Annotated in this window: 208 protein-coding genes and 2 riboswitches (2 of these 210 cut by a window edge); of the genes, 103 read left to right on the plus strand and 105 right to left on the minus strand. The window is 60.7% G+C overall.

Going from position 1 to position 226,799, the window contains the following annotated elements:
- Positions 1 to 77 carry the 3' portion of an MBL fold metallo-hydrolase gene (locus DKK66_RS12435; RefSeq protein WP_045847430.1) on the plus strand. 802 nt of this gene lie to the left of the window's left edge, so only the last 77 of its 879 coding nucleotides appear in the window; the start codon falls outside the window, past its left edge; it ends in the stop codon at positions 75 to 77.
- The gene (locus DKK66_RS12440) at positions 71 to 766 is read left to right on the plus strand and encodes a DsbA family protein (protein WP_131358526.1); all 696 of its coding nucleotides are present in this window, start codon (positions 71 to 73) and stop codon (positions 764 to 766) included. Before DKK66_RS12435 ends, DKK66_RS12440 begins: the two co-directional genes overlap by 7 nt.
- A 42-nt stretch (positions 767 to 808) precedes the next feature.
- On the opposite strand, the gene DKK66_RS12445 is transcribed toward DKK66_RS12440, so the two are convergent.
- Positions 809 to 1,957: a PP2C family protein-serine/threonine phosphatase gene (locus tag DKK66_RS12445; protein WP_131358529.1), complete on the minus strand. Its 1,149-nt coding sequence runs from the start codon at positions 1,955 to 1,957 to the stop codon at positions 809 to 811.
- Positions 1,958 to 2,155: 198 nt separating this feature from the next.
- On the opposite strand from DKK66_RS12445, the gene DKK66_RS12450 reads away from it, so the two are divergent.
- Together DKK66_RS12450 and DKK66_RS12455 are read left to right on the plus strand one after the other, a co-directional pair.
- Positions 2,156 to 2,608: a YaiI/YqxD family protein gene (locus tag DKK66_RS12450; RefSeq protein WP_131358532.1), complete on the plus strand. Its 453-nt coding sequence runs from the start codon at positions 2,156 to 2,158 to the stop codon at positions 2,606 to 2,608.
- Between the two features lie 287 nt (positions 2,609 to 2,895).
- Positions 2,896 to 3,648 (plus strand): class I SAM-dependent methyltransferase, encoded by a 753-nt coding sequence (locus DKK66_RS12455; RefSeq protein ID WP_062790745.1) that lies wholly within the window; start codon positions 2,896 to 2,898, stop codon positions 3,646 to 3,648.
- 178 nt (positions 3,649 to 3,826) lie between these two features.
- Here the strand turns inward: DKK66_RS12455 and DKK66_RS12460 are convergent, their stop codons facing one another.
- From DKK66_RS12460 to tadA, 3 genes are read right to left on the minus strand one after another with little or no spacing between them, the layout of a single operon-like run.
- A complete protein-coding gene (locus DKK66_RS12460) occupies positions 3,827 to 4,240 on the minus strand; it encodes a DUF2721 domain-containing protein (protein ID WP_045847426.1) in 414 nt (137 codons plus the stop codon).
- A gap of 5 nt (positions 4,241 to 4,245) precedes the next feature.
- Positions 4,246 to 4,896 (minus strand): L,D-transpeptidase, encoded by a 651-nt coding sequence (locus DKK66_RS12465; RefSeq protein ID WP_242673491.1) that lies wholly within the window; start codon positions 4,894 to 4,896, stop codon positions 4,246 to 4,248.
- 1 nt (position 4,897) lies between these two features.
- Positions 4,898 to 5,644, minus strand: a complete 747-nt coding sequence (tadA, locus tag DKK66_RS12470) for a tRNA adenosine(34) deaminase TadA (protein WP_131358535.1) — start codon at positions 5,642 to 5,644, stop codon at positions 4,898 to 4,900.
- Between the two features lie 127 nt (positions 5,645 to 5,771).
- On the opposite strand from tadA, the gene DKK66_RS12475 reads away from it, so the two are divergent.
- The gene (locus DKK66_RS12475) at positions 5,772 to 6,707 is read left to right on the plus strand and encodes a hypothetical protein (RefSeq protein ID WP_131358538.1); all 936 of its coding nucleotides are present in this window, start codon (positions 5,772 to 5,774) and stop codon (positions 6,705 to 6,707) included.
- Between the two features lie 40 nt (positions 6,708 to 6,747).
- On the opposite strand, the gene DKK66_RS12480 is transcribed toward DKK66_RS12475, so the two are convergent.
- The 3 genes from DKK66_RS12480 to DKK66_RS12490 are packed head-to-tail and all read right to left on the minus strand — an operon-like array spanning position 6,748 to position 7,744.
- Complete coding sequence (locus tag DKK66_RS12480) at positions 6,748 to 7,026, minus strand: hypothetical protein (protein ID WP_045847423.1); 279 nt, start codon at positions 7,024 to 7,026, stop codon at positions 6,748 to 6,750.
- A 1-nt stretch (position 7,027) separates the two neighbouring features.
- Positions 7,028 to 7,414, minus strand: coding sequence for a phage holin family protein (locus DKK66_RS12485; RefSeq protein ID WP_045847422.1), 387 nt, complete (start codon positions 7,412 to 7,414; stop codon positions 7,028 to 7,030).
- Positions 7,415 to 7,429: 15 nt separating this feature from the next.
- Positions 7,430 to 7,744 (minus strand): YqjD family protein, encoded by a 315-nt coding sequence (locus DKK66_RS12490; protein ID WP_045847507.1) that lies wholly within the window; start codon positions 7,742 to 7,744, stop codon positions 7,430 to 7,432.
- A 436-nt stretch (positions 7,745 to 8,180) separates the two neighbouring features.
- Here DKK66_RS12490 and DKK66_RS12495 point away from each other — a divergent pair, with 436 nt between their 5' ends.
- Entirely contained in the window at positions 8,181 to 8,948 is a 768-nt protein-coding gene (locus DKK66_RS12495; RefSeq protein WP_131358541.1) for a glycosyltransferase family 2 protein, read from the plus strand.
- Between the two features lie 87 nt (positions 8,949 to 9,035).
- Here the strand turns inward: DKK66_RS12495 and DKK66_RS12500 are convergent, their stop codons facing one another.
- From DKK66_RS12500 to smpB, 4 genes are all read right to left on the minus strand, one after another.
- Positions 9,036 to 9,404, minus strand: coding sequence for a 50S ribosome-binding protein YggL (locus DKK66_RS12500; RefSeq protein ID WP_131358544.1), 369 nt, complete (start codon positions 9,402 to 9,404; stop codon positions 9,036 to 9,038).
- Positions 9,405 to 9,635: 231 nt separating this feature from the next.
- A complete protein-coding gene (gene guaA / locus DKK66_RS12505) occupies positions 9,636 to 11,213 on the minus strand; it encodes a glutamine-hydrolyzing GMP synthase (RefSeq protein ID WP_045847419.1) in 1,578 nt (525 codons plus the stop codon).
- Between the two features lie 65 nt (positions 11,214 to 11,278).
- On the minus strand, positions 11,279 to 11,635 hold the full coding sequence (locus DKK66_RS12510; protein WP_045847418.1) for a hypothetical protein: 357 nt from the start codon (positions 11,633 to 11,635) through the stop codon (positions 11,279 to 11,281).
- Entirely contained in the window at positions 11,632 to 12,087 is a 456-nt protein-coding gene (gene smpB / locus DKK66_RS12515) for an SsrA-binding protein SmpB (RefSeq protein WP_131358547.1), read from the minus strand. The genes DKK66_RS12510 and smpB overlap by 4 nt, the downstream gene beginning before the upstream one ends.
- A gap of 178 nt (positions 12,088 to 12,265) precedes the next feature.
- Here smpB and DKK66_RS12520 point away from each other — a divergent pair, with 178 nt between their 5' ends.
- Complete coding sequence (locus DKK66_RS12520; RefSeq protein WP_045847416.1) at positions 12,266 to 12,703, plus strand: type II toxin-antitoxin system RatA family toxin; 438 nt, start codon at positions 12,266 to 12,268, stop codon at positions 12,701 to 12,703.
- Positions 12,696 to 13,004, plus strand: coding sequence for an RnfH family protein (locus DKK66_RS12525; RefSeq protein WP_045847415.1), 309 nt, complete (start codon positions 12,696 to 12,698; stop codon positions 13,002 to 13,004). The genes DKK66_RS12520 and DKK66_RS12525 overlap by 8 nt, the downstream gene beginning before the upstream one ends.
- 36 nt (positions 13,005 to 13,040) lie before the next feature.
- Here DKK66_RS12525 and DKK66_RS12530 read toward each other — a convergent pair whose 3' ends face one another.
- From DKK66_RS12530 to DKK66_RS12550, 5 genes are all read right to left on the minus strand, one after another.
- Positions 13,041 to 14,834: a GGDEF domain-containing protein gene (locus DKK66_RS12530; protein WP_131358549.1), complete on the minus strand. Its 1,794-nt coding sequence runs from the start codon at positions 14,832 to 14,834 to the stop codon at positions 13,041 to 13,043.
- 76 nt (positions 14,835 to 14,910) lie between these two features.
- The gene (gene ftsB, locus DKK66_RS12535; RefSeq protein ID WP_045847413.1) at positions 14,911 to 15,201 is read right to left on the minus strand and encodes a cell division protein FtsB; all 291 of its coding nucleotides are present in this window, start codon (positions 15,199 to 15,201) and stop codon (positions 14,911 to 14,913) included.
- Between the two features lie 8 nt (positions 15,202 to 15,209).
- Entirely contained in the window at positions 15,210 to 16,493 is a 1,284-nt protein-coding gene (eno, locus tag DKK66_RS12540; RefSeq protein ID WP_045847412.1) for a phosphopyruvate hydratase, read from the minus strand.
- A gap of 105 nt (positions 16,494 to 16,598) precedes the next feature.
- A complete protein-coding gene (gene kdsA, locus DKK66_RS12545) occupies positions 16,599 to 17,450 on the minus strand; it encodes a 3-deoxy-8-phosphooctulonate synthase (protein ID WP_131358551.1) in 852 nt (283 codons plus the stop codon).
- 2 nt (positions 17,451 to 17,452) lie between these two features.
- Entirely contained in the window at positions 17,453 to 19,093 is a 1,641-nt protein-coding gene (locus DKK66_RS12550; RefSeq protein WP_131358553.1) for a CTP synthase, read from the minus strand.
- 268 nt (positions 19,094 to 19,361) lie between these two features.
- On the opposite strand from DKK66_RS12550, the gene rpmB reads away from it, so the two are divergent.
- From rpmB to DKK66_RS12565, 3 genes are all read left to right on the plus strand, one after another.
- Positions 19,362 to 19,595: a 50S ribosomal protein L28 gene (gene rpmB / locus DKK66_RS12555; RefSeq protein ID WP_011137003.1), complete on the plus strand. Its 234-nt coding sequence runs from the start codon at positions 19,362 to 19,364 to the stop codon at positions 19,593 to 19,595.
- Between the two features lie 34 nt (positions 19,596 to 19,629).
- Entirely contained in the window at positions 19,630 to 19,785 is a 156-nt protein-coding gene (gene rpmG, locus DKK66_RS12560; RefSeq protein WP_028453358.1) for a 50S ribosomal protein L33, read from the plus strand.
- 219 nt (positions 19,786 to 20,004) lie between these two features.
- Positions 20,005 to 20,718, plus strand: a complete 714-nt coding sequence (locus tag DKK66_RS12565; protein ID WP_131358556.1) for a type 1 glutamine amidotransferase — start codon at positions 20,005 to 20,007, stop codon at positions 20,716 to 20,718.
- Between the two features lie 21 nt (positions 20,719 to 20,739).
- Here DKK66_RS12565 and DKK66_RS12570 read toward each other — a convergent pair whose 3' ends face one another.
- Genes DKK66_RS12570 through DKK66_RS12610 form a run of 9 tightly spaced genes read right to left on the minus strand, consistent with a single transcriptional unit; the run spans position 20,740 to position 29,078 of the window.
- On the minus strand, positions 20,740 to 21,588 hold the full coding sequence (locus tag DKK66_RS12570; protein ID WP_131358559.1) for a uracil-DNA glycosylase family protein: 849 nt from the start codon (positions 21,586 to 21,588) through the stop codon (positions 20,740 to 20,742).
- A complete protein-coding gene (gene rimI / locus DKK66_RS12575; RefSeq protein WP_131358562.1) occupies positions 21,585 to 22,022 on the minus strand; it encodes a ribosomal protein S18-alanine N-acetyltransferase in 438 nt (145 codons plus the stop codon). Before rimI ends, DKK66_RS12570 begins: the two co-directional genes overlap by 4 nt.
- Positions 22,019 to 22,687: a tRNA (adenosine(37)-N6)-threonylcarbamoyltransferase complex dimerization subunit type 1 TsaB gene (gene tsaB / locus DKK66_RS12580; RefSeq protein ID WP_131358565.1), complete on the minus strand. Its 669-nt coding sequence runs from the start codon at positions 22,685 to 22,687 to the stop codon at positions 22,019 to 22,021. The genes rimI and tsaB overlap by 4 nt, the downstream gene beginning before the upstream one ends.
- Positions 22,688 to 22,719: 32 nt before the next feature.
- The gene (locus DKK66_RS12585; protein ID WP_045847405.1) at positions 22,720 to 23,943 is read right to left on the minus strand and encodes an EAL and HDOD domain-containing protein; all 1,224 of its coding nucleotides are present in this window, start codon (positions 23,941 to 23,943) and stop codon (positions 22,720 to 22,722) included.
- 24 nt (positions 23,944 to 23,967) lie between these two features.
- Complete coding sequence (locus DKK66_RS12590; RefSeq protein WP_131358568.1) at positions 23,968 to 25,872, minus strand: chemotaxis protein CheA; 1,905 nt, start codon at positions 25,870 to 25,872, stop codon at positions 23,968 to 23,970.
- Between the two features lie 43 nt (positions 25,873 to 25,915).
- The gene (gene cheZ, locus DKK66_RS12595) at positions 25,916 to 26,656 is read right to left on the minus strand and encodes a protein phosphatase CheZ (protein ID WP_131358571.1); all 741 of its coding nucleotides are present in this window, start codon (positions 26,654 to 26,656) and stop codon (positions 25,916 to 25,918) included.
- A gap of 54 nt (positions 26,657 to 26,710) precedes the next feature.
- Positions 26,711 to 27,100 (minus strand): chemotaxis response regulator CheY, encoded by a 390-nt coding sequence (cheY, locus tag DKK66_RS12600; protein ID WP_082696246.1) that lies wholly within the window; start codon positions 27,098 to 27,100, stop codon positions 26,711 to 26,713.
- 51 nt (positions 27,101 to 27,151) lie between these two features.
- A complete protein-coding gene (locus tag DKK66_RS12605; RefSeq protein WP_131358574.1) occupies positions 27,152 to 28,093 on the minus strand; it encodes a chemotaxis protein in 942 nt (313 codons plus the stop codon).
- A 34-nt stretch (positions 28,094 to 28,127) separates the two neighbouring features.
- Positions 28,128 to 29,078, minus strand: coding sequence for a chemotaxis protein (locus DKK66_RS12610; RefSeq protein WP_131358578.1), 951 nt, complete (start codon positions 29,076 to 29,078; stop codon positions 28,128 to 28,130).
- 202 nt (positions 29,079 to 29,280) lie between these two features.
- Between DKK66_RS12610 and DKK66_RS12615 the strand changes: the two genes are divergently transcribed.
- The 10 genes from DKK66_RS12615 (at position 29,281) to cheD (ending at position 40,746) form a co-directional block, all read left to right on the plus strand.
- On the plus strand, positions 29,281 to 30,441 hold the full coding sequence (locus tag DKK66_RS12615; RefSeq protein ID WP_131358582.1) for a PAS domain-containing sensor histidine kinase: 1,161 nt from the start codon (positions 29,281 to 29,283) through the stop codon (positions 30,439 to 30,441).
- Positions 30,442 to 30,462: 21 nt separating this feature from the next.
- A complete protein-coding gene (locus DKK66_RS12620) occupies positions 30,463 to 30,768 on the plus strand; it encodes an STAS domain-containing protein (RefSeq protein WP_045848486.1) in 306 nt (101 codons plus the stop codon).
- A 441-nt stretch (positions 30,769 to 31,209) separates the two neighbouring features.
- Positions 31,210 to 32,133, plus strand: coding sequence for a methyl-accepting chemotaxis protein (locus tag DKK66_RS12625; RefSeq protein WP_165494168.1), 924 nt, complete (start codon positions 31,210 to 31,212; stop codon positions 32,131 to 32,133).
- Between the two features lie 28 nt (positions 32,134 to 32,161).
- On the plus strand, positions 32,162 to 32,527 hold the full coding sequence (locus DKK66_RS12630) for a response regulator (RefSeq protein ID WP_062791228.1): 366 nt from the start codon (positions 32,162 to 32,164) through the stop codon (positions 32,525 to 32,527).
- A 78-nt stretch (positions 32,528 to 32,605) separates the two neighbouring features.
- Positions 32,606 to 34,882 carry a chemotaxis protein CheW gene (locus DKK66_RS12635; protein ID WP_131358588.1) on the plus strand — a complete coding sequence of 759 codons (2,277 nt, stop codon included), beginning with the start codon at positions 32,606 to 32,608 and terminating at the stop codon, positions 34,880 to 34,882.
- A gap of 16 nt (positions 34,883 to 34,898) precedes the next feature.
- Positions 34,899 to 35,393, plus strand: coding sequence for a chemotaxis protein CheW (locus tag DKK66_RS12640; protein WP_045848483.1), 495 nt, complete (start codon positions 34,899 to 34,901; stop codon positions 35,391 to 35,393).
- Between the two features lie 30 nt (positions 35,394 to 35,423).
- Positions 35,424 to 38,201: a methyl-accepting chemotaxis protein gene (locus tag DKK66_RS20740; protein WP_131358591.1), complete on the plus strand. Its 2,778-nt coding sequence runs from the start codon at positions 35,424 to 35,426 to the stop codon at positions 38,199 to 38,201.
- Between the two features lie 18 nt (positions 38,202 to 38,219).
- Positions 38,220 to 39,062: a CheR family methyltransferase gene (locus tag DKK66_RS12650; protein ID WP_045848482.1), complete on the plus strand. Its 843-nt coding sequence runs from the start codon at positions 38,220 to 38,222 to the stop codon at positions 39,060 to 39,062.
- A 2-nt stretch (positions 39,063 to 39,064) separates the two neighbouring features.
- Complete coding sequence (locus DKK66_RS12655; protein ID WP_131358594.1) at positions 39,065 to 40,144, plus strand: chemotaxis response regulator protein-glutamate methylesterase; 1,080 nt, start codon at positions 39,065 to 39,067, stop codon at positions 40,142 to 40,144.
- A complete protein-coding gene (gene cheD / locus DKK66_RS12660) occupies positions 40,141 to 40,746 on the plus strand; it encodes a chemoreceptor glutamine deamidase CheD (protein WP_131358596.1) in 606 nt (201 codons plus the stop codon). Before DKK66_RS12655 ends, cheD begins: the two co-directional genes overlap by 4 nt.
- 8 nt (positions 40,747 to 40,754) lie before the next feature.
- Here the strand turns inward: cheD and fdxA are convergent, their stop codons facing one another.
- Entirely contained in the window at positions 40,755 to 41,081 is a 327-nt protein-coding gene (gene fdxA / locus DKK66_RS12665) for a ferredoxin FdxA (RefSeq protein WP_131358599.1), read from the minus strand.
- A gap of 179 nt (positions 41,082 to 41,260) precedes the next feature.
- On the opposite strand from fdxA, the gene gluQRS reads away from it, so the two are divergent.
- The 12 genes from gluQRS to DKK66_RS12730 all read left to right on the plus strand — a co-directional run bounded on the left by gluQRS (position 41,261) and on the right by DKK66_RS12730 (position 59,128).
- Positions 41,261 to 42,154, plus strand: a complete 894-nt coding sequence (gene gluQRS / locus DKK66_RS12670; protein ID WP_131358601.1) for a tRNA glutamyl-Q(34) synthetase GluQRS — start codon at positions 41,261 to 41,263, stop codon at positions 42,152 to 42,154.
- Between the two features lie 339 nt (positions 42,155 to 42,493).
- On the plus strand, positions 42,494 to 43,822 hold the full coding sequence (locus DKK66_RS12675) for an amino acid permease (protein WP_045848479.1): 1,329 nt from the start codon (positions 42,494 to 42,496) through the stop codon (positions 43,820 to 43,822).
- Positions 43,823 to 43,910: 88 nt separating this feature from the next.
- Entirely contained in the window at positions 43,911 to 45,146 is a 1,236-nt protein-coding gene (locus tag DKK66_RS12680) for an arginine deiminase (protein ID WP_131358604.1), read from the plus strand.
- Between the two features lie 91 nt (positions 45,147 to 45,237).
- Entirely contained in the window at positions 45,238 to 46,248 is a 1,011-nt protein-coding gene (locus DKK66_RS12685; protein ID WP_131355763.1) for an ornithine carbamoyltransferase, read from the plus strand.
- A gap of 257 nt (positions 46,249 to 46,505) precedes the next feature.
- The gene (gene arcC / locus DKK66_RS12690; RefSeq protein ID WP_119313180.1) at positions 46,506 to 47,450 is read left to right on the plus strand and encodes a carbamate kinase; all 945 of its coding nucleotides are present in this window, start codon (positions 46,506 to 46,508) and stop codon (positions 47,448 to 47,450) included.
- A 240-nt stretch (positions 47,451 to 47,690) separates the two neighbouring features.
- Positions 47,691 to 47,783: riboswitch (glycine riboswitch) on the plus strand.
- Positions 47,784 to 47,793: 10 nt separating this feature from the next.
- A riboswitch (glycine riboswitch) is annotated at positions 47,794 to 47,900 on the plus strand.
- A 41-nt stretch (positions 47,901 to 47,941) separates the two neighbouring features.
- Positions 47,942 to 49,030 (plus strand): glycine cleavage system aminomethyltransferase GcvT, encoded by a 1,089-nt coding sequence (gcvT, locus tag DKK66_RS12695; protein WP_131358607.1) that lies wholly within the window; start codon positions 47,942 to 47,944, stop codon positions 49,028 to 49,030.
- A 91-nt stretch (positions 49,031 to 49,121) separates the two neighbouring features.
- Positions 49,122 to 49,508, plus strand: a complete 387-nt coding sequence (gene gcvH, locus DKK66_RS12700; protein WP_062789780.1) for a glycine cleavage system protein GcvH — start codon at positions 49,122 to 49,124, stop codon at positions 49,506 to 49,508.
- Positions 49,509 to 49,736: 228 nt separating this feature from the next.
- Complete coding sequence (gcvP, locus tag DKK66_RS12710) at positions 49,737 to 52,589, plus strand: aminomethyl-transferring glycine dehydrogenase (protein ID WP_131358610.1); 2,853 nt, start codon at positions 49,737 to 49,739, stop codon at positions 52,587 to 52,589.
- Positions 52,590 to 53,082: 493 nt separating this feature from the next.
- The gene (locus tag DKK66_RS12715; protein ID WP_242673492.1) at positions 53,083 to 55,113 is read left to right on the plus strand and encodes a bifunctional diguanylate cyclase/phosphodiesterase; all 2,031 of its coding nucleotides are present in this window, start codon (positions 53,083 to 53,085) and stop codon (positions 55,111 to 55,113) included.
- A 106-nt stretch (positions 55,114 to 55,219) separates the two neighbouring features.
- Positions 55,220 to 56,803 (plus strand): ABC transporter substrate-binding protein, encoded by a 1,584-nt coding sequence (locus tag DKK66_RS12720; RefSeq protein WP_131358613.1) that lies wholly within the window; start codon positions 55,220 to 55,222, stop codon positions 56,801 to 56,803.
- 204 nt (positions 56,804 to 57,007) lie between these two features.
- Positions 57,008 to 57,685: a TetR/AcrR family transcriptional regulator gene (locus DKK66_RS12725; protein WP_045846161.1), complete on the plus strand. Its 678-nt coding sequence runs from the start codon at positions 57,008 to 57,010 to the stop codon at positions 57,683 to 57,685.
- A 165-nt stretch (positions 57,686 to 57,850) separates the two neighbouring features.
- On the plus strand, positions 57,851 to 59,128 hold the full coding sequence (locus DKK66_RS12730; RefSeq protein WP_131358619.1) for an O-acetylhomoserine aminocarboxypropyltransferase/cysteine synthase family protein: 1,278 nt from the start codon (positions 57,851 to 57,853) through the stop codon (positions 59,126 to 59,128).
- A 59-nt stretch (positions 59,129 to 59,187) separates the two neighbouring features.
- Here DKK66_RS12730 and DKK66_RS12735 read toward each other — a convergent pair whose 3' ends face one another.
- From DKK66_RS12735 to DKK66_RS12745, 3 genes are all read right to left on the minus strand, one after another.
- Positions 59,188 to 59,646: a BLUF domain-containing protein gene (locus tag DKK66_RS12735; RefSeq protein WP_052693880.1), complete on the minus strand. Its 459-nt coding sequence runs from the start codon at positions 59,644 to 59,646 to the stop codon at positions 59,188 to 59,190.
- A 125-nt stretch (positions 59,647 to 59,771) separates the two neighbouring features.
- Positions 59,772 to 60,722, minus strand: a complete 951-nt coding sequence (locus DKK66_RS12740; RefSeq protein ID WP_045846163.1) for a hypothetical protein — start codon at positions 60,720 to 60,722, stop codon at positions 59,772 to 59,774.
- 3 nt (positions 60,723 to 60,725) lie between these two features.
- Positions 60,726 to 61,298: a LemA family protein gene (locus DKK66_RS12745; RefSeq protein WP_131358622.1), complete on the minus strand. Its 573-nt coding sequence runs from the start codon at positions 61,296 to 61,298 to the stop codon at positions 60,726 to 60,728.
- A 111-nt stretch (positions 61,299 to 61,409) separates the two neighbouring features.
- Here DKK66_RS12745 and DKK66_RS12750 point away from each other — a divergent pair, with 111 nt between their 5' ends.
- A complete protein-coding gene (locus DKK66_RS12750) occupies positions 61,410 to 62,264 on the plus strand; it encodes a Rossmann-like and DUF2520 domain-containing protein (protein WP_131358625.1) in 855 nt (284 codons plus the stop codon).
- Here the strand turns inward: DKK66_RS12750 and pncB are convergent.
- Genes pncB through DKK66_RS12765 form a run of 3 tightly spaced genes read right to left on the minus strand, consistent with a single transcriptional unit; the run spans position 62,250 to position 64,770 of the window.
- Positions 62,250 to 63,467, minus strand: coding sequence for a nicotinate phosphoribosyltransferase (pncB, locus tag DKK66_RS12755; RefSeq protein ID WP_045846278.1), 1,218 nt, complete (start codon positions 63,465 to 63,467; stop codon positions 62,250 to 62,252). The two genes, DKK66_RS12750 and pncB, sit on opposite strands and share 15 nt — an antisense overlap.
- Before the next feature lie 20 nt (positions 63,468 to 63,487).
- Positions 63,488 to 64,192: an SAM-dependent methyltransferase gene (locus DKK66_RS12760; RefSeq protein ID WP_131358631.1), complete on the minus strand. Its 705-nt coding sequence runs from the start codon at positions 64,190 to 64,192 to the stop codon at positions 63,488 to 63,490.
- Positions 64,192 to 64,770 carry a nucleoside triphosphate pyrophosphatase gene (locus DKK66_RS12765; RefSeq protein ID WP_131358634.1) on the minus strand — a complete coding sequence of 193 codons (579 nt, stop codon included), beginning with the start codon at positions 64,768 to 64,770 and terminating at the stop codon, positions 64,192 to 64,194. The genes DKK66_RS12760 and DKK66_RS12765 overlap by 1 nt, the downstream gene beginning before the upstream one ends.
- 59 nt (positions 64,771 to 64,829) lie before the next feature.
- Here DKK66_RS12765 and DKK66_RS12770 point away from each other — a divergent pair, with 59 nt between their 5' ends.
- The 11 genes from DKK66_RS12770 (at position 64,830) to DKK66_RS12820 (ending at position 74,559) form a co-directional block, all read left to right on the plus strand.
- On the plus strand, positions 64,830 to 65,330 hold the full coding sequence (locus tag DKK66_RS12770) for a DUF177 domain-containing protein (RefSeq protein ID WP_131358637.1): 501 nt from the start codon (positions 64,830 to 64,832) through the stop codon (positions 65,328 to 65,330).
- Positions 65,331 to 65,365: 35 nt separating this feature from the next.
- Complete coding sequence (rpmF, locus tag DKK66_RS12775) at positions 65,366 to 65,545, plus strand: 50S ribosomal protein L32 (protein WP_045846169.1); 180 nt, start codon at positions 65,366 to 65,368, stop codon at positions 65,543 to 65,545.
- Between the two features lie 68 nt (positions 65,546 to 65,613).
- Entirely contained in the window at positions 65,614 to 66,651 is a 1,038-nt protein-coding gene (gene plsX / locus DKK66_RS12780) for a phosphate acyltransferase PlsX (protein WP_062789793.1), read from the plus strand.
- A 7-nt stretch (positions 66,652 to 66,658) separates the two neighbouring features.
- A complete protein-coding gene (locus DKK66_RS12785) occupies positions 66,659 to 67,618 on the plus strand; it encodes a beta-ketoacyl-ACP synthase III (protein WP_045846171.1) in 960 nt (319 codons plus the stop codon).
- 153 nt (positions 67,619 to 67,771) lie between these two features.
- Positions 67,772 to 68,701, plus strand: coding sequence for an ACP S-malonyltransferase (fabD, locus tag DKK66_RS12790; protein WP_045846172.1), 930 nt, complete (start codon positions 67,772 to 67,774; stop codon positions 68,699 to 68,701).
- 69 nt (positions 68,702 to 68,770) lie between these two features.
- The gene (gene fabG / locus DKK66_RS12795) at positions 68,771 to 69,508 is read left to right on the plus strand and encodes a 3-oxoacyl-ACP reductase FabG (RefSeq protein WP_062789795.1); all 738 of its coding nucleotides are present in this window, start codon (positions 68,771 to 68,773) and stop codon (positions 69,506 to 69,508) included.
- A 108-nt stretch (positions 69,509 to 69,616) separates the two neighbouring features.
- Positions 69,617 to 69,856: an acyl carrier protein gene (gene acpP, locus DKK66_RS12800; RefSeq protein WP_019103041.1), complete on the plus strand. Its 240-nt coding sequence runs from the start codon at positions 69,617 to 69,619 to the stop codon at positions 69,854 to 69,856.
- 165 nt (positions 69,857 to 70,021) lie between these two features.
- Positions 70,022 to 71,263: a beta-ketoacyl-ACP synthase II gene (gene fabF / locus DKK66_RS12805; RefSeq protein ID WP_045846174.1), complete on the plus strand. Its 1,242-nt coding sequence runs from the start codon at positions 70,022 to 70,024 to the stop codon at positions 71,261 to 71,263.
- A gap of 128 nt (positions 71,264 to 71,391) precedes the next feature.
- Positions 71,392 to 72,684 carry an aminodeoxychorismate synthase component I gene (locus DKK66_RS12810; RefSeq protein WP_131358640.1) on the plus strand — a complete coding sequence of 431 codons (1,293 nt, stop codon included), beginning with the start codon at positions 71,392 to 71,394 and terminating at the stop codon, positions 72,682 to 72,684.
- Positions 72,684 to 73,499, plus strand: coding sequence for an aminodeoxychorismate lyase (gene pabC, locus DKK66_RS12815; protein ID WP_131358643.1), 816 nt, complete (start codon positions 72,684 to 72,686; stop codon positions 73,497 to 73,499). Before DKK66_RS12810 ends, pabC begins: the two co-directional genes overlap by 1 nt.
- Positions 73,500 to 73,680: 181 nt before the next feature.
- Positions 73,681 to 74,559 (plus strand): EAL domain-containing protein, encoded by an 879-nt coding sequence (locus DKK66_RS12820; RefSeq protein ID WP_062789799.1) that lies wholly within the window; start codon positions 73,681 to 73,683, stop codon positions 74,557 to 74,559.
- 30 nt (positions 74,560 to 74,589) lie between these two features.
- On the opposite strand, the gene DKK66_RS12825 is transcribed toward DKK66_RS12820, so the two are convergent.
- Entirely contained in the window at positions 74,590 to 74,883 is a 294-nt protein-coding gene (locus tag DKK66_RS12825) for a DUF4936 family protein (RefSeq protein WP_165494169.1), read from the minus strand.
- Positions 74,884 to 75,007: 124 nt separating this feature from the next.
- Here DKK66_RS12825 and DKK66_RS12830 point away from each other — a divergent pair, with 124 nt between their 5' ends.
- On the plus strand, positions 75,008 to 75,898 hold the full coding sequence (locus DKK66_RS12830; RefSeq protein WP_062789803.1) for a prephenate dehydrogenase/arogenate dehydrogenase family protein: 891 nt from the start codon (positions 75,008 to 75,010) through the stop codon (positions 75,896 to 75,898).
- Between the two features lies 1 nt (position 75,899).
- On the plus strand, positions 75,900 to 76,646 hold the full coding sequence (locus tag DKK66_RS12835; RefSeq protein WP_131358649.1) for an SDR family oxidoreductase: 747 nt from the start codon (positions 75,900 to 75,902) through the stop codon (positions 76,644 to 76,646).
- Here the strand turns inward: DKK66_RS12835 and DKK66_RS12840 are convergent.
- The 30 genes from DKK66_RS12840 to ptsP form a co-directional block, all read right to left on the minus strand.
- Positions 76,643 to 79,861 carry an ImcF-related family protein gene (locus tag DKK66_RS12840; protein ID WP_131358652.1) on the minus strand — a complete coding sequence of 1,073 codons (3,219 nt, stop codon included), beginning with the start codon at positions 79,859 to 79,861 and terminating at the stop codon, positions 76,643 to 76,645. The two genes, DKK66_RS12835 and DKK66_RS12840, sit on opposite strands and share 4 nt — an antisense overlap.
- Before the next feature lie 41 nt (positions 79,862 to 79,902).
- The gene (locus tag DKK66_RS12845; RefSeq protein ID WP_131358655.1) at positions 79,903 to 80,190 is read right to left on the minus strand and encodes a PAAR domain-containing protein; all 288 of its coding nucleotides are present in this window, start codon (positions 80,188 to 80,190) and stop codon (positions 79,903 to 79,905) included.
- Positions 80,187 to 81,338, minus strand: coding sequence for a hypothetical protein (locus tag DKK66_RS12850; protein ID WP_131358658.1), 1,152 nt, complete (start codon positions 81,336 to 81,338; stop codon positions 80,187 to 80,189). The genes DKK66_RS12845 and DKK66_RS12850 overlap by 4 nt, the downstream gene beginning before the upstream one ends.
- Positions 81,328 to 82,560 (minus strand): DUF6396 domain-containing protein, encoded by a 1,233-nt coding sequence (locus DKK66_RS12855; protein WP_131358661.1) that lies wholly within the window; start codon positions 82,558 to 82,560, stop codon positions 81,328 to 81,330. The genes DKK66_RS12850 and DKK66_RS12855 overlap by 11 nt, the downstream gene beginning before the upstream one ends.
- The gene (locus tag DKK66_RS12860; RefSeq protein ID WP_131358664.1) at positions 82,557 to 82,748 is read right to left on the minus strand and encodes a hypothetical protein; all 192 of its coding nucleotides are present in this window, start codon (positions 82,746 to 82,748) and stop codon (positions 82,557 to 82,559) included. Before DKK66_RS12860 ends, DKK66_RS12855 begins: the two co-directional genes overlap by 4 nt.
- 15 nt (positions 82,749 to 82,763) lie before the next feature.
- Positions 82,764 to 83,936, minus strand: a complete 1,173-nt coding sequence (locus tag DKK66_RS12865; protein ID WP_131358667.1) for a DUF6396 domain-containing protein — start codon at positions 83,934 to 83,936, stop codon at positions 82,764 to 82,766.
- Positions 83,933 to 85,294, minus strand: coding sequence for a DUF6396 domain-containing protein (locus DKK66_RS12870; RefSeq protein WP_131358670.1), 1,362 nt, complete (start codon positions 85,292 to 85,294; stop codon positions 83,933 to 83,935). The genes DKK66_RS12865 and DKK66_RS12870 overlap by 4 nt, the downstream gene beginning before the upstream one ends.
- A complete protein-coding gene (locus tag DKK66_RS12875) occupies positions 85,287 to 87,416 on the minus strand; it encodes a phosphatidylserine/phosphatidylglycerophosphate/cardiolipin synthase family protein (RefSeq protein ID WP_131358673.1) in 2,130 nt (709 codons plus the stop codon). Before DKK66_RS12875 ends, DKK66_RS12870 begins: the two co-directional genes overlap by 8 nt.
- Positions 87,413 to 88,855, minus strand: a complete 1,443-nt coding sequence (locus tag DKK66_RS12880) for a type VI secretion system Vgr family protein (protein WP_131358676.1) — start codon at positions 88,853 to 88,855, stop codon at positions 87,413 to 87,415. Before DKK66_RS12880 ends, DKK66_RS12875 begins: the two co-directional genes overlap by 4 nt.
- Positions 88,856 to 88,871: 16 nt before the next feature.
- Positions 88,872 to 90,053, minus strand: coding sequence for a type VI secretion system Vgr family protein (locus DKK66_RS12885; protein WP_131358678.1), 1,182 nt, complete (start codon positions 90,051 to 90,053; stop codon positions 88,872 to 88,874).
- 75 nt (positions 90,054 to 90,128) lie between these two features.
- Positions 90,129 to 90,614 carry an Hcp family type VI secretion system effector gene (locus tag DKK66_RS12890; RefSeq protein WP_131358680.1) on the minus strand — a complete coding sequence of 162 codons (486 nt, stop codon included), beginning with the start codon at positions 90,612 to 90,614 and terminating at the stop codon, positions 90,129 to 90,131.
- An 89-nt stretch (positions 90,615 to 90,703) separates the two neighbouring features.
- Complete coding sequence (locus DKK66_RS12895) at positions 90,704 to 92,284, minus strand: OmpA family protein (protein WP_131358682.1); 1,581 nt, start codon at positions 92,282 to 92,284, stop codon at positions 90,704 to 90,706.
- A 9-nt stretch (positions 92,285 to 92,293) separates the two neighbouring features.
- Positions 92,294 to 92,938, minus strand: a complete 645-nt coding sequence (locus DKK66_RS12900) for a DotU family type IV/VI secretion system protein (protein WP_131358684.1) — start codon at positions 92,936 to 92,938, stop codon at positions 92,294 to 92,296.
- Entirely contained in the window at positions 92,935 to 94,284 is a 1,350-nt protein-coding gene (gene tssK / locus DKK66_RS12905) for a type VI secretion system baseplate subunit TssK (RefSeq protein WP_255434127.1), read from the minus strand. Before tssK ends, DKK66_RS12900 begins: the two co-directional genes overlap by 4 nt.
- A 12-nt stretch (positions 94,285 to 94,296) precedes the next feature.
- On the minus strand, positions 94,297 to 94,800 hold the full coding sequence (gene tssE / locus DKK66_RS12910; protein WP_131358689.1) for a type VI secretion system baseplate subunit TssE: 504 nt from the start codon (positions 94,798 to 94,800) through the stop codon (positions 94,297 to 94,299).
- A complete protein-coding gene (gene tssJ, locus DKK66_RS12915) occupies positions 94,797 to 95,462 on the minus strand; it encodes a type VI secretion system lipoprotein TssJ (protein ID WP_131358692.1) in 666 nt (221 codons plus the stop codon). The genes tssE and tssJ overlap by 4 nt, the downstream gene beginning before the upstream one ends.
- Positions 95,455 to 96,453, minus strand: coding sequence for a type VI secretion system baseplate subunit TssG (gene tssG / locus DKK66_RS12920; protein ID WP_165494171.1), 999 nt, complete (start codon positions 96,451 to 96,453; stop codon positions 95,455 to 95,457). Before tssG ends, tssJ begins: the two co-directional genes overlap by 8 nt.
- Positions 96,432 to 98,195, minus strand: coding sequence for a type VI secretion system baseplate subunit TssF (gene tssF / locus DKK66_RS12925; RefSeq protein WP_131358698.1), 1,764 nt, complete (start codon positions 98,193 to 98,195; stop codon positions 96,432 to 96,434). Before tssF ends, tssG begins: the two co-directional genes overlap by 22 nt.
- A gap of 16 nt (positions 98,196 to 98,211) precedes the next feature.
- The gene (tssA, locus tag DKK66_RS12930; RefSeq protein WP_165494172.1) at positions 98,212 to 99,780 is read right to left on the minus strand and encodes a type VI secretion system protein TssA; all 1,569 of its coding nucleotides are present in this window, start codon (positions 99,778 to 99,780) and stop codon (positions 98,212 to 98,214) included.
- A 93-nt stretch (positions 99,781 to 99,873) separates the two neighbouring features.
- Positions 99,874 to 101,415, minus strand: a complete 1,542-nt coding sequence (gene tssC / locus DKK66_RS12935; protein WP_131358706.1) for a type VI secretion system contractile sheath large subunit — start codon at positions 101,413 to 101,415, stop codon at positions 99,874 to 99,876.
- Between the two features lie 26 nt (positions 101,416 to 101,441).
- Positions 101,442 to 101,948 (minus strand): type VI secretion system contractile sheath small subunit, encoded by a 507-nt coding sequence (gene tssB / locus DKK66_RS12940; protein ID WP_131358709.1) that lies wholly within the window; start codon positions 101,946 to 101,948, stop codon positions 101,442 to 101,444.
- A 497-nt stretch (positions 101,949 to 102,445) separates the two neighbouring features.
- Entirely contained in the window at positions 102,446 to 103,753 is a 1,308-nt protein-coding gene (locus tag DKK66_RS12945) for an FAD-binding oxidoreductase (RefSeq protein ID WP_131358712.1), read from the minus strand.
- 32 nt (positions 103,754 to 103,785) lie between these two features.
- Positions 103,786 to 104,376 carry a helix-turn-helix domain-containing protein gene (locus DKK66_RS12950; protein ID WP_207389776.1) on the minus strand — a complete coding sequence of 197 codons (591 nt, stop codon included), beginning with the start codon at positions 104,374 to 104,376 and terminating at the stop codon, positions 103,786 to 103,788.
- A 152-nt stretch (positions 104,377 to 104,528) separates the two neighbouring features.
- Positions 104,529 to 104,888, minus strand: coding sequence for a translation initiation factor Sui1 (locus DKK66_RS12955; protein ID WP_045846188.1), 360 nt, complete (start codon positions 104,886 to 104,888; stop codon positions 104,529 to 104,531).
- A gap of 207 nt (positions 104,889 to 105,095) precedes the next feature.
- Positions 105,096 to 105,254: a hypothetical protein gene (locus DKK66_RS20175; RefSeq protein WP_165494173.1), complete on the minus strand. Its 159-nt coding sequence runs from the start codon at positions 105,252 to 105,254 to the stop codon at positions 105,096 to 105,098.
- A gap of 290 nt (positions 105,255 to 105,544) precedes the next feature.
- A complete protein-coding gene (locus DKK66_RS12960; protein ID WP_131358718.1) occupies positions 105,545 to 107,902 on the minus strand; it encodes a glycoside hydrolase family 3 C-terminal domain-containing protein in 2,358 nt (785 codons plus the stop codon).
- Between the two features lies 1 nt (position 107,903).
- A complete protein-coding gene (locus DKK66_RS12965; RefSeq protein WP_131358721.1) occupies positions 107,904 to 109,277 on the minus strand; it encodes an MFS transporter in 1,374 nt (457 codons plus the stop codon).
- A 205-nt stretch (positions 109,278 to 109,482) separates the two neighbouring features.
- The gene (locus DKK66_RS12970) at positions 109,483 to 111,198 is read right to left on the minus strand and encodes a PTS fructose transporter subunit IIBC (RefSeq protein WP_131358724.1); all 1,716 of its coding nucleotides are present in this window, start codon (positions 111,196 to 111,198) and stop codon (positions 109,483 to 109,485) included.
- Positions 111,199 to 111,297: 99 nt separating this feature from the next.
- Positions 111,298 to 112,254, minus strand: a complete 957-nt coding sequence (pfkB, locus tag DKK66_RS12975) for a 1-phosphofructokinase (RefSeq protein ID WP_131358727.1) — start codon at positions 112,252 to 112,254, stop codon at positions 111,298 to 111,300.
- A complete protein-coding gene (gene ptsP, locus DKK66_RS12980) occupies positions 112,251 to 114,755 on the minus strand; it encodes a phosphoenolpyruvate--protein phosphotransferase (protein WP_131358730.1) in 2,505 nt (834 codons plus the stop codon). Before ptsP ends, pfkB begins: the two co-directional genes overlap by 4 nt.
- A gap of 240 nt (positions 114,756 to 114,995) precedes the next feature.
- On the opposite strand from ptsP, the gene DKK66_RS12985 reads away from it, so the two are divergent.
- A complete protein-coding gene (locus tag DKK66_RS12985; protein WP_131358733.1) occupies positions 114,996 to 116,018 on the plus strand; it encodes a LacI family DNA-binding transcriptional regulator in 1,023 nt (340 codons plus the stop codon).
- A gap of 57 nt (positions 116,019 to 116,075) precedes the next feature.
- Here DKK66_RS12985 and DKK66_RS12990 read toward each other — a convergent pair whose 3' ends face one another.
- The gene (locus DKK66_RS12990; RefSeq protein WP_131358736.1) at positions 116,076 to 117,005 is read right to left on the minus strand and encodes a LysR family transcriptional regulator; all 930 of its coding nucleotides are present in this window, start codon (positions 117,003 to 117,005) and stop codon (positions 116,076 to 116,078) included.
- A 90-nt stretch (positions 117,006 to 117,095) separates the two neighbouring features.
- Here DKK66_RS12990 and DKK66_RS12995 point away from each other — a divergent pair, with 90 nt between their 5' ends.
- Complete coding sequence (locus tag DKK66_RS12995; protein ID WP_131358739.1) at positions 117,096 to 118,613, plus strand: MFS transporter; 1,518 nt, start codon at positions 117,096 to 117,098, stop codon at positions 118,611 to 118,613.
- 52 nt (positions 118,614 to 118,665) lie between these two features.
- On the opposite strand, the gene DKK66_RS13000 is transcribed toward DKK66_RS12995, so the two are convergent.
- The 3 genes from DKK66_RS13000 to aroA all read right to left on the minus strand — a co-directional run bounded on the left by DKK66_RS13000 (position 118,666) and on the right by aroA (position 121,166).
- On the minus strand, positions 118,666 to 119,214 hold the full coding sequence (locus DKK66_RS13000) for a cytochrome b (protein WP_131358742.1): 549 nt from the start codon (positions 119,212 to 119,214) through the stop codon (positions 118,666 to 118,668).
- Between the two features lie 73 nt (positions 119,215 to 119,287).
- The gene (locus DKK66_RS13005; protein ID WP_062789439.1) at positions 119,288 to 119,734 is read right to left on the minus strand and encodes a nucleoside triphosphate pyrophosphohydrolase family protein; all 447 of its coding nucleotides are present in this window, start codon (positions 119,732 to 119,734) and stop codon (positions 119,288 to 119,290) included.
- A 145-nt stretch (positions 119,735 to 119,879) separates the two neighbouring features.
- Entirely contained in the window at positions 119,880 to 121,166 is a 1,287-nt protein-coding gene (aroA, locus tag DKK66_RS13010) for a 3-phosphoshikimate 1-carboxyvinyltransferase (protein WP_131358746.1), read from the minus strand.
- Positions 121,167 to 121,441: 275 nt separating this feature from the next.
- On the opposite strand from aroA, the gene cmk reads away from it, so the two are divergent.
- From cmk to cysM, 10 genes are all read left to right on the plus strand, one after another.
- The gene (gene cmk, locus DKK66_RS13015) at positions 121,442 to 122,110 is read left to right on the plus strand and encodes a (d)CMP kinase (RefSeq protein WP_062789501.1); all 669 of its coding nucleotides are present in this window, start codon (positions 121,442 to 121,444) and stop codon (positions 122,108 to 122,110) included.
- Positions 122,111 to 122,220: 110 nt separating this feature from the next.
- Positions 122,221 to 123,897: a 30S ribosomal protein S1 gene (gene rpsA, locus DKK66_RS13020; RefSeq protein ID WP_045846199.1), complete on the plus strand. Its 1,677-nt coding sequence runs from the start codon at positions 122,221 to 122,223 to the stop codon at positions 123,895 to 123,897.
- 7 nt (positions 123,898 to 123,904) lie between these two features.
- Positions 123,905 to 124,219, plus strand: coding sequence for an integration host factor subunit beta (locus DKK66_RS13025; RefSeq protein WP_045846200.1), 315 nt, complete (start codon positions 123,905 to 123,907; stop codon positions 124,217 to 124,219).
- Between the two features lie 141 nt (positions 124,220 to 124,360).
- The gene (locus DKK66_RS13030; RefSeq protein WP_062789441.1) at positions 124,361 to 124,654 is read left to right on the plus strand and encodes a lipopolysaccharide assembly LapA domain-containing protein; all 294 of its coding nucleotides are present in this window, start codon (positions 124,361 to 124,363) and stop codon (positions 124,652 to 124,654) included.
- A gap of 77 nt (positions 124,655 to 124,731) precedes the next feature.
- Positions 124,732 to 125,892 (plus strand): lipopolysaccharide assembly protein LapB, encoded by a 1,161-nt coding sequence (gene lapB, locus DKK66_RS13035; RefSeq protein WP_062789443.1) that lies wholly within the window; start codon positions 124,732 to 124,734, stop codon positions 125,890 to 125,892.
- Between the two features lie 20 nt (positions 125,893 to 125,912).
- Positions 125,913 to 126,659, plus strand: coding sequence for an orotidine-5'-phosphate decarboxylase (gene pyrF, locus DKK66_RS13040; RefSeq protein ID WP_131358749.1), 747 nt, complete (start codon positions 125,913 to 125,915; stop codon positions 126,657 to 126,659).
- Complete coding sequence (locus DKK66_RS20180; RefSeq protein ID WP_165494076.1) at positions 126,656 to 126,823, plus strand: hypothetical protein; 168 nt, start codon at positions 126,656 to 126,658, stop codon at positions 126,821 to 126,823. Before pyrF ends, DKK66_RS20180 begins: the two co-directional genes overlap by 4 nt.
- 5 nt (positions 126,824 to 126,828) lie before the next feature.
- On the plus strand, positions 126,829 to 127,791 hold the full coding sequence (rfaE1, locus tag DKK66_RS13045) for a D-glycero-beta-D-manno-heptose-7-phosphate kinase (protein ID WP_131358752.1): 963 nt from the start codon (positions 126,829 to 126,831) through the stop codon (positions 127,789 to 127,791).
- Between the two features lie 75 nt (positions 127,792 to 127,866).
- Positions 127,867 to 128,862, plus strand: a complete 996-nt coding sequence (rfaD, locus tag DKK66_RS13050; protein WP_045846205.1) for an ADP-glyceromanno-heptose 6-epimerase — start codon at positions 127,867 to 127,869, stop codon at positions 128,860 to 128,862.
- Between the two features lie 155 nt (positions 128,863 to 129,017).
- Positions 129,018 to 129,905 (plus strand): cysteine synthase CysM, encoded by an 888-nt coding sequence (gene cysM / locus DKK66_RS13055; RefSeq protein ID WP_131358755.1) that lies wholly within the window; start codon positions 129,018 to 129,020, stop codon positions 129,903 to 129,905.
- A gap of 63 nt (positions 129,906 to 129,968) precedes the next feature.
- Here the strand turns inward: cysM and DKK66_RS13060 are convergent, their stop codons facing one another.
- The 3 genes from DKK66_RS13060 to DKK66_RS13070 all read right to left on the minus strand — a co-directional run bounded on the left by DKK66_RS13060 (position 129,969) and on the right by DKK66_RS13070 (position 132,810).
- Entirely contained in the window at positions 129,969 to 131,147 is a 1,179-nt protein-coding gene (locus DKK66_RS13060) for a patatin-like phospholipase family protein (protein WP_131358758.1), read from the minus strand.
- Between the two features lie 124 nt (positions 131,148 to 131,271).
- Positions 131,272 to 132,054: a 3-hydroxybutyrate dehydrogenase gene (locus DKK66_RS13065; protein WP_045846207.1), complete on the minus strand. Its 783-nt coding sequence runs from the start codon at positions 132,052 to 132,054 to the stop codon at positions 131,272 to 131,274.
- Between the two features lie 15 nt (positions 132,055 to 132,069).
- The gene (locus tag DKK66_RS13070; RefSeq protein WP_131358760.1) at positions 132,070 to 132,810 is read right to left on the minus strand and encodes an acetoacetate decarboxylase; all 741 of its coding nucleotides are present in this window, start codon (positions 132,808 to 132,810) and stop codon (positions 132,070 to 132,072) included.
- Between the two features lie 281 nt (positions 132,811 to 133,091).
- Between DKK66_RS13070 and zapE the strand changes: the two genes are divergently transcribed.
- A complete protein-coding gene (gene zapE, locus DKK66_RS13075) occupies positions 133,092 to 134,255 on the plus strand; it encodes a cell division protein ZapE (RefSeq protein ID WP_131358763.1) in 1,164 nt (387 codons plus the stop codon).
- 48 nt (positions 134,256 to 134,303) lie between these two features.
- Here zapE and DKK66_RS13080 read toward each other — a convergent pair whose 3' ends face one another.
- From DKK66_RS13080 to earP, 3 genes are all read right to left on the minus strand, one after another.
- Positions 134,304 to 134,846: a DinB family protein gene (locus tag DKK66_RS13080; RefSeq protein WP_131358766.1), complete on the minus strand. Its 543-nt coding sequence runs from the start codon at positions 134,844 to 134,846 to the stop codon at positions 134,304 to 134,306.
- Between the two features lie 103 nt (positions 134,847 to 134,949).
- Positions 134,950 to 135,513 carry an elongation factor P gene (gene efp, locus DKK66_RS13085; protein WP_045846211.1) on the minus strand — a complete coding sequence of 188 codons (564 nt, stop codon included), beginning with the start codon at positions 135,511 to 135,513 and terminating at the stop codon, positions 134,950 to 134,952.
- A gap of 57 nt (positions 135,514 to 135,570) precedes the next feature.
- Complete coding sequence (earP, locus tag DKK66_RS13090; protein WP_131358769.1) at positions 135,571 to 136,728, minus strand: elongation factor P maturation arginine rhamnosyltransferase EarP; 1,158 nt, start codon at positions 136,726 to 136,728, stop codon at positions 135,571 to 135,573.
- 161 nt (positions 136,729 to 136,889) lie between these two features.
- On the opposite strand from earP, the gene DKK66_RS13095 reads away from it, so the two are divergent.
- Together DKK66_RS13095 and DKK66_RS13100 are read left to right on the plus strand one after the other, a co-directional pair.
- Complete coding sequence (locus DKK66_RS13095) at positions 136,890 to 140,231, plus strand: DUF748 domain-containing protein (RefSeq protein ID WP_131358772.1); 3,342 nt, start codon at positions 136,890 to 136,892, stop codon at positions 140,229 to 140,231.
- 231 nt (positions 140,232 to 140,462) lie between these two features.
- Positions 140,463 to 143,330 carry an adenosylcobalamin-dependent ribonucleoside-diphosphate reductase gene (locus DKK66_RS13100; protein WP_131358774.1) on the plus strand — a complete coding sequence of 956 codons (2,868 nt, stop codon included), beginning with the start codon at positions 140,463 to 140,465 and terminating at the stop codon, positions 143,328 to 143,330.
- Positions 143,331 to 143,387: 57 nt separating this feature from the next.
- Here DKK66_RS13100 and DKK66_RS13105 read toward each other — a convergent pair whose 3' ends face one another.
- The 9 genes from DKK66_RS13105 to DKK66_RS13145 all read right to left on the minus strand — a co-directional run bounded on the left by DKK66_RS13105 (position 143,388) and on the right by DKK66_RS13145 (position 152,207).
- Positions 143,388 to 144,281, minus strand: a complete 894-nt coding sequence (locus tag DKK66_RS13105; protein ID WP_131358777.1) for an SMP-30/gluconolactonase/LRE family protein — start codon at positions 144,279 to 144,281, stop codon at positions 143,388 to 143,390.
- A complete protein-coding gene (locus tag DKK66_RS13110; RefSeq protein ID WP_131358780.1) occupies positions 144,278 to 144,997 on the minus strand; it encodes a GntR family transcriptional regulator in 720 nt (239 codons plus the stop codon). The genes DKK66_RS13105 and DKK66_RS13110 overlap by 4 nt, the downstream gene beginning before the upstream one ends.
- Positions 144,997 to 145,863 carry a carbohydrate ABC transporter permease gene (locus DKK66_RS13115; RefSeq protein ID WP_131358783.1) on the minus strand — a complete coding sequence of 289 codons (867 nt, stop codon included), beginning with the start codon at positions 145,861 to 145,863 and terminating at the stop codon, positions 144,997 to 144,999. The genes DKK66_RS13110 and DKK66_RS13115 overlap by 1 nt, the downstream gene beginning before the upstream one ends.
- Positions 145,863 to 146,816, minus strand: coding sequence for a carbohydrate ABC transporter permease (locus tag DKK66_RS13120; protein ID WP_131358786.1), 954 nt, complete (start codon positions 146,814 to 146,816; stop codon positions 145,863 to 145,865). The genes DKK66_RS13115 and DKK66_RS13120 overlap by 1 nt, the downstream gene beginning before the upstream one ends.
- Positions 146,817 to 146,865: 49 nt before the next feature.
- Positions 146,866 to 148,101: an ABC transporter substrate-binding protein gene (locus DKK66_RS13125; RefSeq protein WP_131358789.1), complete on the minus strand. Its 1,236-nt coding sequence runs from the start codon at positions 148,099 to 148,101 to the stop codon at positions 146,866 to 146,868.
- Entirely contained in the window at positions 148,098 to 149,228 is a 1,131-nt protein-coding gene (locus DKK66_RS13130; RefSeq protein ID WP_131358792.1) for an ABC transporter ATP-binding protein, read from the minus strand. Before DKK66_RS13130 ends, DKK66_RS13125 begins: the two co-directional genes overlap by 4 nt.
- Positions 149,221 to 150,459 (minus strand): enolase C-terminal domain-like protein, encoded by a 1,239-nt coding sequence (locus DKK66_RS13135; RefSeq protein ID WP_131358795.1) that lies wholly within the window; start codon positions 150,457 to 150,459, stop codon positions 149,221 to 149,223. The genes DKK66_RS13130 and DKK66_RS13135 overlap by 8 nt, the downstream gene beginning before the upstream one ends.
- 3 nt (positions 150,460 to 150,462) lie before the next feature.
- On the minus strand, positions 150,463 to 151,224 hold the full coding sequence (locus DKK66_RS13140; RefSeq protein WP_207389777.1) for an SDR family NAD(P)-dependent oxidoreductase: 762 nt from the start codon (positions 151,222 to 151,224) through the stop codon (positions 150,463 to 150,465).
- Between the two features lie 356 nt (positions 151,225 to 151,580).
- Positions 151,581 to 152,207, minus strand: a complete 627-nt coding sequence (locus DKK66_RS13145) for a response regulator transcription factor (RefSeq protein WP_045846221.1) — start codon at positions 152,205 to 152,207, stop codon at positions 151,581 to 151,583.
- 193 nt (positions 152,208 to 152,400) lie between these two features.
- Between DKK66_RS13145 and DKK66_RS13150 the strand changes: the two genes are divergently transcribed.
- The 4 genes from DKK66_RS13150 (at position 152,401) to DKK66_RS13165 (ending at position 158,879) form a co-directional block, all read left to right on the plus strand.
- Positions 152,401 to 153,627 carry an EAL domain-containing protein gene (locus DKK66_RS13150; protein WP_131358798.1) on the plus strand — a complete coding sequence of 409 codons (1,227 nt, stop codon included), beginning with the start codon at positions 152,401 to 152,403 and terminating at the stop codon, positions 153,625 to 153,627.
- A gap of 193 nt (positions 153,628 to 153,820) precedes the next feature.
- Positions 153,821 to 155,251: an MFS transporter gene (locus DKK66_RS13155; RefSeq protein ID WP_242673493.1), complete on the plus strand. Its 1,431-nt coding sequence runs from the start codon at positions 153,821 to 153,823 to the stop codon at positions 155,249 to 155,251.
- 200 nt (positions 155,252 to 155,451) lie between these two features.
- Complete coding sequence (locus DKK66_RS13160; RefSeq protein WP_131358804.1) at positions 155,452 to 157,314, plus strand: DUF1302 domain-containing protein; 1,863 nt, start codon at positions 155,452 to 155,454, stop codon at positions 157,312 to 157,314.
- A gap of 89 nt (positions 157,315 to 157,403) precedes the next feature.
- Positions 157,404 to 158,879, plus strand: a complete 1,476-nt coding sequence (locus DKK66_RS13165) for a tetratricopeptide repeat protein (protein WP_131358807.1) — start codon at positions 157,404 to 157,406, stop codon at positions 158,877 to 158,879.
- Between the two features lie 6 nt (positions 158,880 to 158,885).
- On the opposite strand, the gene DKK66_RS13170 is transcribed toward DKK66_RS13165, so the two are convergent.
- The 10 genes from DKK66_RS13170 to cobA form a co-directional block, all read right to left on the minus strand.
- Positions 158,886 to 159,227 (minus strand): FKBP-type peptidyl-prolyl cis-trans isomerase, encoded by a 342-nt coding sequence (locus DKK66_RS13170; protein WP_045846224.1) that lies wholly within the window; start codon positions 159,225 to 159,227, stop codon positions 158,886 to 158,888.
- Positions 159,228 to 159,302: 75 nt separating this feature from the next.
- Positions 159,303 to 160,499 (minus strand): NnrS family protein, encoded by a 1,197-nt coding sequence (locus DKK66_RS13175; RefSeq protein ID WP_131358811.1) that lies wholly within the window; start codon positions 160,497 to 160,499, stop codon positions 159,303 to 159,305.
- Between the two features lie 190 nt (positions 160,500 to 160,689).
- Entirely contained in the window at positions 160,690 to 161,808 is a 1,119-nt protein-coding gene (locus DKK66_RS13180) for an HPP family protein (protein ID WP_131358814.1), read from the minus strand.
- An 84-nt stretch (positions 161,809 to 161,892) separates the two neighbouring features.
- Positions 161,893 to 162,330: a MarR family winged helix-turn-helix transcriptional regulator gene (locus tag DKK66_RS13185; RefSeq protein WP_131358816.1), complete on the minus strand. Its 438-nt coding sequence runs from the start codon at positions 162,328 to 162,330 to the stop codon at positions 161,893 to 161,895.
- Between the two features lie 42 nt (positions 162,331 to 162,372).
- On the minus strand, positions 162,373 to 162,786 hold the full coding sequence (locus DKK66_RS13190) for a DUF488 family protein (protein ID WP_131358818.1): 414 nt from the start codon (positions 162,784 to 162,786) through the stop codon (positions 162,373 to 162,375).
- A gap of 15 nt (positions 162,787 to 162,801) precedes the next feature.
- Positions 162,802 to 163,365: a Yip1 family protein gene (locus DKK66_RS13195; protein ID WP_131358821.1), complete on the minus strand. Its 564-nt coding sequence runs from the start codon at positions 163,363 to 163,365 to the stop codon at positions 162,802 to 162,804.
- A gap of 140 nt (positions 163,366 to 163,505) precedes the next feature.
- The gene (locus tag DKK66_RS13200; protein ID WP_131358824.1) at positions 163,506 to 164,804 is read right to left on the minus strand and encodes a hypothetical protein; all 1,299 of its coding nucleotides are present in this window, start codon (positions 164,802 to 164,804) and stop codon (positions 163,506 to 163,508) included.
- Entirely contained in the window at positions 164,801 to 165,013 is a 213-nt protein-coding gene (locus DKK66_RS13205) for a DUF2249 domain-containing protein (RefSeq protein ID WP_045846230.1), read from the minus strand. Before DKK66_RS13205 ends, DKK66_RS13200 begins: the two co-directional genes overlap by 4 nt.
- Positions 165,010 to 165,438 carry a hemerythrin domain-containing protein gene (locus tag DKK66_RS13210; RefSeq protein WP_131358827.1) on the minus strand — a complete coding sequence of 143 codons (429 nt, stop codon included), beginning with the start codon at positions 165,436 to 165,438 and terminating at the stop codon, positions 165,010 to 165,012. The genes DKK66_RS13205 and DKK66_RS13210 overlap by 4 nt, the downstream gene beginning before the upstream one ends.
- A 72-nt stretch (positions 165,439 to 165,510) precedes the next feature.
- Positions 165,511 to 166,347: a uroporphyrinogen-III C-methyltransferase gene (cobA, locus tag DKK66_RS13215; protein ID WP_131358830.1), complete on the minus strand. Its 837-nt coding sequence runs from the start codon at positions 166,345 to 166,347 to the stop codon at positions 165,511 to 165,513.
- 162 nt (positions 166,348 to 166,509) lie between these two features.
- Between cobA and DKK66_RS13220 the strand changes: the two genes are divergently transcribed.
- The 7 genes from DKK66_RS13220 to DKK66_RS13250 all read left to right on the plus strand — a co-directional run bounded on the left by DKK66_RS13220 (position 166,510) and on the right by DKK66_RS13250 (position 172,418).
- On the plus strand, positions 166,510 to 166,935 hold the full coding sequence (locus DKK66_RS13220) for a cytochrome c (protein WP_045846233.1): 426 nt from the start codon (positions 166,510 to 166,512) through the stop codon (positions 166,933 to 166,935).
- Between the two features lie 32 nt (positions 166,936 to 166,967).
- Positions 166,968 to 168,395: a cbb3-type cytochrome c oxidase subunit I gene (locus tag DKK66_RS13225; RefSeq protein ID WP_045846234.1), complete on the plus strand. Its 1,428-nt coding sequence runs from the start codon at positions 166,968 to 166,970 to the stop codon at positions 168,393 to 168,395.
- A 55-nt stretch (positions 168,396 to 168,450) separates the two neighbouring features.
- The gene (locus DKK66_RS13230; protein WP_131358833.1) at positions 168,451 to 169,044 is read left to right on the plus strand and encodes a cytochrome c oxidase subunit 3; all 594 of its coding nucleotides are present in this window, start codon (positions 168,451 to 168,453) and stop codon (positions 169,042 to 169,044) included.
- A gap of 51 nt (positions 169,045 to 169,095) precedes the next feature.
- A complete protein-coding gene (locus DKK66_RS13235) occupies positions 169,096 to 169,377 on the plus strand; it encodes a cytochrome C oxidase subunit IV family protein (RefSeq protein ID WP_242673494.1) in 282 nt (93 codons plus the stop codon).
- Between the two features lie 9 nt (positions 169,378 to 169,386).
- Complete coding sequence (locus tag DKK66_RS13240; RefSeq protein ID WP_131358836.1) at positions 169,387 to 170,190, plus strand: CbbQ/NirQ/NorQ/GpvN family protein; 804 nt, start codon at positions 169,387 to 169,389, stop codon at positions 170,188 to 170,190.
- A gap of 12 nt (positions 170,191 to 170,202) precedes the next feature.
- A complete protein-coding gene (locus DKK66_RS13245) occupies positions 170,203 to 172,035 on the plus strand; it encodes a nitric oxide reductase activation protein NorD (RefSeq protein WP_131358839.1) in 1,833 nt (610 codons plus the stop codon).
- Between the two features lie 167 nt (positions 172,036 to 172,202).
- Positions 172,203 to 172,418: a DUF3079 domain-containing protein gene (locus DKK66_RS13250; protein WP_131358843.1), complete on the plus strand. Its 216-nt coding sequence runs from the start codon at positions 172,203 to 172,205 to the stop codon at positions 172,416 to 172,418.
- A 261-nt stretch (positions 172,419 to 172,679) separates the two neighbouring features.
- On the opposite strand, the gene DKK66_RS13255 is transcribed toward DKK66_RS13250, so the two are convergent.
- The gene (locus DKK66_RS13255) at positions 172,680 to 173,807 is read right to left on the minus strand and encodes a hypothetical protein (protein WP_131358846.1); all 1,128 of its coding nucleotides are present in this window, start codon (positions 173,805 to 173,807) and stop codon (positions 172,680 to 172,682) included.
- A 71-nt stretch (positions 173,808 to 173,878) separates the two neighbouring features.
- Entirely contained in the window at positions 173,879 to 175,087 is a 1,209-nt protein-coding gene (locus tag DKK66_RS13260) for a hypothetical protein (protein ID WP_207389778.1), read from the minus strand.
- Positions 175,088 to 175,433: 346 nt separating this feature from the next.
- On the opposite strand from DKK66_RS13260, the gene DKK66_RS13265 reads away from it, so the two are divergent.
- From DKK66_RS13265 to DKK66_RS13305, 9 genes are all read left to right on the plus strand, one after another.
- Positions 175,434 to 177,161: a nitrite reductase gene (locus DKK66_RS13265; protein WP_045846239.1), complete on the plus strand. Its 1,728-nt coding sequence runs from the start codon at positions 175,434 to 175,436 to the stop codon at positions 177,159 to 177,161.
- Between the two features lie 79 nt (positions 177,162 to 177,240).
- Complete coding sequence (locus tag DKK66_RS13270) at positions 177,241 to 177,549, plus strand: c-type cytochrome (protein ID WP_045846240.1); 309 nt, start codon at positions 177,241 to 177,243, stop codon at positions 177,547 to 177,549.
- A complete protein-coding gene (locus DKK66_RS13275) occupies positions 177,531 to 177,869 on the plus strand; it encodes a cytochrome c (protein ID WP_131358849.1) in 339 nt (112 codons plus the stop codon). Before DKK66_RS13270 ends, DKK66_RS13275 begins: the two co-directional genes overlap by 19 nt.
- Positions 177,830 to 179,038, plus strand: coding sequence for a cytochrome D1 domain-containing protein (locus DKK66_RS13280; protein WP_131358852.1), 1,209 nt, complete (start codon positions 177,830 to 177,832; stop codon positions 179,036 to 179,038). The genes DKK66_RS13275 and DKK66_RS13280 overlap by 40 nt, the downstream gene beginning before the upstream one ends.
- Entirely contained in the window at positions 179,038 to 180,042 is a 1,005-nt protein-coding gene (locus DKK66_RS13285; RefSeq protein ID WP_131358855.1) for an Lrp/AsnC family transcriptional regulator, read from the plus strand. Before DKK66_RS13280 ends, DKK66_RS13285 begins: the two co-directional genes overlap by 1 nt.
- On the plus strand, positions 180,026 to 181,033 hold the full coding sequence (locus DKK66_RS13290; RefSeq protein ID WP_062791076.1) for an Lrp/AsnC family transcriptional regulator: 1,008 nt from the start codon (positions 180,026 to 180,028) through the stop codon (positions 181,031 to 181,033). The genes DKK66_RS13285 and DKK66_RS13290 overlap by 17 nt, the downstream gene beginning before the upstream one ends.
- Before the next feature lie 88 nt (positions 181,034 to 181,121).
- The gene (nirJ, locus tag DKK66_RS13295; protein WP_131358858.1) at positions 181,122 to 182,318 is read left to right on the plus strand and encodes a heme d1 biosynthesis radical SAM protein NirJ; all 1,197 of its coding nucleotides are present in this window, start codon (positions 181,122 to 181,124) and stop codon (positions 182,316 to 182,318) included.
- The gene (locus tag DKK66_RS13300) at positions 182,315 to 183,877 is read left to right on the plus strand and encodes a cytochrome D1 domain-containing protein (RefSeq protein ID WP_131358860.1); all 1,563 of its coding nucleotides are present in this window, start codon (positions 182,315 to 182,317) and stop codon (positions 183,875 to 183,877) included. Before nirJ ends, DKK66_RS13300 begins: the two co-directional genes overlap by 4 nt.
- A gap of 167 nt (positions 183,878 to 184,044) precedes the next feature.
- Positions 184,045 to 184,722 (plus strand): Crp/Fnr family transcriptional regulator, encoded by a 678-nt coding sequence (locus DKK66_RS13305; protein ID WP_131358863.1) that lies wholly within the window; start codon positions 184,045 to 184,047, stop codon positions 184,720 to 184,722.
- Positions 184,723 to 184,791: 69 nt separating this feature from the next.
- On the opposite strand, the gene DKK66_RS13310 is transcribed toward DKK66_RS13305, so the two are convergent.
- Entirely contained in the window at positions 184,792 to 186,948 is a 2,157-nt protein-coding gene (locus tag DKK66_RS13310) for a TonB-dependent siderophore receptor (RefSeq protein ID WP_131358866.1), read from the minus strand.
- Positions 186,949 to 187,365: 417 nt separating this feature from the next.
- On the opposite strand from DKK66_RS13310, the gene DKK66_RS13315 reads away from it, so the two are divergent.
- From DKK66_RS13315 to DKK66_RS13350, 8 genes are all read left to right on the plus strand, one after another.
- Positions 187,366 to 188,685 carry a lysine N(6)-hydroxylase/L-ornithine N(5)-oxygenase family protein gene (locus tag DKK66_RS13315; protein ID WP_131358869.1) on the plus strand — a complete coding sequence of 440 codons (1,320 nt, stop codon included), beginning with the start codon at positions 187,366 to 187,368 and terminating at the stop codon, positions 188,683 to 188,685.
- An 8-nt stretch (positions 188,686 to 188,693) separates the two neighbouring features.
- Positions 188,694 to 189,857: an MFS transporter gene (locus DKK66_RS13320; RefSeq protein WP_207389779.1), complete on the plus strand. Its 1,164-nt coding sequence runs from the start codon at positions 188,694 to 188,696 to the stop codon at positions 189,855 to 189,857.
- Positions 189,854 to 190,450, plus strand: a complete 597-nt coding sequence (locus DKK66_RS13325) for a GNAT family N-acetyltransferase (RefSeq protein WP_207389780.1) — start codon at positions 189,854 to 189,856, stop codon at positions 190,448 to 190,450. The genes DKK66_RS13320 and DKK66_RS13325 overlap by 4 nt, the downstream gene beginning before the upstream one ends.
- A gap of 61 nt (positions 190,451 to 190,511) precedes the next feature.
- Positions 190,512 to 192,323 carry an IucA/IucC family siderophore biosynthesis protein gene (locus DKK66_RS13330; protein ID WP_131358878.1) on the plus strand — a complete coding sequence of 604 codons (1,812 nt, stop codon included), beginning with the start codon at positions 190,512 to 190,514 and terminating at the stop codon, positions 192,321 to 192,323.
- Entirely contained in the window at positions 192,310 to 193,095 is a 786-nt protein-coding gene (locus tag DKK66_RS13335; protein ID WP_131358881.1) for a siderophore ferric iron reductase, read from the plus strand. Before DKK66_RS13330 ends, DKK66_RS13335 begins: the two co-directional genes overlap by 14 nt.
- Positions 193,079 to 193,846, plus strand: a complete 768-nt coding sequence (locus DKK66_RS13340; RefSeq protein ID WP_131358884.1) for an ABC transporter ATP-binding protein — start codon at positions 193,079 to 193,081, stop codon at positions 193,844 to 193,846. The genes DKK66_RS13335 and DKK66_RS13340 overlap by 17 nt, the downstream gene beginning before the upstream one ends.
- 1 nt (position 193,847) lies before the next feature.
- Entirely contained in the window at positions 193,848 to 195,848 is a 2,001-nt protein-coding gene (gene fhuB, locus DKK66_RS13345; RefSeq protein ID WP_131358887.1) for a Fe(3+)-hydroxamate ABC transporter permease FhuB, read from the plus strand.
- The gene (locus tag DKK66_RS13350) at positions 195,845 to 196,795 is read left to right on the plus strand and encodes an iron-siderophore ABC transporter substrate-binding protein (RefSeq protein ID WP_207389781.1); all 951 of its coding nucleotides are present in this window, start codon (positions 195,845 to 195,847) and stop codon (positions 196,793 to 196,795) included. The genes fhuB and DKK66_RS13350 overlap by 4 nt, the downstream gene beginning before the upstream one ends.
- On the opposite strand, the gene moaA is transcribed toward DKK66_RS13350, so the two are convergent.
- From moaA to DKK66_RS13370, 4 genes are all read right to left on the minus strand, one after another.
- Complete coding sequence (gene moaA, locus DKK66_RS13355) at positions 196,773 to 197,747, minus strand: GTP 3',8-cyclase MoaA (RefSeq protein WP_131358890.1); 975 nt, start codon at positions 197,745 to 197,747, stop codon at positions 196,773 to 196,775. The genes DKK66_RS13350 and moaA overlap by 23 nt on opposite strands.
- Positions 197,748 to 197,854: 107 nt before the next feature.
- The gene (locus tag DKK66_RS13360; protein ID WP_131358893.1) at positions 197,855 to 199,081 is read right to left on the minus strand and encodes a sensor domain-containing diguanylate cyclase; all 1,227 of its coding nucleotides are present in this window, start codon (positions 199,079 to 199,081) and stop codon (positions 197,855 to 197,857) included.
- Between the two features lie 98 nt (positions 199,082 to 199,179).
- Entirely contained in the window at positions 199,180 to 199,836 is a 657-nt protein-coding gene (locus tag DKK66_RS13365) for a response regulator transcription factor (RefSeq protein WP_045846256.1), read from the minus strand.
- A complete protein-coding gene (locus DKK66_RS13370) occupies positions 199,833 to 201,740 on the minus strand; it encodes a type IV pili methyl-accepting chemotaxis transducer N-terminal domain-containing protein (protein ID WP_131358896.1) in 1,908 nt (635 codons plus the stop codon). Before DKK66_RS13370 ends, DKK66_RS13365 begins: the two co-directional genes overlap by 4 nt.
- Before the next feature lie 314 nt (positions 201,741 to 202,054).
- On the opposite strand from DKK66_RS13370, the gene DKK66_RS13375 reads away from it, so the two are divergent.
- The 3 genes from DKK66_RS13375 (at position 202,055) to DKK66_RS13385 (ending at position 206,874) form a co-directional block, all read left to right on the plus strand.
- A complete protein-coding gene (locus DKK66_RS13375; protein WP_045846258.1) occupies positions 202,055 to 203,305 on the plus strand; it encodes a nitrate/nitrite transporter in 1,251 nt (416 codons plus the stop codon).
- Positions 203,306 to 203,358: 53 nt separating this feature from the next.
- Positions 203,359 to 204,738, plus strand: coding sequence for a NarK family nitrate/nitrite MFS transporter (locus DKK66_RS13380; protein ID WP_131358899.1), 1,380 nt, complete (start codon positions 203,359 to 203,361; stop codon positions 204,736 to 204,738).
- Positions 204,739 to 204,897: 159 nt separating this feature from the next.
- A complete protein-coding gene (locus DKK66_RS13385; RefSeq protein ID WP_131358902.1) occupies positions 204,898 to 206,874 on the plus strand; it encodes a methyl-accepting chemotaxis protein in 1,977 nt (658 codons plus the stop codon).
- Positions 206,875 to 206,968: 94 nt separating this feature from the next.
- On the opposite strand, the gene DKK66_RS13390 is transcribed toward DKK66_RS13385, so the two are convergent.
- Positions 206,969 to 207,502 (minus strand): fimbrial protein, encoded by a 534-nt coding sequence (locus tag DKK66_RS13390; RefSeq protein ID WP_131358905.1) that lies wholly within the window; start codon positions 207,500 to 207,502, stop codon positions 206,969 to 206,971.
- Positions 207,503 to 207,892: 390 nt separating this feature from the next.
- On the opposite strand from DKK66_RS13390, the gene DKK66_RS13395 reads away from it, so the two are divergent.
- From DKK66_RS13395 to DKK66_RS20695, 7 genes are all read left to right on the plus strand, one after another.
- On the plus strand, positions 207,893 to 211,582 hold the full coding sequence (locus DKK66_RS13395) for a nitrate reductase subunit alpha (RefSeq protein WP_131358908.1): 3,690 nt from the start codon (positions 207,893 to 207,895) through the stop codon (positions 211,580 to 211,582).
- Positions 211,579 to 213,129 carry a nitrate reductase subunit beta gene (gene narH / locus DKK66_RS13400; protein WP_131358911.1) on the plus strand — a complete coding sequence of 517 codons (1,551 nt, stop codon included), beginning with the start codon at positions 211,579 to 211,581 and terminating at the stop codon, positions 213,127 to 213,129. Before DKK66_RS13395 ends, narH begins: the two co-directional genes overlap by 4 nt.
- 3 nt (positions 213,130 to 213,132) lie before the next feature.
- On the plus strand, positions 213,133 to 213,780 hold the full coding sequence (gene narJ / locus DKK66_RS13405; protein WP_089084550.1) for a nitrate reductase molybdenum cofactor assembly chaperone: 648 nt from the start codon (positions 213,133 to 213,135) through the stop codon (positions 213,778 to 213,780).
- A gap of 57 nt (positions 213,781 to 213,837) precedes the next feature.
- Positions 213,838 to 214,524 carry a respiratory nitrate reductase subunit gamma gene (gene narI, locus DKK66_RS13410; protein WP_131358914.1) on the plus strand — a complete coding sequence of 229 codons (687 nt, stop codon included), beginning with the start codon at positions 213,838 to 213,840 and terminating at the stop codon, positions 214,522 to 214,524.
- A gap of 505 nt (positions 214,525 to 215,029) precedes the next feature.
- Positions 215,030 to 216,094 (plus strand): GGDEF domain-containing protein, encoded by a 1,065-nt coding sequence (locus tag DKK66_RS13415; RefSeq protein WP_165494174.1) that lies wholly within the window; start codon positions 215,030 to 215,032, stop codon positions 216,092 to 216,094.
- Positions 216,095 to 216,225: 131 nt separating this feature from the next.
- Positions 216,226 to 217,122 (plus strand): DNA-3-methyladenine glycosylase, encoded by an 897-nt coding sequence (locus DKK66_RS13420; protein ID WP_165494175.1) that lies wholly within the window; start codon positions 216,226 to 216,228, stop codon positions 217,120 to 217,122.
- Positions 217,119 to 217,820, plus strand: a complete 702-nt coding sequence (locus DKK66_RS20695; protein ID WP_305015003.1) for a methylated-DNA--[protein]-cysteine S-methyltransferase — start codon at positions 217,119 to 217,121, stop codon at positions 217,818 to 217,820. The genes DKK66_RS13420 and DKK66_RS20695 overlap by 4 nt, the downstream gene beginning before the upstream one ends.
- Positions 217,821 to 217,829: 9 nt before the next feature.
- On the opposite strand, the gene cls is transcribed toward DKK66_RS20695, so the two are convergent.
- Complete coding sequence (gene cls / locus DKK66_RS13430) at positions 217,830 to 219,290, minus strand: cardiolipin synthase (protein ID WP_207389782.1); 1,461 nt, start codon at positions 219,288 to 219,290, stop codon at positions 217,830 to 217,832.
- Positions 219,291 to 219,389: 99 nt separating this feature from the next.
- Between cls and DKK66_RS13435 the strand changes: the two genes are divergently transcribed.
- Together DKK66_RS13435 and DKK66_RS13440 are read left to right on the plus strand one after the other, a co-directional pair.
- Entirely contained in the window at positions 219,390 to 220,298 is a 909-nt protein-coding gene (locus DKK66_RS13435) for an ion channel (protein WP_131358922.1), read from the plus strand.
- 126 nt (positions 220,299 to 220,424) lie between these two features.
- Complete coding sequence (locus DKK66_RS13440; RefSeq protein WP_131358925.1) at positions 220,425 to 221,348, plus strand: DUF808 domain-containing protein; 924 nt, start codon at positions 220,425 to 220,427, stop codon at positions 221,346 to 221,348.
- A 1-nt stretch (position 221,349) separates the two neighbouring features.
- On the opposite strand, the gene DKK66_RS13445 is transcribed toward DKK66_RS13440, so the two are convergent.
- Positions 221,350 to 221,823 carry an Lrp/AsnC family transcriptional regulator gene (locus DKK66_RS13445; protein ID WP_045846266.1) on the minus strand — a complete coding sequence of 158 codons (474 nt, stop codon included), beginning with the start codon at positions 221,821 to 221,823 and terminating at the stop codon, positions 221,350 to 221,352.
- 138 nt (positions 221,824 to 221,961) lie between these two features.
- On the opposite strand from DKK66_RS13445, the gene phhA reads away from it, so the two are divergent.
- Positions 221,962 to 222,855, plus strand: a complete 894-nt coding sequence (gene phhA / locus DKK66_RS13450; RefSeq protein ID WP_045846267.1) for a phenylalanine 4-monooxygenase — start codon at positions 221,962 to 221,964, stop codon at positions 222,853 to 222,855.
- An 82-nt stretch (positions 222,856 to 222,937) separates the two neighbouring features.
- On the opposite strand, the gene DKK66_RS13455 is transcribed toward phhA, so the two are convergent.
- The 3 genes in view from DKK66_RS13455 to DKK66_RS13465 are tightly spaced (each overlapping or abutting the next) and all read right to left on the minus strand, a layout consistent with a single transcriptional unit that may run on beyond the window.
- Positions 222,938 to 224,839, minus strand: a complete 1,902-nt coding sequence (locus tag DKK66_RS13455) for a diguanylate cyclase (RefSeq protein WP_131358929.1) — start codon at positions 224,837 to 224,839, stop codon at positions 222,938 to 222,940.
- Positions 224,832 to 225,917: an HD domain-containing phosphohydrolase gene (locus tag DKK66_RS13460; RefSeq protein ID WP_131358932.1), complete on the minus strand. Its 1,086-nt coding sequence runs from the start codon at positions 225,915 to 225,917 to the stop codon at positions 224,832 to 224,834. Before DKK66_RS13460 ends, DKK66_RS13455 begins: the two co-directional genes overlap by 8 nt.
- Positions 225,917 to 226,799, minus strand: the 3' portion of a protein-coding gene (locus DKK66_RS13465; protein WP_131358935.1) for a PAS domain-containing hybrid sensor histidine kinase/response regulator. 1,892 nt of this gene lie beyond the right edge of the window; only the last 883 of its 2,775 coding nucleotides appear in the window; its start codon lies beyond the right edge, outside the window; the stop codon is at positions 225,917 to 225,919. The genes DKK66_RS13460 and DKK66_RS13465 overlap by 1 nt, the downstream gene beginning before the upstream one ends.

The following is a 226,799-nucleotide window of genomic DNA, read 5'->3' on the forward strand; positions in this document are numbered from 1 at the left end:
AGGCCTTCCCGCAAGCCGGGGAAGCCATGTCGCTGGAAATCGGTGCCAAGGTCAACAAAGGTGAAATGAAATGGTAACTGCCACCCTGCATTACATTTACGACCCGCTATGCGGTTGGTGCTATGCCGCTTCGCCACTATTGCAGGCGGCGGCCAGTCTGCCCGGCCTTGATATGCAGTTGCATGCGGGCGGTATGATGAGTGGTAGCCGCCGTCAGGCGGTCACCCCGGCGCTGCGCGACTACGTCATGCCCCACGACCAGCGCATCGCCAGTCTTACCGGCCTGCCGTTTGGCCAGGACTATTTCGATGGCCTGTTGCGGGATGAAATGGCAGTGTTTGATTCGACACCGCCGATTGCCGCCATCCTGTTGGCCACACAACTGGGCCTGCCGGCCTTGGCCATGTTGTCGGTGTTGCAGCGTGCCCATTACCAGCGCGGACTGCGCATTGCCGACCCGGCCGTGCTGGCCCGGCTTGCCGGTGAACAAGGGCTGGATGCCGCCGTATTTGCTGCCCGACTGGGTGAGGCAATGGATCTGGCAGAAGCCCATATCCAGACCAGCCGCAGCCTGATGCAGCAATATCGTGTACAGGGTTTCCCCAGCCTGTTGCTGGAGCGGGACGGACAATGGCAGCGCGTGGATGTGTCGCCTTGGCTGGGACAGCCTCAGGCCTTTGCTGTCGCCTTGCAGCAGGAATTATTGCCTGCGGCAGAAGCGGCTGGCCCGGCTTGTTCGGTCGATGGGTGTCAGCTGCCTAGCTGACTTCCAGACCGGGCGGGCAGTCAGCAAGGGTGGTGCGCCCGCTCAGGCGCAGCGTACCACCACCAGAGAAATGTCATCGTGGTTTTCATTCCCGGCCAGATGCCGGTTGACTGCCTGGGTGATGGCGCCCTGAATGTCCAGCGAACCCGCTTCGCGTATGGCTTGCAACACACCATCCAGCCCCAACGGTTCCTTGTCGGGATTGCTCGCTTCGGTGACGCCATCCGAGCACACCACTAGTGCCCCGCTCTCCTGCCAGCTGAAATAATCCAGCGTGGATTCGAAATCGCTGTCCGGCAAAATACCCAGCGGTGGCGAGCGCGAAATAAAGCTCTTCTTCACCTCGCCATCGCGGTCCACATACATTGCACAGGGAATGCCACCGTTCCACACCGCAATGCGGCGCAGCTGGTAGTCCACTTCAATCAAGGCGGCAGCAACAAAGCGTCCAATCGGCAAAATGGTGTGCAGCTTGCGATTGATGGTGCGGGCTATTTCCTGCACCGGCAGATTGCGGTCACACATGGCAAAGAAGGTATCCACCGCGGGTAAACCGCAAATGGCTGCGGCCAGCCCGTGGCCGGTGCTGTCTGCCAGCATGATGCGGTCCAGCCCCGGGCGGCTGCGGCGGATGCAGATGGTATCACCGCTGAAGTTCATCGCCGGGCGTTGCCACTGCTGGATATTGGGCGGAGTCTGCTCGGCGCGGCGGGTAAACCGGTCCAGCACCATCTGGGCAAACATCTGCTCTTGTTCGTTGATGCGGTAATACGCTTCCAGCCGCTCACTGTCATGCGCAATGCGCTGTTGCATTTCAGAGATGCGAATCAGCACATGCAGCTTGGCGGTGAGGATATCCAGGTCAATCGGCTTGGTGAGATAGTCATCCGCCCCCATGGTCAGGCCGCGCAGCAACTGGCTGCGATCGGACAAGGAAGTGAGGAAGATGATGGGAATCCAGTGCTCGCCCAGTAGCTGGCGGATGGCGCTGGTGGCGGCAAAGCCATCCATCACCGGCATGGTGACATCCATGAAAATCACGTCAGGCCGCTGCTGGATGCAGTAATCCACTGCCTCCTGGCCATTGCATACGGCCACGGCGGTATGGCCCAGCAGCCGGATGTAATCAATCAGGATCTGACGGGATGTCGGGCTGTCTTCCGCAACCAGAATGGTCAGCGCGCGGGTCATTCAACAAACCTTGTGGGGGAAAGGGCAGGGCACGGCGCTGCCTGTGACATAAGCGGTCGCATGTCCAGCTACTATAGAGCGCTCCGGCAGTTTATGCCATTAGCTTGGCAATGATTCCGCAAACTTTAACAAACAACGTGGGCAGATCGGCATGACTGTTGTAGGCTTGCCGCACTATTTTCAACTGGAGCGATGTTGATGACCATCTGGGTTGATGCGGATGCCTGCCCGGCTGTGGTGCGTGACATCATCTGCCGGGCGGCTCAGCGTACTGGCAGTAGTGCGGTATTCGTGGCCAATCGCATGACGGCCCTGCCTGCCAGCCCATATTTGCGCGCCATCGTGGTTGCCAAGGGCTTTGATGTGGCGGATGCCGAAATCGCCAGACAGTGTGAGGCGGGAGATCTGCTGGTGAGTGCGGATATTGCACTGGCCGCGCAGGTACTGGCCAAAGGCGCTGCTGCCATCAATTTCCGTGGCGAACCCTTCTCTGCGGACACCATCGAAGGGCAGCTCACCATGCGTGATTTCATGGATACCTTGCGAGCCAGCGGTATTCAGAGTGGTGGCCCCCCGCCTTTTGGCCAGGCCGATCGTCAGCAATTCGCTGCCAGACTGGACCGTTGGCTGGCTACCGGTCGTACAGCTTGAATGGTAGCCGTCAGCTGCATGCGCACCGTCGGGTATTGTCCTCGGTATGTCGCTCCACAAGTTTTGGATTGTGCTGACGATAAAGAACAGAGGCCCGCCAAACGGACTCCCTTAAATGGCCATTATTTTCATAAGCCACTTATTTTTAAATAATAATTTTAAATTGAAATAAATTCGTATCAGGCGTTGAGTGTGATGCTATTATCATATTCGCCTTGCCAGCAAGGGGTGTTGCGGAATGGTCCGACGCACCGTTTAGCCGAGAGAGTGTTCATTTGAGCCCAATCATGGATACACGTGCCATCGCCACTTTCGATTTGCACTCCGAGCAATATGCGCGCTATCGCCCGCAATACCCGGACATGCTGTTTCGCTGGTTGCAGGCCTCAGTGTCGAATCATCACCGTGCCTGGGATTGCGCAACCGGTACCGGGCAGGCTGCGGGCAAGCTGGCCTTGCTGTTCGACCGTGTCGATGCTTGTGACATCAACCATAGCCAGCTGGAAGCGGCCGAGCGCTCTGCCAATGTGTTCTATCTGGAGTGCCCGGTCGAACAATCCCCTTACGGTGATGCCGTTTTCGACCTGATTACCGTAGCGCAGTCTCTGCACTGGTTTGATTTCTCCCGCTTCTGGCCGCAGGTGGAACGCACACTCAAGCCCGGTGGGGTATTTGCTGCCTGGGGCTACGACTGGTTCCAGGTGTCACCCGAAGTGGATGACGCCATGCGTTTTTTCCGGGCGGTGATCGAGCCGTTCTGGTCCAGCTGCAGTCAGTTGCTGTGGGATGGCTACCGGCATGTCGGCATGCCGCTGCCTGCGCTGGATACGCCACGTTACCAGATCACCATGCAATGGAATCTGGAACAACTGCTTGGCTATCTCCATACCTGGTCTGCCACCAAGCTGTGCGTGCAGAGCCTGGGCAATCACGTGCTGAACGATGCGCGTCAGCGTCTGGCTCGGGGTTGGGGAGACGCTGCCACCGTGCGGCGTGTGGTCATGCCCTTGCATTTCATTGCCGGACGCAAGCCGCTCTGACCTGGAAAGTGCTGCTCGCTTCCATCAAGCAAACCGAGGTACTACCAGAAGAATGGGTCACTTCATGGAAAGGCCCGGTGTTGCCGGGTCCCGTGAAGTCCTGGCAAATCATTTTGTCAGCAGGTTGAAAAAAACCGGCACAGCCGGTTTTTTTACGTTCTGTGCCGACCGTGTGCCTTTACTGCTGGCGATGCGATTCCGCTTCCAGATCGGACAGCAGAATGTTCAAGGCATCCGAGGAACGCACCAGCTCCCACAGCGAGGTTGCCAGCGAGGCAATCATCAACAGCAGGCTGATGCCAAAGGATAGTTCGCCCAGCTGCTGCCAGCCGGTGTAAATCTGGAACATGGCCATGGTGCAGAGAAACAGGCTGCCTATGCCGAGAAACTGCATCCATTTGATCAGCTGGATACGGGTACGCAAATTGCCGATCTGCAACAGGATCTTGGGATTCTGTTCGGCTTTGTAATCGGTATACAGATTGCGGATGATGCTGGCCAGTCCGAGGAAACGGTTGGTATAGGCCAGCAACAGCAGCGAAATGGCAGGGAACAGCAGGGCCGGGGTGGTCAGGTTCAGTGCAGCATGCATGGTGTTCAGGAGTTCTCGTCTATCAAAACGTCGATGCCGTTGGGCGTTTGGTCAAACAGCTGGATGATGTCGGGATTTTTCATCCGGACACAACCCAGCGAGGTCGGTGTGCCAAAGGCAACATGTTCGCCCGCTCCATGCAGATAGATGGCGCGGTCGTAACTGTCTACATTACCACCCTGGTTCTTGCTCGGTTCATCACCGCATAACCACAGGATACGGGTCAGAATCCAGTCTTTTTCCGGATATTGCCGGTGCAGTTCCGCCGTGTATTTCCATGGGGTGACCCGCCGCCGGAAAATGATGGTGTTTTCCTCTGCGCCAGCACCCAGCTTGTCGCAGACATGGTGCCAGCCGCGCGGGGTCTGGTAGCTATTGCTCATTTCTCCTACGCCACGCCGGGCAGTGGAAACCAGATAATGTTGCTGCAGGCGACCCCATTCATCAAACAGGCTCAGACTTTGGCTGCGGATGCCAACCAGTATCCAGGGCTGGCCGTAATGGCGCATATTGGCACGGGTTGCTTGCAATGGCACAGCCTGCTGTTGCAGCACAAAGGCGGCATCAAGGCTGCCATCCGGTGGCAGGGCTTCCGCCTGTACCGGCAGCATGGCAGCGCTCGCCAGTAACAACACAGACAATAGATGGCGCATCATCTCATTCCCGCGCCTTGCGACGCGCAGCAAAAAAGCTGCTGAGCTGCTGGCTGCATTCTTCTTGCATCACGCCCCCCCAGATCGCGGTATGGTGGTTCAGTTGCGGCAGGGAAAACAGATTCAGCACACTGCCGGCTGCGCCGGTCTTGGGCTCGCTGGCACCATAAATCACCCGCGACAGGCGGGCTTGCAGAATGGCACCGCTGCACATGGCACAAGGTTCCAGTGTGACATACAGGTCGCAGCCGTCCAGTCGGTAATTACCCTCATGCAGCGCGGCCGCGCGCAAGGCTTGCATCTCGGCATGGGCGCTCGGGTCACAGCGGCCTGCCGGCTGGTTGAAGCCGCGGCCAATGATCTGGCCATTCTTCACCACGATGGCGCCGACCGGGACTTCCTGCTGTGCTGCAGCCAGGGTGGCCTGCGCCAGTGCCTGTTGCATGAAGTGCTGGCAGGTAGCCGGGTCGGGCGGCATGGCAACCGGCGGATGTGCGGCCAGCTGTCGGCTCAGCTCCTGTTTGTCCAGCTCGGTCAACCCCGACCAGTGTATGCCGCGGGCTGCGGCTTCCAGCGCGAACAGCAAGCGTTTGGTGACGGTATGTCCTGCTGCCTTGAGTTGCAGAAAGGTCGAGACACTGCCTTGCTGCAGCAATTGATGCCGCGAGCAAATACCCATCTGTTGCAGCCACAGCACTGCCGCCGGGGGCAGGGGCGGTGTTGCAAGCGGGGAGTCTGGCAAGGTGGACATGGCAGGTGGCGGTGGTCAACGGAAACATCACTATTTTAGCCTGATCGCGCCGCAACTTCGTGATGGCTGTTTAAAGAAACGGCCCAAAATGCCGATAAATGCTGGTCACCATCTTGATACCCAGCCCATGTCCCTGCCTTCTGTCAGTGAATCCGGTATTGCCAGCTTGTGGTCCCGCGTGAACCGCCAGCCATCTGCACCTGCTGCTGCCAGCCCGGTCATGAATACGACAGACGCCGCATCCGGCAGCACATCATCCGGCAGCACATCATCCGGCCCTGCAGTCTGGTCCGCTAGTGATCCGGCACGGCAGGCCGTCAACCAGTCGCTGCATCAGGCACTGGCGCAGTGGCAACAACAGCAATCCAGCCAACTCAAACAGGCACAGCAACGCAAGCAGAGCAATAGTCAGCCACTGGATGCCAACCGCATGGAAATGCTGAAGGAGAGAGTGAAAAACCTGCGGCAGATGCTCATGCTGGTAGGTAAGGACAAAGGTGGTTTGCGTGCGATTGCCCTGCAGTTGAAACAAATCACTGCCGAGTTGCGGCAGATGGTGGCCAATGCCAGCGGGCAAGGGCAGGCGTCCGTCATGGAAGTGAGCGTCAATGTCACCAGCGGCGGCAGTGTCGCCAGCGATCAGACCGACCATGCCGCGGATCAGGCCGATCGTGCTGTTGCCAGTACCGATGATGCTGCCACGGCGGCATCAGACAACAGTGCAGTGGCACCAGCGCAGGCGGCAATGGCGAGCACTGGCAGTGCAGGCAATCAGGGCTTGGGCGGCAATATGGAGTTGCAGGCCTTGCTCAACAGCATCAAGGCCATTGCCCAGTGGCTGAAGCAGCGTAGCCAGCAGAGCCAGGGGCAGGATGAAGGGCTGAAAAAGTGGCTGGATGGCAGTCAGCAGGATCTGGCAGCCATCGACCATATGCTGGCAGGTGGAAGCAATAACGCTCAGGGTGAGCTGAGTGTCAGCATCCAGCTTGCCACGGGTGGTGAAGCGGGAGAAAGCGAGACGTCAGATGCCGGCAGTGCTGGCAATGTAAATGTTCAGGCCTGAAACCATCTGCTGGAGCCCGTCTTGCACATCAGCCAGGCGGTCAGCGTGCTGGCCAGAACTTGCTGGCCAATTTCCATAACAACATCAGCCGGGTACCACGACGCAGCCAGCGGCGTAATGCTTCGGAAGGGAGCACCCCGGCCAGGGTGGACAGGATGCCGCCAAGACGTCCACCATCGGCAAAGGCCTTGAACCCTTCACCAGCCATGCCAAGCGGATGTTTGCGCAGCTGCTCCATTTCCAGGCTCAGCTTCACGCGCAGGACTTCTCCCTTCATTAGCAGCAACTGTTTCTTGATGGCGCGATCCTGCGGTTTCATGTCAAAGCTTTCCGCTCAGGCTGTCCCAGTCCTTGCGGACTTCGGTCAGGGTATCGGTAAAGGGGGAAGGGCTGCGTCGGGCGCGTTGGCGCAGCTGCCACAGCAGGGCCACGCCACCTCCTGTGCTGCACAGCATCAGGCCGCCCAGCAGCAAGGGACGCCAGCTGTCCGGAGTCAGCACCAGTACCAGCAGCAAGGCGGACAGCAGGCCCACCAGGAGCAGGATCAATGCCAGCCCGCCTAACAACAGGCTGAACAGCAAGGCGTCCTTTTGCTCATCCGCCTCAAGCACCAGCAGTTCAATACGGGTAAGCAGCAAGGAAAACACCCCGCCCAGCAGCGAACGCAAGCTGCCGGGGCGGGGCGGACGGGAAGAGTTGGCAGACATGCAGCAGCTGCGCGCTTAACGACGTGAAACCAGCATGCCCAGCAGGAAGCCTACGCCAGCGGCGATGCCAATGGATTTCCACGGGTTTTCGTGAACATAGTCGTCGGTTGCCTTGGCTGCCACCTTGGCCTTGCCGACCACCACTTTTTCGGCTTCCAGCAGGCGCGACTTGGCCAGACGGATATTTTCAGCCAGACGCTTGCGCAGTTCACGGCCTTTCTCGCCGCCTTCGTCACCCGCTGCACCCAGCAGGTCCTCGGTACTGGACAGTACCTGACGAACATCATCCAGCAGTTGTTCTTTTTCCTGATTCAGTGCGGCATCGGACATGGTGATTTCCTCGATGAAATTGAAACGGGTAAACAAAATCAGACTGCAATGCGGAACGGATGGTTCCCTGCACAGACTACGCCCTTTGACCGTATCAGTGGAGCGACAGTCCGTCAAATGCAGGCGGTTTGCCTGATACTGCGGTGCCACATCTCCTGAAGGTCACAGGTCATTCATTCGGGATGAGATTGTATATATCAGATCATTCAAGGATTGATGACAAGTTTTCTATGGATATCATTTGTTCTGCCTGCAGCTAATCGGGATAATACATCCCCAATTTCAGGCGGTTTTTCATTTGCATGCACATGGCAAGTGAAGCTGCCTGGTGATAACAAGCGTCAGCCTGTCCGTATGGCAAACCGAGCCCGTGTTGTTCGACCTGCGGAGAGGAGCTGGCACACTGGTTTGATGATTCCGATGGGACCAAGGCGGCATGACACCACTGTCCATTTATGTTCTGACTTTCAATAGCGAAAAATACTTGTCTGCCATCCTGCAGGCAGTTGCCCCTCTGGCCGACGATTTGCTGGTGGTGGATAGTGGCAGTTCCGATCAGACCGTGGCCATCGCCACACAGTGTGGTGCCCGGGTACTACATCGCCCGTTTGATGATTTTCGTCAGCAGCGTGATTTTGCCCAGCAACAATGCAGGCATGATCACGTGTTCTTTCTGGATAGTGACGAGATTCCCAGTCCCGAGCTGGTGGCTCACCTCCTGCAACTCAAGCAGAGCGGATTCCAGCACGATGCCTATGCAATCCAGCGTGACTGGATTGTAATGGGGCAGCAGGTGCACGCTTTATACCCGGTAGGTTGCCCGGATTTTCCGGTGCGCATTATCGAGAAAAACCGGGTGAGGCTTTCCGAGCAGGCTGTGCATGAGGATTTTGTCGGCTACCGCAGCCGTGGCCGGATTGAACTCCCCATCAAGCATCAAACTTTCCATTCCATGGACGAAATCAATCGCAAGCTGGAGCTGTATACCAATCTGGATGCCAGCGATCTGGCGCGCATGAGTAGCCGCAAGAACTTTGCCCTGCGTCAGTGGACCAGCCCAGTTGGAGCGTTTTTCAAATGGTATGTGAAGAGTGGTAACTGGAAGGATGGCCGGGTCGGGCTGATTCTGGGTGTGTATGCCGCCCGCTTTGCTCATCGCAAATACAAGAAGGCCTTGCAGATAAGACGTGAGACTGGCCTCTGAGTCCAACGCGTTGTGGGTGGATTCGAACATGACAAAGCCGGTCATTGACCGGCTTTGTCATGTCTGGGGTTCTGGGCTGGCAATGTTTCAGACTGCCTCGAACCAGCTGTCGTCATGCCAGGCATCCAGCAATTCGCTTACCTCCGCCCTTCCAACGGCGGGATAGGCACTGACCCATGCGTGCAGACTGTCCCGTTGAGCCAGCGTGACACTGCCACTGGTGTAGGTGGTAATAAAGCCGCTGCTTTCATCGCCACCGTAAGTCAGCCCCAGTGCCTCGACTTGTTCAATCAGGGCTGCAACATACTGTTCCCGTGCGGCTTCATCCATAGGTGCAGCAAATTGCACGGACAAGGTAAAACCGTACTCGGTGAATTCACCTGCGTGGTGTTTCTTGCGCTGGCGGCGGTTCCAATTGGCAAGGCGGCGACGGGATGGGATGACGAGATAGTTCATTATTGACCTTTAATGGTGGCCAGGCAGCCATCTGTGGCTTCGGCAAAATGCAAGGATTGCCAGATTATAAAGAAAAAGCCCGGTTTCCCGGGCTCTGGATAACATGCTGGCTGTCCACATTCTGTCCAGGCAGCCTGCTGGGCAAGGTAGCGCAGCATGACACACTTCAACGCTTGTTCTCTTGCTCAGCATTACCTGCCTGGTGTGTAGCCAGCTGATATTTATCGGTTTTTATTCCCACTCAATCGTTGCCGGCGGTTTGCCCGATACATCGTAAACCACGCGGTTGATGCCGCGCACTTCGTTGATGATGCGGTTGGAAGCGCGACCCAGCAGGGAGTACGGCAGCTCTGCCCAGTGGGCGGTCATGAAGTCGCTGGTGACCACGGCACGCAGGGCAACCACGTAGTCGTAGGTGCGGCCATCGCCCATCACGCCAACCGATTTCACCGGCAGGAACACGGCAAAGGCCTGGCTGGTGAGGTCGTACCAGTTTTTGCCGGTTTTCTCGTCCACGGTGTTGCGCAGCTCTTCAATGAAGATGGCGTCGGCCTGGCGCAGCAGGTCGGCGTATTCCATTTTGACTTCGCCAAGGATACGCACACCCAGGCCCGGGCCCGGGAAGGGGTGACGGTACACCATGTCGTGCGGCAGGCCCAGTGCCACGCCCAGTTGACGGACTTCGTCCTTGAACAGCTCGCGCAGCGGTTCCAGCAGCTTGAGGTTCATGTCTTCCGGCAGGCCGCCCACATTGTGGTGGCTCTTGATGGTGTGGGCCTTTTTGGTCTTGGCACCGGCGGACTCGATCACGTCCGGGTAGATGGTGCCCTGGGCCAGCCACTTGGCATTGGTCAGCTTGTTGGATTCAGCCTGGAATACTTCCACGAACTCGCCGCCGATGATTTTGCGTTTCTTTTCCGGATCGGTTTCGCCGGCCAGCTTGCTCATGAACTGTTCGGTGGCATCCACGTGGATGACCTTCACGCCCAGGTTCTGCGCAAACATTTCCATCACCATCTTGCCTTCGTTCAGGCGTAGCAGGCCGTGATCAACGAAGACGCAGGTCAGTTGCGGGCCGATGGCGCGGTGAATCAGCGCAGCCGCAACCGAGCTGTCCACACCACCGGACAGGCCGAGGATGACTTCTTCATCACCGACTTGTTCACGGATTTTCTTTACCGCTTCGTCGATGTAGTTGGGCATGGTCCAGCTGGGCTTGCAACCGGCCACGTGCAACACAAAGCGATGGATCATTTCGGTGCCGCGCTTGGTGTGGGTGACTTCCGGGTGGAATTGCACACCGTAGTAGCCGCGGTCTTCATCGGCCATGGCGGCGATGGGGCAGGACGGGGTTTCGGCAATGACATGGAAGCCGGCCGGCAGGGCGGTAACCTTGTCGCCGTGGCTCATCCACACGTCCAGGAAGCCGTTGCCGGCGTCGTCGATATGGTCTTGCAGGCCTTCCAGCAGTTTGGAGTGATGGCGGGCCTGGATCTGGGCGTAGCCGAATTCACGTTTGTCACCGGCTTCTACCTTGCCACCCAGGCTTTGCGCCATGAACTGCATGCCGTAGCAGATGCCCAGTACCGGGATGCCCAGTTCGAACAGGGCCGGGTCTGCCTGGTAGTCGGATTCGTACACTGAGTTGGGGCCGCCGGACAGGATGATGGCCTTGGGGCCGAATGCACGGATTTCTTCAATCGGCATGTCAAACGAATGAAGCTCACAGTAGACGTGAGCTTCGCGTACGCGGCGGGCAATCAACTGGGTAACTTGAGAGCCGAAGTCGAGAATGAGGATCTTGTCCATGCCTGTCCTTGGTAGGTTCCGTTGGCCCGTGGGCCTGTCGTTCAATGAGTAAATGGTTTGCCGTTTCAGCGCAGGTCATGCTGGTCCGGCAGGGAGCGCCAGCGTGCGCTGCGCTCCGGAATTCGGTCGCTACGCGACAGCAGCATCAGGAGACCGGCCAGTACCATGCCCAGCGACAACAGATGACTCAAGTGTAGTCCCATATTGTCACGCAGGTAGATGGCGGCTCCGGCATAGATCAGCAGCGGGCAGCTGACCAGGGTGGATTTGTTCAGGCCATCCAGCAATCCCAGCAACACGCCGGCAATGATCAGCAACAGTGCCAGCAGGGTGCTGGTACTGGGCAGCAGCGCGGTGCTTTTCAGAAACCAGACCGCACCCAGGCAAATCAGTGCAATCGGCAGCGCGGCACTTTTTTTCATGCGCCACCTCGCTGGTTTTTCATCAGGCGCTGCTTTTCACGCTGCCATTCGCGGTCTTTTTCCGAGTCACGCTTGTCGTGCAGCTTCTTGCCCTTGGCCAGGCCAACCAGGGCCTTGATATTGCCTTTGCTGTAGTGCAGGTCCAGCGCCATCATGGTGTAGCCGGCACGTTCCACCTTGCCGATGAAACGGTTGATTTCGGATTGCGACATCAAGAGTTTGCGCGGGCGTACCGGGTCTGGCTTGACGTGGGTGGATGCGGACTGCAGGGCGGTGATATGGCAGCCAATCAGCCAGAAAGCGCCATTTTTCCAGTCGATATAGCTTTCTTTCAGCTGGATGCGTCCGGCACGGATGGCCTTGACCTCCCACCCTTCCAGCACAAGCCCGGCCTCGAGTTCTTCCTCGATGAAATAGTCATGGAAGGCTTTGCGGTTCTGGATGATGCTCATGCGCCTGAGGTTTCCGTGGCATTGAATGGGAATCGGCTATTCTACCAGAAGCTGGCCGCAGGCCAAAATTCCTGAAAATCAGCGGCTTGTCTGCAGCATGAAGGCTGGGCCGGACAGGGCAGATGGCTTTTGGTAAACTGCTGGGCTTGAACCATTTTGCACAGTGTGCGCTTGTCCCATGCAGGTTGTTGAAAAAAAAGTTCTGGTTGCCCATACCCCGGCGCAAATGTTTGCGCTGGTGGACAAGGTAGAGAATTACCCGCGTTTTCTGCCCTGGTGTGCCAAGGCGGAGGAGCATTCACGTGAGGGTGATCAGCAGGTAGCCAGCCTGCATATCGATTACCTGAAAATCCGCCAGCATTTCACCACGCGCAATACCCTGCGTGACGGGGAGAGCATCCTGATGGAGCTGGTGGAAGGGCCTTTCCAGCATTTGCAGGGTTTGTGGCAGTTTACGCCCCTGGGGGATTTTGGCTGCAAGGTGGAGTTCAGCTTGCGTTACGAGTTTTCCAGCAAATTGCTGGAAAAAGTGATCGGCCCGGTGTTTGGCCATATTTCCGGTACGCTGGTGGATGCTTTCATCAAACATGCCGACAAGGTGTATGGCGATGACTGAGCGGTTTACGGTGGAGGTGGCCTGTGCCTTGCCGCAGCGGCAGTGCATCATGTCGCTGGAGGTGGCTGCGGGCTGTACTGCCATCGAGGCGGTGCAGCAGTCCGGCATACTGGCGCAGTTTTCCATGGTGGACAGCAACAATCTCAAGCTGGGCATCTTCAGCAAGGCCATCAAGCCGGACACGGTGTTGCGTGCCGGCGACCGGGTGGAAATCTATCGTCCCTTGCAGGCCGACCCGAAAGCAGTGCGTCGGCAGCGGGCTGAGGCGGGGAAGGGTATGAGCAAGGGCGGCGAAGAATGAAAAAACCGGGGATGTCCCCGGTTTTTTTGGCCTTGTTCAGATCATCCTGTCCGGTTCGGCGGAAATCACGCGGTTCTTGCCGCTGATCTTGGCTTGGTACATGGCCTGGTCGGCACGTTCGATGACTTCGATGTCCTGTTCACCCAGATGCCATTTGGCAATACCGGCACTGAAGGTGATGACCAGGCGGTCGTTATTGGCCATGAAGAAAGTGCGTGTCAGCTCGCGCTGCAGACGTTGTACCGTGTCGATGGCTTCATCCACCGGGGTGTCCGGCATCAGGACGACAAATTCTTCCCCGCCAAAACGTGCGACGATATCTGCAGGGCGCATATTGTGCTTCATCACGTCCACCAGGTATTTCAGCGCGTCGTCCCCGGTCAGGTGGCCGTAGCGGTCGTTCAGTTGCTTGAAGTTGTCGACGTCGATCAGCGCGACGCTCAGGTCGCTATTGGTGCGTTCGGCACGGCTGATTTCGCGCTGGAAATGTTCGGCCAGGCCGCGACGGTTGTAGGCGCCGGTCAGCTGGTCTTCCTTGACCTTGGCGCTGGCAGCTTCCAGCGCGCTTTCCAGTTCGGTGATGCGTTGTTCTGCAGCTTCAACCTGTTCGCGTGCCGCCAGCAGCTCGTCGCGGGAGCGGGTGAGATCCAGCTGCATCAGCGAGGTGTCTTCCATCAGCGCGGAGACTACTTTGCCGAGATCCTCGACATTGCTGGTATTTTTCAGCTTTTCGCTATGCTTGCTGATCTTGCTGTGGAAGTCGTCAGTCGAATCCGTCATTTGCGCCAGGCGCGAAATGAAACGGTCCAGCAAGGTGCGCAAGGAACTGGTGGCTTCATCCAGCGTGCTCTTCAACATGCCTTGCTTGCGGATGACTTCCTTCAGACTGGTTTCCAGCTGGTAAACCTGTTGCATGGACAGCGGCTGGTGCGACAGGACTTCCTGCAATGAATGCACTTGTCCAACCAGATAGTCATCCGAACGATTGATTTCAGCCACATTGTCCAGCAGCAGGCGCAGCAGATTGGTCAGCCCGGAAACCAGGCGGCCTTCTTGCTGGGTTTGCAGTTCCAGCTTCAGCATGAAGCTGCGCAGCTTGGGCATGTAGACATTCAGGCTGGCATCGTCGCTTACCTGATCGAGCTCGCGAATCAGGGCTTCCAGTGACTCACACATGTCCGGCATGCTGATCAGGCGCGGTTCCAGGCCGTGCTTGAGGGCAAACGCCAGGGTACGCTGCCAGAGAGGCCAGCTGCTGCTGTTGCTGGCTGGCTGGCTGGTGGATTCTGCCGGGGTATCTGTCAGTGCGCCACCTGCGTCCAGTACTTCAATGGGGTCGCGCTGACTGGCGGGCGCACTCCAGTTGCGTACCAGGGCGGATAGCTTGAGATTGAGTTCTTCCGGCTGGTTGCCGAAGTTGATCAGTACCCGTTCCAGTGCTGCTTGCTTGTGATGCTGGGGCAGGTCGGGCAGACGCAAGTCCCAGCTGCGGATCAGGTTCTGGATCAGGCTGCCCCAGGGCTGGGACAGGTTGGTCTGGCTTAGTGCCAGCTTGAGAAAATCGATGGCCAGCTGCGGCAACAGTTCCCAACGGGATTCGTCGGTGGCCTGTTTGATGCGCAGCAGCAGTGTCTTGGTTTGCGGTGATTCAGCCGGAATGGTTTCCAGCGCTCGCAATAGCTGGGTACCCAGCTTGTTGTCTCGCTCAATGGGAGTTTGCGTGAGCTCGTGATAGACGCGCTCGAAATTTTCCGGTGTTGGTAGCAGTTTGCGCAGACTCAGCTGTTTGAGCGTTTCCCGTGCAACCTCTATCGGATTTTGTGTTGTCATTGACCAAACCCTGGAAGTTTTGTAGCCAGCCATAGTTATTTTTAGTTCAGTAAGGTGACGGTTTGGACTGGCTTAGTCAATGTTTTGTCGCAGTCGCCGGATCCAGTAATTGGAAAAATACCTCACCATTACGAATCATACCAAGTTCGTTACGTGCTCTCTCTTCAATTGCATCGGTTCCTTGCTTCAGGTCACGAACTTCGGCATCCAGGGCTGCGTTACGGGCTATCAGCTTTTGGGTGACAGCCCGCTGTTCCTGCAGTTGCTTGTCCAGCTGCCAGACCCTGAGCCAGCTCCCCTTGCCAAACCACAAGGGCCATTGCAAGGCGATCAGCAGGGTTACCAGTGTCAGGGTCAGCCAGCGCATGTTCAAGCTTACTTCAGATGGTAGAAAGCAGCACGACCCGGGAACCAGGCAGCATCACCCAGTTCTTCTTCGATACGCAGCAGCTGGTTGTACTTGGCCATGCGGTCGGAGCGGGACAGGGAGCCGGTCTTGATCTGCATGCAGTTGGTGGCAACTGCCAGGTCGGCAATGGTGCTGTCTTCGGTTTCGCCGGAACGATGGCTCATGACGCTGGTATAGCTGGAGCGCTTGGCCAGGTCAACTGCTTTCAGGGTTTCGGACAGGGTGCCGATCTGGTTTACCTTCACCAGCAGCGAATTGCAGATGCCGGCTTCGATACCCTTGGCCAGGATCTTCGGGTTGGTGACGAATACATCGTCGCCCACCAGCTGGATACGCTTGCCCAGGCGGTCGGTCAGGATCTTCCAGCCTTCCCAGTCATGTTCGCTCATGCCATCTTCGATGGAGATGATCGGGTAGTTGTTGACCAGGGTTTCCAGGTAGTCGGCAAACTGCTCGGAAGTCAGTTGCAGGCCTTCAGCGGTCAGATGGTATTTGCCGTCCTTGTAGAATTCGGAGGAGGCGCAGTCCAGAGCCAGCATCACGTCCTGGCCCGGTACGTAACCGGCGGCGTCAATGGCTTCCAGGATCAGCTTGATGGCATCTTCGTGGCTGGCCAGGTTCGGTGCAAAACCACCTTCGTCACCCACGGTGGTGGCGTAACCCTTGGCATCACACAGCTTTTTCAGGTTGTGGAACACTTCGGCACCACAGCGCAGGGCTTCGCGGAAGGTTTGTGCACCAACCGGCATGATCATGAATTCCTGGATGTCCAGGGTGTTGTTGGCGTGCGCACCACCGTTGATCACGTTCATCATCGGCAGCGGCAGGGCCATCGGGCCGGCACCACCCAGGTAGCGGTACAGCGGCAGGCCGGCATCTTCAGCAGCTGCGCGGGCAACGGCCATGGAAACGGCCAGCATGGCGTTGGCACCCAGGCGGGACTTGGTTTCGGTGCCGTCCAGTTCGATCAGGGTCTTGTCGATGAAGGCCTGGTCTGCAGCATCGAGGCCGATGATGGCTTCGCAGATTTCGGTATTGATGTTTTCAACAGCTTTCAGAACGCCCTTGCCCAGGTAGCGGCTCTTGTCGCCGTCACGCAGTTCCAGTGCTTCCTTCTCGCCGGTGGAGGCGCCGCTCGGTACGGCTGCGCGGCCCATTACGCCGGATTCCAGCAGTACATCGGCTTCAACAGTCGGATTACCACGGGAGTCGAGAATCTCGCGGGCTACTACGTCAATGATCGAACTCATACTTGTCCCCTTCAATTGCATTGCTTGGTTAACCGTATCACTGTCAGCCCGCCATGTTGGCGGGCTGAAGAATGCTTGCTACCACAACTCGGACTGCAACAAGACTCAGAGTGAATGCTCGGGCCAGCCGCCTTGCTTGACCAGACGGTCCAGCTGCTGCAGCGTGGCCAGCAGTTCTTTCATCCGCCCCAGCGGCCAGGCATTCGGGCCATCGGACATGGCGCAGGCCGGGTTGGGGTGGGTTTCCATGAAAATGCCGGCAATGCCTGCAGCAATGGCAGCACGTGCCAGAACCGGCACGAATTCGCGCTGGCCACCGGAAGAGCTGCCCTGACCGCCAGGCAGCTGCACCGAGTGGGTGGCATCGTAGACTACCGGGCAGGCCGTTTCACGCATGATCATCAGCGAACGCATGTCGGATACCAGATTGTTGTAGCCGAACGATACGCCACGCTCGCAGGCCATGAAACTGTCCTCTGGCAAACCGGCTTCCAGTGCGGCGGCACGGGCCTTGTCGATGACATTTTTCATGTCGCCCGGGGCAAGAAACTGCCCCTTCTTGATGTTGACCGGCTTGCCGCACTGGGCAACGGCGCGGATGAAGTCTGTCTGGCGGCACAGGAAAGCCGGGGTCTGCAGCACATCCACCACGCTGGCAACCTGGGCGATTTCACTCTCGGCATGTACATCGGTCAAGACGGGAACGCCGATCTGCCGTTTTACTTCGTCCAGAATGCGTAGGCCTTCATCAATGCCGAAACCGCGGAAGGAGGTGCCGGAGGACCGGTTTGCCTTGTCGTAGCTCGACTTGTAGATGAAGTTGATGCCCAGTTCGCTGGTGATTTCTTTCAGCTGACCGGCGGTATCCAGTGCCATCTGTTCACTTTCGATGACGCAGGGACCTGCAATCAGGAACAGGGGCTGGTTCAGGCCGACTTCGAATCCGCACAGTTTCATGCTTATTTCCCTTGCTTTTCAGCCTTGTAGTCAATGGCTGCCTGCACATAGGCCTTGAACAGCGGGTGGCCATCGCGCGGGGTAGAGGTGAATTCCGGGTGGAACTGGCAGGCGAAGAACCAGCGGTGGTCTTTCAGCTCAATGGTTTCCACCAGCTTTTCATGACCGGCGGAGCGGCCGGAAATGGTCAGACCGGCAGCTTCCAGGCGCTGAACGTAGTAGTTGTTCACTTCGTAGCGGTGGCGATGGCGCTCGACGATGTCGGTGGAGCCATATACGCGTGCTGCCAGAGAGCCTTCTACCAGATCGCAGTGCTGGCCGCCCAGACGCATGGTGCCGCCCATATTGGAGTTTTCGTCACGCTTTTCGATCTTGCCGTCGTGGTTGACCCATTCGTCGATCAGTGCCACTACCGGGTAATCGGTATCCAGGTCGAATTCGGTGGAGTTGGCACCGGCAAGGCCGGCCACATCACGTGCGTATTCGATCAGTGCAATCTGCATGCCCAGACAGATACCCATGTAAGGGATGTTGTTCTCGCGGGCAAACTTGACGGCCTTGATCTTGCCTTCCACGCCACGCTTGCCGAAGCCGCCCGGTACCAGGATGGCATCCATGTCCTTCAACGATTCGGCACCGTCACGCTCGATGTCTTCGGAGTCGACATAGATGATGTTGACGTCGGAACGGGTGTGGATGCCGGCGTGCTTCAGGGCTTCCGACAGCGACTTGTAGGATTCGGTCAGGTCAACATACTTGCCGACCATGGCGATGTTGACGGTTTGTTCCGGATGCTCGATGGCATCGATGATGCCAGCCCATACCGACAGGTCGGCCGGCGGGATGTCCAGCTGCATGTGTTCGGTAATGATGTCGTCAATGCCTTGTTCGTGCAGCATGGCCGGGACTTTGTAGATGGAGTCCGAGTCGTAGCAGCCGATGACGGCGTTTTCTTCGACATTACAGAACAGGGCGATCTTGCGCTTTTCGTCAGCAGGCAGGTCGCGGTCCATGCGGCACAGCAGGATGTCCGGCTGAATGCCGATTTCACGCAGCTCTTTTACCGAGTGCTGGGTCGGCTTGGTCTTGATTTCACCTGCGGTGGCAATGAACGGCACGTAGGACAGGTGCACGTACATGGTGTTCTTGCGGCCCAGGTTGGAGCGCATCTGGCGGATGGCTTCCAGGAAGGGCAGGGACTCGATATCACCCACGGTGCCGCCGATTTCGACGATGGCCACGTCGGCATCGCCCGCGCCTTCATGCACCTTGTGCTTGATTTCGTCGGTGATGTGCGGAATGACCTGCACGGTGCCACCCAGGTAGTCGCCACGGCGCTCCTTGGTGATCACGGATTCGTAAACCTGACCAGTGGTGAAGTTGTTGCTCTTCTTCATCTTGGATTTGATGAAGCGCTCATAGTGGCCAAGGTCGAGGTCGGTTTCTGCGCCGTCTTCCGTCACGAATACTTCACCGTGCTGGAAGGGGCTCATGGTACCCGGGTCGACGTTGATGTACGGGTCGAGCTTCAGCATGGTGACTTTCAGCCCGCGCGACTCAAGAATGGCAGCAATGGACGCAGCGGCGATGCCCTTCCCCAGGGAAGACACCACACCGCCGGTTACGAAGATATACTTGGTCATGGAATTACGGCTCTATGGGAATCCGGGATTTTAACCTGAAATCGCTTGGATTTGAACCGCCACGGCACGCCTTGTTGCAACAATGAATGCAACACTTGTTCGGTCTGATTTCAGCTTGTGCTCGCCAGTTTGTGGTAATTCCGTTACAATGCGCCCCGACTGTTTCATATACGAGATCGTGCTTTCCACGGAAAGTGCGCATCATGCTTGAATCGCTGGCTTTTTTCATGGTATAAAGCCAGCTTTTACCGGTTTTGGGAGTGTTAACATGGCGCGTGTTTGCAAAGTCACCGGCAAACGTCCGATGACCGGGAACAATGTTTCCCACGCCAACAACAAGACGAAACGTCGTTTCCTGCCGAACTTGCAGTACCGCAAGTTCTGGGTAGAAAGCGAAAACCGCTGGGTGCGCCTGCGCGTATCCAACGCTGCACTGCGTACTATCGATAAAGTTGGTATCGATGTAGTGCTGGCAGATCTGCGCGCTCGTGGCGAGATCTAAGCGGTCCTCTAGATAGCGACAGATAGGTAATACAATGCGCGATAAAATCAAGCTTGAATCCACCGCCGGCACTGGCCACTTCTACACTACTACGAAGAACAAGCGCACGATGCCGGAAAAAATGGAGATCAAAAAATTTGATCCCGTTGCCCGCAAACACGTTATCTACAAGGAAACCAAGCTGAAGTAAGCTTGATTTTCAGTAACGTCGAAGAGCCCTTCTCTGGTGCACGGAGAAGGGTTTTTTATTGCCTGCCTTTTGTGCACATCCTTCATTCTCTTCTTGCTGTTCTCTTTGTTTTTGATCAAATAAAATTCCATATGATTGATATTTTTGGGATATATTTTCAGGCTATGTAATTTTGTGATCATTTTCCGGGCGCAAGCCGGATTGTGCAGAGGAATAGCCATGAAGCCCATTGCCATCATTCAGCATGTTGCGCTGGATGGTCCGGAGTATTTTCTTGATTACCTGAATCGTTCCGGAATTCCATCACGCATTTTCAGTGTCTATGCCGGGGATGCCTTGCCACCGGATGTCCGTGACTATGCCGGTGTGGCCAGTTTTGGCGGGCCGATGAGTGTGCATGATGTGGCAGAGCATCCGTGGATCCTGCCTGAGATTGAATTCTTGCATCGCGCCGTGGCGGCGGATGTGCCGGTGATTGGCCACTGTCTGGGCGGGCAGTTGTTGGCGTTGGCACTGGGTGCCGAAGTCAGCAAGGCGGAGATTCCCGAAATCGGCTGGATTGATTTGCAGCCTGCGGCTGCCGCAGTGACAGGCGAGTGGTTTGGAGACAGGCAGGCACTACGCGTGTTCCAGTGGCACAGCGATACCTTTGCCTTGCCTGCCGGTGCCCGCTTGCTGGCTAGCAGTGCTTTTTGCCGCAATCAGGCATTTTTGTACGGCGGCAAGCATCTGGGCATGCAGTTTCACTGTGAAGTGAAAGCCCCCATGATTCGCAAGTGGTTGCAGGTGGGCTATCAGGAAATTGACGGACATGATTTGCCCAGCGTGATGACCGTCGATGAGATTGATGCTTCTCTGGACGCTGGCATGCCGCAAAGTCATGCCCAGGCGGATGCCATCTATCGCCGCTGGCTGCAGGGTGTGTATGGCTGAGTGCTGCGGTAACAGGCTGGATCAGCCAGCCTGCTGCACATAGGTTTTTTTGGCCAGCACCATGTCCTGCCATGCCTTGGCCTTGTCAGGCAGATTGCGTAGCAGGTAAGCCGGGTGATAGGTGGCAATCAGCGGAATGCCTTGGTACTGGTGAACCTGGCCGCGCAGTTTGCCAATGGTTTGTTCGCTTTGCAGCAGGGTCTGCACGGCAAAGCGCCCCAGCGCCACAATCAGCACCGGCTGGACGTGCTGAATCTGTTGTTGCAGATAGCCCTGGCAGGCCAGGATTTCCTCTGGTACCGGGTTGCGGTTGCCCGGCGGGCGGCATTTAAGGACGTTGGCAATGTAGACATCACGGTCGCGATCCAGACCAGCGGCGGCCAGCATATTGTCCAGCAGCTGCCCGGCCTTGCCGACAAAGGGTTCACCTTGCCTGTCCTCGTGCTCTCCGGGAGCTTCGCCAATCAGCATCCAGCGTGCCTGGGGATTACCACGACCAAATACGGTCTGGGTGCGCGTGCGGCACAGGGTGCAGCGTTCGCAATTGGCAACGTTCTGTTCCAGTTGCTCCCAGTCGGGCAGGTGGTCGAGTGCATCGACTTCGGCATCGGGCAATGCAGTGGCTGGCAATACTGGCAGCTGGCTGTCCTGCTGCGACGGTAAGCTGGCTGCTGACGCCTGTGCTGCTGGTTCGGGTATGGCTGGTGCTGCCGTTTCCAGATGATGCAGCTCGGCCATGGCCTTGTCGTGGCTGGCTTGTATCAGTGCATGCCTGGTAATTTCTGCCGGATGATCGGTGAACCAGCCCTCGCGGGATTCCCAGATGGGGCCCAGGCCCATGGCTTGCTGGATGAAACGGCTGCGATTCATAGCACGGCCTCCATCAGGATGGCGTGTTCGCGTACGCCATTGGCGCACGGGTAGTAGTTTTTGCGCATGCCGGCTTCCTGAAAGCCGCAACGGTTGTAAAGCTTGCGGGCTGGCAGGTTGCTGGCGCGAACTTCCAGAAACAATTTGGTGCAGCCGTGTTGCTTCAGGTCTTGCATCAGTCCGGTCAGCAGGGCAAGGCCCAGTCCGCGGCCTTGCTGATCGGCGGCAATGAAAATATTGAGCAGTTCGGCTTCGTCCAGCAGCGGCATGACGACGGCGCAGCCAAGAGCCTGCTGGTCCAGGCCATAAAATACATGCCCTGCCTTGATTGAGTCCTGGTAATTGCGTGTGCTCCAGCCATGTGCAGTGGCTGCTGCTTCCAGTTGTGCCAGTTGTTCGGCATCAACAGCTTGCTGGCGCAAAACCTGGCTCATCCCTTCAAAGCCTGTTGTTCGATGGATGTGAGAGCCACCTTGTTGCGTACATACAGCAACTCGGCTTCTCTGGGGTGCTGCTGCGGGTAGCGACCGGTAAGGGCCAGCGCAATATGAGAGCGGGCATCGGCGCGGAGGATGCCGGTGTGCCGTGTGCTGTCGCGCTGGGTAGCCAGCAGTGCCGGATAATTGGTAAAGCCATCTCCTGCCAGCATGGTGATGCCATCCGGCAAGGTGACGTCTTGCGGGTCTTGCAGGGTAATGGGGGTCAGGCGCTGCCATGTTGGCCCGGTCTGGTAGCTGGCACAGTAAACCTGCTGCATGCGGGCATCCAGGCAGACCAGTACCCGCTCGGCAGCACTTTGCTGGGCAACGGCATCCAGTGTCGGGATGCCGATGACCGGCAGTCCGGCGGAAAATGCCAGTCCTTGAGCCAGTCCGCAGGCAATGCGCAGCCCGGTGAACGAGCCGGGGCCCTGACCATAGACGATGGCATCCAGATCGCTCAAGCCGATGTCAGCCTGTTGCAGCAGTCGCTGGATTTCCGGCAGCGTGCGCTCGGCGTGCTTTTGTCCCATTTCCTCATGGAAATTCAGTAACTGATTATCCAGGCTGAGGGCAAGAGACAAATAACTGCTGGAGGTGTCTATGGCTAACAGTTTCATCGAGATGTGCTGACCGGCTGAAGGGCTGGCAATTATAAGCCCAGATCCTCCACCCAAGCGAGTGCGGCAACGTGGGACTGGTTGAGTTGTTCCGGAGTCAGGCCCAATTGCTGACACAGCGCATCCACACCGTTGAGCTGGCCATCTTCGCAAGACTGGGTCAGTTGCAGCAGCATGCCCATCCGGCCCTTGCGGGCGGCCAGGGCTTCGATGATGCAAACCGGCAATTGCAGATGTTCCAGAATGGCGTTCATCGGCATGTCAAACAATACGTCCAGCAGGCTGAACATGCCGACAATGAACAGGTTGTCGCAGTCATCCGGACTCATACCCAACTCCGCGCCAAGAAGCTCCATCAGGCGGCCGCGTGTGACGGCCGTTTTTTGAAGTGCCGGTGGTGCGCGTCCGTCGTCGGATGCGGTAACCAGCAGCAGGGTGAGCCAGCGGTACAGCTTTTTGTAGCCCAGTACCGTGACTGCGTGCGAGAAGGAGCTGATGGTTGTGTTCAGGCCGGCAGCCGCCGAGTTGACATAGCGCAGCAGCTTGTAGGACAGGGCGACATCGCGCTTGAGAATCTGCTCCACCTTGCGCAGGTCGGCATCCATCCGCAGCAGGTTAAGCAGCTCCAGCGCGTTGCTGAAGGTCGGGTGAATCACCTTGGCCGACAGGGTTTCCGGTTTGGCAAAGTAATAACCCTGGAAGCCATCCATGCCCAGTTCCTTGCACAGATGGTATTGCTCGTGGGTTTCCACGCGCTCGGCAATGCGGATGACCGGATAGCTGCGCAAGCGGGCCGCCAGTACCTGGAAGTGATTGGGGTCGCGATTCTGGATGTCCAGCTTTACGTAATTGGCAAATTCCAGAAATGCAGCAGACTGTGCTTCAAAACTGAAATCATCCAGTGCAATGCCAAAACCCAGCGAACGCAGGTGGCGGGCGCGCGACAGCAGCTCACTGGAGGGCGAAATATCCGGTGCGATGTCCAGGATGACGCGCCGTGGTGGCAGCAGTTCCAGAAAGTCACTGGTCAGCATGGCTTCGCCGACATTGATGAAAGCCAGCTTGTTGCCGATCAGCCAGCTGGTACCCATATTGTTCAGGGTATTGACCAGCACGTCGGTGTCAGCTTGCAGATCGCTGTGTGGGCCAACGGAACTGGCTTCCTTGCTTGCACGAAAAAGCAGCTCATACCCGATGAGCTGCTGGTTGCGGTTGAGAACCGTTTGCCTTCCGATGAAGGCGCATTGAGTGGTCATTAAAGCTTGCCAGTCTTGGTTTTTTTATACGGAAATCAGCTCCGAAGTCCTGACTTGGCCATTGGTGCCGTCGCTGGAGCTGAGCAGGTCTTCCATGTCCAGTACCAGAACCACCGAACCATCGCCAGACAGGGTGGCACCGGCCACGCCCTTCGGACGAATGTTCTGCAGCGGCTTGATGACCACATCGTCGCGACCGACAAAGGAGTCGATGGCCAGGATGAAGGACTTCTCGGCCGATTGCATCAGCACGCCAAAGTAGGGCTTCTGGGTGGGTTCCCAGCCCAGCAGACCTGCCAGGGTACGCAGCGGCAGGATTTCATCACGCACCACGATGGTGGGTTTGCCCGAAACTTCCTGGATGGCATTCGGGTCGATGGTGATGATTTCGCGCACCATGGCCAGCGGTACGGCAAACGGCTGGTTGCAGGCACGCACCACCAGCACCGGCAGAATGGCCAGCGTCAGCGGCAGCGAAATGCTGATGCGAGTGCCTTCGCCCGGTAGCGAGTTGATGTCGATGCGGCCATTGAGCTTCTGGATGTTGGTACGCACCACATCCATGCCCACACCGCGGCCGGAAACGCTGGAGATCTGGTCCTTGGTGGAGAAGCCCGGCATGAAGATGAGCTGCAGGCATTGCTTCTCGTCCAGACCGTTGGCTGTTTCCTGATCGATCAGGCCTTTTTCGATGGCCTTGCGACGCAGGGCGTCCGGGTTCATGCCCTTGCCGTCGTCGGTGATTTCGATCTGGATGTGATCGCCCACCTGTTCTGCAGTCAGCTGGATCAGCGATTGCGGCTTCTTGCCGGCAGCAATACGTTCTTCCGGCGACTCGACACCATGGTCAACCGCATTGCGCACCAGGTGAACCAGCGGATCGTTGAGGTCTTCGATCATGGTCTTGTCCAGCTCGGTCTCTTCACCGGACAGCACCAGTTCGACTTCCTTGCCCAGTTGACGGGCCAGGTCACGTGCCAAACGCGGGTATTTCTGGAACAGGCGGCCAATCGGCTGCATGCGGGTTTTCATCACCGCGTTCTGCAGGTCGCCCACCAGCAGGTCCAGCTGGCTGATGGCTTCATCCAGCGAACGCAGGGTATTGCCGTCGCGATTGCCCTGCAGGATTTCTGTACGCAGGGTAGTCAGGCGGTTCTTGGTCAGGCCGATTTCGCCGGACAGGTTCAGCACCATGTCCAGACGAACCGTGTCGATACGGATGGTATTTTCCTGCGGGCCGCTGCTGTTGCCTGCGCTGCTGGGCTGCTTGTTGGCAACCGGCTTGGGAGGCTGCTTGACGGCCGGCAGGTGCTCGGCGGCGGTGATCAGTTCGTGGGCCGGGGCGGCTGCAGGCGCTGCCGCAGCCGGAGCCGCAGGGGCGGCGGCCGGGGCCGGGCTTGTGCTGGCCGGGGCAGCTTGCGGCACGATGGCCTGGTGCAGTGCATTCCAGTCCGGACCATCTGCAGCAGCCGGTGCAGCCGCCGGGCTGCTGACAGCTGCGGGGACAGGCTCTTCGGCACCTGCTTTGGTCGGAGTCTGACCTGCCAGTACCGCATCCAGGGCATTCAGTACGTCGGCATCAGCCTCGGCCACCATCAACCCCTGGCCGAGCGTGCCAAACATGTCGCGCACGATACCGGTAGCGTCCAGAATGACGTCCATCACTTCCGGTGTGATGTGCAGCTCGCCGTTACGCAGTTTGTCGAACAGGTTTTCCGTGCGATGGCACAGGTTGACCATCGGGCCGACGTTCAGAAAGCCGGCACCACCCTTGATGGTATGAAAACCCCGGAAAATGTCGTTGAGCAACGCCTTGTCTTCAGGGCGCTTTTCCAGTTCCACCAGCTTGTTGTCCACGTCGGACAAGAGGTCGGTGGATTCCATCAGGAAGTCTTGTAGCAGTTCTTCCATGCCGCCAAAATCGCTCATATTCTCACCCCGCTTATGCCGCTAACACGTTCACCGCTATTGTTCAGAAGCCCAGGCTTTCCAGCAGGTCGTCAACCTGCTGTTGGCTGGAAACCACGTCTGTCCTGCCTTCCGGATTAATCACCGGTCCATTGAGCAGGTTATTGTCCAGGCCTGCCTTTTTCGAGTCCGGCGAGAACTCGATCAGGAAGGTCACCAGTTCCTTCTCCAGTATATGCACCATGTCCATCATTTTCTTGATGACTTGGCCGGTTAAATCCTGAAAGTCTTGCGCCATCACAATTTCCAGCAACTGGGCATTGGTGGCTTGCGTCTGTTTGGGCACCTGTCCCAGGTACTGACGCGTGTCTTCGGCAAGATTCTTGAATTCGGCAATGGACAGCTGATTGGCATACAGCTGTTCCCAGCGGGCCGTCAAGGCGCGGGCCCGGCTTTCGATTTCGTCCTGATAAGGCTTGGCCAGATCGGTGGCATTGAGCACACGTTCCGCAGCGCTCTCGGTCAGGGATGCGATATAACCCAAGCGGTCCTTGGCATCGGGAAGTGCATCCGCCACCTTTTCCAGCGACTTGTCATAGCCCAGATCACGCAAGGCATCGTGCATCTTGCGGGTCAGCTGGCCGATCTGCTCGTACATCACGGCAGGATTCTGTTCCGCCGTATTTGCCACCGTGCCGACAGGGCCGCTGGCGGTGTCAGCATCTTTTTGCTGACTGGCGGCAATGCTGTCGAACAGTGCTTCCAGATCCGGGGAATCTCCACTTTCCAGAATGTGATCCGGCACGATAGCCTCTCCTCAGGACTGACCAGGCAAGTGTGTTTGCTCTGTTTGTTGGTTTTACTTGTTCATGTTCTGGAAGATCTTGTTCATCTTTTCTTCCAGCGTGGCCGCGGTAAACGGCTTCACGATATAGCCGCTGGCACCGGCCATGGCTGCCTCGATGATGTTTTCCCGCTTGGCTTCGGCGGTGATCATCATGAAGGGAAGATGCTTGATCTGCTGGTCGGCACGGACCGCCTTGAGCAGCTCGATGCCCGTCATGTTGGGCATGTTCCAGTCTGAAACTATAAAGTCGAAATGTTGCGTTTTCAGCTTGTGCAAGGCGACCTGGCCGTCTTCGGCCTCGTCGACATTGGTAAAGCCCAGCTCTTTCAACAGGTTGCGTACGATGCGTCTCATGGTAGAGAAATCGTCCACAACGAGGAAGCGCATGTTTTTATCTGGCATCTGGGTAGGTCCTGAAATGTCGGTATTCCATTGAGCCGTTGATTTTAACGGTTACCTCTGCAGAAATGGAATCAAAGTTTCAGCCAGGATTGCCGGGTCGAATTTGGCAACATAGGCATCCACCCCCACGCTGGAACCCATGGCCTTGTTGGCATTGGACGACAGCGAGGAGTGCATGATAACCGGGATGCCTTTGAAGCGGACATCGGATTTGATCAGCTTGGTCAGCACATAGCCGTCCATCTCCGGCATTTCCGCATCCACCAGAATGATCTTCAGGTAATCGTGCAGGCACTCGTCCTCACCCCAGGTGCGGCTGGCCAGCACCTGCAGGCGCTCCCAGGCTTCGCGCCCATTGGTGGCCTGCTGGAACTTGATGCCCATCTTCTCCAGCACGCTGGTGATTTCCTTGCGGGCCACCACCGAATCATCCACGAAGAACAGGTATTGGTCGTTCTCCAGCTGGGCTTGCGGAATTTCCGGCAGACGCGGTTCGCCCACCACCGTGGCCAGGATCTGCTCCACGTCCAGGATGGAAACCAGCTTGCCGTCTTCCAGCTCGGTGATGGCGGTGATCAGGTTGGAGTTGGTGGCGCTGCTGTTCATCATGTTTTCCGGGGCGCGCACGCGGTCCCAGTCCACCCGGATGATGCGGTCCACCGAATCCACCAGGAAAGCCTGGGTACTCTTGTTGAATTCGGTGACGATCATGGTGTCGAACTTGCGGCCGCTTTGCTCGGAACCGACAAAACGGGCCAGCGAAATCACCGGAATGATATTGCCGCGCAGCGACAGCACGCCCTGCACACCAAAGGGCATGTTGGGGGTTTTGGTGATGGCGGGGGTCTGCGACACCTCGCGCACCTTGAATACATTGATGCCGAAGGTTTCGCGGGTACCCAGCGAAAACAGCAGGATTTCCATCTTGTTGGAGCCGGCAAGCTTGGTGCGGGCGTCCACGCTGGCAAGCAGGGATGCGTCAGTGGCTGACATATGAATACCTCTCCCGGATGAAGTCTGTTCTGGTTTAGTTGTTGGTCAGCTTGAGCATTTCGCGCAACTTCATCGACAGCTTCTGGGCTTCGAACTTGGACACATACTCATCCACGCCCACCGACTGGCCGAGCTTCTGGTTGGAGCTGCCGGACAGCGAGGAGTGCATCAGCACCGGAATGCCGGCAAAACGCGGGTCGCTCTTGATCAGCTTGGTCAGCATGTAGCCATCCATTTCCGGCATTTCCACATCGGTCAGCACCAGATGCAGGGTTTCGTTCAGGCGCTTGCCGGAGAGTTCGGCCTGCATGGCCATTTTTTGCAGCTCTTCCCAGGCGCGCATGCCGTTGATGGCGTAAGCGTATTTCACCTGCATGGCGTCCAGCGTGCGCTCGATCTGCTTGCGGGCGACGGCGGAATCATCGGTGAAGAAGATCATGCGTTCTTCTTTCACCGGCTCGATATTGATGAAGTGATGGGAGTCGTCCACTAGCGAGGTTTCCGCCAGCACTTTTTCCACGTCCATCATCATCACCAGCGTGCCCTGATCCAGCTCGGTGACCGCGGTGACAAGGCCGGCCATGCGGTTGGTGATCATGTCCGGCGGCACGCGCATGGCAGACCAGTCCAGACGCAGGATGGTATCAACCGCCTCGACCAGGAAGCCCTGGGTATGGCCGTTGTACTCGGTGACGATCATGATTTCGGGCTTGTTGCTGGTGACGATGCCGGCGTACTTGGCCAGGTCGATGACCGGGACCAGCGAGCCACGCAGGCTGACCATGCCTTCAACCGAGGAGGGCATTTCGGGTGCGGAAGTGATTTCGGGCGTCCGCATGACTTCACGGACCTTGAAGACGTTGATGCCGAAGACTTCCTTCCTCCCGGTACGCTGGTCGTGACCCAGGGAGAACAGCAGGATTTCCAGCTTGTTGGTCCCTGCCAGTTTTGTTCTGGCATCGATTTTTTTAAGAAGCTCTGACACAGAAACCTCCGCAGCCTCGGTTCGTTGTTATGGCGTATTACTCCCGTTGTATACGCCAGTTATGCATTTTCCCAGCTTTCTTTGAAAACTGTCTTGGTTAAGATCAGACTTTAAGTTGGCTTGGCTCAGACTTAGTCATTATCATACTGTTTAAGTCCTTTTTACAAATACGACGCGAAACATGGCCAAGACAGCATCAAATTTGAAAGACCAGGAGATGCTGGAGGCGGCTTTCGAGCAGTTCAATACGGTCTCCAGTCAATTGATTGATGCTTATCGTCAGCTGGAAGTACAGGTGAATGTACTCAATGCCCAGCTGGATGAGGCTAACAATCAATTGCGAAAGCAGCGTGACGAAAATGCCGAGTTGGCCGAGCGCCTGGGCATGTTGCTCGAAGCCCTGCCGGCCGGCGTGGTTGAGCTGTCGCCAGATGGTGTGGTGGTTGCGCAGAATCCGGCCGCACAGTCCTTGCTGGATGGTGAGCATGTCGGCCAGGGCTGGGCCACGGTAGTTGGCCGGTGGGAGCATGCCGAACTGGACGGAACGTATATTCTTCCCTATCAAGGAGGGGAACGGCGTCTGGCCTTGCAGTATCAGGATTTGCCTGCTTCTGGCGGACGCATCGTGCTATTGCATGATGTCAGCCGACTGCATCATTTGACCGTGGAGCTGGCCCACCAGCAAAAGCTGGCAGCAATGGGTGGCATGGCAGCTTCACTGGCCCACCAGCTGCGCACCCCTTTGGCCACGGCCATGCTCTACACTGCCAATCTCAAGCAAGAAGGGCTGCGACCGGAAGACCGGGCGCGCTTTGTCGACAAGAGCCTGGCGCGGATGAAGGCACTGGAGGGTTTGATCCAGAACATGCTGGGCTTTGTCCGTGGGCAAACCAGTGCACTGGAAGTGCTGGATGTGGACGTGCTGGTGGAAGATGTGGCCGCGGTGTTGATTCCACAATGTCATGAGCGTGGCATGATTTGGGATTGCCACAAACAGCTACCGTCTGCCATAACGGTAATGGCAGATCGCAAGGCCTTGCAAGGTGCCCTGGTAAACCTGCTGGAGAACGCCATGCATTTCTCTCCGGAAGGCGGGCGGATCGGCTTGCTGGTGGGCTTGCAGGGTAATCAGGTACATTTTCGGGTTGAGGATGACGGTATCGGTTTGGGCGGGGCGGATCCTGCCAGGCTGTTCGAACCCTTCTTCACCACCCGTCCTGGCGGAACCGGCCTGGGCTTGTCGATTGTCAAGAAGGTGGCCGATGAACTATCCGGTAGCGTGACGGGTGGGGATCGCCAGCAAGGCGGTGCTTTTTTTGAATTGAGTCTTCCCTGTCTTGGTGGGGAAATGGCGCATGACTAAGTTGATCAGGGGGAAATGCATATGAAACCAGTGGTAAAAGTTGATGGCCAGATCGGTACGCTGATGCTGGTAGGCCAGTTCGATTTCAATCTGCACAAGGATTTTCGCCTGGCAAGTCAGGAATTGCTGGAAAACCCGGCCATTCAGGAAATTCAGGTTGATTTTGACCAGGTGCCGTTTCTGGACAGTTCGGCGCTGGGCATGTTGCTGTTGCTGAAGGAGAGAGCAACCAGTCAGAAAAAATCCATGTCACTGGTGAACTGTCGCGACACGGTACTGCAAGTGCTGGAAATTGCCTGCTTTAACAAGATGTTTACAATTAAATAAGTATTGACCAGTACTCCGGAGTGCATCACCGCTTCAGGTCAGGCTTGATAATTTCTTTGATAAGCAGAAATTAAAATAATTTAAGCCTATCCGGATATATACGTATTTACCTGTTTTACACGATTCGCCCCTTGATTTAATCGACAGATTGGCTGATGAAGAAGTTAGTACATTGGCAATTTGTTGAAAGCCGGGGGAGACATGGTGCTTTCGGATCGGCAGCGACGGTTGGCAGGTAGCGGATTCAGTATTTTTGCCATGGTGCTTGCACTGGCTGCGGGCATAGGGGGGCGGCTGGATGGCTTCCTGGCCGTTTTGTTGGGTTTGGTGCAAATGGCGGCGTTGGCGTGTTGGTGGTTGCCAAAGGAGGTCGGGGTGTCTGATCAGGAAAATCCAGCTGCATCCAGTCAGCCATTACAGGCAGTCCCTGTGCCTGACTGTGTGGATTTCATCCATGAGCAGATCTCCCAGTCCAAAGGCGAGGTTGCGCGGGTGCAGGCGCTGATTGAGGACGCTGTCGTCACCCTGGCTAACAGTTTTTCGGGTTTGTCGCGTGAAGCTGCAGCCCAGCTGGAACTGGCAGAGTCATTGGCCAAGGGCGACCTGGGCATGGATGCGCATGCGCTTTCCTTCACCGGTTTTGTCACCGAGATCGCCGCAGCCATGTCCGGCTTCGTGGAAAAGACGGTGGACAACAGCCGTCTGGCGATGTTGCTGGTCGAGCAGATGGAGTCCATGGGCAAGGAGATGCAGGATGTCATCCGGCTGCTGGATGAAATCCATTCCATCACCAACCAGACCAATATGCTGGCGCTCAATGCATCGATTGAGGCGGCGCGTGCCGGAGAGTTGGGACGGGGTTTCGCCGTGGTGGCCGATGAAGTGCGCCATTTGTCCGGACGGACCAGCTCTTTCAGCGAGCAGATCCGCGACCTGATCAACCGGGTCAATGGCTCGGTGACGCATGCCGAAGGGCTGATCAACCAGCTGGCTTCACAGGACATGATGTTTACCTTGCAGGCCAAGCAACGGCTGGATGAGACCTCTTCCCGCATCAGCGACATGGATGCCCTGATGGCCGAATCGGTAGGTCGCTTGCGCCACGGTGTGGGCTTGTTGTCCGACCATGTGGGGGATGCCGTGCGTTCCCTGCAGTTCCAGGACATGGTGTCCCAGTTGATTGCCCATGTCGGCAAACGCCTGTATGGCATTGAAGAAATGATGGAATTGAACAGCCGTCCGGCACAAGAACAAGAAGAGTGGGCATCGACGGTGGCGGCAAGGCTGACGGAACTACGTCAGGCCTTGTCCAGCAACCCGGTGGCACAAGGCCGTATGGAAAGCGGCAGCATAGATCTGTTTTGAGCGTGAACAAAAGAAAAGTGGGAACAACATGCCAAAAAAAGTACTGACAGTTGACGACTCGGCATCCATTCGCCAGATGGTGACCTTTACCCTGAAGAGTGCGGGCTACGAAGTGGTAGAGGCGACGGATGGCAATGGCGGCCTGGCGCGGGCGCAGGCAGATACCTTTGACCTGATCCTGACCGACCAGAACATGCCGGGAATGGATGGGCTCAATCTGATACGGGCACTGCGCAAGCTGCCGGCTTACGGCAGTACGCCCATCCTGATGCTGACCACCGAGTCCAGCGACCAGATGAAATCACTTGGCCGTGCTGCGGGTGCCACTGGCTGGCTGGTGAAACCGTTTGATCCGCAGAAATTGCTGGATGTCGTGAAGCGCCTGGTCGGTTAACTCAGCGCTGCCGGCCGGTGTCGGCCATGGCAATCAGGGTGGCTTGCATTTTTGCATGGCCCAGCAGGGGGATGCATCGTGTCTATTGATATGTCGCAGTTTCATCAGGTGTTTTTTGATGAGACCGACGAACACCTCGCTACCATGGAGGGGGTATTGCTGGCGGTGGATGTAGCTGCACCGGACAGCGAGGACCTCAATGCCATCTTTCGTGCCGCGCACTCCATCAAGGGCGGCGCTGCCACCTTTGGTTTTGGCGATCTGGCCGCACTCACCCATGTCCTGGAAAACCTGCTGGACAAGGTGCGCAAAGGCACCATGCAACTGAGCACCGCCATGGTGGATGTGTGCCTGCAAGCCAAGGACGTGCTGGCGGCCATGCTGGCTGCGCATCGTGGCGCACCGCCTGTAGACCCTTCTTCCGTGCGGGCAGTCGAGCAGCAACTGACCGCGCTGGTGAATAAGGACGCGGCAGTGTCCGCGCCTGCCGCAGCGATTGTTCCCGCCGTGCCTGCCAGTGATCCGCCAGCAAGCAGCACGATGTATATCGAGCTGGATCATCTGCCGGATACGGACTACGACGCCTTGTTGCAATCCATGGCCTTGCTGGGAGAGATGAGTCTTGTCCAGCCAGGGTCTGATGACCCGGCTCAGCCCTGGGTGCTGGTCTTGACCGGTACCCTTCATGCCGATGAAGTGGCCGAGTCGCTGGCCTTTTCCATCGCGCCAGACCATTTCCGCATCACGGTGGACCATGGTCAGCAAGACGAAGGCGATTTCGGCCTGTTCCTCTCCGCCAGCGTAGGCGAACCGGCTGCGGCCCTGGGTGGTGATGTAGCCTTTGAAGAGGATGGTTTTGGCCTGTTCGCGCCTTCTCTTCCTGATGGTGCTGTCCATGGCGATGTGGACGATGGCTTTGGCCTGTTCGAACCCTTGCCCGCTGCCAACGCGACGCCGTCCGTCGCACTTGAGGACGATGGCTTCGGCTTGTTTGTTCCGCTTGGTGGCGCAGAACCTGCGCCTGTCATGGTGCACGAAGAAGAGGGCTTCGGCCTGTTTGCGCCCATGCCTGCGGCATCTCCTGCCCAGGCTGTACCACCGCAACCGGTGGCTCCTGTGGCTGCGCCCCGTGCCGAGCGTGTGCAGCCCGCGGCGGAAAACTCCATCCGGGTGAATACCGACAAGGTGGACCTGTTGTTGAACCTAGTAGGTGAGCTGGTCATCACCCAATCCATGCTCAGTCAGTCCGGAGAGAATCTGGATCCGGTCCAGCATGAACGTCTGCTGGGCGGGATCCTGGCTTTGCAGCGTAATGCCCGCGAGCTGCAGGAAGCCGTCATGTCCATCCGCATGACGCCTATATCTTTTGTCTTCAACCGTTTTCCCCGTGTGGTGCGTGACCTGGCCAGCAAGCTGGGCAAGAAGATCGAGCTGAAAATGGTTGGGGAGAATACCGAACTGGACAAAGGCTTCATCGAGAAGCTGGCCGACCCCTTGACCCACTTGGTGCGCAACAGCCTGGACCATGGGGTGGAGTCGCCCGAGGTGCGTGTGGCCAAGGGCAAGTCGGCCACTGGCCGCCTGACCCTGCGGGCATTTCATCAGGGCGGCAGCATTGTCATCGAAGTGACGGACGACGGAGCCGGGCTGAACCGGGCGCGCATCCTGTCCAAGGCACGTGAGCGCGGCATGGCGGTCAGCGATGCACTGAGCGACAGCGAAGTATGGGGCTTGATCTTCGAAGCCGGCTTTTCCACTGCCGCCGAGGTGACCGATGTGTCCGGTCGTGGTGTCGGTATGGATGTGGTGAAGCGCAATATCCAGAGCATGGGCGGGCGTATCGACATCGACTCCCTGGCGGATTTTGGCACCACCATCAGCATTCGCCTGCCACTGACACTGGCCATCATGGACGGCATGTCGGTACGCAGTGGTGACGATATTTATGTCATTCCACTCAGCTTTGTGCTGGAGTCCCTGCAGCCGCAGGCCGCAGATCTCAAAACGGTTGCTGGCAAGGGGCAGGTGGTGAATGTGCGCGGACAGTATCTGCCCATCGTCTCACTGGCGGCCTTCTTCCCTGGCGACAGCAGCCATGTCACCACTGATCCGACCCGTGCCATTCTGGTGATTGTGGAAGCCGGCGGCCAGCAACTGGCCTTGCAAGTGGATGAGCTGATCGGCCAGCAGCAATTCGTAGTGAAGAACCTGGAAAGCAATTACCGCAAGGTAGAAGGTGTTGCCGGTGCCACCATCATGGGAGATGGCAGGGTAGCCCTGATTCTTGATATTTCCATCATCGCACGCCACAGGCAGCGGCAAGCCGCAAGGCCCATGGCGAGTGATCCGGCATAGAAAAAGGCAAGTTTCCATGAGCGAACAGCTGGAATACCGCCACGGACAAAGCAAGGCAGTGCGCGAGCTGCTGGTGTTTACCCTGGGGCAGGAAGAATACGGCATTGATATTCTCAAAGTGCAGGAAATCCGTGGTTATGACCCGGTCACCCGCATTGCCAATGCGCCACCTTTCATCAAGGGCGTGGTCAATCTGCGGGGCAGCATTGTTCCCATTGTGGACATGCGCATCAAGTTTGGCCTGGGCGAGCCGGTTTACGACGCATTTACCGTGGTGATCATCCTCAACATTTTCCAGCGCACGGTGGGTGTGGTGGTGGATGGCGTGTCGGATGTCATCCAGCTGGAGGCCGACGAGCTGCGTGAACCGCCCGAGTTCGGCTCGGTGGTGGAAACCACCTATATCGAAGGACTGGGTACCAAGGGGGAGCGCATGGTGATCATTGTGGATATCGAGCGCTTGATGAGCAGCGATGAAATGGCGCTGGTTGATGTGACGGACCAAGGCTGAAGCCGACAGGCTGTAAGAGAGAGGTGAAACATGAATAATCTGAAAGTAACGCACCGCTTGCTACTGGGCTTTGGCCTGCTGGTTGCCGTCATCATTGCCGCGATGGCAGTGGCCATCAGCCAGATTCACAGCCTGCGTGATGATATTGACGAAATTGCCAATGTCCATGTGCCGCGGGCATCCGAGGCCAACAAGGTGATTGATGATGTCAACATCAGCGCCCGGGCCACGCGCACGCTGCTGCTGGCGCGTGACCCGAACGTGCTGCTGGACCAACACAAGCAGATCGATGACGCACTGGGCCGCATCACCACCCAGATGGGCAAATTATCCGGCGGCGTACCTGCGGCAGGCCAGGCATTGTTTGACAAGGTCAAGACCCAGGAAGCCGGCTACCGCCAGCAGTTGCAACAATTTTTGCAGCAACTGAAGGCCGGGCAGGAGGAAGAAGCCAAGAATTACCTGCTGCAAACCCTGCGTCCCACCCAGGTTGAATACCTCAAGTCTATTGGCAACTATGTCGAGTTCGAGGAAGGTCTGTCCAAGCAAGTTGCCGAAGGGACGCTGGCCCGTGCCAATAGTGCCGGGACATTGCTCAATATCCTGCTGGCAGCTGCCGTGCTGATCGGCATCATTGCCGGTTGGCTGATCAGCCGCTCCTTGCTGCGCCAGATTGGCGGAGAACCGGCTGATGCAGTGCAGCTGATGCAAGAGCTGGCAGCCGGCGAAGTCACCACCGAACTGAAAGTGGCGGCAGGGGACAGCAACAGCCTGTTTGCCTATATCCGTCAGGCTGCCGACAAGGCGGTGGAAAACATCCGGGTACGCAATGCACTGGATCACGCCGCCACCAACATGATGATTGCCGATGCCGAATTCAATGTGGTGTATGCCAATCAGTCGGTGGTCAACATGTTTGCCCTGGCGGAAAACGATATCCGTCATGACCTGCCGCAGTTCTCTGCCCGTAACCTGCTGGGCAGCAATATCGACCAGTTCCACCGCAATCCCGGTCACCAGCGCGGCCTGATGCAGCAACTGCGTGGTTCGCACAATGGCACCATCCATATCGGTGGCCGCACCTTCAACCTGATTCTCACCCCCATCAATGGTGCTGGTGGCAAGCGACTGGGCTACGGTGTGGAGTGGATTGACCGTACTGCCGAACTGGCTCACCAGGCTGCCGAACAGCAGCGCATCGAGGCCGAACGTGCGGTTGCCGCCGAAAACGCCCGTATCCGCAGTGCACTGGATAACGTCACCACCAATGTGATGATTGCCGATAACGACCGCAACATCATCTACGTGAATCATAGCGTGATCGACATGCTGTCTAATGCCGAAGCCGACCTGCGCAAGGCGCTGCCCAACTTCAGCGCGCGTCATGTGCTGGGGGGCAGCATGGACATGTTCCACCGCAATCCGGCCCACCAGCGCGACCTGCTGGCCAATCTGCGTGCCACCTACAAGGCGGACATTGCAGTGGGCGGGCGTCATTTCTCGCTGACCGCCAACCCGGTGTTCGGGGCCGATGGTGAACGCCTGGGCAGTGTGGTGGAGTGGAAGGATCGTACCGGCGAGGTAATGATCGAGAAAGAAGTGGAAGCCATCGTCCATGCCGCAGCGCGGGGCGACTATGGTTCCCGACTGGTACTGGAGGACAAGACCGGCTTCTTCCGCATGCTGTCAGAAGGCGTCAACCAGCTTCTGGATGTGACCAGCCGCGCGCTGGATGATATTGCAACCGTGCTGGGCGGCCTGGCGCAGGGCGACCTGACCCGCACCATCCATAATGATTACGACGGCATGCTTGGCCAGCTCAAGAGCGATACCAATACCACGGTAGAGCGACTGCGCAGCATCGTGGGCAATATCCAGGAATCCACCGAGGCCATCAATACCGCAGCCCAGGAAATCTCGGCGGGTAACAGCAATCTGTCCGGCCGTACCGAACAGCAGGCAGCCAGCCTGGAGGAAACCGCCTCCAGCATGGAGGAAATCACCAGTACCGTCCGGCAGAATGCGGAAAATGCCAAGAAGGCCAATACCCTGGCGACCGGTGCCTCCGACATTGCCGCACGCGGTGGTCAGGTGGTGGGCAATGTGGTGTCCACCATGAACGAGATCAACGACAGCGCCAAGAAGATTGTCGACATCATCAGCGTGATTGACGGCATTGCCTTCCAGACCAATATCCTGGCGCTCAATGCGGCGGTGGAAGCCGCCCGCGCTGGCGAGCAGGGCCGTGGTTTTGCCGTGGTGGCCAGCGAAGTGCGCAGCCTGGCCCAGCGTTCGGCGGCAGCGGCCAAGGAAATCAAGCTGCTGATTGGCGATTCGGTGGACAAGGTGGAGTCCGGCAGCCGGCTGGTGGATGAAGCAGGCCGCACCATGGATGAAATTGTCAGCGCCATCCGCCGTGTGGCCGACATCATGAGTGATATCTCGGCTGCTTCTGTCGAACAAAGCTCCGGTATCGAACAGGTCAATCTGGCCGTAACGCAGATGGACGAAAACACCCAGAAGAACGCTGCACTGGTGGAAGAGGCCGCTGCCGCAGCGGAATCGCTGGAAGATCAGGCCCGGCACCTGATGGATGCCGTTTCCATCTTCCGGCTGGATGGCAGCAGTGCGCCGCGACTGGCAGCCCCCAGAAGCGGGCAGGGGCGAGCATCGGTTAGCCAGGCGCGACTGACACAGCAAGCGGGACAGCAGGTCAAGCCGGTAGCGGCACGTGCCCCCGTACATGCCGAGCGCATCAAGACCTTGCCCGGCCCGTCTGCGCATGATGATGAGTGGGAAGAATTCTGATGGGTGCGACAAGGCCTGATGAGCGCTGAACGCGATATCAAGTTCACGGCAGCGGATTTCCGCCGGCTGCGGCAAATGCTCTATCAGCGCGTGGGGATCTCGCTGAATGACAGCAAAAGCCATATGGCGTATTCCCGGCTGGCCAAACGTGTGCGCCAGCTGGGTTTCCGCCAGTTCAGCGATTATCTGGACTTGCTGGATGGCAGTGCGGAGACAGAGGAGTGGCAGCATTTCGTCAATGCGCTCACCACCAATCTGACCGCCTTTTTCCGTGAACCGCATCATTTCGACCTGTTGCGCCTGCATGCGATGGAGCGAGCTGGCCAGGACCGTTTGTACCGCGTATGGAGTTCGGCCGTTTCCACCGGCGAGGAGGCCTACTCTATCGCGATGACCTTGCTGTCGCTGCCTCAGCTCAACCGGCAGCGGCTTGAGGTGGTGGCGTCGGATATCGACACCCGGGTGCTCAGTCATGCGGCAGATGGTGTGTATGATGCCGAGCGGACCCGTACGCTGGATCCCGCTCTGCTCAAGCGTTATTTTTTGCGCGGCGTGGGGCGCAATGCCGGCAAGGTACGCATTCGCAAGGAGCTACGCGAGCACCTGTCGTTTTATCAGTTCAACCTGGTTGCAGAGCCGTGGCCGGACATGGGGCGCTTTGACGTGATTTTTTGCCGCAATGTGCTGATTTATTTTGACAAGCCAACCCAGGCTGCCATCCTGCAGCGCTTTGCGCGCTGCTTGCAGCCTGACGGTTTGCTGTTTCTGGGACATTCGGAAAACATCATGCATCTGACCGATGCCTTTCAGTCCTGTGGCCGGACGGCTTATCGCCTGCTTGGGCAGGACGCAAGGGAATGAACATGACAGCCACCGCCCAGCGCAAGATCAGAGTGGTCGTGGTAGATGATTCGGCCCTCATCCGCAGCCTGCTCACCAGCATCATCAATGAAGCGCCGGACATGGAGGTGGTGGCCACTGCGTCCGACCCCATCGTCGCGCGCGAGCGCATCCGTGAAACCAACCCGGACATGATCACGCTGGATGTGGAAATGCCGCGCATGGACGGGCTGGAGTTCCTGCGCCGTTTGATGCGTTTGCGTCCGACGCCGGTGTTGATGATTTCGTCCCTGACCCAGAGCGGTTCGGAAACCACCCTCAGTGCGCTGGAGCTGGGCGCGGTGGACTTCCTGCCCAAGCCTACGGTAGATGTCAGCAATACCATGCAGGATTACGCCGATGATATCCGCGACAAGATCCGCATGGTGGCAACTGCCCGTTTGCGTCGCCCGGCCCTGTTTGCCACACCGGCAGCACCGCCGGCCAGCCGGCTGTCTCCTGCGCTGCTGCGGCAGAATGCCATCATTGCGGTAGGGGCCTCCACAGGGGGCACCGATGCCATCAAGGAGTTTCTCGACAAGCTGCCTGCCAATTGTCCGCCGGTGATGATCGTGCAGCACATGCCCGAAGGCTTCACCTTGTCCTTTGCCCGCCGTCTGGACAAGCTGTGCGCCATGCATGTGAAAGAGGCGGAAGACGGTGAACCGCTGCTGCGTGGTACCGCCTATATTGCACCCGGCCATTCGCACATGCGGCTTGGCAAGGGAACGCAGGGCTTTGTCATCTGCCTGGACCAAAGCCCGCCGGTCAACCGTCATCGCCCGGCCGTGGATGTGCTGTTCGAGTCGGTCGCCAACTTGGCCGCCCCGCAGACCGTCGCTGTCATCCTCACCGGCATGGGCAAGGATGGCGCACACGGCATGTTGCAGCTGCGCCAGGGGGGCGCCATTACCTTTGCGCAGGACGAGGCCAGCTGTGTGGTGTATGGCATGCCGCGCGAGGCCGTGGCACAGGGCGGGGTGATGCATGTCCACCCGCTGGCGCAACTGGGTGACAAAGTGCTGGATGTGCTGCGTCTTCCCCATGAGAGGGCGGGAACATGAGCCATTCCGAGCAGCCCTCTACGCGGCGCTATTTCGATCGGCAGTTCCAGATCGATGCCATCAAGATTCTGCCGGGCGAATATTTTGCTACCCGCCAGCCCTTGATGCTGACCACCTTGCTCGGTTCCTGTGTAGCCGTTTGCCTGATGGACCGCACGGCCGGCGTGCATGGCATGAATCATTTCCTGTTGCCGCAAGGTAGCGACTGGCATAGCCAGACCAGCGTACCGGCCCGCTTCGGGGTCAATGCCATGGAATTGCTGATTACCGACATGCAGAAACTGGGTGCCCAGCGTCAGCGGCTGGAAGCCAAGGTATTTGGTGCCGGCAATGTGCTGGATGGCATGTCGGTGGTGAATATCGGCGAGCAGAACAGTGAATTCATCCGTGCCTATCTCAAGAGCGAAGGCATTCCCCTGCTGGCCGAGGACCTGCTGGGCAGCTTTGCCCGCAAGGTGTTTTTCTTTCCCGGTGATGGCAAGGTGATGGTGCGCAAGCTCAAGAACAGCCGCACCCTGGCTTCCAAGGAAGCCGCCTACCGCCAGCGGCTGGACCGGCAGAGCACCAGCCAGCCTGGTGGCGATATCGACCTCTTTATCTAGATCTAGCCTCAGTCCCGTTGCAGGTGTGGCAGCTTGTCTGTCACTTCCGCCCAGTCGGCGTGGTCGAGCAGTGGTGCTTTGCTGGCGGTGATGCTGGGCCAGCGTTTTGACAGCTCGGCATTCAGCTGGATATACACCTGCTGCCCGGCTGGCACATCATCCTCGGCATAAATGGCAGACACCGGGCATTCGGCCACGCACAGCGTGCAGTCTATGCACTCGTCCGGATCAATGGCGAGAAAGTTGGGGCCTTCATGAAAGCAATCCACCGGGCAGACATCCACGCAATCCGTGTATTTGCATTTGACGCAGGCATCGGTTACAACGTAGGCCACTTTGCTTTCCTCCTGAATTGGCCGGGCCAACTGCTGTCACACGCTTTGCGGTGGCGGCAAGCAAGCCGGGCAGGGGCAGAACGGACAAGGGTAATATCTGAGTATTTCACTCGGATATTATTCACCAAAAATCACCGTGCTGCTCCCCCAATGTGATGTTGATTGCCAGAACTGTTGCCATGCCAGACATTCCCTATCCCTACCGAGGTCGCTTTGCCCCCAGTCCCACCGGCTTGTTACATGCCGGCTCCCTGATGACAGCCGTTGGCAGCTATCTGGAAGCGCGCAGCCGTGGCGGCGAGTGGTGGGTCCGCATGGAAGACCTGGACCCGCCGCGCGAAATGCCCGGCGCTGCCGACCATATCCTGCGTACGCTGGATGCTTTCGGTTTTGAATGGGACGGCGAAGTGGTGTACCAGAGCCAGCGCCATCACCTGTATCAGGCGGCTTTGCAGCAACTGGTGGACAGTGGTCATGTTTACCCCTGCAGCTGCTCGCGCAAGGAAATAACCAGCGTCGCCAGCCGTGGCGTGGATGGCCATGTCTATCCGGGCTGGTGTCGTGATGGCTGCCGCAAGCCGCGTGAACACCATGCCTGGCGCTTGCGGGTGGATGATGCGCCAGTCAGCTTTGTCGACCGGCTGCAAGGCCTGTACCAGCAAAACCTGGCTGCGGACATCGGCGACTTCGTGCTGCTGCGGGCAGATGGCTTCTGGGCCTATCAACTGGCCGTGGTGGTGGATGATGCCGAACAGGGCATGACCGATATCGTGCGTGGTGCCGACCTGCTGGTGTCCACCCCGCGACAAATCCATGTGCAGCGCTGCCTGGGCCTGCCTACGCCGGACTACTGTCATCTGCCCTTGCTGGTGAATGCCGCCGGGGAAAAGCTCTCCAAGCAAACCCTGGCACCTGCCATCAATCCGGCCCAGGTCGCGCAGGAACTGCGTCTGGCACTGTGCCGCCTGGGTCAGTTGCCGCCGCCAGAATGTCAGACTGCCGCCGAGCTGTGGCAATGGGCGCTGGCCAACTGGAGTTTGGCCAGCGTGCCTGCCGGTCCCTGTCCGCTCTGAATTCCCGCTTTTTTTCCTGCCCCATGCCCGGCTTGTGCCGGGCATTGTCATTTCTGCGCTTGCCAACCTGCTAACGCGTATTGCTGTTTATCAGTCTTTTATCTGATTCAAGACATGGTGATTTGCCGGCAAAGCACCTAAACAATAGAGATGACCTTGCTGATGGGGTCGGCTGCCGCACTGCGACCAACAATGGCGTGTGCATGTTCAAAACCGCGACATGGAATTACATATGCGTAAATAACATATTTACAAAATAATTAAATACTAATATTGTGAAGCTCATACAGAACACGTTCTTTAACAGCTTCGATTTTCGGCCTCGATGGAGACAAGACCATGAGCGAGACCAAAGTAAAAAAAGCGGCCCTTGGCGTGTGGATGTGTACCGCCCTGGTAGTGGGCAATATGATCGGTTCCGGTGTATTCCTGCTTCCCGCTTCGCTGGCCCCCTACGGGGGGATGTCCCTGATCGGCTGGGCAATAACCTCGGCCGGTGCCATTTGTCTGGCGCTGGTGTTTGCCCGGCTTTCCGCCATGATTCCCAAAGAGGGTGGCCCCTACGCATATATCCATGCCGGCTTTGGCGACTTTGCCGGTTTCTGGATTGCCTGGGGTTACTGGATAGCCCTGTGGGCCGGCAACGCTGCCCTGGCAGTGGCCGCCACCAGCTATATGCAGGTGTTTTTCCCGCAACTGGGGCATGACAACCTGCTGGCAGCTGCCTTTTCCATCGGCCTGATCTGGACCGTTACCTGGATCAACAGCCGCGGTGCGCGCAGTTCCGGCCTGGTTGCGGTGGTGACTACCGTACTCAAACTGGTGCCACTGGCAGCCGTCACCTTTATCGGCTTCTTCTACATGCACCCGGAAAACCTGGTGTTCAACCCGCACGGCAAGCCCTTGTTGAGTTCGGTTTCCGCCACCATGGCGCTCACCCTGTGGGCGTTTCTGGGACTGGAGTCCGCCTCGGTTCCCGCCGGTGATGTGGTCAACCCCAGCAAGACCATTCCGCGTGCCACCGTCATCGGCACCTTGCTGGCCACCGTGCTGTACATCCTGTCCACGGTGTCGCTGATGGGGGTGATGTCACCGGCCATGCTGGCCAATTCTCAAGCCCCGTTTGCCGATGCCGCCCGCCTGATGTGGGGCGACTGGGCCTACTGGGTGGTGGGGCTGGGGGCGGTGGTGTCCTGCTTTGGCGCACTCAATGGCTGGAGCCTGATGCAAGCCCATGTACCTCATGCCGCCGCCAGGGACAAGCTGTTCCCGCGCCGCTTCGGTCAGACCAACCGCCAGGGTGTGCCGCTGTTCGGCCTGCTGCTTTCCAGCGGCCTGGTGACGGTGCTGCTGGCGATGAAATACGCGGGCGGGGAGGGCGGGGTGAAGATTTTTGAATTCATCATCCTGCTGGCTACGGCCACCACCTTGCTGCCCTATGCCTTCTGCTCGATGGCGCTGCTGGCCATCATGCTGATGCAGAAAGGCAAATACAGCCGGCGCGACTTTACCGCGCCGCTGATCTTCTCCTCCATCGGTTTCCTTTATGCGGTGTGGGCACTGTTTGGTGCCGGCGCCGAGATTGTGATGTGGGGAGTCCTGTTGTTGATGCTCGGTTTGCCAGTCTATGTCTGGCAGATCAAAGAACGTTACGAGACCGAAAACTGAAGCCAGCCTTTTGCTGTTCACTCCTTTGCGCCAGCAAGGGAGTGTACGGAAACAGGTTTATGCAATTACTGATTGAAAGGATTTCATCATGACCGGCAAATTTGGTGTTCATTCCGAATGCGGCAAGCTGCACAGTGTGATGGTGTGCCGTCCGGGCCTGGCCCACAAACGCCTCACCCCCGACAACTGCCACGACCTGCTGTTTGATGACGTGATCTGGGTAGAACGCGCCCAGAAAGACCACGCCTACATGGTTGAACAGATGCGCGCCCGCGGCATCCATGTGATCGAAGCCCACGACGCACTGGCCCAGGTACTGGACGACAAGGCCGCCCGCAGCTGGCTGCTGGACCGCAAGGTCAAGGCTGACAACGTCGGTATCGGCATGCTGACCGACCTGCGCAGCTGGCTGGACGAAATGCCGTCCACCCAACTGGCCGAGCACCTGATCGGCGGCATCGCCAAGTTCGAACTGCCGTTCGACCCCAAAGGCCTGTTCGGCGGCTATCTGGACCAGTCCGAATTCGTCATCCCGCCGATTCCGAACAGCCTGTTCCAGCGCGACCCGTCCTGCTGGATCTACGAAGGCGTGACGCTCAACCCGATGTACTGGCCGGCCCGCCGTCAGGAAACCCTGATCCTGCAAGCCATCTACCAGCACCACCCCTACTTCGCCGGCAAGGTCAAGGTATGGTGGGGCGACTGTGACAAGAACCACGGCCCGGCCACGCTGGAAGGTGGCGACGTGATGCCGATCGGCAACGGCGTGGTGCTCATCGGCATGGGCGAACGCACCAGCCCGCAAGCCGTGGTGCAAGTGGCCAAGAACGTGCTGGGCAAGGAAGGCGGCGCCACCCGCGTGATTGCCTGCCAGATGCCCAAGTCGCGTGCCGCCATGCACCTGGACACCGTGTTCAGCTTCCTCGATATCGACCTGCTGTCGGTGTTCCCGGACGTGGTCAACGAAATCGTCTGCACCAGCATCTACGCCGGTGACAAGGACGGCGAAGTCCGCTTCGAACGCCACGACGGCGTACCGTTTACCGAAGTGGTACGCCAGGCCCTCGGCCTGAAGGAAGTGCACATCATCCAGACCGCCGGCGATGCCTACCAGCGCGAACGCGAACAATGGGATGACGGCAACAACGTGGTGGCCCTGGACCGCCGCGTGGTGGTGGCCTACGACCGCAACACCTACACCAACAAGCTGATGCGTCAGCACGGGGTGGAAGTGATCGAGATTCCGGCCTCCGAACTGGGCCGTGGCCGTGGCGGTGGTCACTGCATGACCTGCCCGATCATCCGTGACGAAGTGAAGATTTAAACCGCTGCACCTGCAGCACACCAAGCACATCAATCTCGCCCGGTGGCGTCGGCCAAGCCCGCCACCCGGCACCGGAACAAGGAGTGTTACCATGGCTTTCAATCTGCGCAACCGCAACTTCCTCCGCATGCTGGACTTCACCCCGCGCGAAATCCGCTACATGCTCGACCTGGCCCGCGACCTGAAACGCGCCAAGTACACCGGCACCGAACAGCAACACCTGAAGGGCAAGAACATCGCCCTGATCTTCGAAAAAACCTCCACCCGCACCCGCTGTGCGTTTGAAGTGGCCTGCTACGACCAGGGCGCCAACGTTACCTACCTCGGACCGTCCGGCTCGCAGATCGGCATCAAGGAATCGATGAAAGACACCGCCCGCGTACTGGGTCGCATGTATGACGCCATCGAATACCGTGGCTTCGACCAGGACATGGTAGAGAACGAACTGGCCAAATTTGCCGGCGTCCCGGTGTACAACGGCCTGACCGACGAATGGCATCCCACCCAGATGCTGGCCGACGTGCTGACCATGTGGGAAAACAGCGACAAGCCCATCTCGCAAATCAGCTACACCTACCTGGGTGACGCCCGCAACAATATGGGCAACTCCCTGCTGGTGATTGGCACCAAGCTGGGCATGGACGTGCGCATCGGCGCGCCGAAACACCTGTGGCCGAGCGACGAACTGGTGGCCGAATGCCGTGAAATCGCCACCAAGACCGGCGCCCGCATCACCCTGACCGAAGACGCTGCCGAAGCCGTCAAGGGCACCGACTTCATCCACACCGACGTGTGGGTATCGATGGGCGAACCGGCCGAAGTGTGGGCCGAACGCATCCGCCTGCTGAAGCCCTACCAGGTGAATGCCGCGCTGATGGCTGCCGCACAGAACCCGCAAGTGAAGTTCATGCACTGCCTGCCGGCCTACCACAACAGCGAAACCAAGGTGGGCAAGGAAATCGCCGCCCAGTACCCGGACCTGGCCAATGGCATTGAAGTGACCGAAGACGTGTTCGAAAGCGAAGCCTGCATTGCCTTCGAGCAAGCCGAGAACCGCATGCACACCATCAAGGCAATTCTGGTGGCCACGCTGGGCGATTAAGACTGGACAACGTGGCAAAGCCCTGCCGCATTGTCAGTCGTTAAAGCCTGACCGCAACACCGCTTCACCCACCACGACGACACCCCCTTGAAGTCGTGGCGGCGGAATCCGCTCCCCCTCACTCAGGCGGATTCCACCCTCCGGCAGGTCATCACCCCGGTGACCTGCCGCCCCATCCGACACACACCGGCCTGCCACAGGCAGACCGGCCACGCCACTGTCCCGACTGTGCGGACAGGGCCAGAAAAGGAAACATCATGCGAGTCGTCGTAGCCCTGGGCGGCAATGCCCTGCAACGTCGTGGCGAAGCCATGACTGCTGACAACCAACGCGCCAACGTCAAGGTGGCCGCCGAACAACTGGCCGCCGTCACCCGGCTGGGCCACAACCTGGTGATGTGCCACGGTAACGGCCCGCAAGTCGGCCTGCTCGGCCTGCAAAACGACGCCTACGCCCGCCACGTCGACGGCAAGGTCACCCCCTATCCGCTGGATGTACTGGGTGCCCAGACCGAAGGCATGATCGGCTACATGATCGAACAGGAACTGGGCAACGTACTGCCGTTTGAAGTGCCGCTGGCCACCATCCTCACCCAGACCGAAGTCGACGCAGCCGACCCCGCCTTCCAGAACCCCACCAAATTCGTTGGCCCGGTGTACAGCAAGGAAGAAGCCGAAGCGCTGGCTGCCAGCCACGGCTGGACGGTGAAAGCCGACGGCGACTACTACCGCCGCGTGGTACCCAGCCCGAAACCGAAACGCATCTTCGAACTGCGCCCCATCAAATGGATGATCGAAAAAGGCGCGGTCGTGATTGCCGCCGGTGGCGGTGGCATCCCCACCATGTACCAGGGTGACAAACTGGTGGGCGTGGAAGCCGTGATCGACAAAGACCTGGCCTCCGCCCTGCTGGCACGCGAAGTGGACGCCGACTACTTCGTCATCGCCACCGACGTGAAGAGCGTGTTTGTTGGCTGGGGCACTCCCGAAGCCAAAGCCATCCGCCACGCCCACCCGGACGAAATGGACAAGCTGGGCTTTGCCGCCGGTTCGATGGGCCCGAAAGTGGAAGCCGCCTGCGAATTCGCCCGCCTGACCGGCAAGCGTGCAGTGATTGGCGCGCTGGAAGACATCGAGAAGATCGTCAAGGGCGAAGCCGGTACCATCATCTCCACCGAGAAGAGCGGTATCGAGTGGTACTGAGGCAGGGCGCTGCAACACCTGCGGTAGCGTTGCGACGTCGGCTGAAGGGCAGGTGAGATGTGGATCAACAAGGGCTGCTGCGGCAGCCCTTTTGTTATGTCTGATCAATAATGAATAAATTGTGACAAGGAATTATTCGTATTTTTTCGATTGTGAAAATAACGCAAAAACAACAGGATAGATGACTTCGCGTGAAGATATTCTTGGCTTGCCTTTGTCTTTATCTGCAACGATAATCGCCCCCATCATGCAGGAGAGAGTGGCCAATCGCGGCCACCGCCGAAGGCGCAAGCGCACCCGCAATCGCTCAGGCAAAAGGACTGCATCATCGGATATCACGTATCTGCTTTACTCTGGAGAGCGCTGCCCATGAAGGCAGCCACCGAAGGGGCTAACGGCGGCTGAAAACGCCCGCCGGAAAATCTCAGGTGTCAGGACAGAGGGGTGTTGTACCAAGACAGGCAAAACACCCCCTTTGCAAGGACGCACAGATGACGGCCCCGAAACGTACCCCCCTGTTTGACGCTCATGTCGCCGCCGGCGCCAAGATGGTTGATTTCGCCGGTTGGGAAATGCCCATCCATTACGGCTCCCAGCTGAAGGAACATGAGATCGTGCGCAGCGACGCCGGCATGTTCGATGTGTCCCACATGACCGTGATCGACATCACCGGCAGCGATGCCAAGGCCTGGCTGCAACAGCTGATTGCCAACGACGTGGCCAAGCTGGGCTTTGAAGGCAAGGCGCTGTACTCCGGCATGCTGACCGAAGACGGCACCGTGGTGGACGACCTGATTGTCTACCTGACTTCCTACGGCTACCGCATGGTGGTGAATGCCGGTACCACTGATAAAGACCTGGCCTGGATGGAGAGCCACAAGGCCGGTTTTGATGTCTCCCTCAATGTACGTCGCGACCTGGCCATGCTGGCCGTGCAAGGCCCCAATGCCATTGCTAAGGTCTGTGCGGTAAAGCCGCAACTGGGCGACGCCATTCAATCACTCAAGGTATTCCAGGGCTTGCCTGCAGGCGACTGGTTCTTTGCCCGAACCGGCTACACCGGTGAAGACGGTCTGGAAATCATGATTCCGGCCGGCGAAGCCATCAACTTCTTCAATCAGCTGGTAGAGGCCGGCGTGGCCCCCATCGGCCTGGGCGCACGCGACACCCTGCGTCTGGAAGCCGGCATGAACCTGTACGGCCACGACATGGACGAAACCGTATCCCCGCTGCAGGCAGGCATGGGCTGGACCATTGCCTGGGAACCGGCCAGCCGTGACTTTATCGGCCGCAAGGCACTGGAAGCCCAGAAGGCCGCCGGTGTGCCGATGAAGCAGGTGGGCCTGGTGCTGGAAGGCCGTGGCGTGCTGCGTGAAGGCCAGAAAGTGGTAGTGGAAGGCGTGGGTGAGGGCATCATCACCAGCGGCACCTTCTCGCCCACCCTCAAGCACTCCATCGCCATCGCCCGCGTACCGGCCGCAACCGGTGCCGACGCACAGGTGGATTTGCGTGGTACGCTCACCGCTGTCCGCGTGGTGAAGATGCCGTTCGTGCGCAACGGCAAGAAAGTTTTCGAATAACAGCGAGCCGGGAAACACCATGCCAGCCTGCGGGCTGCACTGCGGTTTCCCGCTCCCGTAACGGTTCAATCAATCCGAGGAGATTCAATCCATGAGCAATATCCCTGCCGAACTGAAATACGTTGCCAGCCACGAATGGCTGCGTCTGGAAGCCGACGGTTCCGTTACCGTAGGCATTACCGAACATGCACAAGAGCTGCTGGGCGACATCGTGTTCGTCGAGCTGCCGAAAGTGGGTGCCAACCTGGCTGCTGAAGAGCAGGCCGGCGTGGTGGAATCGGTAAAAGCCGCTTCCGATGTATACGCCCCGATCGCCGGTGAAGTGCTGGAAGTGAACGCCGAACTGGAAGCCGCTCCCGAGCTGGCCAACAGCGAGCCCTATGGCGCTGGCTGGTTCTTCAAGATCAAGCCGGCCAATGCCGCAGATCTGGACAGCCTGCTGGATGCCGCTGGCTACGCCAAGGAAATCGGCGCCTGATTGCACGCTGTCAAAGCCTCGTGATGTAAACCATCGCGGGGCTTTTTCAGTTTCAGAACCCGCTCAATATCTGCTGCGCTTCGGCGATACTGCGTTAAAAACATCTTCGGAATGCTCATTTACTCTGTGTAAATTCCGCTTCCTCAGCCGTTTTTGCCTTGTCTCGCTCTAGCTCACAAGATCTTGAATGGATTCTCTGGCACAGCTCTTCATTACCGGACACCCACCATGACTCTTGCTTCCCTGTTTAACCGTAGCGAATTCATTGCCCGCCATATCGGCCCCTCTGATGCCGAACGCAGCGAAATGCTGGCCGCAATCGGTGCCGCCTCGCTGGACGATCTGGTTGCCCAGACCCTGCCGGCCGACATCCGCCTGAACCGTGCGCTGGACCTGCCGTCCCCGGTGCCGGAAGCCGAAGCCCTGGCCGCGCTGAAAGAGGTGGCCAGCCGCAACATCGTCAACAAGTCTTTCATCGGCCTGGGTTACTACCCGGTGCTGACCCCCACCGTCATCCTGCGCAATGTGCTGGAAAACCCGGGCTGGTACACCGCTTACACCCCGTATCAGGCTGAAATCGCCCAGGGTCGTCTGGAAGCGCTGCTCAACTACCAGCAAATGGTGATGGACCTGACCGGTCTGGAAATGGCCAATGCCTCGCTGCTGGACGAAGCCACCGCCGCCGCCGAAGCCATGGCCATGGCGCGCCGTGTATCCAAGAGCAAGTCCGCGCAGTTCTTTGTCGACAGCCGCGTGCTGCCGCAAACCCTGGACGTGATGAAAACCCGTGCCAAGTACTTCGGTTTCGAGCTGGTTTCCGGCCACCCGGAAGAGGCTGGCAATGGTGACTACTTTGGTGCGCTGTTCCAGTATCCGGGCGAAGCGGGCGACCTGATCGACCTGACGCCCTACATTGCCGCCGTCAAGGCCAAGGGTGGTGTGGCCGTGGTGGCTGCCGACATCATGGCGCTGGTGGCACTGAAGTCCCCGGCCGAAATGGGTGCCGACGTGGCCATCGGTAACACCCAGCGCTTTGGCGTGCCGATGGGCTACGGTGGCCCGCACGCTGCTTACTTTGCCTTCAAGGATGAAATGAAGCGCTCGGCACCTGGCCGTATCATCGGTGTGTCGGTCGATGCCAAGGGCAAGACCGCGCTGCGCATGGCGCTGCAAACCCGCGAGCAGCACATCCGCCGCGAAAAGGCCAACTCCAATATCTGTACCAGCCAGGTACTGCTGGCCAATATCGCCGGCATGTACGCGGTGTACCACGGTGCGGAAGGCGTCAAGCGCATTGCCAGCCGCATCCACCGTCTGGCCGCCATCTTCGCCCATGCGGTGAAGAGTGCCGGTGGCAAGCTGGTATTCGACCGCTTCTACGACACCGTACAGGTGGAAGCGGCCAATGCCGACACCATCTACGCCGCTGCCCTGGCTGCCGGTTACAACCTGCGTCGCGTGTCCGCCACCGTGCTGGGCGTGGCCTTCCACGAAGCGGCTACCGAGGCTGATCTGGCCACGCTGATCCAGCTGTTTACCGGCAAGGATGCCGACATCGCCGCGCTGGATGCCGCCGCTGCCGATGCCATCCCGGCCGGCCTCAAGCGCGAATCCGCCTTCTTCACCCACCCGGTGTTCAACACTCACCACAGCGAGCACGAGATGCTGCGCTACCTGAAGAAGCTGGAAAACCGCGACCTGGCGATGAATCACTCGATGATTTCGCTGGGCAGCTGCACCATGAAGCTGAATGCCACCAGCGAGATGATTCCCATCACCTGGCCGGAATTCGCCAATATGCACCCGTTTGCCCCGCGTGATCAGGCTGCCGGTTACCTGCAGCTGATCGACGACCTGCAAACCCAGCTGAAAGCCATCACCGGTTTTGACGCCATCTCCATGCAGCCCAACTCCGGCGCGCAGGGCGAGTACGCCGGCCTGCTGGCCATCAGCCGTTACCACGAAGCGCGTGGCGAAGCGCAGCGCAATATCTGCCTGATTCCGCAATCGGCCCACGGTACCAACCCGGCCACCGCGCAGATGATGAACATGCAGGTAGTGGTGGTGAAGTGTGACGAATCCGGCAACGTCGACGTGGCCGACCTCAAGGCCAAGGCCGAGCAGCATTCGGCCAACCTGGCGGCGCTGATGATTACCTATCCGTCCACTCACGGCGTGTTCGAACAGCCGATCCGCGAGATCTGCGACATCATCCACAGTCATGGTGGTCAGGTGTACATGGACGGTGCCAACCTGAACGCCCAGGTGGGCCTGTGCCGTCCGGCGGACATCGGTGCCGACGTGTCGCACATGAACCTGCACAAGACCTTCTGCATCCCGCACGGCGGTGGCGGCCCGGGCATGGGCCCCATCGGCCTGAAAGCCCATCTGGCCCCGTTCATGGCCAACCACGTGGTGGCTGACGTGCCGGGTGCGGTTGCCGGTCAGACTGCGGTGTCCGCTGCGCCGTTCGGCTCGGCTTCCATCCTGCCCATCTCCTTCATGTATATCCGCATGATGGGTGCCGAGGGCATGAAGGCCGCCACCGAAAACGCACTCTTGTCCGCCAACTACATGGCCAAGAAACTGGGTGAACACTTCCCGGTGCTGTATACCGGTGCCAATGGCCGTGTGGCGCACGAGTGCATCATCGACCTGCGCCCTCTCAAGGCTGCCAGTGGCGTGACCGAGGTGGACGTGGCCAAGCGCCTGATGGACTACGGCTTCCACGCTCCGACCATGAGCTTCCCGGTACCGGGCACGCTGATGATCGAGCCGACCGAGTCCGAACCCAAGGCCGAACTGGACCGCTTCATTGCCGCCATGACCGCCATCCGTCAGGAAATCGACCAGGTGCAGAAAGGCACATGGCCGGCGGACAACAACCCGCTGCGCAATGCACCGCACAGCAAGGCTGACATCGCTGGCGACTGGGACCGTCCGTACAGCCGCGAAACCGGCCTGTTTCCGCTGCCTTATGTGCTGGAAAACAAGTTCTGGCCAAGCGTGAACCGTATCGATGACGTATACGGCGACCGCAACCTGGTGTGCAGCTGCCCCAGCACCGACAGCTATCTGTAAGCCAGCCCATGCGTGGGGCCTGTCTGGGTCCCACCGCCATAAGCCCCCGTTTTTACGGGGGCTTTCAGGCTGCAGGCAAGGTCATTTGGTACGATTTTCCAGGGCCCGGCAAAGCCGGGCCTTTCGATTGAGTTATCGCTTCCGCAGCCTTCCTGTCTATTCCCAATCCCCCCGCCCTTGCCCTGCAAGGGAGCCTCGCCTTCTTTATCAGAAAGCGAGATGAGGTGGAAATCATCTGTAAGCCCCCGTTTTACGGGGGCTTTTTTATTTTGCTGGCGTCAGCTGACTGCTTGTCCACCCGTCATGGTGGGTAGGCGTTAACCACCTGTTGCTTAAAATATGGGCAGGTATTAAAGAAGTGAGATTTATTTTAAGTTTATAGTTTAAAAAGGCTGGATGATTGCTAGAATGACTCTCTTATTCATTGCACATGACGAAATGCTTGTTGTCATGGCTTCACCATTCAGGATGCAAGAGCAGGTTGGAACGCGATATGCCGCATGATGGAGTACCGTTTACCGAGGAAAGCATGGCGCGCTTTGCCTTGCTCGACAGGCTGCGCCATCCGGTATGGGTATTCGATATTGAAGCCCGGCGCGTGTACTGGGCCAACCCTCCTGCCTTGCAGGTGTGGGAGGCTGCCAGCCTGGATGAATTGTGCAGCCGAGACATGGGGCAGGACATGTCCGACTCCGTGGCGCGCCGTTTGCAGCAGTACCAGAGCGACTTCATCAGCCATGACATGATGTTTTCCGAAACCTGGACGCTCTATCCCAACGGTCATCCGCGCAGCCTGAAGGTGATGTTCAGCGGAATACGCCATCAGGGACGCATGCTGATGCTGTGCGAAGCGCTGGGTGAATTGCAGGCCGACCCGGACACCCTGCGCAGTGCGGAAGCCCTGTTGCATTCGCCGGTATTCATCACCCTGTATCAGGCCGATGGCCAGGCGCTGTATCGCAATCCCAGTGCACGTGAGCAGGTGCTGGACCCGGCAGAGTGCTGGCAGACGCGTTTTGTCGACCCGGCCGATCTGGCCTCGTTGCAACAACAGCTGCAGGCACATGGCAAGGGCAGGTTGGTGGCCAGGGTGCTGACCCGGCAGGGTGAGCGCTGGCATGAGGTGTCGGCACGCCATTGCCGCGATGCGGCATCCGGCCAGCCTGCAGTGCTGGTCAGCGAAATGGATGTCAGCGAGCTGAAAGAGGCCGAGGCGCGCGCCAGCTATCTGGCCATGCACGATATCCTCACCGGGCTGCCCAATCGCAATTTCGTCCAGCAGCATTACCCGGTCTTGTTGCAGCAGGCCCGTGCGCAAAATCTGGAAGTGGCCTTGTTGTGCATCGACCTGGACCGCTTCAAGAACATCAATGACAGCCTGGGCCACGGCTTTGGCGACTTGCTGCTGGTGCAGATGAGCGAGCGCCTGAAACAACTGCTCTGTGCCGGCCAGCAACTGGCCAGGCAGGGTGGCGACGAATTCCTGTTGCTGCTGTGCGCTCCACAGGTCAAGGAGCTGGCTGCCAGCCTGGCGGCAGCCATCGTGGAAAGCCTGGCTCGCCCCTTGTGGCTGCACGGGCAGGAAGTACAGCTGACCGCCTCGGTGGGCATCAGCCTGTGCGCCGACGGGGCCGAGGATGTGCAAAGCCATATGCGCCATGCCGACCTGGCCATGTACAGCGCCAAGGAAGCCGGGCGCAATGGCGTCCAGTTTTACGACGAATCCATGGATGCGCGTGCCCGATCGCGCTTGGCGCTGGAGTACGAAATCCGCCGCGGCCTGGAAAATGGCGAATTCGAAGCCTTCTACCAGCCACGGGTGGATTGCTTCAGTGGCCGCATTGTCGGGGCTGAAGCGCTGGCCCGCTGGCGACATCCGGAACGCGGCCTGTTGTTTCCTGACAGCTTCATTCCCGCCAGTGAGGAAAGCGGCCTGATCCGCGAACTGGACCGGCAAATCCTGGCACAGGTGGCCTCCCAGCTGGCGAACTGGCATCGACAGGGCAGGGACTTGCAGGTATCGGTCAACCTGTCCGCCAGCCAGTTTGCCGACCCGGAACTGCCGGCCACCCTGCAACAGATTTTGCAGCAAAGCGGCTGCCCGGCCGCCAGTATCGAGCTGGAAATCACCGAGTCCCTGCTGCTGGCGCACGACCCGCACACCATGAACACGCTGGCCGCCTTGCAGGCCATGGGTTTTGCCATTGCCATCGACGATTTCGGTACCGGCTATTCCAACCTCGCGTATCTGCAAAACTATCCGCTCAACACCCTGAAGATTGATCGCTCCTTCATTTCCGGCCTGCCGCAACGCTCGGCCATTCCGGAGCTGATCACCAGCCTGTGCCGCATCCTCAAGCTGGCCATGGTGGCCGAAGGAGTGGAAACCCATGCCCAGCTGGACTGGCTGCGCGAACAAGGCTGCCAGCAATATCAGGGCTATCTGTGCAGTCGCCCGCTGTCATTGCGCCACTTCAACGAATTGCTGGAGCATGGCGAAGAGCCGCCACCAAGCGCAGTCTGAATAAGCTTAGCGGGAATGCGTCATTCAAATTTGCCGCATCTTCCCTTAAGCTGATGTCCAGCCGGGGCCCCGCATGATGACGGCCTTCCCCCGCACGGAGACCAAGATGAACCTACGCACCCTGTTACCAGCCCTGATGCTGGCCAGCCCGCTGGCGCTGGCGGCCAAACCCCTGACTGTCTGTACCGATGCCAATCCGGAAGGCTTTGACGTGGTGCAGTACAACTCGCTGGTGACCACCAATGCCTCGGCCGATGTGCTGATGAACCGGCTGGTGGAATACGATGCGTCCGCTCACAAATTGCAGCCTGGCCTGGCCAGCAGCTGGCAGGTCAGCGCCGATGGCCTCAGCTACACTTTCAAGCTGCGTCCGGGCGTGGCCTTCCACAGCACCGATTACTTCAAGCCCAGCCGCAAGCTCAATGCCGACGACGTGGTATTCAGCTTCGAGCGCATGCTCAACCCGGACCACCCCTGGTACAAGACTGCGGCCAATGGCTACCCGCATGCCCAGTCCATGCAGCTGCCCAAGCTGATCAAGTCGGTCAGCAAGGTGGACGACAACACCGTGCGCTTTGAGCTGAACTATCCGGAATCCACTTTCCTGTCCACGCTGAGCATGGGCTTTGCCTCCATTTACTCGGCCGAATACGCCGCCCAGTTGCAGGCTGCCGGCAAACAGGCCGAGCTCAACAGCAAGCCCATCGGCACCGGTCCCTTCGTGTTCCGCAGCTTCCAGAAGGACAGCGTGGTGCGTTATCAGCCCAACCCGGCTTACTGGGGGGGCAAACCCAAGGTGTCGGCACTGATCTACGCCATCACGCCGGATGCCACCGTGCGGGTACAAAAGCTGAAGGCAGGGGAGTGCCAGCTGGCCTTGTCAGCAAAACCGCAAGACGTGCTGGCGGTGCAGGGCGACAGCAAGATTCGCGTACTGTCCACACCGGCCTTCATGACCGCCTTTGTCGCCATCAACAGCCAGCACAAGCCTTTTGACAATGCGCTGGTGCGCCAGGCAGTGAATCTGGCCTTTGACAAGAGCACCTATCTGAAAACCGTGTTTGATGGCACGGCTACAGCCGCCACGCTGCCGTATCCGCCCAATACCTGGAGCTATAACAAGAGCGTGAAGCCGTATCCGCAAGACCTGACACGCGCAAAAAAGCTGCTGGCCCAGGCTGGCTACCCCAACGGCTTTGACACCACGCTGTGGGTACGCCCCAGCGGCAGCACGCTCAACCCCAACCCCAAGGCCGGCGCCGAGCTGTTGCAGGCTGATCTGGCCAAGGTAGGCATTCGTGCGCAGATCAAGGTGATCGAGTGGGGCGAGCTGATCAAGCGCGGCAAGGCGGGCGAGCACGACCTGCTGTTCATGGGCTGGGCCGGGGATAATGGCGACCCGGACAATTTCCTCACTCCGCAGTTCTCCTGCGCCGCCGTGCAGTCCGGCACCAACTTTGCCCGCTATTGCGACCCGAAACTGGACAAGCTGATTAGCGACGGCAAGAAAACCAGCGACTTTGCCCAGCGCAGCAAGCTGTACCTGCAGGCGCAAAAGCTGATCAGCGATCAGGCCTTGTGGCTGCCGCTGGCCCACCCCACGGCCTATGTGCTGGAGCGCAAGGAAGTGAGCGGCTACGCCGCCAACCCCTTTGGCCGCGTCAACTTTGCCACGGTGAATGTGCAGTAAGCACTCAAGCCGGCAAAGCCGTTAATCCCGATGCAAAAAGGCAGCCTTGTGCTGCCTTTTTGCATCGTCAACGGGCCGGTCATGGCAATCGCCGTGCCGGTCGGGACTGCTTGCGGTATCATGTGCCGGTGTTTGTCGATCACAGACGCAGCGGGTGCCGGGAACAGTCTGTCCCGGGGTTCCGCGCACCGGGAAGAACCTGCCATGAGCCGTAAAGAAAGCAAAAGTCCAACCTTTGACCGCATTGTCGAAGCCAGCCTGCAGCTGTTCAACCAGCAGGGCGAGCGCAGCGTCACCACCAATCACATTGCGCGCTATCTGAATATCAGCACCGGCAATCTGTACTACCACTTTGCCTGCAAGGAAGACATCATCAACGAGCTGTACCGGCGCTACTCCAAGGGTATGGCCGATTATCTCAATGCCGCGGGCGAGCTGAGTGTGACTGCCTCGGTGGAAGGGCTGGTGTCCCTGCTGGAGAAGGTATTGCGCCATTTGTGGACCTTCCGTTTCATTCCGCAAAGCATTTCCAGCCTGTTTTCGGTTAACCAGTCCTTGCAGGAAAGCTACAGCAAGATCGAAGCCGGGCTGATCAGCCGTGGTGTGGAAAAGCTGTTTTTCAAGCTGCGCGATCAGGGCATGCTGGAAGGTGACGACGTGCAGATCGGTTTTCTCGCGCGTAATTTCCAGTTGTTGCAAACCGGCTGGATTGCCCGTCCTGACATTGCCAAATGTCCACAGGAAGCACAGACCGTGGCGCGCGAGGGTTGCCTGAGCCTGCTGTATTTCCTGGCACCTTATGTGTCCAGCCGTTTCCGCCAGCCTTTCGAGCGCGTGCTGGCCGGCATGGCACCGGTACATGGTGCGCTGCCGGCGGTATAAGCCATCTTTCATTGCCGCATTGCATGGCCAGTCGCTGACTGGCCATTTGTCATTTTGTGCCGGAATTTTCATAAGCTTTGCAGGAAATCCGGCTTGGCTTCTTCCCCTGCTGACGGTATGGTTAGGCCGATATGCAACAGGCGTAAAGCCACAGGAGAGAAGAAGATGAAACTGGAAACCCTGGCCGTGCACGGCGGCTACAGCCCGGACCCGACCACCAAGGCGGTGGCGGTGCCGCTGTATCAGACCACCAGCTATGCTTTTGACAGCACCCAGCACGGTGCGGACCTGTTCGACCTGAAAGTGCAGGGTAATATCTATACCCGCATCATGAACCCCACCACCGATGTGCTGGAAAAGCGCGTAGCTGCGCTGGAAGGTGGCATTGGTGCACTGGCGGTGGCATCCGGCATGGCGGCCATCAGCTATGCCATCCAGACTATCGCGGAGGCTGGTGACAACATCATTGCCACCAGCACGCTGTATGGCGGTACTTATAACCTGTTTGCCCACACCTTCCCGCAACTGGGCATCGAAGTGCGCTTTATCGACTACAAGGACCCGGCCTCCATCAGCAAGCTGGTGGATGACAAGACCAAGGCGGTGTTCTGCGAGTCGGTGGGCAACCCGCTGGGCAATGTGGTGGACTTTGCCGCCTTTGCCCAGGAAGCGCACAAGCATGGCCTGCCGCTGATTGTCGACAATACCGTGCCCTCGCCGTACCTGTGCCGCCCCTTCGAGCATGGCGCGGATATCGTGGTGCACAGCCTCACCAAATACCTGGGCGGCCACGGCACCAGCATCGGCGGCATCATTGTCGACTCCGGCAAATTCCCCTGGGGCGAGCATAAAGAACGCTTTGTGCGCCTGAATACGCCGGATGTCAGCTACCACGGCGTGAATTACGTCGAGGCACTTGGCCCGGCGGCCTATATCGCCCGTGCCCGCGTGGTGCCGCTGCGCAATATGGGCGCCGCCATTTCGCCGTTCAATGCCTTCCTGATCCTGCAAGGCATCGAAACCCTGGCCTTGCGCCTGGACCGTATTTGCGACAATGCGCTGAAGGTGGCCGAGCGCCTGCAAGCCCATCCGGCGGTGGAGTGGGTGGAATACGCCGCCCTGCCTTCCAGCCCCAGCAAGGCGCTGGTGGACAAATACATGGGCGGTCGTGCTTCGGGCATCCTGTCCTTCGGCATCAAGGGTGGCATCGAGGCCGGTGGCCGCTTCATCGATGCACTGCAACTGGTGACCCGTCTGGTGAATATCGGCGATGCCAAGAGCCTGGCTTGCCACCCCGCTTCCACCACCCACCGCCAGCTGTCGCCGGAAGAGCAGCTCAAGGCCGGGGTGCGACCGGAGCTGATTCGCCTGTCCATCGGCATCGAGCACATCGACGACATTCTGGCTGATGTGGATCAGGCGCTGAAGGCAGCGGCCCTGTAAAGGTGCTTTGTTGATGCAATAAAGGCTGCCGGATGGCAGCCTTTTTCAATGTGGTGGAACTAGCGGCGATGCACCACCTGCGGGTTCAGGCCGTTGGCCAGGTGGTGATGCCACTTGCCGTTGATGAACTCCTGCACAAAGCGCTTGGCGCGCTCGGCGTGGTCCAGCTCGCCATGCGGGGCGATATTGCTCAGGTGCACCGGGTGGCCAAGTTTGCGCGCCAGCTCTTCGGTATCGATGAATACCAGTGGCTGGCCGGGAAAACTGGGGTAGCTGACGGTTTCGCGTGACAGCAGGGTCAGTTGCAGATGGTGCTTGTCGCGCTGAATGAAATCGTACAGCTCATCCACTGCGGCTTCCTCGCCCTCCAGCATTTGCAGGAAATCCTTGTTCATCAGCAACAGCAGGCTGTTGATGCCCAGGCGCTGGTTGCGGGCACGATAACCGGCCAGCAGCCCCAGCAGGGATTGCGGTGAATAGGCCGGATTAAGGGCGCTGGAATAAATCAGGCGGATCATTGCAGTCTCCTGGCGCTGGAGCGCTCTTGTGGTGATGATGGCCGGTGTCATGGTGCGGACCTGGCTGGCTCCATGATAGGTGGAATTGCCTTGTCATGCACCTTGCCCGCTTGTGTGGCCAAATTTCAGCCGCCGGCCGCGCCCAGATGCAGCCAGAGCAGGAAGCTCAGCAGTGCCGCCAGTGCGTGCAGCCAGGCGCGCCAGCGATAACTCACGGCCACGCCTTGCGGCGTGAGGGTGTTGATCAGATAGGGCTTGCCGTCATCCGGCTTGCGCACATGCAAGGTGGGCGGGGTGCTGGCCAGCTGCTGGTGTAACTGGCGTACCTCACGCTCGGCAGCGGCACGTACCAGCTGCCATTCCTGTTCGCTGATCTGCCCGCTGCCGTCCAGATCAAAACGGCGCAGCAAGGCCGGCTGGTCCTGTTTCCATTCGCTCAGCTTTGCGCCGACATCCTGGCGGAATGCCTGCTGGTCGGGTCGCACGCCACCGTGGCTGCTCAACTGGCCCAGTACGTAGAGCGGGTCGCCTTCATCTATCCATTCTTCCACCAGCGTTTCATTGCCTTCCTGCCAGCTCTCGCGGTGTGGCGGCTGCACCTCGGCACCTTCCGGGTGGATGATCACCGCCTGTTTGCCATCCTGCAGCACAAAGGACTGATCGCTGCACTCCGGTACGGACAGCAGGCTGCCGCTGTCCAGCGTCAGCGGGTCTAGCGTGCGGCCGGACAGGGCGCTGCGCCGGTCATTGTGATAGCGCCAGCAGCGGTACCACACGCAGCGGCGGCCGGAATAGGGGCTGTAGTTGACGGCACGCTCATGGTTGGCGGCCACGCCATAGAGTTCCACATGGCCCAGTGCGGCTGTTGCTGCGCGTGCGGTGGGCGTGTCGGCAATCAGCCGGTAACGCCGGTAATTGAGCCACCAGCCGATCAGCCCGCAGAGCAGCATGGCAGGCAGCAGCAGTTGGCGAAAAACCGGCAGTCCCAGTTTCAGGCCGGCAAAGCCCAGCAGCAGGTAAAGGCCAAAGGCCATCCAGCCATTGCGCGTCCACTGCCAGCTCAACCACTGCTGCATGATTCAACCCTGGCGGAACAGCTGGGCCAGATCAACATCCCGCTTTTCGGCGACGCTGAACTGCAAGGCGCGGGCGGGCTGGAAGTTGAACAGGCGGGCGATGAGCACATCGGGGAATTGCTCGATGCGTATATTGTTGAGGTTGACGGCATCGTTATACAGCTCGCGCCGGTCGGCAATGGTGTCTTCCAGCTGGCTGATGCGCTCGGCCAGATGAGAGAATTGCTGGTCTGCCTTCAGTTCCGGGTAGGCTTCAGCCACGGCCAGCACCTGGCCGATCAGCCCGCGCAGCTTGCCTTCCTCGTGTCCCAGCCCTTCCATATTGCGACTTTGGGCGTACTGGGCCACTGCCGAGCGCGCCTCCATCACCCGGCTGAGGGTTTGCTGTTCGAACTGGGCGTATTGCTTGCATACCTCCACCAGCTTGGGCAGTTCGTCATGGCGCTGCTTGAGCAGCACGTCGATATTGGCCCAGCTGCGGGCAACGGCATGCTTGAGGTTGACCAGCGCGTTGTACAGGGTGATGAAATACAGCAGGACAATGGCGATCACGCCAAAGAAAATCACCAGCTTCATGGAGGGGACTCCCCGAGGGTGCCGTGGTGGCAGGTAAAATACTGTTAAGCAGGATTATTCTAGCGGCATCGTCAGACATGCTGCCAGCAGTGTCAAGAAAGAGGATGGGGAATGCAGCTGCTCAACATTATTGGAGCTGGAAAACTGGGACGTACGCTGGGTCGCCTTGCGGCACAAAGCGGCCAGTACCGGGTACAGGACTGTCTGGCCCGCAGCGCGGCATCGGCGCAGGCAGCGGTGGATTTCATCGGCGCAGGCCGGGCATGCAGCCAGTTGGTACAGGTGCAGCCAGCAGCGCTGACCTTGCTGTCCGTGCCGGACGATGCCATTGCCGCCACGGCGCAGGCGCTGGCCGATAGTGGGCGGGTGCAGCCCGGAGCGGTGGTGTTTCATGCCAGCGGCGCGGCAGAGGCGGAAATACTGGCCCCCTTGCGTGCAGTGGGGGCGCATGTGGCCAGCCTGCATCCGGCGTTTTCCTTTGCCGACCCGGCACGGGCAGTGACGCAATTTGCCGCTACCTTGTGCGCGCTGGAAGGCGATGCGGCAGCGCTACCGCAGTTGCAGGACTTTGCCGCGGCCATTGGCGCACGGCCGTTTGCGCTGGCACCGGGCGGCAAGGCGGCCTATCACGCAGCTTTGTCGGTAGCGTCCAATTATCTGGTCACGCTGACCGATATCGCCCGTCAGCTGGCACGGCAGGGTGGTGTGGATGAGGTGCTATTGTCCGCCTTGCTCGGGCCATTGATGCAGGGCAGTCTGGCCAATGCGCTGAGCATGGGGCCGCAGCAGGCGCTGACCGGGCCCATCGTGCGTGGTGATGCTGCGACGGTAGCGCGTCATCTGGTGGTATTGCCGCTGGAATTGCAGCCCGCCTATCGGGTGCTGGGCGAGCGCACGGTAGCACTGGCGGGGGCGCGTCTGCCTGAGGAGGCGCGGCAGACGCTGCTGGCCTTATTGCGCGACTGAATCGGCTTCTGGTGCTGCCACCTTGAATACCTGGCGCAGATAGGCAAGGAAGGTGGCATCGCTGCACATGGTCTTGCCCGGGCTGTCGGATAGCTTGGCCACCGGCTGGCCATTGCAGCTCACCAGTTTCAGCACGATTTGCAGCGGCTCCAGCCCCATGTCATTGGTGAAGTGGGTGCCAATGCCAAAGCTCACCTGAATGTGCGGGCTGTAGCGGCGGTGCAGTTCCAGTGCCTTGTCCACGCTCAGGCCGTCGCTGAAGGTGAGCATCTTGGTGGCCGGGTCGATGCGCAGTTTGCGGTAATGGGCAATTGCCTTGTCTGCCCACTCCACCGGGTCGCCACTGTCATGGCGCAAGCCGTCGAACAGCTTGGCAAAGTACAAGTCGAAATCCGCCAGAAAGGCATCCATGCACACCACGTCGGTGAGGGCGATGCCCAGGTCGCCGCGGTATTCCTGCACCCAGGCTTCCAGGGCTGCGTTCTGAAAATCACGCAGCCGCACGCCCAATGCCTGGAAGGCCTGGAAGAACTCATGCGCCATGGTGCCGATGGGGGTGATGCCCAGCTTCCACGCCAGCCAGACATTGCTGGTGCCACGGAAAATCTTGGGCAGGGCGGCATTGAGCTGCTCCACCACTTGCTGCTGCCATTCACGGCTGAAGCGGCGACGGGTGCCAAAGTCGGAAATCAGCAGCGGAAAGCGCTGGCTGGCGCTTTCTTCCGCCTCGAAGCGCAGCAGGGTGGCAATTTTCTCATCCAGCCGGCGCTGGCCTTCCTCACGTACCTGCGGCGTGTCCAGACGGCGGAAGTACAGCTCGTTGACGATGGCCAGCACGAAAATCTCGAAGAACATCGCCTGTACCAGCGGGCCTTCGATATGAATGTTCAGCGCATCGCCATCGCACTCCACCCGGATGAAGCGGCGCTGCAGGTGGAACAGTTCCAGATAATCGACAAAATCACTCTTGATGAAGCGCAAGCTGCGCAGATAGGCCAGCTCCGGCTGAGTGAACTGCAGCTGGCACAACCAGTCCAGCTGGGCTTCCAGCTCCTTGTGCAATTGTGACAGCGGGTAGTCCGGCTGGTTACGGCAGCGGAAGGCATACTGCCCGTAAGCTGCCGGAAACTGATGCAGGATGGCCTGAAGCATGGTGAATTTGTACAGGTCGGTATCCAGCAGGGAATGGATCAGCGGCGGCAGCTTGGGCATGGTGTGGGCTTTCAGGCAGCGTGCAGGATGAAAATGGCCGGACGTTTGTGGAAGTCCGGCGCGTCTTGCGGCCAGTCCTTCACCAGGCGGCTGACGATGGTTTCCGTCGGCAAGGTCAGGTCGCAGGCCACCGCCAGCCGTGTAGCGGGGGCCAGTGTCTCACGCAATTGCTGCAGCAGCGCATTGTTGCGGTAGGGTGTTTCGATGAACACCTGGGTTTCGTTGCGCTGGCGCGAGCGTTGTTCCAGCTCCTTCACCACTTTGGCCTTTTCAGCCGCATCCACCGGCAGGTAGCCGTGGAAGGCAAAGCACTGGCCATTGGCCCCGGAGGCCATCAGCGCCAGCAAAATGGAAGAAGGGCCGATCAGCGGTGCCACGCGGATGCCGCGCTCGTGCGCCAGTGCCACTAGCTGTGCGCCGGGGTCGGCGACCGCCGGGCAGCCTGCTTCGGAGATCAGGCCCACGTCTTCACCTGCCAGCAGCGGCGCGAGCAGGGCAGCAACATCAGCTGGCTTGGTGTGTTCGTTGAGCGTGCTCATCGCCAGCTCGCGGATAGGCGTGCTGACGCCCAGCGCCTTCAGGTGCTTGCGCGCGGTTTTTTCCGCCTCCACCACAAAGTGGCGGATATGCAGCACCTTGGCGGCCTCGCTGGCAGGCAGCCAGGCAATGCTTTCGTCGCCCAGCGGGGCGGGAATCAGGAACAGGGTGCCGGCCATTACAGAATCTCCACACCTTCGGCGTTCAACATGCTGATGAGTCGGAACAGCGGTACGCCGATCAGGGCGTTCGGGTCGTCCGACTCCACTTTTTCCAGCAGCGTACCACCCAGGCCTTCGCTCTTGGCGCTGCCGGCACAGTGCAGGGCATCCGGTTCGCGCGTCAGGTAATTGCGGATTTGCTGTTCGGTCAGCTGGCGCAAGGTGACGCGGGTAATGCCCACGGTTTCCTGCAAGCGTCCGCTGGCGGTGTTGTATAGTGCCAACGCCGAATGAAACACCACGGTGCGACCGCTCATCCACTGCAGCATGGCTACGCCGTTTTCAAACGAGCCGGGTTTGCCGATTTGCTGGCCATCGAGCAGGGCGACCTGGTCGGAGCCGATGATCAGTGCATTCGGGTAGTCGGCCGCCAGCGACTGGGCCTTGGTGCGTGCCAGGCGCACGGCAGTGTCCAGTGCACTTTCACCCGGCAGCGGGGTTTCGTCGCAGACGGGCGGCACGGCGGTGAAGGGCAGCCCGAGGCGGGCGATGATTTCCTGCCGGTAGCGGGAGGTGGAAGCCAGGATGATCTGCATGGTGGTATTGCTTGATTATTTTGACAAATCAGGGAGGCGGATTATATCATGCTGGGTTTATGTCTAACCCGATTTTGATCGACCCGCTCAAGTTCGCCCGTGAGGGCCGCGTTCTGACCGGCAAATTGCCCGTCAGCACCCTGGACGAGCGTGTGCACAGCGACCTGTCCGATACCTCCGGTACGGTGGAATACACCCTGGAAGGTTTTCGCGATGGCTCGTCCCGCCTTTCCCTGCGCCTGCAGGTGAAAGCCAGTGTTGCGGTAAGCTGCCAGCGTTGCCTGGAAGTGATGCCGTTCGAGGTGAATACCGATTCGGTGGTTACCTTGTTCACCCGGCAGGAAAAGCTGGATGAAGCCTGCGAGCTGGACGAAACGCTGGATGCCATTCTCGCGCCGGAAGAGCTTGATGTGGTGGCAATGATCGAAGACGAAATCATCATGGGCTTGCCGCACTCGACGAAACACGACGAATGCGGTTCGGAAGCTCTGACACGTGCCAAGGCTGACAAGCCCAATCCGTTTGCGGTGCTGGCCACGTTGAAGATCTCCAAGTCTTGAGTTATCAATACACGCGATTTTCCTAGGAGTCGAACATGGCTGTTCAACAGAACAAAAAGTCCCCGTCCAAGCGCGGCATGCATCGTGCCCACGATTTTCTGACCGCTCCGTCGCTGGCCAAAGAGCCGACGACCGGTGAAACCCACCTGCGTCACCACATCAGCCCGAACGGCTTCTACCGTGGTCGCAAGGTTGTTGCCACCAAAGGCGAATAATTCGTCCTTTCTCACCCAATACTTACCGTTTGTATAAAAACAGGTAGGTTTCACTACCGTACACGTTGATGACTATCACCGTCGCGGTTGATGCAATGGGCGGTGACGTTGGCCTCAAGGTCACCGTCCCAGCATCGATCCAATTCCTGCAAGACCATCCCAACACCAATCTGATTCTTGTCGGAGACCAGGCAGCCATCGAGGCTGAATTGTCCCGTCATCCGGGTGTTGCGCGTTCGCGCGTCCGTATCCAGCACGCCACCCAGGTGGTAGGCATGGACGAGTCGCCGCAGCTCGCCCTGAAGAACAAGAAAGATTCGTCCATGCGGGTGGCAATCAATCTGGTGAAGGAAGGCGAGGCGCAAGCCGCCGTGTCTGCCGGCAATACCGGCGCACTGATGGCAACCGCACGCTTTGTCCTCAAAACCATACCGGGCATCGAACGACCGGCCATCGCCAAGATGATGCCGTCCGTCAAGGGCAGCACCTGCATGCTGGACCTGGGCGCCAACGTCGATTGCACGCCAGAACAACTCATGCAGTTCGGCATCATGGGTTCGGAGCTGGTTTCCAGCATTACCGGCAATGCCAATCCGCGCGTCGGACTGCTCAATATCGGTTCGGAAGACATCAAGGGTAACGACAGCGTCAAGCGCGCCGGCGAATACCTGCGTCAGTCCGAGCTGAACTTCATCGGTAATGTCGAAGGCAACGACGTCTACAAAGGCACGGTAGATGTGGTAGTCTGCGACGGTTTTACTGGAAATGTGGCGCTCAAGTCGGCTGAGGGGCTGGCGCACATGATTTCTTCTTTCCTGCGGCAGGAATTCACCCGCAACTGGTGGACCCGCCTGTGCGCGCTGGCAGCCATGCCGGTGCTCAATCAGTTCCGCAAACGTGTCGACCCCCGTCGTTACAACGGTGCCAGCTTGCTGGGCCTGCGTGGCATCGTGGTGAAAAGTCACGGTGGAACCGATGCCGTTGGATTCCGTTTCGCGCTGGAACAGGCTTGCGAGGAAGCCGGCTCCGACGTGATTGGTCATATCACCGACCGGGTTGCACACCAATTAAACAATCTCAAGCAAGCCGAGCCGGAAGCGAACTGATTAATACATGGCCCATTCCCGCATTCTAGGCACTGGCAGCTATCTGCCATCCAATGTGCTCACGAATGCGATGCTGGCCGAGCGCGTGGAAACCAGTGACGAGTGGATTGTCTCGCGCACTGGCATCCATGCCCGCCACATCGTGTCCGATGAAGAAACCACCAGCGATCTGGCGCTGAAGGCAGCAGAAGCTGCCATCCAGAGCGCTGGCATCGACAAGACCGAGATCGATCTGATCATCGTCGCCACCACCACGCCTGACATGATTTTCCCCAGCACCGCCTGCCTGTTGCAGGAAAAGCTGGGTATTCATGGCTGTGCCGCATTCGATGTGCAGGCGGTTTGCGCAGGCTTCATGTTTGCCCTCACCACCGCGCACAACTACATCAAGGGCGGCATGGCCAGCAAGGTGCTGGTTGTCGGCGCCGAAGTGATGTCGCGTGTGATGGACTGGGAAGACCGCCGCACCTGCGTGCTGTTTGGTGACGGTGCCGGTGCCGTGGTACTGGGTGCCTCGGAAGAACCGGGCATCCTGCATGCCAAGCTGGCTTCCGATGGCCGCTACAAAGACATCCTGAATACCCCGGCACAGATTTCCGGCGGCAAGATCCAGGGCATCCCCTTCTTGCACATGGACGGCCCGGCGGTGTTCAAGTTTGCCGTCAAGGCACTGTCCGACATCGCCAGCACCACGCTGGCCGAAGCCGGTGTCGACAAGACACAAGTCGACTGGCTGGTGCCGCATCAGGCCAATTTGCGCATTATCGAATCCACGGCCAAGCATCTGGGCATGTCGATGGAGCGGGTGATCGTGACATTGCCGCAACAGGGCAATACCTCGGCTGCCTCCATTCCGCTGGCGCTGGACCATGCAGTGCGTGATGGCCGCATCCAGCGCGGTCAGACCATCCTGCTGGAAGGCATTGGCGGTGGTTTTGCCTGGGGTGCCGTGCTGCTGAAGTACTGATTCTTCGCGACGGAAGCATCGCTGGTTTCATGCCGTGCCCTGCCTGAGATAACGCCCATTTTCATGGGCGTTTGATCTGACTGCTTGGCAGCAAGGTCTGATTGCCTCATCCTTCCGTCGATTATTATTCCGTCGAAATTGCGGAGACTGTCTATGGCGTTTGCCTTTCTCTTTCCCGGTCAGGGCTCGCAAAGCCTGAAAATGATGGACGGCTTTGCCGACCTGCCGGTGGTGAAACACACCTTCGAAGAAGCCTCCACCGCGCTGGGCGTGGACCTGTGGGCCATGCTGCAGGCTGACAGTGCCGAGGCCATCAATGCCACCGTCAACACCCAGCCCATCATGCTGGCTGCCGGTGTGGCGACTTATCTTGCCTGGCAGGATGTCAGCGGTCTGCAACCTTCTGTTGTGGCCGGTCACAGCCTGGGTGAATACACCGCCCTGGTTGCCGCCGGTGCGCTGCCGTTTGCCGAAGCGGTAAAACTGGTACGCCTGCGTGCCGAAGCCATGCAGAACGCCGTACCGGCCGGTCAGGGTGCCATGGCGGCCATCCTGAACCTGTCGGACGATGAGGTGCGCGCTGCCTGTGCCGAAGCGGCCAATGGCGAAGTGGTGGAAGCCGTCAATTTCAACTCCCCCGGTCAGGTGGTGATTGCCGGTAGCAAGGCCGCTGTCGAGCGCGCCATGGAAGCTTGCAAGGCCCGCGGTGCCAAGCGTGCGCTGCCGCTGCCGGTATCGGTGCCTTCGCACTGTGCGCTGATGAAGCCGGCCGGCATGCAGCTGGCCGAGGCCCTGCTGCAAGTACACATCAATACCCCGGCCATTCCGGTGCTGCACAATGCCGACGTGGCCAGCTACAGCGATGCGGCCGATATCCGCGATGCGCTGGTGCGCCAGCTGTACAGCCCGGTGCGCTGGACCGAAACCATCCAGAAGCTGGCAGCCGACGGCATCGTCAGCATGGCCGAGTGCGGCCCTGGCAAGGTGCTGGCTGGTCTGGCCAAGCGTATCGACGGCAACGTCAAGTGCCTGGCACTGACCGATGCTGCCGCGCTGCAAGCGGCCAAGGCCGAACTGCAATGATATTCATCCGTCAGCGCCGCCTGGCCGGCACTGGCGGATGTTGAAGTACACAACAAGGAGACATCCTCAATGAGTCTGCAAGGCAAAGTAGCCCTGGTTACCGGCGCTTCGCGTGGCATTGGCGCAGCCATTGCCGATGCGCTGCAAGCCGAGGGCGCCATTGTCATTGGTACCGCGACTTCCGAGTCCGGTGCTGCTGCCATCCATGAGCGTCTGGCTGCCAACGGCGGTGCCGGTCGCGTGCTCAACGTGACGGAAGACGGCGCCATTGAAGCGCTGGTTGACGCCATCGACAAGGAATTCGGCGCGGTAGCCATTCTGGTCAACAATGCCGGCATTACCCGCGACGGCCTGCTGATGCGCATGAAGGACGACGACTGGGATGCCATCATGGATACCAACCTGAAGTCGGTATTCAAGGCATCCAAGGCAGTACTGCGCGGCATGATGAAGGCCCGCTGGGGCCGTATCATCAACATCGCTTCGGTGGTGGGTGCAACCGGCAACCCCGGTCAGACCAACTACGCAGCGGCCAAAGCCGGTATCATGGGCTTCACCAAGTCCATGGCACGTGAGGTTGGCAGTCGCAATATCACGGTAAACTGTGTGGCACCGGGTTTTATCGACACCGACATGACCCGTGCACTGCCGGAAGAACAGCGCACCGCGCTGGTGGGCCAGATTTCCCTGGGCCGCCTGGGCGATGCCAAGGATATTGCTGATGCAACCGCCTTCCTGGCATCGGATCGTGCGGCCTATATCACCGGCCAAACACTGCATGTCAATGGCGGCATGTTCATGCCTTAACCGGTCCTGTCGAACAAAAGACAAGATTTAGGTGGGCTGCTCTAATTTTTTTTTGTAGAATACACGGGTTTTGTGATCCCGAATCAGAAAGGTCAAGGGTTTAGACAAATGGAAAACATCGAAGCGCGCGTTAAAAAGATCGTTGCCGAACAACTGGGCGTGAACGAAGCTGAAGTCAAGATCGAATCGTCCTTCGTTGATGATCTGGGCGCTGACTCCCTCGACACCGTTGAGCTGGTAATGGCTCTGGAAGAAGAGTTCGAGTGCGAAATCCCGGACGAAGAAGCTGAAAAGATCACCACTGTTCAGCAAGCCGTTGATTACGTTACCGCCCACCTGAACAAGTAATACTTTCAGGCCTGTACAGGACCTCTGCGCGGTGTGGCCTTGGCTCGCCTGCAGAGGTTCTTTTGTTATAGAGGGTTCCAAACGTCCGTTTGACTGTCATCAACTTCACACGGAAGTTGTGGGATCATCGGGAGACTGCCTCCCCTCTACTCACGGAGATTCTTCGTGTCCAAACGCAGAGTTGTAGTAACCGGTCTGGGACATATTTCCCCGGTCGGCAATGATGTTGCCACTGGCTGGGCCAATCTGTTGGCCGGCAAGAGCGGCATTGGCAAAGTGACCCGTTTTGATGCCAGCGACCTGAATTGCCAGATCGCGGGCGAGGTCAAGGACTTCGACATCAGCGCGTATATTTCCCCCAAGGAAGCGCGTCGTTCCGACCTGTTCATCCACTACGGCATTGCAGCAGCGCTGCAGGCCGTGGCTGATGCCGGCCTGGACGATGTGGCTGATCTGGACAAGACCCGCGTTGGCGTCAACATCGGTTCCGGTATCGGCGGTCTGCCGCTGATCGAGGAAACCGGCGTGGCCGTACAGGAAAACGGCATCCGCAAGATCGGTCCTTTCTTCATCCCCGGTTCGCTGATCAACCTGATCGCCGGCCACGTGTCCATCCTGAAGGGCTATCAGGGCCCGTCGTATGGCATCGTGTCTGCCTGCACCACCGGTGCGCACTGCATCGGCGATGCAGCCCGGATGATTCAGTATGGCGATGCCGATGTGATGGTGGCCGGTGGTGCCGAAGGTGCCATTTCCAAGCTGGGCATGGGCGGTTTTGCCGCCATGAAGGCGCTGTCCACCCGCAATGACGATCCGGAAACCGCGTCCCGTCCGTGGGACAAGGGCCGTGACGGCTTTGTGATGGGCGAGGGTGCCGGTGTGCTGGTGCTGGAAGAGTACGAGCACGCAGTCAAGCGCGGCGCGCGTATCTATGCCGAGCTGATCGGCTTTGGCATGAGTTCCGATGCCCACCACATTACCGCTCCGAATGCGGATGGCCCGGCCCGCGGCGTGCAGAACGCACTGCGCGATGCCCGGATCAACCCGGATCAGGTGCAGTATGTGAATGCGCACGGCACTTCCACCCCGCTGGGTGATGCCAACGAAACCAGCGCGCTGAAGATTGCCTTTGGCGATCACGCCAAGAAGCTGGTGGTGAACTCCACCAAGTCGATGACCGGCCACTTGCTGGGCGGTGCTGGCGGCGTGGAAGCCATCTACTCCATCCTGGCGCTGTACAACCAGGTATCGCCGCCCACCATCAACCTGCACGAGCAGGATGTGGAAGCCGGTTGCGATCTGGACTACGTGGCCAATACCGCCCGTGACATGAAGATCGACATCGCCATTTCCAACTCGTTTGGTTTTGGTGGTACCAACGGTACCCTGGTGTTCAAACGCATGTAATGGCGGCAGCGTGTTGCGGTGCTGCTGCGCCGCAACGCGAAAACGCATTGACAGCCCGAACCGCTGCGATACACTCGCGGCGGTTTTCTTTTTTTGCGGCGCGCCCCATGCCGCTGTGTGGAACAGGCATGTTTACCGAACGACTCGACTTCCTTCCCGACCTGCTGGCCCTGCATGCCGCCCATCGTGCGGAATTTCCCTTCCTGCTGATGTCCTCCGGCGATCAGGGCTGGGACATGCTGTTTGCCGCAGAAAGCACCACCCTGTATCACGGCGGGGAAGGGGAGGCTTTTGTCGAGGCCTTGCGCGGTTTCCAGCCGCAGGCGGTGGATAACCCGCACGGCCTGCCCTTTGTTGGCGGCTATTTCCTCTATCTGGGCTACGACTTGCTGTCGCAGTTTGAAGCCAAGGTGGACGAGGCACTGCCGGACAGCTTTCCGCTGGCGGCCATGGCGCGGGTTCCGGCTGCATTGTTGATCAACCGGCGTGAGCAAAGCGCCTGGCTGGTGGCCGAAACCGCCAGCCAGCTACAGCGCCTGCAACAGCTGGTACACGGCATTGCGCCATTCAATCCGCATCCGGTCAGCTTGCTATCGCTGCAGGAAGACCCGCCGCAGTGGTATACCGATGCCGTGCTGCGGCTGAAGCAGTACATCTATGAAGGGGATGTGTTCCAGGTGAACATTTCGCGCGGCTGGCGCGCCGAACTGGGGCCCGATGTTGCCGCGCCGGACCTGTTTGCCGCGCTGCGCCGTGCCAATCCCGCGCCGTTTTCTGCACTGGCGGATTTTGGTCAGGCGCAGATTGTCAGCTCCTCGCCCGAGCGCCTGGTGCGGGTGCGCGATGGCTGGGCCGACACCCGCCCGATCGCCGGCACCCATCCGCGCTCGCCGGACCCGACCGAAGATGCCGCCCTCAAGCAGCGGCTGATCTCCAGCATCAAGGAGCGCGCCGAGCACGTGATGCTGATCGACCTGGAACGCAATGACCTGGGGCGTATCAGCCAGCCCGGCACAGTGGAAGTGAACGAACTGATGGCGGTGGAGAGCTATGCCTACGTTCACCATATCGAATCCAATATCCGTGGGCGTTTGCGTGAAGAAATCACCCCCGCCGACACCATCCGCGCACTGTTCCCCGGCGGCACCATCACCGGCTGCCCCAAGGTGCGCACCATGCAGATCATCCGCGAGCTGGAAAACAGCGCACGTCGTGCTTATACCGGCAGCCTGGGCTATCTCAACCGCGATGGCAGCATGGACCTGAATATCCTGATCCGCACTTTCATGCAGGAAGGGCAGCAGCTGCGCTTCCGTGCCGGTGGCGGCATCGTGGCGGACTCCGACCCGGAACGCGAATTGCAGGAAACCCGCCACAAGGCACGCGGCCTGCTGCGTGCGCTGGGGGTGGAGCAAGCCTGATGGCCATGCTGATCAACGGCCAGCCGGGCGAGCAGGTTTCCGCACTGGATCGTGGCCTGGCCTATGGCGACGGCATCTATCGCACCATTGAAATCCGTGCTGGCCAGCCCCGCCTGTGGGCCTGGCAATACCGGCGGCTGGTGGCGGATGCCCACCGTTTGAAGCTGCCGGTGCCAGATGCAGCCCTGCTGCTGGATGAAATCAGCCAACTGGCAGGCGGCCTGGAGCAAGGCGTGGCCAAGATCGTGCTCACCCGTGGTGTGGGTGCGCGTGGCTATGCCATGCCTGCCGATGTTCAGCCTACCCGCATGGTGTCCGTCACCGCCTGGGCCGGCTATCCGCCCGAGCGTGCCCGTGACGGGGTGCATGTGCGCTGGTGTGACACCCGGCTGGCCTGTCAGCCACTGCTTGCCGGTATCAAGCACCTGAACCGGTTGGAAAACGTGCTGGCCCGCTCGGAATGGTCTGACCCGGACATTCACGAAGGCCTGATGCTGGACACGCGCGGCCTGCTGGTGGAAGCCACCATGAGCAATGTCTATCTGGTGACCGGGCAGCAGATCATCACCCCGAAACTGGATCAGAGCGGTGTGCAAGGCATGCTGCGCGACTGGCTGTTTGCCCATGCCCCGCAACTGGGTTACCCCTTGGTCGAGGCTGAAATCCTGCCCGCGCAATTGCAGGCTGCCGATGCGGTCTTCCTGTCCAATAGTCTGATCGGCCTGTGGCCGGTGGCCAGTATCGACGGCCAGAGCCTGCCGCACGCTCATCCCTGCTGTGCACAGCTGCAGGCCTTGCTGGCAGCTGAGAACTGATTACTGTCGTTAAGTCCCTATCTCCGCCTGCTGTATTCGCTTAGATAAAATTTGCATAAGGTTTGCTGATTAAATTATTTCTGGCGCTAAATAGTGCTCGCTATAGTGGCAGCCACGATGAAGGGAGCGGTTTCCCTTCCGTGTTCCGGCCTGCATCCGCGATGCGCCAAGGAGAATCAGCATGGTGGCAGCCAGCCTGCTGGAACAGCTTGCCTGTCAACAGCCCGCCGCACTGGCACCCATCGAACACGACCTGGCTTTCATCAACCAGCTGCTGAACGCGCACCAGTTCGAACAATTCCCCCTCAGCCTGCAAGCCGGACGCGTGCGTGGCCGCCACGAAGAATGGCGTTTCCGCTCGGTATTCCAGCCGGTGTATGCCCTGGAGGCCGATGGCGCTACGCGCCTGTGGTCGGTGGAGGCACTGGCGCGGGTGACTGACAGCTTTGGCGGCCAGCTGATTCCCACCGTATTGTTTGCCGCCGAAACCTCACCGCGCCGCTCGGTGTTTCTCGACCGTCAGCTGCGCTGTCTGCACCTGCTCAATTTCCTGCTGCAACACCCGGGGCCGGACCTGATCCTGTCCCTCAATGTGAATGCCCAGCATCTGGTGAATGTCAGCGAGGCGCACGGCCAGTTTTTTGCCGAAGTGCTGCAACAGCTGAATATCCCGGCCAGCCGCATCTGTCTGGAAGTGGTGGAAGACGCCGTCAGCGATCCGCTGCGCCTGCTGGAAGCCGTGCAGCGCTATCGCAGCCTGGGTTTCCGTATTGCGCTGGACGACTTTGGCCAGGGTGCATCCAATCTGGAGCGCGTCTGGTTGCTGGAGCCGGATTACGTCAAGCTGGACAAGGTGCTGATGCGCCATGCGTTGATGCGCCCCAGCGTGCGCGACAAGCTGGCCAAACTGGTGGACATCCTGCACCTGCACGGTGCGCAGGTGGTAGGCGAGGGGATAGAAAGCGCGATGCAGCTGGATATCGCCCGCGCTGCCGGCTGTGATTTCGTGCAGGGCTTCCATCTGGCGCGCCCGGCAGAGTTGCTCGGTCTGCCGGCCTGAACCTCCAGCTGGCGGCATCATGCCGCACGCTTACCCTTCCAGCGGTACAAACCACTCCATGTGACGTGCGCCCCCCAGGCTCTCCAGCCCGTGATCGTGCAGCGCCTGCTGCAATTGCAGCAAGAAGGCCTGCTCATCCGCAATGCCGCGATACACTTCCATCCAGGTTTGCTGTGCCTGCTGCGCGTTGTCATCCTGCCGTCGCATCAGGCTGGCTTCCACGCCCTGCTGTGCCAGTGCGGCCTGCATCTGCCGCAGCATGGGCAGCCAAGCCGGCCCGTCGATGGTGGCAATCTTGTAATACACATACAGCTCGCTGGTCATGCTGGGCTTTCCTTCCTGGGGCATGCAGGCTTTGCAGTCGCGCAAAATCGCTTATCATAGACCACTTCGCCCACGCTGGTGGGCATCTGGCAAACCAGGTGACAGTGCAGGAAAGGGGAGTGGTGTGCAGCAGGGTATTACCACCTTGGTGGTGGTTGGCGTCGGTTTGATTGGTGGCTCGTTTGCCTTGTCGCTCAAACGCGCAGGCAAGGTGCAACACGTCATCGGCGTTGGTCGCACACTGGAAAACCTCACCCGTGCGCTGGAACTGGGCGTGGTGGATGAAATCAGCCAGGACCTGGCCGCCGTGGCCAGCCGGGCCGATATGGTATTGCTGGCCTGCCCGGTGGGGCAGATGGGCCGCATGATGCAAGCCATGGCCCCCCATTTGCAGCCGCATGCCATCGTGACCGACGCCGGTAGTACCAAGGGCGACGTGGCCCAGCTGTTTGCCCAATACCTGCCGGCGCAGCTGGCTAACTGTGTACCGGCCCACCCCATTGCCGGGTCTGATTTGTCTGGCGCTGCCGCAGCCCAGTACGGCCTGTATGAAAAGCGCAAGGTGGTGCTCACCCCCTTGCCGCAAACCACCATGGCAGCCTGCGATACGGTGGCCGAACTGTGGCAGGCCTGTGGTGCCGTCATTCACCGCATGCGGCCGGAAGAGCACGACAGTGTGTTTGCCACCGTCAGCCATCTGCCACACCTGCTGGCCTTTGCCTATGTCGGCATGGTGGCAGGCAAGCAAGATGCGCGGCGCTGTTTTGATTTTGCCGCCACCGGTTTTCGCGATTTCACCCGCATTGCCGGCAGCCATCCGGAAATGTGGAAAGACATCACCATGGCCAATCGCAGCGCCTTGCTGGACGAACTGGAACGCTACCGCCAGGCGCTGGCCGACCTGACCGCCCAGGTAGAAGCGGCCGACGCCGATGCCCTGGCGCAGACATTTGAAACCGCCCGTGCCGCGCGTGTGGGCTGGTATCAGCGCTTCCTGCGCGAAGGACAAAGCTGACATGGCGCGCACCCTGCTGATTACCGGTGCCTCCCGCGGCATTGGCGCGGCCACTGCCTTGCAGGCCGCTGCCGCCGGGTGGCAGGTGGCGGTGAACTACCGGCAGGATGCCGCTGGCGCTGCACAGGTGGTGGCCAGCATTCAGGCGGCCGGAGGCGTGGCACAGGCTTTTCAGGCCGATGTGGCTGAGGAAGCGGACATCATCCGGCTGTTTGACGCTGTGGTTCAGCATTTTGGTGCGGTACACGGACTGGTCAACAATGCCGGCAGTACCGCGCCCATGGGCCGCTTGCAGGACTTCAGCGCCGCACGCATCCAGCACATGCTGCAACTGAATGTGGCTGGCCCCATGCTGTGCTGTCGCGAGGCGGTACGCCGCATATCCACCGCCACTGGCGGGCAGGGCGGGGTCATCGTCAATGTGTCCTCCGCCGCCTCCCGGCTGGGGAGCGCTGGCGAATATGTCGATTACGCCGCCTGCAAGGGAGCCATCGACACCCTTACCCTGGGCTTGGCCCGCGAAGTGGCCACCGAGGGCATTCGCGTCAATGCGGTCCGCCCCGGACTGATAGCAACCGGCATCCATGCCATCAGCGGTGAGCCCGGCCGGGTGGCCCGGCTGGCACCGGGGGTGCCCATGCAGCGTGGTGGATTGCCCGAGGAAGTAGCCGCCGCCATTGTGTGGCTACTGTCCGATGCTGCCAGTTTTTGCACCGGCAGCATCCTGGATGTCTCCGGCGGGCGTTAGTCCGCCACCTTGGCCGTTGACTGAGCCTGGGCACCCGGTAACACAAACACCCGTTCCGGCAGGCTGAACTGGCGCAGCCTGAGCAAGGCCAGCGGGCCATCTGCCGCGCTGGTGCGCAGGATATAGCGCGCTGTCAGCCCATCGGGCAGGGCAAAGTCCAGCTGGTAACGCGCCTTGTCCAGTTGCTCCACCTTGGCCTGCTCCAGCAGACGGATAAATGCCCAGCGCCCGTTGAATGCCAGCGTTTGCCGGCTACCGGTCTTCAGCGATTCCCACACCAGTTGACTGCCCGGCTGCTGGGCATGGCCCGGCCAGCGCAATGCGCTCCAGTTGGCTTGCTGGTTGAAATAACTTACGGTTTGCCCATCCACCGTCAATTCGGTGCGGACCAGGCCGGGCATCGCCACCGGCTGCAGTTCAAAGCTGTAAGCGGCGTCCCCTTCGGTAAACCAGCGGCTGGCCAGCCGACTGAGGCTGTTGACGGCATTGAGGAAGGCAGCATCAAACGGTGCAGCATTGGCCAGATTGGGGCTGGGCAGCCATTGGTCACCTTCCTGCACCAGCGCACCGCCCAGGGTTTGCTGCAAGAAGCGGGCTATTTCGCCCTGTTGCGGGGCCAGATAGCGGCCAAGGGCCGGAATGGCGGCATCGTTGTCGGTACTGTTGAAGGGATAACGTCCGCTCATCTCGCTGCCCCAGGGCAGTACGATGCTGCGCCGCCACAGCGCATTGATGTCCGCCGCCGCAGGCAACAGCACCACGGCACCGGCCTCATCCAGCGGGCTGACAAAGGCTTGCTGGGCAAACCCCGCCCATTCCTGGCCCAGGCTGGCGGCCAGCAGCGCGGCGTATTTCTGCCCGTCGCTGATTTCATTCTGCCGTCCTTGAAACAGCGCCTGGGCCAGTTGGCGGGCTGCCGCATCCGGATTGGGGCTGGCGGCCAGTTGTTGCAGTTTCAGCCGTACTGCGGTGAGGGTTTCCAGATAGCGGGTCAGGCTGACGCTGCTGGCCGGTGCGCTATTGCCCGTGTTATTGCCATCTGGCGGAACGCTGAGTGCCAGCAAGGGGCCAAAGGCGGCGCTCAGCGGGTCGGCTGCAGCCTGCGGCTCGTTTGCTGCATTCTTGCCCACCAGCTGGCGGGTTTTATCCAGCAGATTGCTGGCCAGTGACTTCTCTGCCGCCCCGGCGCGGCCCTGATATTGCAACATCGCCATCAAGGCTTGCAGCGGCGAGCGTTGCGGGTCGGCATAGGCATTCAACTGTTCGCTGGCGGCGGCCAGCGATGTGGTGTTCTGCCAGTGCAGCCGGTTAAGAAAGGCCTGCCAGGCGGCAGCATAATCGGCAAAGTAGCGCTGGCGCAGCCGTTGCGCCAGCACCGGCCCCTCGCTCTTGCTGCTGGCAACGCCTAATACCCAGCCCGCCTCGCTACCCTGTTTGGGGTCGGCCTGCTCAAACGCCTCCTTCAAATATCCTTCCCAGGCCTCGCGGGTATAAATGCCCGCTACGGTGCCGGGCAGGGCAAACAGCCCGCGGCTATCCACCCCCGGCAGCAGGCTGGCGGCACTGCGTGGCGGGTACTTGGCTGCTGCCTGTTTCAGGATGGTTTGGTACAGCGTGGCATCGTCATGCTCGATGCCATTAAGCGATAACAGTGTCTGGCGCGCCGCAGCCACCACGGCGGGGTCGGCAGCCTGCCGCCAGCCTGCCTGGCCTGGCAGGTGCTGGCTGTAAAAGCGCAGCACATCGGCCCGCCTGCCTTGTGCCAGCCCATCCGCCTGCAAGAGTTGCGCGCTCAGGAAGGCAGGCTGCGCCCGTGCCGGCTGGTCCAGCATCAGGTAGGCCTTCAGGCTGTCATAGCCTTGCCGTTGTGCCTGCTGCAGCAAGGCGTTGTCGCTGCTGGTCAAGGGCAGCTCATTCAAGGCCAGTAACACCTGACGCAGATTCTGTCGTGCCGGCTCCACCAGCCAGCGTTGTGCTGCTTTGCCATAGCCATCCAGCAAGGCCTGCTGTACTGCAGGCAGCTGGTTCAGGCCCAAACGCCACCACCACGGCAAACCCTGACGCTGTGCCTGCTGCAATTGACTGATCTGCTGTTGCACCGCCCCTAGCGTAGGCAGGGCCACGGTCAGCGATGTGGCCTGTTGCAGCGCCTGCTGTTGTTGTCTTGCCTGCTGGATTATCTGGAAATTGTGCTGAAACGACAGCGCCACTCCCAATAGCAGCAAGCCGACCATGGCGGTGACCGCCCAGCCTGCCTTGTCGCTGTGCGACAGCCGGTGTCTGCGTGGCGAAAACTGCTGCCAGGGTCGTGTGGTGGCGGGGAGTCGCGCTGTGTCGTCTGCCACCCAGCCTAGCTGCACCAGCGGCTGCCCCGGCGGTAACTGCTGGCTGATGGCGCGTAGCTGCTGTGCCAGGTGTTTGATGACGTCGGGCTGGTCCAGCGCCGCCGACAGCGCCAGACGCTTGTTGTCCGACGACTTCTTTAACACATCCGCTTGCCCTTCTACGGCCAGCGTCCAGGCCAGCTGCTGCAAATCGCGGGTGGTGGTTTCTGTGTTGCTGGCATCCCTTATCTGACAGACCACCCCACCGGCAGGTACGGGCCAGCCGCTCAGTGCCAGGCACAGCGGCAGTCGCCAGCCACTGCGCTGGTTGAAATCCAGCAACTGTTGCAGCGCCGGGCTGCCCACGCCCGGTAGCGTGGGTGTCACCAGCATCACGCCGTCCAGCGGTGGACGCCAGTGGCCACGCAGGGTACGCAGCTCTGGTGCTGGCACACTATCCGGTACAGGAATGAACAAGGCCGTGTCGCTTTCCTGCCAGCGCTTGGCGGGACGATCCGCGGCTGCCGGGAGGTCTGATAGATAATCGATGACGGCAACCCAGGCCTTGCGCCGACGGCTGCTTGTTAGCGTGCCTAGTTGCTGGCGTATCGATAAACTGTCCTCTTGCGGCTGAGCCGTATCGCCCAGCCGACCAGGGGACTCTGGTTGTGCTTGCCGTAGTCGCCAGCTATGCCAGCAATAGGCAAGACCAAGCCCCAGCAACACCGCTACCAGGATGAGCACACTGGCCCATAACCGATCACTGCCTTGTGCATAAAAACCCGCCAGATACAGGCTCGACATCAGCGCAATGCCCAGCAGCAGCAGGGCAAGTGCGGCGGCGAGCCAGCCATAGCCGGGGGAGGGAACTGTTTGGTGTTGCTCTGACATTCCAGTGATTCCTTGCGTAGCAATGACGATGTGTAACGCGCTTAATCCACCTGCCAGGCAGTACTGGAATGCAGCAAGCGTGGTGGAACCGGACAGTGGCACATCACCAGGTCATTGTTCAGCGCAACGGTGTAGCCATTAAGGCCGCCCACCGAACCACGCGGGCCGTCTGCCACAATGGTTCCCACCTGTCCGCACCGGAAGCATTTGGCCTTGCCCCCGACAAAACTCAAGCCGATGCCTTCAACAACCGGGCCGTCCGGAATCACATCCAGCACCTCTCCTCCTCCTGTCAGGCTGTCGTGCTGACGAATGGCATAGCGACTCATGTTTGCTCTCCTTGATCAAGTGTTGTAGGCGGCAATACCACGCCCGCCCATGTTTGCTCTGCTTGCTGCAAATGCCAGCCCACGGGCTGACCGCTGAGCTGTGCCCGGTCCAGCGCACTCAGCAGCAGAACCCAGGGTGCCAATGGGCCGACATCGCCCCAGTAGTCCGGCAATTTCAATGATGTAGCCGCCCATTCGGCCTCTGCTGCGCATGCCACATGCTGTGGCTGCAGCTGGATAAATCCTGGCGCGTGCTCCAGGCCGGCATTGTGTTGGGCGCGGCGTAAATCAGCACTGCCTTCAATTTCAACGGGCCGATACACCATGGCACTGGCAGGCGCGCTGGCTTGCAACAGCAAGGCAAAGCCGGCGTCACATGGCATGGCCGCTGGAGCATCGGGCTGGGTGGCGACTGCCAGCTGCACGCCGGCCAGCAGCACCTGTGTCAATGGCGCGGTCTCGTCGTGCAACTGGTCAATCCACATATCCAGTGCAGCGATATCGGCCAAGGGCCTGGCCTGCTGCGGGCAGCGGATTCCCTGTTTCTGCAGCTCGGCTTGAAACGCCTGCCAACTGGCCGGGCTACCCAGCCATGCCACGGCTTGCGGTTGAGCGGAAACCGGCCATGCGGCGGCCAAACGGCGGGCTAGTGCGCCGGCCAGTTGTGCTGCGCGACCGGCGTTATCGCTGTCGCTTCCGGTCAGGTCCGGAATACGCCATTCCCCAAATGCTTCGGTCGGTACTGCCTGTGTGGGGGCATCCTGTACCAGTTGCTGGCGATCAGCCTCGGTCAGGCAGGCCGGTCCAAGCAGCACGGAATGCAACACCGCCGCACCTTCCTGCATGCGCCGCTGTTGCCAGCCATGCTGTGCGGCAAGTTTGCGATTCTGCTGTGTCACCCGCAGCGTCATCACGCTGAATCCAGCCAATATGCTGGCCAGCAGCGCACACGCCACGGCCAGGCCATAACCCAGCGCATGAGTCCAGAAGGTAAGGGAAGAGACCGACTTGTCCGCAGTCTTGGCGTAATACAGCAGCCCCCAGCCCAGGTTGATGGCCAGACAGAGCAGAAACAGCCCCAGCAGCCACCACCAGCGTGGCAGGGCGGGATAGCGGAATTGTTGCAAGGGGCGCTGGTCATTGCGCATCAATCAACTCCCGATAAGGTGCGGAGGGAAGGCCATTTACGTGAACGCTTTGCGGGCAGGTTTCACCACTGCCACACAGGGTGCCGATGGGCAGGGCGTCCGGGGTGGGAGGCGCAGCGGCGTCTTGGGCGGCACGTTGCGCGGCCTGGGCTTTTTGCGCGGCTTGCGCCTTGGGGTCGGGTCGCCCGGTTTCCGGGTCCAGCGCCTTGGCTGCGGCCAGTTCGCGGATACGCTGTTCTGGCGGCAGCGGTGGCGGGACATTGGCTTCAAAGTCACGCAGCCACTGGATCTTGCCATCCCACGGTGGCAGCGGTGCGGGTGGCAAGGGGACGATGCTATCCAGCTCCGGGACTTTGGGGTTGGCCCATGTGTAGTTATTTAATACGGTGCCAATCAGATCATAGCGGCGTACACGCTCTGGGTCGGGTTTGAAGCCGAGGTCAGAATATTTCCAAAAGCCATCATGGGTAGGCTGACCAAAAGCTGTACCTAAATAGGAAGGTCCCATTTGATCACCCGCTTTGCTGGCTTGGATAAAAGCCTGTATTGCATCGCCATTGTTTTTGGAGCCTTGTGCATGTACGCCATATTCGATGGCCGCCTTGGCATGGCCTTGCTCACCCGCACATTTCATCATCTGCCAGCCAATGGCAAACGGAACCGGGTTGCTGGCTTTCATCCAGGTCAGTTTGTCCCCTACCAGATACTGCGCCTCCGGGCTACCCAGGTCGGCAGCCTTGCGGTAATAGCGGTTGGCCAGCGCCGGGTCTTGCCTGACGCCATAGCCTGCTTCCAGATAGCGGCCCATATCGTAATAGCCACCGGGGATGCCCCGACGGATCAGGTCTTCGGTCAGGTCCAGCGTCTCCTTGACCGGGTCTGCGCTCATGGCAGTACCCCGGCCTATCATCTCGCGCAGATCGAGGTTGGCCTGGTAATGGCCGTAAGCAGTGGCAATGCGGTATAGCCGTTCCATCACCGGGTGGACCATCGGGTCTTGCTGGATGATGTTGTTGCGCCGCAGCCAGCGCGCATGGCGGTAGAGCTGGTCTGCCTCGGGGTCGAGCGCGGGCAGGCGGTCTTTTTCGTAGGCGCAGCTGAAGGCGAGTTGGGTGTTGACGTCGTTGAGGGCGGGCACATGGCGCTCCCCGGCATTGCAGGCCCCCAACGCCAACATCAGTAACAGTGCGGATGACCCCGTCAGGTGGATGGGTTGCTTCATCGCAAATAACTCACCAGTTGCCACTGCACTGCCTCGGTACGCTGTGCATAGCCACGCCAGCGCTGCAACAGCCGGGGGTAGTGCGCGCGGTGCGGTGGGAAGATGTCACCCTGCAAGAAGATGCGTACCACCTGGTTGGCGCGCAGGCCCGGATACTGGCCTTGAATGCTGTCCGCTGGGAACTGCACTTGCCAGTGACCGGTTTACGGGCAGGTTTCACCGCTGCCACACAGGGTGCCGATGGGCAGGGCGTCCGGGGTGGGAGGCGCAGCGGCGCGTTGGGCTGCACGTTGCGCGGCCTGGGCTTTTTGCGCGGCTTGCGCCTTGGGGTCGGGTCGGCCGGTTTCCGGGTCCAGTGCCTTGGCTGCGGCCAGTTCGCGGATGCGTTGTTCTGGCGGCAGCGGTGGCGGGATATTGGCCTCAAAGTCTTTCAGCCACTGGATCTTGCCATCCCACGGTGGTAGCGGCGCAGGCGGCAGAGGGACGATGCTATCCAGCTCGGGGACTTTGGGGTTGGCCCACGTGTAGTCGGTCAGGGTATCGCTGATGAGGGTGTACCGGCGTTCGCGTTCAGGGTCGGGTTTGAAACCGAGATCTAGGTATTTCCAGAACCCGTCGTGTGTCGGCTGGCTGAATGCGCGTGCCAATTTGTGTGGCCCCATTTCATCACCCGCTTTGCTGGCTTGGATAAACGCCTGTATCGCATCGGCATTGTTTTTTGAGCCTTGAGCATGTACGCCATATTCGATGGCCGCCTTGGCATGACCTTGCTCACCTGCACATTTCATCATCTGCCAGCCAATGGCAAACGGAACCGGGTTGCTGGCTTTCATCCAGGTCAGTTTGTCCCCTACCAGATACTGCGCCTCCGGGCTGCCCAGATCGGCGGCCTTGCGGTAATAGCGGTTGGCCAGCGCTGGGTCTTGCCTGACGCCATAGCCTGCTTCCAGATAGCGGCCCATATCGTAATAGCCACCGGGGATGCCCCGGCGGATCAGGTCTTCGGTCAGGTCCAGCGTCTCCTTGACCGGGTCTGCGCTCATGGCAGTACCCCGGCCTATCATCTCGCGCAGATCGAGGTTGGCCTGGTAATGGCCGTAAGCAGTGGCAATGCGGTATAGCCGTTCCATCACCGGGTGGACCATCGGGTCTTGCTGGATGATGTTGTTGCGCCGCAGCCAGCGGGCATGGCGGTAGAGCTGGTCGGCTTCGGGGTCGAGTGCGGGCAGACGGTCTTTTTCGTAGGCGCAGCTGAAGGCGAGTTGGGTGTTGACGTCGTTGAGGGCGGGCACATGGCGCTCCCCGGCATTGCAGGCTCCCAACGCCAACATCAGTAACAGTGCGGATGACCCCGTCAGGTAGATAGAGTGCTTCATCGCAAATAGCCCACCAGTTGCCACTGCACCGCTTCAGTACGCTGTGCATAGCCGCGCCAGCGCTGCAACAGCCGGGGGTAGTGCGCGCGGTGCGGTGGGAGGATGTCACCCTGCAAGAAGATGCGTACCACCTGGTTGGCGCGCAGGCCCGGATACTGGCCTTGAATGCTGTCCGCTGGAAACTGCACTTGCCAGTGGCCGGTTTGCGGGCAGGTTTCGCCGCTGCCACACAGGGTGCCAATGGGCAGGGCGTCCGGGGTGGGAGGCGCAGCGGCGTCTTGGGCGGCACGTTGCGCGGCCTGGGCTTTTTGCGCGGCTTGTGCCTTGGGGTCGGGTCGCCCGGTTTCCGGGTCCAGTGCCTTGGCTGCGGCCATTTCGCGGATGCGTTGTTCTGGCGGCAGCGGTGGCGGGACGTTGGCCTCAAAGTCACGCAGCCACTGGATTTTGTCATCCCACGGCGGCAGTGGCGCAGGCGGCAGGGGGACGATGCTGTCCAGTTCCGGGACTTTGGGGTGCAGATAGGAGTAGATGTTGAGTATGTAGCGAATTTCTTTATAGCGCCGTGCCCGTTCTTCATCTTTGGGGACGGCCAGATTTTTGGGATGGCCATCGGCAAAACCGTCTGCCAACCACGTGGCACCAGATGGGTCACCCGCCTTGGTGGCCAAGGTGAAATATTTGACCGCATCAGCATATTGGCCTTCTGCTTGCATCCGTATGCCATATTCCACCCCGGCGCGGCCATGGCCTTGTTCGGCGGCACATTTTTTCATGGATTTGCCAATGTTGTATTCGACAGGGTGGTCAATGGTGAGGCCCATCAGTTTGCTGCCCACTGCATACTGCGCTTCCGGGTTACCCAAGTCCGCGGCCTTGCGCTGGTATTGCAGCGCCAGCAGGCTGTCGGCCTTGACGCCATAGCCTTGTTGCAGCAGTTGCGCCATATCGTAGTAACCGCCGGGGATGCCTTGCTGGATCAGTCGCTCGGTCAGTGTCACCACTTCCTGTACTGGGTGTTCGCTGGCTGCCTGGCCGGCGCGCAGCATGCCACGCAGTTCCAGATTGGCCTGGTAATGGTCATAGGCGGTGGCAATGCGCAGCAGGCGTTCCATGTGCGGATAGCGCAGCGGGTCTTCCTGTTGCAGTTGCTGGCGCTTGAGCCAGCGCGCATGGCGGTACAGCTGGTCGGCCTCGGGGTCGAGCGCGGGCAGACGGTCTTTTTCGTAGGCGCAGGTAAAGGCGAGTTGGTCTTGCACGGTGGGTAGCGCGGGCATGGTGGTCGCTTTCGGGGTGGCGTCGGTCGGGTGGCAGGCGGCCAGCCACAGGCTGGACAGCAGCAGGGCGGCATGCTTAATCACTATTGCTCCTTTCGGCGGAGCGGCGCAGCATGCCGCGCAGCGCGGCGATGGGTTTTTGTTTGGCCTCTAGCGCATCTTTATTGGCGTCGATGATTTTTTGCCAAGCAAAAAAAGCCGCATCAGCAATTTTAAAATTCCCCATGCCCTCCGGATTGGCATCACGACGCGCTTGCTCCAATTCAGGACTATCCGAACTACCCAATCCGGTCGGTCGGCTGGTATGCATGCTCCACAGCTTGCGGCGCAGCGCACGGGCGATGTCGCTGTGGTTGGTCAGCAGATTGAGTTCGCTGTCCACTTCCATGCTGCGGGTGTTGATATTGGCCGAACCCAGGGTGGTGAAGCAGTCGTTCACCAGCATCAACTTGGCGTGGATATAGGTTTCGCGCCAGTCACCCGCTGGGGAATCCGGTGCTACCAGGGTGCAGATCAGGGTTTTCAGGCCGGGGATGTCTACGGTGGGGATGTCCACGTCCTGGCCTTTGGCAATGGCTTCGGCTTCGGCCTTGCGTTGTTCGTAGCTGGCCTTGGCTTGCTGGTATTCGGCCTTGGCCTGTTGTAACTGGGCGTTGTAGCTGGCCTGGGCTTGTTGGAGTTTGGCCTTGTTCTGCTGGAACTCGATGTTGGCTGGCAGGATTTTGTTGGGATAGAGGGCCTGTTTGCTGTACGTTCGCCGCGCCTGTTCTATTTGTTGTTCCATTTTTTGTTCGGCCTGGAGCAGTTGGCCCCTGGCATCGTCCATCTCATAGGCCTTGCTGACACCGGGCATGGTGTCGCGGCGGCCCAGTGCCTCCAGCATGCGGTAGGTGTTGACGCTGCCTTTGCCCACGCCATCGTCAGTGGAGTTGGTAATGACAAAAAGGTAGATGGGTGCCTGGCGGCGGGCTTGCTGCTGGGCGCGGGCGGCCGCCTTGATTTTGTCGGCCAGCGGTGGAAAGCGGAAATACTGGTTTTCGATAAAGATGTAGCTGGTGACATTGTTCACCGCCTGGTAATAGGCGCGCTTGATGTCCTGCACCATGGGCTTGGCCTGGGCCTGGGTGCGCACCAGTTGGACCGGGCAGGGAATCATGAAGCGCAGCGCATCGTTGCTGCCGCGCTTGAAAAAATACGGGTAGTCGCAAAACGTGCTGTCGGGCAGTTGCTCACCGCTTTCTTGCTTCCAGGCGTCAGCAAAGTTGTAGAACACATCGCCGACAATGGGGCCGCTCAGCAGTGCCGAAAAATCCTCACGCGGGCCAACGCTGCCATTTCGGCCCAGCCAGGGTTTGCGCACCCGGTAAGTGTGGGCGTCGCTGTCCCAGTATTCGTCCAGCAGGTTGTGACCCATCACCAGGGCCCTGGCGTGCTGGGCATCGTCATAGTCCACCAGCACCGATTTCTGGTGGTGGCTGGGGCCGCCGGGCAGTGCTTTCTTGGTGGTTTCCCAACTCAGCCCGCGGTCGTCATGCGGCATGCTGGCAATGCGCGCCCGTTCTATCGCGGAAAAACCCCGGCTATAAAAATGCAGGTGTTGTGCGCGGACATCGCCCTTGCGCTTGCGCACATCTTTGTCATCGGCATACAGGCCGGGTGGTTGGTCGTCGTAGCGGTAATACCAGTCCTTGTCATACTGATACTGTCCACGCCGGTCCGGGTCGGAGGGGGGCGCATCCTCCACCTCGTAGGGCGGGCGGTCCTTGATGCGCATGATCCAGCGGCCAGGGGTGTTGGATTCGCCCACCGCGTCCTGATGGCCGGTGACATTGACCAGCAAGTTCAATGGGGTGGCGGCAAAGCACAGCACCCGTACGGTTACGCCTTGGGCGGCTTTGTGTTCCAGCAGCTTGCCCAGTTGCACCGGAAAGACTTCTGTCTTGCCGTCGATGACGTAGCTCACCTGGTGGTGGCCATTGCGCACCAGGTACATGGACGGCTGAAAGCCCCAGCAGATGATGCTGATATTGCGCTTGGCGCGGGCCATGGCTTCGTGCAGGGTGGCAAAGGTCTGTTCACCATTGACCAGGATTTGCAGGCCGGTGTTGTGGGTTGCGTATTCGGGTAATTCGACAAACCACGGCCGGGTAAGGGTGGCCGTTAGTGGCCCACGGGTGCAAATGGGAACGGTGGTGCTGGTGCTCATGCCTGGGGCTCCTCGTCATTGTCGTTCTTCAGTAGCTGTGCCTGGTGGGTACGTGCATCGGTTTGATAGGTGACACGGCCAGAGTCGGGCGCAGGGCCTAGTACCTGCTTGTGCAGCCCGGCATTGGCCAGTTTCCCCTTGGCCGGATCGCGCAGTGCGCTGACCAGCGGAATCTGGTATTCGCTGCCATTGGCCAGCGTCAGGGTGTAGTGCTGTACCCCTGGCTCGTGGGTGAGCGGCAGCTGCATGGCCTCACTCATCAGCCCTTGCTGCACGGTGGCGGACCCGGCTTTCAGGGTGTAGGGCATGCCAGTCCATTCGCTGCTCTGGCCAAACGGGGATTGCGCCAGCACCAAGGGCAGCGGCACCTTCACCTGCGATACCGGGAAGTCCGGCATCCCCACCTTCAGTTGCTGTTTGGATGTGACCGAGAAGCCGCCGTACACCGTAGTCTTGCCCAGCGTACTGATGCCCTCGGCGGTAATGCGCACGGCATTGCCGCCTACGCTCAGTACAATCTCCTCCTGCGCCGCCAGGCTGATCTTCTGCAAGCTGCGGATTTGCGTGTCCTGGCGCGAGGACAGCAGCAAGGCAGCGCCCTGCGCCTGGATGTCGACATTGCCCTGGTTGGCGACCAGCTTGATGCCCGCCTTGGCAGCAAACAGGCTGATGGCCTGGCCGATGTTCACCACCAGCGACTTCAGCGCCGATACGCCCACCTGCTGCTGGGCGGTGAGGGCGATGTCCTGCCCGGCGGCGGCGTGCAGGCTGCCACCGGTGGTGAGCGCCATGCCGGCCGGGGCGCTGGCCAGCAGCACCGCCTGCTGCAGGTCCTTCACCTGCTGATTGAGCAAGTCCAGCTGCGCTTGCAAGTGCAGCGGGTCGGCCCTGGACTGGCTGGCGGCGGCATTCAGGCTGTCTATGCTTTGATTGGCCCGCTCCAGTTGCTGTAGCGCCTGCGCCATGTCGCGTTGCGGGCCACCAGCCCCCGGCTGGGCGTGGGCGGACAGCAGCAGGCCTTTACCGGCCCGGATGGCCCCCCACTGGTCGCTGCGCAACTCAAACCCTGCCCCGCGCGGCTGGCGCTGGGCATCCACCAGGTGGCCGATATTGAGCTGGGTCTTGCCATATTCGGTGGCCAGCTTGATATGCTCCTTGCCCTGCAAGTCCTCCATGCGCAGCTTGTTGTGGGAACGGGTGAGGATGACGTTGCGGGTGTGCCAGCCGCTGTCGATGTGGTCCGGCTTGCTGCTGTCGTGCAGCACCGAGGCAATGTAGGGGTGGTCCGGGTCGCCATCATCAAAACCCAGGTTGACGCGGGTACCGGCATGCAAGGGCAGATGAAAACCAAAGCCGCCGCCGGCAAAGGGCTTGGCCAGCCGCACCGGGCGCGAGTCGCCACCGGGGCTCCAGCGGTCCAGATCAAACAGGAAACGCACCCGGTAGCGGCCCAGCTCATCCAGAAAGGGATAGCGATAGGCTGTTATCGCCCGGACTCACCACCATGGCCGGCAAGGTGCCGTAAATGCGCGGCTTGGGCAGCAACGCCGGTCGCCAGATGCGGTCGGCCGGAATGGCCTGGAAGTGGTTGTGATAGGCCTGATCGCGCGCGCCCTGATGCCGGGCGGCAATGATCAGCCAGCCATGCGGCGCTTCCTCAAACGCCTGCGCCAGCCGCAACACCTCGCCCGGACGGCTGTGCAGCACGGTGCCGCTGCCACTGGCCACACACTGGCGCGCCTGCGAAGCCTGATGGCGCAGCTGGGCGATGCGGGCGGTCTCCGCTGCATCACGTCCGCCCTCGCCCCAGGCATAATCCAGCCCATAGGCCGCTGCTTGCGGTCCAGCCACACCATGCGCGGCATCCAGTACGGTATCGGCGGTGAGATAGTTGAAATCGGTACGGCGCACGCTGTGCAACAGGCTGCGATGGTGAATCTGCCACTGCTGGACGGCCGGGCTGTCATCCTGGCGTAGCCCGCCCGCCGCCCGCAGCGGAATATCCAGCAGCCGCCCGCGGCCATAGTGCTCCAGATTATCGCCAAACAGCAGCACCTCCTTGCCCGCCTCCTCCACCACAAACTGGTAAAACAGGCCCGCCTCGGCCGCCAGGCGGGAAATGAACTGCAAATCCGACTCGCGCCACTGAGTGAGATGCGCATGGGTGGGCAGTGGCGCCGTCAACTGAAAGCGCACGGCACTGGCGGCAAAGCCATGCTGCTGCAACAGCGCCGTGATGACCTGCTGCACCGTGTTGTTCTGAAACAGACGGCAGGTGCTGCCCAGGGCCAGCAGGCTCAGGCGCGGCCCGATGGCAAAGCGGTAGCGGGTTTCCTGCACATTGCTGTCCTCACGCCAGGCCTCGCACACCACGCCATGCCACACGCGCTGCAAGGCGGGGTCGGCAGGAGGGCTGGGCAGGCCGGGAAAGGAAGGCAGCGGGTTGAGGGGTGGCGGGCTGATGGTGAAGCTGACCGGCTGGTGGATGAGGCTGGCGAGCGGCAGGGCGGAGTCGGGGCTGGTGACGGTGACGTTGAGCAGGTAGGGGGTGTCGAGTGCTTCGTCGAGGGTGAAGTGGTGTACGGAGAGGTCCAGGCCCAGGTGGGAGGGGAAGCGCAGCTGGTAGGGGTTGGGCATGGGTAGCGTCCTTGTCTGATGGCGTGAAAACCCATACAGCAGGCGGTGATGCCTGCTGCATGGGTAAGCTAGGCGTTAGCGGTTTTCCACCCAGCTGTCGGAGTGGATGATGTTGCCGTCCTTGTAGGCCCAGGTGATTTTTTCGTAGCGCACTTCCACTTCTTCAAGGTGGTTGTAGCGTTCCTTGGCGACGTCCTTGATGTTGTGCATCTTGGGTTTGACGGCCACCACCTTGACGTTCTCCAGCTTCATGTTGAAGTACTCTTTTTCTTCACCGGCATCGTCAATGCGGTACCACTTCAGTTCCATGCCCTTGAGGTTCTGGCCGCTGGTGACGGCCTTGTACAGGTAGGGCGAGGCGGCATCGAATTCCTTGACGAAACTCAGCGGGGTATGCACACGGGTGCCGGTGAGCTTGCCGGTATTGCCATCGGTGGGGATGTAGACGCTGTGGTCGAACTCCAGTACTTCGACCGAGCCTTCACGACCCTGCACGGTGACAGAGCCCTTGATGTCGGCGCCGCCGTCGTCCTTGATCCACAAATAAGCGGGTATGGCCATGCTGTTTCTCCTTGCTGCGGGGCTCTGCCCCGGTGGTGGTGCCACCCGGCACGCATGGTGCTGCGGGTGGTGCTGTTGACACCCGGTTGTCACCGCCCGGCGGGCGGTTCGATCAGGGTGATTTCCACGCGCCGGTTTTTGCTGCGGCCGGACGCATCGTCATTGCCAGACAGCGGCTGGGTGTCAGCCAGCCCCTGCACGGCAAAATGGGTTAGGGGAAAGGTGGAGGCCGTCACCAGCCACTGGCGTACCGCCTCGGCCCGCGCCAGCGACAGCCGCAGATTGGCCGTGCGGCTGCCGGTGTTGTCGGTGTGGCCGTCTATCAGCACCCGTTTTCCGGGATTGGCCTGTATCCATACCAGCACGGACTGCAAGGCCAGCTTGGCTTCCGGCTTGAGCACGCTCTGGCCGCTGTCGAACAGTGCCGTGCTATCCAGCCGGATCACCTCCGGCTTGGGTTTGGGCGGGTGGTAGGACTGAATGGCGCGCTGGACGATGTCAGCCAGGTATTGCCCCTGATACAGGCCAAAGCCAAGCTGGAGCGGCACGCCATCGGCAGCCAGTGTGCCAAGGTGCTGCTGCCAGCTTTGCAGCTGTTGCACCGTCTTGCCCCGCGCGGGTTCCTGGCTGACGGACAGTGACTGGAAGGTGTGCAGGCGCACGGCGGTTTGCGAAATCAGCTGCTGATTGTTCCAGGCGGAGCAACAGACAAAGGCCAGTAGCAGCAGGGCACAGCTAGTCAGCAGGGTGGCCAGTTGTCGCCAGTGGGGCGGGCAGGCGCGAATGGGCGCAAAGCACGCCGCCAGCACGGTCAGCTGTGCATGGTCGGTGGGGCTGCTGAACACCGGTGTGGCGGGGGTGTGTAGCCCGCTATGCCGGGTGGCTGCCTGTTGCCAGAGCGGCTCGCCAGCATCTACCGACGTGGCCGGGTGAGCCAGCCAGCCGATAGCGTGCACGGCGGGGGCGCGTTTGCTGGCTTGTTGGGGCAGCAGGGCTGGCAGCAGTTGCTGGCTGACATGCTGTTGCAAGCTGTTGAGTACCACGGCTTGCTGCAGGGCCATGGACGCATGGTCGGCGGGTGCTTGCAGTGCGTGTGCCAGCACGGTCTGCATCTGCTGTTCGATGGCGTCTTGCAGTGCCGGATAGCTGGTGCAGGGTGTGATGGCAGCATCCTGCGGTACTTGCAGATTGGCTAGCGGATGGGCGGTCAGTATCAGCACAGCACCCGGCAGCGGGTGGCCTTGTTGCGCTTGAGCCAGTTGCCAGGCGTGATACCAGTCGGCCAGCCGGGCGCTGGCAGCCGGTGTGGCATCGGTTTCATCGGCATTGATGACCAGTATCACTCCGCGCACCCGAATGCCGCTGCTGTGCCAGGCCGCCAGTTGTTGTGGCCGGTCCAGCCAGTGCCAGGCCGGTTGCAGTGTGCTGCGCCAGCCTTGCTCCTGTTGCAAGCTGTGTGCTGCCGGGCCTGCCAGCAGGATGACTTCTGTTACATCGCCGGCCGTGCTTTGCCGCCGCAAGTGGCTCCATAGCGCCAGCATGCCGATCAGCCATGCCAGGCTCAGCAGCATGGCCACGGCACCGGAAACCGGCAGCGCCTGCCAGATCAGCAGCAGACCCAGCGTCAGCATGGTCAGTGGATACAGCCAGTACCAAAGCAGCTGTGGCATGGTGCGTCCTTAGTTGCCAAGCTGGCGCAGTGCTTGGTGCAGCCAGCCTTGGAGCAGTAAATAGATGACGAGCAGCAGCAGGCCGGACAGCATGGCCCACAGCCACGGAGAAAAACTGCGCCAGTGCCAGACCGGGCGGGGTGGCGGGACGGTTTCCTGGGTGGGCTCCAGCGCGTTGATCACCTTGTCCAGTTGCTGTCGCCATTGCTGGTGCTGGGCGGTATCGCCCTGGCTGTACTTGCCTTCAAAGCCCAGTGCCAGCACCAGTTGCCAGCAAGCCAGCAGCCAGTACGATGGCTGCGGGCGGGCCAGTTCGCAGCGCATTTGCTCATACAGTTGTTCTCCGCCTTGCAGCGAGGCAAAGCGGTGCACTTGCAAGGGCCTGGCCTGCCAATGGGCACGGGCTGGTTCCGGCAAATGGCGCAGGGCGGTTTCGTCCAGCAGGCAGCAGCAGGCATAGATGATTTGCTCCCGCTCGGCGCGTGGTGCTCCGGCTTGTTCCAGCGCCTGTTCCAGTTGATCCAGCAAGTGCTGACAATCCTGGTTCAACTGGTGTTCGGTCACCGGTTCTGCTTGTTGCTGCAAACGGGTGACGATCAGCGCGATGTAGCGCATATTGCCGCGCACGGCATGCAGGATGGACAGAGGGCTCATGGGGTAGGCACCGCGTACAAGGCCAGTTGCAGCTCTGGCAAGGAAGATGGGAAGTAGAAGGCGCAGGACTGGGCGGCCAGCATGGCGGCAAAGGCCGGGTGCTGCTTGTCCAGCGCAAAATACAGGCTGTCCACCCGGCTGGGCAGGGCGGTGGGCAGGCGTTGCATGGCTTTGAGCGGAATGCCATTGAGCGCCGAGGACAGAATGCGTGCCACTTCGTCCGGGGCACCGGCCTTGGCCACCAGGGGTAATTGCTCTTGCAGCTGGTGCAGCGGCATGGCGGCGTGTACCGACAGGTAGAAATCCATGCCATCGCGCAAGCGGGCATCTGTCAGATGCGCCAGCCACAGATTGCTGCCATCGCGTTGCAGCGGCAGTATCACCACCGGGGTGGGAATCACCGTGTCCAGCAGGGTGCGGATCAGCTGTTCCAGTTGCTGGAATACCCTGCCCAGCTGGAGGTGGTCGTAAGCGGGGATATCGGTCAGCTGCTGTTCCAGGGCAAAGGTGCTGAGCATGCCGGCCAGCCGCGACAGGCACAGATAGGCGGCATAGGGCGGGCAGCTGTCCAATGTGGGCAGCATGCGCAGCTCCGGCCAGCTTTGCGCCAGGCTGTGCATCAGCCATAGCAGGCTGAGGTCGGACAGCAGATAGTCGGCGGCTTGCCGGGTGCGTTCACGGCGCTGTTGTTGCAGGCTGTGCTGCCTGGCCAGCAACAGCTCGGCCAGCAATTGCAGGCGCTGTTGCAGCAAGGGTGAGGCACTGCAGCACAGCAAGGGCGGGATAAAGCCAGTGTCCTGTTCGAAACGGCCTTGTGCATTGCGTTGCAGTCGTGCCAGCGGCAGCTTGCTCATGCCATCCAGCGCTTCACCGTCAAACTTCAGCAGCAGATTGAGCTGCTCCACCGCCAGTTCGTCTTCCTGCTCGCCCATGTGGTCGGGCACCTGGGCAAACTGTTGCCGGTAGCGGCGCGGGGTTTCTTCCGGCCTCACCTCGCCCTGATGCAGGTTATTGCCCAGCGGGTTGAGTAGCGGCAGCGTCAACCACAGTGTCACGCTGTCGGTGGTGTGGCTGAGGGTATCCAGATGACGGGCCGCAGGCGGCTGACCGCTGATGCGGGTATCAAAGGCCGTACCATCGGGAAACCTGCCTGCCAGCTGTTGCAGCCGGACCTGGCCCTGTTCCAGAGCCAATGGGTCCAGCACCAGCGTACTCAAGCCCCAGGGAAAGGGGCTGGCCAGTGCCGCCAGTTGCTGTTGTTGCCAGGCGTGCTGTGCTTCTTGTTGCTGAAATAACTGTGGCAAGAGCAGGATGCCTTCATGCCATAGGGGTTTGTGAATGCGCAAGCTGGATATCCTTCACGTTGAGCGGGGGGTACGGTTTGCCAGGGACGGCTGGGGCGTGGCCTGGCGTGCTGGTGCTTTCTGTTCGGCGGCCCCCAGCAACTGCAGGCGCACCGCATGGTCGGGCGTGAAATAACTGCCAAAGCGCACCAGGCCGCTTTGCTTGAGATGGCAGATCAGCTCATAGCCCAGTACATCGTCTTGGGCATTGGCCAGCAGCTGGATGTCGATGTGGGCCAGGCGTGGCTCGTAGCGCAGCAAGGTGCTGGCAATGTGTTGCCGCAACAGGTGCGCACTGGCCGGTAAATGGCGGTAAATCATGGCCAGGTCAGGCAAGCCGTAATCCGGCAGGTGCTTGATTGCGCCTTGTCTGCTGTTGAGAATCACCCGAATGTTGTCCATCACGCTGAACAGGTGCTGGCTGTTTTCATCCCAGGCGTGCAGGCTGCTGCCATCCTGAAAATTGCCCAGCAACTTTTCGTAGAGCGACGGCCCGCTATGACGCTGTCGAGTATTCATTTGCCACTCCTTGCTGGCACAGCCGGGGCACTCGCTGCTGCAGGTGTGATGGTTTTCTGCGCTGGCGGGGTGGCCGGTGTTTGCGGCTGTGGTGCGGCTGGCGGGTCAGACGGGTGTGGCAGCCAGGTGATGAGGATCTGGTTATCCAGTAGCTCCAGACGGGCAGCTTTCTGGTTATCCAGCTCCTTGGCGGACATGCTGACGCGCCAGATGGCCGGTGGTACGGGCTGGCGGAACAAGGCGACAACCGCGATCTGGCTGGTGTTGGGTTCTACTGCCGCATTGAGACTGACACTTGCGCCGGGGCGGAGCAGCAGGTCGTGGCGTGCCAGCATTTCATCGCCCAATGTCTCCCGGTCCTGGCTCAGCAGCTGTTCATAGCTGGCACGGGCAAAGGCCTTGCCGTCGCGCAACTGATAGACCCGCACTACCACGGAGAGGGCATGCCCGCGCTCATCCGGATTGATGGCTTCGCGCGCGGTGAAGTCCAGTTTCAGTGTGGTCAGCTTGGGATAAAACACGGCTGAAACCACTTGCTGGCTACCGTTTTTCAGTGCTTGCCAGGCTCCGCAGCCGGTAAGGGGGAGCAGCAGGCAAAGCAGAAGGGTAATGCGCAGGCGCATGCGGAAGTTCTCCGGCAAAAGGGTGGATAGGTCAGGCATGCAGCATCCCCAGGGGAATGTCTGCCAGCTGGCCGGGTATGGCGTTGGCTGGTGCTGGCAGATGGGCGGCGCGGCCCAGCCGGTGGCTGTGGCGGCTTAGCCGGGTGGCGGGCCAGGCGGCAGTGGGCAGGCTGGCAAACAAGGCCAGATCCCAGCGCAGGCCCAGATAGGCACGCAGTACCTGGCACAGGTCGTCATGGGTTTGCTGCCCGGCTTGCAGGTGGCCAAGTTCGGCACTGTGTTGCAGGTGCAGGGTGAGTTTGACCGTGCGCTGCACGTCCCGCAGCCGTGCGCCCAGTAATACCGTGCCGCGTTGCAGGCGGGTGGCCCGGCCTAGTCGCCCGGCGCCCAGCAGCACCTTGCGCGGGTAATGCGGCTGTACGCTGCCCGTCGTGTCGGGCAGCACATGCTGCACGGCAGCCAGCAGGCCATGTGCGGTGCGGGTGCGCTGGCTGAGCGGGCCCAGCAAGGCCAGCCAGCGAGCAGGGCTCAGCCCGGTTTGCTGACCGGGCAAGGCGCGGCCAGCCAGGCCCAGCAAGGCTTGCGACAGGCGGTCCTGCCCGCCGGTGCGAAAGCCTGCCGGGTAGTGGTATTTGCGCCAGATGGCGTAATAGCGGGTGATGATGCGGTGATGGAACAGGTCGAGAAAGTCGGTGAGCGCTTCGTGGCCTTCGCGACGGGTGACCTGGTCGTTGCCGATGTGCTGTGGCAGCACGCCGTCCACGCCGGTCAGACCAAGAAAACGGGTGTAGACCGCAGGGACGGGGTGCGGTGTATCACTGTATGGTTCTGGCTGGTAGTGCAGCTCGGATACCGGAAAGCCATAAGCCGGGTGTGAACGGAACCTGACGGGTTCTGTCGCGACACTGTCTGAGCTCGCCAGAGTGCAAGGCGGCTCGCTGGCCAGTTCTATCAGTTGGCAGAAGCGGTAGAAATTGAACAGGTCGGCCTGCGGCAGCATGGCCTGAATCAGAGGGGTGGGCGCTGACATGTGCGATCCTCCCATTGCAAGGTGCGGCCGCTTGGCTGAACCAGTACCCGCAAGCGGGTAAACAGGTTCAGATCGGCATAGCTCGCCAGAAAATGATCCAGCAGGGTGGCAAACAGATACAGGTCACCCTCGCCGGTAAAGCCGGTCTGGTCCAGGGTGATGTCGATGGCGACACCCTGCATCACGCAGCCTTGCTCAACCTTGCGCACCAGTTGATGGGAGACATCGACAATGGCCTGCAGGCGACGGCGGTTCAGTGGGTCGTCGGTCCAGTCGTACAGTGCCAGCGTGCCGCGCAGGGTTTCGGCATTCAGCAAGGACAGGTAGTTGCTGGCCAGATGGGACAGCACGCGCCACTGGAACCGGTCTTCGCGCGGCGGGTGGCAAGGCAGGCTGTAAGGCAGCAGATGATGGACTGCGGCAACGGCACTGCGATGTTGGCGCAGTGTCACGCGCTGGGTCTGGCGCAGGGCCTGGCGTGGCAGCATGCCATTGGTGCCGGTTAGTTTCAGCGACAGAGTTTCCGGTTCCAGCTCGGTCTGTTCCTGCCATTGATGGCCTCCGAGCATCAGCCAGCTATCGTAATGACCACTGGCGCTCTGGCGGGTATGGGTGTGGTAGTAGCGTTCCGGGGCTTCGTGGCGCAGCATGCCGCCGCGGTGGCGAAAGCTGCGAAACGGCAGGTAGTCATGACGTTGCCCGCTGTGGTGATCGAAGGCTTGCACGCTGTCGACCGAGAAGGTTTCGACATGGTTACCATCGTGCAATACCGGAATGACCCGGTAGGCCTGCTGGCGATGATCAACATGAATCGGCTCGGCTTCCACCTCGAACAGATTGATGGCCGGCACGCAATGCAGCTGGAAAGCCTGCTGGTCGAACGGCTGCCCGGACGGGAAGCGGCTGGACAGGTGGATTTCGATGTCAAAGCGGCCATGCGCTGGCAGTTGTGTGGCATCCAGTCCGCACAATTCGACAAACAGGAATTTCTCCCGGAAGGCAAAGTATTCCATCAGCAGCGGGTAGCCGCCATGTGCCGTTGGCGGCCTGGGCCACAGGGTGTCGTCGCTGGCAAAGCCACTTTGCCGGAGTGACAGTGCGGTGCTGATCACCACATCCTCGCCGCTGGCTTTCAATACCAGCCTGACGCCTGGCTGGGTCAGTGCGTGCAGCAGGGCAAAGGCGATGGGCGGGTCGGCGTTGAGAAACAGCGGCAGGGTGGACAGGTCCAGACTGTCGCGATTGGCCTGGGCTTCCAGTTCCAGCCCCAGGCGAATCAGTTGGCTGCCGTCATCGTCTTCTTCCAGTCTGGCCAGCTGCAGTTGCAGCGGCAGCAGTTGCAGGTCGCGGGTGGTGCGGTACTGGCACACGCTGGCCGCTTCGCCAAGCGTGCTGCTCAGCAGGCTGGTGCCGGCAGGCAGTTGCTCGGCTTGCTGCAGCACACCCCTGCTGGTGCGAAACGCCATCACGGTGAGTGCCGGGATCATGCGCAAGTAATGTGGCCACAGCAGGCCGACCAGGTTTTCGGTCAGCTCCGGTACATCGTCGTCGAGCTTTTGCTGCAACTTGCCCATCAGAAAGGCAAAGCCTTCCAGCAGGCGTTCGACCATGGGGTCGGGGTGGCCGACATTGTCCAGGTTCAGCAGGGCGGCCTGATCGGGATGCGCCTGGGCAAATGCCTTGCCGGCTTCGCGCAGGTAGCGCATTTCGGCTGCGTAGTAATGCAGGGTCTGGTCGTTCATCACTGGCAAGCCCGGTTCATTGGCTGGAGAGCAGCGCGGTGCGCAAGGGGTTGAGCAGGCTCATGTCCTGCTGCAGGCGTTGCATTTGCCCATGCAGGGTTTGCTTGTCGACATCCTTGCGTCGCCCGCGCTGGCGCAGCAGTTGCAGATGGCTGGCCTTGATGTCGAAGACCAGCTCCGGGTCCCAGCGGCAGATTTCCTGGCTGCACAGCTCTTGTTCCAGACCGCTGACAATGCCCAGCGCAATATCTGCCCGGCCACAGGACTCTGCCAGCTGGGCCGTCAACAGCAGTTGCTGCGCCTGTTGGCGCAGGCCTAATGGACGGGGCAGTGTTTGCAGCCAGCCCAGTGCGGCTTCCAGTCCCTGCTGTTCGGCCAGCAGCCGGGCTTGTTGTCCGATGTCCGTGAGATCGGTGCTGATGACGGAAATCAGCGGTGAGGCCAGCTCTTTGTCGCTGCCGCTGAGGTCGTAGACCACGGCCTGGCTGGCCAGCCATTCCAGTGTGTTGTCGTCGGCAAACGGGCTGCCGTCGGCAAAGCATAATTGTTCGATACCGCACAGGCGGTGACGCATCAGCGCAATATCGCTGAGCGCAATGTCGCGCCAGTGCTGATGTGACTCGCCCAACTGGCCCAGCGCCTGCCAGGCCAGGTATTGCAGGTCGAGCCAGAAGTGATTGGCGGCTTCCAGAAAGGCGGAGTCGGTTTTCTCCAGCAGGGCATGCCATTGCTTTTGCAACAGCAGGCGGGTGAGTGTCTGGCGTAGTTCGGGCCTGGGAGCGGGCAGGCGGGTGCGCTGCTGGCCATCATGTGGCGGTGGCTGGGCAATGCTGTCCCAGCGCACGACGCGCGCCAGCCGGAATGCGGCAAACGCGCCTTGTGGCTGCTGTCGCAGATAGCCGCACATGGCACGCAATTGTTCCAGCAGCATCTGATTGGACTCAATGACGTGCAGGCCTGCCGGATGACTGTCTTGCCCTGTTGTCGGTGGAGAAGTGGCGTCAAGCGGGCTGTCGCTGGCAGTGCTGGCCAGCATGCTGCGCAGTCCGGCCCAGGCATCGTCCAGCACGATGCCATGTTCTGCCCATTGCCCGGTCAGCGTATCCAGGTGTTGCTGCAGCGCCTTGCGTAGTGCCTGGGCTGGCGCATCCAGGCTCTGTAGCCAGTCCAGCACCTTGCTGCTGCCAAGCCAGCCCAGAATGGCATGGCGGGCTGCCGGACGTGTCGGGTACAAGGCTTGGCCATAGTGCTGGGTGAGTCCGCAGAGCAATTCCAATCCCTGGTACAGCCCGTTCCAGCCATGCTGACGCATCCAGGCGTAAACCAGATACACCGCCGGGCGCAGGTCCTTGCCTTGTTGCAGCAGTACCCGGCAATCCTGCTCCAGTGCCACACAATCCAGCCCGCTCAGCCGGGAGAGGTTGTCCTTGAGTTGCAGGAAAACCTCATGCTGCCCCACGTCTTCACCGCAGGGCTTGTCTGCCTGGCACGGCTGCACCAGCAGGGCAATATCTGTGATTGCATCGGTCTGGGCAATGCCGGCGCTGTCCTGGCGGATCAGGCGCGTGAGCCAGTCTGGTTTCATGAAAGGTCCGGTTGATGGCAGTGGGAATGGCGGTGGGAAATGTCGCAATGGCATGGGCTTGCCCGGCACAAGGCCGGACAAGCCGGTGCGTGGCTAGCTGTTTTTGGCCTTGGGCATTTGCGATACCAGCGACAGGCTGATGTCCATGCCCTCCACCTGGAAGTGCGGCACGATGAACAGCTTGATCTTGAAGAAGCCCGGGTTATCGTCGATGTCCTCCACCACGACGCGTGCTTCGCGCAGCGGGTGGGATGCCTGCAGCTCGTCGGCCGGGTCAGTCATCTCGGTCACCAGATTCTTGATCCAGCTATTGAGCTCCAGCTCCAGCACCCGGCGGTCCTTGGTGGTGCCAATGTTTTCGCGCTGGATCAGCTTCAGGTAATGGGCAATGCGCGACAGCAGGAAGATGTAGGGCAGGCGGGCATTGATGCGACTGTTGGCGGTGGCTTCCCGGGTTTCGTAAAGCGCCGGTTTCTGCACCGAGTTGGCAGAGAAGAAGCAGGCGTAATCACGGTTCTTGTAGAAGGACAGCGGGGTGAAGCCGAGGTTGGCGAATTCAAACTCGCGGGTTTCCGGAATCAGCACTTCGGTGGGAATCTTGATCTGGTTGCCGGTGCCCAGGTCGTACAGGTGGATGGGCAGGTCTTCCACCAGCCCGCCAGCTTGTGGACCGCGGATTTGCACGCACCAGCCATTGTGAATGAAGCTGCGCACCATGTTGGCGGCAAAGGCAAAGGAGGCATTGGCCCACAGATAGCGCTGGTGGTCTGGTCCTTTTACCTGTTCGCAGTAGTTGAAGCTGCGTACCGGTACGGTGTCCGGCCCGTAGGGCAGGCGGGCCAGGAAGCGCGGCAGGGTAAGGCCGACATAGCGGGCATCGTCGGTATCGCGGAAGCTTTTCCACTTGATGTATTCGGCGCGGTCAAAATAGTTGGCCACATCCTGGATGGCGGCCACTTCTTCCATGCTGTCCTTGCCGAAGAAGGCAGCACCTACCGAGGCGATGAACGGCATGTGGGCAGCGGCGGATACCTTGGAGACATTGCGCAGCAGGGCAATGTCCTGCGGGCCGCGGTCGAATTCGTAGTCGGCGATGATGGCACCGATGGGTTCGCCACCGGGGGTATCGTATTCCTGGATGTAGGTGTGGCGGTACAGGCCGCTTTGAATCACTTCCGGGCTGTCGTCGAAGTCCTGGCGCAGGGCTTCCTTGGAGACATCCAGCAGTTCGATCTTGATGTTCTTGCGAAAATCGGTGCGGTCCACCAGAAACTTCAGGCCGCGCCAGGCCGATTCGGTACGCTGGAAGTCCGGGTGATGCAGCACGGCATCCAGCTGGCGGCTGATCTGGGCATCAATGCGGTCGATGTGGTAGTCGAGCAGGCCCTTGTCCAGCCGGTCCACCTTGAGTGCTGATTCCTGCACCAGCTTGAGAAAGACATTGACGGCCACGGTGATGCGTTCATCGAGGCTGGCTTCGGACAGGGCATCCTGATTGCGGAAGACTTCCACTGCGGGTGCGTGGCTGACCGGGGTCAGGTTGATGCGACTGCACAGTGCACCGTACACGCCACCATCTGTCGCGGTGTCGACATCCAGTACTGCGCTGTTGCTGGGCTGGCTGGTATTTTCCATGTGTTTTCCTTGGTGATCCTGGGTGATCAGGCTTGGGGGGCATCCAGTGGGGCGATGTGTTCCAGCTCGGCGCGCAGGCTGCGGGACAGCTGCTCGTCTTTCATGATTTTTTCCAGCTCGCGCCGGAAAGCTGCGTTGTCCAGCAGATTGGATTTCAGGTCGCGCAGCAGATTGCGCATGGCCAGCAAGGCGGCCAGCTCGGGAATCTGGCGCACTACCTGCTCGGGGTGAAAGTCACGCAGGCTGTTGAAGTCCAGCGTGACCGGCAGTTCCGAGCCATCGCCTGCCAGGGTGTTTTCCACGCCTAGGCGCAGGGTGGGGTGGTAGTCGGCCAGCACGGAATCGAAGTTGTTCTTGTCGATGCGTTGTCTTGTCTTTTCTGCCAGCGGAGTGCCATCGTCGCGTTGGCTGAAGTCGCCCAGCACCAACAGCTTGAGCGGGAGCTCCAGCTTTTTGCGGGCACCACCGGTGTGCAGGTCGAGCGTGATATTGACGCGTGCAGGAGGGACTTCTTTCTGGAAACTGTCAGCCATGGTTGCTTGCTCCGTAGTGGTGTGCTGCAGCTAGCTCAGCGATTGCGTATGCTGTACTTTCTGCAAGTTTTTGATGTTTAACGATTTTTATTGTTTCAAAAACCATATTGCATGATGTTTTTTCATTCAATACTCATTTGTTGTGTTCCGAAAATGCTGATTGGGTTAAAGCAAAAATCCGGTTGATGACGGAAGAATGAGAGGGATGACTCAGAGAATGACTAATGCATTCAGCGGAGTTGGTTGGAATGAGCAGGCTGCCGGGAGGGCGTGGTGATACCGATGGGTATGCATGCCTCGGCACTTGGTGGGCAACTCGGGTCGGTTTTGCTGGAGGTCGGGGGGGCCGTGCTGCTGTTGCGGCTGGTGATGTGGATGGTCAACCGTTTGTACGGCGGGCATGAGGCAGGCAGCGTCTGGCGCTGAAAGCAGCAATGTTCAGGTTTGAGCACGAGATGGCCCCTGCTGGGGCCATCAGGTGGTGCAGGGCCGACGGGTCAGTAACTCAGGCCGGGGATGGCGTAGTCGCGCAGGCGGTAATACAGCATGCCGGCAGCTTGCAAGGGCACACGCAGCAGCGGCCCGCCGGGGAAGGCCGGGTTGGACAGGCGCATGAAGTGTTGCAGCAGATGCTCGTCGCCCAGAATGGCATTGGCCAGTACCCGTCCGGCGGCACAGGTGGGCACCACGCCATGGCCGGAGAAACCCTGTGCCCAGTACACATTCCCGTTGCGACCGAAGTCCGGGGTGCGTGGCACGGTGATGTCGATATGGCCGCCCCAGGTGTGGGTGATGCGGTAAGGGGCCAGTTGCGGAAACACCCGCAGCAGGTCGGCACGCATGCTGGCGGTAAGATTGGCCGGTGTGCGGCCGGAGTAGGTGCATTTGCCGCCGAACAGCAGGCTGCGATCCGCCGTCAGGCGGAAGTAGTCCAGGATGAACTGGTTGTCCGATACCGCCATATTGCTGGGCAGCAGTTGCCGGGCAACTTCTTCCGGCAAGGGTTCGGTGGCAATCATATAGGTGCCGACCGGCATGACCCTGGCCGAGAGTGCCGGGTCCAGCCGGTCGATGTAGGCATTGGTGGCCAGTACCAGCTTGCGGCAGCGGATACGCCCCTGCGGCGTGTGTACCACGCAGCCATCGCCCTGGCTGGCATAGGACAGTGCGCGGGTCTGCTCGAACAGGCGCACGCCCTTGCCCTCGGCGGCACGGGCCAGTCCCAGAATGTATTTGAGCGGATGAAAGTGGCCGCCTTCGTGATCGATCAGCCCGGCGACATAGCGTTCCGAGCCAACGTGCTGTGGCAGGTCCTTGCGTGGCACGAATTCCAGCGCTTCATAGCCATAATGCCGTGCCGCATGTTCCTGCCACTCCGACAGCAGCCTGATGCGCTGCCATAACACCGATGTCCACAAATGGCCTTCTGCCAGTTCGCAGTCGATGTGGTGATGGCGGATCTTGTGGCGGATGTCGGCGGCGGCACTGCGCAGCAGTTGCCAGATTTCCTGTGCCGCTTCCAGCCCCAGCGCGGCTTCAATCGGGGGCATATCACAGGAAAACCCCAGGATGATCTGCCCGCCATTCCGCCCGCTTGCCGCCCAGCCCACCCGGCTGGCCTCGATCACGGCCACGTTGACGCCGGCATCGGCCAGATTGTGTGCGGTATACAGGCCGGTAAAGCCCGCGCCCACCACCAGCACATCCACATCCATATCCTGGGTCAGCGCCGGGCGCTCGATTTGCTGGGCGGTGCTGGTGGCGGCATACCAGCTGGGCGGATAGTGGCGGGCGGATTCAAACATGGTGTCTCCTTGCTGTGATTGACGGCGGCGCTTCAGGCGCTGACGGTGTATGCCCAAACCACCTGGGCTTCTTCATGACCGGGGTTGCAATAGCGGTGTGGTCGGCTGCTGTTGAAGCTGAAGCTGTCGCCCGCTGCCAGCAGGTGGCATTGTTCGTCCACCCATAGCTCCAGGCTGCCGCACAGCACCATGCCACCCTGATCGCCGCCGTGGCTGAGGGTTTGCGGGCCGGAGCTGGCACCGGGGGCAAAGCGGGTGAGCATCAGTTGCAAGCCACCGGCAAAGCCGGGCGAGAGCAGGGCGTCACTGACACCGTCGGCGTAGTGCAGTACCGGGCGATGTGCCTGGCGTACCACCAGCCCGCGCTCATGCGCCGGGGCCTGGCTGAAAAACACGCCATAGGGCACGGCCAGGGCGGTGGCCAGCTTGTTGAGGTCGGATACGCTGGGCTGGCTTTTGCCGCGCTCCAGCTGGGAGAGAAAGCCGATGGAGCGGCCGGTGGTGCTGCTCAATTGCTGCAAGGACAGTTTGCGCAGCTTGCGCAACTGGCGGATTTGTTCGCCCAGCCAGGCCGGGTCGGGCTGGCTGCTGTCCTTGAGTGAGGTGTCTGTGATTGCTGTCATGTCTGCCAGCATACGCAGGCAGATTGAAGTTTTGTGAAAAAAATGTCTTAAATTTTCACATTGTAAAAATTATTGTTGTATTTTTTCAGCAAGATCAATGGTGCTGGCTGAGGCATTGGCCCACGAAACACCGCTCGCTGGGCCTGCCGAATTCAGCCGCCGGCACGTTTTACCGTGAAGCCCTGCTTTTGCAGCGTGCTGATGACGGTGGCGACATGATCTCCCTGGATTTCGATGCAGCCATCCTTCACCGTCCCGCCGCTGCCGCAGGCGTTTTTCAGCTGCTTGCCCAAGGCCGTCAGGCCGGCCGCATCGCGCAGCACGCCTTTTACCACGGTGACGGTCTTGCCGCCACGGCCCTTGTTTTCCCGGCTGACACGCACGATGCCATCACCACTGGGCAGGGTGGATTGCTGGCAGATACAGGCATCAAGCGGCTGGCGGCAGTCGGGGCACATGCGGCCATGTTCTGTGGAGTAAACCAGGCCGCCGGAAGAGGATTTCGATTTCATGGGTAAGTGCAGGCTGACAGGGCAGCCGGCAGTCTAGCGCCAAACCGGCGGCAAGACGATGGCTATGTTCAGGGCAGGGCAGCCGGCAGGAGCCGCAAGATGGACAAAGCACACTGTGCGATACGGCGCGGCAGGGTCTCCACCGGCACGGACAAGCACATGGTACTGCGGCCTGCGGTGATGGATGTCGACCATGCAGCGAGCTGATCAGGCGTAGGTATTGATGCGGCCATCCGGTGTGGTTGGCACCTCCGGGCTAGTGGGCGCGGCGGCTGATGTTGCCGTGCCGGGGGCGGCGCTGTTGGCCGGTGCCGACGGGGTGAGTGGCGGATAGTGGACTGCCTGCGGGGTGGTGGCGGTAATCATGCGGCGTAGGCCTGACGGTGGAAAACAGCTAACCATGCAGAGGGTCTGGCGTGCCAGCAAGACTTTGCTGCCGACTTTTGCCTTTATTTACCCTGTGCAGACCGGTCCGGCAGTCGATGAGACAAAAAAATTGCCAACCCGCAACGGGGTTGGCCTGAGAGTAAAGCCGAGAGAAACAACGGAACAAGAGACAGCCCGGCACCAGAGCTGGTATGGCCGTCATTGTCGCTGCCGTGTGTGACAGTGGCGTGACGCGGCGATGAAAAAAGCGCGACACCGCAACAGCCGGGTCAGGGTCTTGTGTGCGCGTCCTGCTCCAGCAGTTGCTGCAGTTCTGCCCGGCTGATGTCCAGCCCCAGCATGGCGGTGAGGGTGATGAACAAGCCGCCGAACATATCGGGAGCCATATTCACCAGTTTGGCGCGGGCCTCATCCACGCTGAGCGGGCACTTGCTCGCCACCAGTTCGGCCACCGCCTGCAGCATGGGCGGATGCCGGGTGAGCTGTACCAGCGAGGAGTCTGCCCTCAGCCTGGGATACAGCGGTTTGCTGTCGACTACCAGCATGGCTTGCTGGCGAATGTCGCGGCTGGATGCGCCGATGCGGATTTCATACTGGCCACCTTCTACTATCCAGGCCGCGTGGGCCGGGTCGTAACAGGCAAGATCCTCGCCTTGCAGCGTGAACTGTGCCCGCTGCATGCTTCCTGCCGGGATGTCCAGTTTGACAAAGCCGCGCAAGGCCTGCACTGGCCGCGCCAGCGTAGAAGGTGGTGGTGCAATGTACAGCTGCACGATCTCCTTGCCGGCGCGGGTGCCACGATTGTGGATGTCAACGCAGACATTCACGCTGCCGTGCTCGTCCATGCTGTTGCTGGAGAGTTGCAGGTTCTGGTAGTCGAAACGGGTGTAGCTCAGGCCAAAGCCAAACGGAAACAGCGGCTGCATCTGGCGCTTGTCGTAATAGCGGTAGCCGACGAACAAGCCTTCACCATACAGGTGGCGGCCATTTTCGCCGGGGTAGTGCAGATAGGCCGGGGTTTCTTCCAGCGTATTGGGCAGGGTGGTGGTGAGCTTGCCGCTGGGGTTGTTGTGGCCAAACAGCGTGGCAGCCACCGCCTGGCCCATGCCCTGACCGGCAAAGAAACATTCCAGTACCGCTGGCACCTGCGGCAGCCAGGGCATCAGCACGGCATCACCATTGCACAGCACCACCACCAGCTTGGGCTGCACGGCAGCCAGCCGGGTAATCTGTCGCTCATGACTGGCCAGCAGGCCCAGATGCTGGCGGTCACCGTTTTCACCATCCACCCCGATGGGAGTGCTGACAAATACCACGGCCACCTCGGCGGCGGCTGCCATGGCGCAGGCATGTTGCAGTGCTGTCTCGTCGTCGAATGCGTCGTGCGGTGCACCGACAGCGTAGTCGACCTGCACGTTTCTCCCTGCCAGTGCGCGGATTTCATCCAGCGGGCAGTCCAGCTGCCAGGGCTGGGTGGTGGCACAGCCCGAACCCTGGATCACCGGCTGTCGTGCCGGTTTGCCAATCACCGCCAGGCGGCGCAGCTGCTGGCCATCCAATGGCAGCAAGTCCTGGTCGTTCTTCAGCAATACCAGCGATTCGGCGGCAATCTGCCGTGCCAGCTGATGGTGGCTGGCAAAATCCGCCTTGGTGCCTGGGCGCTGACCGGCATGCACCTTGGCTATCAGTTGCAGCATGTGCAGGCAGGCGCGGTCGAGTACCTCCTGCGGGATGCGGCCCTGTTCGATGGCTGCCAGCAGTTCGGCATTGTCCAGCGGGTTTTCCGGCATGGCCAGTTCATTACCGGCCAACAACGAGGCCGGGCGGTCCTTGATGCCGTACCAGTCCGACATCACCAGCCCCTGATAGCCCCATTCCTCGCGCAATACCCGGGTCAGCAGCCAGTGGTGCTGCGAGGTCTGTTCGCCGTTGAGCCGGTTGTAGGAGGACATCAGCGTCCACGGATCCGCTTTGGCAATGGCGCGCTGGAAACCGTACAGATAGATTTCGCGCAGTGCCCGCTCGTCGACGATGGAGTCCATCTCGGTACGCTGGAACTCCGAGTTATTGCAGGCAAAGTGTTTGAGGCAGGCTCCCACGCCTTGTTGTTGCAGGCCCTTGATCAGCGCTGCAGCCAGATCGCCGGCAAGCAGCGGATCTTCCGAATAATATTCATAGCCGCGTCCGGCCAGCGGGGTGCGGCGGATATTGATGCCTGGCCCCAGCAGCAGGCCCACGCCCATGGACTGGCATTCGATACCCAGCGCCCGTCCCATTTGTTCCACCAGCGCCACATCCCAGCTGCAGGCCAGGCTGGAGCCATTGGGAAAGCAGGTGGCCGGGCGCGAGTGGCCGAACAGTGCCTCGGAGCCACCCTTGTCGCTGTCGCCAGTCACCTGGCCTGCATCTTGCCGCACCACGGACAGGAAGTCGCTGATATTCCAGCCTTGCTGCTGGTCGATCTGCGCGCTGCTATAGCGCACGCCATAGGTGCCGTCGGTCATGACAAAGTCGCTGATACCAAGCTGCGGCAGGCAGGCCGTACGCCACAGGCCCTGGCCGCTGAGCAGCCTGACCTTGTCTGCCGGGCGCATGCGGGCGATCAGTTCGGTGTGGGAGGTGCGCATGTCAGGGCTCCTGTGGCTGGGCGGAGGCGGGCTGCTTGCGTGCTGCAATCTGGCCCAGCATGTGCCGGTAGCTGTTTTCGTCCAGCGCGTAGCACAGCATGAACAGCAGGGCGAGCACGAACAGGGCGGCGGGTATCAGCGTCATCATCAGGGCGATCCAGTGCTGTGCCCGCGGCGTGATATAGGCGGCGTCGTAGCCGGCATATTGCAGGATCAGCCCTGCCAGCCCGCCGGCAATGGCCATGGCCACCTTGGTGATGAAGTTGAAATAGCCATAAATGGCCCCCTCGGTACGCACATGGTGCTGCCACTCGGCGTATTCCACCGTGTCGGCCAGCATGGCGTACATGCAGACAAAGATGCTGCCCATGGCCGCGCTGTACACGCTGACGCAGGCCATGATGGCCAGCCGGTTGTCACCTGCCAGCCAGTACTGGCAAGCCAGCGCCAATGCGCCTGCGCTCAGGGTGAGCAGGGTCAGTCTTTTCTTGCCGAAGCGGGCAATCAGCTGTTCCGAGGCAATGGTGCCGACCAGATTGGCCACGGTCTGGATGGCGAAGAAGCTGGCGGTATAGGCTTCATCGCGCAGTACGTAGTTGATGTAGTAAATGGCGGCGGCCATCCACACGCTGTAGGCGATATAGGTAAACACGGTAAACATCGACAGCTGGAACAGGGGCCGGTTGGCGGTAATGGCCTGCACCATCTGGCGCAGGCTGGGGGCTGCGTCCTCGTCCTGCCGGATGCGTTCCCTGGTCATGGCAAAGCAGGCGTAGAACAGCAGGGTGGCCAGCCCGGCAAACAGCGCGATGGTGAGCTGGTAGCCGGTGCGCGGGTCGGCAAAGCGGCGGATCAGCTGGTCGGCATATACCGACACCACAAAGTAACCCAGCGTGGCAAACAACATGCGGTACACCGACAGCGAGGCGCGCGACATGGCGTGCTGGGTCAGCATATTGTTCATGGCGGAATAGGGTGTGTTCACCGTGGTATAGGCCAGGCAATACAGGGTGTAGCTCACCAGGGCATAGGCAAACTTGTAGCTGGTGTCCGGTGTGCTGAAGCACAGTACGGTCAGCACACCCAGCGGCAGCGCGCCATACAGCAGGTATGGCCGCAGCTTGCCGTGGCGGCTGTGGGTGCGGTCGATGGCGTAGCCCAGCAGGATGTTGAACAGTGCATCGATGATGCGGGCAATCAGGAAAATCAGGCTGGCTTCACCGGCGCTCAGACCGAAAATATTGGTGTAGAAAAACAGCAGGAACAGCGAGACGGCACCAAACGACAGATTGGACGCCATGTCTCCCAGTCCATAGCCTGCTTTTTCTCGCAGGCCCAGTCTGACATCGGCGGCGGACAGGGCAGGATCTGACATGATGCGGTTCTCCAGAGCCAGGGGATGGGCCCTAACATAGCAGCGCCTCCCGGCACGGCTATGGAGATTGCACTCTGGAAACGTCGGGTTTTATGGCGGGATTTTCAAAACGCAGGACAAAAAAATAGCCAACCCGCAATGGAGTTGGCCCGAGAGGGTAATCGTCAGGCGGGCGGCAAATCTGCGTTGCCGGCCCGCTCAAGGCTTACTGTGCCAGCGGCTTTTTCAGTACGCGCAGCATCACGGCGGTCAGTACCGTACCCACCACCAGTGCCACCAGGTAGGATCCCAGATTGGTCACCGCGTTAGGGATGGGCAGCACGAACACGCCACCGTGCGGTACTTTCAGTTCCACGCCCATGGCCATGGAGATGGCACCGGTCACGGCCGAACCCACCATCAGCGACGGAATCACGCGCAGCGGGTCGCGGGCGGCAAACGGAATGGCACCTTCACTGATGAAGGAAATACCCAGTACGCCAGCGGCCTTGCCGGCTTCGCGTTCGTCGGCGGTAAAGCGGTCGGCGAACAGCTTGGTGGCCAGGGCAATGCCCAGCGGCGGAGTCATGCCGGCGGCCATCACGGCGGCCATCGGGGTGTACACCTGGCTGGCAATCAGGCCGGTGGCGAAGGCATAGGCTGCCTTGTTCACCGGACCGCCCATGTCAAAGGCCATCATCGCGCCCAGAATGGCACCCAGCAGCAAGGCGCTGCTGCCCTGCATGCTCTTGAGCGCATCTGTCAGCATGGCCAGCAGGCCGGCCACCGGCGTGCCGATGACGTAGATCATCAACAGGCCCACCAGCAGGGAACCCAGTACCGGCAAGATCAGCACCGGCTTCAGGCCATCCAGGTTGCGGCCCAGCTGGATTTTCCTGTTGAGGAAATCCGTGCCGTAACCGGCAATGAAACCGGCGGCAATGCCACCCAGAAAGCCGGAACCCAGACTGGCGGCCAGCATGCCACCCACCATGCCGGGGGCAATACCCGGACGGTTGGCGATGGAGTAGGAAATATAACCGGCCAGAATCGGCACCATCAGCGCAAAGGCGGACTTGGCGCCAATCTGGAACAAGGCCCAGGCCAGCGTGCCCTTGTGCGCGTCGTCAAAGGCGTAAATGCCGCCCAGCGCAAAGGCCAGCGCAATCATGATGCCGCCCGCAGTGACAAAGGGCAGCATGAAGGACACACCGGTCATCAGGTGTTTGTAAGCGCCGCTGCGCTGCTCGCTCTGGGCGCTGCTTGCGGAAGCGGTACTGGCGGCAGTCTGGCTGCTGGCTGCCTGGCTGGCACCGTGCGGCTGGGCTTCGGCAATGGCGCGGCGCACCAGGTTTTCACCATCGTTGATGGCCGGTTTGGTGCCGCTGGAGAACAAACGCTTGCCGACAAAGCGCGACAGGTCCACCTGGGTGTCGGCGGCAATGATCACCACATCGGCCAGACGGATTTCATCTGCCGTCAGCGTGTCCTGCGCACCCACCGAACCCTGGGTTTCCACGCGGATGCTGTGGCCCAGTTTCTGCGCAGCCTGGCTCAGGCCTTCGGCCGCCATGAAGGTGTGGGCAATGCCGGTGGGGCAGGAGGTAATGCCGACAATGCGCAGCGCGCTGCTGGCAGTCCGGGCGCTCAGGCTGGCCTTGAGCTGGCCTTCGGCATCGGCCAGCACGGCTTCCAGCGAGCTGAGCAGGGTGTGGCTGTTGGCAAAGCGCACGTCTTGTGCGGCGGCTTCGCCAATCAGCAGCACGGCATCGGCGTCGGCAATGGCGCTGGCGCTCAGCGGCTGTTGCACGCCTTGTGCGGTGTGGATTTCTACATCGATCTTGTGTTTCAGCCGGGTAGCCGCCTGGCGCAGCGCTTCGCCAGCCAGCATGGACTGGGTGCTGCGATCGGGAGCTGCAATCACTGCCAGCAGGTTTGCCATTGTCTATCTCCTAGTTTTATCTGCCTGTTGTTGTTGCTTTGCTGATGATCTGCTACGTGGCGGGGGTGGGTGAGCGTTGCCCGCCCGCAGCATGATGGTTTAGGACAAGTGCTGCACTTCCACTTGCCGTGCCAGTTGTTCCACCTCGCTGCGTGCCGGCAGGTGGGGGCCGATGCGAGCCAGCTTGGCAGTGGCAAAGGCCACGGCCAGCCGGGCGCGGTCTTCACCGGTCAGGCGCTGGTGGCGTGCGGCGCTGAGGCCAGCCACCAGTGCATCACCGGCACCCACGGTGCTCAGCGGGTTCTGCACCGGCAGGCGGGCCAGCAGGGCGGGGCCGTCATCCAGCACAAACAGCGCGCCTTCTTCGCCCAGCGACACCACCACTTCGGCCACACCGGCCTGTTGCAACTGGCGGGCGCAGGCCAGCACATCTTGCAGGGTGGGCAGCGCACGGCCAGCCCACTGTTCCAGTTCGTGGCGGTTGGGCTTGATGCAGTCCGGCAGGCTGGCACGTGGCGCGGCCAGTGCGGTGGCCAGTGCGGCACCGCTGCTGTCCAGCAGCACATGTGCGCCCCATTGGCGCAGCTTGCCAATCAGCACCGGCAGTCGTTCCGGCTCCAGTCCTTGCGGCAGGCTGCCGGCCAGCACGATCTGGCTGCCCGGATTGACGTCTGCCGCCAGCAGGGTCAGCAGGCGTTCCCACTGCACCTCGCCTACGGTCAGGCCCGGCAGGTTGATGTCGGTGGTGCTGGCATTGGCCTGATCGGACAGCTTGATGTTGACGCGGGTGTCGCCCGGCACGCGGATGAAGCGGTCGGCAATCCCTTTGTCCTTGAACAGCGCCTCAAACGCTTCGCTGTTATTGCGTCCCAACAGGCCGGTGGCCAGCACCGGCAAGCCCCAGTCGGCCAGACAGCTGGCCACGTTCACGCCCTTGCCACCGGCATTGCTGGTGCTGGACAGCGCCAGATTGACGCTGCCGGGCTGAAAATCCTGAACGCACACCGTCTGGTCGATGGCCGGGTTCAAGGTAATGGTGATCAGCGGGCCGTTCATGACAGCAGGCTCTGCAGGGCGCGTACTTCTTCGGCGCTATCGCAATCCAGCGCCTGCTGCGCCAGCTCGGCCAGCTTGGCAAAGTCGCTGCCACGCAGGCGGGCCTTGACGCTGGCGATGTCACGCGGGCTCATCGACAGTTCGTTCACGCCCAGACCGGTAAGCAGGGCGGCACCGAACGGGTCACCGGCAATGCCACCGCACACACCTACCCAGCGGCCATGCTGGGCGGCACCTTGTACCGTCTGGTGGATCAGGCGCAGTACTGCCGGGTGCAGGCTGTCGGCTTCGGCGGCCAGTTCCGGGTGCTGACGGTCGATGGCCAGCGCGTACTGGGTGAGGTCGTTGGTGCCGATGGAGAAGAAGTCCACATGCTCGGCCAGCTTGTCGGCCAGGGTGGCGGCGGCGGGCACTTCCACCATGATGCCGATCGGCACTGCCGGGGCGTTCAGCTCGCGGCGGATGCCTTCGCACAGGCCTTTCAGGCGGGTGATTTCCTTCAGCGAGGTAATCATCGGGAACATGATGGACAGCGGCTGGCCACCACGGGCGGCGCGGTACAGCGCACGCAGCTGCGGTTCCAGCAGGTCGCGGCGGCGCAGCAGCAGACGGGCACCACGCATGCCGAGGAAGGGGTTTTCCTCGTGCGGCAGGTTGAGGTAGGGCACTTGCTTGTCGCCGCCGATATCCAGCGTACGCACGATCAGCGGACGGCCTTCCAGTGCCTGCAGCATGGCCTGGTAGGTGGCGAACTGTTCTTCTTCGTCCGGGCTGTCGTCACGTTCCAGGAACAGGAACTCGGTACGCATCAGGCCCACGCCTTCGGCACCGGCGGCAATGGCGGCGGCCACCTGGTCCGGGCGGTTGACGTTGGCAGCCACTTCCACGCTGTGGCCGTCACGGGTCTGGGCCGGCAGGCTGCGTTCGGCTTCCTCGCGCTCCTTGCGCAACTGCTGTTGTGCCATCCAGTCGCGGGCGGATTTCAGGTCGGCTTCGCCCGGGTTCAGGTAGAGGCGGCCAGCCTGGCCATCCAGAATCGCTGCCGTGCCATTGGCCACACCCAGCAGGCCGGGGCCACCGGCTACCAGTGCCGGCAGGCCGAGGGTGCGGGCCAGAATGGCGGTATGGGAAGTCGGGCCACCCTGGGCGGTGGCGAGGCCGATCACCTTGTTGGTATCCAGCCCGGCGGTGTCCGACGGCGACAGATCGCTGGCCAGCAGAATGCAGTTATCCGGCAGGTCGGACAGGGTGGTGGCTTGCAGGCTGGGGTCGATCTTGCCCAGCACGCGGCGGCCCACGTCACGCAGGTCGGCGGCACGGGCGGCCAGCAGCTGGTTGCCCAGCGCAGCCAGACGGTCGGCCAGTCGCTCCACTGCCTGATGCCAGGACCAGGCCACGCCGTGGCCTTCCACCATCAGCTGGCAGGACAGGGTGATCAGGTCGGTATCGCTCAGCAGTTCGGCCTGGGCCTTGAAAATGGCGGCTTCGGCATTGCCCAGGCGCTGGGCGGTGTCTTCGGCCAGTTTGGCCAGTTCGGCGCGGGTATCGGCCAGCGCGGCATGCAGTTTGTCACCGGCTTCGGCCAGGGCCAGCGGGTGATCGGGAATGGCGGGCAGGCCGTGGGTCAGCACATGCACCTGACCGATGGCCAGGCCGGGGCTGGCGCTGATGCCGGCTACTTCCAGCGGGTGGCCCGGCGGCTGCCAGTTGTTTTCGCTACGCTGGGCCTGGGCTTTTTGTGCGGCCAGTGCTGCGTCGGTCTGTTCCTGCGCGGTCAGGCGGGTCATCACCCCTTGCAGCGCTTGCAGCAGGGCGGCAGCATCGCTGCCTTCGGCGGACACCACCAGGCGGTCGCCGCGTTGCAGGCCCAGTTGCAGCAGGGAAATCATGTTCTTGGCGTCAGCCACATGGTGGCCGTGACGCACTTGCACCTGTGCCGCGAACTGGCGGGCGGTTTCCACCCACGCGGTGGCCGGGCGGGCGTGCAGGCCATTGGGGTAGTCCACCTGCCATTCAAACTGTTCGGCCAGATCACCAGCGGCTTGCTGCGGCGCAGCCGGTGCGGCTGCGGTATCGGACAGGGCGGCAATCAGGTCTTGCGGGTTGCTGGTGGCAAACAGCTGCTGCAGGCGGGGTTCGTCTTGCAGCAAGCGGGTAAGCCTGCGCAGAAGCTGGATGTGTTCGTCCGACTGGGCAGCAATGGCAAACAGCAGGTGGGTGGTTTGTCCCGGATTCCACTCCAGGCCCTGCGGAATCTGCAGGATGGCAATGCCGGTGCGCTTGATCAGGTGGCGGTCTTCCACCATGCCATGCGGAATGGAGACGCCATGACCCAGAAAGGTATTGGCCACGGCTTCACGTGCCAGCAGGCTGTCGATATAGGCGGCGTCGATACAGCCAGCGTTGGCCAGCAGCTGGCCGGCCTGGCGGATGGCCTCTTCCTTGCTGGCCGGAGCGGTGGCAAGGCAAATCAGTTCCGGATGGATCAGATCGTGCGACATCGGGAGTGGTCTCCTGGTACTGTTATTTTGCTGCATTGCACCCAAAAAGGGGCTGTGCTGGCTATTGTCTGGCGTTGCGTTGATGGCATTGAAAACGATTACATAATTGCTGTCAATATTGATTGTTGACTATCTGGATCAAATTTTACTCAAGTCAACAAGATGCATTGAAACCAAAGGCTTGCAATGGTTTTGGACTTGATGCACGATCACGACAATCTGACTGAAAACGATTGCAAAATGACGGTAGGCATCAAGGATGTAGCCCGCGCCGCAGGGGTATCGGTGGCAACGGTATCGCGTGCATTGGGCGGTGGCCCGGTCAGCGAGGAGCTGCGCAAGAAAGTGGAAGCAGCAGTGGCTGCCACCGGCTATCTGCCCAATCTGTCGGCGCGACGCTTGCGCTCGCAGCACAGCCACACCATCGGGCTGATTGTGTCCGATATCCGCAACCCCTTTTTCACGGCGGTCAGCCGCGCCGTGGAGGACGCCGCCTATGCGGTGGGGATGCGGGTGATTCTGTGCAATACCGACGAAAACCCGCAAAAAGAAGCCATGTACCTGCGGCTGATGCAGGAAGAACGGGTGACCGGGGTCATTTTTGCCCCTACCCGTGCCACCGCGCAAAAGCTGGACCCGCACCAGCTGGGCTTCCCGGTGGTATTGATAGACCGCGCGGCCCCGCCCGGCCAGACCGATGCCGTGGTGCTGGACAATGCCGAAGCCGCCAGCCTGCTGGTGGAACATTTGCTGGCGCAGGGCTATCGCCGTATCGGCGGTCTGTTCGGTAACACCAGTACCACCGGTGCCGAGCGCCATGCTGGCGTGGTGGCCGCCATGCAGCAGCATGGTTTGCAGGCGGAGGCGCGCTTTATTGCCCCCACGCCGGAGGCCGCAGAGCAGGCCGTGCGTGAATGGCTGCGCGAACCGGTTCAACCGGAAGCACTGATTGCCAGTAATGGCCTGGTATTGCTGGGCATGTTGCGCGGCGCGCGGGCGGCGGGCGTCAGCATTCCGGCGCAGCTGGCACTGGCCGGTTTTGACAATGACAACTGGACCGAGCTGGCCGGTCCCGGCCTGACGGTGATTGAACAGCCGGTGTACGACATTGGCCGCACCGCCATGAAGATGCTGCTGGAGCGACTGGAAGACCCGGCCCGCAGTGCACGCAAGGTGGTGCTGTCCGGACGCTTGATTGCCCGTGGTTCCACTGCGCAACCCATGGCGGCACATGCCGGGCAGCAAGGTGCCGAACCGCGCTGATCACAGGCCGTATCTGTCGCTACAAAGGACGTCAGCTGACGTCCTTTTTTCTTGCCGTCAGCCGCTGCCAGTGTGAACTGCTTGTCGTTCTGTCGCGGCAAAATGCTGTTCCAGACCGTCGAGCAGCAGCCGGGTCTTGGTGGGGTGCAAGCTGCGATTGGGCACCAGCGCATAAGTTTTCAACGGCGGCAGGGTCCAGTCGCCAAGTATGCTTTGCAACTGTCCGGCCGCCAGCGCCGCAGCGGCAAAATTGCGCGACACCAGGCATACACCGCGCCCGGCAATGGCCGCTTGCAAGCGCAGCCCGGCATTGGCTGTTTGCAGATGCAAGCCCTGTTGCAGTGTGAATTCAGTGCCATCCGCATGCAGCAAGCGCCAGGGCAGGGCGCTGGCTGCACCCAGCAGCGGCCAGCCTTGCAGTTCAGAAGGATGTTGTGGCCGGCCACGTGAGGCCAGCAAGGACGGTGCGGCAAACAGGCCCTGCTGCAAGGTGTACAGGCGCTTGCCCAGCAGGCTGGAATCCGGCAGCGGGTGACTGGTCATGACGAAACTCAGGTCATGCCCGCTGCTGAGCGGGTCGGTCTGATTGCTGATGACATCCACCTCGATGTGCAAGTCAGGATGTGCCTGCATGATGTCGCACAGCACCGGACTCAGGTGCAGGCTGGCGAACTCGTAAGGCGCGGCAATGCGCAAGGTGCCGCTCAGTGGTGCCTCGGCCAGGCCTTGCAGGTGGTCGGCCACATCTTCCAGCCGGGCAAACAGCGGGCTGATTTCTTCCAGTAAATGAAAGCCGGCCTCGGTGAGTCGCAGGCGACGGGTGCTGCGTTCCAGCAAGCGTGATCCCAGCTTCTGTTCCAGTCGTGTCAAGGCGGTGCTGACTGTTGATTTGGGCAGTTGCAGACGTTCTGCCGCCCGACTGAAACTGCCCAGTTGCGCGACACAACTGAATAGATACCAGTCATTCCAATCATTTGTACGTGGCATTGAATAATGATTTCAATTTTGACGGTTTATTCAAAATAACATGGTCTTTATAGTCAGCGCGATCCATCCCAGTCCAAAGCCTCCAGTCGAATGAATGCCTATCCCGTGCTGTTGCAAGCCCACCCCGAATGCCGACCCTGGCAGGTAAGACTGTTTGGTCTGACGCTGGGTCTGGTGACCGGGGCGGACTTTGTCGCCGTCAGCATGATGGGGGTGGCGGGAGGAGCCATTCAGGGTGGTGTGGCAGCGGCACCGCAAGAATACTTGTGGGCGCTTACCAGCTTTGCCGTGGGCGCGGTGCTGGTCAATCTGTTGCTGGGCCGCTTTGCCACCCTGATCAGTTACCGGCGTTATACCGAGTGGGCCTTGCTGCTGTTCATGGCGGGCAGTGTGGGCTGTGCGCTGGCGGAAGGAATCACCAGCCTGGCGGTGGCGCGCCTGTTTCAGGGGCTGGGTGGTGGCGGGCTGTTTACGGCCTCGCGCATCCTGCTGCAACTGGTGGCGCAGCCCAGGGAGCGCAAGCCGCTGATGTATGGCTTCTTGCTTGGCTTGTTCAGCTTGTCCGGAATCTCCCCGTGGCTATCAGCCCTGCTGGTGGAGGATTGGGGCTGGCAGGCCATTTTCTGGTTGCAGGCCGGTTTTGTCCCGCTGTTATTGCTATTGGTACAAATCAGCTATCCCCGGCATGCCGGTGCGCCCACCCGTGCCCAGGCCGGGGAGCTGGACTGGTTGGCCGTGGCAGCGCTTGGGCTGGGTGCCTTGCTGGTATTGCATACGCTGGAAGATCTGCGCTTTTTGCGCTTTAGCGCCCGTCCCGGCATGTGGTTGGCCTTGTTTGTTGGTGTGGCCTTGCTGTTGCTGGCCTGGCGACGCCTCCATACCCACCCGGACCCCTGGTTGCAGCTGCATGCGGTATTGCGGCGGCGTTATCTGATGGGGCTGGCTTTTTATGCGCTTTATTACCTGTGCAACGGGATTTGGTCTTACCTGTTGTCAGCCATGCTGCAACACGGGCTGGGTTTCGACTTTGTCACCACCGGTTGGGCCATGAGCATGGGCAGCCTGGTGACGGTGGTGATGGCCTTGTCCTATTTGTATGCCAGTCGCTGGCTGACACGGCGTCACCATGTGCTGGCGCTGGGTTTTGGCCTGCTATTGCTCTGCTGTATGTGGCTGTCACACGTAGCCATGCCGGGCGCAGCGTTGGCCAGCGTGCTGCCGGCCATCCTGCTGCATGGGCTGGTGCCGGTGCTGTCGGTATTGCAGATTGCGGCCATGACCTATGCCGAGGTGCAGGCAGAGGATTTTGCCCATGCCTATCAGCTGAAAAACATCCTGCGTGAACTGGCCATGGCAATGGGAACCGGTTTGGCTGCCTTGCAGTTGCAAGCGGGAGAGGCAGTGGCCCGCATGAGCCTGCTGGACCGTCTGGACGCCCTCAGCCTGAGGCAATGGGGAATGGGGCTGGACCTGTCTGATCTTGCGCGTTTGTCAGCTCAGGTGACGCAGCAGGCGGTACTGATTGCCTGCGACCATGCCTTGCTGGCGCTTGCATTGTTGGCAGGACTGGCCATGGTGATGGCGCTGTGGCAAAGGGATTTGCGCTGATGCAGGGCAGTAAATGCAAACACCCCGCCAAGGCAGGGTGTTTGCGTGGATATCAGGGGCGAATCGGCCCGGTCAGGCGGGTGAGAGTGTCGTCCTTGACAAAGCGGTGGTGCCAGACTGCCGCTGCAGCATGGAAAATGGCCAGCCACAGCAAGAGGTTGCCCAGCGCTTCGTGAATTTCTTTCAGGTTGTGCGCGGTTTCCTTGCCCAGCGAGAAGAACACCGGCAGCGTGCTACCCAGGAAAACCACGTCCTTGCCATTGCCCTGCACAATGGCAATGCCCAGTATCGGCAGGGCCAGCATCAGTGCATACAGCAACCAGTGTGCCGCGTGAGCCAGCAGCATGGCGACCGGCTGCGGTGCCGGGGTGATGTCAGGTACGCGGTTGGCCAGTCGCCACAGCAGGCGCGGCAGGAACAGCAACAGTACGATGATGCCAGCCTGGAAATGGCCGGACTTCAGGAAGTCACGCAGCGGGCTGCCCTTGGGTGCAATATCCTTGAATTCGATGAAAACCAGTGCGGCAATCACTGCCAGTGCACTCAGCCAGTGCAGGGCACGTGCCAGACGGCCATAACTGTGTTGTGAATTTTTCAGCATGATGCTTCCTTTTTTCAGTGGGCATGCCCGAATCAATCTGTGTGCATGTTACGCCGTATTTATTAAATCAGACTTAATCATCGTCAGCAGTAGGGTGATGTAATGACTGGGCCTGGCGGATCACCGCGCATTTGTCTGCGGCTTGCCAGCCTTCGGGTTTCAGAATCTTGCCATCGGCACGGCGCACTACCTTGCCATCAATCTGTTTGCGCAGATTGGCCTGATGAATGGCCTCGGTCATGGCTTCCAGCGGCATGCCCTGCGACAGCAGCAGCCCGGTCAGCACATTCAGCACGTCCACGCCTTCTGCAGTCAGCTCTGCCATGCGGCGTACTTGTTCCTGCTGGTCGCAGCCGGCCAGCTGTTTGAATTCCTGCAAGGCGTGCAGGAATTCAGCCATTTCTTCGTGCAGCATGGTTTCCCACATGGCCAGGGTGTTTGCTTGCAGTCCGGGTTGATCTGCGGCGGGAAGGTCGAAACGCTGCATGAATTCACGACGGATGGCGTAGAGATTGGTCATTTTGTTGTGTCTGTAATTTTAAAAATATCTATATATTGTGTTTTTTGTCCGAATTTGACAATGAAAAAGCCCGCAAGGCGGGCGTTAGCATTGTGGCGAGTCCCATGTGGCCTGCGGCAAGTGAAGCCGGGGCCGGGAGGATGGATTAGCCGTGCAGGGTGGCCAGCACCTCGAAATAGTCCGGGAAGGTTTTGGCAACGCATTTAGGGTCGTTGATGACGACCGGCACACCCAGCAGGGAAACCAGCGAGAAGCACATGGCCATGCGGTGATCGTCGTAGGTGTCGATCTCGGCGTCGGCCAGCAGCTGTGCGGGCGGGGTGATGCGGATGTAATCCTGGCCCTCTTCAACGGTGGCTCCCAGCTTGCGCAGCTCGGTGGCCATGGCCGACAGCCGGTCGGTTTCCTTCACGCGCCAGCTTTCGATATTGCGCAAGGTGGTGGTGCCATCGGCAGCCAGTGCGGCCACGGCAATGGTCATGGCGGCGTCCGGAATGTGGTTCAGGTCGGAATCAATGGCCTTGAGTTTGCCAGTGGCTTTTGCCTCGATCCAGTTGTCGCCCATGGTAATGGCCACGCCCATCTGGCGCAGGGTGTCGGCAAACTTCACATCGCCCTGGATGCTCTGATTACCCACGCCTTCCACCCGTACCGGGCCACCCGCCAGCGCACCCGCAGCAAGGAAGTAGGACGCGCTGGAAGCATCACCTTCAACATGCACTTCACCCGGAGAGATATAGTGCTGGCCGCCCGGAATGACAAAACGCTGCCAGCCCTGACGTTCCACCTGTACGCCAAAGCGTGCCATCAGGTTTAGGGTAATTTCGATATAGGGTTTGGAAATCAGCTCGCCTACCACCTCGATGGTGGTGGTTTCGCCGGTCAGCGGCAGCGCCATCAAAAGGGCGGTCAGAAACTGGCTGGAGACATTGCCCTTCACCGGAATGACTTCCCCGGCGTGCAGGCTGGCCGGACGAATGGTCAGCGGCGGATAGCCCGGCTGCCCCTGGTAGCTGATATCGGCACCGGCAATGCGCAGTGCATCCACTAGGTCGCCAATCGGGCGTTCGTGCATGCGGGCCACGCCGGACAGCTGATAATGGCCTTGCATCAGTGCCAGTGCGGCAGTCAGCGGCCGAAAAGCCGTGCCAGCATTGCCCAGGAACAGGTCGGCACTCTTGACCGGAAACTCGCCGCCCACGCCTTGCACACGGAAGTCACGGCTGTCGCCGATCTGCTCCACCTGCACGCCCAGCAAGCCCAGGGCTGCCAGCATGTGGCGGATGTCATCCGAATCCAGCAGGTCGCGCACCAGCGTGCTGCCACTGGACAGTGCGGCCAGCAGCAAGGTGCGGTTGGAGATGCTTTTGGAGCCGGGGAGCTTGATGGTGCCGGCAAGGTGCGGTGTCGGAGTGAGGCGGAGCTGTTCCATGGCGGTGCGTCGTGTCTCTGTAGTGTCTGGGTAAGTTGTCCGGGTCTTGTCATCACGCACCCTGCCTGCAGGCAGTAGTGTGCGTTGCAGCCCACCACTCTAAAGGGCAGCGGGGTAACGTGCAAACTACAATCATGGCCGTTGGCGGCATTTTTTATCTATTCCGGCCAGAAAATCCGCCCGAAACCGTTCCTGAGTCAGGGGGGCTGCGGTAAAATCAGCATTTTGGCCATGCGCGCCTGTCGCGGCCTGCCTTGCGGATGCAAACCAAACCCATGTCTGTTCCTGTCATTACCATTGACGGCCCCTCTGCTTCCGGCAAGGGAACTGTCGCCGCCATCGTCGCCCAACGCTTGGGTTTCCACTATCTTGATTCCGGTTCCCTGTACCGCCTGCTTGCCCTGCATGCGCGCAAGCTGGGAGTGAACTGGGACGATGAAACCGCGCTGGCCCGCCTGGCTGCCGGTTTGCCTGCCGCATTCGAGCAAGGCGTGGTGTTGCTGGATGGCAACGATGTCAGTGCGGAAATTCGTGCCGAGGAAATCGGCATTGGCGCTTCCAAGGTGGCTGCGCTGCCGGCAGTACGTGCCGCCCTGTTGCAGCGCCAGCGTGATTTTGGCGTGGCGCCGGGCCTGGTGACGGACGGTCGCGACATGGGTTCGGTGGTGTTCCCGCAAGCCGCCGTCAAGATTTTCCTGACCGCCAGCGCGGACGAACGTGCAAGGCGCCGCTATAAGCAGTTGATCGGCAAGGGAGAATCTGCTAACCTTCCGCAGATTAAGCAGGACATTATCGATCGGGACACGCGTGACGCGGCCCGGCCGGTAGCGCCGCTGCGACAAGAGCCGGACGCCTTTCTGCTCGACACCACGGAGCTCACCATCGACCAGGCGGTTGATACAGTGCTTCGCCACTTCGGGCAGTACCAGGCCTCCGGCATATGATTTTTTAAAGGGGCAATTCCTGCTGCATTGCAAGATGCGCCCTGTGTTCAACCCTAACCCCGCACGCCGCAAGGTGTGCACCGAGAGTAAGCTTGATGACTACCCTCTCCATGGAAAACTTTGCCCAGCTGTTCGAAGAAAGCCTGACCCTTCACGACATGCGCGTGGGCGAGGTGATCACTGCCGAAGTCGTTGCAGTTGATTCCAACTTCGTAACTGTAAATGCCGGCCTGAAGTCCGAATCCCTGATTCCGGCCGAAGAATTCAAGAACGACGAAGGCGTTGTTGAAGTTGCTGTTGGCGACTTCGTGACTGTTGCCATCGACGCACTGGAAAACGGTTTTGGCGAAACCAAGCTGTCCCGTGAAAAAGCCAAGCGTCTGGCTGCATGGGTTGAGCTGGAAGAAGCGCTGGAAACCGGCAAGATCCTGTCCGGCCTGATCTCTGGCAAGGTCAAGGGTGGCCTGACCGTTATGGTCAACGGCATCCGCGCCTTCCTGCCGGGTTCCCTGGTTGACGTACGTCCGGTGAAAGACACCACCCCGTACGAAAACAAGAACATCGAATTCAAGGTTATCAAGCTGGATCGCAAGCGCAACAACGTGGTTGTTTCGCGTCGTTCCGTTCTGGAAGAAACCCTGGGCGAAGAGCGCAAGGCTCTGCTGGAAACCCTGAAAGAGGGCGCCGTTATCAAGGGTATCGTCAAGAACATCACCGACTACGGTGCGTTTGTTGACCTGGGCGGCATCGACGGCCTGCTGCACATCACCGACCTGGCATGGCGTCGTGTGAAGCACCCGTCCGAAGTTCTGGCTGTTGGCGACGAAGTAGAAGCCAAGGTCCTGAAGTTCGACCAGGAGAAGAACCGTGTATCCCTGGGTCTGAAGCAACTGGGCGAAGATCCGTGGGTTGGTCTGTCCCGTCGCTACCCGGCCAGCACCCGTCTGTTCGGCAAGGTAACCAACCTGACCGACTACGGCGCGTTCGTTGAAATCGAACAAGGCATCGAAGGCCTGGTACACGTGTCCGAAATGGACTGGACCAACAAGAACGTACACCCGTCCAAGGTAGTTCAGGTTGGTGACGAAGTTGAAGTCATGATCCTGGAAATCGACGAAGACCGTCGTCGTATCTCCCTGGGCATGAAGCAGTGCCTGGCCAACCCGTGGAACGAGTTTGCCGACAACTTCCACAAGGGCGACAAGCTGAAGGGCGCGATCAAGTCCATCACCGACTTCGGTGTGTTCGTTGGTCTGCCGGGCGGCATCGACGGCCTGGTTCACCTGTCCGACCTGTCCTGGAACGAAGCTGGCGAAGAAGCCGTACGCAAGTTCAAGAAGGGTGACGAAGTTGAAGCCGTTGTTCTGTCCATCGACGTGGAAAAAGAACGCATCTCCCTGGGCATCAAGCAACTGGAAGGTGATCCGTTCAACAACTACGTTGCCATGAACGACAAGGGCGCCATCGTCAAGGGTACCGTGAAGACTGTTGATGCCAAGGGCGCTGTTGTTGCTCTGGACATGGACGTTGAAGGTTACCTGCGTGCTTCCGAGCTGTCCCGTGACCGCGTGGAAGATGCCCGTACCCTGCTGAAGGATGGCGACGAAGTGGAAGCCGTGATCATTGCCGTGGATCGCAAGTCCCGCAATATCAGCCTGTCCATCAAGGCCAAGGATGCTCAGGAAGACAGCACCGCCATGAAGAACCTGTCGGTTGACAGCGCTTCTGCCGGTACGACCAACCTGGGTGCTCTGCTGAAGGCCAAGCTGTCCGGCTCCAACGAGTAATTGCATCATGACCAAGTCTGAGCTGATCGCACGGCTGGCAGAACGTCTTGCCGAGCGCAATTCTCAGTTGGTCTACAAAGATGCTGAGCTGGCCGTCAAGACCATTCTGGATGCGATGGCCAGCAACCTGGCACAGGGTAGCCGTATTGAAATCCGTGGCTTTGGTAGCTTCGACCTGAACTACCGTCCGCCCCGCGTAGGGCGGAACCCGAAATCAGGTAGCAGTGTCTCGGTTCCTGAGAAATATGTGCCGCATTTCAAGGCCGGCAAGGAATTGCGCGAACGGGTAGATCTGTCCCTTCTGGAGCAGACTCAGGCCTGAACGCCATGACCGCTGGTCTCGCAAGCCGAAACAAAGCGCCGCTTATGCGGCGCTTTTTCTTTGTTTGACCATCCTCTTGCTTGGGTTGCAGCACACTATCGTTTAAACTTGCACTCCGGTCACCCCTTCCGAGTAAAAAGCATGCGCTACATCGTGCGTATCATCGAATTGGCCCTGCTGGTTTTTCTGATTGCCGTCACCGTACAGAACAGCCACATGGTCGAATTCAAGCTGTTTTTCGGCCAATCCTGGTCGGCACCGCTTATCGTGTTCCTGCTGGTGTTCTTTATTGCCGGTGCTGCCGTTGGTTTGCTGGCCACATTTTCCTATTATCTGCGCATGCGCAAAGAGCTTTCCCTGCTCAAGAAAGAGCTGCGCAGTCGCCCCCCCTCCAGCAAGGTTGCGGTTGATCCCAGCGATGCGCTGGCTGATTGATTAGGCCTGCCTCTACTGACGCCGCGGTGCGCATGGCACGCGGCGCAGAATCTTACCCCTGTTGAAGGAAGCTTTCTTTGGAACTGGATCTGTGGTGGCTGTTGCTGCTCCCGGCATTTTTCGGGCTGGGCTGGCTGGCAGCACGGGTGGATATGCGCACCGTATTGAAACAGGCAAAGTCGGTCCCTACCGGCTTTTTCCGTGGCCTGGATGCCCTGGTGGATGACAAGACCGATATTGCAGCACAGTCTTTGGCCGAGGTGTCCCGGCAGCAGGGCTCTGCCCCGGAATTACAGCTGACCCTGGGCAAGCTGTACCGCAAGCGTGGTGAAAACGACCGTGCCATCCGCTTGCACCAGCGCATGCTGGAGTCGTCTGATTTGCCCGCCGAACAGCGCGACATCGTGCGTAACGAACTGGCGCAGGATTTTCGCAAGGCCGGCCTCGTGGACCGGGCCGAAGAAATCTTGCTGAAACTGTTGAACGGCAATATGACCCTGGCGGCGCGCCGTCAACTGCTGGATATCTACCAGCAGGACAGAGACTGGTACAAGGCGATTGAAACCGCCAGGGAGCTACGCAGCGATGCGCATTCCTTCCAGCATGAAGTGGCGCAGTTTTATTGCGAGTTGGCACAGGGCGAGTTGTACCGCTCCAATTACCTTGCCGCCCGTGAACTGGTGGCCGAGGCCATGCAGGTCAATCGCAAATGTGTGCGTGCCAGCCTGATTCTGGGCGATATCGAGTTTGCCGAAGGCAAAATCGAGGCTGCGATTGCGGCATGGCAACATATTGAAAAACAGAATGCGGAATACTTGTCGATGGCGGCAGAGCGTCTGTTTGACGCTTATGAAAAGCTGGACAAGCCGCAGGAAGGCATAGCGCTGTTGCAGGGTTACCAGAAAACCTTCCCGCAACTGGAAATGACCGACTTGCTGTACCAGAAACTGTCGGCCTACGAAGGTGAAGAGCGCGCGCTGGAAGTGGCACGCCAGGCCGTGCATGCCCGCCCCAGCCTGATGGGTGTCTATCGCTTGATCGAAGCACAGATGGACGAGCTGTCACCAGAAGGGCGTATGGACGCTGAAGTGGCGCGTGCCCTGATTCAGAAGCATGCAGCGCGGCTGACCGTACACCGCTGCAAATGTTGCAATTTCCGCTCGCGGGCCTTCTTCTGGCATTGCCCCGCCTGCGGCGAGTGGGAAAGCTTCACGCCCAACCGCTCGGAAACCCATTGAGAAAATATTCAGGAGAAAGAATGAATCCGCTAATTGCCGCCGGTATGGATCTGGAACCGGCATCTCCTGTGGTAGTGGCGCTGGATTTTGCCGATGCGCCGTCGGCCCTTGAATTTGCAGCCCGTCTGGACCCGCAGCAATGCAGGCTCAAAGTGGGCAAGGAGCTGTTTACCGCTTCGGGCCGCAATCTGGTGGAAAGCCTGGCTGCCCGTGGTTTCCAGGTATTTCTTGATTTGAAATTCCACGACATCCCCAATACCGTGGCGCACGCTTGCAAGGTGGCGGCGGATGCCGGTGTCTGGATGGTGAATGTGCATGCCTCCGGCGGTCGCCGCATGATGGAAGCTGCCCGTGAAGGGCTGGCCCATTACAGCCAGCGTCCCCTGCTGATTGCCGTGACGGTGCTGACCAGCATGGAAGCAGCCGATCTGGTAGATATCGGCATCACCGCTTCGCCGCAGGAGCACGTATTGCGTCTGGCTACGCTGACCCGTGATTGTGGTCTGGATGGTGTGGTGTGCTCGGCACAGGAAGCGCCCATGCTCAAGTCGGCACTGGGGCAGGACTTCAAGCTGATCACCCCGGGCATCCGTCTGGCCGACAGCGCCGCTGATGACCAGCGCCGGGTGATGACGCCAGTAGCCGCCTTGCAGGCCGGGGCTGATTATCTGGTGATCGGCCGCCCGATCACCCGCGCGGATGCGCCGCTGGAAGTACTGCGCAAGATCAATGCCGATATCGCTACTTACCGGGCTACGCTGTCATGAAAATGACCGTTGTTGGTTCCGGCTACCTTGGCCTGGTCAACACTGTCTGGCCGGCTGAAATCGGTAATCCGCCGCAAGCGCCGGTGATTCTGGCTGGCTGCAATATGTATGACCCCGCCTGGCTGCGCGAGCCGGGCTTCGACTATCAGGCGATAGGACGCTGAAGAGCATGAATCTGTTGCAACAACTTGGACTGGACCGCAGCAAGCTGGCTGCTGACCTTGCTGGTGCCCGCGTATTGGTGGTGGGGGACGTGATGCTGGACCGTTACTGGTTTGGCGATGTGTCACGCATTTCACCGGAAGCGCCGGTGCCGGTGGCGCGTATCGGCCGCATGGAAGAGCGTGCCGGTGGCGCTGCCAATGTGGCGCGTAATATCGCCAGTCTGGGCGGCAAGGCTTCCATTTTGTCCGTGGTGGGCGATGACGAGGCGGCCACGGCACTGGAACGGCTGATGAAGGACGATGGCATCACCACCTTGTTCAAGCGGGATGCGGCCATCTCCACCACCATCAAGCTACGGGTGGTGGCGCGCCAGCAGCAGTTGATCCGGCTGGATTTTGAAGATGCACCCAGCCATGAAATCCTGGCTGACAAGCTGGAGCAATACCAATCGGTACTGGCCAGCCACGACGTGGTCATCCTGTCCGATTACGGCAAGGGTGGCCTCACTCATGTGGCGCGCATGATCGAACTGGCACGTGCTGCCGGCAAACCGGTGCTGATCGACCCCAAGGGCGATGACTATGCCAAGTATGCCGGTGCTACCTTGCTGACCCCCAATCGCAGCGAGTTCAAGGAAGTGGCAGGCAGCTGGCAGAACGAAGAGCAGCTGATTGCCAAGGCGCAGGCACTACGCAGCCAGCTGCAGCTGGATGCACTGCTGGTGACCCGCAGCGAAGAAGGCATGACTTTGTTCCGCGCCGATGGCGCCTTGCACCAGCCTACCTTCGCCCGCGAAGTATTCGATGTCTCCGGTGCCGGCGATACGGTCATCGGCACCCTGGGCCTGGCCATGGCCGCCGGTCTGCCCCTGCCGACCGCCATGAGCCTGGCCAATGCCGCTGCCGGCATCGTGGTGGGCAAGCTGGGTACCGCCGTTTGTACCCAGCAGGAGCTGTTTGCCAGCTGATTGGCACGACACCGCATCATGCAGCCGGATGACAGGAGTGATCCCTGCTGGCTGCAAACAGAAAAAGGATGAATCATGACTATCGTGGTGACCGGCGCAGCCGGCTTTATTGGTTCCAATATCGTCAAGGCGCTCAATGCGCGTGGCATTACCGACATCATTGCGGTAGACAATCTCACGTCGGGTGACAAGTTCCGTAATCTGGTGGACTGCGAAATCTCCCATTACCTGGACAAGCATGATTTCCTGAATCTGCTGCTGGAAGGCGAGTACGAGGGCGAGATCAGCGCCATCCTGCATCAGGGGGCCTGTTCCGACACCATGAATCACGACGGCAAGTACATGATGGACAACAACTATCAGTACACGCTGGCCCTGTTCGATTACTGTCAGCACGAGGAAATCCAGTTCCTGTTTGCCTCCAGTGCGGCCACCTACGGCAAGGGCACCATCTTCAAGGAAGAACGCCAGTACGAAGGCCCGCTCAATGTCTACGGCTATTCCAAGTTCCTGTTCGACCAGGTGCTGCGCCAGCGCATGAAAGAAGGCCTGTCGGCCCAGGCGGTGGGATTCCGCTATTTCAATGTCTACGGCCCGCAAGAGCAGCACAAGGGACGCATGGCCTCGGTAGCCTTCCACAACTTCAACCAGTACCGTGAACACGGCAAGGTCAAGCTGTTTGGCAGCAATGACGGCTGGGGCAATGGCATGCAAAGCCGGGACTTTGTTTCGGTGGAAGATGTGGTCAAGGTCAACCTGTATTTCCTGGACAATCCGGGCAAGAGCGGTATCTTCAACCTGGGTTCCGGTCGCGCCCAACCGTTCAATGACGTTGCGGTGTCCACCGTCAATGCCTGCCGTCGCCACGAAGGCAAGCCGGCACTGAGCCTGGACGAACTGGTAGCCCAGGGCATCATCGAGTACATCGACTTCCCGGAAGCACTGAAGGGCAAATACCAGAGCTTTACCCAGGCCGATATCGGCAAGCTGCGCGATGCCGGTTACAGCGCGCCCATGCTGACGGTAGAGCAGGGCGTTGATCGTTACGTAGACTGGCTGATCAGCCGCTAAGGCTTGTTCACCCTGCCAAAACCGCCATGCCATGCGCTGGCGGTTTTTTCATGCCCGCTGCGAGCAGGCTGGAAATGGTTATTTGATTAGAAATAACGGTTCGACTGGAAGGTGGCTGCAGGCCGTATAATGGCGCTCTCGCAAGGAGACCCACTGTGTACAAGTATCTGGAAGATTTCGTCGGTCACACTCCGCTGGTACGGCTCAAGCGCATGCCGGGTGACAGCAGCAATATCGTGTTGCTCAAGCTGGAAGGCAACAACCCGGCCGGATCGGTCAAGGACAGGCCTGCACTGTCGATGATCCGCCGGGCCGAGGCGCGCGGCGATATCAAACCGGGTGACACGCTGATCGAGCCGACCAGTGGCAACACCGGTATTGCACTTGCCATGGCTGCGGCGATGATGGGCTACAAGATGATCCTGCTGATGCCGGAGGGTTCCAGTGCCGAGAGGGTGCAAACCATGCGTGCCTATGGTGCCGAAGTCATCCTGACTCCCAAGGAAGCCTCCATGCCCGGTGCCATTGACGAGGCGCACCGCATGCAGCGTGCCGGGCTGGGCGTCATCCTCGACCAGTTTGCCAATCCGGATAACCCGCTGGCACATTACGAGAGCACCGGTCCGGAAATCTGGGCCGATACCCAGGGGCAGGTCACGCACTTTGTCTCCAGCATGGGCACCACCGGTACAATCATGGGTAACAGCCGCTTTCTCAAGGAAAAGAATCCGGCCATCCAGATTATCGGCGTGCAGCCGGAAACCGGCAGCCAGATTCCCGGCATCCGCAAATGGGAAGATGAATACCTGCCGAGGATCTGCGATTTCACCCGTATCGATCAGCTGATTCATGTGTCGCAGCAAGAGGCAGAAGACACCGCGCGGCGACTGGCTCGCGAAGAAGGCATTCTGGCCGGCCCGTCCTCTGGCGGGGCGCTGGCAGTAGCGCTGCGGCTGAACCAGCAACTGGAGAATGCAGTCATCGTTTCCATCGTCTGCGATCGGGGCGACCGCTACCTGTCGACCGGCCTGTTTCCGCTGTAAGGCGAACATCTCCACAAAAAAAGCCGTTTCCATCGGGAAACGGCTTTTTTTCTGCCTGGTGGTTTAGCGATGAATATCGTGGGTCACGCAGGGGTTGGCGGCATCCGGCATGTCCAGCCAGCCAGGACGCTGCAAGCTGTTGCGGATGTCCTGATAGCCGCTGTGCCAGTGCTGGCGCATGGTTTGCATGCCAAACTGGTAGTCCTTGTAGTGATCGTCGTAAACCTTGTCCTGATAGATCAGATGGATGATATTCAGCCGCTGGCTACCGGCGGCACGCCGCGCAGCCTGGAATATTTCCTTGTCGTGATGCTCGGCCGGAACCAGCTTCATCAGCTCGGACAGCATTTCGCGAACGTGCAGTTCATGACGCAGCACATCGGTCGTCATCCGGGTGCGACTGGAGTACTGAATGTCTTTCTGCCGCATGGCCACCTCCTTCATGTTGTGGGGCAGATCGCCACGTGCGCTCCACAGGTCCACCTGGAATGCCAGGATATTGCTGTGCTCGTCGGCATCAATCAGCTGCCCCAGCGGGGTATTGGATACCACGCCGCCATCCCAGTAGAACTCGCCGTCGATTTCCACCGCGGGAAATCCTGGCGGTAGCGCACCCGAGGCCATGAAGTGTTCTGCGCGCAGCGTGTGCCGCGTATTGTCGAAACACACAAAGTTGCCGGAACGTACATTGACCGCGCCCACAGACACCCGCATCTGTCGGCTGTCATTCAGCCGATCAAAATCCACCAGTTGTTCCAGCGTCTGCTTGAGCGGGCTGGTGTCGTAAAAGCTGACCTCTGCCGGACTGCAATTTGGGTGAAAACGCCAGGGCAGGCGCGGACGATAAAACCCGTTCTGACCTTCCAGCAGCGAGCGCCAGGCTTCCCAGCCGGCCAGCATGTGTTGCATCGGGTCTGGCCATTGGCTGGTATCCAGATGACTCAGTGGCGTGGAGGGCAGCAATGGTGGCTGGCAGATGGTTTCCCAGAAGCGCCGGAGCTGATCCACCCGTTTGTCTGGCGGATTGCCGGCAATGATGGCGGCGTTAAGTGCGCCAATGGAGATGCCCGCAACCCAGTTGGGATGCAGGTCGGCCTCTGCCAGGCCCTGGTAAACCCCGGGCTGATAAGAACCAAGAGCGCCGCCCCCTTGCAGCAGCAAGGCCACTACCTGGTATTGATGACCTCGGGGCAGGCTGTGACTGCGATAAAGCGGAAGATGTGCTTGGCGGGAAACACCCATGCCATGACTCCTGTGTCGATTTGCGTACGGTTCCGGGGCGGTGGTGCTGCAATGCAAGACCAGCCTGCACCGGATGGTGCAGGCTGGCGATGTGGCCCAGCGCTTGCTGCTGCTGGGGCCGGACTTACTGCATGTACCAGCCGTGGCTCACCACAAAGGACTGGCCGGTCAGTGCCGCGCTGGGGAAGGCCGCCAGGTACAGCGCGGTTTGCGCGATATCGTCCACCGTGGTGAACACCCCATCGACAGTGTCACCCAGCATCACGTGCTTGATGACTTCCTCTTCGGAGATGCCCAGGGTCCTGGCTTGTTCCGGAATCTGCTTTTCCACCAGCGGGGTACGGACAAAGCCGGGGCAGATGACGTGCGAGCGCACATTGTATTCCGCCCCTTCCTTGGCCAGCACCTTGCTCAGGCCCAGCAGCGCATGTTTGGCGGCGACATAGGCCGACTTGAGTTTGGAGCCTTCGTGCGAGTGCACCGAGCCCATGTAAATGACAGTGCCGCCGCGCTTGTCCTTGTACATGTGGGAGAGGGCGGCCTTGGTGGTGAGGAAGGCGCCGTCCACATGAATGGCTTGCAGGCGTTTCCAGTCGGCAAAGCTGAAGTCCACCAGCGGGCTGATGATCTGGATGCCGGCGTTGGAAATGAGAATGTCCAGCTGGCCAAAGGCATCCACTACCGCCTGGGTGCCTGCATTGACGGCCTCTTCATTGGTGACATCCATTGCCACGCCCATGGCCTTGCCGCCTGCGGCTTCAATTTCCTTTGCTGTGGCCTGTGCCGCTGCCAGATTGATGTCGGCAATGGCAACCGCAGCCCCTTCACGGGCGAAGGTTTCGGCGATGGCACGGCCAATACCGCTGGCGGCACCGGTAATCAGGGCAACTTTTCCTTGCAGCTTCATGAGACTTCTCCTGTTTCAGGCCAGATAATCAAATTCGACTTTACCAAGACCCAGTGTCAGGTCGGCAACGTAATGCTTGGCACCCAGTATCTCCAGTACCGGCAAATCATGCACCGGGGCCAGGGCATGGGGGAAGAGTGACAGTGCGGCAGGGCCAGTCCAGGCACCGTGCACTTGCACATCCAGCATGGGGAAGCTGACCAGCTCGCAAATGCGCGCGGTGCCGTCAACATGCGGGATGATTTTCAGCAAATAGTTGGGTGTGGTGCGCAGGCTTTCGGCAATGGCATCACGGTCCAGTTCCCGGTGTTTGTAACCCATGCTGCCGGTGGCGATACGCACCGGGCCGTAATCAAGCTCACCCACCAGGGTGTCGGTATGCACTTTCAGGCGGGGATGGGCCATTTTCTTGGGAAAACCCCACAGCTCACGTCCACCGGCCGTAGGTGGGTGATCATTCAGATACATGGCGTGGGTGTAGTTGCCGCGCTCGCCCTGGTACAGGACCGGGATTACCTGCCCGCTTTCGGTGTAGTCACCAAAACCGGTGGAATCCGGCATGCGGATGAACTCGAAATTGACCACTGGTTCGGCCATTTGCAGCGGGGACGGAATCACTGCGCGCAGCTTGTCCGGGTCGGTGCGGTAACTGATGATGAAAAATTCCCGCTGGTAAAAGCGATAAGGGCCAGGAGGGAAGGCCGGGCTGCTGATGGGCATGGCAAACGCCTGCTGGCGAATCTGTTCGATTTCCATTGAGGTCCCCATAGTGGTGGTGGGCGGATGAGGGCATGGTTCGCAGCTGAACCGTTGGCAAGAATGGGGTGGATGCGCAGTGTCTGCCAGATGACAGAGCTGGTAGAAGGTATGGGATTTTTAGCGCAACTGACACCGACAGGCGTTGGCCATGCGCATGAGCGAATTGCTGTGGAATCGGGTTATCATGCAGGCTTCACTGTCAGATGGCCGGCACGCCGCATGGTCATCCCGCGTGGGCTGCTGCCTGCGCCATAACGCCAAGAACACAAGCACACACTATGTCTCAGCACACCTTTTCTCCCGATGGAACGGCGCTGACCAGCCCCAAGGCCTGGTATCAGGCAGCCAGTGAGAAGCCCGGTTTCATTCACGATGCCGCCCAGGCTGCCGCTATCGAGCAGCTGGATGCATTGTGGCATCAACTGTTGGAGTTCAAAGACAAGCGCAACCGCTTTCTCGGCCGCAGCCTGCGTAGCCCGGATGTGCCGCGCGGCCTGTATTTCTGGGGTGGGGTGGGGCGCGGCAAGAGCTTTCTGATGGATGCCTTCTATGCCTGTGTGCCTTACCGTCGCAAGCGTCGTATCCATTTTCACAATTTCATGGCCGAGGTGCATCGCGAGCTGCGCGAGCTGGCCGGTAGCAAAGACCCTTTGCTGGCCTATGCTGACAAGATTGCCCGTGAGACCCGTCTGCTGTGTTTTGACGAATTTCATGTCAGTGACATTGCCGATGCGATGATGCTGGGCCGCCTGCTCAGTGCCTTGTTCGAGCGTGGTGTGGTGCTGGTCACCACCTCCAACTATCCGCCGGACGGCTTGTATCCCAATGGCCTGCAACGGCAGAACTTCCTGCCAACCATCGAACTGATCAAGCGCGAGCTGGATGTGCTGAACGTGGATGGTGGCAATGATTACCGCCTGCGCGAGCTGACACGTGAGCCCTTGTTCATGGTGCCGGACGACGCGGCTGCCGAGGCGCGCATGGAAGGCATGTTCACCCGCTTGAGTAGTGAAGAATTGATTGCCAAGCAGGAAATCGAAGTGCTGGGGCGGCAGATTCCGGTGAAAAAACTGGCACCGGGCATTATCTGGTTCGACTTTCTGGCCATTTGCGACGGTCCGCGTGCGCAGACCGACTATCTGGAAATTGCCACCGAATTCCACACCGTGTTCATCAGCGGTATTCCCAGGCTGGCGGCCAAGGATGCCTCCATTGCCCGCCGCTTTACCTGGCTGGTGGATGTGTTCTACGACAACCGGGTGAAGCTGATTGCCTCGGCTGCGGTGCCAATCGACGATATTTACACCGACGGCGTGCAGGCCAGCGAGTTTTTCCGTACTGCCAGCCGGCTGACCGAGATGCAGTCCAAGAGTTATCTGGAACTGCCGCACCAGAGTGCCGGCCAGACCCACGACCAGCCGCCGCCGGGCGTGGTGATCTGACGCTTGTTCCGCTGTGCAACGGCCAGACTTTGTCTGGCCGTTTTGCTGTCAGGCTTGGGGAATATCGTCGATCAGGGCAATCAGGTCGGTGACACCGATGTCCTCGCCCAACTGGGACAGCAAGGTGGTGGCCTGGCCACGGTGGTGGGTCTGGTGGTTGAAGAAGTGCAGCAGCAGGGCATTAAAATTCTTGCGCTGTGCGATGCCACGGGTGTTGTGATAAGCCAGCGGCTGATCAAGATCGCTGTCCTCAAGCTCGCTGCATAGCCGGATGATGACTTCGTCCAGCAGCTGTCGTCGCGCCGCCAGTGCTGGCAACTGGTCAAACAGCAGCCCGTTCAGGGTGGTGGGGGAAGCAATAGCCTGCAGCGGCTGCAAGGCGGCAAAACCGGCCGGATGCTGGCCAAAGCGTTGCAGCCACAGGGTATCGGCCACCACGATGTGATTGAGCGTGCCGAACAGCGAACCAAAAAACGCGCCGCAATCCTGCTGCAAGGCGGCCACCGGCAAACGGGCGGCTGCCTGGTAAAGCCTGTCATTCATCCACTGGTTGTAGCGGGCTTGCAGGGCAAGCTGTTCGAGTCGGTTCATGGTCCCCTCCTGAAAACAGCACGATAACGCAGCATTTGCCGGAATGACAGGCAAAACAAAAGCGGCCATCTGGCCGCTTTTTGCACAGCATTCAAACAGGCGATCAGGCGCGCTTTTTGAATTCGCCGGTGCGGGTGTCGATTTCGATCTTTTCGCCAGTGTTGACGAAGGCCGGAACCTGAACTTCGAAGGTGGTGCCTACCAGCTTGGCCGGCTTCAGAACCTTGCCCGAAGTGTCGCCACGTACGGCCGGTTCGGTGTATTCCACTTCGCGGATCACGGTGGTCGGCAGTTCCACGGAGATGGCCTTGCCATCGTAGAAGGTTACCTGGCAAACATCTTCCATGCCGTCAACGATGTAGTTGATGGTGTCGCCCAGGTTGTCGGCTTCTACTTCGTACTGGTTGAATTCGCTGTCCATGAATACATACATCGGGTCAGCAAAGTAGGAGTAGGTGCAATCCTTGCGGTCCAGAACCACGACGTCGAACTTGTCGTCAGCGCGGTAAACGGCTTCAGAGCCGGCGCCGGTCAGCAGGTTCTTCATCTTCATCTTCACGACGGAAGCGTTACGGCCGGATTTGCTGAATTCGGCTTTTTGCACGACCATCGGGTCGTTGCCTACCATGAATACGTTGCCAGCGCGGAGTTCTTGTGCGGTTTTCATTACGTGTAAAGTCCCAAACTCTTGATTGAACTCGGAAAACGGTTTCCGAAAAACGGGCTATTTTAGCCGGTTTTGTATGAATTGCACCAGCCGCATCCCCAAGTCACCGTGTTGCAGCAGTTTGTCGGGCCAGTGGCGGCTGTGCCGGTGCCATTGCGGCAGCTGTTTTTCCAGTTGTTGCCAGGCGGCCACCATGCCCTGGCCGTGGTTCCAGGCGTGGCTGACGGCACGCAGGGCCGTGGCGGTCTCTGCATCCAGCGTGGCGCAATAGTGTGACAAAAAGGCATCAAGCTTCACCATGTGCGCAGCGTCGTCTTGCGGGTAGATGTGCCAGATGAAAGGCCGTCCGGCCCATTGCGCCCGCACGAAGCTGTCTTCTCCGCGCACGAAGTTGACATCACAAGACCACAAGCTCAGGTCGTAACAGTCCTGATCGGTCATCGGCAGCACATGCACGGTGAGTGAACCTTGGCTGACATGCTGGCCTGCCTTTAGCGGCTGGCCCATCACGGCTTCCACGTCAGCCAGCACCTTGCCTTCCGGCACCATGCAGTGCACCGGCAGCGTGCTGTGCGTCCAGTAGTCCAGCAATTCGCGGGCCGCCGGGTTTTCGTAGGCAAACAGGCTGACGCGCCATTCTTCCGGCTGTTTTTCCGGGATATCGAACATCTGCCAGAAGGCGCGCTGTGCCAGACTGTCCTGTTGCCACTGCTGGCGGGTTTCGATCAGACCGTCCTCGCACAGCAGGCCGCCGGTGCGATCGGTAAAACCCGGAAAGAAGAAATGCTTGGTCAGCGGCAGACGCGGGTGGGGCGAGGCCATGCCATGGCAGCCTTCCACCCAGTCTTCGGCCGACAGGTATTCCAGATTGATCCAGACCGGTTTGACGTCAGCCCGTGCCATGGCGTGTTCCACGGCGTCGGGCAGTCGGCAGCCAAATGCTTCTATCACCACCTGTGCCGGTTGGTAGTCGACAAATGCGTCATCCGCGCGCCACTGGCACACGCAGATGCCATCCAGCTTCTGACTGGCCAGGCCCGGTTCCAGCAGCGGGGCAATGCGGCCGAAGCTGGCCAGGTCGTCCACCCACAGGCGCACCACGTAGCCAAAGTCGTGCGACAGTCGGCGTGCCAGTCGCCAGGCGACGCCGATGTCGCCGTAGTTGTCGATGACGGTACAGAAAATGTCCCAGCTGAGGGGGGAGGAGTCGGGCATGGTGCGGGCATCCGGGAAAAAGCAGGCGCAGCATAGCACGGCAAGGTGACAGTGTGAGGAAGATGCCGGGCTCGCTGCGGTACATGCTTGCTAACAACATGTAACTAACACTGTTTGATAAAACAGTTAAAATGAAAGTTGCTGTCAAAAAGAAGAATGTCATGAGCGCAACTGATCAGAGTACTGGAAAATCCACTCCTTCTCGCCCGCCCCGACGCTGGCGGCGCTGGCTGGCCGGCATTGTCGCCGTGCTGCTGTTGCTGTGGGGGTTTCTGGCGGGTATTGCGCCGGGCATCGTCCAGAGTCAGGCGGCCAAATGGGCGGCAGGAATCGGCCGCAAACTGAGCCTGGGAGAGGTTTCGATCAATCCCTGGCGCATGGCAGTGGAAATCCGCCAGCTCAAGTTGGCCGAGGGCAAGGGCAGCCCCTTGTTTGCCGCAGACCGGGTGTATGTGAATCTGGACCCGACTGCCTTGCTGCTGGGGCGCTGGCAGTTGTCGGAATTCAGCGTCGATGCCCCGCAGGTATGGGTGCAGCGTGATACCCAGGGCCAGTGGAACTGGGCGCGCTTCATCAGTGATGCCAGTGGCCCGGCCCAGCCCAAAAAAGACGATGGCTCACCGACCAAATTCCTGCTGCAAGCGCTGAACATCCGCAATGGCCAGCTCATGTTCCAGGACCAGCTGGCCGGTAGCGACAGCTTCAAGGTGTCACCGCTGAATCTGGCGCTGACCGATCTTTCCACCTTACCCGAAGCCGGTGGCTATCGCCTGCATGCCGCGCTGGGCGACGGCACCCAGCTGGACTGGAACGGCAGCCTGCAATTGCAGCCCTTGCAATCCAGTGGCGAGGCCAGCATTCGCGGTTTTACCCTGGCCAGCATCTGGGAATACGTCAAACCGCATTTCAATATTGCTCGGCCGCAAGGCACGCTATCGGTACAGGCCAGCTATCAGTTCGACCTGAAAGGCAAGACGCCACAGTTGCAGATCAGCCCCTTCAGCGCCGAACTCAAGGGCTTGCAGATGCAGGCTCCGGGTACGCAGCATCGCTTTGTCCTGCCTTTATTGCAGCTCAAAGGGGGGCGTTTTGACCTGCAGCATAGCCAGTTGAGCCTGCAACAGATCGCGCTGGAGGGTGGCAGCCTGGAGGCACAACGCATGGCGGATGGCAGCCTGGACTGGCTGGCAGCCCTGCCGGCCAGCCCGGCTGCGGGTTCCACATCCACCGCAAGCAGCAAAGCAGCCCCTTCGCCGTGGCAGGTGAAGGTGGAAGACATCAAGCTGGCCAACTGGCAATACCGCTTTGGCGATGCCGGTTTTGCCACCCCGCTGCAAGTGGCGGGCCGCCTGCCGCTATTGCACGCCCGCTTTGAACTCGACCCTAAACGCGGTTTTGCGGTGGACAAGCTGGCGGGTGAACTGGCCGACATCACACTGGGGAATGCCGCACAGCCCGCCCAGATTGCCCTGGCCAGGCTGGTGTTGCAGCCTTCGCGCATTGTGCAGCAGGGGCAGTTGATTGAACCGGGCAGCGTGGATGTTCAGGGACTGCGTGTGGCGGTGGAGCGTAACAAGCAGGGGCAGTTGAACCTGGCGAAGCTGTTTGCGCCGGGCAAGGGGGGCAAGGCAGCCAGGGAAGTCAAGACCGCAGGCAAGGCCGATGCGGACCAAAAACAGCCCGGCTGGCAGCTGCACTATCCCTTGCTGAATCTGAATGACGGCCAGATCAGCTGGACCGACCAGACCCTGGCGCGGCCGGTCAGTGCCACGCTGCGCGATGTCACCGCCAGGCTGGAGGCAAAAGATGCGCAGCAATTGGCGCTGGACGTGGGTGGCAAGCTGGAATCCGGCCAGTTTACTGCCGCATTGCAGCTGGACCCGGCCACCATCGCCATCAAGGGCCGGGTGAATGCCCAGTCGCTGCCGCTGGCTCCGTTTGCACCCTATGGTCTGACCGGTACACCCTTGCGCATGAGCGGTGGTCAGCTTAATGCCGAGCTGAATGTCGAGTCTGCCAGTCAGGGCTGGAAAGTGGCCGGTACCGCCGGCATCAGCAAGCTGGCCATCATGGAAGCAGGCGAGAAACTGCCGCTGCTGGGCTGGAACAATCTCAAGGTCAATGGCATCAAGGCGCAAGGCAATGCCAGCCTTCCGCTGAGTGTGGCGGTGCAGGACATCCAGCTGGAAGCCTTGTCGGCCCGGCTGATTCTGGATGCCAAGCGCCAGCTCAACTGGCAGCGCATTTTTGCCGCCAAGTCTGCCGCTAATCCGCCATCGGCCACGCCAGTCACGCCAGCGAAGGCTGTTGCGATTCCGCCAGTGGATATTCGCAGCATCCACCTGAACCGCAGCAAGGTGCAGTTTGCCGACCAGAGCATGAACCCGAACTTTGCCACCCAGATGCACCATCTGCGCGGTTCGATTCAGGGCCTGTCCACCCGTCCGGGCCGTACTGGCACCATTACCCTGGATGGTGATGTCGATCAGTACGGTGATGTGCGCGTGCGTGGCGCGCTGGCCCCGATGGCGGTAACCGACAATACCGATGTCACGCTGTCTTTCCGCAATATTCCGCTCAACAACCTCAACCCCTATGCCACCACCTTTGCCGGCTGGCGCATCAATGACGGCCGCTTGACGGTAGACCTGCACTATCTGCTGGACCACCGCCAGATGAAGGGTCAGAACCGGGTGGTGATCAACACCATCCAGCTGGGCGATGAGGTGCCGGACTACAAGGGCACGCACCTGCCGCTGCGGCTGGCCGTGGCCTTGCTGGAGGATAGCGACGGCAAGATCGATCTGGACCTGCCGGTATCCGGCAGCCTGGATGACCCGCAATTCAGCTATGGCCAGATCGTGTGGAAGGCGCTGGTGAACGTGGTGACCAAGGTGGTCACCGCCCCGTTCCGCGCGCTGGGTGCACTGCTGGGGGGCGATGGCTTTGACAATGTGTTCTTCATTCCGGGCGAAGCCAATGTCGCCCCGCCGGAGCGGGAAAAACTGGAGAAAGTAGCAGGCTTGATGAGCAAGCGTCCCAAGATGCAGTTGCAGCTTGCCGGCAGCTACGATCCCGAGCTGGACAGCAAGGAGCTGGCGCGGGCACGCGTGGACAGTGCCATCCTGCAAGCCGCCGGACGCAGTCTGTTGCCGGGCGAACCGCTGCCGGTGCCGGACATGGCCGACCCGGCCATGCTGGACGCCATCAAGACGGTCTACGCCCGCGAGCTGGGCCGCCTGAAGCTGATGTCGCGTACCCTGAATCCGGGTGGGCCATCCGGAGCTGCGTTGGCCAAACTGTTGCGTGGCGAACTGATGGCTGCGCAAAAAGTGGATGCCGCTGCCTTGCAGGCACTGGCACGTCAGCGGGCGGAAAATGCCCGCAAGGTAATGATGCGCAATGACAACACTCTGGCCGATCGCATCACGCTTGGCGACCCGGCCAAAACCCGCGCCGAACGGGACGGTGTGCCGCTGGGGATCAAGTTGTCCAGCAAGTAGCGCATAAAACGGCTTGATGTCCATCAATAAACGGCGTAACTACATATGGTGTAGTACGCCGTTTTCTTTTGCCAGATGTTGTGAGTTTCTCGCGGCACCCACCATCGGCGCGCTATCGGCAAGCGGGTGTGCATTGCTTGGCGAACAGGCGTAAAGTCATGGATTGCCAAAGTGGCAAGGCTGCAGAAGTCAGGAAAATTCTCAAAAATTTCAGGAAATCGAGGGGCCGGAATGAAGCGTGAAAACAGTGCCGTCATGCTGGAGCAGGATATCTCGCGCGAGGTATTGCTGGAAAAGTATGCCAAGGGTGATGAACAGAGCGTCAGCGAGGTCAGACTGCGGGTAGCCCGTGCCCTGGCGGCGCTGGAGCAGGACCCGGCCCGCTTCGAGCCGCTGTTTTTCCAGGCACTGGACAATGGCTTCATTCCCGGTGGCCGCATCAATTCGGCCGCCGGTACCGAGCTGCGCGCCACGCTGATCAACTGCTTTGTGCAGCCGGTGGGCGATTCGGTCTCCGAACCTTCCAATGGCAAGGCCGGTATTTACGAAGCCTTGCTGCAGGCCGCCGAAACCATGCGCCGTGGCGGTGGTGTGGGCTACAACTTCTCGCGCATCCGGCCCAAGGGGGCACGGGTAAAAGGCACCAATAGCCGCGCTTCCGGGCCGGTATCGTACATGCGGGTGTTCGACCGCAGCTGCGAGACGGTGGAATCCGCCGGGGCCCGTCGCGGTGCGCAAATGGGTGTGCTCGATGTCAGCCATCCGGACGTGGAAGACTTCATCCACGCCAAGGACAAGGGCGACCTGCGCAACTTCAATATTTCGGTTGGTGTATCCGACGATTTCATGCGCGCGGTGGAAGCCGACGCCGAGTGGGAACTGACGCACAGCGTGGAACCGGCCACCGACGCCTTCCCCGGCCACTACCAGCGTGCCGACGGCCTGTGGGTGTACCGCAAGGTGTCTGCCCGTGCGCTGTGGCAGCAGATCATGGAATCCACCTATGACCACGCCGAGCCGGGCGTGCTGTTCATGTCCAAGATCAACCAGGACAACAACCTGTCCTATTGCGAGGTGATTGAATCCACCAACCCCTGCGGCGAACAACCGCTGCCGGATTACGGCTGCTGCGACCTGGGTTCGGTCAATCTCACCAAATACGTGCGTCAACCGTTTGGAGCCAAGCCCAGCTTTGATTTCAAGGCTTTCGAGAACGTGGTGCGCATGTCCATCCGCATGCTGGACAATGTGCTGGACCTGACCGTATGGCCGTTGAAAGAGCAGGAGCGCGAAGCGCAGTCCAAACGCCGCGTCGGTCTGGGTTTCACCGGCCTGGGCGATGCGCTGATCATGCTGAAGATTCGTTACGACAGCGAAGAGGGCCGACGTTTTGCCGCGCGCATTTCCGAATCCATGCGCGATGCAGCCTATGATGCCTCGGTGGACCTGGCTATCGAGAAGGGTGCTTTCCCGCTGTTTGATGCCGACAAATATCTGGCCGAACCGCATTGCGCCAGCCGCCTGCCGGACAGCATCAAGGCCCGTATCCGCAAGCACGGCATCCGCAACTCGCACCTGCTGTCGATAGCTCCTACCGGCACCATTTCGCTGGCGTTTGCCGATAACGCCAGCAATGGCATCGAGCCGCCGTTCTCCTGGTTCTACACCCGCAAAAAGCGCATGGCCGATGGCTCGACCCAGGAATACCTGGTGGAAGACCATGCCTATCGCGTCTACCGCATGCAGGGTGGCGACACCCAGGCGCTGCCGGACTACTTTGTCTCGGCACTGGAAATGAGTGCGCTGGACCATATGCGCATGGTGGCTGCCGTGGCCCCGTTTATCGACACTGCCATCTCCAAGACGGTGAACGTGCCGGCGGATTATCCGTTTGCCGATTTCGAAAGCCTGTATCTGGAAGCCTGGCGCAATGGCCTGAAGGGCATTACCACTTACCGTCCCAACAGCGTGCTCGGTTCGGTACTGTCGGTGGAACCGGCCAAGGAAAGCGCCAAGGAAGCCCCGCAGGACCTGTCCGCCAGCCAGGATGGCGACCCGGACCGCCGCATCACCCTGAACACTGCGCCCAGTCCGGCGCTGGCCAGTCTGAAATGGCCAAACCGGCCCAAGCTGAAAGAGGGCAACCCGTCCTGGACCTATATGGTGGAAGGCCCGGCCGGTGACTTTGCCGTGGTGGTGGGGCATGTGGAAAATGGCCGCATCACGCCGTTTGAGTGCTGGGTGAATGCCACCGAAGAACAGCGTGGCCTGGGCGCGATTGCCAAGACGCTGTCGATGGACATGCGCTGCCGCGACCACGCCTGGCTGTCGGCCAAGCTGGAAGCCTTGTCGCATACCAATGGCGACAAGCGCTATGTGTTCGAGCTGGGCGAGCGCACCGTCTATGCCACTTCCGCTGCCGCCGCGTTGGGGCAGGTGGTACGTCATCGCGTGGAACAGCTGGGCGCACTGACTGCTGACCAGCACGAACCCACCCCGGTGATGGATGCGCTGTTTGCCCGCAAGGAACCGAAATCCGGCACCGATGGCACCATGAGCTGGTCGGTGGATGTGGCCAACCCGCAAACCGGTGACGATTTCGTGCTCTTCCTGAAAGAACTGGTATTGCCCAATGGCCAGCGCCGCCCGTACTCGGTGTGGCTGGCCGGTAATTACCCGCGCGAACTGGATGGCCTGTGCAAGATGCTGTCGCTGGACATGCGGGTGATAGACCCGGCCTGGATCGGCATGAAGCTGCGCAAGCTGTTGAGCTATGCCGAGCCGCAAGGCGACTTCTTTGCCCGCATTCCGGGTCAGGAAAAATCGCAAAGCTGGCCGTCCACCGTGGCCTATATGGCGCAGCTGATGATTCATCGCTACGCCATGCTGGGTGTGCTGACCCAGGATGGGGTGCCGCTGGAGGAAATGGGGGTGATGGTACCGGAGCAGAGCGATCTGTTCAGCCCGGAAACCGCTGCCCAGCCGGCACTCAAACCCTTGTCCGGCAAGCCCTGCCCGGAATGCGGCAATCATGCGCTGATCAAGAAGGATGGTTGTGAATTCTGCACCGCTTGCGGCCATGTAGGGGCTTGCGGATAAGGTGTAGTGCTTGCGGGTGGGGCGGTCTGCAAGCTGACCTGCCTGCAGGCTGGAGCCTCAGCCATCGTCTCGATAGCGGTTTTCCGGCAGGCCCCGGTGGCCAGTGCGAATGGCCAGTACCGCACCATCCTGTGGGCCGGGCTGGCTCAGGCCAAAGCGGGCGGAAGTAATCAGCAGGGTATCCAGTTGTTTGCCGCCCTGTGCATTTCCAAAGGTACAGCTGGTCGGGTTGCGGACCGGCAGCGGGATGATGCGGTCGGTTTTACCTATTGGCGTGGTACGCACGATGCAGCCACCGCCAAAGCGGGCCGTCCACAGACAGCCATCCTCATCCATGGCCGAACCATCGGGAATGCCCGGCCCGCCTTGTTGCAACACCCGACGCTGGCTGATGTCGCCGGATGCCGCGTCGTAGTCCCACACCCAGATGGCATTGCGCTGGCTGTCGCCAGCATAAAAGCAGCGCTGGTCGGGCGACCAGGCCATGGTATTGGGGCAGCCGAATTCGGCTGCGCTCAAGGCGATGGCTTGCTCCCCGCTGGTACGCCACAGGCGACCGGCAAAGCGGGAGGTGGCGCGTGGCTGGCCATTGTCGTCCAGATTGTTTTCCATGCTGGCCACCCAGAAGCGTCCGGCCGGATCACACTTGCCTTCATTCAGCCGCAGCAGCGGGTCGGTTTCCGGCCGGGTGAGCCAGTGCAACAGCCCTTGCGTGGGTGTCCACAGCGCGGTGCCGCTGGCGAAGGCCACCACCGCCATGTCGCCCTGCTGGTTCAGCGCCAGTGCGGCAGGCAGTTCGGCAGTGGAAAAGCTGTCGGTGCGGCCATCCGGCCAGCGGCGGCGGATGGCCTGTGCCGTCATGTCCACCGACCACAAACAGCCGTGTACCGCATCCCAGAACGGGCTTTCGCCCACCTGGTCGCGTTGCCTGCCCCAGATGGCTATTTTCATGATTGTGATTCGGAAAAATAGTGCGGAAACAGGGCTTGCGCCTGCTCCAGAAAAGAGAATATCCGCCGCAGATGCAACTGCAGGCAGGCTTCCGCTGCCATGCCATCGCTGCCGGCAATGCTGTCGCGTATGGCCTGGTGCTGGGCAATCACCATGGCCAGATCCTCCACCGAGGCCACTGTCAGTTGCCGGAAACGGTCCATATGCACCTTGACGCGGGCAATCTCCTCGATCACCGGTCCGCAGCCGGCAAACAGGGCGATATGGCGGTGAAAATCCTCGTCCGACTGATAAAAGCGTTCCAGATCGCCCACTTGCAGATAAGTACGTTGCAGAGTGATTTCCTTGTCCAGCTGCATCAGCAGGAGCTGGCGATCCGCAATGGCCATGACTTTGCGCAACATGGCAGTTTCCAGTGCTTCGCGCATGAATTGCGACTTTTCCAGATCACTGCGGCGCAGCGTTAGTACACGGCTGCCCCGCTGCGGCATGACTTCCAGCAGACCCTGTTCCGCCAGCCTGGCCATCGCCTCGCGCACCGGGGTACGGCTGACGCCCAGAGTGGCGGAAAGCGAGGCTTCGGAAATCAGCCGGCCCGGTTCCAGTTCAAAGCGACAAATCCGCTCCAGCAGCAACTGGTATAGCTGGCGCGCCAGCGGCTGGCGCGGATCCGGCACAAAGGGTTTGGGCGTAGCCAAGGCTGCAGGCTTGCTCATTACACTCGCAGACCTTGCATGAACTGGCGGCGCAGCAGCACAAACAGCAATAAGGTGGGCAGCGAGGCCAGCACGGCGGCGGTCAGCATGATATTGGGCCCGCTTTGCGCATAACTGCCCTGGAATACCAGCAAGGCATTCATGATGGAACGGGTGTCCGGGCTATTACCCAGCACCGAGGAAAACAGCATGTCGTTCCAGATCCAGGTGAATTGCAGCAGGAACACCGCCGACATCGGGCCGCGCAGATTGGGCAGGATGATGCGCCAGAACAGCGTGAATTCCGACGCGCCATCCAGCCGTGCCGCCTGGTCGATTTCCAGGCTGAGGTTCTGCATGTAATTGCGTAATACCAGTACCGGGAAGGGAATGCAGATAGCGGTATACAGCAGGCACATGCCCAGATGCGTATCCAGCAGCTCAGCCCACTGGAAGCCGAAGAACAGTGGAATCAGGTACATCTGGAAGGGAAACACCGTGCCGGCAAACAGCAGCAGGAACCACAGATTGCGATGCCGGAATTGCATGCGTGCCAGCGGATAAGCAGCCATGGCGGCCAGCAGCACCGCCAGCGAGGCACCCACCGCGGCATACAAGCTGGAGTTGAGCATGGCCTGTGCCATATCGCCCTGTTCCCAGGCCATGCGGATATTCTCCAGCAAGGGGGACACACCCTCGGGCAGGGATAGCGGAGCGGTGACGGCATACTCGGCGGTGGATTTGAAGATGGCCAGCAAGACATAGCTGAAGGGCAGCAGCCACAGCAAGGCGATGGCTAATCCGCACAGGGCCTTGCCCCAGCGTGGCGGAGATGCCGGCGGCGGCATGGCCAGCCATCTGGTTTGTTGCGATGTCAGGTTTTGCATCAGCGGATCACCCTGTCTACACGGGCTTGCAATAAGGTCTGGAGCCAGGTGACGGCCAGCACCACGCCACCAATCACCACGGCGGTGGCGGCAGCAAAGGCCCAGCTGTTTTTCTGGAAGGCTTCGAAGTACATGAACACCGCCAGCGACAGGGTGCGCTGCTGCGGATAGTTCGCTCCCATCACCCACAGCAGGTCAAACACGGTAAAGCCGGCCAGTACTGACAGAATCACCACCATCAGCAAAGTGGGGGCGAGCAAGGGCAGGGTAATGTGGCGGAACACCTGCCAGGGCCGGGCACCATCCATGCGGGCAGCATCCTGCGGATCGCGCGGTAGCGCAGCCAGCCCCAGCAACAGCAAGACCATCACCAGCCCGCAGCTTTGCCAGACAAAGGTCAGGATGATGGCTGGCGTGACCAGCTGTTCTTCAAACAGCCAGCCGGTTTCCACCGGCATGCTGCTGAACTGTCCCAGCATCTGGTTGAGCATGCCTTGTGGTGCGTACACGTAGTACCACATCACACCCACCGCCGTCGGGGCCAGAATGCGCGGCAGAAAAATGATGGATTTGAACCATTCCTGGCCAGGCATCTGGCGGAACAGCAGCGCCAGTCCCAATCCTGCCGTGAGGGGAAACAGTACCGAGGCCAACACCCACAGCGCGGTATTGCCCAGCGCATCGTCAAAGTAGGGGCTGGACCACAACTGGTGATAGTTTTCCCAGCCGGCGAACTCGTCCCGGCCCTCAAACAATTGCCATTGAGTAAAGCTGAGCCAGATGTTGTACAGCACCGGCAGTAACAGCAGGGCTGTCACCAACAGCAGGGCAGGTGCCATGAAGCGCAGTGCCAGGCGAAACTGACGCCCTTGTCGGGCGCGTTCGCGAGCCTTGATTTGTGCCAGGCCGATGCGGGCCAGCAGTTGTTGATCGTGCTGCAAGAGCGGGTTCATGCCGGTCTCCGTTCAAGTGCGGATGGCTGGCCTGTGGCCAGGCGATGGATCAGGACTTCTTGCGCTTGCTCCAATAAGCCGCATTCAGGCTTTGCATGCGCTGCATGACGTTCTGGGCGGTGTTCATGTCCGGTTTGAGCATGAAACGGTTGAATTCCGCCACCATCTCGCCTTGCAATGCGGTGGGCACGCCTTCCCACCAGCGCAGAAACATGGCATGCCGCGTTTGGGCCAGTTGGGCATTCACCTGGCTGACAATGGCATTGGGGGCAGCAATCTTGTTGTTGCCGATATAGTTGCCCGATGCCTTGCCCCAGGTTTGCGCACCCTGGTTGGAAACCCAGAAGCGCAGCGTCTTCATTACATCGGGATTGGCTGCTCCCTTGCGGGAAACCACAATCGGTGCGCCTTCCACAATAATTGCCGGCTGCTGCACACCAGGCGCATTGGGCAGGATGAATACGCCCAGCTCCTGAAGTGGGAAGCCCGCCTTGCCCAGCAGGCCGACTGCCCAATCGCCGAACAAATACATCACCCCCTTGCCCCGGACAAAGTCGTTGATTTCTTCATTGGAACGCGGGTCGGAAAACCAGCCTTTGGCATACATGTCGGCCCATATGCTGAATACCTTGCGCACCGCCGGGCTGTCATAGGCCACGCTGCCATTGTTCAGGCCGACATAGGCCTTGGGGTCGGTGCGCAGCAGCAGTTCCTGAAACCAGATGAAGCCGCGCCAGCCATCCTGGGTGGTGGCCAGAAACGGCGTTTGGCCGGCAGCTTTGATACGAGCAGCAACGGTTTGCAGCTCGGCCCAGTTGCTGGGCGGTTTCAAGCCCAGACGGGCAAATACGCGCTTGTCGTACAACACCACCCAGCGCGACAGCTGCAAAGGAACGGCATAGGGCTGACCACCCACGCTGAACAGCTCCTTGACGCCAGGCTGAAAGCGGCCATCGGCTTCCATCTCTTTCCACAGTGCGTCCAGTGGTGCCAGCTGACCGGTGGCTGCCAGCGTATTCAGCGATGCGCCGGTCCACCAGGTAAACAGCTCCGGTGTGCGGCCAGAGGCGACCGAGGCCTGAATGAAGGTCTTGTATTGCTCCGCACTGGCATAAGGTGAAATTTTCAGGCTGATGCCATCGGTGCGCGCGGCATTGGCCACGGCCTGCAATGGTCCACTCCAGAAGCCCTTGTCATTGAACAGTTGTACTTCTTTGGCCGAGACAGCAGTGCTGAACAGGCAGCCAGCTAGCAGAGCAAAACGGAGCAGGGCTGGGCGTGTCATGGTGTATTGGTCTCCTGAGGCTGCTGATCAGCACGTAGCGATATGCCGCTATCGGCATCGAACAGGTGCAGGTTTTCGGCACGGACGGTAAAGCGCAGGGTCTGGCCATCGGCAACCGGACGCGGGGGCAGTTGGCGGGCAATCAGCGGACCGCTGGCAGATTCGGCAAACAGCAGGGTTTCATTGCCCAGCATTTCCGACAGCGTGATGGTGGCGGCAAAGGTTTCTGCCTCTGGTGGTGTTTCATCCGGCCAATGCGGCTGGATGTCTTCCGGACGCAAGCCGGCGCAGACGCGCTGTCCATGCGTCAATGCCGTGCCAAAGCGTGTCTGGTTCAGTGGTATGCGCAGCGCCGGCGAGGCAAAGTAGAAGTGTTCCCCCTCCTGCTGCAGTGTGCCGTGGAAGAAGTTCATTTGCGGTGTACCGATGAAGCTGGCGACAAAGTGATTGGCCGGATTCCGGAATACATCCAGCGGGCTGCCTTGCTGCACGATGGCTCCGTCTTTCATCACCACCATGATGTCGGCCAGGGTCATGGCTTCTACCTGATCGTGGGTCACATAAACGGTGGTGACCTTGAGCCGATGTTGCAGACGCTTGATTTCCACCCGCATCTGGTTGCGCAGCTTGGCATCCAGATTGGACAGCGGTTCATCAAACAAAAACACCTTGGGCTCGCGCACGATGGCCCGTCCCATGGCCACCCGCTGGCGCTGGCCACCGGATAGTTCGGCCGGCTTGCGGTTCAGGTAAGGTGCCAGCTCCAGTGTTTTTACCGCGGCATCAATCCGGTCTTGCCGCTCGGCGGCAGAGATGCCCGCCAGCTTCAGCGAAAAGGCCAGGTTTTCCTGCACCGTCATGTGCGGATAAAGCGCATAGGACTGGAACACCATGGCCACGCTACGTTCCTGGGGCGGCAGCTCATTAGCCAGTTTGCCGTCAATCAGCAACTGGCCATGGCTGATGCTTTCCAGTCCGGCAATCATGCGTAGGGTGGTGGACTTGCCGCAACCGGAAGGGCCGACCAGCACCACGAAGGCTCCATCAGGTATATCGAGATTGATGCCGCGCACCACCACCTGCTGTTCGTATACCTTGACCAGGTCGCGCAGGCAGACTTCAGCCATGGTGCACCCCCACCTGCTTTTGGTGCGGGTCGGCCCAGCGCCGCTCCGGCAAAATGCCATACCAGCCGGGTCGGCCGGGGTCGCGGTCATAGGCATAGCCACCCACGCTGCGGTAGTGCTCGGCATACTGTGCCAGCTTGTCAGGGCACACCTCGACCCCCAGCCCCGGCCCGGACGGCAAGGTAATGGCTCCGTTCTGATAGCCGAATTTGCCGCCCACCAGAATATCGTCGCTCAGGTGATGGTAATGGGCATCGGCCGCGAAATTGAGATTGGGCAAGGCTGCGCCCAGATGCAGCATGGAAGCCAGCTGGATGCCCAGTTCGCCGGAAGAGTGAATGGCGGCGGAGTGCTGGAAGGTTTCCAGCACGGTGCCCGCCTTGTACGCCTGACGCAGTCCGCCCCAGAAGGTGGTATCCAGCAGGATGACATCCACCAGGCTGTGGCGCATGCATTGCGCCAGCTGTTCAAAATTGACCACCACCATATTGGTGGCGGTGGGAATGGGCTGGCGTTCGCGCACGCGGCGCATGCCTTCCAGCCCCCAGGTGGGGTCTTCCAGATAATCATTCGGCAGATGCGCGATGGCGCGACCGACGCGCAGGCTTTCTTCCACCGACCAGGTGGCGTTCGGGTCCAGTCGCAGCCTATCGCCGGGCAGGGCGGCGGCCAGCGCTTCCATGACGGCGATATCGTGGTCGGGGGCAAAGTGTCCGCCCTTGAGCTTGTGAACCCGGAAACCATGGCGCTGCTTCAGCTCCAGCGCATGGCGAACCATGTCCTCGGGCATGGTTTCACCACCATGGCCATCATGTTCGTAGCGGTAGAACAGGTAAGCGGCAAAATCCACCTGCTCGCGTAGCGCACCGCCAAGAAAATCACAAGCACGCATGCCAAGTTGCTTTCCAGCCAGATCCATACAGGCCATTTCGATGGCGGCATGCAGTTGCAGACGGTTGTTGTACAGGCTGGCCGTGGGATTCATGATTTTCCAGCGCAGTTGTTCAAACTGCAGCGGATCATGACCCTTCAGGTAGGGCAGCAAGGCCTTGACGGCCGCTTCGGCACTTTCGCCGCCACCGCCCAGTTCGCCCCAGCCGGACAAACCGTTATCGTCGACCACCTCCACCACGGTGCGGACAAAGCGCTGCCAGTGCACGCCGGCGGAATGTCTGAGCGGAGCTTCCAGAGGAACGGCAACCGTGGTTGCCTTGATATCTACAATGGCCATATTTCAGTCCTGTAAGGGTGAGCCGCCAATACGGGCAAGCAGACCACCATCAATGCGGATGACTTCTCCGGTAATGAAGGCGGCACGCTCAGACAGCAAAAAGGCCACCAGCTCGGCAACTTCGCTGGCATGGCCTGCGCGGCCCAGGGGGTGCATGCTGTCGATTTCTGTACGCAGAGAGGCAGGGGACGGGGAGCTGGCGATGGCATCGCGCAGCATGGGGGTGTCGATGGAGCCAGGGGCGATGGCATTGGAGCGCACGCCCTGGCTGGCAAAATCCACGGCAATGGATTTACTCAGGCCGATCAGCCCATGCTTGGATGCCGTATAGGCAGCCACATTGCGCTGCGAGGCCAGACCTTGCACCGATGCCATGAACACCAGGGCACCACGGCTGGCGATCAGCTGGGGCAACAAGGCCTGGGCCAGCAGGAAGGCTGCGCCCAGATTGGTCGCCATTACTTCATCCCAGCATTGCTGCGAGGTGTCCAGCGCCGAGCCATAACGTTGGATACCCGCGTTATGGGACAAGCCATGGGCGCCACCCAGTTCTTGCGCCGCTACCGCCGCAGCATTGGCTGTCGCTCGGTCGGCAACCGAACCGATGACCAGTCGATGGGGAAGGTTGTGCGGCAAGGCCTCTGCCATGCGCGCCAGCCCTTTGGCGTCGATATCCACCAATACCAGTGGCTGACCATCTGCCGCCAGTCGCATCGCGACTGCTTGCCCAATGCCGTTGGCAGCCCCACTGACCACTACGCTCATTACCATCTCCCGCTTGGATTTGAGCGCTACCATACTAGTGGCCGAAAAGCTGGGTAACCGGTCAAAGGGTCAGACGAGGCTTGGTTTCATTATCGTTTTGGCGAGAAATGACAAACCAGCCAGGGTGCATGATTGTTTGCTGATGGCCCATTGGCGGTATGACGGAGGGGATGCAGCCATGGCGACCCATACCCTGCACCAGACATGGTCTGACACTTGGGTCAGGGAGCCACTACCCGACTAGCGTGTACAGTTCCCCAGCGGTCTGCGAACGTGTCGAATCAAAGAAAGGGGTGCAAGGGGCAGTGAAAAGTCTGATAGCTTAAGACAGAGGCGAGCATCAGTCGCCTCCAGGCTTAAACCAGTTTGTTGTTGCGGGCAAAGTCAGTCAGGTCCACCACGTTCGAAATACCCAGTTTTTCGAAAATGTTTACCTTGTATGTGCTGACCGTCTTGTTGCTGATGAACAGCCGGTCGGCAATATCCTTGTTCGACAAACCCTGGGCAAGGTGTTGCAGGACGGCAAGTTCACGGTCAGACAGTTTTTCGATACGACTGTCGATCTGGTTTTCGTCATTAAGCTTAGCGCCGGACACCACGTCACGGGGAAAGAAACTGTAACCGGCCATGATGGCATCCGATGCCGACAGGATGGCGTTGAGGTCTTTGCTTTTGCTGACAAAACCGTCTGCACCGGCCTGCATGGACCTTGAGGCATAGACCATTTCATCCTGCGCCGACAAGACCAGCAACTTGATGGCGGGATGTTGATTCTTGATGCGCTTGATCAGTTCCAGTCCGCTGATGCGGGGAATGTTCAAGTCGATGATGATGAGATCGGCTTTATGTTCTCTGACCAATTCGATGACAGACTGGCCATTGTCGGTTTCCCCGATGACCGCATACCGGCCGGATTTTTCCAGAACGGAACGGACAGCCAGGCAAATGGCCGGATGATCATCGACAATGATGACACTTTTCATGATTAATCTCCGGAAATGATCAGGATTGGAAGTTTTTATTCGTTATGGGACTGTTGGAGAGTAAATGGGTTTGTTGAAAAATTTCATAAGATAAATCTAGTATTCAATCAGAAATTTCCCATCATCAATCAGTGCTGAGGCAAAGATAATATAAAACTTATAAAAGCAATGTAGCACATTTCAGGTGAATTTCATGTCAGGGTTATTCAATGCCGGACGTCATCGTCCGCTGCAGATTCTTGTCGCCGAAGATCATCCGGCGCAGCGCCAGGTCATTGTTTCCATGCTGGAGCAGCATGGTGCATGCTTGGTGGATGAGGTGGGAGATGGCCTGCAGGCACTTTCATTGCTGAAAGCCAATAAGTACGACCTGATGATCTGCGACCTTGGCATGCCTGGGCTGGATGGCATTCAGTTGATGCGTCACCTCAGCAAACTGGATGATCTGCCGCAGTTGATCTTTTGCAGTTCTCATACCGAGGACATCCTGCAGAGCGTGCAGCGGTTTGGCGTTCACTACCATCTCCCAGTACTGGCTTGTCTGGAAAAGCCGTTTTCGGCGAGCGAACTGTCTACCCTGTTACAGCAATGTGTACGGCAACTGTCGGATGATACGGCGTTGAAGGCGATGGAAAGCATGGTGTTTTCCCGTCAGGAACTGGAAGATGCGATGCAGGCTGGCCAGATCAAACCCTGGTATCAGCCCAAGATCGATCCGCAAACGCTTGAGGTGCTTTCAGTTGAAGCACTTGCCCGCTGGGAGCATCCGGTACATGGCGTGCTGACGCCCGATGTGTTCCTGCAGCAGGTGGATGTGTTGAATCTGAGCGAGAAACTGCTTTGCACCATTTTGCAGCAGGCTGCTCGGGATTGCTGTGCCTGGGATATCAAGTTTCCGCAGAAAAGGCTGGGTGTGGCAGTCAATATTAATGTCCGCGAATTTGATAAACCCGATATGCCTGAAAAATTGAATTCCATCATTCAATCCATGCATTTGTCACCAGGTCGCATTACCCTTGAATTGACAGAAACCCAGCCGCTGAATAACTTGAGTTTGTCATTGGAAAATGCCATTCGCCTGCGGGTGATGGGTTTTAATCTGGCACTGGATGATTTTGGTGCCGGATATTCCGGCTTTCATCATTTGCGTGAAATTCCGGCCAATTCGGTCAAGATTGACCGCTTGCTGGTACATCAGGCAGCAGGAGACCCGGCAGCAGAAAAGCTGCTGGGTTTTGCCGTGCGCATGTTGCAAAGCCAGAATGTTTCGGTGGTGGTGGAGGGTGTCAGCCGACCTCAGGATTTCGAGCTGGTGAAACAACTGCAAGTGGATCTGGTGCAGGGGTTCCTGCTGGCGGAGCCGATGTCGCGAAGTCGCTTGGACTCCTTCATGATGACACCGGCTGGCACGGCCAACTAGACGCGGCGTAGCGACCACAGCGCCAGTCCAATCAGGCTGATACTGCAGCGCTGTCAGTTGTCCAGTGCATGCTGGAACACCTGCCAGCCAAGCCCTACTGCTGGCTGTTGCCGGTATTTCATACAGCAGTGGCCACCAGTCGGTGACTATTACTCCGACTGCACATGGCCACCAGGCAAAGGTAAAAGAACCCATGTCCGGTTTTTGCTTGGCAATGGTGGGCAGGTCGGCATATGACAGCGATCCGCAATGCACATCATCACACCACCCAGAAAAGCATCAGGCAAAAATAATGTTGACAATATCAACAACTAACCATATTGTTGATATTGTCAATCAAATAATCATGCGCTTGTTTGTCCGGACAAGACATGCCTGCAAGGAGTTGCCCTTGGCTGAATCAAGCCCATCACGCGAACGCGGTCTGCTGTGGTTGCTGGCGCTAACCCAGTTCACCATCATCATGGACTTCATGGTGATGATGCCGCTGGGGCCGCAAATCATGCACGCCTTTGCCATCAGCCCGGCGGCATTTGCCACTGCGGTCTCGGCTTACTCATGGTGTTCCGGCCTGTCCGGCCTGTTTGCCGCCACCTATATCGACCGCTTTGACCGCCGCCGCCTGCTGTTGGTGATATACGGCCTGTTTGCCGTTTCCAACCTGGTGTGCGCCATGGCAGGTAATTTTCACATGCTGCTGGTGGCCCGTGCGTTTGCCGGTTTGAGTGGTGGTGTGCTCGGCTCCATCATCATGGCCATTGTCAGTGACATCATTCCGGTTTCCCGCCGTGGTGCGGCCACCGGTACCATCATGACCGCCTTTTCGCTGGCGGCGATTGCCGGGGTGCCGGCCGGCATCGTGCTGGGTGCTCATCTGGGTTGGTCTTCGCCGTTTTACCTGCTCGCGGTATTGTCGGTGCTGATCTGGCTGGCCGCGCTGGCGCTGGTGCCTTCCCTTCGGCAGTTCTTGCCAAGTACGCCGCCGTCTTTGCGGCAGGTGTTGCCTGATTTGTGGCATTTGCTAAGCAATCCACAGCACTTGCGGGCCTTTGGTCTGACCTTTGTGATCCTGGTATCGAACATGATGATCGTACCGTTTGTTTCACCGGTTCTGGTGGCGAATCATGGTATTGCGCCGGAGCAGATCGCCTGGATTTACATGGCAGGCGGGGCGGCCACTTTCTTCACATCCCGCCGTATCGGCAAGCTGGCCGACCGCTATGGCAAGCACCGGCTTTTTCGTATCTTTGCGTTGCTTTACATCGTGCCGGTGCTGTTTCTTACCCACCTGCCTGCTATTCCGCTGATTGCGATTGTGATTGTTTTTTCCGTGTTCATGGTGGTGTCTTCCGGACGTATGATTCCCATGCAGGCCTTGTTGACCACGGTGCCACCAGCAGGCCATCGTGGAGCATTTCTCAGTGCCAATAGTGCCATTCAGTCTTTTGGTAATGGCTGCGGAGCATGGTTGGGTGGAATGTTGTTAAGTCATGGTGCCGGTGGCCAGATTCTGGGTTATGGCCTGAATGGCTGGTGTTCTGTGGCTCTGGTAGGCGTGGCCTTGTGGTGGGTGGGGCGCGTCCAGGGGCAAGTGACGCCCGAGCTGGCGAAGGCGCACTCCTGAAGGCAAGGGGTGTGGCCAGGTAATGCGATATGGCTGGTGGATGAGAAAATGTAATGGTGTTGTGCTGGTTGAAGTTTTGCTGCCGACGTTAGAATGACGACCTGATCTGATACGCAGCCATCAGCCGATTGAGGAAACGGCGTGGCATACAAGGCGTTGCGGATGTGATGGTTTGAATTCGGGGCATAATCATAACAAGCATGCAAAACAAGAATGGCAGGGCACCATTGGCACGACCATGGTTAAGCGGCAGCAGCAACTTGCTGCTTGGGGCAGGGCTGGGTGCGTTGTGCTTGCCACTGTGGGCAGCGGAAGTCAGCAATGGCATAACCACCATCAAACCGCAGCTGGGGGAGGCCACGTCGCTGGATGTCGGCGCTGCCAACCTGTCCGTGCGCGGCTGGCTGGGCCTTGGTACGGTAATCCGCGCGGCCAACCCGGACCCGGTACTGGTCAAGGGGGCGTCCATGAATACCCTGAACGATGGTGATCAGAACTATCGTGCCGGGGATGCCGTTTCCAGCGCGATTGAAAGCTATGTGCAGGCCGACTTGCAATACCAAGGCCTGGGGCTGCGGCTGGCCGGCAAGGCCTGGTATGACTACACCCAGGCACAGCAATCGGTGCTGCATGGCAATGTAAGCAACCATTACCAGTCTGGCGCTCCGCTGAGTGATGAAGGCTTCGTGCCTTTGGGCCGATTTGGCAATGTGGTGCTGGATGATGCCTATGTATATGGCACCACTGCGCTTGCCGGCTATCCCCTGCAGTTGCGTGCCGGGCGGCAAACCATTCCCTGGGGGAGTCCCACTGCCGGGGGCATGCTGTCCCAGGTCAATGCCACCGATTACGCAGCACTCAGTCGCGCCAGTTCGGTGGCGGCCGAGACGGGTATTCCGGACTGGGCCGTCTACGGCAAGCTGAACCTCAGCGAGCGGCTGACCCTGGATGCCTTTTACCAGTTTGCTTTTGCTCCCAATGTCTATCCCGGTTGCGGTACCTTTTATTCCACTGGCGATTATGTGCAGCCAGGGTGTAATCAGCTCACCCTGAACGGTGCCTTGCTGTCTGCCATTGCCCACCGCAGCATCAGCACCAGCGATGCGCAGTCCGTGAGTAACGCGCTGGACTATGTTAGCCGCGCTCCAGACCGCCTGCCATCCGGTGGGCAATATGGTGCCGGCCTGCAATATCTGCTTAATGGCGTGGGCAGGTTTGGTTTTTATGCGGCCAATATCGACAGCAAGGTGGGTTATACCGGTGTGCAGCACAATACTGCGGGCGTGCTGACTCCTTTGCTGGCCAATACTGGCCAGGCGCAGGCTACCGGACTGAGCAGCCAGTATTACCGCAGCTATCCGGCTAATCTGCATTTGTTTGTGCTGAACTTTGCCAGCCGTCTGCCGGACCAGACCGGGCTGTATGCCGAGCTGGGTTATATACCGGACCAGCCACTGGCCTGGAACGGCGCTGATTTTCTCAACGGCCTGTTGCTGGGGCGTGGCCCGCTGGCGCGCTTGTACAAACTGCCGGCAGGTGCCAGCGCAGACGGCTATGACCGCTATCAGGTGATGAATCTCAGCCTCGGCGGGGAGCGTCCGCTGGGCAAATGGGCTGGTGGTGATTTCAAGTTGGCGGCTGAACTTGGTTTCAAACATGTATTCTCCCTGCCAGACCCGGCCGTGATGCGCTATGGCCGAGCCGGCTGGGGCATGGCGGCCAGCCAGGCTTATGCCACTTGCAGTGGCGATGCCGCTACCTGCCGGCTGGACGGCTTCATCACCAGCAATGCCTGGGGTGCCCGGCTGCGGCTGGAGGCCCGCTATGCCACCGGCTGGCCGGATATCACGCTCACCCCCGCACTGACCCTGGGGCAGGATGTGCGTGGCTATTCCTATGATGGCCAATATTCTCAGGGGCGGTTTACCACCATGTTCAGCCTGGCGCTGAATGTGCGGCGAGACTACCAGCTGGACCTGAGCTATCTGAAAACCGGCGGTGGTGATTACAATGTGCTGCGTGACCGCAGCCTGGTTTCCCTGGGGCTGGGCATGCGCTTGTAAGCCGCACGTCCTGTTTGCCAGTACCGGGGCAGCCCCTTACACTGGCGGCGCTGTTTTCCCCGCCCACCCATGCCAATACCCCAGTCGACATGAACCAACAACTCGCGCTCAACAAGATCAATCAGGCCATGCAGCATCTGCAACAGGGAAAGGCTGCCATGGCGCGTGACAGTTTGAGTCGCGTCCTGAAGGCCTTCCCCGACAGCCCGGAAGTGCATTTCCTGCTGGGTCTTGCCTTGGTGCAACTGGTGCAGCCCAAGGGAGCACTCGCCCATTTCAACAGTGCCATTGCGCTGGCACCGGACCTGGCCGAAGCCTATGTCAATCGTGGCATCCTGTTGAAAAACCAGCAGCAGTTGACCAAGGCCTTGCAGGATCTGGACCGTGCCGTTGCTCTGCGTCCTGGCATGGCGGAGGCCTACAGCAACCGAGGCAATGTGCGGGTATTGCTGGACCAGCCCGAGCAGGCTGGCGCGGACTTTGCCATGGCGATACGGCTGGACCCGCACAATGCCGATGCGCTGGTGAATATGGCGGCGCTCAAGGCGGATGGCGGGGAGTATGCAGAATCGAAGGTGCTGCTGGAACGTGTGCTTGCGCTGCGGCCCAATGATGCTCTGGCACGGCATAACCGTGGCTGGCTGTCATTGCTGCAAGGCGACTATGCCCGTGGCTGGCAGGACTACGAAGCGCGCAAGCTGGACAAGCAGCTAAGCCTGCGTGCCGGCTTGCAGCGCTTTTCCCAGCCGGAATGGCAAGGTGAGGACCTCTCGGGCAAGACGCTGCTTTTGCATCAGGAGCAGGGCCTGGGCGATGCCATCCAGATGCTGCGTTACCTGCCGCAGTTGCAGGCGCAAGGCGCTCGGGTGCTGATCCTGCTTAATGCGGCGCTGGTACCGCTGGCCAGCCAGTTGTTGCCGTCCGGTCAGGTGTTTACCCAAGGTGAGGCACTGCCGCACTTTGACTTGCACTGCCCGGTGATGTCGCTGCCCTTGCGTATGGCCACCACGCTGGACAACATTCCGGCGGCGCAGGGCTATCTGGCGGTGGATGACGCTTGCCAGCAGCATTGGGCGGGCTTGCTGGGAGAGAAGAAACGCTTGCGTGTCGGGCTGGCATGGTCCGGTTCGGCCAAGCATCTGAATGACCGCAAGCGCAGCCTGACACTGGCTGCGCTGTCCGGTCTGCTGCAGCCCGATCTGCTGCAACAGGCTGTCGAGTGGCACAGCCTGCAACGCGAATACCGTGAAGATGCAGGCGAGCGGGCTGCCTCCGGCATCATCGACCATGCGGCGCAACTGCACACCATGCAGGACACCGCCGGGCTGATCAGCCAGCTGGATCTGGTGATCAGCGTGGATACCTCGGTGGCGCACCTGGCCGGTGCTTTGGGCAAGCCGTGCTGGCTGCTGCTGCCGTTCAACCCGGATTTCCGCTGGGGGCTGGGCCGTAGCGATAGCCCGTGGTATGCCAGCATGCGCTTGTTCCGTCAGTCGCAGCCCGGTGACTGGGCCAGTGTGCTGGATGAAGTTGCCGGCCTGTTGGCACAGCAGGCGGCTGACTGAAGTCTGTCAGTCGTCGCGGGTGAGCACTTCCAGCACTTCGATTTCAAACAGCAAATTGGAGTGCGGCGGAATGCGCGTGCCGATCTGCCGCTCGCCATAAGCCAGCGCCGCCGGAACCCACAGCTTGCGCTTGCCGCCCACTTTCATGCCCATCAGGCCGATATCCCAGCCCTTGATCACCCGGCCGGTGCCGATCACGCACTGGAAGGGGCGTCCCTTGTCATGCGAGGAGTCAAACTTGCTGCCATCTTCCAGCCAGCCGGTGTAGTGGGTGGTAATCAGTGCGCCGCGCACCACTTCCTTGCCGTCACCAATGTGCAAGTCTTCGATTTTCAGTTGCTGGTCCATCTGTTCCGTTACCGCTTCTGTTGCATGTCAGGCGGCATTTTAGCCGCCCTGTGGCAGCGGGAGAAGCAAGATGCACTAGCCGGGCTGGCCATCGCTGCGCGCTTGCAGATACAGCCGGACAAAACGCAGGCTCCAGCCCAGCAGCAACAGCAGGCAGGCGCAGGCGCTCAATACATACAGGCGGGCTGACCACGTGGCGGGCAGGCAGTCGGTGGTCACGCGCAGCAAGGCCATGCCATGCACCGCCAGATACAGCCGCCACAGCCAGGCAGGTGCTTGCAGCGGCTGACCGGCATGGCCCAGCGACACGCGGGACACAAAGGCAATCACCATGCTGATGAAAAAGCCGGTGGTGATGGCATGCAGCGGCGCCAGCCCCAGCGACACCGGCAGCAGCGCGGCCAGGCTGTACAGCAAGAAAGCCAGCGGCAGCCAGGCAAAAGACAGGTGCAGCATGCACAGCAGACGATTCTGCCCGGTACGCCAGCCCTGCCAGCGCCGACAGATATAAACCAGCAACAGGAAGAAGGGCAGGTCCGCCGGCACGGTCGTCAGTCCTGCAATAGACAGCAGGCCGTGCAGCCAGCTGCCGCTTAGCATGGCCCACAGCAGCCAGTCCGGCTTCCAGGCCGGAATTTCCGGCATGGCGCTGACGGTGAAAAACGGCAGCATGCGGTGGCAGACGGTGAGGAATACTGGCAGCAGAAAGCCCCACAAGGCCAGGTCGCGCATCAGCAGCCAGCCGCTGGCATTGCCGCTGCACAGCCAGTACAAGCCAGCCAGCAAACCGGCAAAGCCCAGTGCAAAGCCGCACAGCACCATCCATGCGTGCAGACGGTTTGCCTGCTGGCTACGCCATATCAATTGGCCAAACGTCAGCGTCAGCCCGGCAAAACCGGCGCTATACAGCAGCTGCCCGGCCAGCAAGCACGCACGGCCCAGACCAAGACCGACCAGCCACAACAGCAATCCGCCGGCCAGCAAGGCCGGTACGCCCAGGTAACGGGGGCGGGATGGCGCAGGCACGCCCAGCCAACGCGGCCCGGCGGTAAAGATGAAGCCGGTCATGAATAGCGGAAAGATGCCATACAGCATCAGGAAGGCATGGGCCATCACCGCCGGGACAGCAGGCAGGATGGGGTGGCTGCCCAGGCGCGAGGCCAGTTCGGCAAACCAGGCCGCAAACAGCAACAGCGCCAGCAGCATGCCAAACAGAAAGGCAATGCGGTGCGGTGCGCGCAGCAAAGGGTGGGGGAGTGGCTGGGTGTTCATGGCGGGCTCGATGCAGGTGGTGATAGCCGAGTATCGCCAGCAGGCGGGCAGGATAGGAATGATTCGCGTCAAGACAATCGGCCTTGCCTGTCAGGCAGACAGGCACGGTGGACTGGCTGGTGGTGGCCAACCGCTGCCTTGCACCCCCGGGGCAAGCAGGCGCAAAGCAGCCGTTTCCTGTTGTCTGCCCTTACTGCTTGAACAACACGGCGATCAGGTCTGACTGGGTAATCATGCCGCACAACTGGCCGGCGGCATCGATCACCGGCATGTGGTGCATGCCGCCATCGGAAAAGGCCACTGCCAGTTCGCTGATGGGCTGGGTAGCCTGCAGGCTGCGCACCGGCTGGCTCATGATGTCGGCCACCTTGCCATCCAGCCGCGCTGCCTGCGGGATGGCACTGGCTTGATGGTGGGGCAGGAAGAAGTCATGCAGTGACACCATGCCTTGCAGCTGCCCGGCGGCATCGGTCACTGGCAAGGCTTTTACCTTGTGATGGGCCAGTTTGTCCCAGGCTTGCTGCAAGCTGGCATCCGGCCGGATGGACACCACATCACGCGACATGATGTCGGCACAGCGGATGGCACCAAAGCGGCGCTTTTGTGCCTGTTGTTCTGCTGCGGTGAAAATGGCGGCCAGGTCGTCCTCGCTGACATCCAGCACTTCGCCAAAATCGGCCAGAGCCTGGTGCAGGTCCTGCTGGTTGAAGGCACGGCGTTCGCTGGGCAGCGGGTCCTGCGTGTGGTGCGGATTGGCGTTGTCTGCCGGCAGATGCGGATAACGGCGCTGCACGGCATTGTTGAACAGCAAGGCCACGCCCAACAGCAGCAGGGAATTGGCCAGAACCGGCCACAGCACAAACTGGAAGCCCATGGCCTGGATGGCCGGGCCGCCCAGTACGGCGGTAATGGCGACGGCACCGCCGGGCGGGTGCAGGCAGCGCAGCTGGAACATGGCGGCAATGGCCAGGGCACCGGCCATGCTGGCCGCAAGTCCGGGGTCGGCAATGGTGTGGGCGCAGGCTACGCCGATGACGGCGGAAACCAGATTGCCCAGCAACATGGACCAGGGCTGGGCCAGCGGACTGGAAGGAACTGCAAACAACAGCACGGCGGAAGCGCCCATCGGGGCGATGAACCAAGGGCTGGAGCCACCCAGTGCGGCACGGCTGATCAACTCGGTCAGCAGCAGGCCAATACCGGCACCGACACAGCCATAAAGCCGTTCACGGCGGCCCGCCAGTAACTGGGCAGGCAGGAAGCCACGCAGCCAGTGCCGCGTGCGTGGGGTTTGGGGTGAAGAAGTCATGACAGATACAGATGTGGGGTGGGAGGATATTATATCGCGTAGCGATATTTTCATGCGCAGAACCGCCGGTGCGGGCTGACTTGCTCAGGCTTGCAGCTTTTGCTGTACGTTCAGCAGCAAGTCCAGCGACTCGGCACCGCCAAGGTCTTTCAGCAGCAACAGCTCCTCGCGGTGCAGGGCGGCCAGCTTGGCCACCAGCTCCTGCCCCTTGGGCAACAGGCTGATTTCTACCTGGCGGCCATCCTGGCGGCCCGGGGTTTTCTTTACCAGGTCCTGCTCCTCGCAGCGTTTGATCAGCCCCACCACGCTGTGATGATGCGATTGCAGCCGCTCGGCCAGTTCCGCCACCGTGGCCCAGTCGCGCCCCGGGTAGCCCTGCACCTGCAATAACAGCAGGTATTGCAAGGGCGTGATGCCGTGCTCTTGCGCCAGTTCTTCACTGAAACGCAAAAACTGGCGCAGGCGGTAACGGAAATCGGCCAGGCGTTCGAAATCCTGTTTGCTGAGTAGCGGAGCGGTCATGGTGGGCAACAGCGGGGAGAAAACACAAGTCTGCTCACCATATCACAACAGCCCGCCACTGCCGAATTGCGCGGCAAAGCAAACCGGGGACGCATAGGCAAGCGGCATCTCCTCTTGCTGCTGCAGGAACAATTGCAAGGCACGGGCGGCGCTGAGCGTGTCATCGGCTTCGGCATGCAGCAGGATGATGTGTTGCCGTCTGGCCATGTGTGCCAGCCATTCCCAGCGCTGCGGATTATTGTGCAGCACGGCCCAGTAGATTTCGCAAAACTGGCTCCAGCGTTCCTCGCGCCAGTGCATCCAGTCGCTCAGGCCCGGTGCGGGCGACAATGCCGGCACATGACGCAAGCGGCGCACAACATCGGCTGGCAGGCCGGCAGGCGGTTCGCTGCCGATCAGGAAGGCCGGTGTGGAGTCAGGCTGGTAGCTTTGCAGGGATTGCAGGGTGATATGCATGATGACTGGCTCCGTTTACAACAAGGGCAGCAGCAAGAGTGCCACTACAAACAGCCATACCAGCGCACCGATGGCGAAGATGGTATAGGCCAGCGACAGGGTATGCACCGAGTCATCGTGCTCGAACCAGGCATCCAGGCCGTGGTATAGCAGGCCTGCCGATGCCGCCAGCCCCAGCAGCGCGCACAGCACATTCAGCGCCGGGTAAGGCAGCAGCAAGGACACGGCAGACAGCCAGATGGGCAGCGGCACCAGCGCTGCCAGCCGGTAGCAGTCGGCAAAGGCCGGGCGGCTGCTGGCACGTACCGACTGGCGGATGACCCAGGCCATCAGGCTGACGGCCAGCCAGCTGGTCAGCAGCAGGATCAGGCTGGCTTGCTGCCAGTTTTGCAGCGGCACGCCGGGAGCATAGCTGTCGGCATGATAAGTGGCGGTGTACAGCACCATGCCGCCGGCAAACAGGGATGCAGGCAGCACGATCTTCACAAAGCTGTTCAGCACGGATGGATGACGCTGGCCTAGCTGGTCCCAGCCATGGCGTGATGAGTAAATCATCTGGAGCGGGTGTTGCAGGTTCATGGCGATCTCCTTGGCAGCGACAGGCTGCCATCCAAATATATATCGCAATACGATATAAATCCACAGCAAAATGCACACATGGGGGAGCATGCTGGAGTGGGGAGTGGGGAGTGGGGAGTGGGGAGTGGGGCTCGCCCTGCTCAGGCGGCGGGCTGTGCTGGCTGCTGTCCTGGTCGCAGGCAGATGGCCAGCACTTGCCGGTAGCGCAGCCATAGCCTGAGTGCATGCCAGGCTGCCATGACAGCCAGCAGCAGGCTGAGCATGGCCAGTGCGCTCTGCCAATGGGCTGGCCAGCTACACCAGGCCAATGCTGTCAGCAGCCACAGCGCATGCAGGCCGGTCAGCCACCGCACGGCTTGTTCGGAGAGGAAACCATGCGTGGCGGGCAGTACGCCACGCGGGGGCTGCAAGCGTTGCAGATGCAGCCAGGCCAGAAACGGGGCAATTTTACCCAGCATGCCCAGCACGCAAGCCAGCCCCAGGCCACCCAGCCACAGCACGCCACAGTACAGCGGCAGGCTGGTGTTGGCAGGCCAGCAAGGGGCGGCGAGGGCACATGACAGTCCTGACAGCAAAGCCAGCATGGCCAGCAGCCAGCTCAGCCACAGGGGGTCTTGCTGGCGGCGACAGCGGCGCAGCTGCTGCAGGGTGAGGCTGGCAAATGCGGCGGCGGGAAGACCGGCAAGTGTCAGCCAGTTGTTTATTTTGTCCTGCTGCCACAGCAGCAACAGGCTGAGTGCCAGCAGCAGCACCGACTGGCCGGGCAATAGCTTGCGGGTAAAGGCGGGAAAGGCCGGGGAGATCAGAAACAGCGGAATTACAGTCTGGCTGACGGCCAGCAGCAAGGCCAGCAACCAGCCCAGACCAGCCCACAGCACATGGCTGTGCAGCAAAGGCAGGAAGGGCAGCTGGAGTTGGCCACCCAGTGTCAGTACCAGCAACAGGCCCAGGCTCAGCGCCACGCCCAGCCCGCCCAGGGCCAGACGCAACCCCTGGCTGGTGGCATCACGCGCCGGGCTGCGCCACAGGCTGGGCAGCGCATGCAGCAGCAGCGCCAGCCCGGCGCTGTAAGCCAGTAGCGCGCCGGCAGTCAGCCATGTCGCGGCAAAGCCATGACTGAAGCCCCAGCACAGACAGGCGACACCGGCCTGCCACGCGGGGAAGATACGCCACCACAAGGCACGCGGGCTAGGCGTACCTACCCCGGCGGCCACCGCCAGCAGCTGTAATACGGCACCGAACATGGTGTTGCCCAGCACGCCCAGCGCCAGCAAGTGGGTGAGGGTGACAATCAGCGGATCGAAGCGGTTGGCAAGGACAGTGTCGCCCAGCAGCAGGGTGAGCCCGGTGATCAGCAGCCAGGCGAGGCTGGCTGCAAAAAAGCTGCCCGGCAACCAGGGCGGCGGGGCAGCTTCGTAAGACAGCCAGGCCTGGCTCATGGCCGGCTCAGGATCAGGATGACGCCGCCGTCACCGGACAGTTCGAAACGGAAGTCCAGCCCCTGTTGCTGTAACAGCGGCAGCAGCGGGCTGGGATGGTGCGGCAGGATGTAGGCCGCTTGCTGGCCCGGTGCCAGCCCGTCCGCTTCGTCCAGGATGATTTCCATCGGCTGAGGCGGCGGCAGCTGGCGCAGGTCGCGCGGGCTCATGCGGCGGCTCCGGCGGCAACTAGGTCGGCAAAGCCGGTAATGTGCTGGCTGCACATGGGGTAAAGAATGTTTTCTTCTTTCATGTTGTGCTGCTGCATCAGGATAAGCAGCGTGTCGGCACAGCCCAGATAGTCGCCGGCATGCTCGGATGACAGCAGCTGCGCCATGTCCTGCATCAGTGCGCGCATCTGGCTGTGTTCGTTGCGCATCACCATCGTGGGGCCCATCTGGCTGCCAGTAGCGGCTTCGAAGGCCGGAAACAGGCTGTCTTCTTCCAGCGCAAAATGTTGCAGCATGCCGTTGTGGAAGGCTTGAAACACGGCCCGGGCCTTGGGCCAGTCGCCCTGGCGCACCGCTGTTTCGGCGATGGCGAAGTCGGCATCGCACAGGCGATGTTGTTCGGTCAGTTGCTGGATGGCATTCATGGTGCTTTGCCTTGGCTGAGGTTGATGGTGAGCAGTATTGCCTGTTTGCGGCTGCGGCCTGAATGACCCGTATCAAGAAATCACTGCTTGCTGGCGCAAGGCCTGCAACTGTTGATGCAGGGTGACCACGCTGCCGATGATGAGCAGCGCCGGGCTGGCAATCTGCTGGTCGGCAATCAGCTGCGCCAGCGTAGCCAGCTGGCCGCACACGCAACGCTGGGCTGTGCTGCAGGCCCTTTCCACGATGGCCACCGGCGTGGCCGGGTCGCGGCCATGGGCCAGCAGCTGGCTGGCGATATGGGCCGCCTCGCCCAGCCCCATATACACCACCAGGGTCTGCTCCGGCGTGCTGTGCTGTGTCCAGTCCAGTGCGCTTTCCCCCTGACGGCGGTGGCCGGTGACCAGGCTGCAACCCTGGGCATGGTCGCGATGGGTAAGCGGCAGTCCCAGCGCGGCGGCGGCACCCAGCGCGGCGCTGATGCCCGGTACCACTTCGCAGGGGATGCCCGCAGCCGCCAGCGCCAGCATTTCCTCGCCCCCCCGGCCAAACAGCAAGGGGTCGCCGCCCTTGAGCCGCACCACGCGCTGGCCGCTGCGGGCAAAGTCGATCAGCAACTGGTTGATGTCGGCTTGCGGCAAGGTATGGCGGCTGGCGCGCTTGCCCACACAGATGCGGCTGGCCTGCGGCGGTGCCAGCCGCAGTATCTGCGGGTCCAGCAGGTGGTCGTAAAGCAGTACATCCGCCTCTCCCAGTCGCTGTACTGCGCGCAGGGTGAGCAAGTCCGGTTCGCCCGGGCCGGCCCCCACCAGGCAAACGCTGCCGGGGGCAAATACCTTGCTGTCTCTTGGGGTGGAGTGGGGGCTGCCGGCCGGCGTGGGCGGCAGCGGGGGCAGGGCTGGGCGGTGCATGCAGACTCCCGGGCAAAGGCTTGCCAAATGACGATGCCGCCAGTGTAGGAAGGAGGGGGGCCGGGAATCGTTGATACGAATCAATGCTATCGGGATGCCCGAATCCGTACATTTCGCCCCAGGTACCGGACGTGCCGGTGCAAGCACTTTGAGGAGGACGTGATGAGCGCGAGCTTCACCAAATCGACGGCCCGCAACATCTTTTACGGTGGGTCGGTGTTCTTTTTCCTGTTGTTCCTGGGGCTGACGCTGGATACCACCATGGCCCTGCCCAGCCATAACGCCAAGGCCAAGCTGACCGATGCGGCGGTGCGCGGCAAGAAGATCTGGGAGACGCGCAATTGTGGCGGCTGCCATACCTTGCTGGGCGAGGGGGCTTATTTCGGACCGGAGCTGGGCAATGTGTATGTGCGCCGTGGCCCGGATTTCATCAAGGGCTGGATGAAGGCCATGCCCACCAACGTACCCGGTCGTCGCCAGATGCCGCAGTTTCATCTGAACGAGGGCGAGCTGGACGACGTGGTGGCCTTCCTGAAATACACCTCCGAGATCAATACCAATAACTGGCCGCCCAATATCCAGGGCTGATCGCACCAGACCAATCGCTGACGGAGATACACATGAGCAATGCAAGTGCGGCAACGCTGGCGGCTGAACAAGCCCGTGCGCCAGCCCAGATCAAATACCGCTCGCAGGCGGTGGCCAAGCCTTATTTCATGGCGGCCATCGGCCTGTTCATCGGCCAGATCCTGTTTGGCCTGATCATCGGCCTGCAGTATGTGAAGGGGGACTTCCTGTTCCCGGCCATCAATTTCAGCACCGCGCGCATGGTGCATACCAACCTGTTGATTGTCTGGCTGCTGTTCGGCTTCATGGGGGCGGGTTACTTCCTGATTCCGGAAGAATGCGAGCGCGAGCTGTACAGCCCGAAACTGGCCATCATCACCTTCTGGGTGTTCCTGGTAGCCGGTGCGCTGACCATTGTCGGCTACCTGGGCCTGCCCTATAACGTGCTGGCCCACCTTACCGGTAACGACTTGCTGCCCACCATGGGGCGCGGTTACCTGGAGCAGCCGCTCATCACCAAGGTGGGCATCGTGCTGGTGGCGCTGTCCTTTTTGTTCAACCTGTCGATGACCTTGCTGTCCGGCCGCAAGACCAGCATCAGCATCGTGATGCTGCTGGGGCTGTGGGGCCTGGCCATCTTCTTCCTGTTCTCCTTCGTCAACCCCAGCAACCTGGTACTGGACAAGTACTTCTGGTGGTGGGTGGTGCACCTGTGGGTGGAAGGCGTGTGGGAGCTGATCATGGGTGCCATGCTGGCCTTCGTGCTGGTGAAAGTGACCGGGGTGGACCGTGAAATCATCGAAAAATGGCTGTACCTGATCATTGCCATGACGCTGATCACCGGCATCATCGGTACCGGTCACCATTATTTCTGGATCGGCACACCGGCTTACTGGCAGGTATGGGGTTCCATCTTCTCCGCACTGGAGCCGGTGCCCTTCTTCATGATGACCATGTTTGCCTTCAATATGGTCAAGCGTCGCCGCCGTCAGCACCCCAACCAGGCTGCCACGCTGTGGGCGCTGGGCACCGGTGTGATGTCCTTCCTGGGCGCGGGCGTCTGGGGCTTCCTGGGCACGCTGTCGGTGGTGAACTACTACACCCACGGCACGCAGCTGACTGCTTCGCACGGGCACATGGCCTTCTACGGTGCTTACGCCATGGTGGTGCTGACCATGATTTCCTACACCATGCCGCTGCTGCGTGGCCGTGAAGCCAACAGCCCTCAGGCGCAGAACGTGGAAAAACTGGCGTTCTGGGTGATGACCCTGTCCATCGTCGGCATCACGCTGTGCCTGACAGCTGCCGGGGCAACACAGGTGTGGTTGCAACGCATGTCGAGCGCACCGCTGTCCTTCATGGAAACGCAGGACCACATCATGCCGCTGTACTGGGCACGTCTGGTGTGCGGTCTGGGCTTCTTCAGCGGCCTGATGCTGTACCTGATCAGCTTCTTTGTCACCGGCAAGCGCGAAGCCTGAGTGAACCGAGCAACAAGCGGCCCGCAAAGGGCCGTTTTTTCATTGGAGACAAACCATGCCTGCCAACAGCCTGCTGCTGGAAGACATACCGCAAGACCGTCATGTGCCGGGAGACCTGGCCATGTGGTGTTTCATCCTGGCCGAACTGGCGGTGTTCGGCGTGTTCTTCCTGGTGTACGGCTATCACCGCTGGCGTGATCCGGCACTGTTTTCCCACGGCCAGCAGCAGCTGCACCTGCTGCTGCCCACACTCAATACCTTGCTGTTGCTGGCGGGCAGTGCTGCCATCGTGGCTGCCGTGCGCGCCTTTGCGTTGAACCGTCAGCGCAGCGGGCGGCGCTGGCTGATGTCCACCATGCTGGCCGGTGGCGGTTTTCTGGTGCTCAAGGCCATCGAGCTGGGTGGCAAGTTTGCCGCTGGCATCACCCTGTCCAGCGGCGATTTCTGGATGTTCTACCTCTCGCTCACCGTGTTCCACTTTCTGCATGTGGTGCTGGGCATGGTGATTGTCGCCGCCGTGTGGTGGCAGGCCCGCGACGGGCGCTATGCCGGTGCGGCCATTGATGGCGTGGAAACCGCAGCCGCCTACTGGCATATGGTGGACCTGGTGTGGATTGTGCTGTTTGCGCTGATTTACGTGGCGCGTTAAGCGCCGCAGTTTGTTGGCAGGGCTTATCTGGAATCAAGGCCATGGCCCTGCATGGCCGGTATCGTTGACCCCATGAACACACCCGCCCCCCTTACCCAATGGCTGTTGTGGGCCTGGCTCAGTGGCCTGACCCTGCTGGCGGCCGTGCTGGCTGAAACCGGCCAGCTGTCACAACACTGGCTGGCACCGCTGGTGCTGGGTTTTGCCTGGCTCAAGGGCTGGGTGGTCATCGAGCGATACATGGGGCTGCGCCATGCCCCGCACTGGCTGCGCGCCAGCGTGCATGGCTGGCTGCTGCTGGTGACCGGTGTGCTGCTGTTGAGTTTTCGCTAAGGAAAAGCCATGAACGCACCGCTGCGTCCCGAATTATCCGCGCCGTTCTACCAGCCACAAGGCGATGAATGCCAGCTGTTTGAAGCCGCCTGGCAGCAGCAGTTGCCGGTGTTGATCAAAGGCCCCACTGGCTGTGGCAAAACCCGCTTTGTCGCCCATATGGCAGCCCGGCTGGGCCTGCCGCTGATTACCGTGTCCTGTCATGACGACCTGTCCGCTGCCGACCTGGTGGGTCGCCACCTGATTGGCGATGGCCAGACGGTATGGTGCGACGGCCCGCTCACCCGTGCGGTGCGTCAGGGCGGCATCTGTTATCTGGATGAAGTGGTGGAAGCACGCAAGGACACCACCGTGGTGCTGCACCCGCTCACCGACGACCGCCGCATCCTGCCCATCGAACGCACTGGCGAAGTGCTGGTGGCCCCGCCCGGCTTCATGCTGGTGGTGTCCTACAACCCCGGCTACCAGCATGTGCTCAAAACCCTCAAGCCCAGCACGCGCCAGCGTTTTGTCGCCATGAGCTTCGATTTTCCGTCTGCCGAAGTGGAACAGCAGGTGGTGATGCAGGAATCCGGCCTTGCCGCGGCACAGGCGCAGCAGCTGGTGACACTGGCCGGCCAGTTGCGCCGCCTGTCCGGTTACGACCTGGACGAATCGGTCAGCACCCGCTTGCTGGTGTATGCCGCCAAGCTGATGGCATCGGGCATGCGCCCGGCGCTGGCCTGCCGCACCGCGCTGGCCGAACCGCTGAGCGACGAGCCGGACACCGTGGCCTCCTTGCTGGCCATCATTCACACCCAGTTTCCTGCCTGAGCGGGGCCTGTCATGGAAGATATCGTCGGCGGCTGGTGGGACAAGCTGGTCAAGCGTGCAGCCTATCGCGGCCATGCCGCCGCTGCGGTGCGGCTGGAGCAGGTGGCACCGCTTGCGCCGGTGTTCTTTCGTGCCATGGGCGGCGACCCGGCACTGGCGCTGCGCTCCACCGTGGGGACCGAACACGGCGCCCGCCGCCGCTGGCTGGAGCGCCTCTCCGGCACCGGCGAGCGAGTGGAACTGGCCTGGTCCGACCAGCAGGCCTTTTATCTGCCGGAAAAAATCGAGCTGTTTGCCGATGCGGCGCTCAATCGCGAACTGTATTTCTGGCTGATGGCACTGGCTGCCACTGCGCAGCCTGCCGGTGACTGGCTGAATGCCAACCGACAGGCCGCTGCCGCATGTCTGTCCGCCATGCCCGGCCTGGCTGCCAGCTATCAGCGGCTGGTGGCAGCCCATCTGCCACAGCGGCCAGACCCGGCCCGCCTGCCGCCAGCCGAAGCCGCCTGGGAGCGTGCCATCCGCCAGGCCCTGCTGCAGCCACAGCAAGTGCTGGACACGCCGCCGCCAGCCCGTGCCCCTTATCCCTTGCCCTTGTGGCTGCACCCGGCCCCGCCCACGCTGGAGCATACCGCCCCGTCCACCGCGCAGGACCCGCAGCAAAGCGGCCCGCGCAGCAAGCCGCAACAGCGCCAGCGCCGCCGCTACCGTGCCCAGCGCGTGGTGCAGGACGAACGCAAGAACGGCATGTTGATGATCTTCCGCGCCGAGAGCCTGTTTACCTGGGACGAATACGTCAAGGTCAACCGCCATACCGACGAGGATGACGACGACAACGCCGCCGCCGCGGCCGAGGACATGAACCGCCTGTCGCTGGCGCAGGATGCCCACACCAAGGGCGGCAAGCTGAAGTTCGACCTGGACCTGCCCGCCGCCGCCTGGGACGACACCCCGCTGGGCCCCGGCCTGCTGCTGCCGGAATGGAACTGGAAACAGCAAAGGCTAGTGGATGACCACTGCCGCCTGCAGCCCATGCTGCCGCGCGATGCCGTCCCCGCCGCCTTGCCTGCGCGTTTGCTGCCGCTGGCCCGCCGCCTGCGCCGCCAGTTTCAGGCGCTGGCACCGGAACGTACGCGCAAGAGCGGACAGGAGTGCGGGCCGGACATCGACATCGACCGCGTCATCCGCTTCATGGCCGAACGCCACAGCTGCGTGGCCCAGTCCGAACCCGGCCTGTACCAGGCGTGGCCGCCGGGCGAGCGCAGCCTGGCCTGCCTCACCCTGGCCGACCTGTCGCTCTCCACCGAAAGCTGGGTAGGGGACGAGGCTGGCCGGGTGATCGACGTCATCCGCGACAGCCTGCTCTTGTTTGCCGAAGCACTGTCCGCGGCAGGCGACAGTTTTGGCCTGTACGGCTTTTCCTCCATCCGCCGCCAGGAAGTCCGCTTTCAGGTACTGAAAGACTTTGCCGAACGCTACGACGACAGCACCCGTGGCCGCATTCTGGCCATCCGCCCCGGCTATTACACCCGTATGGGCGCGGCCATCCGCCAGAGCAGCCGCATCCTGCTGCAACAGCCGGCCGCACGCCGCCTGCTGCTGATCATCTCCGACGGCAAGCCCAACGACCTGGACCACTACGAAGGTCGCTACGGCATCGAGGACACCCGCCAGGCCATTCTGGAAGCCCGCCGCGACGGCCTGTTGCCGTTCTGCCTGACGGTGGACCGTGAAGCAGGGGATTATCTGCCCCATCTGTTTGGCCACCGTGGCTATGTGGTGGTGCAACAGGCACAGATGCTGCCCAGCGTGCTCACCCGCTTGTATGCCCATTTGACGGCCTGAGCAGCCCGTCCGCGGCCCGGGCGCAACCCGACTCCAAGGTGTAATCACCTTCTTCACCCGGCCTTGTGCCGGGTTTTTTTTGATATGCGGCAAGTCGCCAGCCAGCCCATGCCCGGACAATGGCAGGCAGCTGCTCGGCAGATTCATACACTGGAAAGGAAGACCAGATGGCCCGGAAATTTCCCCTGCACCCGGCGCACCCGGAGCGCATTTGCTGGGGCTGCGACAAATACTGCCCGGCCGACTCCCTGCAATGCGGCAATGGCTCCGGCCGCACCCAGCACCCGGCGGAAGTACTGGGCGAGGACTGGTATGAATACGGCGACTGGGGGCTGGAGGTGGAGCCGGAACAAAAATCGCTGATGCTGCCGGAGAAGGGCTGAAGCGCCGTAAGGCTTCTAGCCGTCTGTTGAAGACAGGAACGAGCGCAGGCGAGCCGGTCCGACTTGGCGGTCAACCTTATGTGAGACTGCTTTGTACTGCGGCGGCTTGGTGGTACTTGGTTCCAATAGTGTGTACGCCGTCTGTTGCAATGCCCGCTGGCGTTGCAGCCACGCGGTAAAGTCGGGGTTGGTATAAATCAGTTTTTGCAGTACCACCCGCTGTGCGTGATGACCTGTGGCCAGTCAGTGCTTGCTTGGGTTTCATTGGTAGGCCATCAGAATCCAGCGCACCGGCTCTACCTGGGCGGGGTAGCCCAGCCAGCGCCCCAGCAAGCGGGGATAGTGCACCGGTAAAGGGGGCAGCAGGCTGCCCTGAGCAAAAAAGCGTTGTACGTCGTAACCCGGCAGGCGGTTGCTAATGCTGTGCGGTGGAAACTGGGCATGCCAGATACCGCTTTGCGGGCAACTCTCGCCTGTGTGGCAGGTGGTGCCCAAGGGTAGTGCGTCGCGCTGGAGTGGTACACGCGCGGAGGATTTGATCAGCGGATGGGCCGGGCGGGTGACTTCCGGTGGCAGCTCCGGGTTGCGCTGGCCGGGCGGCGGTGGGGGCAAGGGCGGGTCCTGGTAGTGCAGGTCGATATGCTTGCCTTCCTTGTGCAAGCGGATTTCCGCACTATCGCGCCGTTCGCGATACCACTTGGCCTTGGCCGGCCAGAAGGCGCGCCAGTTGGCACGGTCTTTTTCTGGAATATCTTCGCGCAGATAACTTTCCATGCTTTGGAAGTCGATGGTCAGCAAACCAGTGCCCAATTGTTTGGGGTCCTCCCAGGTGGGGGAGCGGCGGAATTCAATTTGGGCAAACACATTGTCGGCATAGAACATCCAGTAAGGGCTGGCGATCCAGTCGATGCGCTGCCAGTTGTGTGGGCTGAGGTCCATCTCACCATCTAGTGGCAACAGTTGCTTGGTCACGACATAGTCAAACTGTTCCTGCCCTCTTAGCCGTGGTGCGTCATAGTAAAACAGCGGTCGCCAGCCTTTGGCACGGAATTGTTGCAGCAGGCTGTTGATATACAACCGTACTGCCTCATTGTTTAAAGTATCTTGATCGGTGAGGGCGGCAAATAGGCTAAATTTTTCTAGTCCTGCTGATAAATAATCGGTATTCAGCGTTCCCATGACGCTAAGAACATAGGGAATGGTCAGACTAGCTTTGCCTTGCGCCAGTTGAACCTTCGCCAATTGGTGTGGATCTCGATTTATTTCGTAAAATGTCAGCCCGGCTGGTTGGACATTCAAGCGCAGTAGATCGGCATTGCGCTGGGCAAATATATCGGCGTTTTCACCTACTTTAATGGTGATTTCAATCGGATTAATGACATTGGACATGGGTTTGGAATCACTCTGGTCAGGTTGGCAGGCATTAAGCATCAGTAATAGCAGGCAAGATAGTAATGGTTTCATCGCATGCACCATGGGTCGTGTTGGCGTAATACCAGTTCAAAAGTGGTCATCTCGGGGTTATGCCAACTGGCGATGCTGCGCAATTGCTGGTCCATATATTCAGCTTGCGTCTCCATCAAGCCATGGAATTGTTTTGCCGCTAAACCAATCCACCGCATTCGACTGTTTTCGTTTTCCAATATGGTGTCTTTGGGCACTTCGGATTTGAGCTTGGGATCCTTGGTTTCACAGGCGGCGGCAAACACCAGTTCCAGCGGTGGCAAGATGGTTTTGGTGAGCAGGGCCAGAGCCTGGCTGGTTTCATCCACGTACTGCGGCGGCTTGGTGGTACTTGGTTCCAATAGTGTGTCCGCCGTCTGTTGCAATGCCCGCTGGCGTTGCAGCCACACGGTAAAGTCGGGGTCGGTATAAATCAGCTTTTGCAGTACTACCCGCTGTTCGTGATTGGCGATGGCCAATAAATGGGCGAGTTGTTTTTCTCGATATGTGTCCGATCCCGGCTGAAGCTTCTCAATCTCGCGTACCAAGAGCATGCCCTTCTGGGCATAGGACGACAGTTTCAGGTGTTGCAAGCGCGGCAGCGCCTGCTCGGCCCAAGGCAGCTGCGTCAGCTGGCTTTCCATCACCTCATAGAGTTTTTCACCGCGCGTACTGGCGCAGTGGAAGTAGGCGCTGTAGTCATAGCTGTGCAGCCAGTGAATGGGGGCAATGTCCTGAAACAGCCAGAAATTGCCTTTGCCCAGGCCATCGGCCACGGCGTCGATGCCCAGCTTGGCGGCGGCTTTGACGGCGCGGTGTTCCAGGGAGCAGGCCACGGTTTTGCTGGCGAATGCGCCCAGTGCCATCCAGTAGTAGCGGCCCTTGCGCTTGGGGTCGCCAAACTCTTCGGTTTCCAGATAGAAACGGGCATAGGTGGCGGCCACGGTACGGGCGCGTACCGACTTGGTCGTTACATCGCCTTTGATGGGGCGGTATGTGGTAGGACTGATGGGTTTTATCCGGATGCTGAACGGTGATGGTGGCCGGCCTGGCGGGGTGGAGGGCGAGATCCGCACGATGGCAAACTGCTGCGCCAGGCTCCAGGCGGTTTGGCAGGTGCCTTCCAGATAACACACCGAATTGGGTTTGCTATTGAGCATGCTGGTGGCAGTGAGATTGTCTTTGCTCATGATCTGGCGAGTGGTGAGCGGATTGGGCTGGCTCATGACGGGTCTCCTGGCTGGGGGGCGGGATAGGAGTGATGACGTTGGCAATAATCAAAGTGCCCATGGTGAGATGCCAATCAGATAAGTAGGAGTTTGTGTGGTGAAAGGTCGAATTATTTGTTTTGTTAAAACGAGGCGGGGTTAAAGAACCATAAGTGGATGTAGCGGATGGTATGTGGTGGTGCATGTCATGCCTTGGTTTTTGATTCATCGCGGGCAGGGTTGTGCATTGTTTCAACCCTGTAAGGCCCATGGTTAAACCGTTGATTCGTATCAAGGAGGGGGATATGCCCGCGGGATGAAGATGCCGGCAACCAAGCATTACTGTCACGCTGGAGCCCTAACCATGAAGACCCCGCGCTTGTCCTGGCTGCCAAGAAGTGTGTTGCTGGCGGCCCTGCCTTTTTCCGTGTTGCAGGCCTGGGCGGATACCGCCACTACCTCGACTTCCGCCCCGGAGGCGAAATACCAGGGAGCCGCCTCGCCGCTGGTTTCCGAGCCCATGCACCAGAACATCAACCCCAAGGCTCCGCCGATGACCGAGGCGGAGTTCACCCACGCCAAGCAGATTTACTTCGAACGTTGCGCCGGCTGTCACGGGGTGTTGCGCAAGGGCGCCACCGGCAAGCCGCTGACACCGGACATCACCCTCACGCGGGGCACCGAATACCTGAAGACTTTCATCAAGTACGGTTCGCCAGCCGGCATGCCCAACTGGGGGACTTCCGGTGAGCTGAGCGATGCCCAGGTGGACCTGATGGCGCGTTATGTGCAGCAGGAACCGCCCACTCCGCCGGAATTCGGCATGAAGGACATGCTGGGCACCTGGAAGGTGCTGATTCCGCCGGAAAAGCGGCCAACGCATAAAGAGAACAATCTGGATGTGGCCAACCTGTTCTCGGTCACCCTGCGCGATGCTGGCCAGATTGCCCTGATCGATGGCAATAGCAAGCAGATTGTCAGCGTGCTGAAAACCGGCTACGCCGTGCATATTTCCCGCCTGTCGCAGTCCGGCCGCTACCTGTACGTGATTGGCCGCGACGGCAAGATCAACCTGATCGACCTGTGGATGGCCAAGCCGGACACGGTGGCGGAAATCCGCATCGGCCTGGAAGCCCGTTCGGTGGAAACCTCCAAGTTCAAGGGCTTTGAAGACAAGCTGGCGGTGGCCGGGGCCTACTGGCCGCCACAGTACGTGATCATGGACGGCAACAGCCTCAAGCCGCTGAAGATTGTCGGCACCCGTGGCATGACGGTGGATAACGAATACCACCCGGAACCGCGCGTGGCCTCGATTGTGGCCAGCCACTACAAGCCGGAATTCGTCATCAATGCCAAGGAAACCGGCAAGATCATGATGGTGAATTATTCCGACCTGTCCAACCTGAAAACCACCACCATCGACGCGGCCAAGTTCCTGCATGACGGCGGTTTCGATACCACCGGCCGTTACTTCATGGTGGCTGCCAATGCCTCCAATAAGGTCGCGGTGGTGGATACCAAGCTGGACAAGCTGGCCGCGCTGGTGGATGTGGGCAAGACCCCGCACCCGGGCCGTGGTGCCAACTTTGTCGACCCGCAATACGGCCCGGTATGGGCCACCGGCCACCTGGGCGACGACAGTATCAGCCTGATCGGCACCGACCCGGACAAGCACAAGGCCCAGGCCTGGAAGGTGGTGCGGGTACTCAAGGGGCAGGGCGGTGGTTCGCTGTTCATCAAGACTCACCCGAAATCCCACAATCTGTGGGTGGATACCGCGCTGAACCCGGATGCAGCGGTCAGCCAGAGCGCTGCCGTGTTTGACATCAATCATCTGGACAAGGGCTTTGTCACCCTGCCGATTGGCGAGTGGTCTGGCCTGGGCGATGGTGCCAAGCGCGTGCTGCAGCCGGAGTACAACAAGGATGGCAGCGAGGTGTGGTTCTCGGTGTGGAGCGGCAAGGACAAGCAATCGGCCATCGTGGTGGTGGACGACAAGACCCGCAAGCTCAAGGCCGTGATCAAGGACCCGCGCCTGATCACCCCCACCGGCAAGTTCAATGTGTTCAACACCCAGCACGATATTTATTGATTTGAAATAAGTCGTCGCCGTCCTTTCACTGTTGAAATCCGGCAGATCGTCCGTGGTCTGCCGGAACAAGGAGAGCAGCATGAAACATGTACTGATCGCGCTGGCCCTGGGTGGGCTGATGTCGGCCGGGCTGGCCCAGGCGGCCAGCGGGCCGGAACTGGCCAAGCAATACAACTGCCTGGCCTGCCACAGCGTGGATGCCAAGCTGGTTGGCCCGTCCTACAAGCAGGTGGCGGCCAAATACAAGGGGCAGGATGTCACCGCCAAGCTGATGCAGAAGGTGAAGGCGGGTGGTTCCGGCAGTTTTGGTGCCATTCCGATGTCGCCTAATCCGCAAGTGCCGGATGCCGACCTCAAGCAGCTGGTGACATGGATTCTGGCCCAGTAAGGCGTGGCATCTGTCTGGCGGCCTTGCTGGCTGCCAGCCTGTGCCAGCAGGCCACAGCAGCGCCACCGGCAGAACCCCGTGCGGGTGAGCTGCTGCAACTGCTGCATAACGATTGCGGTGCCTGCCACGGCCTCAGCCTCAAGGGCGGGCTGGGCAGCCCGCTCACTCCCCAGGCGCTGGCTGGCAAACCGGCCGACAGCCTGGTGGCCACCATTCTCAATGGCCGCCCCGGCACCCCGATGCCGCCGTGGCGGCCTTTCCTTTCCGAAGAAGAAGCGCAATGGCTGGTTCAACTCTTGCAACAGGGCGGCGCACGCTAGCCCGCCTGCTGCTGCCACTGTCATGTCTGCTGTTGGCGGCTTGTGCCAGTACGCCACCCTTGCGTGGTACGGGCAATCTGGGCGTGGTGATCGAACGTGCCAGCGGCAGCGTGCAGATTATCGACAACACCCATGAGCAGGCGCTGGCACGGGTGCAGGGCCTGGGTGATCTGTCCCATGCCTCGGTGGTGTTTTCTCCGGATGCCCGCCATGCCTATGTGTTTGGCCGCGATGGCGCCATCAGCAAGGTGGATTTGCTGACCGCCCGGCTGGTGAAGCGGGTGGAGCAGGCCAGTAATAGCATAGGCGGTGCCATTTCCAGCGATGGTCGGGTGCTGGCCGCGCAAAACTACAGCCCCGGCGGGGTGAAACTGTTTGATGCCGACAGCCTGGCCTTGCTGGCCAGTGTTCCCGCTGCTGCCGGGCCCAACGGCCAGCCTTCGCGCGTGGTGGGCCTTGCCGACCTGCCGGGCAAGCGTTTTGCCTATGCACTGTTTGATGCCGATGAAATCGACGTGCTGGACGCCAGCACGCCCACGGCACCCAAAATCCAGCGCTTCCAGCATATCGGCAAGCAGCCTTACGACGGGCTGGCCAGTGGCGATGGCCGCTATTTCATTGCCGGGCTATACGGCGAGGATGGCCTCGCCTTGCTGGATAGCTGGCATGCCGACGCCGGTGTGCGGCGTATTCTGGCCGGCTATGGCCGTGGCCGTCAGACCCTGCCGGTGTACAAGATGCCGCATTTGCGCGGCTGGTCCATCGCCGGGGATTACGCCTTCCTGCCTGCCATCGGCCAGCACGAAATATTGGTGGCCGACAACCGTAGCTGGGCGCAGGTGGCGACAGTGCCGGTACTGGGCCAGCCGGTATTCGTGATGGCCGAACCGGGCGGGCGGCGGGTGTGGGTCAACTTTGCCTTCCCCGATAACGACAAGGTGCAGGTGATTGATGTGCCGACCCGGCAGCTAATCAAGACCTTGCAACCGGGCCGCGCCATCCTGCACATGGAATTCACCCCCCGTGGCGATGCGGTGTGGCTGTCCAGCCGTGACGACAACAAGCTGGTGGTGATCGACACCGCCACGCTCACCGTGCGCCGCACGCTGCCGGCGCTGGAGCCATCCGGCATTTTCTTCAGCAGCCGTGCCAGCAGGATGGGGATGTGATGCCAGACCCTTCAAACCCTGGCGTACTGCCGCCGCGCAGCCTGCAGGCACTGGACCGTTGTCAGAAGCAGTTTCCGCTCAGTGCCACACCATTTGCCGACATGGCTGCCCTGCTGGGCGATGGCTGGACGGCCCGTGAGCTCATGCAGTTGTTGTTTACGGCCCGGCAGGCTGGCTTGCTGTCACGGCTGGGAGCGGTGTTTGCCCCCAATACCGTGGGCAGCAGCACACTGGCCGCACTGGCAGTGCCGCCGGAGCGGCTGGATGCAGTGGCCGCCTTTGTCAGCAGCCATGCCGAGGTCAACCACAACTACCAGCGCGACCACCACTTCAACCTGTGGTTTGTGGTGACCGCCAGCGATGCCGCCGCCGTGGCCGAGGTGCTGTCGCGCATTCATCTGGCCACCGGTCTGACACCGCTCAACCTGCCCTTGCTGTGCGAATATCATATCGACCTCGGCTTTGCACTGGATGGCAGCGTGGCTGCGCGCCAGCCACAACCGCAGCCAAAGCCAATACGCCCAAACTGGCGGCAGCAGCGCCTGCTGGCCGCCTTGCGTGACGGCCTGCCGCTGCAATTGCGGCCGTTCCAGCTGCTGGCCTGTGACTGCGGCCTGACCGAGCCGGAGGTGCTGCAGCAATTGCAAGCCTGGCAGGCGCAAGGCGTGCTGCGGCGCTTTGGCGCGGTGCTGCGCCATGCCGAGCTGGGCTATCGCCACAACGCCATGTGCGTGTGGCAGATCGACGATGCCGCCCGTCGCGCAGCCATCGCCTGCCAGTTGGCGACAGAACCGGCGGTGACGCTGTGTTACGAACGTCCGGCGCGGCCGCCGCACTGGCCTTACCAGCTGTTCTGCATGATTCACGCCAGTGATGCCGCCAGCCTGCAGGCCATGCTGGATGATCTGGTCCGCCGCCATGGCCTGCAGGATTATCCGCACGCGGTTTTGCCCTCGATAAAACGCTACACCCAACGCGGAGCCTGTTATGGCCATCACGCATAGCCGGGCTGCGCTCAACCCGCTGGAAACCTGCATCGTCAACCAGCTGCAAGGTGGCTTTCCGCTTACCAGCCAGCCCTTTGCCCATGCTGCCGCCACCCTAGGCTGCAGCGAGCTGGCCTTGCGGCAAGGGCTGGATGGCCTGCTGCAGCGCCAGGTGCTGACCCGTTTTGGCCCGCTGTACCAGATAGAACGCATGGGCGGCTGCTTTGTGCTGGCGGCGCTGGCAGTGCCACCGGCACGCTTTGACGAGGTGGCGGCGGCAGTCAACAGCCTGCCGGCGGTGGCGCACAACTACCAGCGCAGCCACAAGCTGAATATGTGGTTTGTGCTGGCCGCCGCCAGCCAGGCCGGGATTTCCGCCGCCTGCAGCGCCATCGAACTGCTGACCGGCCTCACCGTGCATGCCTTTCCCAAGCAGCGCGAATACTTTGTCGGCATGCGCTTTACCGTGGGCGGCCAGGCGGCGGTGGGGCAGGCCAGTGCCGGACGTGGCAGTCTGGATGAACAGCCCATGGTGCCGGAACTGGACGAGGACGACTGGCGGCTGATCCGCGCCAGCCAGGCCGGGCTGCCCTTGGTGGAGCAGCCCTACCGCCAATTGGCCGACGCCCTGCAATTGCCAGAGCAGGAGGTGTTGAGCCGACTGGGCCGCATGCTGGAACAAGGGGTGATCCGCCGCATCGGCGCGGTGCCCAATCACTACGCCATCGGCTACCGCGCCAACGGCATGGCGGTGTTTGATGTGGCGGACGAGCTGGTGGATGAGCTGGGCCAGCAACTGGGTGCGCTGGATTGCGTGAGCCACTGCTATCGCCGTCCGCGCCACCTGCCGCACTGGCCTTACAACCTGTTTGCCATGGTGCATGGCGACAATCGCCGCGCGGTACGCGAACAGCAGGCCGCGCTATTGCAATTGCTCGGCCCAGCCTGCCGCCGCCATGCGCTGCTGTTTTCCACCCGCATCCTGAAAAAGTCCGGCCTGCGGGTGTAAGCCGGGATTGATCCCGTTGATACGGGTCAAGGAGACGGGCAGGGGGCGGCCTGCACACTGATGGCCATCACCATTGCCGGAGCCAGCCATGCTGCGCCTGACACCCTATCTGCAAAGCCTGCTGGACCCGGCAGCCGCCCCCGCCCGTAGCGGCAAACCCGGCGGCCCGGTGGTGATCTGGAACCTGATCCGCCGCTGCAACCTTACCTGCCAGCATTGTTACTCCACCTCGGCCAACAAGGATTTCCAGGGTGAGCTGAGTACGGCAGAAGCCTGCGCGGTGATGGACGATCTGTACGCCTTTGGTGTGCGGGTGCTGATTCTGTCCGGCGGCGAACCGCTGCTGCGGCCGGATATCTTCGAGCTGGCCGCCCGCGCCAAGGCCATGGGTTTTTATGTCGGCTTGTCCAGCAATGGCACGCTGATTGACCAGCGCAATATTGCCGCGCTGGCGGCGGTGGGCTTTGACTATGTCGGTGTCAGCCTGGATGGCATCGGAGCCACCCACGACCGCTTCCGTCGCCTGGCTGGTGGCTACGAGCTGGCCTTGAGCGGCATGCGGCTGGCACGTGATGCCGGGCTGAAAGTGGGCCTGCGCTACACCATGACCGAAGACAATGCCGACGACCTGCCTGCGCTATTGCAGCTACTGGCAGTGGAAGACATCGACAAGTTCTATTTTTCCCATCTCAACTATGCCGGGCGCGGCAACAAGCACCGGGCCGACGACGCCCGCCAGCCGCGTACCCGCTGGGCGATGGACTTGCTGATCGAGTCCTGCCTGCAGCACATCCGCGCTGGCAAGCCGCGTGATTTCGTTACCGGCAACAACGATGCCGATGCGGTGTACCTGCTGCACTGGGCTGCGCGTCATTACCCGGCACAGGCGGCGCAGCTGCGCCAGCGCCTGCTGGCCTGGGGTGGCAACGCCAGCGGGGTGAACGTGGCCAATATCGACAATCTGGGCAATGTGCACCCGGACACCATGTGGTGGAAGGTGACGCTGGGCAATGTGCGCCAGCGGCCGTTTTCTGCCATCTGGCAGGATCTGTCCCACCCGCTGCTCGCCGGGCTGCGCCAGTCGCCACGGCCGGTGGAAGGGCGCTGCGCCGCCTGTCAGCATCTGGCCATCTGCAATGGCAATACCCGGGTGCGCGCCTGGGAGCTGACCGGCAATTTCTGGGCGGCGGACCCGGCCTGTTATCTGAGCGATGAAGAAGTAGGCGTGGCCAGCGGCGTGCATGCGCTGGCACCGCTGACGCCATGGCAAAAGGAAACAGCATGATGAAACGCTGGCTTGTTTTGTTTGCCCTGACCCTCAGCCTGCCGCTGCAGGCTGCTCCCGCAGCGGACATGGATCCATCCGCCGCCGCGCAGTTATACGGCCAGCATTGCCAAAACTGTCACGGGGTCGACCGCTTGGGCGGCATGGGCCCGGCCTTGCTGCCGGAAAGCCTGGAGCGGCTGAAAACTGCCGAAATCAGCAACACCATCCGTCAGGGGCGCAGCGCCACCCAGATGGCCGGGTTTGCCGGCCAGTTGAGCGAGGAGCAAATCAAACAGCTCACCGCCTATGTACAAAGTGCTCCAGCCACGCCGCCACGCTGGAGCGATGCCGACATGCGCGCCTCGCACCGCCAGCCGGTGGCACTGTCCAGCCTGCCGGCCAAGCCGCAATACACGGCCAATCCGCTCAACCTGTTTGTGGTGGTGGAAGCGGGTGACCATCATGTCACGGTGCTGGATGGCGACCGCTTCCGGCCCATCACCCGCTTTGCCAGCCACTATGCGGTGCATGGCGGGCCCAAGTTTTCCCCTGATGGCCGCTTTGTCTATTTTTCCAGCCGTGATGGCTGGGTGACCCAGTACGACCTGTACAGCCTGCAAGTGGTGGCGGATATCCGCGTGGGCTTGAACACGCGCAATATCGCGGTATCGGATGACGGCAACTGGATTCTGGCTGGCAACACCCTGCCGCAAACGCTGGTGCTGCTGGACGCGCACGGCCTGGCCCCGGTGAAAACCATTGCGGTGCGTGATGCGGCCGGTCATCCGTCGCGGGTGTCCGCCGTGTACGAAGCCGCACCGCGCCACAGCTTTGTGGTGGCCTTGAAAGATGTGCCGGAGCTGTGGGAAATCAGCTACGACCGACACGCCGCGCCGGTTTACCCCGGACTGGTGCATGACTACCAGATGGGCGAGGCGCTGGCGCAGCCGGGTTTTCTTACCCCGCGCGTGACGCCGCTGTCCATGGTGCTGGACGACTTCTACTTCGACCCGTCTTATCAGCATGTGCTGGGTGCCTCGCGCAGCGGTCAGGCGCAGGTGATCAGCCTGGATGCGCGCAGCAAGGTGGCGGACCTGCCGCTGGATGGCATGCCGCATCTGGGCTCTGGCATCAGCTTCGAGCGCGATGGCCACCGCATCATGGCCACGCCCAATCTCAAGGGCGGCCAGCTCAGTTTCGTGGATATGGACAGCTGGCAGTTGATCAGGCAGGTGCAACTGCCGGGGCCGGGCTTCTTCCTGCGCAGCCACGAAAACACGCCCTATGCCTGGGCTGATTCCATGATGAGCGCGCACAAGGACATGCTGTCCATCATCGACAAGCGCAGCCTCAGCGTGGTGCGCCAGCTGGTGTTGCGGCCGGGCAAGACCACCGCCCATGTGGAATTCACCCGCGATGGCCGTTATGCGCTGGTGTCGGTGATGGAAAACCCCGGCGAGCTGATTGTGGTGGATGCGCAGACCCTGCGCGAAGTGGCCGCGCTGCCCATGGCCAAGCCGATTGGCAAATACAATGTGTTCAACAAGGTCAACCGTTCGGAAGGGACCAGTCACTGAAGCCGGCAGTCGTTGAAACCACCGAACGCCAGCGCGCATGCGCCATGCTGCTTCTACGCCGTTTGGCGTAGTTGCCTGATGCTTTGTGTGCATGGCGATGTCGGTGCTGGCGGCCTATAGTCGGCGGCATGACGGGTGCGTGCACCCGGCCCGCCTTTGGAAAAATCATGCAAACAGTCGATATTCCCGCTTTCTTGCGGCATCAGCCTTTGTTCCAGCAACTGTCTCCGGCGCAGATCGAGGCGCTGGTGCCCTTTACCCACGAAGTGCGTGGCAGCAAGGGGCAGGTGATCTTCCAGAAGGGCGACCCGTGTGATGGCATGTTCCTGGTGGTGTATGGCCGGGTGAAACTGGCCATTTCCTCGTCTCAGGGCAGTGAAAAGGTGATGGAAATCATCCATCCGGGCCAGAGCTTTGCCGAGGCGGTGATGTTTCTGGGCAAGCCCTGCCCGGTGATGGCGCAGTTACTGGAGGATGGCTTTTTGCTGAAGGTGGAAGCGCAAGGCATCAACCAGGCCATCGAAAAAGACCCGGCCTTTGCCCGCCGCCTGCTGGCCGGCCTGTCGATGCGGCTGCACGGCCTGGTGCGCGATGTGGAGCGCTACACCATTGAAACATCGCTGCAACGGGTGGTGGGTTATCTGTTGCAGAACGCCGATCTCACCGTACCGATGCCGCTGGTGACATTGCCGGTCAACAAGAACCTGATTGCCTCGCGGCTGAACCTGACGCCGGAAACCCTGTCGCGCATGTTGCACCAGCTGAGTGAAGCGCAGCTGATCGAGGTGAACGGCCGGGAAATCAGCCTGCTGAATGTGGACGGCCTGCGCCAGAGCGCCGACTAGGCGGCCCTGCCTGCGGTGACAAGCAAAAAACGCCTGACTGTGTCAGGCGTTTTTCTTTGCCGGGCAGGCTTACCACTTGTAGCTGAGGGTGGCGCTGATATTGCGCTTCTCGCCGTAGTAGCAGGCATAGCTGCTGTAGCACGATGCCACGTAGGTCTTGTTGGCCAGGTTGTTGGCGTTGATCTGCAGCGTGCTGCCTTTGAGCGACGGGCTGAACCGGCCCAGTTGCAGCCGCAGGCGCAGGTCGTACAGCGTGACACCCGGAATGGTCAGGGTGTTGGCGCTGTCGGCCCACATCCAGCCGGTATGGCGAATGCCGCCGCCCAGATTGATGCCGCTGTCAAAGGCATAGTCCAGCCAGGCGGTGGCCTTGTGAGCCGGTGCCAGATACGGCGTCTTGCCCTGGTTGCTGCCTTCGGTCACTTCCATGTCGGTATAGGTGTAGCCCGCCAGCAGCGACAGGCGCGGGCTCAGCCTGGCATTGGCTTCCAGTTCCACGCCGCGTGAGCGGACCTTGCCGATGGGGTCGTATTTGAAGGTGGTGGCGTTGTACTGGGCGACATTGCTTTGGCGCAAGTCGTAAATGGCCGCCGACAGCTGGATGTCGCTGCCTGGCTGGTAACGGATGCCGACTTCGCTTTGCTTGCTTTGCATCGGCTTGAGCACATTGCCATGGGTATCGGTGGCATAGGCCTGGCTTGGGTCAAAGCCTTCGCTGTAGCTCAGGTAGGGGCTCAGGCCATTGGCCGCCTGGTAGACCAGACCCAGCCGACCGGTAGTCTTGCCGCCATCCCAGCTGTTGCTCACGCCGGTGCCGGTATTGGTTTCCGATACCTTGGCCTGATCGTGGCGCAGGCCGGCGGTCAGCTTCCAGTTGTCCAGTGCCATCTGGTCCTGCAGGTAGACGCCGGTCTGGTCGCGCTTGCGGTCGAAGTATTTGTAGGACAGCGGGTGACTGCTGTCGTCGTAGACGGTGTTGAAGGGGTTGATGGTGGTGCCGGTGTAGGTATAGGAGTTGTCGCCCTTGTTGCGGCTGGTCTGGTAGTCCAGCCCGGCCAGCACGGTGTGCCTGAGTCCCAGCGCACTGAAGCGGGCTTCCAGGTTGTTGTCGATGATGTGGGCGGTGGAGCGCTCGCTGGAGCGGGCATAGGTGCGGTTGAGCAGGTCGGAGCTGTCCGACACCCAGCCCACGTCGGAGTACTGGCTCAGGTCGGTCTTGCTCAGTTGCAGCCGGTATTGCTGGCGGAAGGTCAGCGCGTCGTTGATGCGGTGTTCCAGCTGATAACCAAAGTATTGCTGATCGCGGCTCATGCCGTCGCCACTGGAGCCTTCGTTGAAGCTGGTGGAGATGGTCTTGCCGTTATGCGGTACCACGGTGCCGTAGTAGGGCAGGGTGCCGTGGTAGCCAGTGCTGGGGTCTTTCTGCAAATAGGCTTGCAGCAGCAGATTGGTGCTGTCGCTGATTTTCCAGTTGAGCGAGGGTGCCAGCACATAGCGCTCGGTGCTGGCACCGTTTTGCTGCTGGTCGGCGGCGCTGCCCTTGGCAACCAGGCGGTAGGACAAGTCGTCGCGCCCGGCCACGGCACCGCCAAAATCCAGCCCCAGCGAGCGTTGCTGGTGGTTGCCCACTGTTAATGACAACTCGTGGTAGTCCGATTGCAGCGGGCGCTTGCTGGTGATGGCCACCACGCCACCGGGTGCGGCCTGGCCATAGCTGGCGGATGCCGGCCCGCGTACCACGTCCAGCCTTTCCACCACGTAGGGGTCAATCTGCAGGGTGTTGTAGCCATCCGGGTCGCCAAACAGGCGCAGGCCATCCAGAAATTCATTGGCGGTGGGATGGTCGCTGAAACCACGCAACACGATGTAGTCGTAACGGGTGGTGGAACCCACCGCGCCGGTAAATACCCCCGGGGTGTAATTGAGTGCTTCGCTGATGGTGCGGGCTTGCTGGTCTTCGATTTGCTGGCGGGTGACCACCGATACCGCCTGCGGAATGTCCTGCAGCGGCGTATCGGTTTTGCTGGCGCTCTTGCTGCTGCCCACCTGATAACCCTGTGTCGGTGCCAGCGCATCATTGCGCTGCTCTGCATTCACTTTCACCGTTTCCAGCGTAGCGCTGTCCGTGGCGGCATAAGCCTGTTGCACCGCCAGCGCCAGGCTGGCCATGCACACTGCGTGACCCAGTGCCAGGCCGGCAGACGGGTTCTTCTTGCTGTTGTTCATCACTGTTTCCTTGATGGGTGACGGATACCACCTCCCGTGTCCGGCCCCCTGCCGGCGTGCTGAACGGGAAGTATTCGACCATGCCTTCGGCGTGTGGCTGCGGCAGGGTTGATGCAATAATGCTATTGATAATTATTATCATTCGCAATAATATTGTGAAAATTCTGATTGCAGGAGTGGCATTCATGACAATTAGCAGCATGCAGCGCGCTGGCAGGCAGGCTTCCTGTAAGCCCTTGGCGGGTTGCTAAGCGCCCGCCGGGACAGCCTTGTCCGTCCGGTTTGCCCAGACAGTGGCCCGCCGGTACCGGACCTCCCACCCACTGGCCCAGCCAGTACCCGGAGCGATGAAAACATGAAGCAGATTTTTGTCCCGCAAGCCGTCATTCCTGTGTTGTCTGTCAGGAGGGCGCTGTAATGAACAGCAAGATCCACGACTTTGTTGCCATCGGCATCGGCCCCTTCAACCTGGGCCTGGCCTGCCTGAGCCAACCGCTGGACGGGCTGGATGGTGTGTTTCTCGATCAGGCCAGCGGCTTTGACTGGCATCCCGGCATGCTGCTGGAAAATGCCACGCTGCAAACGCCGTTCCTGGCCGACCTGGTGACGCTGGCCGACCCCACCAGCCGCTTCAGTTTTTTGAACTACCTCAAGCAAAGCGGGCGGATTTACGCGTTTTACATCCGCGAAGACTTTTTCATGCTGCGTCAGGAGTACAACCAGTACTGCCAGTGGGTGTGCGCCCAGCTGGAGAGCCTGCGCTGGCAGCGCCGGGTAGAGCGGGTGGAATACGACGAAATCAATCACCTCTATCAGGTGCATTGCCACAACCTGGCCACCGGTGAGGCCGAGCTATACCGTGGCCGCCATCTGGTGCTGGGCACCGGCACCGTGCCGCTGTGGCCTGAGTGCTGCCAGTCGGTGCAGCAGCAGGCCAGCCACTCCGCCAGCTATCTGGCGGACAAGGCCGCCTTGCAGCGCCAGCCTTCCATCACCATCGTCGGCAGCGGGCAAAGCGCGGCGGAGATTTATTACGACCTGCTACAGGACATCGACCGTTACGGCTATCAGCTGAACTGGCTCACCCGCTCGCCGCGTTTCTTCCCGCTGGAATACACCAAGCTGACGCTGGAGCTGACTTCGCCGGAATATGTGGATTACTTCCACCAGTTGCCGCTGCCGCAGCGCGACCAGTTGTTGCAGCAGCAAAAGGGCTTGTTCAAGGGCATCAATGCCAGCCTGATCAACGACATTCACGAACTGTTGTACCGCAAGCACCTGAACGGCACGCCCAGCACCCTGCTGCTGGCCAATACCGCGCTCACCGCTTGCCGGCATGACAAGGCCAGCGGGCGCTTCGTGCTCAGCCTGCAGCAGCAGGAACAACAACAGGACTTCCAGCTGGAAACCGCCGCCCTGGTGCTGGCTACCGGTTATGGCTACCGCCAGCCAGACTTCCTGGCACCGGTTGCCGGGCGCATCCAGCGTGATGCCCGTGGCCGCTTTGCCGTAGCGCGCGATTACAGCATCGATGCCGACCACCGCCTGTTTGTGCAAAACGCCGAACTGCACACGCATGGCTTGTCGTCGCCGGACCTTGGCATGGCGTGCTATCGCAATGCCCGGCTGATACGCAGCATGACCGGTGTTGCCCACTATCCGGTGGAGCAGCGCATTGCCTTCCAGCAATTCACCGTGCCGCAGTCGCAACCCGCGCCGGAGCGCATGAGCGCATGAGGCGGGTATTGCTGACCCTGACCAGCCTGGCGGTGGTGGGCGATGCGGTATTGCTGCCGTTTTATCCCCAGTACTTTGCCAGCCGCTTCGGGGTGAACGATGCCAGCCTGGTCGGCAATTACCTGGCCGCCATGTGCCTGGTGGTGATGCTGGCGCTGCCCGCCTGGGCGGCACTGGCACGGCGGGTGGCCTTGCTGCGGCTATTGCCTGTCACCCAGCTGGCCGCCGTCTTGCTGTGCCTGTGCAGCGCCTTCAGCAACAGCATGGCGGCCTTCTGGCTGGCCTCGCTGAGCATGGTGGCGTGCAAGGCCAGCTATCTGCTGATTTACCCGCTGCTGATGAGTCAGACCCCACGGCAACAGCACGGCAGCCTGATCGGCCTGCTGTCGGTGATTGTCCACTTTGGTGGCATTGGCGGCGCCTTGCTGGGCGGTGCCTTGCTGGGCCTGTTGCCACCGGGCGATATCTTCTTGCTGATGGCGCTGGCAGACCTGCTGCAGATGGCCCTGTGCCTGTGGCTGCGCTGGCATCCGTATGCCTCATCTGCGGTTGCGGAGGCAGAGCAGGAACAGGCAGCCAGCCCGCAGGCGGCAGGTGCTGCGCTGTGGCGGCTGGGACTGCTGATGTTGTTGTTCTACTGCAGTGCCTATCTGGTGCGCGGCTTCTTTGCCCTGTACTGGCAGCAGCAAAGCGGTATCGACAACAGCCTGCTGGCCGCGGCGGTGTTTGCGCTGCCTGCTGCCATGGCCTTGCTGGGTTTGTGGCATGCGCGGCGGCGTTCGCAGCGTGGCCTGACGGCAACTGCTGGCCCGCGCTACCTGTGGTGGCTGGGGGCGGCCGGTCTGCTGTTGCAGGCCCAGCCGTGGCTGCCACTGCTGTTGCTGGGGCGCTGCCTGTTTGGCTGGACGCTGTTCCAGCTGACGGTGTGGCTGGACCTGCAATTGTTCCGCCACAGCAGCCCGGCACGCTATGCCCGTGACTACAGCCGCATCAGCCTGTGCCAGAACCTGGGCGTATTGCTGTCCTCTTCCGCGGCCGGTGTGCTGGTGGCAGGCCATGGCTTGCTGGCCCCGTTTGTCGCTGCGGCGCTGGGGCTGCTGCTGTGCTGGCTGTTATCCCCTGTATTGCTGCGGGAACCTGCCCCGGCGCTTTCCCAAGGAGTTTGCCCATGACGGCGCGTTTACCTTTGTTCACCCGTCAGGTGGAGGGTTTTGGCTGCTTTCGCCTGCATGCCTTGCGCATTCCCGAGGACATCCCCTTGCTGCATGACTGGGTGCAGCGTGATTACGCCCGCTACTGGGGCATGCAGGGCCATGCGCTCGCAGCAGTCACTGCCGCCTATGCCAGCTTGCAGGCCAGTGGTCATGCCCAGGCCTGGCTGGCCTGGCTGGACGATGCACCGGCTTTCCTGATGGAGCGCTACGACCCGGCCCATGACGAACTGGGCCGCCATTACCCGGTGCAGCCCGGCGATATCGGCATGCATCTGCTGCTGGCCCCGCCAGAGCAGCCGCGCAGCGGTTTTAGCCGGGTGGCGATGGATACGGTACTGGCGGCCCTGTTTGCCGAACCGTCCGTCCGCCGCGTCGTGGTGGAGCCGGATGTGCGTAACGACAAGATCCACCAGCTCAACCGCTATGCCGGCTTTGTCTATCACGGCGAAATCGCGTTGCCGCACAAGCGCGCCGCGCTGGCTTTCTGCACGCGGGCGCAGTTTGACGCCCATCTGCAAGCCATCGCCGACCAGGCCACGTGTGCACTCTGACAACATTTACCCTGCCGGGGCAGCCGCTGTCAGGCGGCCACGCCCTGGTGCAAGGAACACCATGCAAAACGTCAATCATCAACATCCGCAACAACTGGTTTCCCATCTGCAGCCGGCCATCTGGGCCAAGGTCAACCGCCTGCTGCTGCGCAAGGCCATTGCCGAGTTTTCCCACGAACTGTTGCTGACACCCGAACTGCAGCAGCAAGAGGACGGCTGGGGCGAATACCGCCTGCCCATTCCCGATGGCAGCGGCGCATACACTTTCCGCGCCCGTGTGCTGGCGCTGGAGCACTGGCTGATCGACCCGGCATCCATCCGGCGTACCGTGCGGGGTGCCGCTGCCGAGCTGGACGCGCTGGCTTTCATCATCGAATTCAAGGCGGTGCTGGGCATTGGCGACGACATGATGCCGGTGTACCTGGAGGAAATCAGCAGCACCCTGTATGGCAGTGCCTACAAGCATGCCCGTGGCGGGCTGAGTGCCGAGGAACTGACCCGGGCGGATTTCCAGTCGGTGGAAACCTCGATGATGGAAGGGCATCCGGGCTTTGTCGCCAATAACGGCCGTATCGGCTTTGATGCGGTGGATTACTTGCGCCATGCGCCGGAAGCCGCTGCACCGCAGCGCCTGATCTGGCTGGCGGTGCACAAGGCGCGTGCCACCTTCTCGTGCGCGGCCGATCTGGACTACCAGCGCCTGCTGCAAGAAGAACTGGGCAGCGCGGTGCTGGCCGGTTTTGCCCGCCAGCTGGCCGCGCAGCAACTGGACATGGACGACTACCTGCTGATGCCGGCCCACCCCTGGCAGTGGTTCAACAAACTGGCCATTTCCTTTGCGCCGGAGGTGGCACAGCGCCATATCGTCTGCCTGGGTTATGGCGAGGATGCCTATCTGGCGCAGCAGTCCATCCGCACCTTCTACAACATCAGCCAGCCGCAGCGCCGCTATGTGAAAACTGCGCTGTCCATTCTCAATATGGGCTTCATGCGCGGGCTGTCACCGTATTACATGCTGGCCACCCCGGCCATCAACGACTGGATCCGCCAGCTGGTGGACAGCGATGCCTACCTGCGCCAGCAAGGCTTTGCCATTTTGCGCGAAGTGGCGTCCATCGGTTTTCGCAATCCCTATTTCGACAACGGCATCAGCAAGGACTCGCCGTACAAGAAGATGTTGTCGGCGTTGTGGCGTGAAAGCCCCGCTGCCTTGCTGGGGCCAGGCAAACGGCTGATGACCATGGCCGCGCTGCTGCATATCGATGCCGCCGGGGAGTCCTTGCTGGCGGCGCTGATCAGGAGTTCCGGCCAGGATGCGCGCAACTGGGTGGCGCGTTATCTGCAAGCCTATCTGGCACCGCTGCTGCATTGCTTCTATGCCCACGAGCTGGTGTTCATGCCGCATGGGGAAAACCTCATCCTGCAGCTGGAAAACAATGTCCCGCAGCGCGCCATCATGAAGGACATCGCCGAGGAAGCCGCCATCCTGAACCCGGACGCCGCCTTGCCGCCAGCGGTAGCACGGCTGGCGGTGAAGGTGCCGGAAAACATGAAGCTGCTGGCCTTGTTCACCGATGTGTTCGACGGTTTCTTCCGCTATCTGTCCGCCATTCTGGATGAGCATTGCGGCCTGCCCGAGCAAGCGTTCTGGCAGGAGGTAGGCCAGTGCGTGCGCTCTTACCAGGCGCAATTCCCGCAGCTGGCCGAGCGCTTTGCCCGCTACGACCTGTTCATGCCGGAGTTTGACCGCTCATGCCTCAACCGGCTGCAACTGGGCAATAACCAGCAAATGCTGGACCTGGCCAACCCGGCCGGCAATCTCAAGTTTGCCGGTACCTTGCGCAATCCGCTGGCTGATCATGTGGCCGACTGAGCGGGCCGCAGGCAGCACACTGCCGCTGGGCCGTTTGCTGCCGCTGCTGGCCCGGGCGCTGCCCGGACTGGAGGGCCGGGTAGGGCTGCCCGCGCCGGATGAGTTTGCCATTGGCAGCGCCAGTGCTGCCATCGGCCAACTGCTGCAGCACCTGCGCCAGCAGCATCCGGAAGCCGGCCCGCATTACTGGGGCTGCCGCAGCTGGAGCCTGCTGCTGTGGCAGCCCGCCTATGCCACGGTGCTGGCGGTGGAGCTGGCGGCGGTGTTGCCGGATTTCAGCGCCATGCAGCAGCGCTTGCTGCCCGGCATGGTGGCCGGTTTCAGCCTGCCGGAGCAAATGCTGCAGCCTGCCGCTATAGCCAGCCTGCGCCAGCAGGCTGCGCGGCAACTGGTGGAGATGGCCGACTGCCTGCATGCCCAGCTACACGCCCAGCAGCCATTGCACCCCAAGCTGGCAGGCCGCTTGTTGGCCGATTGTGTGGCCGCCGCCTTGTTGCGGGTGCAGCAGCAGCGCCCGGCGCTGGATAACGCCACCGTGACCGACTGGTGCAGGCAGTGGCTGGATGCAATGCAACTGCCGCAGGCCAGCGGGCTGTGGCCGGTGGCGCTGGAGCAGGGCGGCGAGCGGCTGGCACTGGAGCGGCGTGCCTGCTGCCAGCATTTTCGCCGCTGTGACGGGACACTGTGCAGTACGTGTCCGAAATTGAAACCGGCAGCGCGCATTGCGCTGCTCAGACAGGAGTGGGCACAACAAGATGTTGAGCTTGCATGATATCCAGGTGCAGCGTCAGGGGCGCTGCCTGTTGCAGTTACCAGCCTTGCAGCTGGATGGGACGGCATTCACCGTCATTCTGGGGCATAACGGCTCCGGCAAATCCACCCTGATGAATGTACTGGCCCGCCAGTTGCAGCCGGACCGGGGACAGGTGCTGCTCAATGGCGCACCCAGCGCCCGCCTGTCCGCCCGCCAGTTTGCCCGCCAGGTGGCGTACTTGCCGCAGCGGCTGCCGGACGCAGCCGGTCTGACGGTAGCCGAACTGGTGGCCTTGGGGCGTTACCCCTGGTGCGGGGTGTTTGGCCGCTGGCGGGAACAGGATAGCGCCGTGGTGGCACAGGCGATGGCCGATGCCGATATCAGCCAGTATGCCGCGCGAGCGGCGGACAGCCTGTCCGGTGGTGAGCGCCAGCGGGCCTGGATAGCCATGCTGCTGGCCCAGCAATCGCCGCTGCTGCTGCTGGATGAGCCCACCTCGGCACTGGATCTGGCCCATCAATACGAAATGATGGGCCTGCTGCGCCGTCTGAACCAGCAGACCGGACGTGGCGTGGTGGTGGTGCTGCATGATCTGAACCTGGCCGCCCGCTTTGCCGACCGCATCATCGCCTTGCAGCGTGGTGCCCTCTATTTTGATGGCAGCCCGCTGGAATTATTGCATTCGCCGCGGCTGTCCGGCCTGTACGGCATTGAAATCCGCTTGCTGGAGCAGGCCGGGCAGGCCTGTCCGGTGGCGGTGGTGGCCTGATATGGAGCATGTGATTGCCAAGCCCGGCCAGGGGGCCGGGGCGCATGGTCATCTGCGCTGGATATTGCCCGTGCTCTGCCTGCTGGCTGGCGTGCACCTGTGGCTTAACGGTGGCATGCCGCCTGCCGGGCAGTGGTGGCAGCAGCAGGACATTGCCAGCCTGCAGTTTTATTACGCCAGCCTGCCACGCATGGTGATGGCGCTGCTGGCCGGGGCGGCACTGGGTTTGTCCGGCAGCGTGCTGCAACAACTCAGCGGCAATCGGCTGGTGTCTCCCATGACGCTGGGCATTTCATCGGGTGCCTGGCTGGGTGTGGTGCTGGCCGCCGTGGTGCTGCCCGACAATCCCTCCTTGAGCAGCGGCTGGCCGGCCTTGCTGGGTGCCATGCTGGCGCTGGGGCTGGTCTTGCTGCTGGCCGGACCGCGCGGGCTGAACGGCTTGCCGCTGGTGCTGGCAGGCATGGCGGTGAATCTGCTGCTGGGCGGCATGGCCACCATGCTGGTGTTATTGCACGACCAGTACGCCAGCAATCTGTTTGTCTGGGGGGCTGGCGATCTGGCGCAAATAGACTGGCAATGGGCGCAGTGGCTGTGGCCGCGCCTGCTGCCTGCCGCGCTGTTGCTGTGGCTGGCACCCCGGCCACTGGCCATGCTGTCGCTGGGCGTGGCTGCCGCGCGTGGCCGAGGGCTGGCACTGGGCACCATTCTGCTGCTGTTGCTGGCGGCTCTGTGGCTTAGCGCGGTGACGGTGACGGCGGTGGGGCTGATCGGTTTCATCGGCCTGCTGGCTCCCAATCTGGCCCAGTTGCTGGGTGCGCGCCGTCCGCTGGCGCAACTGGCCTGCAGTGCGCTGCTGGGGGCGGTTTGTTTGCTGGGCAGCGATTGTCTGGCACTGGCCATCGGCCACTGGGCGGGCAGTAGCCTGCCCAGCGGCGCGGTGACTGCCTTGCTGGGCGGGCCGCTGCTGCTGTGGCTGGTACGGCGCAGCATGAACGCGGCACAGCACACGGCGATGTTGCAGATGCCGGGCAGTCTGCGTCAGTGGCGCAAGCGCAACTACCTGCTGCTTCTGGGGGCCTTGCTGGGCCTGTGCTGGCTGAGTATCGCACTGGCCCCCGGCCCCGACGGCTGGCAATGGCAGTGGCCGGATGCCTTGTTATGGTCGCTGCGCTGGCCGCGCAGTCTGGTGGCCCTGAGTGCCGGGGCGGGCCTGGCGCTGGCTGGCGTGCTATTGCAGCGGCTGCTGCGTAACCCGCTGGCCAGTCCCGATCTACTCGGCCTGTCGGCTGGCTCCACCTTGTGCATGCTGCTGGTGGCCGCTTGCCTGGGGCGCTCATTGCTGGAGGACGGCATCATGTGTGCCTTGCTGGGGGCCTTGCTGGTGCTGGCTGCCTTGCTTGGGCTGGGCCGTCGCCACCAGTATGCGCCGGGTATGATGGCGCTCAGCGGCATTGCCCTGGCTGCCATGCTGGATGCCATGTTGCAAACGGTGCTGGCCAGGGGCACGCCGGACAGCCTGGCGGTATTGGCATGGTTGTCCGGTTCCAGTTACCGGGTGACACCGGCGCAGGCAGTGTGGCTCAGCCTGGCCGTGCTGCTGTTGGCCGTGCTGGCCCTGGCCTGCCAGCGCGTGCTGACCCTGCTTGGTCTGGGTGATGGCCTGGCACAAGGCCGTGGCCTGCATCTGGCTGCCGCCCGTCTGGGCCTGCTGCTGCTGGTGGCCTTGCTGACTGCGGCGGTGACTGCGGTACTGGGGCCGGTGGCGTTTCTGGGCCTGCTGGCACCGCATATTGCCAGCATGCTGGGTGCACGGCAGGCGGCAACACAGCTGCTGGTGGCCGCCTTGCTGGGGGCTGGTTTGCTGCTGCTGGCCGACTGGCTGGGGCGGGTGGTGATTTACCCACGGCAATTGCCGCTGGGCATGCTGGCATCGGTTCTGTGCGGTTGTTATTTCCTGTTGTTGCTGGGGTGGCAGCGCCTGCGGCGTGGAGGTGGGCAATGAGGCGTGGCTGGTTTTGTGTCCTGTTGTGGTGGGTGCTGGCCTGCCCGGCCATGGCCGGTGGTGTGGATGAGCTGAGGGCGGTACCGGCCATGCCGGCGGCCAAGCGTATTGTGGCGCTCAGCTGGGAGGCGGCGGAAAACCTGCTGGAGCTGGGAATCACTCCGCTGGCGGTGGCGGATGCAGACGACTACCGGCGCTGGGTGGCGCAGCCATTGCTCCCCGCCGGAGCGCTGTCGGCGGGCAGCCGGCTGGAGCCGAACCTGGAGTTGCTGGCCAGTCTGAAGCCTGATCTGATCCTGAGCAGTCCGGTGCTGGGTGCCTTGCGCCCGCGGCTGCAAGCCATTGCGCCGGTGCTGACCATCGATGCTTTCCGCCCGAACGAGGACCATGCCCAGGCAGCCGAAGCCATTTTCCTGCAACTGGGCCGGGTGCTGGGCCGCCAGCAGCAGGCAAAAACCAGGCTTGGCCAGCTGGAACAGGGCTTTGCGCAATTGCGTCAGCAATTGCAGGCGCATGGTGCCCGGCGTCTGCCACGGGTGCAGGTCATCCGTTTTGCCAATGCCTCCAGCGTGTATGTCTATGGCAGCAATGCCATGCCGGTGCTGGCCTTGCGCCGGCTGGGGCTGAACACCACCAGCACGCCGGCGGCTTCGGTATGGGGGATCAGCCAGCAGCGGGTGGTGGATCTGGCAGCCTGGGGAGACGAGGTGGTGCTGTATCAGCAACCGTTTGCTGAAGCGGGGCGGCTGTTTGCCAGCCCGCTGTGGCAGGGCATGCCCTTTGTCCGGCAGCAGCGGCTGGCGGCGGTGGCACCGGCCTGGAGTTATGGCGGGGTGGGCTCGCTGTATTACCTGGCCCAGCGCATGACTGCCGCCTTGTTGCAGTTGCCCTTGCTGACGGACAGGCCGGTGGCGGCAAACCTGCCTAGCCGCCGGTCATCGACATGAAGCGCACCACCTGTTGTGGCTGCTGGATGAATTCGTGTTTTTCCGGTTTCAGTTCGATGGCGGCGCGAATGGCGGCTTCCAGTTCGGCGTCGCCGCAACCGGCACGCAGCAGCGGGCGCAGTTCCAGTTGTTCTTCCTGGCCCAGGCACATGTACAGCGTGCCATCCACTGATAGGCGCACCCGGTTGCAGGTGGCGCAGAAGTGCTGCGACAGCGGGGTGATCAGCCCCAGGGTGAAGCTGGCATCGGCGTTTTGCCAGTAAGAGGCCGGGCCGCCGCCCAGGCTGCGGCTGCTGGCAATCAGGCCGTGCTGGTGTGTCAGCTTGTCCAGCAACTGGCTCAGGTCCAGCCCTTGCGCGGCCTGGCCGGTACTGCCCATCGGCATGGCTTCGATCAGGCGCAGCACAAAACCCTGCTCCATGCAGTAGGCCAGCATGGATTCGATATCGCCGTCATTCACCCCGGCCAGCGGCACCATATTGATCTTGATATTGGCAAACCCTGCCGCTTTGGCCGCCGCCAGCCCTGACAGCACCTTGTCCAGGCTGTCGCTGCCACTGATGCTGGCCACGCAGTCGCGGCGCAGCGAATCCAGGCTGATGTTGAGCCGGTGCAGGCCGGCGGATTTAAGCGGTGCGGCCAGGCTGGCCAGCTGGGTGCCATTGCTGGTGAGTGACAGGTCTTCCACGCCGGGCAGGGCTGCCAGCGTGCCTACCAGTTGCGGCAAGTCACGCCGCAGCAGCGGTTCGCCGCCGGTCAGGCGGAAGCGGCGCGTGCCCAGCCGGGCAAAGGCGGCTACCACGCGCTCTATTTCGTCAAAGCGCAGCCAGTTGGCCGGTTCCTCGAAGCCCTTGAAGCCTTTGGGAATGCAGTAGCTGCAACGCAGGTCGCAGCGGTCGGTGACGGACACCCGCAGATAGTCGATGGTTCTGCCAAAACGGTCGGACAGCATGGCTGGCACCAGAAGGGGAGAATGGCTGCCAGTGTAGGCTGAGCGTGACGGCTTGCCAGTTGGCCAGTGGTGGAGGCCGGGCTACGCCGTAGGGAGTAGGGGGCGGCTCAGGCCGCCATCACGCGGTTGCGGCCCAGGTGCTTGGCCTGATACAGCGCGTTGTCCACCCGCATGATCAGGCTTTCCACCGTTTCATTGTCCTGGTGGATGGCCACGCCCAGGCTTATCGTGATGGCCGGCAGTTTTTCATGAAGGTTTGCTGCCACGGTGTGGCGCAGCGCCTCGGCCAGACGCATGGCATTGTCGTGACTGGTTTGCGGCAGCAGGATGACGAACTCCTCGCCGCCCCAGCGGCACACGGTATCCTGTGCCCGCACGCGTGACTCCAGGGTGCGGGCCAGCCAGACCAGCACTTCGTCACCGGTAAAGTGGCCGTGCTGGTCGTTGATCTGCTTGAAGTTGTCCGCGTCGATCAGGATCAGGCTGAAATCGTTGCCAAAGCGCCGCTTGTCCTGGATGGCGCGTTCCAGTTGCAGCAGCAGGTGCCGCCGGTTCCACAGGCCGGTGAGCGGGTCTTTCAGCGCGGCCTGTTCCAGTTCGGCCTTCAGCCGTTTTTGCTCGGTGATGTCGTGCACCACGCACAACATCAGCCGCTGGCCGTTTATTACCACCGGCCCGGCATAGGTCTGTACGTCGCGCAGGCTGCCATCGGCCAGCCTGTGGACAAAACTCAGGGGCTTGTGCCCGCCCGGCAGCTGCGAAATATGGTGCATCACTGGCAGGATGTCCCGCCCCATGGCGTTGATTTCCCAGGTGTGCTTGTGGATGAACACGTCACGCGGATAACCATAAAAACGGGCGGCCGCCTGATTGACATTGACGATGCGGCCATCATCGGCCGGGTCGATCAGCAGCATGGGCGCGCTATTGGTTTGCATCAGCATTTCGTGGAAGCTGCCGTCGCGTCCGGGGTCGGCAGACAGGGTGCTGGCGGCATCATCCGGCAGGGCGGATTCCAGCATGCCTTCGGCAATGATGGCCGGGCGGCCATCACTCAGTAGCAGATGGCCCAGATGGCAGCACAGCACTTGCGGGCCGTTTTCGCCGGGCAGGGTCCATACTTCCACCACCTGCTGGTATTGCAGCATGTCCGGGCTGTAGTCGCTCAGCTGTTCCAGCGCGCAGGCGGACAGATGACCACCCCGCAGGCAGGCGATGTCCTGATCGCGGGACAGCTGTCTGGCCTGCCGGTTGGCAAACAACAGATTTCCGCTGTCTGGCAGGATGATCCAGACTGGGGTGTGCAGTGCATCCAGCAGCGCAAAGGAAGTCATGGTGTCAGGCAGGCAGCGTCAGGGTTGGGCGTGTCCATGTATGACATGGTAGTTGTCCTTTTTGCCAGCTTCAACACTATTCACCGCAAGGGCATGGGTCAGGGCAGCTTGTCCAGCCCGTGTTCGACGGCAAACAGCGCGGCCTGTACCCGGCCGTTGAGGCTGAGTTTGCGCAGGATATTCTGCACATGCACCTTGATGGTGCTCTCGGCCAGGTCCAGCGAGCGGGCGATTTCCTTGTTGCTGACGCCACGGCTGAGCCAGGCCAGGATTTCCCGCTCGCGCTGGGTCAGCTGCTCCACGCCGCTGCGCTTGCCCTTGCTGCTTTCGCCGCCGCGCAATTGCGACAGCAGTTTGGATGTCATTTCCGGTGACAGCACGCTGTCGCCATCCACCGCGCGGCGGATGCTGTCCAGCAGGAAGTCGGCGTTGATGTTTTTCAAGAGATAACCGCGTGCGCCGGTTTTCAGGCACTCGGCCAGGTCCTCACCGTCTTCGGATACGGTGAGCATCAGTACCGCCAGCTGCGGCTGGGTGACCAGGATTTGCGCCAGCGCTTCGCGGCCGTTCATCTGCGGCATGTCGATGTCCAGCAGCACCACGTCGGGCTTCAGTTGTTCGCACAGTTTGACGCCTTCCAGGCCGTCGGCGGCTTCACCGACGATGTCAAAGTCGCTTTGTCGTTGCAGCAGGGCTTTCAGGCCGCTGCGAAACAGGGTGTGGTCATCGACCAGCAGGATGCGGATGGTGCTCATGCGGCTTGTCTTTCGGTATGGGGTAACAACAGGCTGACTTCGGTGCCGCCATCGCGATGGGCTTGCACGCTGATCTGGCCATGAATGCGGGCTGCGCGTTCCTGCATGATGGACAGGCCGACATGGCTGGAGCGGCGGCTGGCGACGAGGTCTTCGTCAAAACCGCAGCCATCATCGCGTATCAGCATGCAAAAATCGGCATCATTGCGGATTTCCACCATCACGCGGCGGGCGTGTGCGTGTTTGCGTACATTGGACAGTGCTTCTTGCAGGATGAAAATCACCTGCAATTGCTGTTGCGGATCCAGCGCCAGGCCGTTGCCGCTGAGGCTGAGCTGGGTGGGCACGCGGGCCTGCTTTTCAAAACGGTCCAGCAAGGTGCGCACCGCATCAGCAAAGTCCTCCTTGTTGATGCGGGTGCGGAAGTTGAGCAGCAGTTCGCGCACGTCCTCGTAACATTCCTGCACGCCGGCACGGATGCAGGCCAGGTTTTCCTGTGCCTGTTCGGTTTGCTTGTCCGCCAGCGCGGCTTCCAGCATCTGGACTTGCAGATTGAGGAAGGACAGCGACTGGGCAATGCTGTCGTGCAGGCCCTGCGCCATCAGGTTGCGTTCCTCGGCCACGGCAAACTGGCGGTCGCGGGCGGCCAGGCGCTGGTTTTCCACCGCTACGCCCAGGTGGCTGCCCAGAGTCTCCAGCAAGAACTGGTCTTGCGCGGTCAATTGCGGCTGCTGGTAGAAGTACAGCGTGAAAATGCCGACGTTATTCTGGTTATGGCGGATGTGAAATACCGAAATGCTGGCAAAACCGGCGCGCTGGCAGTGTTTTTCTTCCAGTTTTGGCAGCTGGTCGAAACGGTGTATCACCGACACCGGCTGTTGCACGGCATCACCGCACAGGCAGCCGTCGATGGGGGCGCAGTCGTCGTGCTCCAGCATTTCCAGCGGCAGGCCTTGCTGGGCAATCAGTTCCAGCCGGCCACGCTTGAAATCCACCAGCCGTACGCTGCCGGCATCGGCGCCGGTCAGTTCGATCAGTCTGGAGATGAAACCGCTGCACATATTGTCCAGCGTGTGCGAGCCGTGCAAAAAGGCCGTGACATTGTAGAGGGCGGCCAACTGGCGGTTTTTTTCTTCCACCGAGCGGGTTTTGTCGGCCACTTTCTGTTCCAGCGTGGTGTACAGGTCCTGCAGGCGGTCGGCCATCTGGTTGAAGCCGGTGGCAATGGAGGCAAATTCCTCGCTGCTGTCCACGCCCACCCGCGCATCCAGCTGGCCGTCGCGCAGCCGCAGCATGCCTTCGCCCAAGGCGTTGAGCGGGCGGATCACCAGCAGGAACAGCAAGAACATCATGCTGAACGAGCCGACAATGGCCATGGCAATCAGCGCCATCTGGAAAAAGCGCAGCAAGGTGGTGTTGCGCGCATTGTCCTCTTCCACCAGTTTCACCAGCCGGTCGATGCGGTTGACGAAGCTGGCAATGTCAGGCCGCTCCATCTTGCGTGGCTGGCCGGCCTGCCGGGCTGCGTTTTCCAGCAGGGGCTGCATGTCCTGTCGCCAGGCTTGCTCGATGAGCGCCACCTGCTGGTGCACGGCGGCATTGTCCGGCAAGAACAGCGGCCGGGCCGGGTCGCCCTTTTTCAGGCGCGCCAGAATGGTGGCAAATTGCTGTTCTTCATCGTGTATGGCGGTCAGCGGCGCGCCTTCGCTCACTTGCAGGGCAATGTGATAGCTGCGCATGCGCAGGCTGCCGGCGTCGTTGATGGCGGCGGCACCGCCTTCCAGCTTCCACGACAACACCAGGGTGTAGCCGATGGAAGTCATGGCCAGCAGCAGCCATGCGATGGTCAGCATCAGCAGTTTGGTGGACAGGCTGCGCCATTGCGGGGTCTGGTAAAGCATCATTCAGGGCGGGTCCGGTGGGGCTGGGGGCTTCAGAGGGCAGGGCCGTCTGACTGTATTCCAGCTTAACAATAATGCCTGGCCCATGTGACAGCAATTCTCCATTAGGTGGAGAAAGCCACCGCGCCGAGCGCAGTCAGACAGCCTGCTGTGGCAGGGTTTGGCGGCTGACCATCCCCCATTGTGATTAGTCCGGCTTCTCCATCTGCCGCTGTGGCCTAGCTCCTCATGCCGCCTGGTGTGCTGCTATCGGTGAATATTTCCCGCGTGTGGAAAAGGGTTAAATGCCAGCTATCCCAATAGCGGAGCTTGGCATCATGGCTTCATTACGCTTCAAGCAGTATGCGGTACTGGCTTCCAGCACCACTGCCTTCACCATCTGTTTCATGATCTGGATGATGTTTGCCGTGCTGGGTATTCCCATCAAGCAGCATCTTGGCCTGAACGAAACCGAATTCGGCATCCTCGCCGCCACGCCGGTGCTGTCCGGCTCGCTGGTACGGGTGCCGCTGGGCATCTGGACCGACCGTTTTGGCGGCCGCATCGTGCTGTTTGTGCTGATGCTGACCTGCGTGCCCTTCATTTTCATCATGCAGTACGCCACGGCTTACTGGCAGTTCCTGGCCATCGGCCTCTTGGTAGGGCTGGCCGGCGGGGCGTTCTCGGTGGGCACGCCCTATGTGGCGCGCTGGTTCAAGCCGGAACAGCAGGGCATGGCCATGGGGGTGTTCGGGGCCGGTAATGCCGGTTCCTCGCTCACCAAGCTGGTGGCCCCCGGCATCATCGCCATCGGTGGCTGGCAGCTGGTGCCCTCGGTCTACGCCGGCATCATGCTGGTGACGGCCATCCTGTTCTGGCTGTTTTCCTATCAGGACTCTGCTCACTTGGTCCGCAGCAAGGCCAGCCTGGGTGAACAACTGGCCTTGATGAAGAACCCGGCCGTACTGCGCTACTGCCAGTACTACTCGGTAGTGTTTGGCGGCTATGTGGCGCTGGCGCTGTGGATGACCAAGTACTACGTGGGCGAGTACGGCTTTGACATCAAGCATGCGGCGTTTCTGGCGGCCTGTTTCTCCCTGCCCGGTGGCGTGCTGCGGGCGATGGGCGGCTGGCTGTCCGACCGTTTTGGCCCCTACAAGGTGACCTGGGGCGTGATGTGGACCTGCTGGGTGGCGTTTTTCATCCTGTCCTATCCGCAAACCGACTTCAGCATCACCACCACGCACGGCGTGCAAAGCTTTCATATCGGCCTGAGCGTTGTTCCCTTCACCCTGATGCTGTTTGGCGTGGGCATTGCCATGGCCATCGGCAAGGCCTCGGTGTTCAAGTTCATTGCCAACGAGTTTCCCGACAATATCGGCGCGGTATCCGGCGTGGTGGGCCTGGCTGGCGGCATGGGCGGTTTCCTGCTGCCCATCCTGTTTGGCGTGCTGCTGGATGTCACCGGCGTGCGCAGCAGCGCCTTCATGCTGCTGTACGGCACGGTGTGCGTGTCGCTGGTGTGGATGCATTTTTCCTTCAAGCCCGCACAGGGCAAGGCTGCACTGGCAGCCAGCAAGGCCGGCTAGGCCCGGCAACCCCATTTTTGATTGATGGCCGAGTGGCCGTCAGGGAGGACGTGATGTCACATGTACTTAACCGGTGGGAACCGGAAAACAAGGAGTTCTGGCAGCAGGAGGGCAAGGCTGTTGCCCGGCGCAATCTGTGGATATCCATCCCCGCGCTGATGCTGGCTTTTGTCATCTGGCAGGTATGGAGCGTGGCAGTGCTGAACATGCCGAATATCGGCTTCAGCTACAGCCAGAACCAGCTGTTCTGGCTGGCTGCGCTGCCGGCACTGTCCGGTGCCACGCTGCGCATTTTCTACAGCTTCATGGTGCCGATTTTCGGTGGCCGCAAGTGGACGGCCATTTCCACCGCCAGCCTGCTGATTCCGGCTGTCGGCATCGGTTACGCAGTGCAGGACCCGAATACCAGCTACATCACCATGGTGGTGCTGGCCTTGCTGTGCGGCTTTGGTGGCGGCAATTTCAGCTCGTCCATGTCCAATATCAGCTTCTTTTTCCCCAAGGCGGAAAAAGGCACGGCGCTGGGTCTGAATGCCGGTCTGGGTAATCTGGGGGTGTCGCTGGTGCAGTTCGTGGTGCCGCTGGTGATTACCATGGGCGTGTTCGGTGCCTTTGGCGGCGAGCCGCAAGTGTGGGTGAAGGCGGCGGTGCACAAGAAAATGTGGCTGCAGAATGCCGGTTTTGTCTGGGTGCCCTTCATTGTGCTGTCTACTATTGCCGCCTGGCTGGGCATGAACGACATCGCCTCGGCGCGCGCTTCCTTTGCCGACCAGGTGGTCATTTTCAAGCGCAAGCACAATTGGCTGATGTGCTGGCTGTACATCGGCACCTTTGGTTCCTTCATCGGTTTCTCTGCCGGTTTCCCGCTGCTGATGAAAGGCCAGTTCCCGGATGTGGACCCCACCAAATACGTGTTCTATGGCCCGCTGGTGGGCGCACTGGCCCGTCCGGTAGGCGGCTGGCTGGCGGACAAGATTGGCGGTGCCAAGGTTACCCAGGCGGTATTCCTGCTGATGATGCTGGCGGTGGGCGGCGTGCTGGTGTTCTTGCCGCATGCAGGCCAGGGCGGCAGTTTCCAGGGCTTCTTTGCCATGTTCCTCTGCCTGTTTGCGCTGACCGGTGTGGGTAATGGTTCCACCTTCATGCAGGTGCCGGTGATCTTCCTCACCCTGCATCAGCGCCTGGCCGGCAAGGGCGAGGCGGCACAAAAGCAGGCACAGGCCGATGCCACGCGTGAAGCGGCGGCGGTGCTGGGCTTCTCCGGTGCCATTGGTGCTTATGGCGGTTTCTTCATTCCCAAGAGCTATGGCACCTCCATTTCCATGACCGGTGGCGTGGAGGCTGCGCTGTATGCCTTCATCCTGTTCTACGCCAGCTGCGTGCTGATCAACTGGTGGTTCTACGCGCGCAAGAATGCGGAGATTTCTTGCTGACATAGTGCCGGGCAGGAAAGCCCCGAGTATGGGGAAATCGGGGGAAGCTTGGATGTTTCCCCCTTTTTTTATTTTGAAGGCATATTTATTGCTAACAAGAACTTGCCTATGCTGTAAGGCGTTGCAACAAGCAATTAACCCCACGATTGTGAGGCCCACATGCTGTCCCGACTTTCGATAGCCAGCAGGCTTGGCCTGCTGATCATCCCTTTTGTGCTGGTGATTGCCGGTTTGGCTGCTGTGTTGTCGCTGGAAAAATGGGACAGCCTGTCACGCTTGCAAACCTCCGCCCGCCTGCTGAACGTGGCTGGCAAGGCCAGCAGCCTGATTCACCAGTTGCAGGCTGAGCGCGGCCTGAGCAATGGCTATCTGAGCAAGCCCGGTGGCAGTGTGCCGCCGGAGTTGCAAGCCGCCCGGCAGCAGACCGACAGCGTGCTGGCAGACTTTCACGCCAGTCTGGCGCAACTGCCGGATGCTGCTCAGGCAAACGCCGTGGACAATCAGGTGCATGCCTTGTTGCAGGGGCGTGGCAGCATTGACAGTCACGGGCAGCCCGCCGCGCAGATGTTTACCGCCTATTCGGACAATATCGGACAGTTGATCGGGCTGATTGCGGGGCTGACCGGAAGCAGCAGTGACACATCCTTGCTGCGGGATGCAGTGGCGCTGGTCAATCTGCAATGCCAGAAGGAGTATGCCGGGCGTGAGCGCGGTTTCATCAATGGCATGCTCAGCCGTGGCAGCCTGGACCAGGCGGCCTTGTTGCAGGCTGCCGGCTTGCAGGCAAAACAGCAGGCCTGCGCCAGCCAGTTGCAACTGGTGGCATCCGGGCAGTTGAAACAGCAGGCGCAGCAGGTGGATCAGTCCCCCGAAGCCGTTGCCGTGGCTGCCATGCGCAAGCAAATCATGGAAACCCCGGCCGGTCAGCCAACAGCGCTGAGTCCGGTACAATGGTTCGGTACGGCCAGTGCACAAATGGCCAATCTGAAAAAGCTGCAGGACACACTCTTGCAGCAACAGGATGAAAATGTGCAGCAACTGCTGCGTCAGGCCAGCTTCCAGCTGTGGTTCACCCTGCTGGGGTCTGCAACCACCATTCTGGTGCTGTCCTTGCTGGGGTGGGCCATCTACCACAGTGTGGAACGACCGATTTCCCGGCTGGAACAACTGATGAGTGGCATGAGCCGGGACTTCGATCTGTCGCGTCGTGCCGCGCTGTCCGGCAGTGATGAAGTCGCCCGCATGGGCCAGGCTTTCGACCACCTGGCAGACGCTTTTGCCGATACCCTGCGACAGGTCAAGTCCGAAGCACACCAGATGATGTCGGCAGCTCAGGCGCTGAATGATGTATCTGCGCGGGCGGCATCTACCGCCGAGGTGCAAAGCCGCTCTTCCATTGATATTGCGGCGGCTATCGAACAAATGTCGGCTGGCATTGCCGCGGTGACCGACAATGCCGAGCAAGCCATGCAAGTGGCGCAAGACATGCAGGGCTGTGTTGATGATGGCCGGCAGCGCATGCGCAGCACCGCCAGTGCACTGGGTGAAACCGCAGATGGCCTGACCAATACCGGCGAACGCGTTGACATGCTGCGCGACAAGTCCGAAGGAATACACAGCATCGTTACCGCCATTCGCGAGATTGCCGACCAGACCAATCTGCTGGCGCTCAATGCCGCCATCGAGGCAGCGCGGGCAGGCGAAATGGGGCGCGGCTTTGCCGTGGTGGCGGACGAAGTGCGCAAGCTGGCTGAACGTACCAGCAAGGAAACGCTGGACATTGCCGGACTGATTGAAGACATCCGCCGTGAAACCCGTGAAGTGGCCGAGCAAATGTCACAGGCCCGGCAACACATGCAAGACGGCATGGCCGAGGTGGACCTGACCGTGGCCGACCTGGCCATGATTCACGGCAAAGCCAGCGATACCGCCGACAAGAGCCGCAACACCACGCTGGCCATGCAGGAACAGACCGCCGCCAGCAATGACGTGGCCACCAATGTCAGCAAGATTGCTGCGCTGTCGGAAAATAATGCCCAAATCGTGCAGGAGGCGGCTGCGCTGTCCGGCCAGCTTAACCGTACCGCCAGCAAGATGGTGGAACTGGTCGACCGCTTCCAGCACACCAGCCATTAACAGCACTCCAATTTCCGTTGCAGGGCGGATTGATTGCCGACCTGACAAGGTGTCGCAGCCTGCTGGATGTACTACTGCCTGGCAATCAGCTGTATTACTGGTACTGCACGGTGTAATTCACGTTTGCGCTGACGGTACCCGCTGTTGCCTGGCCATTGGCGTAGTAGCGTGCCAGGTAATGCAGGGTCGCACTGCCGCTACTGATGGAAAATGCTGTTCCGCTACTGCCGAATGTAGTGCTGGTTTGTCCGATGGGAATGTGCGTGCTTGAGCTTGTGTTGTAGATGGCAACATCCACATTGCTGGCTGTTCCCGAATTGACCAAGCGACCAGCAGCGGTGACATTGGCGTCATTTTCAAACCAGATGGCAGCCTGTGTCGCTGAACCGGTGCAGCCGCTAAGAGAAATGGAAAACGGGGTTGCACCTGCGGTAGCCAAGCTGGCGGCCAGTGCTTTGGTCGAGATGGGCGGCAAACTGATGGAACCATTGTTTCCGCTCCCCGCGACACTAATGGTGCAAGTGGAAGTAGATACCTGGCCCGTGAATGAAATTGTGCCGTCAGAAGCGTGTGCTTGAGTCATGAATCCTGTGCAAGCAAGTAGAAGGGCAATGGATGTGCGCTGCATGGTACTGTACCTTTAGGTGGGTTTCCCGATATCTCGCAAAACATAATTCACACATTTTTTAGCAGTTGTTGTTAATAACGCATTGTTTTGCAAGTATTTTATCTATAGCAAGATTTTCCGGAATTGAAATAAATCTGGTATTTGGTACAGGTGCAATCAGGCCAGTCATCCTTGATGGATGATTCTGCTGGTTCTCATCTGCACCATTTGGCTGCCCGTCTAGTCCTGTCTACTCCCAATGGCTTAGCCAGCCTCCTCACTCTGCTTTGCCCGCTTGCCACCTGCGGCGAATGGGCGTCCTTGTTGCCCGGATTTAATCTGTCCAGCGTAAGCAATGTCTGCGCGGCGCGGCCGCGGCACCGCATCTGGCGGTAAAAACTCGGAGGCAAGATGAGCCACTTTCTGGACAGACTGAATTTCCTTGGCAAGGTGAAATCCACCTTTGCCGATGGCCATGGCGCGGTGGTGAATGAAGACCGCCAGTGGGAAAACGCCTATCGCCAACGCTGGCAGCACGACAAGATCGTGCGTTCCACCCACGGGGTGAACTGCACCGGCTCCTGTAGCTGGAAGGTGTATGTCAAAAACGGGCTGATTACCTGGGAAACCCAGCAAACTGACTATCCGCGCACCCGGCCGGACCTGCCCAACCACGAACCGCGTGGCTGCCCGCGTGGCGCTTCGTACAGCTGGTATGTGTACTCGGCCCAGCGGGTGAAATACCCGATGATCCGTGGCCGTCTGGCCAAGCTGTGGCGCGAAGCGCGCAAGAGCATGGGCCCGGTACAAGCATGGGAGCACATCAGCCAGAACCCGGAACTGGCCAAGCAGTACAAGAGCAAGCGCGGCCAGGGCGGTTTCGTGCGCGCCAACTGGGATGAAGCCAACGAAATCATCGCGGCCTCCAATGCCTACACCATCAAGAATTACGGCCCGGACCGCGTGGTGGGCTTCTCGCCGATTCCGGCCATGTCCATGGTGTCCTACGCTGCGGGCAGCCGTTACCTCAGCCTGATCGGCGGCGTGCCGCTGTCCTTCTACGACTGGTATTGCGACTTGCCGCCGGCCAGCCCGCAAATCTGGGGCGAACAGACCGACGTGGCCGAATCGGCCGACTGGTACAACTCCACCTACCTGATGGTGTGGGGCTCCAACATCCCGATGACCCGTACCCCGGACGCCCACTTCTATACCGAAGTGCGCTACAAGGGCACCAAGACCGTGGCCGTTTCCAGTGACTTTGGCGAAATGGCCAAGTTCGGCGACATCTGGCTGGCGCCGAAGCAGGGTACCGATGCCGCACTGGCCATGGCCATGGGTCATGTCATCTTCAAGGAATTCCACCTCGACAAGCCGTCGGCCTACTTCACCGACTACATCCGCCGCTACACCGACATGCCGATGCTGGTGACGCTGCGCAAGGATGGCGAACGCTATGTGCCGGACTACTTCCTGCGTGCCAGCCATCTGGCAAACAACCTCAACGAAGACAACAACCCGGAATGGAAGACCCTGGTATTCGACGAAACCAGTGGCGACATCGTGGCTCCCACCGGTTCCATCGGCTTCCGCTGGGGGCAAAGCGGCAAGTGGAACCTGCAACAGCATGACGGCAGCACTGGCCGCGAGGTATCGGCCCGTCTGTCGCTGATTGAAAACCGTGACGAAGTAGTTGGCGTCGGCTTCCCTTACTTTGGTGCCGAACACGAAGAACTGCTCACCCGCAATGTCCCGGCGCGCAAGGTGGTGCTGGCTGATGGCAGCACTGCACTGGTGGCCACGGTATTCGACCTGATGGCAGCCAACTACGGTATCGACCGTGGCCTGGGCGGCGGCAATGTCACCAATGACTACATGGCCGACGTGCCGTACACCCCGGCCTGGCAGCAAAAGCACACCGGCGTGAAGCCGGAAATGGTGATCCAGGTAGCGCGCGAATTCGCCCAGAACGCCGACCAGACCCACGGCAAATCCATGGTGATTGTCGGTGCTGCGCTCAACCACTGGTATCACATGGACATGAGCTACCGCGGCATCATCAACATGCTGATGCTGTGTGGCTGTATCGGCCAGAGCGGTGGTGGCTGGTGCCACTATGTGGGCCAGGAAAAGCTGCGTCCGCAAACCGGCTGGGCACCGCTGGCCTTTGCCGGTGACTGGGTGCGTCCGTCACGCCAGATGAACGGCACCAGCTTCTTCTACGCCCATACCAGCCAGTGGCGGCATGAAAAGCTGGGCATTAATGAAATCCTGTGCCCGACGGCCGACGGCAAGATGGCCAACATGAGCCTGATCGACTACAACGCCAAGGCCGAACGCATGGGCTGGCTGCCGTCTACCCCGCAGCTGACCACCAACCCGCTGGACATCACCCGCGCCGCCAAGGCGGCTGGCAAGGACGCCATTCCGTTTGCCGTGGACAGCCTGAAAAACGGCACGCTGGACATGTCCTGCAACGACCCGGACAACCCGAAGAACTTCCCGCGCAATATGTTTGTGTGGCGTTCCAATATCCTGGGCAGCTCCGGCAAGGGCCACGAATACTTCCTCAAATACCTGCTGGGCACCCAGAACGCGGTGATGGGCAATGAGGAAGACTGCATCAAGCCGACCGAAATCACCGTGCGTCCGGCGGTGGAAGGCAAGCTGGACTTGCTGGTGGTGCTGGACTTCCGCATGTCCACCACCTGCCTGTACGGCGACATCGTGCTGCCGACCGCCACCTGGTACGAGAAGGACGACCTCAACACCTCCGACATGCACCCCTTCATCCACCCGCTGTCCGAAGCCGTACAGCCGCTATGGCAGGCCAAGTCGGACTGGGAAATCTACAAAGGCTTTGCCAAGAAGATTTCCGAAATCGGCAAGGACTACCTGGGCGTGCAGCAGGACTTGGTACTCACCCCGCTGATGCACGACACCCCGCAGGAACTGGGCCAGCCGTTTGACCCGCGTGACTGGAAGAAGGGCGAGTGCGAGCCGGTGCCGGGCAAGACCATGCCGGCCATGACCGTAGTAGAGCGCGACTACGGCGCCATCTACGACAAGTTCACCTCCATCGGCCCCTTGCTGGAAAAAGTGGGCAATGGCGGCAAGGGCATCAGCTGGAAAACCGGCCACGAAGTGGACATCCTGCGCGGCCTGAACCATACCGTGGCCGAGGGCGCGGGCAAGGGCCAGCCACGGCTCAATACCGCCATCGATGCGGCCGAGATGATTCTGACCCTGGCACCGGAAACCAATGGCCATGTGGCGGTGAAAGCCTGGGAAGCCTTGTCCAAGGTAACCGGTATCGACCACACCCATCTGGCTCTGCCGCGCGAGCATGACAGCATCCGCTTCCGCGACGTGCAGGCGCAGCCGCGCAAGATCATTTCCTCGCCGACATGGTCTGGCCTGGAAAGCGAAGAAGTCAGCTACAACGCCGGCTACACCAATGTGCACGAGCTGATTCCATGGCGCACCATCACCGGCCGCCAGCAGTTCTATCAGGATCACCAGTGGATGCGCGCTTTCGGCGAGGGTCTGTGCGTGTTCAAGCCGCATGTGGACCTGAAAACCACCCAGGCCATCCTGGGCAAGAAGTCCAACGGCAACCACGAGCTGGTGCTCAACTTCATCACCCCGCACCAGAAATGGGGCATCCACAGTACCTATTCGGACAACCTGCGCATGCTGACGCTGTCGCGTGGCGGCCCGCATGTATGGGTATCGGAAGTGGACGCCAAGAAGGCCGGCATCGTCGACAACGACTGGATCGAAGTATTCAACGTCAACGGCACGCTGACTGCCCGTGCGGTGGTATCGCAACGCGTGCCGGAAGGCATGACGCTGATGTACCACGCCCAGGAAAAAATCGTGAACGTGCCGGGCGCGGAAACCAGCGGCAAGCGCGGCGGCATCCACAACTCGGTGACCCGTGCGGTGACCAAGCCGACGCACATGATTGGCGGTTACGCCCAGCTGTCCTGGGGCTTCAACTACTACGGCACGGTGGGTGCCAACCGTGACGAATTCGTCATCGTGCGCAAGATGAAAAAAGTTGACTGGATGGATCTGCCTGCAGGAGAAGACAAATGAAAATCCGTGCACAAATCGGCATGGTGCTGAACCTGGACAAGTGCATTGGCTGCCATACCTGTTCAGTCACCTGCAAGAACGTCTGGACCAGCCGCGACGGTGTGGAATACGCCTGGTTCAACAACGTGGAAAGCAAGCCCGGCGTCGGCTACCCCAAGGACTGGGAAAACCAGGAAAAATGGCAGGGCGGCTGGGAACGCAAACCCAATGGCAAGCTGGTGCCCAAGCAGGGCGGCAAGATGCGCATTCTGGCCAATATCTTTGCCAACCCCAACCTGCCGGCCATTGACGACTACTACGAGCCCTTTACCTTCGATTACGAGCACCTGCAGAACGCGCCGGAAATGCAGACTCCGCCGACGGCCCGCCCGGTATCGGTGCTGACCGGCAAGAAGATGGACAAGATCGAATGGGGCCCCAACTGGGAAGACGACCTGGGTGGCGAGTTCTCCAAGCGCAGCAAAGATGCCCTGTTTGAAGGCATCCAGAAAGAAATGTACTCGGCCTTCGAGAACACCTTCCTGATGTATCTGCCGCGCCTGTGCGAACACTGCCTCAACCCGGCCTGTGTCGCCTCCTGCCCGTCCGGCTCCATCTACAAGCGCGAAGACGACGGCATCGTGCTGATCGACCAGGACAAGTGCCGTGGCTGGCGCATGTGTGTGTCCGGCTGCCCGTACAAGAAGATTTACTACAACTGGACCAGCGGCAAGGCCGAGAAGTGCATCTTCTGCTACCCGCGTATCGAGGCCGGCCAGCCGACCGTGTGCTCGGAAACCTGCGTAGGCCGCATCCGCTACCTGGGCGTGCTGCTGTACGATGCCGACCGCATCGAAGCCGCTGCCAGCGTGGAAGACCCGAAGAGCCTGTACGAAGCGCAGCTGGGCGTGTTCCTCGACCCGAACTCGCCGGAAATCCAGGCCGAGGCCCGCAAGCAGGGCATTCCGGAAGCCTGGATCAGCGCCGCACAGAATTCGCCGGTGTACAAGATGGCCATGGAATGGAAAGTAGCCTTCCCGCTGCATCCGGAATACCGCACCCTGCCCATGGTGTGGTACATCCCGCCGCTCTCTCCCATCCAGAGCGCGCTGGAAAACGGCCTGATCGGTGAAAACGGCATCATTCCGGACGTAAAAGACCTGCGCATCCCCATCCGCTATCTGGCCAACCTGCTGACCGCAGGCAAGGAGGAACCGGTGGTGAGCGCACTGGAAACCATGGTGGCCATGCGTCGTTACATGCGCAAGAAGAGCGTGGAGAAGGTGAGCGATGCGGCCACCTTGCGCGGTACACATCTGAAACCGGCCCAGGTGGAAGAAATGTACCAGGTGATGGCGATTGCCAATTACGAAGACCGTTTCGTGATTCCGTCCAGCCACAAGGAAATGGTGGAAAACACCTTCGACGACAAGGCCAGCTGTGGCTTCACCTTCGGCAATGGCTGCTCCGGCGGCACGTCCGAATCCAGCCTGTTTGGCAAGAAGAAGGCCACCCCCATCGTGTTCCACGACATGCGGCGTGACCGCAAGGCCAACGCCGGGAGCTAAGCCATGAACCAGTCATTGTTCAAGATTGCCTCGGCACTGCTGTGCTATCCGGAGCCCGAGTTGCTGGCGGCGCTGGATGACATCCGCAGCGCGCTGCAGGCCAGCCCCACCGCAGCCAGCATGCTGGAACCGCTGCTGGCGCAGCTGGAGGGCAGCGATCTGATCGCGCTGCAGGAAGGCTATGTGCAGACTTTCGACCGTAGCCCGTCGCACTCGCTGCACCTGTTCGAGCATGTCCATGGCGAGGACCGCGCCCGCGGTCAGGCCATGGTGGACCTGATGGAAGAGTACAAGGCCCACGGTTTCGAGCCGGTCTGCGCCGAGCTGCCCGACTACGTGCCGCTGTTCCTGGAGTTCCTGTCGCAGTGCGAGGCAGAAGAGGGCAGCCGCCTGCTGGGCGACGCGGTGCATGTGCTGGGCCATATCGCCGGCAAGCTGCGCGAGTCGTCCTCGCCCTATGCCGGGGTGCTCGACCTGCTGGTGTGGCTGTCGCCGGTCGCACCGGAGCCCTTGAGCGTGCCGCCCATCCGCGACATGGACGAGCTGCTGGAAACCTTTGGCCCCGGGGCGGATGGCAGCGAGCCGCTGCTCAAACCCGCCATGCCGGCCATTGCTCCGGTCAATTTCTACCCGTCGCGACCCGGCGCCTGAATCTGCCCGTTTCCGGCCGCCCTGTGACAGGCAGGCCGGAACAGCAAGGAGAGAGATATGGACTATCTGCATCAATTCGTTTTCGGGATTTATCCCTACATCGCGCTCAGCATCTTTTTGCTGGGCAGCCTGATGCGCTTTGAGCGCGAACAGTACAGCTGGAAGAGCGAATCCTCCCAGCTGGTGTATCGCGGTAATCTGCGCCTGGGCAACATCCTGTTCCACATCGGCGTGCTGGGCCTGTTCTTCGGCCATCTGGTGGGCCTGCTGACTCCGTTGTCGGTATGGGAAACTTTGGGCGTCACCCATAGCTTCAAACAGGTATTCGCCATGACGGCCGGCGGCATCATGGGTTCGCTGGGCCTGATCGGCCTGCTGATCCTGCTGCATCGCCGCCTGAGCAACCAGCGTCTGGCTGCCAACACCACCTGGCGCGACAAGCTGGTGCTGCTGTGGCTGCTGGCTACGCTGGTACTGGGCCTGTGCACCATTGCCGTGTCCGCCCAGCATCTGGACGGCCACGAAATGGTGCTGCTGATGACCTGGGCGCAGCATGTCGTCACCTTCCGTGGCGATGCCGCACAGTACATCGTGGCCGCGTCCCCCATCTTCAAACTGCACCTGTTCATGGGGATGAGCGTGTTCGTCATCTTCCCCTTTACCCGTCTGGTGCATGTATGGAGCGGCTTTGGCGCGCTGGCCTATCTGGGCCGCGCCTGGCAGCTGGTGCGCCCGCGCGCCTGATGTCTGTATCCGGATTTTTGCTTGACCAAGGCCCTGCGGGGCCTTTTTTCATGGACTTCCTGTTCTGCAATGAGGTGGGCTGCTATACCGGAAATTCATCTGTAGCAGCTGCTGCTTGCCGGCTGGTGTTGTCTGTCAGTCCACGTTCACCGTGCTGTCAGACTGGCATGTTAAAACAGGCCTGCTGCAGCAGCCGGATGAAATGATCAGGACTTGCCGTCGGTCAGCACTGCTGGCTAGGTCGATGGCATGAATACTGTTAGTATTTGATCGAATCAATGAATACAGCTGTTCTTTTGATTTGAAAGTATCGGGGAAGGTCTGCAGCTTGCTGTACCAATCCGGCATTGAACGCGCTGTATGGCTGGGGCATTGCCAGTGCCACCACGCTACTGTCAGTTGTCCTTGCCAGCTTGTTTCCTGCCGCATGCATGCTTTGCCTGACCCGCCATGTTGTGTCGCCAGTCGACAGACTGACGGCTTGTTGTCCAGCAGAGCCATCACCATGAACAGCAATTACAAAGCCACCGAGGCGGACTACTACCATTACATGCGCGGCAGGTTGTTCAGGCCGGTGGTGTTTCTGGAGAGCGCCGGCATCGTCTTCATCATTGCCAGCTTTGTCATGAACCCCTATCTGGCTACCGGACTGGGTAATACCGAAGCCATGCTGCTGGCTGCCATCATCCTGGTGGGACTGGTCAAGGCCCTGTCGCCCAGCGTGCTGGTGTGGCGTGCCGGAACCATTGCCTATTCGGTATTGCTGACCCTGATTTTTGCGCTGGAAGTAAAAAGCATGGCCGGTCCGGGTGACCCTTTCATCGTTCCCATCATCATTACCATCTGGTTTTACAACTCCTTTGTCACCCCCTCCCGGCACGACTGCCTGGCCATACTCAGCCTGACCGGTGCCTCGGCCTTTTACATCTGCGGCCTGGGCCCGGCAGCCAGCATGTCACCCACCTTGTTTGCCTTGCTGGTGTTCGGTGTGTTCGTGGTGGCCATCACGCTGAACCAGACCATGCAGAACAATATGTACTCCATGTTCTTCATGCAGGACGAATTCCGCCGTCTGGCCGAAATCGATCCGCTGACCCGCATTCCCAACCGGCGTTCGCTGTTTGCCCGGCTGGATGAACGCGCACCGGCCAGCAAGGGCCAGCATTGGTACTGGGTGCTGATTGACCTGGATGACTTCAAGCAGATCAACGACAGCCACGGCCATGCCGTGGGGGACCAGGTACTGGTGTGCTTTGCCGACCTGCTGGAGCGCATGAGCAAGCCGGGCTGCCCGGGTCGTATCGGTGGCGAGGAGTTCGGCTTGCTGCTGTGCCGCTCGTCGGCCACGGAGGTCAGTCAGCTGCTGGAACAATTGCAAGCCGCCGCCGCAGATGCCAGGCCTGATGGCGTGGCGTTCAGCTTCAGCGCGGGCGTGGCGGTGTTTTCCGAGGGCATGGCCACCAACGAGGTATTACGCGCGGCGGACCAGGCCATGTATGCGGCCAAGCGCATGGGCAAGCGTCGGGTGGTGTTTGCTGGTGATCTGGCGGAAACCGCCCTGACAGTCTGAGCGCAACAAGCGGCAGCCTGCATCCCTTGATTCCAGCGCAAGATGCAAGGTGCCAGCGTCCGTCATCTGCGCGATAATCGCGCCAGCGCGGCACCGTTGGCCGCATGGCCGGAGCAAACATGCAGCAGGTGGTGGAACACGCATTTGGGATTGCCTTGCCGGCGGATTATCACGCTGCCAGCGTGCTGGCCTATCATGGCCGCGACCCGGCAGGCCCGGCCGAACGGCTGCAAGCGCAGCACCTGCGCAAAGGCGTGCTGCTGCACGGAGCTGCGGTGGAATTGCAGCTGCGTTTCAGCCCGGACCGCTTGCATGTCAGGGTGAGTGGTGCGGCCAGTCATGACTGGCCTGCCTTGTTGCCGCAGGTTCAGCAGGCGGTACGCCGCATGGCCGGGCTGGATGGCCAGCGCGATGCCTGGATGACATTGGCCCGCCAGCAGCCGGATGCCGCCCGCCTGCTGGCAGGCAAACCCGCATTGTGGCTGCCACTGACAGCCGAACCGTTTGAAGCCTTGTGCTGGGCCATCATCGGCCAGCAGATCAACCTGTCCTTTGCCACAGCGCTCAGGCGCAGCCTGATTCAGCTCTCTGGCGTGCCGATTGCCGGCAGTGATTTGCTGGCCCACCCCGGCCCGGCCCAGGTGGCCGCGCTGTCTGCCGAACAGCTGACGGCGCAGCGTTTTTCCCGTTCCAAGGCCAATTATCTGCTGGGTGCCGCCCACGCCGTGCTGGATGGCAGCCTGCCGCTGGATGCGCTGTCCGGCCTTGCTGCGGCCGAAGCGGAGCGCTGTTTGCTGGCCCTGCATGGCGTGGGGCCGTGGACGGCGCGTTATGTGATGCTGCGCGGCCTCGGGCTGGCCGATTGTGCGCCCATTGGCGACAGTGGCCTTGCCACCGCCTTGCAGCGCTTTCATGCGCTGCCCGCCCGGCCCGATGCCCGCCAGACCGAGCAGCTGATGCAAGTCTTTTCCCCTTGTCGCAGCCTGGCCACCCTGCATTTGTGGGCCAGCCTGACGGAGCATGCATGAAACCCGAGATACCCGATCTGTTCAGCCAGGATGCGCCTGACGTGTCCGGCCTGTCCGTGCCCGCGTCACGCGCAGCCGCGCCATTGTTTGCCCAGGGCAGCTTGTGGGATGGCCAAGGTGGTACGACCCACCCAGCGTCCGCCAGTCCGCAAGCAGAAGAGGACAGCATGACGGCCCTGAGCGTGCCGCCCAATGCAGCCTGCCACGGCGTGGTGGATACCCGCTTCGGTCCCGCCATGGTGTGGCTGGACTTGCAAGGCCGCCTGCTGCGGCTGGATTTTCATCTGGAACAGGAAATGCAGCGGGCGGTGTTGTCCGGCAGCCGGCGCGACGATGCCGCGGTGGCCGAAGTGGCGCGCCAGCTGCATGAATACCAGCGCGGCGAGCGGCGCAGTTTTGATATCCCGCTGGCCGCGCATGGTACGGATTTCCAGCAGGAAGTGTGGGCGGCGCTGTGCCGGATTCCCTACGGCCAGACCATGAGTTATGGCGAACTGGCACTGGCGCTGGGCAAGCCCGGTGCTGCCCGCGCGGTGGGGCGGGCCAATGCGACAAACCCGATTGCGCTGATCGTGCCCTGCCACCGGGTGCTGGGGGCAGATGGCAGCCTCACCGGCTATGCCGGCGGTCTGCCGCTGAAAGCCGCCTTGCTGCGCTTTGAGCAGGAAAACACCGTACCCGGCCTGTTTGCTGGCTGAGGCACCGCCTTACAGCAAGGGCCCCAGCATGGCGACCGCATTGTTCCACAACCGTCGCCACAGCGGCCAGGCGCTTACCTGTTCCGGGCTTACCAGGCTGCAATGCTGCAGGTATTGCTGCTGCCGCTGGCGCAAGGCTGTGGTGAGTGCCCGGTCGTGGCACAGCAGATTGTTTTCGTAGTTCAGCTCGAAACTGCGCCGGTCCAGATTGGCCGAGCCGATCAGGCAGAGGTCCTCGTCCACCGCCAGCAGCTTGCTGTGCAGCAAGCCGCCGTGATATTCGGCAATCACCACACCGGCGGCCAGCAGCTCGGCGTAATAGCTGCGGCTGGCGGCACTCACCACCAGCGAATCGTTGCGGGCCGGCAGTTGCAAGGTGGTGGCCACCCCGCGCTGGGCCGCAGCGCACAGTGCCGATTGCAAGGCCTCGTCCGGCACATAGTAGGGGGTGGTGATGGTCAGGCTGCGCTGTGCGCTGTACATCAGCGCGACAAACAGTTCCGGCATGGCCGAATGGCGCGCGGTGGGGCCGGTGCCTATCACCTGGGCCAGCACGCCGGGACCTGAACTGTCCTGTGGCGGCAGTGGCGTGGCGCTCAAGAGCGGTAGCAGGTCTTCATGGGTGGCCAGCATCCAGTCAGTGGCAAACAGCCGCTGCATCTGCTGTACCACCGTGCCTTCCACCCTGATCACCGCATCCACCCAGGGGGCAAAGCGCGGCTTGATGCGGAATTCCGGGTCGGCACAGTTCTGGCTGCCGCAGTAGCCGGTGTAATGGTCTATCACCACGATCTTGCGGTGATTGCGCAGGTCTATCCGCCCGCTGAACGGGCGCAGCAAGGGGTTACCCACCGGCAGGGCCGCCGCCGCTTTCACGCCGGCGTCTTTCATCTGTTGCCACAGGGCGGAGCGCAACAGCAGGCGCGAACCCACATCATCCACCAATACCCGGCAGCTGAGGCCACGTTGCGCCGCGCGCATGAGGGCCTGGGCTACCCGGCTGCCGTTGTTATCCGGCAGCCAGATATAAAAAAGAAGATGCACATGCTGCTGCGCGGCATCAATGTCCGCCACCAGGCTGTCTATGGTGCTGTTGCTGTCAGCCTGCAATGCGGCCCGGTTACCCGCGCTGGGGGCAAAGCCGCTGATGGACTGGCCCACGCGAAACAGCTGCGCCGCAGTGGGGGATAGCGCGCTTAAAGGGACAGTCTGCGGCAAGGCGGGCAGGGCAGGCAGCCGCTGCTGGATGCGCGCCAGCCTGGCCATGCGGCGGCGGCCTATGCTTACTTCACCCAGCAGCAGATAGGCCAGCATGCCTATCACCGGCATGGTGGCGACGACGACGGTCCAGGCTACCCGTGCGGCCGGGTCGCGGTTGGGGCGCAGCAGCACGCGCATGATCAGCAGCAGTTGCAGGCTGACATGCAGCAGGACGATGAGGGTGGCGGAGGCAGGCATGCGTTCCATCATGCCAGAGCCTGGCCGGCAGCGTCCAAAGCGCATGGCGGCCTGCATTGACGTCGCCATGGGCGCTGCACACAATGGCGGCTCACAGCAGGAGGGTGGAATATGGGTAGAGCAGGGGGCAAGGGCCGGCAGCTGGAGGTGGGCGGGCGCATCATTCATGTGCATCGCTTGCCGCTGAAACTGGGGCACGACATTTACCACGTGGCCATGACCATGAGCTGGCCGCAGTTTTACGTGGCCATTGCCGCGCTGTTTTTTGTGCTCAACATGCTGTTTGCCAGCTTGTACCAGTTGGGCGAGGCCAGCATTGCCAACCAGTTTCCGCGCGATTTCTGGGGTGCGTTTTTCTTCAGCGTGGAAACCCTGGCCACCGTGGGTTACGGCGACATGCACCCGCAAACGGTGTACGCCCACATCATCAGCATGCTGGAAATCTTCATCGGCATGATGAGCCTGGCGCTGGTGACCGGCGTGACCTTTGCCCGTTTTTCCCTGCCGCGCTCGCGCATCGTGTTTGCCCGGAATCCGGTCATCCGCCAGATGGATGGCGTGACGGTGCTGATGCTGCGGGCCGCCAATGCCCGGCAGAATGTCATCGTGGATGCCACCGCCCAGCTGCATGTGCTGTTTGATACCGTCAGTCGCGAGGGCACCCGCCTGCGCCGCCTGCACGACCTCAAGCTGCAACGTCAGCACCATCCCATGTTCGTGCTCAGCTGGACGCTGATGCATGTGATCGACGAGCACAGCCCACTGTACGGGCTGGATGCGGATGCGCTGGCCGGGCTGCATGCCGGTTTCATCCTCTCCATCAGCGGCAGCGATGAAATCACCCGCCAGAGCATGGCCTCACGCCATGTGTTCCGTCACGACGACATCCGCTGGAACCACCAGTACCAGGACTTGCTGTACACCGATGAACAGGGCGAAGACCATGTCGATTTCGGTCTGCTGCACGCCATCTCCCCCATGCCTGCCAGTCCGTCATCGCAGGATGCTCCCGGCATGTGATTCCCCGCTGCCTTGCTTCCGCTACAATGACACGGCCTGTCGCTCAGGACGGTCGGCCTCGATGCCGACTGCCAATAACAGCGGCGGTCCACCGGGCCAGCCGCATCAGGAAGTGAAGGAAAATTCATGGCGGGAGCCAGTCTGTTAACCTTGATTGATGATATTGCCACCGTGCTGGACGATGTGGCGGCCATGACCAAAGTGGCCGCGCGCAAGACCGCCGGGGTGCTGGGGGATGACCTGGCGCTGAATGCCGAGCAAGTGGCCGGCGTGCGCGCCGAACGCGAATTGCCGGTGGTATGGGCGGTGGCGCGGGGGTCCTTGCGCAACAAGGCCATCCTGGTGCCGCTGGCACTGGCGCTCAGCGCCTTTGCACCGTGGGCGGTGATGCCCTTGCTGATGCTGGGCGGGGTTTATCTTTGCCTGGAGGGCATGGAAAAGCTGGCGCATCCGCTGCTGCACGGCAAGGAGGAAGAAGCCGCCCATGATGCCGAACTGGACGCCATGCTGGCTGACCCGGCCATCGACCTGCTGCAGCTTGAAGCGGAAAAAGTAAAGGGTGCCATCCGGACCGATTTTGTCCTGTCGGCGGAAATCATCGCCATCACACTGGGCACGGTGGCATCGGCGGCCTTTAGCTCGCAACTGGTGGTGCTGGTGGGCGTGGCCTTGATCATGACCGTGGGCGTATATGGTTTTGTCGGCCTGCTGGTGAAGCTGGACGATATCGGCCTGTTCCTGCTGCGCCGTGGCGGTGCCTTCAACAGCCTGATCGGACGCGGGCTGATCCAGGGCATGCCCTGGCTGATGAAGGCACTGGCGGTGATTGGCACTGTGGCCATGTTCATGGTGGGTGGCGGCATCATCAGCCATGGCTGGCCCTGGTTGCACCACGCCATCGAAGGCCTTGTGCACCCGCTGTCGCACCTGCCGGGTGTCGGTGCTTTGGCCCGCCTGCTGTTGCCCGCCATTCTGGATGTGCTGGTGGGCATCCTGGCCGGTACGCTGGCGCTGGGTGTGCTGCTGTCCTGGCAGCGCCTGCGCCGCTGATTCAGCTGCGCGTGTGTGGCAGTGGCAGTTTGCTGGTGTGCTTGATGGCGTCCAGGATGATGGTGGACTTCACGCTGCGCACCAGCGACAGCTGCATCAGCCGGTTCATCACAAAGCGCGACAGCGAGGGCAGGTCCTCCACCACGATGCGCAGCAGGTAATCCGCCTCACCTGCGGTGGCATAGCACTCCAGCACTTCCGGCAGCGCGTGGATGGCCTGGGCAAATTCGCGCAAGGCGCTTTCGTTGTGCCGCTCCAGGCTGACGTGGGCAAAGGCCATCACCGACAGGCCTATCCGGTCTGGCAGGATATTCACCTGATAGCCCTGTACCACCCCGTTTTCTTCCATGCGTTGCAGGCGGCGTCCTATCTGCGATGCCGACAGCGGAATCTCTTGTGCCAGCTTCTGGTGCGTGCTGCGTGCATCCTGCTGCAAGGCTTGCAGAATCTGCCAGTCAAAGCGGTCCAGTTCCATTTTTGCTGATTTCCTGCGTAAATTGACGGTTTGGTGCGGGAAGTATGCAAAAAAAATGCATTATTGGCAAAACTTGCGGACCTGCCGCAGGCGCTGGCTTCTACACTGAAGACATCCCCACCTACCGGATGTGCCGCCATGAACGAGCGCAGCGATTTTGTCGTTCCCGACATCACCACCCGCAAAAACCTGGGCCTGACCCACGATGCGGCCGATTACACCCTGCCGCAGCCGCTGGAGCGCTACAGCGCGGCCGACCACGCCACCTGGGCCACGCTATACCAGCGCCAATGCGCGATGCTGCCGGGCCGGGCCTGTGACGAGTTCATGCAGGGCTTGCAGCAACTGGAAGTGGACGCCGACCGCGTGCCGGACTTCGCCGTGCTTAACCAGAAGCTGCTGGCAGCCACCGGCTGGCGCATTGTGGCGGTGCCGGGGCTGATTCCGGATGATGTGTTTTTCGAGCACCTGGCCAACCGCCGCTTTCCGGTGACCTGGTGGCTGCGCGAACCACACCAGCTGGACTACCTGCAAGAGCCGGACGTGTTTCATGACCTGTTCGGTCATGTCCCGCTGCTGATGAACCCGGTATTTGCCGATTACCTGCAAGCCTATGGCCAGGGTGGCATGAAGGCCAAGCACCTGGGCTTCCTGCCGGTGCTGGCACGCTTGTACTGGTACACGGTGGAGTTCGGCCTGATCAACACGCCGCAGGGCATGCGCATTTACGGTGCCGGCATCGTGTCCAGCAAGTCCGAGTCGCAATACTGCCTGGATAGTGCCAGTCCCAACCGGGTCGGCTTCGACCTGCAACGGCTGATGCGTACCCGCTATCGCATCGACACCTTCCAGAAAACCTATTTTGTCATCGACAGCTTCCAGCAGCTGTTTGATGCCACGGCGGTGGACTTCACCCCCATCTACCAGCAGCTGTTGCAACAGCCGGTACTGGGTGCCGGGGACATCGCCCCGGACGACAAGGTGTTCCAGCGTGGTAATCGCGAAGGCTGGGCGGACACCGACGACCTGTAATCAGCTGCCGGTTTTGCCAGCCATAAAAGGACAAGGGCCAGCGCCGTGACGGCAGCTGGCCCTTGTCATGTACCGCGTGGTGTCAGGGGGCCGCTTCCACCCGGTTGCGGCCGGTGCGCTTGGCGCGGTACAGCGCCTGGTCTGCACTCTTGATCAGCGCTTCCACCGACTTGTGCTGTGCCTGGTTTTCCGCCACGCCGATGCTCACCGTCAGCGACAGCGACAGCCCGGCCGTCACCAGATTGCGGCTGGCCAGCGTGGCGCGGATGCGCTCGGCCACCTGGATGGCGGTAGGCAGCCGGGTATCGGGCAGGATGATGAGGAATTCCTCACCGCCAAAGCGGCAGATGATGTCGGTACGACGGCAGAACAGCCGCAGGATGCCGGCAAATTGCTGCAGGATGTTATCGCCCACATCGTGGCCGTGTTCATCGTTCACCACCTTGAAGTGGTCGATGTCCAGCATCAGTGCCGACAAGGGCTGTTGCGCCAGCCGCGCTTCTTCCCAGATTTGCGGCAGATAGCGCATGGCATAGTGACGGTTGTACAGGCCGGTGAGACCATCGGTCTGGGCGGCTTCCTGTGCCAGCCGGTTATCGATGGACAGCTCTTCCAGATGACGGCGCAGGCGGGCCTGTTCCTGGCGCAGGTTTTGCTGCTCCAGAATGATGCGCTGCCCGGCCTTGAGCCGCGCTTGCAGGATGCGCGGCGGTATCGGCTTGCTGATGAAGTCGTCCGCGCCGCTGCTGAACACGGCTGCCAGATTGTCCTCGTCATCCAGAATGGTCAGCACGATGATGTACAGCTGCCGTCCGTCTGGCAGGGCGCGCAGGCGGCGGATCAGCTCCATGCCATCCATTTCCGGCATGGCGAGGTCGGTAATCACCAGTTGCGGCGGCTGTTTTTGCACCAGCTCGAATGCTTCCTGACCGTTGGCGGCAACATCCACCTGATGGCCGAGGATCTGCAGCAGCCGCTGCAGCATCATGCGCTGGCTGGCTTCATCCTCCACCACCAGGATATGCAGCGGTGGCAGTTCTTCTTCCGCACCCGCGGGCTCAACTGGTGCAGGCTGGCGGCGTTCCAGCAGCGAGAAGGACTCCTGCCTTGGCGTGCTGATGGACAGCTGGGCGCTCCAGTCGCGCCATTCCTGCACCACCTCGTCGCACAGCCGTGGAAAATGCGTCGGGTCGACTTCCAGCCGGCAGGCCTGCTTTTTCAGTTCTTCATAGCCATGTGCCCGGGCCTGCCCTTCCAGCAGGCAGACATCGGCCAGACGGCTGGCCAGATGCAGGCACAGTGCCAGCCTGCCGGCACGTGAGTGTTCCGCCACATCCACCGGCGGCAGGTCTTCATGCTGGCGTACTGCATCGCAGAACATGGCCGGCAGGCCCCAGTCGCGCAGCAGGGCGCCGGCAATGTCCAGATGGTGGTAGCCGAAGCGGCTTTCTTCCTGGCGTGTCATCCCCCGTGCATAAGGGTTGCCCTGTGCCTGGATCAGCGCGCCATACTCGACCGGATGCAAGGTGGCCATGGCCAGCTGGCCAATGGAGGACAGGATGCCGATGGTAAACAGCTCGCCTGGCGGCGCAATGCGCAACTGCTGACCCAATAGCTGCATGGCGGCACCACAGGCTAGCGCACGCGACCAGTGCAGGTTGTAGTCGAATTGCTGGCATTCGCCACGGTGGTGTTCCGCCACCAGGGCAAAGGTGAGGGCAATCTGGCGTACCGCATTCAGGCCGATGGACATCAGCACATCCGGCGTCAGCGCCACCGCCGGGCGGCTGCGTACGAAGGAGGCGGAGTTGGCCAGCTTGAGCAGGCGGCCAATCATCACCGGGTCGGTATTCAGCACGGCAATCAGCTCGGGCAGCGGCACATTGTTGTGCTCGCTCAACTCCATGATTTTCAATACCGTGCCCTTGGGCGAGGGCAGATTACCGCTGATTTTCAGTTCGTTGAACTTGCTGGCCTCAAGCATACGGCGCTCCGGGTGGCGTTTGCGGCGTGCTGAACAGCTCTTGTTCGTCGGCGTATTGCTGGCGGATGTTCATGACTTCGGGCCACAGGGCAAACAGCGCTTCGACACAGGCCGGGTCGAAATGACTGCCCTTGTTGCTTTCAAGGTAGTGCCTGGCTTTTTCCAGTGGCCAGGCTGGTTTGTAGGGGCGTGAGGAGGTGAGGGCGTCAAACACATCCGCCACCGCCACGATACGGCCCCATAAGGGAATGTCCTCGCCGCGCAGGCCATGCGGATAGCCGCTGCCATCGTATTTTTCGTGATGGCTCAGTGCCACTACGGCGGCGCATTGTAGCAAGGGGGAGACGGAGCCATTGAGAATTTCATGCCCGAACAGCGGATGCTGGCGCATGATGGCCATTTCAGCTTCGGTCAGCCTGCCGGGTTTTAGCAGGATGGCATCCGGAATGCCCACCTTGCCGATATCGTGCATGGGGGCGGCTTCCTGCAGCATTTCCTGTTCGGACTGGGACAGGCCCAGCTGGCGGGCAATCAGCCGGGTATAGGCCGACATGCGCAACAGGTGGGCGCCGGTTTCCGGGTCGCGGTATTCCGCTGCGCGCGACAGGCGCAGGATGGCTTCTTTCTCCCGGGCACGGATTTCCGCCGTGGCCAGTTTGACTTCTTCCATCAGCCAGGCCGCACGGTTGGCCAGTTGCTGGCTGCTTTTGCGCAGTGCCAGCAGGTTGCGCACCCGTACCGTCAGTTCCACCTTGTCCACCGGTTTGGTGAGGAAATCCCGCGCGCCCTGTTGCAAGGCCAGGTGACGTACATCGCGTTCGGTATCGGCGGTAACCATGACTACCGGCACATCCTGCCGTTGCGGCAGGGCAAAGAAGCGGCGCATGAATTCCAGCCCGTCCATCTCCGGCATCATGTAGTCCAGCAAGACCAGGTCCGGTTCCTGCTCGGCACACCAGGCCAGTGCCAGTTGCGGGTCGGCAAAGGTGTCCACCGTGACGCCTTCTAGCCGTTGCAGGATATGGCGTAGCAGCAAGAGGTTGGTGTCGTTGTCGTCCACCACGATGACGTGGGACATCAATCATCCTTTCCGTACGCGGCAATGAAGGCCAGCAGGTCTTCCATTTCGGTTTCAATCTGTGCGGCAATGTGCCGGATTGCATCCGGCTTGCCATCCAGCGCGGCGGCATGCAGTTGACCGGCCAGCGAGGCCAGGGCATCGGCCCCGACATTGGCGGCACTGCCCTTGAGCTCGTGCGCCAGTTGCCGCAGTCCCTGTCCGCCATGACGCATGTCCAGCCGCAGGCGCTCGCGCCAGCGTTGCAGCGAGTCACGGAAGATATCCAGCATTTCGGCAATGCCTGCCGGGTCGTCGCCCAGAAACTCGGTCAGGCGCTGCACGGTCAGGCTGCCTTGTACCTGGCCACGCGGTGTATTTACTGTGGTGGCCGTTGCGGTGGCTGGGCCAGCCTGTTGGGGCAGCCAGTGTTCCAGCAGGGTTTTCAGTCTGGCGTATTCGATGGGCTTGGCCAGATAGTCGTCCATGCCGGCGGCCAGACACAGTTCCCGATCGCCTTCCATGGCATTGGCGGTCATGGCGATCACCGGCAGGTGCCCACCTTGTGCCGACTCGCTTTCCTGTCGGCGCAGTTGTCGCGTGGTGGCGTAGCCATCCATCCCCGGCATCTGGCAGTCCATCAGGATGGCATCATAATGCCGCTGTGCTATTGCGGCCAGCGCTTCGTTTCCGTCGCTCACTACATCCACGCCATAGCCCAGCTTGTGCAGCATGCTGGCGGCCACGCGCTGGTTCACCGGGTTGTCTTCGGCCAGCAGCAAATGGTGATGGCGCTGCGCGCTGGCAGTCTGCGTGACCTGGCTGTTGCTCACTTCCGGGGTGTGCAGGCGGATGGTGCCAGGTGCCCATTGAATGGTCAGTGCATCCAGCAGCGCAGATTGC

It is taken from the genome of Aquitalea sp. USM4, from assembly GCF_004328945.1.
Classification (GTDB): domain Bacteria; phylum Pseudomonadota; class Gammaproteobacteria; order Burkholderiales; family Chromobacteriaceae; genus Aquitalea; species Aquitalea pelogenes.

What these genes read in the sequence shown, in the direction of transcription:
- DKK66_RS12440 (WP_131358526.1), top strand. Translation starts at nt 71, where the DNA reads ATGGTAACTGCCACCCTGCATTACATTTACGACCCGCTATGCGGTTGG.
- DKK66_RS12445 (WP_131358529.1), bottom strand. Translation starts at nt 1,957, where the DNA reads ATGACCCGCGCGCTGACCATTCTGGTTGCGGAAGACAGCCCGACATCC.
- DKK66_RS12450 (WP_131358532.1), top strand. Translation starts at nt 2,156, where the DNA reads ATGACCATCTGGGTTGATGCGGATGCCTGCCCGGCTGTGGTGCGTGAC.
- DKK66_RS12455 (WP_062790745.1), top strand. Translation starts at nt 2,896, where the DNA reads ATGGATACACGTGCCATCGCCACTTTCGATTTGCACTCCGAGCAATAT.
- DKK66_RS12460 (WP_045847426.1), bottom strand. Translation starts at nt 4,240, where the DNA reads ATGCATGCTGCACTGAACCTGACCACCCCGGCCCTGCTGTTCCCTGCC.
- DKK66_RS12465 (WP_242673491.1), bottom strand. Translation starts at nt 4,896, where the DNA reads ATGATGCGCCATCTATTGTCTGTGTTGTTACTGGCGAGCGCTGCCATG.
- tadA (WP_131358535.1), bottom strand. Translation starts at nt 5,644, where the DNA reads ATGTCCACCTTGCCAGACTCCCCGCTTGCAACACCGCCCCTGCCCCCG.
- DKK66_RS12475 (WP_131358538.1), top strand. Translation starts at nt 5,772, where the DNA reads ATGTCCCTGCCTTCTGTCAGTGAATCCGGTATTGCCAGCTTGTGGTCC.
- DKK66_RS12480 (WP_045847423.1), bottom strand. Translation starts at nt 7,026, where the DNA reads ATGAAACCGCAGGATCGCGCCATCAAGAAACAGTTGCTGCTAATGAAG.
- DKK66_RS12485 (WP_045847422.1), bottom strand. Translation starts at nt 7,414, where the DNA reads ATGTCTGCCAACTCTTCCCGTCCGCCCCGCCCCGGCAGCTTGCGTTCG.
- DKK66_RS12490 (WP_045847507.1), bottom strand. Translation starts at nt 7,744, where the DNA reads ATGTCCGATGCCGCACTGAATCAGGAAAAAGAACAACTGCTGGATGAT.
- DKK66_RS12495 (WP_131358541.1), top strand. Translation starts at nt 8,181, where the DNA reads ATGACACCACTGTCCATTTATGTTCTGACTTTCAATAGCGAAAAATAC.
- DKK66_RS12500 (WP_131358544.1), bottom strand. Translation starts at nt 9,404, where the DNA reads ATGAACTATCTCGTCATCCCATCCCGTCGCCGCCTTGCCAATTGGAAC.
- guaA (WP_045847419.1), bottom strand. Translation starts at nt 11,213, where the DNA reads ATGGACAAGATCCTCATTCTCGACTTCGGCTCTCAAGTTACCCAGTTG.
- DKK66_RS12510 (WP_045847418.1), bottom strand. Translation starts at nt 11,635, where the DNA reads ATGAAAAAAAGTGCCGCGCTGCCGATTGCACTGATTTGCCTGGGTGCG.
- smpB (WP_131358547.1), bottom strand. Translation starts at nt 12,087, where the DNA reads ATGAGCATCATCCAGAACCGCAAAGCCTTCCATGACTATTTCATCGAG.
- DKK66_RS12520 (WP_045847416.1), top strand. Translation starts at nt 12,266, where the DNA reads ATGCAGGTTGTTGAAAAAAAAGTTCTGGTTGCCCATACCCCGGCGCAA.
- DKK66_RS12525 (WP_045847415.1), top strand. Translation starts at nt 12,696, where the DNA reads ATGACTGAGCGGTTTACGGTGGAGGTGGCCTGTGCCTTGCCGCAGCGG.
- DKK66_RS12530 (WP_131358549.1), bottom strand. Translation starts at nt 14,834, where the DNA reads ATGACAACACAAAATCCGATAGAGGTTGCACGGGAAACGCTCAAACAG.
- ftsB (WP_045847413.1), bottom strand. Translation starts at nt 15,201, where the DNA reads ATGCGCTGGCTGACCCTGACACTGGTAACCCTGCTGATCGCCTTGCAA.
- eno (WP_045847412.1), bottom strand. Translation starts at nt 16,493, where the DNA reads ATGAGTTCGATCATTGACGTAGTAGCCCGCGAGATTCTCGACTCCCGT.
- kdsA (WP_131358551.1), bottom strand. Translation starts at nt 17,450, where the DNA reads ATGAAACTGTGCGGATTCGAAGTCGGCCTGAACCAGCCCCTGTTCCTG.
- DKK66_RS12550 (WP_131358553.1), bottom strand. Translation starts at nt 19,093, where the DNA reads ATGACCAAGTATATCTTCGTAACCGGCGGTGTGGTGTCTTCCCTGGGG.
- rpmB (WP_011137003.1), top strand. Translation starts at nt 19,362, where the DNA reads ATGGCGCGTGTTTGCAAAGTCACCGGCAAACGTCCGATGACCGGGAAC.
- rpmG (WP_028453358.1), top strand. Translation starts at nt 19,630, where the DNA reads ATGCGCGATAAAATCAAGCTTGAATCCACCGCCGGCACTGGCCACTTC.
- DKK66_RS12565 (WP_131358556.1), top strand. Translation starts at nt 20,005, where the DNA reads ATGAAGCCCATTGCCATCATTCAGCATGTTGCGCTGGATGGTCCGGAG.
- DKK66_RS12570 (WP_131358559.1), bottom strand. Translation starts at nt 21,588, where the DNA reads ATGAATCGCAGCCGTTTCATCCAGCAAGCCATGGGCCTGGGCCCCATC.
- rimI (WP_131358562.1), bottom strand. Translation starts at nt 22,022, where the DNA reads ATGAGCCAGGTTTTGCGCCAGCAAGCTGTTGATGCCGAACAACTGGCA.
- tsaB (WP_131358565.1), bottom strand. Translation starts at nt 22,687, where the DNA reads ATGAAACTGTTAGCCATAGACACCTCCAGCAGTTATTTGTCTCTTGCC.
- DKK66_RS12585 (WP_045847405.1), bottom strand. Translation starts at nt 23,943, where the DNA reads ATGACCACTCAATGCGCCTTCATCGGAAGGCAAACGGTTCTCAACCGC.
- DKK66_RS12590 (WP_131358568.1), bottom strand. Translation starts at nt 25,872, where the DNA reads ATGAGCGATTTTGGCGGCATGGAAGAACTGCTACAAGACTTCCTGATG.
- cheY (WP_082696246.1), bottom strand. Translation starts at nt 27,100, where the DNA reads ATGCCAGATAAAAACATGCGCTTCCTCGTTGTGGACGATTTCTCTACC.
- DKK66_RS12605 (WP_131358574.1), bottom strand. Translation starts at nt 28,093, where the DNA reads ATGTCAGCCACTGACGCATCCCTGCTTGCCAGCGTGGACGCCCGCACC.
- DKK66_RS12620 (WP_045848486.1), top strand. Translation starts at nt 30,463, where the DNA reads ATGAAACCAGTGGTAAAAGTTGATGGCCAGATCGGTACGCTGATGCTG.
- DKK66_RS12630 (WP_062791228.1), top strand. Translation starts at nt 32,162, where the DNA reads ATGCCAAAAAAAGTACTGACAGTTGACGACTCGGCATCCATTCGCCAG.
- DKK66_RS12640 (WP_045848483.1), top strand. Translation starts at nt 34,899, where the DNA reads ATGAGCGAACAGCTGGAATACCGCCACGGACAAAGCAAGGCAGTGCGC.
- DKK66_RS20740 (WP_131358591.1), top strand. Translation starts at nt 35,424, where the DNA reads ATGAATAATCTGAAAGTAACGCACCGCTTGCTACTGGGCTTTGGCCTG.
- DKK66_RS12650 (WP_045848482.1), top strand. Translation starts at nt 38,220, where the DNA reads ATGAGCGCTGAACGCGATATCAAGTTCACGGCAGCGGATTTCCGCCGG.
- DKK66_RS12655 (WP_131358594.1), top strand. Translation starts at nt 39,065, where the DNA reads ATGACAGCCACCGCCCAGCGCAAGATCAGAGTGGTCGTGGTAGATGAT.
- cheD (WP_131358596.1), top strand. Translation starts at nt 40,141, where the DNA reads ATGAGCCATTCCGAGCAGCCCTCTACGCGGCGCTATTTCGATCGGCAG.
- gluQRS (WP_131358601.1), top strand. Translation starts at nt 41,261, where the DNA reads ATGCCAGACATTCCCTATCCCTACCGAGGTCGCTTTGCCCCCAGTCCC.
- DKK66_RS12675 (WP_045848479.1), top strand. Translation starts at nt 42,494, where the DNA reads ATGAGCGAGACCAAAGTAAAAAAAGCGGCCCTTGGCGTGTGGATGTGT.
- DKK66_RS12680 (WP_131358604.1), top strand. Translation starts at nt 43,911, where the DNA reads ATGACCGGCAAATTTGGTGTTCATTCCGAATGCGGCAAGCTGCACAGT.
- DKK66_RS12685 (WP_131355763.1), top strand. Translation starts at nt 45,238, where the DNA reads ATGGCTTTCAATCTGCGCAACCGCAACTTCCTCCGCATGCTGGACTTC.
- arcC (WP_119313180.1), top strand. Translation starts at nt 46,506, where the DNA reads ATGCGAGTCGTCGTAGCCCTGGGCGGCAATGCCCTGCAACGTCGTGGC.
- gcvT (WP_131358607.1), top strand. Translation starts at nt 47,942, where the DNA reads ATGACGGCCCCGAAACGTACCCCCCTGTTTGACGCTCATGTCGCCGCC.
- gcvH (WP_062789780.1), top strand. Translation starts at nt 49,122, where the DNA reads ATGAGCAATATCCCTGCCGAACTGAAATACGTTGCCAGCCACGAATGG.
- gcvP (WP_131358610.1), top strand. Translation starts at nt 49,737, where the DNA reads ATGACTCTTGCTTCCCTGTTTAACCGTAGCGAATTCATTGCCCGCCAT.
- DKK66_RS12715 (WP_242673492.1), top strand. Translation starts at nt 53,083, where the DNA reads ATGCCGCATGATGGAGTACCGTTTACCGAGGAAAGCATGGCGCGCTTT.
- DKK66_RS12720 (WP_131358613.1), top strand. Translation starts at nt 55,220, where the DNA reads ATGAACCTACGCACCCTGTTACCAGCCCTGATGCTGGCCAGCCCGCTG.
- DKK66_RS12725 (WP_045846161.1), top strand. Translation starts at nt 57,008, where the DNA reads ATGAGCCGTAAAGAAAGCAAAAGTCCAACCTTTGACCGCATTGTCGAA.
- DKK66_RS12730 (WP_131358619.1), top strand. Translation starts at nt 57,851, where the DNA reads ATGAAACTGGAAACCCTGGCCGTGCACGGCGGCTACAGCCCGGACCCG.
- DKK66_RS12735 (WP_052693880.1), bottom strand. Translation starts at nt 59,646, where the DNA reads ATGATCCGCCTGATTTATTCCAGCGCCCTTAATCCGGCCTATTCACCG.
- DKK66_RS12740 (WP_045846163.1), bottom strand. Translation starts at nt 60,722, where the DNA reads ATGCAGCAGTGGTTGAGCTGGCAGTGGACGCGCAATGGCTGGATGGCC.
- DKK66_RS12745 (WP_131358622.1), bottom strand. Translation starts at nt 61,298, where the DNA reads ATGAAGCTGGTGATTTTCTTTGGCGTGATCGCCATTGTCCTGCTGTAT.
- DKK66_RS12750 (WP_131358625.1), top strand. Translation starts at nt 61,410, where the DNA reads ATGCAGCTGCTCAACATTATTGGAGCTGGAAAACTGGGACGTACGCTG.
- DKK66_RS12760 (WP_131358631.1), bottom strand. Translation starts at nt 64,192, where the DNA reads ATGGCCGGCACCCTGTTCCTGATTCCCGCCCCGCTGGGCGACGAAAGC.
- DKK66_RS12765 (WP_131358634.1), bottom strand. Translation starts at nt 64,770, where the DNA reads ATGCAGATCATCCTGGCTTCCACCTCCCGCTACCGGCAGGAAATCATC.
- DKK66_RS12770 (WP_131358637.1), top strand. Translation starts at nt 64,830, where the DNA reads ATGTCTAACCCGATTTTGATCGACCCGCTCAAGTTCGCCCGTGAGGGC.
- rpmF (WP_045846169.1), top strand. Translation starts at nt 65,366, where the DNA reads ATGGCTGTTCAACAGAACAAAAAGTCCCCGTCCAAGCGCGGCATGCAT.
- plsX (WP_062789793.1), top strand. Translation starts at nt 65,614, where the DNA reads ATGACTATCACCGTCGCGGTTGATGCAATGGGCGGTGACGTTGGCCTC.
- DKK66_RS12785 (WP_045846171.1), top strand. Translation starts at nt 66,659, where the DNA reads ATGGCCCATTCCCGCATTCTAGGCACTGGCAGCTATCTGCCATCCAAT.
- fabD (WP_045846172.1), top strand. Translation starts at nt 67,772, where the DNA reads ATGGCGTTTGCCTTTCTCTTTCCCGGTCAGGGCTCGCAAAGCCTGAAA.
- fabG (WP_062789795.1), top strand. Translation starts at nt 68,771, where the DNA reads ATGAGTCTGCAAGGCAAAGTAGCCCTGGTTACCGGCGCTTCGCGTGGC.
- acpP (WP_019103041.1), top strand. Translation starts at nt 69,617, where the DNA reads ATGGAAAACATCGAAGCGCGCGTTAAAAAGATCGTTGCCGAACAACTG.
- DKK66_RS12810 (WP_131358640.1), top strand. Translation starts at nt 71,392, where the DNA reads ATGTTTACCGAACGACTCGACTTCCTTCCCGACCTGCTGGCCCTGCAT.
- pabC (WP_131358643.1), top strand. Translation starts at nt 72,684, where the DNA reads ATGGCCATGCTGATCAACGGCCAGCCGGGCGAGCAGGTTTCCGCACTG.
- DKK66_RS12820 (WP_062789799.1), top strand. Translation starts at nt 73,681, where the DNA reads ATGGTGGCAGCCAGCCTGCTGGAACAGCTTGCCTGTCAACAGCCCGCC.
- DKK66_RS12825 (WP_165494169.1), bottom strand. Translation starts at nt 74,883, where the DNA reads ATGACCAGCGAGCTGTATGTGTATTACAAGATTGCCACCATCGACGGG.
- DKK66_RS12835 (WP_131358649.1), top strand. Translation starts at nt 75,900, where the DNA reads ATGGCGCGCACCCTGCTGATTACCGGTGCCTCCCGCGGCATTGGCGCG.
- DKK66_RS12840 (WP_131358652.1), bottom strand. Translation starts at nt 79,861, where the DNA reads ATGTCAGAGCAACACCAAACAGTTCCCTCCCCCGGCTATGGCTGGCTC.
- DKK66_RS12845 (WP_131358655.1), bottom strand. Translation starts at nt 80,190, where the DNA reads ATGAGTCGCTATGCCATTCGTCAGCACGACAGCCTGACAGGAGGAGGA.
- DKK66_RS12850 (WP_131358658.1), bottom strand. Translation starts at nt 81,338, where the DNA reads ATGCGCAATGACCAGCGCCCCTTGCAACAATTCCGCTATCCCGCCCTG.
- DKK66_RS12855 (WP_131358661.1), bottom strand. Translation starts at nt 82,560, where the DNA reads ATGAAGCAACCCATCCACCTGACGGGGTCATCCGCACTGTTACTGATG.
- DKK66_RS12865 (WP_131358667.1), bottom strand. Translation starts at nt 83,936, where the DNA reads ATGAAGCACTCTATCTACCTGACGGGGTCATCCGCACTGTTACTGATG.
- DKK66_RS12875 (WP_131358673.1), bottom strand. Translation starts at nt 87,416, where the DNA reads ATGAGCACCAGCACCACCGTTCCCATTTGCACCCGTGGGCCACTAACG.
- DKK66_RS12885 (WP_131358678.1), bottom strand. Translation starts at nt 90,053, where the DNA reads ATGCCCAACCCCTACCAGCTGCGCTTCCCCTCCCACCTGGGCCTGGAC.
- DKK66_RS12890 (WP_131358680.1), bottom strand. Translation starts at nt 90,614, where the DNA reads ATGGCCATACCCGCTTATTTGTGGATCAAGGACGACGGCGGCGCCGAC.
- DKK66_RS12895 (WP_131358682.1), bottom strand. Translation starts at nt 92,284, where the DNA reads ATGCCACAGCTGCTTTGGTACTGGCTGTATCCACTGACCATGCTGACG.
- DKK66_RS12900 (WP_131358684.1), bottom strand. Translation starts at nt 92,938, where the DNA reads ATGAGCCCTCTGTCCATCCTGCATGCCGTGCGCGGCAATATGCGCTAC.
- tssE (WP_131358689.1), bottom strand. Translation starts at nt 94,800, where the DNA reads ATGAATACTCGACAGCGTCATAGCGGGCCGTCGCTCTACGAAAAGTTG.
- tssJ (WP_131358692.1), bottom strand. Translation starts at nt 95,462, where the DNA reads ATGCCTGACCTATCCACCCTTTTGCCGGAGAACTTCCGCATGCGCCTG.
- tssG (WP_165494171.1), bottom strand. Translation starts at nt 96,453, where the DNA reads ATGTCAGCGCCCACCCCTCTGATTCAGGCCATGCTGCCGCAGGCCGAC.
- tssF (WP_131358698.1), bottom strand. Translation starts at nt 98,195, where the DNA reads ATGAACGACCAGACCCTGCATTACTACGCAGCCGAAATGCGCTACCTG.
- tssA (WP_165494172.1), bottom strand. Translation starts at nt 99,780, where the DNA reads ATGAAACCAGACTGGCTCACGCGCCTGATCCGCCAGGACAGCGCCGGC.
- tssC (WP_131358706.1), bottom strand. Translation starts at nt 101,415, where the DNA reads ATGGAAAATACCAGCCAGCCCAGCAACAGCGCAGTACTGGATGTCGAC.
- tssB (WP_131358709.1), bottom strand. Translation starts at nt 101,948, where the DNA reads ATGGCTGACAGTTTCCAGAAAGAAGTCCCTCCTGCACGCGTCAATATC.
- DKK66_RS12945 (WP_131358712.1), bottom strand. Translation starts at nt 103,753, where the DNA reads ATGTTTGAATCCGCCCGCCACTATCCGCCCAGCTGGTATGCCGCCACC.
- DKK66_RS12950 (WP_207389776.1), bottom strand. Translation starts at nt 104,376, where the DNA reads ATGACAGCAATCACAGACACCTCACTCAAGGACAGCAGCCAGCCCGAC.
- DKK66_RS12955 (WP_045846188.1), bottom strand. Translation starts at nt 104,888, where the DNA reads ATGAAATCGAAATCCTCTTCCGGCGGCCTGGTTTACTCCACAGAACAT.
- DKK66_RS20175 (WP_165494173.1), bottom strand. Translation starts at nt 105,254, where the DNA reads ATGATTACCGCCACCACCCCGCAGGCAGTCCACTATCCGCCACTCACC.
- DKK66_RS12960 (WP_131358718.1), bottom strand. Translation starts at nt 107,902, where the DNA reads ATGCGCACCTCCCACACCGAACTGATCGCCCGCATGCGCCCGGCAGAC.
- DKK66_RS12965 (WP_131358721.1), bottom strand. Translation starts at nt 109,277, where the DNA reads ATGTCAGATCCTGCCCTGTCCGCCGCCGATGTCAGACTGGGCCTGCGA.
- DKK66_RS12970 (WP_131358724.1), bottom strand. Translation starts at nt 111,198, where the DNA reads ATGGCAAACCTGCTGGCAGTGATTGCAGCTCCCGATCGCAGCACCCAG.
- pfkB (WP_131358727.1), bottom strand. Translation starts at nt 112,254, where the DNA reads ATGAACGGCCCGCTGATCACCATTACCTTGAACCCGGCCATCGACCAG.
- ptsP (WP_131358730.1), bottom strand. Translation starts at nt 114,755, where the DNA reads ATGTCGCACGATCTGATCCATCCGGAACTGATTTGCCTTGCCACCGCT.
- DKK66_RS12985 (WP_131358733.1), top strand. Translation starts at nt 114,996, where the DNA reads ATGACGGTAGGCATCAAGGATGTAGCCCGCGCCGCAGGGGTATCGGTG.
- DKK66_RS12990 (WP_131358736.1), bottom strand. Translation starts at nt 117,005, where the DNA reads ATGCCACGTACAAATGATTGGAATGACTGGTATCTATTCAGTTGTGTC.
- DKK66_RS12995 (WP_131358739.1), top strand. Translation starts at nt 117,096, where the DNA reads ATGAATGCCTATCCCGTGCTGTTGCAAGCCCACCCCGAATGCCGACCC.
- DKK66_RS13000 (WP_131358742.1), bottom strand. Translation starts at nt 119,214, where the DNA reads ATGCTGAAAAATTCACAACACAGTTATGGCCGTCTGGCACGTGCCCTG.
- DKK66_RS13005 (WP_062789439.1), bottom strand. Translation starts at nt 119,734, where the DNA reads ATGACCAATCTCTACGCCATCCGTCGTGAATTCATGCAGCGTTTCGAC.
- aroA (WP_131358746.1), bottom strand. Translation starts at nt 121,166, where the DNA reads ATGGAACAGCTCCGCCTCACTCCGACACCGCACCTTGCCGGCACCATC.
- cmk (WP_062789501.1), top strand. Translation starts at nt 121,442, where the DNA reads ATGTCTGTTCCTGTCATTACCATTGACGGCCCCTCTGCTTCCGGCAAG.
- rpsA (WP_045846199.1), top strand. Translation starts at nt 122,221, where the DNA reads ATGGAAAACTTTGCCCAGCTGTTCGAAGAAAGCCTGACCCTTCACGAC.
- DKK66_RS13025 (WP_045846200.1), top strand. Translation starts at nt 123,905, where the DNA reads ATGACCAAGTCTGAGCTGATCGCACGGCTGGCAGAACGTCTTGCCGAG.
- DKK66_RS13030 (WP_062789441.1), top strand. Translation starts at nt 124,361, where the DNA reads ATGCGCTACATCGTGCGTATCATCGAATTGGCCCTGCTGGTTTTTCTG.
- pyrF (WP_131358749.1), top strand. Translation starts at nt 125,913, where the DNA reads ATGAATCCGCTAATTGCCGCCGGTATGGATCTGGAACCGGCATCTCCT.
- DKK66_RS20180 (WP_165494076.1), top strand. Translation starts at nt 126,656, where the DNA reads ATGAAAATGACCGTTGTTGGTTCCGGCTACCTTGGCCTGGTCAACACT.
- rfaE1 (WP_131358752.1), top strand. Translation starts at nt 126,829, where the DNA reads ATGAATCTGTTGCAACAACTTGGACTGGACCGCAGCAAGCTGGCTGCT.
- rfaD (WP_045846205.1), top strand. Translation starts at nt 127,867, where the DNA reads ATGACTATCGTGGTGACCGGCGCAGCCGGCTTTATTGGTTCCAATATC.
- DKK66_RS13060 (WP_131358758.1), bottom strand. Translation starts at nt 131,147, where the DNA reads ATGGGTGTTTCCCGCCAAGCACATCTTCCGCTTTATCGCAGTCACAGC.
- DKK66_RS13065 (WP_045846207.1), bottom strand. Translation starts at nt 132,054, where the DNA reads ATGAAGCTGCAAGGAAAAGTTGCCCTGATTACCGGTGCCGCCAGCGGT.
- DKK66_RS13070 (WP_131358760.1), bottom strand. Translation starts at nt 132,810, where the DNA reads ATGGAAATCGAACAGATTCGCCAGCAGGCGTTTGCCATGCCCATCAGC.
- zapE (WP_131358763.1), top strand. Translation starts at nt 133,092, where the DNA reads ATGTCTCAGCACACCTTTTCTCCCGATGGAACGGCGCTGACCAGCCCC.
- DKK66_RS13080 (WP_131358766.1), bottom strand. Translation starts at nt 134,846, where the DNA reads ATGAACCGACTCGAACAGCTTGCCCTGCAAGCCCGCTACAACCAGTGG.
- efp (WP_045846211.1), bottom strand. Translation starts at nt 135,513, where the DNA reads ATGAAAACCGCACAAGAACTCCGCGCTGGCAACGTATTCATGGTAGGC.
- earP (WP_131358769.1), bottom strand. Translation starts at nt 136,728, where the DNA reads ATGCCCGACTCCTCCCCCCTCAGCTGGGACATTTTCTGTACCGTCATC.
- DKK66_RS13095 (WP_131358772.1), top strand. Translation starts at nt 136,890, where the DNA reads ATGAGCGCAACTGATCAGAGTACTGGAAAATCCACTCCTTCTCGCCCG.
- DKK66_RS13100 (WP_131358774.1), top strand. Translation starts at nt 140,463, where the DNA reads ATGAAGCGTGAAAACAGTGCCGTCATGCTGGAGCAGGATATCTCGCGC.
- DKK66_RS13105 (WP_131358777.1), bottom strand. Translation starts at nt 144,281, where the DNA reads ATGAAAATAGCCATCTGGGGCAGGCAACGCGACCAGGTGGGCGAAAGC.
- DKK66_RS13110 (WP_131358780.1), bottom strand. Translation starts at nt 144,997, where the DNA reads ATGAGCAAGCCTGCAGCCTTGGCTACGCCCAAACCCTTTGTGCCGGAT.
- DKK66_RS13115 (WP_131358783.1), bottom strand. Translation starts at nt 145,863, where the DNA reads ATGCAAAACCTGACATCGCAACAAACCAGATGGCTGGCCATGCCGCCG.
- DKK66_RS13120 (WP_131358786.1), bottom strand. Translation starts at nt 146,816, where the DNA reads ATGAACCCGCTCTTGCAGCACGATCAACAACTGCTGGCCCGCATCGGC.
- DKK66_RS13125 (WP_131358789.1), bottom strand. Translation starts at nt 148,101, where the DNA reads ATGACACGCCCAGCCCTGCTCCGTTTTGCTCTGCTAGCTGGCTGCCTG.
- DKK66_RS13130 (WP_131358792.1), bottom strand. Translation starts at nt 149,228, where the DNA reads ATGGCTGAAGTCTGCCTGCGCGACCTGGTCAAGGTATACGAACAGCAG.
- DKK66_RS13135 (WP_131358795.1), bottom strand. Translation starts at nt 150,459, where the DNA reads ATGGCCATTGTAGATATCAAGGCAACCACGGTTGCCGTTCCTCTGGAA.
- DKK66_RS13140 (WP_207389777.1), bottom strand. Translation starts at nt 151,224, where the DNA reads ATGAGCGTAGTGGTCAGTGGGGCTGCCAACGGCATTGGGCAAGCAGTC.
- DKK66_RS13145 (WP_045846221.1), bottom strand. Translation starts at nt 152,207, where the DNA reads ATGAAAAGTGTCATCATTGTCGATGATCATCCGGCCATTTGCCTGGCT.
- DKK66_RS13150 (WP_131358798.1), top strand. Translation starts at nt 152,401, where the DNA reads ATGTCAGGGTTATTCAATGCCGGACGTCATCGTCCGCTGCAGATTCTT.
- DKK66_RS13155 (WP_242673493.1), top strand. Translation starts at nt 153,821, where the DNA reads ATGTCCGGTTTTTGCTTGGCAATGGTGGGCAGGTCGGCATATGACAGC.
- DKK66_RS13160 (WP_131358804.1), top strand. Translation starts at nt 155,452, where the DNA reads ATGCAAAACAAGAATGGCAGGGCACCATTGGCACGACCATGGTTAAGC.
- DKK66_RS13165 (WP_131358807.1), top strand. Translation starts at nt 157,404, where the DNA reads ATGAACCAACAACTCGCGCTCAACAAGATCAATCAGGCCATGCAGCAT.
- DKK66_RS13170 (WP_045846224.1), bottom strand. Translation starts at nt 159,227, where the DNA reads ATGGACCAGCAACTGAAAATCGAAGACTTGCACATTGGTGACGGCAAG.
- DKK66_RS13175 (WP_131358811.1), bottom strand. Translation starts at nt 160,499, where the DNA reads ATGAACACCCAGCCACTCCCCCACCCTTTGCTGCGCGCACCGCACCGC.
- DKK66_RS13180 (WP_131358814.1), bottom strand. Translation starts at nt 161,808, where the DNA reads ATGACTTCTTCACCCCAAACCCCACGCACGCGGCACTGGCTGCGTGGC.
- DKK66_RS13185 (WP_131358816.1), bottom strand. Translation starts at nt 162,330, where the DNA reads ATGACCGCTCCGCTACTCAGCAAACAGGATTTCGAACGCCTGGCCGAT.
- DKK66_RS13190 (WP_131358818.1), bottom strand. Translation starts at nt 162,786, where the DNA reads ATGCATATCACCCTGCAATCCCTGCAAAGCTACCAGCCTGACTCCACA.
- DKK66_RS13195 (WP_131358821.1), bottom strand. Translation starts at nt 163,365, where the DNA reads ATGAACCTGCAACACCCGCTCCAGATGATTTACTCATCACGCCATGGC.
- DKK66_RS13200 (WP_131358824.1), bottom strand. Translation starts at nt 164,804, where the DNA reads ATGAGCCAGGCCTGGCTGTCTTACGAAGCTGCCCCGCCGCCCTGGTTG.
- DKK66_RS13205 (WP_045846230.1), bottom strand. Translation starts at nt 165,013, where the DNA reads ATGAGCCCGCGCGACCTGCGCCAGCTGCCGCCGCCTCAGCCGATGGAA.
- DKK66_RS13210 (WP_131358827.1), bottom strand. Translation starts at nt 165,438, where the DNA reads ATGAATGCCATCCAGCAACTGACCGAACAACATCGCCTGTGCGATGCC.
- cobA (WP_131358830.1), bottom strand. Translation starts at nt 166,347, where the DNA reads ATGCACCGCCCAGCCCTGCCCCCGCTGCCGCCCACGCCGGCCGGCAGC.
- DKK66_RS13220 (WP_045846233.1), top strand. Translation starts at nt 166,510, where the DNA reads ATGAGCGCGAGCTTCACCAAATCGACGGCCCGCAACATCTTTTACGGT.
- DKK66_RS13225 (WP_045846234.1), top strand. Translation starts at nt 166,968, where the DNA reads ATGAGCAATGCAAGTGCGGCAACGCTGGCGGCTGAACAAGCCCGTGCG.
- DKK66_RS13230 (WP_131358833.1), top strand. Translation starts at nt 168,451, where the DNA reads ATGCCTGCCAACAGCCTGCTGCTGGAAGACATACCGCAAGACCGTCAT.
- DKK66_RS13235 (WP_242673494.1), top strand. Translation starts at nt 169,096, where the DNA reads ATGGCCGGTATCGTTGACCCCATGAACACACCCGCCCCCCTTACCCAA.
- DKK66_RS13240 (WP_131358836.1), top strand. Translation starts at nt 169,387, where the DNA reads ATGAACGCACCGCTGCGTCCCGAATTATCCGCGCCGTTCTACCAGCCA.
- DKK66_RS13245 (WP_131358839.1), top strand. Translation starts at nt 170,203, where the DNA reads ATGGAAGATATCGTCGGCGGCTGGTGGGACAAGCTGGTCAAGCGTGCA.
- DKK66_RS13250 (WP_131358843.1), top strand. Translation starts at nt 172,203, where the DNA reads ATGGCCCGGAAATTTCCCCTGCACCCGGCGCACCCGGAGCGCATTTGC.
- DKK66_RS13255 (WP_131358846.1), bottom strand. Translation starts at nt 173,807, where the DNA reads ATGTCCAATGTCATTAATCCGATTGAAATCACCATTAAAGTAGGTGAA.
- DKK66_RS13260 (WP_207389778.1), bottom strand. Translation starts at nt 175,087, where the DNA reads ATGAGCCAGCCCAATCCGCTCACCACTCGCCAGATCATGAGCAAAGAC.
- DKK66_RS13265 (WP_045846239.1), top strand. Translation starts at nt 175,434, where the DNA reads ATGAAGACCCCGCGCTTGTCCTGGCTGCCAAGAAGTGTGTTGCTGGCG.
- DKK66_RS13270 (WP_045846240.1), top strand. Translation starts at nt 177,241, where the DNA reads ATGAAACATGTACTGATCGCGCTGGCCCTGGGTGGGCTGATGTCGGCC.
- DKK66_RS13275 (WP_131358849.1), top strand. Translation starts at nt 177,531, where the DNA reads ATGGATTCTGGCCCAGTAAGGCGTGGCATCTGTCTGGCGGCCTTGCTG.
- DKK66_RS13280 (WP_131358852.1), top strand. Translation starts at nt 177,830, where the DNA reads ATGGCTGGTTCAACTCTTGCAACAGGGCGGCGCACGCTAGCCCGCCTG.
- DKK66_RS13285 (WP_131358855.1), top strand. Translation starts at nt 179,038, where the DNA reads ATGCCAGACCCTTCAAACCCTGGCGTACTGCCGCCGCGCAGCCTGCAG.
- DKK66_RS13290 (WP_062791076.1), top strand. Translation starts at nt 180,026, where the DNA reads ATGGCCATCACGCATAGCCGGGCTGCGCTCAACCCGCTGGAAACCTGC.
- nirJ (WP_131358858.1), top strand. Translation starts at nt 181,122, where the DNA reads ATGCTGCGCCTGACACCCTATCTGCAAAGCCTGCTGGACCCGGCAGCC.
- DKK66_RS13300 (WP_131358860.1), top strand. Translation starts at nt 182,315, where the DNA reads ATGATGAAACGCTGGCTTGTTTTGTTTGCCCTGACCCTCAGCCTGCCG.
- DKK66_RS13305 (WP_131358863.1), top strand. Translation starts at nt 184,045, where the DNA reads ATGCAAACAGTCGATATTCCCGCTTTCTTGCGGCATCAGCCTTTGTTC.
- DKK66_RS13310 (WP_131358866.1), bottom strand. Translation starts at nt 186,948, where the DNA reads ATGAACAACAGCAAGAAGAACCCGTCTGCCGGCCTGGCACTGGGTCAC.
- DKK66_RS13315 (WP_131358869.1), top strand. Translation starts at nt 187,366, where the DNA reads ATGAACAGCAAGATCCACGACTTTGTTGCCATCGGCATCGGCCCCTTC.
- DKK66_RS13325 (WP_207389780.1), top strand. Translation starts at nt 189,854, where the DNA reads ATGACGGCGCGTTTACCTTTGTTCACCCGTCAGGTGGAGGGTTTTGGC.
- DKK66_RS13330 (WP_131358878.1), top strand. Translation starts at nt 190,512, where the DNA reads ATGCAAAACGTCAATCATCAACATCCGCAACAACTGGTTTCCCATCTG.
- DKK66_RS13335 (WP_131358881.1), top strand. Translation starts at nt 192,310, where the DNA reads ATGTGGCCGACTGAGCGGGCCGCAGGCAGCACACTGCCGCTGGGCCGT.
- DKK66_RS13340 (WP_131358884.1), top strand. Translation starts at nt 193,079, where the DNA reads ATGTTGAGCTTGCATGATATCCAGGTGCAGCGTCAGGGGCGCTGCCTG.
- fhuB (WP_131358887.1), top strand. Translation starts at nt 193,848, where the DNA reads ATGGAGCATGTGATTGCCAAGCCCGGCCAGGGGGCCGGGGCGCATGGT.
- DKK66_RS13350 (WP_207389781.1), top strand. Translation starts at nt 195,845, where the DNA reads ATGAGGCGTGGCTGGTTTTGTGTCCTGTTGTGGTGGGTGCTGGCCTGC.
- moaA (WP_131358890.1), bottom strand. Translation starts at nt 197,747, where the DNA reads ATGCTGTCCGACCGTTTTGGCAGAACCATCGACTATCTGCGGGTGTCC.
- DKK66_RS13360 (WP_131358893.1), bottom strand. Translation starts at nt 199,081, where the DNA reads ATGACTTCCTTTGCGCTGCTGGATGCACTGCACACCCCAGTCTGGATC.
- DKK66_RS13365 (WP_045846256.1), bottom strand. Translation starts at nt 199,836, where the DNA reads ATGAGCACCATCCGCATCCTGCTGGTCGATGACCACACCCTGTTTCGC.
- DKK66_RS13370 (WP_131358896.1), bottom strand. Translation starts at nt 201,740, where the DNA reads ATGATGCTTTACCAGACCCCGCAATGGCGCAGCCTGTCCACCAAACTG.
- DKK66_RS13375 (WP_045846258.1), top strand. Translation starts at nt 202,055, where the DNA reads ATGGCTTCATTACGCTTCAAGCAGTATGCGGTACTGGCTTCCAGCACC.
- DKK66_RS13380 (WP_131358899.1), top strand. Translation starts at nt 203,359, where the DNA reads ATGTCACATGTACTTAACCGGTGGGAACCGGAAAACAAGGAGTTCTGG.
- DKK66_RS13385 (WP_131358902.1), top strand. Translation starts at nt 204,898, where the DNA reads ATGCTGTCCCGACTTTCGATAGCCAGCAGGCTTGGCCTGCTGATCATC.
- DKK66_RS13390 (WP_131358905.1), bottom strand. Translation starts at nt 207,502, where the DNA reads ATGCAGCGCACATCCATTGCCCTTCTACTTGCTTGCACAGGATTCATG.
- DKK66_RS13395 (WP_131358908.1), top strand. Translation starts at nt 207,893, where the DNA reads ATGAGCCACTTTCTGGACAGACTGAATTTCCTTGGCAAGGTGAAATCC.
- narH (WP_131358911.1), top strand. Translation starts at nt 211,579, where the DNA reads ATGAAAATCCGTGCACAAATCGGCATGGTGCTGAACCTGGACAAGTGC.
- narJ (WP_089084550.1), top strand. Translation starts at nt 213,133, where the DNA reads ATGAACCAGTCATTGTTCAAGATTGCCTCGGCACTGCTGTGCTATCCG.
- narI (WP_131358914.1), top strand. Translation starts at nt 213,838, where the DNA reads ATGGACTATCTGCATCAATTCGTTTTCGGGATTTATCCCTACATCGCG.
- DKK66_RS13415 (WP_165494174.1), top strand. Translation starts at nt 215,030, where the DNA reads ATGAACAGCAATTACAAAGCCACCGAGGCGGACTACTACCATTACATG.
- DKK66_RS20695 (WP_305015003.1), top strand. Translation starts at nt 217,119, where the DNA reads ATGAAACCCGAGATACCCGATCTGTTCAGCCAGGATGCGCCTGACGTG.
- cls (WP_207389782.1), bottom strand. Translation starts at nt 219,290, where the DNA reads ATGATGGAACGCATGCCTGCCTCCGCCACCCTCATCGTCCTGCTGCAT.
- DKK66_RS13435 (WP_131358922.1), top strand. Translation starts at nt 219,390, where the DNA reads ATGGGTAGAGCAGGGGGCAAGGGCCGGCAGCTGGAGGTGGGCGGGCGC.
- DKK66_RS13440 (WP_131358925.1), top strand. Translation starts at nt 220,425, where the DNA reads ATGGCGGGAGCCAGTCTGTTAACCTTGATTGATGATATTGCCACCGTG.
- DKK66_RS13445 (WP_045846266.1), bottom strand. Translation starts at nt 221,823, where the DNA reads ATGGAACTGGACCGCTTTGACTGGCAGATTCTGCAAGCCTTGCAGCAG.
- phhA (WP_045846267.1), top strand. Translation starts at nt 221,962, where the DNA reads ATGAACGAGCGCAGCGATTTTGTCGTTCCCGACATCACCACCCGCAAA.
- DKK66_RS13455 (WP_131358929.1), bottom strand. Translation starts at nt 224,839, where the DNA reads ATGCTTGAGGCCAGCAAGTTCAACGAACTGAAAATCAGCGGTAATCTG.
- DKK66_RS13460 (WP_131358932.1), bottom strand. Translation starts at nt 225,917, where the DNA reads ATGTCCCACGTCATCGTGGTGGACGACAACGACACCAACCTCTTGCTG.